General features: G+C 66.5%; 209 protein-coding genes, 8 tRNA genes and 1 pseudogene (1 of these 218 cut by a window edge). 121 read left to right on the top strand and 97 right to left on the bottom strand.

Translation table 11 applies throughout. The annotated features are described in order from the left end of the window. Together N440_RS10910 and N440_RS10905 are read left to right on the top strand one after the other, a co-directional pair. Positions 1-229: the 3' portion of an NAD kinase gene (locus tag N440_RS10910; RefSeq protein ID WP_049458758.1), read on the top strand. It extends 545 nt beyond the left edge of the window; only the last 229 of its 774 coding nucleotides appear in the window; the start codon falls outside the window, past its left edge; its stop codon occupies positions 227-229. A gap of 47 nt (positions 230-276) precedes the next feature. Next, positions 277-1221, top strand: a complete 945-nt coding sequence (locus N440_RS10905) for a 5'-nucleotidase (RefSeq protein ID WP_005410242.1) — start codon at positions 277-279, stop codon at positions 1219-1221. 129 nt (positions 1222-1350) lie between these two features. On the opposite strand, the gene N440_RS10900 is transcribed toward N440_RS10905, so the two are convergent. The 12 genes from N440_RS10900 to asnS form a co-directional block, all read right to left on the bottom strand. Further along, entirely contained in the window at positions 1351-1902 is a 552-nt protein-coding gene (locus N440_RS10900) for a DUF2939 domain-containing protein (RefSeq protein ID WP_133935086.1), read from the bottom strand. A 42-nt stretch (positions 1903-1944) separates the two neighbouring features. Continuing rightward, complete coding sequence (locus tag N440_RS10895) at positions 1945-2937, bottom strand: aldo/keto reductase (protein ID WP_133935085.1); 993 nt, start codon at positions 2935-2937, stop codon at positions 1945-1947. Further along, positions 2937-3623 (bottom strand): DUF2461 domain-containing protein, encoded by a 687-nt coding sequence (locus N440_RS10890; protein ID WP_008265662.1) that lies wholly within the window; start codon positions 3621-3623, stop codon positions 2937-2939. Before N440_RS10890 ends, N440_RS10895 begins: the two co-directional genes overlap by 1 nt. Continuing rightward, the gene (gene sbcB, locus N440_RS10885; RefSeq protein ID WP_133935084.1) at positions 3620-5059 is read right to left on the bottom strand and encodes an exodeoxyribonuclease I; all 1440 of its coding nucleotides are present in this window, start codon (positions 5057-5059) and stop codon (positions 3620-3622) included. The genes N440_RS10890 and sbcB overlap by 4 nt, the downstream gene beginning before the upstream one ends. Next, complete coding sequence (locus N440_RS10880; protein WP_133935083.1) at positions 5059-6426, bottom strand: NAD(P)/FAD-dependent oxidoreductase; 1368 nt, start codon at positions 6424-6426, stop codon at positions 5059-5061. Before N440_RS10880 ends, sbcB begins: the two co-directional genes overlap by 1 nt. Positions 6427-6457: 31 nt before the next feature. Continuing rightward, positions 6458-7732, bottom strand: coding sequence for a kynureninase (gene kynU, locus N440_RS10875; RefSeq protein WP_133935082.1), 1275 nt, complete (start codon positions 7730-7732; stop codon positions 6458-6460). Positions 7733-7894: 162 nt separating this feature from the next. Further along, complete coding sequence (locus N440_RS10870) at positions 7895-8416, bottom strand: 3-hydroxyanthranilate 3,4-dioxygenase (protein WP_133935081.1); 522 nt, start codon at positions 8414-8416, stop codon at positions 7895-7897. A gap of 19 nt (positions 8417-8435) precedes the next feature. Further along, a complete protein-coding gene (gene can / locus N440_RS10865) occupies positions 8436-9098 on the bottom strand; it encodes a carbonate dehydratase (RefSeq protein WP_008265410.1) in 663 nt (220 codons plus the stop codon). A gap of 72 nt (positions 9099-9170) precedes the next feature. Further along, entirely contained in the window at positions 9171-9809 is a 639-nt protein-coding gene (locus tag N440_RS10860; RefSeq protein WP_133935080.1) for an FMN-binding negative transcriptional regulator, read from the bottom strand. Positions 9810-9816: 7 nt separating this feature from the next. Continuing rightward, positions 9817-10131: a hypothetical protein gene (locus tag N440_RS10855; RefSeq protein WP_133935079.1), complete on the bottom strand. Its 315-nt coding sequence runs from the start codon at positions 10129-10131 to the stop codon at positions 9817-9819. 7 nt (positions 10132-10138) lie between these two features. Beyond that, positions 10139-10438, bottom strand: coding sequence for a hypothetical protein (locus tag N440_RS10850; RefSeq protein WP_005417403.1), 300 nt, complete (start codon positions 10436-10438; stop codon positions 10139-10141). Between the two features lie 29 nt (positions 10439-10467). After that, complete coding sequence (gene asnS / locus N440_RS10845) at positions 10468-11862, bottom strand: asparagine--tRNA ligase (protein ID WP_133935078.1); 1395 nt, start codon at positions 11860-11862, stop codon at positions 10468-10470. A gap of 128 nt (positions 11863-11990) precedes the next feature. On the opposite strand from asnS, the gene N440_RS10840 reads away from it, so the two are divergent. The 6 genes from N440_RS10840 to zipA all read left to right on the top strand — a co-directional run bounded on the left by N440_RS10840 (position 11991) and on the right by zipA (position 18333). Then, positions 11991-12329, top strand: a complete 339-nt coding sequence (locus N440_RS10840) for an iron-sulfur cluster assembly accessory protein (RefSeq protein WP_006452998.1) — start codon at positions 11991-11993, stop codon at positions 12327-12329. 222 nt (positions 12330-12551) lie between these two features. Beyond that, complete coding sequence (gene rpsF, locus N440_RS10835; RefSeq protein WP_006452997.1) at positions 12552-12989, top strand: 30S ribosomal protein S6; 438 nt, start codon at positions 12552-12554, stop codon at positions 12987-12989. Positions 12990-13000: 11 nt separating this feature from the next. After that, a complete protein-coding gene (gene rpsR / locus N440_RS10830; protein WP_002804494.1) occupies positions 13001-13231 on the top strand; it encodes a 30S ribosomal protein S18 in 231 nt (76 codons plus the stop codon). 105 nt (positions 13232-13336) lie between these two features. After that, entirely contained in the window at positions 13337-13786 is a 450-nt protein-coding gene (rplI, locus tag N440_RS10825; protein ID WP_006452981.1) for a 50S ribosomal protein L9, read from the top strand. 259 nt (positions 13787-14045) lie between these two features. Next, on the top strand, positions 14046-17549 hold the full coding sequence (gene smc / locus N440_RS10820; protein ID WP_133935077.1) for a chromosome segregation protein SMC: 3504 nt from the start codon (positions 14046-14048) through the stop codon (positions 17547-17549). 46 nt (positions 17550-17595) lie between these two features. Continuing rightward, complete coding sequence (gene zipA, locus N440_RS10815) at positions 17596-18333, top strand: cell division protein ZipA (RefSeq protein ID WP_053450220.1); 738 nt, start codon at positions 17596-17598, stop codon at positions 18331-18333. Positions 18334-18384: 51 nt separating this feature from the next. Here the strand turns inward: zipA and N440_RS10810 are convergent, their stop codons facing one another. Continuing rightward, on the bottom strand, positions 18385-19509 hold the full coding sequence (locus tag N440_RS10810; protein WP_133935076.1) for a pyridoxal phosphate-dependent aminotransferase: 1125 nt from the start codon (positions 19507-19509) through the stop codon (positions 18385-18387). 231 nt (positions 19510-19740) lie between these two features. On the opposite strand from N440_RS10810, the gene ligA reads away from it, so the two are divergent. The 7 genes from ligA to N440_RS10775 all read left to right on the top strand — a co-directional run bounded on the left by ligA (position 19741) and on the right by N440_RS10775 (position 31294). Next, positions 19741-22212 carry an NAD-dependent DNA ligase LigA gene (gene ligA, locus N440_RS10805; RefSeq protein WP_208322806.1) on the top strand — a complete coding sequence of 824 codons (2472 nt, stop codon included), beginning with the start codon at positions 19741-19743 and terminating at the stop codon, positions 22210-22212. Between the two features lie 49 nt (positions 22213-22261). Beyond that, entirely contained in the window at positions 22262-22747 is a 486-nt protein-coding gene (locus N440_RS10800) for a GNAT family N-acetyltransferase (protein WP_040007425.1), read from the top strand. Further along, positions 22744-23700 carry an EF-P lysine aminoacylase EpmA gene (gene epmA, locus N440_RS10795; RefSeq protein WP_133935074.1) on the top strand — a complete coding sequence of 319 codons (957 nt, stop codon included), beginning with the start codon at positions 22744-22746 and terminating at the stop codon, positions 23698-23700. The genes N440_RS10800 and epmA overlap by 4 nt, the downstream gene beginning before the upstream one ends. 139 nt (positions 23701-23839) lie before the next feature. Beyond that, positions 23840-24568 (top strand): DUF3011 domain-containing protein, encoded by a 729-nt coding sequence (locus N440_RS10790; RefSeq protein WP_133935073.1) that lies wholly within the window; start codon positions 23840-23842, stop codon positions 24566-24568. A gap of 47 nt (positions 24569-24615) precedes the next feature. Then, positions 24616-25680 (top strand): S-methyl-5-thioribose-1-phosphate isomerase, encoded by a 1065-nt coding sequence (mtnA, locus tag N440_RS10785; RefSeq protein WP_133935072.1) that lies wholly within the window; start codon positions 24616-24618, stop codon positions 25678-25680. Between the two features lie 216 nt (positions 25681-25896). After that, positions 25897-28611, top strand: coding sequence for a DNA gyrase subunit A (gene gyrA / locus N440_RS10780; protein WP_133935071.1), 2715 nt, complete (start codon positions 25897-25899; stop codon positions 28609-28611). Between the two features lie 130 nt (positions 28612-28741). After that, positions 28742-31294, top strand: a complete 2553-nt coding sequence (locus N440_RS10775; RefSeq protein ID WP_133935070.1) for a membrane-bound PQQ-dependent dehydrogenase, glucose/quinate/shikimate family — start codon at positions 28742-28744, stop codon at positions 31292-31294. 7 nt (positions 31295-31301) lie between these two features. On the opposite strand, the gene N440_RS10770 is transcribed toward N440_RS10775, so the two are convergent. Beyond that, the gene (locus N440_RS10770) at positions 31302-32291 is read right to left on the bottom strand and encodes a zinc-dependent alcohol dehydrogenase family protein (RefSeq protein ID WP_133935069.1); all 990 of its coding nucleotides are present in this window, start codon (positions 32289-32291) and stop codon (positions 31302-31304) included. 119 nt (positions 32292-32410) lie between these two features. Between N440_RS10770 and N440_RS10765 the strand changes: the two genes are divergently transcribed. Continuing rightward, positions 32411-33316, top strand: coding sequence for a LysR family transcriptional regulator (locus N440_RS10765; protein ID WP_133935068.1), 906 nt, complete (start codon positions 32411-32413; stop codon positions 33314-33316). A gap of 48 nt (positions 33317-33364) precedes the next feature. Next, complete coding sequence (locus tag N440_RS10760) at positions 33365-33853, top strand: DUF4952 domain-containing protein (protein WP_133935067.1); 489 nt, start codon at positions 33365-33367, stop codon at positions 33851-33853. 66 nt (positions 33854-33919) lie between these two features. Here N440_RS10760 and N440_RS10755 read toward each other — a convergent pair whose 3' ends face one another. Both N440_RS10755 and N440_RS10750 read right to left on the bottom strand, forming a co-directional pair. Beyond that, the gene (locus N440_RS10755) at positions 33920-34321 is read right to left on the bottom strand and encodes a DUF3037 domain-containing protein (protein ID WP_133935066.1); all 402 of its coding nucleotides are present in this window, start codon (positions 34319-34321) and stop codon (positions 33920-33922) included. Beyond that, positions 34299-35075, bottom strand: a complete 777-nt coding sequence (locus N440_RS10750) for a HipA family kinase (protein ID WP_133935065.1) — start codon at positions 35073-35075, stop codon at positions 34299-34301. The genes N440_RS10755 and N440_RS10750 overlap by 23 nt, the downstream gene beginning before the upstream one ends. Before the next feature lie 458 nt (positions 35076-35533). On the opposite strand from N440_RS10750, the gene N440_RS10745 reads away from it, so the two are divergent. The 4 genes from N440_RS10745 (at position 35534) to N440_RS10730 (ending at position 39812) form a co-directional block, all read left to right on the top strand. Further along, positions 35534-35863 (top strand): hypothetical protein, encoded by a 330-nt coding sequence (locus N440_RS10745; protein ID WP_006452927.1) that lies wholly within the window; start codon positions 35534-35536, stop codon positions 35861-35863. 169 nt (positions 35864-36032) lie between these two features. After that, complete coding sequence (locus tag N440_RS10740) at positions 36033-38495, top strand: prolyl oligopeptidase family serine peptidase (protein WP_133935064.1); 2463 nt, start codon at positions 36033-36035, stop codon at positions 38493-38495. Positions 38496-38617: 122 nt separating this feature from the next. Next, positions 38618-39373: a hypothetical protein gene (locus tag N440_RS10735; protein ID WP_243831338.1), complete on the top strand. Its 756-nt coding sequence runs from the start codon at positions 38618-38620 to the stop codon at positions 39371-39373. A gap of 223 nt (positions 39374-39596) precedes the next feature. Then, complete coding sequence (locus N440_RS10730) at positions 39597-39812, top strand: hypothetical protein (RefSeq protein ID WP_243831337.1); 216 nt, start codon at positions 39597-39599, stop codon at positions 39810-39812. A 13-nt stretch (positions 39813-39825) separates the two neighbouring features. Here the strand turns inward: N440_RS10730 and N440_RS10725 are convergent, their stop codons facing one another. Beyond that, positions 39826-40809 carry a hypothetical protein gene (locus N440_RS10725; protein ID WP_133935062.1) on the bottom strand — a complete coding sequence of 328 codons (984 nt, stop codon included), beginning with the start codon at positions 40807-40809 and terminating at the stop codon, positions 39826-39828. Between the two features lie 138 nt (positions 40810-40947). On the opposite strand from N440_RS10725, the gene N440_RS10720 reads away from it, so the two are divergent. Both N440_RS10720 and N440_RS10715 read left to right on the top strand, forming a co-directional pair. Continuing rightward, on the top strand, positions 40948-41913 hold the full coding sequence (locus N440_RS10720; RefSeq protein ID WP_133935061.1) for a DUF2268 domain-containing putative Zn-dependent protease: 966 nt from the start codon (positions 40948-40950) through the stop codon (positions 41911-41913). A 49-nt stretch (positions 41914-41962) separates the two neighbouring features. Continuing rightward, positions 41963-42751, top strand: coding sequence for an SGNH/GDSL hydrolase family protein (locus N440_RS10715; protein ID WP_133935060.1), 789 nt, complete (start codon positions 41963-41965; stop codon positions 42749-42751). Here N440_RS10715 and N440_RS10710 read toward each other — a convergent pair. Beyond that, entirely contained in the window at positions 42720-43604 is an 885-nt protein-coding gene (locus N440_RS10710; protein ID WP_133935059.1) for a LysR family transcriptional regulator, read from the bottom strand. The genes N440_RS10715 and N440_RS10710 overlap by 32 nt on opposite strands. Before the next feature lie 105 nt (positions 43605-43709). On the opposite strand from N440_RS10710, the gene N440_RS10705 reads away from it, so the two are divergent. Continuing rightward, the gene (locus N440_RS10705; RefSeq protein ID WP_133935058.1) at positions 43710-44840 is read left to right on the top strand and encodes an agmatine deiminase family protein; all 1131 of its coding nucleotides are present in this window, start codon (positions 43710-43712) and stop codon (positions 44838-44840) included. 6 nt (positions 44841-44846) lie between these two features. Here the strand turns inward: N440_RS10705 and N440_RS10700 are convergent, their stop codons facing one another. Next, entirely contained in the window at positions 44847-45392 is a 546-nt protein-coding gene (locus N440_RS10700; RefSeq protein ID WP_049458716.1) for a thioesterase family protein, read from the bottom strand. A gap of 69 nt (positions 45393-45461) precedes the next feature. Between N440_RS10700 and N440_RS10695 the strand changes: the two genes are divergently transcribed. The 4 genes and pseudogenes from N440_RS10695 to N440_RS10680 all read left to right on the top strand — a co-directional run bounded on the left by N440_RS10695 (position 45462) and on the right by N440_RS10680 (position 47510). Further along, a complete protein-coding gene (locus N440_RS10695) occupies positions 45462-46037 on the top strand; it encodes a TetR/AcrR family transcriptional regulator (RefSeq protein WP_049458715.1) in 576 nt (191 codons plus the stop codon). A 53-nt stretch (positions 46038-46090) separates the two neighbouring features. After that, entirely contained in the window at positions 46091-46474 is a 384-nt protein-coding gene (locus tag N440_RS10690; RefSeq protein ID WP_133935057.1) for a nuclear transport factor 2 family protein, read from the top strand. Between the two features lie 14 nt (positions 46475-46488). After that, a pseudogene (locus N440_RS10685) lies at positions 46489-46791 on the top strand (hypothetical protein); the annotation flags it as partial. Positions 46792-46853: 62 nt separating this feature from the next. After that, complete coding sequence (locus tag N440_RS10680; protein WP_243831336.1) at positions 46854-47510, top strand: hypothetical protein; 657 nt, start codon at positions 46854-46856, stop codon at positions 47508-47510. 45 nt (positions 47511-47555) lie between these two features. Here N440_RS10680 and N440_RS10675 read toward each other — a convergent pair whose 3' ends face one another. From N440_RS10675 to hutI, 6 genes are all read right to left on the bottom strand, one after another. Next, positions 47556-49664 carry a TonB-dependent receptor gene (locus N440_RS10675; protein WP_133935056.1) on the bottom strand — a complete coding sequence of 703 codons (2109 nt, stop codon included), beginning with the start codon at positions 49662-49664 and terminating at the stop codon, positions 47556-47558. Positions 49665-49860: 196 nt separating this feature from the next. Further along, entirely contained in the window at positions 49861-51297 is a 1437-nt protein-coding gene (locus N440_RS10670; protein WP_133935055.1) for a serine hydrolase domain-containing protein, read from the bottom strand. A gap of 164 nt (positions 51298-51461) precedes the next feature. Next, positions 51462-53129, bottom strand: coding sequence for a urocanate hydratase (gene hutU / locus N440_RS10665; protein WP_133935054.1), 1668 nt, complete (start codon positions 53127-53129; stop codon positions 51462-51464). Beyond that, complete coding sequence (gene hutG, locus N440_RS10660; protein ID WP_133935053.1) at positions 53126-53980, bottom strand: N-formylglutamate deformylase; 855 nt, start codon at positions 53978-53980, stop codon at positions 53126-53128. Before hutG ends, hutU begins: the two co-directional genes overlap by 4 nt. Then, a complete protein-coding gene (hutH, locus tag N440_RS10655; protein ID WP_133935052.1) occupies positions 53977-55518 on the bottom strand; it encodes a histidine ammonia-lyase in 1542 nt (513 codons plus the stop codon). Before hutH ends, hutG begins: the two co-directional genes overlap by 4 nt. After that, on the bottom strand, positions 55515-56738 hold the full coding sequence (hutI, locus tag N440_RS10650) for an imidazolonepropionase (RefSeq protein ID WP_133935051.1): 1224 nt from the start codon (positions 56736-56738) through the stop codon (positions 55515-55517). The genes hutH and hutI overlap by 4 nt, the downstream gene beginning before the upstream one ends. Positions 56739-56805: 67 nt before the next feature. On the opposite strand from hutI, the gene N440_RS10645 reads away from it, so the two are divergent. Both N440_RS10645 and hutC read left to right on the top strand, forming a co-directional pair. After that, entirely contained in the window at positions 56806-58176 is a 1371-nt protein-coding gene (locus N440_RS10645; protein ID WP_133935050.1) for a formimidoylglutamate deiminase, read from the top strand. Positions 58177-58204: 28 nt separating this feature from the next. Then, positions 58205-58933, top strand: coding sequence for a histidine utilization repressor (gene hutC / locus N440_RS10640; RefSeq protein WP_133935049.1), 729 nt, complete (start codon positions 58205-58207; stop codon positions 58931-58933). Positions 58934-59034: 101 nt separating this feature from the next. On the opposite strand, the gene N440_RS10635 is transcribed toward hutC, so the two are convergent. From N440_RS10635 to N440_RS10625, 3 genes are all read right to left on the bottom strand, one after another. Beyond that, the gene (locus N440_RS10635) at positions 59035-60018 is read right to left on the bottom strand and encodes a restriction endonuclease (RefSeq protein WP_133935048.1); all 984 of its coding nucleotides are present in this window, start codon (positions 60016-60018) and stop codon (positions 59035-59037) included. Between the two features lie 237 nt (positions 60019-60255). Next, on the bottom strand, positions 60256-60747 hold the full coding sequence (locus N440_RS10630) for a phasin family protein (RefSeq protein ID WP_133935047.1): 492 nt from the start codon (positions 60745-60747) through the stop codon (positions 60256-60258). An 80-nt stretch (positions 60748-60827) separates the two neighbouring features. Then, positions 60828-61103, bottom strand: coding sequence for a polyhydroxyalkanoic acid system family protein (locus N440_RS10625; RefSeq protein WP_005417302.1), 276 nt, complete (start codon positions 61101-61103; stop codon positions 60828-60830). 125 nt (positions 61104-61228) lie between these two features. Here N440_RS10625 and N440_RS10620 point away from each other — a divergent pair, with 125 nt between their 5' ends. The 4 genes from N440_RS10620 to aroA all read left to right on the top strand — a co-directional run bounded on the left by N440_RS10620 (position 61229) and on the right by aroA (position 66038). Then, positions 61229-62035, top strand: coding sequence for an FHA domain-containing protein (locus N440_RS10620; RefSeq protein ID WP_133935046.1), 807 nt, complete (start codon positions 61229-61231; stop codon positions 62033-62035). A 282-nt stretch (positions 62036-62317) separates the two neighbouring features. Continuing rightward, positions 62318-63403 (top strand): 3-phosphoserine/phosphohydroxythreonine transaminase, encoded by a 1086-nt coding sequence (gene serC, locus N440_RS10615; RefSeq protein ID WP_133935045.1) that lies wholly within the window; start codon positions 62318-62320, stop codon positions 63401-63403. 51 nt (positions 63404-63454) lie between these two features. Continuing rightward, a complete protein-coding gene (gene pheA / locus N440_RS10610) occupies positions 63455-64654 on the top strand; it encodes a prephenate dehydratase (protein ID WP_133935044.1) in 1200 nt (399 codons plus the stop codon). Positions 64655-64730: 76 nt separating this feature from the next. Beyond that, positions 64731-66038 (top strand): 3-phosphoshikimate 1-carboxyvinyltransferase, encoded by a 1308-nt coding sequence (aroA, locus tag N440_RS10605; RefSeq protein WP_133935043.1) that lies wholly within the window; start codon positions 64731-64733, stop codon positions 66036-66038. Between the two features lie 196 nt (positions 66039-66234). Here aroA and N440_RS10600 read toward each other — a convergent pair whose 3' ends face one another. Both N440_RS10600 and N440_RS10595 read right to left on the bottom strand, forming a co-directional pair. Further along, positions 66235-66807 carry an energy transducer TonB gene (locus N440_RS10600; protein ID WP_133935042.1) on the bottom strand — a complete coding sequence of 191 codons (573 nt, stop codon included), beginning with the start codon at positions 66805-66807 and terminating at the stop codon, positions 66235-66237. Between the two features lie 119 nt (positions 66808-66926). Further along, positions 66927-67565 (bottom strand): energy transducer TonB, encoded by a 639-nt coding sequence (locus tag N440_RS10595; RefSeq protein WP_040009559.1) that lies wholly within the window; start codon positions 67563-67565, stop codon positions 66927-66929. A gap of 113 nt (positions 67566-67678) precedes the next feature. Between N440_RS10595 and serS the strand changes: the two genes are divergently transcribed. Next, entirely contained in the window at positions 67679-68959 is a 1281-nt protein-coding gene (gene serS / locus N440_RS10590; protein ID WP_049458692.1) for a serine--tRNA ligase, read from the top strand. 290 nt (positions 68960-69249) lie between these two features. On the opposite strand, the gene N440_RS10585 is transcribed toward serS, so the two are convergent. Together N440_RS10585 and N440_RS10580 are read right to left on the bottom strand one after the other, a co-directional pair. Beyond that, positions 69250-69600 (bottom strand): ligand-binding protein SH3, encoded by a 351-nt coding sequence (locus tag N440_RS10585; RefSeq protein ID WP_133935041.1) that lies wholly within the window; start codon positions 69598-69600, stop codon positions 69250-69252. 138 nt (positions 69601-69738) lie between these two features. Beyond that, positions 69739-70326 carry an NAD(P)H-dependent oxidoreductase gene (locus N440_RS10580; protein ID WP_053450174.1) on the bottom strand — a complete coding sequence of 196 codons (588 nt, stop codon included), beginning with the start codon at positions 70324-70326 and terminating at the stop codon, positions 69739-69741. Between the two features lie 127 nt (positions 70327-70453). Between N440_RS10580 and N440_RS10575 the strand changes: the two genes are divergently transcribed. Both N440_RS10575 and N440_RS10570 read left to right on the top strand, forming a co-directional pair. After that, positions 70454-71446: a LysR family transcriptional regulator gene (locus tag N440_RS10575; protein WP_005410175.1), complete on the top strand. Its 993-nt coding sequence runs from the start codon at positions 70454-70456 to the stop codon at positions 71444-71446. A gap of 104 nt (positions 71447-71550) precedes the next feature. After that, a tRNA-Ser gene (locus N440_RS10570) sits at positions 71551-71640 on the top strand. A 167-nt stretch (positions 71641-71807) separates the two neighbouring features. Here N440_RS10570 and N440_RS10565 read toward each other — a convergent pair. The 3 genes from N440_RS10565 to N440_RS10555 form a co-directional block, all read right to left on the bottom strand. Beyond that, on the bottom strand, positions 71808-72557 hold the full coding sequence (locus N440_RS10565; protein ID WP_133935040.1) for a hypothetical protein: 750 nt from the start codon (positions 72555-72557) through the stop codon (positions 71808-71810). A gap of 486 nt (positions 72558-73043) precedes the next feature. Beyond that, complete coding sequence (locus tag N440_RS10560; RefSeq protein ID WP_133936022.1) at positions 73044-75794, bottom strand: UvrD-helicase domain-containing protein; 2751 nt, start codon at positions 75792-75794, stop codon at positions 73044-73046. Between the two features lie 120 nt (positions 75795-75914). Continuing rightward, positions 75915-76904 carry an MDR family oxidoreductase gene (locus tag N440_RS10555; protein ID WP_133935039.1) on the bottom strand — a complete coding sequence of 330 codons (990 nt, stop codon included), beginning with the start codon at positions 76902-76904 and terminating at the stop codon, positions 75915-75917. 102 nt (positions 76905-77006) lie between these two features. On the opposite strand from N440_RS10555, the gene N440_RS10550 reads away from it, so the two are divergent. Further along, positions 77007-77354, top strand: coding sequence for a helix-turn-helix domain-containing protein (locus N440_RS10550; protein ID WP_133935038.1), 348 nt, complete (start codon positions 77007-77009; stop codon positions 77352-77354). A 49-nt stretch (positions 77355-77403) separates the two neighbouring features. On the opposite strand, the gene N440_RS10545 is transcribed toward N440_RS10550, so the two are convergent. Continuing rightward, entirely contained in the window at positions 77404-77853 is a 450-nt protein-coding gene (locus N440_RS10545; RefSeq protein WP_133935037.1) for a DUF3592 domain-containing protein, read from the bottom strand. A 633-nt stretch (positions 77854-78486) separates the two neighbouring features. Here N440_RS10545 and N440_RS10540 point away from each other — a divergent pair. The 4 genes from N440_RS10540 (at position 78487) to N440_RS10525 (ending at position 81742) form a co-directional block, all read left to right on the top strand. Beyond that, positions 78487-78894 (top strand): hypothetical protein, encoded by a 408-nt coding sequence (locus N440_RS10540; RefSeq protein ID WP_133935036.1) that lies wholly within the window; start codon positions 78487-78489, stop codon positions 78892-78894. Between the two features lie 76 nt (positions 78895-78970). Then, on the top strand, positions 78971-79834 hold the full coding sequence (locus tag N440_RS10535) for a hypothetical protein (protein ID WP_133935035.1): 864 nt from the start codon (positions 78971-78973) through the stop codon (positions 79832-79834). 31 nt (positions 79835-79865) lie between these two features. After that, positions 79866-81191: an XVIPCD domain-containing protein gene (locus tag N440_RS10530; protein ID WP_133935034.1), complete on the top strand. Its 1326-nt coding sequence runs from the start codon at positions 79866-79868 to the stop codon at positions 81189-81191. A 95-nt stretch (positions 81192-81286) separates the two neighbouring features. Further along, on the top strand, positions 81287-81742 hold the full coding sequence (locus N440_RS10525) for a hypothetical protein (RefSeq protein ID WP_133935033.1): 456 nt from the start codon (positions 81287-81289) through the stop codon (positions 81740-81742). Between the two features lie 155 nt (positions 81743-81897). Here the strand turns inward: N440_RS10525 and N440_RS10520 are convergent, their stop codons facing one another. From N440_RS10520 to N440_RS10490, 7 genes are all read right to left on the bottom strand, one after another. After that, the gene (locus tag N440_RS10520) at positions 81898-82275 is read right to left on the bottom strand and encodes an EF-hand domain-containing protein (RefSeq protein WP_133935032.1); all 378 of its coding nucleotides are present in this window, start codon (positions 82273-82275) and stop codon (positions 81898-81900) included. A 30-nt stretch (positions 82276-82305) separates the two neighbouring features. Further along, positions 82306-82692 (bottom strand): hypothetical protein, encoded by a 387-nt coding sequence (locus tag N440_RS10515; RefSeq protein WP_049458669.1) that lies wholly within the window; start codon positions 82690-82692, stop codon positions 82306-82308. Between the two features lie 91 nt (positions 82693-82783). Continuing rightward, positions 82784-84754: a MacB family efflux pump subunit gene (locus N440_RS10510; RefSeq protein WP_133935031.1), complete on the bottom strand. Its 1971-nt coding sequence runs from the start codon at positions 84752-84754 to the stop codon at positions 82784-82786. After that, positions 84751-85941 carry an efflux RND transporter periplasmic adaptor subunit gene (locus tag N440_RS10505; protein WP_133935030.1) on the bottom strand — a complete coding sequence of 397 codons (1191 nt, stop codon included), beginning with the start codon at positions 85939-85941 and terminating at the stop codon, positions 84751-84753. The genes N440_RS10510 and N440_RS10505 overlap by 4 nt, the downstream gene beginning before the upstream one ends. Before the next feature lie 126 nt (positions 85942-86067). After that, positions 86068-86496 (bottom strand): hypothetical protein, encoded by a 429-nt coding sequence (locus N440_RS10500; RefSeq protein ID WP_243831335.1) that lies wholly within the window; start codon positions 86494-86496, stop codon positions 86068-86070. 313 nt (positions 86497-86809) lie between these two features. Next, positions 86810-88159, bottom strand: a complete 1350-nt coding sequence (locus N440_RS10495; protein ID WP_133935029.1) for a HAMP domain-containing sensor histidine kinase — start codon at positions 88157-88159, stop codon at positions 86810-86812. Continuing rightward, positions 88159-88833, bottom strand: coding sequence for a response regulator transcription factor (locus tag N440_RS10490; protein ID WP_133935028.1), 675 nt, complete (start codon positions 88831-88833; stop codon positions 88159-88161). Before N440_RS10490 ends, N440_RS10495 begins: the two co-directional genes overlap by 1 nt. A gap of 194 nt (positions 88834-89027) precedes the next feature. Between N440_RS10490 and N440_RS10485 the strand changes: the two genes are divergently transcribed. Then, positions 89028-89309: a hypothetical protein gene (locus N440_RS10485; protein ID WP_053450161.1), complete on the top strand. Its 282-nt coding sequence runs from the start codon at positions 89028-89030 to the stop codon at positions 89307-89309. Positions 89310-89363: 54 nt separating this feature from the next. Here the strand turns inward: N440_RS10485 and N440_RS10480 are convergent, their stop codons facing one another. Further along, positions 89364-91505, bottom strand: coding sequence for a TonB-dependent receptor (locus N440_RS10480; protein ID WP_133935027.1), 2142 nt, complete (start codon positions 91503-91505; stop codon positions 89364-89366). A gap of 75 nt (positions 91506-91580) precedes the next feature. Then, the gene (locus N440_RS10475) at positions 91581-92225 is read right to left on the bottom strand and encodes a TetR/AcrR family transcriptional regulator (protein ID WP_133935026.1); all 645 of its coding nucleotides are present in this window, start codon (positions 92223-92225) and stop codon (positions 91581-91583) included. Between the two features lie 83 nt (positions 92226-92308). Here N440_RS10475 and N440_RS10470 point away from each other — a divergent pair, with 83 nt between their 5' ends. Then, a complete protein-coding gene (locus N440_RS10470; RefSeq protein WP_133935025.1) occupies positions 92309-93841 on the top strand; it encodes an FAD-dependent monooxygenase in 1533 nt (510 codons plus the stop codon). Positions 93842-93886: 45 nt separating this feature from the next. Here N440_RS10470 and N440_RS10465 read toward each other — a convergent pair whose 3' ends face one another. From N440_RS10465 to N440_RS10450, 4 genes are all read right to left on the bottom strand, one after another. After that, positions 93887-94132 (bottom strand): hypothetical protein, encoded by a 246-nt coding sequence (locus N440_RS10465; protein ID WP_133935024.1) that lies wholly within the window; start codon positions 94130-94132, stop codon positions 93887-93889. Positions 94133-94258: 126 nt separating this feature from the next. Next, the gene (locus tag N440_RS10460; RefSeq protein WP_133935023.1) at positions 94259-94528 is read right to left on the bottom strand and encodes a hypothetical protein; all 270 of its coding nucleotides are present in this window, start codon (positions 94526-94528) and stop codon (positions 94259-94261) included. An 802-nt stretch (positions 94529-95330) separates the two neighbouring features. Then, on the bottom strand, positions 95331-95807 hold the full coding sequence (locus tag N440_RS10455; protein WP_133935022.1) for a hypothetical protein: 477 nt from the start codon (positions 95805-95807) through the stop codon (positions 95331-95333). A gap of 92 nt (positions 95808-95899) precedes the next feature. After that, positions 95900-97138 (bottom strand): NADH:flavin oxidoreductase/NADH oxidase family protein, encoded by a 1239-nt coding sequence (locus tag N440_RS10450; protein WP_133935021.1) that lies wholly within the window; start codon positions 97136-97138, stop codon positions 95900-95902. Between the two features lie 89 nt (positions 97139-97227). Here N440_RS10450 and N440_RS10445 point away from each other — a divergent pair, with 89 nt between their 5' ends. After that, complete coding sequence (locus N440_RS10445) at positions 97228-97707, top strand: MerR family transcriptional regulator (RefSeq protein ID WP_133935020.1); 480 nt, start codon at positions 97228-97230, stop codon at positions 97705-97707. Between the two features lie 16 nt (positions 97708-97723). Here N440_RS10445 and N440_RS10440 read toward each other — a convergent pair whose 3' ends face one another. Then, complete coding sequence (locus tag N440_RS10440; RefSeq protein WP_133935019.1) at positions 97724-98935, bottom strand: MFS transporter; 1212 nt, start codon at positions 98933-98935, stop codon at positions 97724-97726. Positions 98936-99170: 235 nt separating this feature from the next. Here N440_RS10440 and N440_RS10435 point away from each other — a divergent pair, with 235 nt between their 5' ends. The 18 genes from N440_RS10435 (at position 99171) to N440_RS10340 (ending at position 117693) form a co-directional block, all read left to right on the top strand. Then, positions 99171-99428, top strand: coding sequence for a hypothetical protein (locus tag N440_RS10435; protein WP_049458778.1), 258 nt, complete (start codon positions 99171-99173; stop codon positions 99426-99428). A gap of 36 nt (positions 99429-99464) precedes the next feature. Continuing rightward, the gene (locus tag N440_RS10430) at positions 99465-101144 is read left to right on the top strand and encodes a type IV secretory system conjugative DNA transfer family protein (protein ID WP_133935018.1); all 1680 of its coding nucleotides are present in this window, start codon (positions 99465-99467) and stop codon (positions 101142-101144) included. Positions 101145-101574: 430 nt separating this feature from the next. Then, entirely contained in the window at positions 101575-102021 is a 447-nt protein-coding gene (locus N440_RS10425; protein WP_049458644.1) for a hypothetical protein, read from the top strand. Between the two features lie 89 nt (positions 102022-102110). Then, positions 102111-103163, top strand: coding sequence for a type IV secretion system protein (locus tag N440_RS10420; protein ID WP_049458642.1), 1053 nt, complete (start codon positions 102111-102113; stop codon positions 103161-103163). Further along, a complete protein-coding gene (locus N440_RS10415; RefSeq protein ID WP_133935017.1) occupies positions 103160-103939 on the top strand; it encodes a TrbG/VirB9 family P-type conjugative transfer protein in 780 nt (259 codons plus the stop codon). The genes N440_RS10420 and N440_RS10415 overlap by 4 nt, the downstream gene beginning before the upstream one ends. After that, positions 103936-105186 (top strand): TrbI/VirB10 family protein, encoded by a 1251-nt coding sequence (locus N440_RS10410; RefSeq protein WP_133935016.1) that lies wholly within the window; start codon positions 103936-103938, stop codon positions 105184-105186. Before N440_RS10415 ends, N440_RS10410 begins: the two co-directional genes overlap by 4 nt. A gap of 14 nt (positions 105187-105200) precedes the next feature. Next, the gene (gene virB11 / locus N440_RS10405) at positions 105201-106244 is read left to right on the top strand and encodes a P-type DNA transfer ATPase VirB11 (RefSeq protein ID WP_133935015.1); all 1044 of its coding nucleotides are present in this window, start codon (positions 105201-105203) and stop codon (positions 106242-106244) included. Positions 106245-106247: 3 nt separating this feature from the next. Further along, positions 106248-107237: a lytic transglycosylase domain-containing protein gene (locus N440_RS10400; RefSeq protein WP_133935014.1), complete on the top strand. Its 990-nt coding sequence runs from the start codon at positions 106248-106250 to the stop codon at positions 107235-107237. Positions 107238-107311: 74 nt separating this feature from the next. Then, a complete protein-coding gene (locus tag N440_RS10395) occupies positions 107312-107710 on the top strand; it encodes a TrbC/VirB2 family protein (protein ID WP_049458636.1) in 399 nt (132 codons plus the stop codon). After that, complete coding sequence (locus tag N440_RS10390) at positions 107703-108011, top strand: VirB3 family type IV secretion system protein (protein WP_080357345.1); 309 nt, start codon at positions 107703-107705, stop codon at positions 108009-108011. The genes N440_RS10395 and N440_RS10390 overlap by 8 nt, the downstream gene beginning before the upstream one ends. Before the next feature lie 81 nt (positions 108012-108092). Then, positions 108093-110540 (top strand): VirB4 family type IV secretion/conjugal transfer ATPase, encoded by a 2448-nt coding sequence (locus N440_RS10385; protein ID WP_133935013.1) that lies wholly within the window; start codon positions 108093-108095, stop codon positions 110538-110540. Positions 110541-110626: 86 nt separating this feature from the next. Beyond that, complete coding sequence (locus tag N440_RS10380) at positions 110627-111364, top strand: hypothetical protein (RefSeq protein ID WP_243831334.1); 738 nt, start codon at positions 110627-110629, stop codon at positions 111362-111364. Between the two features lie 76 nt (positions 111365-111440). Beyond that, positions 111441-112562, top strand: a complete 1122-nt coding sequence (locus N440_RS10375) for a type IV secretion system protein (protein WP_243831333.1) — start codon at positions 111441-111443, stop codon at positions 112560-112562. 25 nt (positions 112563-112587) lie between these two features. Further along, entirely contained in the window at positions 112588-113121 is a 534-nt protein-coding gene (locus N440_RS20555; protein WP_133935012.1) for a DUF4189 domain-containing protein, read from the top strand. 736 nt (positions 113122-113857) lie between these two features. Continuing rightward, positions 113858-114400 (top strand): DUF4189 domain-containing protein, encoded by a 543-nt coding sequence (locus N440_RS10360; protein WP_343133945.1) that lies wholly within the window; start codon positions 113858-113860, stop codon positions 114398-114400. Between the two features lie 305 nt (positions 114401-114705). Next, positions 114706-115248 carry a DUF4189 domain-containing protein gene (locus tag N440_RS10355; RefSeq protein WP_343133944.1) on the top strand — a complete coding sequence of 181 codons (543 nt, stop codon included), beginning with the start codon at positions 114706-114708 and terminating at the stop codon, positions 115246-115248. Positions 115249-116094: 846 nt separating this feature from the next. Next, the gene (locus N440_RS10345) at positions 116095-116631 is read left to right on the top strand and encodes a hypothetical protein (protein ID WP_133936016.1); all 537 of its coding nucleotides are present in this window, start codon (positions 116095-116097) and stop codon (positions 116629-116631) included. A 57-nt stretch (positions 116632-116688) separates the two neighbouring features. Then, the gene (locus N440_RS10340) at positions 116689-117693 is read left to right on the top strand and encodes an XVIPCD domain-containing protein (RefSeq protein ID WP_133935010.1); all 1005 of its coding nucleotides are present in this window, start codon (positions 116689-116691) and stop codon (positions 117691-117693) included. Between the two features lie 73 nt (positions 117694-117766). On the opposite strand, the gene N440_RS10335 is transcribed toward N440_RS10340, so the two are convergent. Genes N440_RS10335 through N440_RS10325 form a run of 3 tightly spaced genes read right to left on the bottom strand, consistent with a single transcriptional unit; the run spans position 117767 to position 120457 of the window. Continuing rightward, the gene (locus N440_RS10335) at positions 117767-119092 is read right to left on the bottom strand and encodes an XVIPCD domain-containing protein (RefSeq protein WP_133935009.1); all 1326 of its coding nucleotides are present in this window, start codon (positions 119090-119092) and stop codon (positions 117767-117769) included. Next, positions 119089-119742, bottom strand: a complete 654-nt coding sequence (locus tag N440_RS10330; protein WP_133935008.1) for a hypothetical protein — start codon at positions 119740-119742, stop codon at positions 119089-119091. The genes N440_RS10335 and N440_RS10330 overlap by 4 nt, the downstream gene beginning before the upstream one ends. Before the next feature lie 43 nt (positions 119743-119785). Continuing rightward, the gene (locus N440_RS10325) at positions 119786-120457 is read right to left on the bottom strand and encodes a hypothetical protein (RefSeq protein WP_243831330.1); all 672 of its coding nucleotides are present in this window, start codon (positions 120455-120457) and stop codon (positions 119786-119788) included. A 259-nt stretch (positions 120458-120716) separates the two neighbouring features. Here N440_RS10325 and N440_RS10320 point away from each other — a divergent pair, with 259 nt between their 5' ends. Continuing rightward, positions 120717-121223, top strand: coding sequence for an N-acetyltransferase (locus N440_RS10320; protein ID WP_133936014.1), 507 nt, complete (start codon positions 120717-120719; stop codon positions 121221-121223). Positions 121224-121245: 22 nt separating this feature from the next. Here N440_RS10320 and N440_RS10315 read toward each other — a convergent pair whose 3' ends face one another. The 3 genes from N440_RS10315 to N440_RS10305 all read right to left on the bottom strand — a co-directional run bounded on the left by N440_RS10315 (position 121246) and on the right by N440_RS10305 (position 122784). Next, positions 121246-121452, bottom strand: a complete 207-nt coding sequence (locus tag N440_RS10315; protein ID WP_006452125.1) for a hypothetical protein — start codon at positions 121450-121452, stop codon at positions 121246-121248. Positions 121453-121511: 59 nt separating this feature from the next. Next, entirely contained in the window at positions 121512-121949 is a 438-nt protein-coding gene (locus N440_RS10310) for an acetyltransferase (protein WP_133935007.1), read from the bottom strand. Positions 121950-122016: 67 nt separating this feature from the next. After that, positions 122017-122784, bottom strand: a complete 768-nt coding sequence (locus tag N440_RS10305; protein ID WP_133935006.1) for an NAD(P)H-dependent oxidoreductase — start codon at positions 122782-122784, stop codon at positions 122017-122019. 78 nt (positions 122785-122862) lie between these two features. On the opposite strand from N440_RS10305, the gene N440_RS10300 reads away from it, so the two are divergent. From N440_RS10300 to N440_RS10280, 5 genes are all read left to right on the top strand, one after another. Further along, entirely contained in the window at positions 122863-123222 is a 360-nt protein-coding gene (locus N440_RS10300) for a helix-turn-helix domain-containing protein (RefSeq protein WP_008265377.1), read from the top strand. Between the two features lie 75 nt (positions 123223-123297). Then, positions 123298-123822 (top strand): tRNA adenosine(34) deaminase TadA, encoded by a 525-nt coding sequence (tadA, locus tag N440_RS10295; protein ID WP_133935005.1) that lies wholly within the window; start codon positions 123298-123300, stop codon positions 123820-123822. Between the two features lie 75 nt (positions 123823-123897). Continuing rightward, positions 123898-124470: an oligoribonuclease gene (gene orn, locus N440_RS10290; protein WP_133935004.1), complete on the top strand. Its 573-nt coding sequence runs from the start codon at positions 123898-123900 to the stop codon at positions 124468-124470. A 45-nt stretch (positions 124471-124515) separates the two neighbouring features. Beyond that, entirely contained in the window at positions 124516-125391 is an 876-nt protein-coding gene (locus N440_RS10285) for an EcsC family protein (RefSeq protein WP_133935003.1), read from the top strand. A 140-nt stretch (positions 125392-125531) separates the two neighbouring features. After that, positions 125532-126647: an alkene reductase gene (locus N440_RS10280; protein ID WP_133935002.1), complete on the top strand. Its 1116-nt coding sequence runs from the start codon at positions 125532-125534 to the stop codon at positions 126645-126647. A 105-nt stretch (positions 126648-126752) separates the two neighbouring features. On the opposite strand, the gene N440_RS10275 is transcribed toward N440_RS10280, so the two are convergent. Together N440_RS10275 and ppsA are read right to left on the bottom strand one after the other, a co-directional pair. Beyond that, complete coding sequence (locus tag N440_RS10275) at positions 126753-127646, bottom strand: mechanosensitive ion channel domain-containing protein (RefSeq protein ID WP_133935001.1); 894 nt, start codon at positions 127644-127646, stop codon at positions 126753-126755. Positions 127647-127790: 144 nt separating this feature from the next. Then, positions 127791-130169, bottom strand: a complete 2379-nt coding sequence (gene ppsA, locus N440_RS10270; protein WP_133935000.1) for a phosphoenolpyruvate synthase — start codon at positions 130167-130169, stop codon at positions 127791-127793. Between the two features lie 145 nt (positions 130170-130314). Here ppsA and N440_RS10265 point away from each other — a divergent pair, with 145 nt between their 5' ends. The 5 genes from N440_RS10265 to N440_RS10245 all read left to right on the top strand — a co-directional run bounded on the left by N440_RS10265 (position 130315) and on the right by N440_RS10245 (position 134601). Beyond that, positions 130315-131136: a pyruvate, water dikinase regulatory protein gene (locus N440_RS10265; RefSeq protein WP_006452040.1), complete on the top strand. Its 822-nt coding sequence runs from the start codon at positions 130315-130317 to the stop codon at positions 131134-131136. Between the two features lie 148 nt (positions 131137-131284). Then, positions 131285-131794: a DUF1249 domain-containing protein gene (locus N440_RS10260; RefSeq protein ID WP_049457180.1), complete on the top strand. Its 510-nt coding sequence runs from the start codon at positions 131285-131287 to the stop codon at positions 131792-131794. A gap of 41 nt (positions 131795-131835) precedes the next feature. Then, positions 131836-132324, top strand: coding sequence for an 8-oxo-dGTP diphosphatase (locus N440_RS10255; RefSeq protein ID WP_133934999.1), 489 nt, complete (start codon positions 131836-131838; stop codon positions 132322-132324). A gap of 162 nt (positions 132325-132486) precedes the next feature. Next, positions 132487-133116 carry a DUF2239 family protein gene (locus tag N440_RS10250; protein ID WP_133934998.1) on the top strand — a complete coding sequence of 210 codons (630 nt, stop codon included), beginning with the start codon at positions 132487-132489 and terminating at the stop codon, positions 133114-133116. Between the two features lie 120 nt (positions 133117-133236). Then, positions 133237-134601 carry an MATE family efflux transporter gene (locus tag N440_RS10245; RefSeq protein ID WP_133934997.1) on the top strand — a complete coding sequence of 455 codons (1365 nt, stop codon included), beginning with the start codon at positions 133237-133239 and terminating at the stop codon, positions 134599-134601. 187 nt (positions 134602-134788) lie between these two features. Here N440_RS10245 and N440_RS10240 read toward each other — a convergent pair whose 3' ends face one another. Then, a complete protein-coding gene (locus N440_RS10240; protein ID WP_133934996.1) occupies positions 134789-135439 on the bottom strand; it encodes a class I SAM-dependent methyltransferase in 651 nt (216 codons plus the stop codon). Between the two features lie 345 nt (positions 135440-135784). Here N440_RS10240 and N440_RS10235 point away from each other — a divergent pair, with 345 nt between their 5' ends. The 15 genes from N440_RS10235 (at position 135785) to N440_RS10165 (ending at position 154475) form a co-directional block, all read left to right on the top strand. Further along, the gene (locus tag N440_RS10235) at positions 135785-136399 is read left to right on the top strand and encodes a phosphatidylcholine/phosphatidylserine synthase (protein WP_006452013.1); all 615 of its coding nucleotides are present in this window, start codon (positions 135785-135787) and stop codon (positions 136397-136399) included. A 22-nt stretch (positions 136400-136421) separates the two neighbouring features. Further along, entirely contained in the window at positions 136422-137516 is a 1095-nt protein-coding gene (gene phaE, locus N440_RS10230; protein ID WP_133934995.1) for a class III poly(R)-hydroxyalkanoic acid synthase subunit PhaE, read from the top strand. Further along, on the top strand, positions 137513-138580 hold the full coding sequence (locus N440_RS10225; protein WP_053450137.1) for a class III poly(R)-hydroxyalkanoic acid synthase subunit PhaC: 1068 nt from the start codon (positions 137513-137515) through the stop codon (positions 138578-138580). Before phaE ends, N440_RS10225 begins: the two co-directional genes overlap by 4 nt. Positions 138581-138613: 33 nt before the next feature. Next, on the top strand, positions 138614-138982 hold the full coding sequence (locus tag N440_RS10220; RefSeq protein WP_133934994.1) for a YfeK family protein: 369 nt from the start codon (positions 138614-138616) through the stop codon (positions 138980-138982). 66 nt (positions 138983-139048) lie between these two features. Beyond that, on the top strand, positions 139049-139252 hold the full coding sequence (locus N440_RS10215) for a PspC domain-containing protein (RefSeq protein ID WP_006452007.1): 204 nt from the start codon (positions 139049-139051) through the stop codon (positions 139250-139252). Next, positions 139249-139701, top strand: a complete 453-nt coding sequence (locus N440_RS10210) for a hypothetical protein (RefSeq protein ID WP_133934993.1) — start codon at positions 139249-139251, stop codon at positions 139699-139701. The genes N440_RS10215 and N440_RS10210 overlap by 4 nt, the downstream gene beginning before the upstream one ends. A gap of 688 nt (positions 139702-140389) precedes the next feature. Continuing rightward, a complete protein-coding gene (locus N440_RS10205) occupies positions 140390-140605 on the top strand; it encodes a hypothetical protein (protein WP_006452005.1) in 216 nt (71 codons plus the stop codon). A 208-nt stretch (positions 140606-140813) separates the two neighbouring features. Further along, positions 140814-143201 (top strand): Tex family protein, encoded by a 2388-nt coding sequence (locus N440_RS10200; protein WP_133934992.1) that lies wholly within the window; start codon positions 140814-140816, stop codon positions 143199-143201. A 208-nt stretch (positions 143202-143409) separates the two neighbouring features. Then, a complete protein-coding gene (locus N440_RS10195; protein WP_133934991.1) occupies positions 143410-145593 on the top strand; it encodes a PAS domain S-box protein in 2184 nt (727 codons plus the stop codon). A 95-nt stretch (positions 145594-145688) separates the two neighbouring features. Next, complete coding sequence (locus N440_RS10190) at positions 145689-146372, top strand: response regulator transcription factor (protein WP_133934990.1); 684 nt, start codon at positions 145689-145691, stop codon at positions 146370-146372. Continuing rightward, positions 146350-147729 carry an ATP-binding protein gene (locus N440_RS10185; RefSeq protein ID WP_133934989.1) on the top strand — a complete coding sequence of 460 codons (1380 nt, stop codon included), beginning with the start codon at positions 146350-146352 and terminating at the stop codon, positions 147727-147729. Before N440_RS10190 ends, N440_RS10185 begins: the two co-directional genes overlap by 23 nt. 668 nt (positions 147730-148397) lie before the next feature. Next, positions 148398-151619, top strand: coding sequence for an efflux RND transporter permease subunit (locus N440_RS10180; protein WP_133934988.1), 3222 nt, complete (start codon positions 148398-148400; stop codon positions 151617-151619). Continuing rightward, positions 151612-152775, top strand: coding sequence for an efflux RND transporter periplasmic adaptor subunit (locus N440_RS10175; protein ID WP_133934987.1), 1164 nt, complete (start codon positions 151612-151614; stop codon positions 152773-152775). Before N440_RS10180 ends, N440_RS10175 begins: the two co-directional genes overlap by 8 nt. Then, a complete protein-coding gene (locus N440_RS10170) occupies positions 152762-154156 on the top strand; it encodes an efflux transporter outer membrane subunit (RefSeq protein WP_133934986.1) in 1395 nt (464 codons plus the stop codon). The genes N440_RS10175 and N440_RS10170 overlap by 14 nt, the downstream gene beginning before the upstream one ends. A gap of 79 nt (positions 154157-154235) precedes the next feature. After that, the gene (locus tag N440_RS10165; RefSeq protein ID WP_243831329.1) at positions 154236-154475 is read left to right on the top strand and encodes a hypothetical protein; all 240 of its coding nucleotides are present in this window, start codon (positions 154236-154238) and stop codon (positions 154473-154475) included. 1 nt (position 154476) lies between these two features. Here the strand turns inward: N440_RS10165 and N440_RS10160 are convergent, their stop codons facing one another. Then, complete coding sequence (locus N440_RS10160; protein WP_133934984.1) at positions 154477-154767, bottom strand: putative quinol monooxygenase; 291 nt, start codon at positions 154765-154767, stop codon at positions 154477-154479. A 62-nt stretch (positions 154768-154829) separates the two neighbouring features. Continuing rightward, positions 154830-155918, bottom strand: coding sequence for a DUF5694 domain-containing protein (locus tag N440_RS10155; RefSeq protein ID WP_133934983.1), 1089 nt, complete (start codon positions 155916-155918; stop codon positions 154830-154832). A gap of 551 nt (positions 155919-156469) precedes the next feature. On the opposite strand from N440_RS10155, the gene N440_RS10145 reads away from it, so the two are divergent. Beyond that, positions 156470-158296, top strand: a complete 1827-nt coding sequence (locus N440_RS10145; protein WP_133934982.1) for a methyl-accepting chemotaxis protein — start codon at positions 156470-156472, stop codon at positions 158294-158296. Here N440_RS10145 and N440_RS10140 read toward each other — a convergent pair. The 3 genes from N440_RS10140 to N440_RS10130 all read right to left on the bottom strand — a co-directional run bounded on the left by N440_RS10140 (position 158293) and on the right by N440_RS10130 (position 160546). Continuing rightward, positions 158293-159732, bottom strand: coding sequence for a GGDEF domain-containing protein (locus tag N440_RS10140; protein ID WP_133934981.1), 1440 nt, complete (start codon positions 159730-159732; stop codon positions 158293-158295). The genes N440_RS10145 and N440_RS10140 overlap by 4 nt on opposite strands. Positions 159733-159844: 112 nt before the next feature. Next, a complete protein-coding gene (locus tag N440_RS10135) occupies positions 159845-160354 on the bottom strand; it encodes a GNAT family N-acetyltransferase (protein WP_243831328.1) in 510 nt (169 codons plus the stop codon). A gap of 106 nt (positions 160355-160460) precedes the next feature. Next, positions 160461-160546 (bottom strand) — tRNA-Leu (locus N440_RS10130). A 132-nt stretch (positions 160547-160678) separates the two neighbouring features. Here N440_RS10130 and N440_RS10125 point away from each other — a divergent pair. Then, entirely contained in the window at positions 160679-161059 is a 381-nt protein-coding gene (locus N440_RS10125; RefSeq protein WP_006461765.1) for a response regulator, read from the top strand. A 69-nt stretch (positions 161060-161128) separates the two neighbouring features. Continuing rightward, entirely contained in the window at positions 161129-161326 is a 198-nt protein-coding gene (locus tag N440_RS10120) for a hypothetical protein (RefSeq protein ID WP_006461763.1), read from the top strand. A 45-nt stretch (positions 161327-161371) separates the two neighbouring features. Here the strand turns inward: N440_RS10120 and N440_RS10115 are convergent, their stop codons facing one another. Beyond that, positions 161372-162328: an SOS response-associated peptidase family protein gene (locus tag N440_RS10115; RefSeq protein WP_133934979.1), complete on the bottom strand. Its 957-nt coding sequence runs from the start codon at positions 162326-162328 to the stop codon at positions 161372-161374. A gap of 77 nt (positions 162329-162405) precedes the next feature. On the opposite strand from N440_RS10115, the gene N440_RS10110 reads away from it, so the two are divergent. After that, the gene (locus N440_RS10110; RefSeq protein ID WP_133934978.1) at positions 162406-162822 is read left to right on the top strand and encodes a GNAT family N-acetyltransferase; all 417 of its coding nucleotides are present in this window, start codon (positions 162406-162408) and stop codon (positions 162820-162822) included. A gap of 60 nt (positions 162823-162882) precedes the next feature. Here the strand turns inward: N440_RS10110 and N440_RS10105 are convergent. From N440_RS10105 to N440_RS10075, 7 genes are all read right to left on the bottom strand, one after another. Further along, positions 162883-162958: transfer RNA gene (locus N440_RS10105), tRNA-Glu, on the bottom strand. 47 nt (positions 162959-163005) lie between these two features. Next, a tRNA-Ala gene (locus N440_RS10100) sits at positions 163006-163081 on the bottom strand. 45 nt (positions 163082-163126) lie between these two features. Continuing rightward, a tRNA-Glu gene (locus tag N440_RS10095) sits at positions 163127-163202 on the bottom strand. 48 nt (positions 163203-163250) lie between these two features. After that, a tRNA-Ala gene (locus N440_RS10090) sits at positions 163251-163326 on the bottom strand. Between the two features lie 184 nt (positions 163327-163510). Then, positions 163511-163586, bottom strand: a tRNA-Glu gene (locus N440_RS10085). A gap of 54 nt (positions 163587-163640) precedes the next feature. Continuing rightward, positions 163641-163716: transfer RNA gene (locus N440_RS10080), tRNA-Ala, on the bottom strand. Positions 163717-163818: 102 nt separating this feature from the next. Then, the gene (locus N440_RS10075) at positions 163819-164217 is read right to left on the bottom strand and encodes a heavy metal-responsive transcriptional regulator (protein WP_133934977.1); all 399 of its coding nucleotides are present in this window, start codon (positions 164215-164217) and stop codon (positions 163819-163821) included. A 186-nt stretch (positions 164218-164403) separates the two neighbouring features. Here N440_RS10075 and N440_RS10070 point away from each other — a divergent pair, with 186 nt between their 5' ends. The 7 genes from N440_RS10070 (at position 164404) to N440_RS10040 (ending at position 173855) form a co-directional block, all read left to right on the top strand. Continuing rightward, entirely contained in the window at positions 164404-165471 is a 1068-nt protein-coding gene (locus N440_RS10070) for a helix-turn-helix domain-containing protein (RefSeq protein WP_006461664.1), read from the top strand. Between the two features lie 81 nt (positions 165472-165552). After that, positions 165553-166356 (top strand): TlpA disulfide reductase family protein, encoded by an 804-nt coding sequence (locus N440_RS10065; RefSeq protein ID WP_133934976.1) that lies wholly within the window; start codon positions 165553-165555, stop codon positions 166354-166356. Positions 166357-166386: 30 nt separating this feature from the next. Continuing rightward, on the top strand, positions 166387-167226 hold the full coding sequence (dsbG, locus tag N440_RS10060; protein WP_133934975.1) for a thiol:disulfide interchange protein DsbG: 840 nt from the start codon (positions 166387-166389) through the stop codon (positions 167224-167226). Positions 167227-167740: 514 nt separating this feature from the next. Further along, the gene (locus N440_RS10055) at positions 167741-169186 is read left to right on the top strand and encodes a DcaP family trimeric outer membrane transporter (RefSeq protein WP_133934974.1); all 1446 of its coding nucleotides are present in this window, start codon (positions 167741-167743) and stop codon (positions 169184-169186) included. Between the two features lie 76 nt (positions 169187-169262). Then, positions 169263-170615 carry an arginine/agmatine antiporter gene (gene adiC, locus N440_RS10050; RefSeq protein WP_006461445.1) on the top strand — a complete coding sequence of 451 codons (1353 nt, stop codon included), beginning with the start codon at positions 169263-169265 and terminating at the stop codon, positions 170613-170615. 20 nt (positions 170616-170635) lie between these two features. After that, positions 170636-172924, top strand: a complete 2289-nt coding sequence (locus tag N440_RS10045) for an Orn/Lys/Arg decarboxylase N-terminal domain-containing protein (protein ID WP_049456054.1) — start codon at positions 170636-170638, stop codon at positions 172922-172924. A 28-nt stretch (positions 172925-172952) separates the two neighbouring features. Next, positions 172953-173855, top strand: a complete 903-nt coding sequence (locus tag N440_RS10040; protein ID WP_133934973.1) for a cation diffusion facilitator family transporter — start codon at positions 172953-172955, stop codon at positions 173853-173855. A gap of 128 nt (positions 173856-173983) precedes the next feature. On the opposite strand, the gene N440_RS10035 is transcribed toward N440_RS10040, so the two are convergent. The 8 genes from N440_RS10035 to N440_RS10000 all read right to left on the bottom strand — a co-directional run bounded on the left by N440_RS10035 (position 173984) and on the right by N440_RS10000 (position 181286). Continuing rightward, a complete protein-coding gene (locus N440_RS10035) occupies positions 173984-174697 on the bottom strand; it encodes an energy transducer TonB (RefSeq protein WP_133934972.1) in 714 nt (237 codons plus the stop codon). Next, positions 174690-175490 (bottom strand): ChaN family lipoprotein, encoded by an 801-nt coding sequence (locus N440_RS10030; protein WP_133936013.1) that lies wholly within the window; start codon positions 175488-175490, stop codon positions 174690-174692. The genes N440_RS10035 and N440_RS10030 overlap by 8 nt, the downstream gene beginning before the upstream one ends. Next, on the bottom strand, positions 175477-177948 hold the full coding sequence (locus N440_RS10025; protein WP_133934971.1) for a TonB-dependent receptor: 2472 nt from the start codon (positions 177946-177948) through the stop codon (positions 175477-175479). Before N440_RS10025 ends, N440_RS10030 begins: the two co-directional genes overlap by 14 nt. 64 nt (positions 177949-178012) lie before the next feature. Next, a complete protein-coding gene (locus N440_RS10020; protein WP_133934970.1) occupies positions 178013-178939 on the bottom strand; it encodes a FecR domain-containing protein in 927 nt (308 codons plus the stop codon). Continuing rightward, entirely contained in the window at positions 178936-179445 is a 510-nt protein-coding gene (locus N440_RS10015) for a sigma-70 family RNA polymerase sigma factor (RefSeq protein ID WP_133934969.1), read from the bottom strand. The genes N440_RS10020 and N440_RS10015 overlap by 4 nt, the downstream gene beginning before the upstream one ends. Before the next feature lie 148 nt (positions 179446-179593). Next, positions 179594-179818 carry a hypothetical protein gene (locus N440_RS10010; protein WP_133934968.1) on the bottom strand — a complete coding sequence of 75 codons (225 nt, stop codon included), beginning with the start codon at positions 179816-179818 and terminating at the stop codon, positions 179594-179596. Continuing rightward, positions 179815-180516 (bottom strand): glutamine amidotransferase, encoded by a 702-nt coding sequence (locus N440_RS10005; RefSeq protein ID WP_133934967.1) that lies wholly within the window; start codon positions 180514-180516, stop codon positions 179815-179817. Before N440_RS10005 ends, N440_RS10010 begins: the two co-directional genes overlap by 4 nt. Then, a complete protein-coding gene (locus N440_RS10000; RefSeq protein ID WP_133934966.1) occupies positions 180513-181286 on the bottom strand; it encodes a YggS family pyridoxal phosphate-dependent enzyme in 774 nt (257 codons plus the stop codon). Before N440_RS10000 ends, N440_RS10005 begins: the two co-directional genes overlap by 4 nt. 76 nt (positions 181287-181362) lie before the next feature. On the opposite strand from N440_RS10000, the gene ptsJ reads away from it, so the two are divergent. Beyond that, complete coding sequence (gene ptsJ, locus N440_RS09995) at positions 181363-182649, top strand: transcriptional regulator PtsJ (protein WP_133934965.1); 1287 nt, start codon at positions 181363-181365, stop codon at positions 182647-182649. A 99-nt stretch (positions 182650-182748) separates the two neighbouring features. On the opposite strand, the gene N440_RS09990 is transcribed toward ptsJ, so the two are convergent. The 7 genes from N440_RS09990 to N440_RS09960 form a co-directional block, all read right to left on the bottom strand. Further along, positions 182749-183255: a hypothetical protein gene (locus N440_RS09990; RefSeq protein WP_006461333.1), complete on the bottom strand. Its 507-nt coding sequence runs from the start codon at positions 183253-183255 to the stop codon at positions 182749-182751. Positions 183256-183336: 81 nt separating this feature from the next. After that, positions 183337-186447, bottom strand: a complete 3111-nt coding sequence (locus N440_RS09985) for an error-prone DNA polymerase (protein WP_133934964.1) — start codon at positions 186445-186447, stop codon at positions 183337-183339. A 6-nt stretch (positions 186448-186453) separates the two neighbouring features. Further along, positions 186454-187863 (bottom strand): DNA polymerase Y family protein, encoded by a 1410-nt coding sequence (locus N440_RS09980; RefSeq protein ID WP_133934963.1) that lies wholly within the window; start codon positions 187861-187863, stop codon positions 186454-186456. Between the two features lie 9 nt (positions 187864-187872). Then, positions 187873-188487, bottom strand: coding sequence for a translesion DNA synthesis-associated protein ImuA (gene imuA, locus N440_RS09975; protein WP_133934962.1), 615 nt, complete (start codon positions 188485-188487; stop codon positions 187873-187875). A gap of 219 nt (positions 188488-188706) precedes the next feature. Continuing rightward, the gene (locus N440_RS09970) at positions 188707-189714 is read right to left on the bottom strand and encodes a cyclase family protein (protein ID WP_133934961.1); all 1008 of its coding nucleotides are present in this window, start codon (positions 189712-189714) and stop codon (positions 188707-188709) included. 33 nt (positions 189715-189747) lie between these two features. Beyond that, a complete protein-coding gene (locus N440_RS09965; protein ID WP_006452002.1) occupies positions 189748-190398 on the bottom strand; it encodes a DsbA family protein in 651 nt (216 codons plus the stop codon). Between the two features lie 92 nt (positions 190399-190490). Beyond that, entirely contained in the window at positions 190491-191396 is a 906-nt protein-coding gene (locus N440_RS09960) for a LysR family transcriptional regulator (protein ID WP_133934960.1), read from the bottom strand. Positions 191397-191583: 187 nt separating this feature from the next. Here N440_RS09960 and N440_RS09955 point away from each other — a divergent pair, with 187 nt between their 5' ends. Continuing rightward, positions 191584-192462 (top strand): sterol desaturase family protein, encoded by an 879-nt coding sequence (locus N440_RS09955; RefSeq protein ID WP_243831326.1) that lies wholly within the window; start codon positions 191584-191586, stop codon positions 192460-192462. Between the two features lie 9 nt (positions 192463-192471). On the opposite strand, the gene N440_RS09950 is transcribed toward N440_RS09955, so the two are convergent. Together N440_RS09950 and N440_RS09940 are read right to left on the bottom strand one after the other, a co-directional pair. Continuing rightward, complete coding sequence (locus N440_RS09950; protein ID WP_133934958.1) at positions 192472-193176, bottom strand: helix-turn-helix domain-containing protein; 705 nt, start codon at positions 193174-193176, stop codon at positions 192472-192474. Positions 193177-193463: 287 nt separating this feature from the next. Next, positions 193464-193898, bottom strand: coding sequence for a glyoxalase/bleomycin resistance/dioxygenase family protein (locus N440_RS09940; RefSeq protein WP_040007487.1), 435 nt, complete (start codon positions 193896-193898; stop codon positions 193464-193466). 338 nt (positions 193899-194236) lie between these two features. Here N440_RS09940 and N440_RS09935 point away from each other — a divergent pair, with 338 nt between their 5' ends. After that, positions 194237-197032, top strand: coding sequence for a glycoside hydrolase family 3 C-terminal domain-containing protein (locus N440_RS09935; protein WP_133934957.1), 2796 nt, complete (start codon positions 194237-194239; stop codon positions 197030-197032). A gap of 103 nt (positions 197033-197135) precedes the next feature. On the opposite strand, the gene N440_RS09930 is transcribed toward N440_RS09935, so the two are convergent. Next, on the bottom strand, positions 197136-198032 hold the full coding sequence (locus tag N440_RS09930; RefSeq protein ID WP_133934956.1) for a LysR family transcriptional regulator: 897 nt from the start codon (positions 198030-198032) through the stop codon (positions 197136-197138). Positions 198033-198137: 105 nt separating this feature from the next. Between N440_RS09930 and N440_RS09925 the strand changes: the two genes are divergently transcribed. From N440_RS09925 to N440_RS09915, 3 genes are all read left to right on the top strand, one after another. Beyond that, on the top strand, positions 198138-199493 hold the full coding sequence (locus N440_RS09925; protein ID WP_133934955.1) for an MFS transporter: 1356 nt from the start codon (positions 198138-198140) through the stop codon (positions 199491-199493). Positions 199494-199495: 2 nt separating this feature from the next. Beyond that, entirely contained in the window at positions 199496-199879 is a 384-nt protein-coding gene (locus N440_RS09920; protein ID WP_133934954.1) for a DUF4440 domain-containing protein, read from the top strand. A gap of 178 nt (positions 199880-200057) precedes the next feature. Continuing rightward, positions 200058-201968, top strand: coding sequence for a CocE/NonD family hydrolase (locus tag N440_RS09915; RefSeq protein WP_133934953.1), 1911 nt, complete (start codon positions 200058-200060; stop codon positions 201966-201968). Positions 201969-202090: 122 nt separating this feature from the next. On the opposite strand, the gene N440_RS09910 is transcribed toward N440_RS09915, so the two are convergent. Beyond that, the gene (locus N440_RS09910) at positions 202091-203044 is read right to left on the bottom strand and encodes an AraC family transcriptional regulator (protein ID WP_053450050.1); all 954 of its coding nucleotides are present in this window, start codon (positions 203042-203044) and stop codon (positions 202091-202093) included. Positions 203045-203490: 446 nt separating this feature from the next. On the opposite strand from N440_RS09910, the gene N440_RS09905 reads away from it, so the two are divergent. The 7 genes from N440_RS09905 (at position 203491) to N440_RS09875 (ending at position 211375) form a co-directional block, all read left to right on the top strand. After that, positions 203491-204249 carry an SDR family NAD(P)-dependent oxidoreductase gene (locus N440_RS09905; protein ID WP_049458393.1) on the top strand — a complete coding sequence of 253 codons (759 nt, stop codon included), beginning with the start codon at positions 203491-203493 and terminating at the stop codon, positions 204247-204249. A gap of 122 nt (positions 204250-204371) precedes the next feature. Then, positions 204372-204824, top strand: coding sequence for an MgtC/SapB family protein (locus N440_RS09900; RefSeq protein ID WP_008265586.1), 453 nt, complete (start codon positions 204372-204374; stop codon positions 204822-204824). Positions 204825-205047: 223 nt separating this feature from the next. Then, positions 205048-206706, top strand: coding sequence for an L-lactate permease (gene lldP / locus N440_RS09895; protein WP_133934952.1), 1659 nt, complete (start codon positions 205048-205050; stop codon positions 206704-206706). A gap of 53 nt (positions 206707-206759) precedes the next feature. Then, the gene (gene lldR, locus N440_RS09890) at positions 206760-207524 is read left to right on the top strand and encodes a transcriptional regulator LldR (RefSeq protein ID WP_008264563.1); all 765 of its coding nucleotides are present in this window, start codon (positions 206760-206762) and stop codon (positions 207522-207524) included. A gap of 4 nt (positions 207525-207528) precedes the next feature. After that, entirely contained in the window at positions 207529-208668 is a 1140-nt protein-coding gene (gene lldD / locus N440_RS09885) for an FMN-dependent L-lactate dehydrogenase LldD (protein WP_133934951.1), read from the top strand. Next, complete coding sequence (gene dld / locus N440_RS09880) at positions 208665-210365, top strand: D-lactate dehydrogenase (protein ID WP_133934950.1); 1701 nt, start codon at positions 208665-208667, stop codon at positions 210363-210365. The genes lldD and dld overlap by 4 nt, the downstream gene beginning before the upstream one ends. Before the next feature lie 125 nt (positions 210366-210490). Beyond that, on the top strand, positions 210491-211375 hold the full coding sequence (locus N440_RS09875) for a hypothetical protein (RefSeq protein ID WP_133934949.1): 885 nt from the start codon (positions 210491-210493) through the stop codon (positions 211373-211375). 98 nt (positions 211376-211473) lie between these two features. On the opposite strand, the gene N440_RS09870 is transcribed toward N440_RS09875, so the two are convergent. Further along, the gene (locus tag N440_RS09870; RefSeq protein WP_049458397.1) at positions 211474-211770 is read right to left on the bottom strand and encodes an I78 family peptidase inhibitor; all 297 of its coding nucleotides are present in this window, start codon (positions 211768-211770) and stop codon (positions 211474-211476) included. A 171-nt stretch (positions 211771-211941) separates the two neighbouring features. On the opposite strand from N440_RS09870, the gene N440_RS09865 reads away from it, so the two are divergent. Then, a complete protein-coding gene (locus N440_RS09865; protein WP_133934948.1) occupies positions 211942-212598 on the top strand; it encodes a decarboxylase in 657 nt (218 codons plus the stop codon). A 68-nt stretch (positions 212599-212666) separates the two neighbouring features. Then, on the top strand, positions 212667-213443 hold the full coding sequence (locus N440_RS09860) for a CDP-diacylglycerol diphosphatase (protein WP_133934947.1): 777 nt from the start codon (positions 212667-212669) through the stop codon (positions 213441-213443). On the opposite strand, the gene N440_RS09855 is transcribed toward N440_RS09860, so the two are convergent. Continuing rightward, complete coding sequence (locus N440_RS09855) at positions 213440-214039, bottom strand: GNAT family protein (protein WP_166671554.1); 600 nt, start codon at positions 214037-214039, stop codon at positions 213440-213442. The two genes, N440_RS09860 and N440_RS09855, sit on opposite strands and share 4 nt — an antisense overlap. Positions 214040-214250: 211 nt before the next feature. Between N440_RS09855 and N440_RS09850 the strand changes: the two genes are divergently transcribed. Next, on the top strand, positions 214251-216977 hold the full coding sequence (locus tag N440_RS09850) for a TonB-dependent receptor (RefSeq protein ID WP_133934945.1): 2727 nt from the start codon (positions 214251-214253) through the stop codon (positions 216975-216977). An 82-nt stretch (positions 216978-217059) separates the two neighbouring features. Here the strand turns inward: N440_RS09850 and N440_RS09845 are convergent, their stop codons facing one another. After that, positions 217060-217704, bottom strand: coding sequence for a hypothetical protein (locus N440_RS09845; protein ID WP_133934944.1), 645 nt, complete (start codon positions 217702-217704; stop codon positions 217060-217062). A gap of 185 nt (positions 217705-217889) precedes the next feature. Between N440_RS09845 and N440_RS09840 the strand changes: the two genes are divergently transcribed. Then, complete coding sequence (locus tag N440_RS09840; RefSeq protein WP_133934943.1) at positions 217890-219050, top strand: amidohydrolase family protein; 1161 nt, start codon at positions 217890-217892, stop codon at positions 219048-219050. Between the two features lie 44 nt (positions 219051-219094). Here N440_RS09840 and N440_RS09835 read toward each other — a convergent pair whose 3' ends face one another. The 3 genes from N440_RS09835 to N440_RS09825 all read right to left on the bottom strand — a co-directional run bounded on the left by N440_RS09835 (position 219095) and on the right by N440_RS09825 (position 221225). Next, complete coding sequence (locus tag N440_RS09835) at positions 219095-219532, bottom strand: DUF3806 domain-containing protein (RefSeq protein WP_133934942.1); 438 nt, start codon at positions 219530-219532, stop codon at positions 219095-219097. A 175-nt stretch (positions 219533-219707) separates the two neighbouring features. Next, positions 219708-220181: a DUF3806 domain-containing protein gene (locus N440_RS09830; protein WP_133934941.1), complete on the bottom strand. Its 474-nt coding sequence runs from the start codon at positions 220179-220181 to the stop codon at positions 219708-219710. Between the two features lie 162 nt (positions 220182-220343). Continuing rightward, on the bottom strand, positions 220344-221225 hold the full coding sequence (locus N440_RS09825) for a LysR substrate-binding domain-containing protein (protein WP_133934940.1): 882 nt from the start codon (positions 221223-221225) through the stop codon (positions 220344-220346). Positions 221226-221347: 122 nt separating this feature from the next. On the opposite strand from N440_RS09825, the gene N440_RS09820 reads away from it, so the two are divergent. The 4 genes from N440_RS09820 to N440_RS20355 all read left to right on the top strand — a co-directional run. Further along, positions 221348-222049 carry an ankyrin repeat domain-containing protein gene (locus N440_RS09820; protein WP_133934939.1) on the top strand — a complete coding sequence of 234 codons (702 nt, stop codon included), beginning with the start codon at positions 221348-221350 and terminating at the stop codon, positions 222047-222049. 51 nt (positions 222050-222100) lie between these two features. Further along, positions 222101-223552 carry an amidohydrolase family protein gene (locus N440_RS09815; RefSeq protein ID WP_133934938.1) on the top strand — a complete coding sequence of 484 codons (1452 nt, stop codon included), beginning with the start codon at positions 222101-222103 and terminating at the stop codon, positions 223550-223552. A gap of 159 nt (positions 223553-223711) precedes the next feature. Continuing rightward, on the top strand, positions 223712-224248 hold the full coding sequence (locus tag N440_RS09810) for a hypothetical protein (protein WP_133934937.1): 537 nt from the start codon (positions 223712-223714) through the stop codon (positions 224246-224248). Positions 224249-224647: 399 nt separating this feature from the next. Continuing rightward, positions 224648-227856 (top strand): calcium-binding protein (locus N440_RS20355; protein ID WP_166671553.1); only part of this gene is annotated, 3209 nt, incomplete at its 3' end.

Raw genomic sequence — 227856 nt, 5'->3', positions numbered from 1 at the left:
GTACCGACCGCGACGCTGGCGCGGGGCGATCCTCAAGGCCGACACCGAAGTGCGCTTCCGTGTGCTCGATCCCTACAAGCGCCCGGTCAGCGTGACCGCCGATTCGCACGAGACCCGCGACGTGGTCGAAGTGACCATCCGCGAGTCGAAGGACCGCCGCGTAACCCTGTTGTTCGACCCGGAGCACAACCTGGAAGACCGGATCCTGAGCGAACAGTTCGTTTTTTGAGGACAATGGGCGGCCGGCCGTGCCGACCGCTTGAAGGACCCCCACCGATGGGCGACAACTCCCCCCGTTTGCTGACCGTTGCGGTGACCTCGCGCGCGCTGTTCGACCTCGAGGAAAGCCATGCGCTGTTCGAAAGCGATGGCGTGGCGGCTTACGCCGAATTCCAGCGCCAGCATGAGGACGACATCCTCGGGCCCGGCGTGGCCTTCCCCGTGGTGCGCAAGCTGCTGGCGCTGAACCAGGGCGCCAGCCCGGAGAATCCGCGTGTCGAGGTGATCCTGCTGTCGCGCAACTCGGCCGATACCGGCCTGCGCATCTTCAATTCGATCCAGCATTACGGTCTGGGCATCATCCGTGCGACATTCACCGCCGGTGAGCCGACCTGGCCCTACGTGAAGCCGTTCGGGACCGACCTGTTCCTGTCGGCCAACCCGGAATCGGTGCGCAGCGCATTGCGCCATGGCATCGCGGCCGCGACCATCCTGCCCAAGCCGCCGGGCGAGACCGCAGCGGCAGCGGCCGACCAGATCGATACCGGTCGACCGGCCGGGCAGCTGCGCATCGCCTTCGACGGCGACGCGGTGATCTTCGGCGACGAGAGTGAGCGCATCTCGCGCGAGCAGGGCGTGGAAGCCTTCGGCCGCCACGAGCGCGAACGCGCCCGCGAACCGCTCAGCGGTGGCCCGTTCCGCGGCTTCCTGTCGGCTCTGCATACGCTGCAGGAGGTGTTCCCGGCCGGCGAAAGCGCACCGATCCGCACCGCGCTGGTCACCGCGCGCTCGGCACCGGCCCACGAGCGGGTGATCCGCACCCTGCGTGAGTGGGGCGTGCGCCTGGACGAGGCGCTGTTCCTCGGTGGCCGCCACAAGGGCCCGTTCCTGCAGGCGTTCGGTGCCGACATCTTCTTCGATGATTCGCAGCACAACATCGACAGTGCGCGTGAACACGTGGCTGCCGGCCACGTGCCGCACGGCGTCGCCAACGAGGGGTAGGGTCAGGTAGTTGCCAACCTTGGTTGGCACCGTCCTGGATCCATGCCCACCAAGGTGGGCATCTACCAGAGCGCCGCGCCCTGGTAGTCGCCAACCTTGGTTGGCATTGCCGTCAGGCCACGGGTCCGGTCACGGGCTGCCTGACATCCCCAACTGCAGGTCCACCACCTTCCAGCGCAGGCCCTGTGGTTCCAGCACCACCTTCAGTGGCGGCTGGCCGGGGCCGCGGTCGACGTCGACCACGAAGCGGTCCAGTGCTTCGAAGCGATGCTCGGCATTCTTCAGCGGCCGCGCCGGTTCGGTCGGGCCGAAGGCATCGCCGCCCTGCAGCTCATTGCGGCCGCGCTTCCACAGCACGTGGCCCTGCAGCATCGCGCCGATCCCGGTCGGGGTCACCATGGTGTCCACCGCGGCGCCGCCGAGCTGGTCACCCAGGCCGTAGAGCAGGGCGCCGAACGGGCTGGCCGCCACATCCGGGCCGGCCTGGCGCACCAGGTAGTCGTTGAGCTGCGCACGCAGGCTGCTGCGCACGCGCGGGAAATCGACGTAGCGTTGCAGTCGCGCGGTGTCGCGCTGCTCGATCGCCTTGGACAGCCCGTGCACGGTCAGGTAAGGGCCACTGAACCACCAGGCGGCGACGGCCAGGACGAGGGCAATCAGAGTGCCGATGAGTTTCTTCATGGCTCCCAGACTGCCGCAAAGGCGGCAAACGCGGGTTAAGCGTCAGTGACTGGGTGAGCCACGGCCATCGCCGAAGGCGGCCACCAGCTGTTGCCGCTCGGCCGGGGTCAGCGCTTCCAGCCGCGTCCCCAGTACGTCGTCCAGGCTGCGGATACGGGTGGTGCCGAGGATGCCGCTGGCCACGCCGGGATGGCCCAGTGCATAGGCGAAGGCGGTCCGGGCCGGGGGCTGGCTGTGGATCGCGGCCACGGCGCGCCGCATCTGGCGGGCACTGCGCATCAGCTGGCGGCTGCTGGGTTTCAGCCAGGCGCGCGCCAGGTACCAGGCATCGGCCAGCCGTGGCAGGCGCGGACGCGCGGGCAGCAGGTGACCCTGCGCGAGCACGGTACCGGCCAGCACGCCAATGCCCGCTGCCTGCAGCTGGTCGATCAGCGGTTCGCGGTCCTGCTGCAGGGCGTTGTAGTCCAGCAGCACCACATCGAACGCGTCGGGATGGGCAATCATCCAGCGCAGCGTCGAAGCCGAGTGGGTGTTGATGCCGGTGTGGCGGATCAGGCCGCGTTCGCGCAGGCGTCGCAGGGCCAGCAGCAGGTCATCGTTGATGTCGTGTTCGCTGGCGCCATGCAACTGGTAGATGTCCAGATGGTCCAGGCCAAGGTTGCGCAGCGAGGCCTCACAGCTGGCGGTGATGGCCGCGGGCGAGAAGTTGCGTTGCTCCGCGCCGCTGATGCCGGCCTGGCCGGTCAACGTGCCGCCTTTGCTGGAGATCACCAGCGCGTCGCGCGGGTACTGCTGCAGCAACGGGCGCAGGATGCGGCCCAGGCGCGGCTCGGCATGGAAACCGGAATAGTTGTGGCCGGTATCGAGCAGGTTCACTCCCTGGGCGAGCGCATGTTCGACCACGGCAGCCGCCTCGTGCTCCGGGAAGCGACGATGACCCCAGAAGCCGGAGCAGCCCAGGCCGATCGGTGAAACGGCCAGGCCGGTGCGGCCGAGCACGCGCCGCTGACGCGCCAGCGGAACATCCTGCGACATCAGAACTCCAGGTCCAGCGCGGCGCACAGGTAGTCGACGAACGGGCCGAGTGCCGCCAGGTCCTTGCCCAGCGTGGACAGCAGGCGCGGGCCAGTCATGGTGGCGTCGTCCAGCGAGCGCCACATCACCCAGTTGCGGTGCTTGAGGTCGTCGATGAACTCGAAATCAGCCGGGAAACCGCGCGGCGGCCGCACCAGCTTCTCACTCTCCTCGAAGTCGAAGCGCTTGCGCAGCGCGGGCGCGTGCGCGGCGGCCTTCCAGCTGCCCGGGTTGTCGAGGATGAAGTGGCGCACGCGGCGCTGCGTCTCCGGCTCGGGATGCCACAGGCCGGCGCCGACGAAGCTTTCACCCGGCTGCAGGTGCACATAGAACGAGGGCGCGGCGACTTCGCGGCGGCGCTCATGGAACAGGCGCGCACCCTGCCAGGTCTTGTAGGGCGATTTGTCGTTGGAAAAACGTGCGTCGCGATGGATGCGGAACAGCGAGCCACCGACGCCGCGGGTATCGGCGCGGAAATGGTCGCTGACCTCGGCCAACGCCGGCTGCAGGTCGCCCAGCAGGCGCAGGAACGGTTGCCGCACGTGGTCTTCGTACTGCTGGCGGTGGTCGTTGAACCACGCCTTTTCGTTATGCCGCGCCAGGCTGCGCAGGAACTTGAAGCTGGCGTCCGAGAAATAGGTACTCACAACGTCTCCTGCAGGTGCTGGCCCCAGTCGCGCAGCGACTGCAGCAGGGCCTGGCGCCGCGTATCGTCGGGTGCATCGGCGGCCAGTGCATCAAGCTGCTGCTGGTACTGGGGCAGGTTGAGTTCACCCAGGCCGCTGTCTCCAAGCAGGCGCTGGCGGCGGTAATCCTGCCAGCGCTGGCGTTCAGCCGGTGCGAGGCTGCCGGGATGGTTGCGCGCACGGTAGCGGAACAGCAGCTCGGGCAGGCGCGGGTCGCGGAAGCGGCCTTCCAGCGCGGTGAGCTGCTCCGGCGCGGTGGTGCGGGCCAGGGCAAGCAGCGGCTTGTCGCCGTTGCCGAGGAAGCCGTCGTACAGCGAGGCGTCGACGTCGGCCACGGTGGCGGCGCGGGGCTGGTTGTAGACCTGGCGTGCCTTCTCGGCCAGCTGCGCGGCGAAGGGGCGCAGCCGCTCGACCTTGGCCTCGATGGCCGCCACGTCCAGGCCCAGGCGCTCATGGTCGTCGGCACGCAGGTGGTTCCAGGCGATCAGTGCCGGCACCTTGTTCAGATGCACCTCTTTCAGCGGCACCCGTGCCACGCCTTCGGGAAGATCGCTGGCACGCATGTACAGGCGCTGTGCGATCACCTCGGCCGGCAGCTCCAGCAGGTCGTTGATGTCGCCATCGAGGTCGAACACGATCACCCGGTTGTTGATGGTCGGGTGCACCGCCAGCGGCAGCACCGGTGCCGCACACAGGCGGCTGGCCGGGTAGCGCATCGAGACGTGCAGCACCGGCTTCAACGCGGCGATGTCCAGCAGGCCACCAACGAAACGCTTGTCGCGAAGCTTCAGCGCGTACTCCCACAGGCGCGGCTGCGATTGCTTGAACAGGCGCGCCATGCCGATGGTGGCGCGCACGTCGGACAGTGCTTCGTGCGCATCGCCCTCGCGCACGTTGTTGGCTTCGGCCAGGTGTTCAAGCTTGAACGAGGTGGCGCCGTCTTCGCGCAGCGGCCACTGGATGCCGTCCGGGCGCATCGCGCGCATCAGCCGCAGCATGTCCAGCAGATCCCAGCGCGAATTGCCGTTGCGCCACTCGCGTTCGTACGGGTCATGGAAGTTGCGGAACAGGCCGTAGCGGATGAACTCGTCGTCGAAGCGCAGCGTGTTGTAGCCCAGTGCGCAGGTGCCGGGGCGTGACAGCTGTTCGTTGATGCGGTCGAAGGCCTCGGCTTCGCTGATGCCTTCTGCCATGGCCTGCTGCGGCGTGATGCCGGTGACCAGGGTCGCCATCGGTGACGGCAACAGGTCGTCGGCCGGGCGCACGAAGAAGCTGACCGGCGTTTCAATCTCGTTGAGGTCGGCGTCGGTGCGGATCGCGGCGTACTGCGAGATGCGCGTGCGGCGCGGGTCCTGGCCGAAGGTTTCCAGGTCGTAGAACAGGAAGCTGTCGGCCATCAGTGCGCGCCCTCCAGGACCGGCAGCTGCGCGTGGATCTGTGTTTCCAGCGCGGCCCAGTCGATGTTGTCCAGTGAATCGTGGCCGGCGGTGGCGGCTGCCAGCATGTCGCGCTGCAGCTCGGTGCGGCGCAGCGCTTCGGCGTAGGGCGTGTGCAGGAAGGTGACCATCGTGTAATGCGGCACGAAGCGGGTCGGCCAGCGCCGCTGCAGTTCCTGCTCCAGTTCGCGCTGCAGCAGGAACGCAGGATCTGCGACGCGGTCGCGCATTTCCAGGTAGTTTTCCAGCGCCATCTGCTGGATCGCGCGTGCATTCGGCTTGCGCTCGGCTTCGAACGCGGCGAACGCGCCTTCCAGATCATCCGCTTCCATCAGGTGGCGGGCCAGCGCCACGCAGTCCTCGAACGCACAGTTCATGCCCTGGCCGTGGAACGGCACCATCGCATGCGCGGCATCGCCGATCAGCACGGCGCGGCCGGCCTGGTGCCAGCGCTCCAGGGTGAGCGTGCCGAGCAGTCCTGGCGGATGCTGTTCCCAGTCTGCACGCAGGTTCGGAATCAGTGGCAGGGTATCGGCAAACTCACGCGCGAACAGCGCTTCGGCCTGCGCGCCGGTGTTGACGGTGGCGAAACTCGGATCGCCCTGGTTCGGCAGGAACAGGGTGACGGTGAAGGTGCCTTCGTGGTTGGGCAGGGCGATGCACATGTAGTGGCCGCGCGGCCAGATGTGCAGCGCGTTGCGCTCGATGCGGAAGCTGCCGTCGGCGGCCGGCGGGATCTCCAGCTCCTTGTAGGAGTGGTCGAGGAAGGCGATGTCCTCGCCCAGCGGCGCACGCCGGTTCATTGCCGCGCGCAGGGCCGATCCGGCGCCGTCGGCACCGATCAGGGTGTCGAAGCGGATGTCGTGCGGGCTGTCGTCGCGGTCATCGATGAAGCGCGCGTAGCCCGCATCGAAGTCGACAGTGTGCAGGCGGCGATGGAAGTGCACGATGGCGCCGGCCTGTTCGGCCAGTTCCAGCAGCGTGGTGTTCAGGTCGCTGCGATGGATCGACCAGATCACTTCGCTGTCGTCGCGGCCATAGCGCTGCAGCTGCGGTTCGCCGTCACGCGGATGCACCATGCGGCCGCGCATCATCACCGCGCGCGCCATCACTTCGTCCTCCACACCCGCCTGGCGCAGCGCGTTGCGCCCGCGCTCGGCCAGCGCCAGGTTGATCGAACGGCCGCTTTCGTAGTCGGCCACGCGCGGATCGCCGCGGCGCTCGTACAGGGTGATGCGCCAGCCCTGCCGTGACAGCAGGATGGCCAGCAGAGATCCGGCGAGGCCGGCACCGATAATGCTCAACGAGCGGGAGGCGTGTGCGATCAACGAACTGTCCAGCAGTAGGGAAGGGACGGGCTCAGAGGCCGGCCCAGGCTTCCACTTCCTCGACGAAGTGGTGCACGTCCAGGTAGCGGTTGTAGAGCGGGGTGGGCGAAATCCGGATCACATCCGGCTCGCGCCAGTCGCCGAGCACGCCGATGCCGCGCAGGTGCTCGAACAGCGCACGACCGCGCTCGCGGCCACCGATCACGCGCAGCGACAACTGGCAGCCACGGCGTTGCGGATCGGCCGGCGTGATGATGTCCAGCACGTTGGACAGGCGTACGCGCACCAGCGCTTCCAGCATGCCGGTCAGCGCCACCGATTTGCTGCGCAGGGCGTCCATGCCGGCGCGCTCGAACAGGTCCAGCGACGCACGCAGCGGCGCCAGGCCGAGGATCGGTGGATTGCTCAGCTGCCAGCCTTCGGCGCCAGCGGCCGGGATGAACTGCGGCGCCATCTGGAAACGGGTGGCTTCCTCATGGCCCCACCAGCCGGCGAAGCGCGGCAGGGTGGTGTCGCGATGGTGCCGCTCATGTACGAACGCGCCGGCCACCGCGCCCGGTCCACTGTTGAGGTACTTGTAGTGGCACCACACGGCGAAATCGGGCGCTACATCGTGCAGGCGCAGCGGCAGGTTGCCGACCGAATGTGCAAGATCGAAGCCGATGCGCGCACCGTGCAGGCGCGCGGCACGGGTGATCGCATCGAGGTCGAAGGCCTGGCCGGTGCGGTACTGCACGCCGGGCCACAGCACCAGCGCCAGGCGTGGGCCATGCTCGGCGATGGCTTGCTCGATCGCCGTGAGCGAGATCGTGCCATGGGCTTCGTCCGGCTGTACTTCCACCAGGCACTCGGCCGGATCGAAGCCATGGAAGCGGATCTGCGCTTCCACGGCGTGGCGATCGGTGGGGAACGCGCCGGCTTCCATCAGGATCACCGGGCGTTGCGCGGTCGGCCGGTAGAAGCTGACCATCATCAGGTGCAGGTTCACGCTCAGGGTGTTCATCGCCACCACTTCGCTGGGCAGTGCACCGACCACACGGGCCAGCTGCGCGCTCACCAGGCGGTGGTAGGACAGCCATTGCGTCGGGCCGGTGAAGTGGCCTTCCACGGCCAGTTCGCCCCACTGCTTCATCACTTCCTGCACCGCGGCCTGTGCGCCGCGCGGCTGCAGGCCCAGCGAGTTGCCGACGAAGTAGGTCTGCTCGCCACCACCATGGCGCGGAATCAGGAATTCGTTGCGCAGCGGACGCAGCGGATCGGCGGCGTCCAGGGCAATGGCGTGGGTGCGGCTGAGCAGGTCGGACATGGTCGGGCAACAGGCTGCAACGGGGCTGCCAGTGTAGCGCCTGGGGCATGGCCCGGTAGCGCTCAACCTGCCATCCGCGCGGCATCATCCGGTAGTCGCCAACCCTGGTTGGCGCACGTGTGACGAAGCGCCCACCAAGGCGGGCAACTACCGGTCGATGGCTCAGCCCGCTGCCGGCGCCGGCAGCGGGTCCACATGCCCGCACTGGCTGCAGGTACGCAGCTCCAGGCTGGCGTGGTAGCGCGCGAAGACCTTGGGCAGGTCGGTTTCGATGTTCTGCAGCGGGAAGAACTCTTCGTGCAGCTTGTGGTTGCAGCGCTCGCAGTGCCAGATCACGCCGTCCAGCTCATGCGGCAGGCGCTTGCGCTCGACCACCAGGCCAATACCGCCGGGTGGGCGCCGCGGCGAGTGCGGTATCTTACCGGGCAGCAGGAAGATCTCGCCGGCGCGGATCGGAATGTCGCGCACCGCGCCATCCTCCTGCACCTTCAGCACCATCTCGCCTTCGAGCTGGTAGAACCACTCCGGGCCTTCGTCGTAGTGGTAATCGGTGCGCGAATTCGGCCCGCCGACCACCATCACGATGAAGTCACCGTTGTCGATCATCTTGTTGCCCACCGGCGGCTTCAGCAGGTGGCGATGTTCTTCGATCCAGGCGTGCAGGTTGATCGGCGAAGCGAGCATGATCGGTTTCCCTTGGAGGTCAGTCGCGCTTGCCCTTGCGCGGCACATAGGACAGCGCCTTTTCGTAGGCGGGCTGCAGCTCTTCCGGCGCGCCGACGTCGATGCCCATTTCGCGCACGCGGCCGTCCTTCAGGCTGTAGACCCAGCCGTGCACCATCAGCTTCTGGCCACGGGCCCAGGCATCCTGCACGATGGTCGAGCGGCACAGGTTGGCGACCTGCTCGATCACATTCAGTTCGCACAGGCGGGCGTGCTTGAGCTCGTCGGTCTCGATGGCGTCGATGATCCCGATGTGCTTCTGCATCACGTCGCCGACATGGCGCAGCCAGTTGTCAGCCAGGCCGACGCGGGTGTTGTGCAGGCAGGCATGCACGCCGCCGCAGCCGTAGTGGCCGACGACCAGGATGTGCTTCACCTTCAGCTGGTCCACCGCGTACTGCACCACGCTCAGGCAGTTCAGGTCGGTGTGCGCGACCACGTTGGCGACATTGCGGTGCACGAACACTTCACCCGGTGCCATGCCGATGATCTGGTTGGCCGGCACGCGCGAATCGGAACAGCCGATCCACAGGTACTCGGGGTGCTGCTGCTTGGCCAGCTGGTGGAAGAATTCCGGATCTTCCTTCTCGATGCGGTCGGCCCAGTCGCGGTTGTTCTGCAGCAGTTTATGGATGTCTATCATGTACGGGTCCCTGGCGTCGGGTGAGGGCTCGCCGCAACCCTCTGGCTGCGTCGTCGCGGGAAGCGGTTGCGTTCAGTCGCTGCGGGCGGCCTGTTCGCGGTGCCAGCGCATCCACTGCGCCAGTTCCTGGGAAGGTGGGGTGGCCAGTGCGTCCAGTGCAGCGATCACCGCCTGCTGGTTGGCCTCCGGATGGTTCTGGCTGAGTTTCAGCTTCAGCTGCACGTGTTCAACCTGGAAGCGGAAACCGATGATGGCGCGCAGCTCCGGGCCATGTTCGGTGCGCGTGGCATCGAACTGCCAGGCCTGGCCGACGCTGGCTTCGAAACGGTCGCTGATCGCACCGACCAGCTCGGCCAGTGCATCGGTATCGTCGAAGGTATGCAGCTGGCCGCGCAGTTCCGCCGCAGCGTAGTTCCAGGTTGGCACCCGCGCGGCGGGCTCCTTGTCCGGGTACCAGCTGGCCGAGACGTAGCCATGTGGGCCATCGACCAGCACCTTGGCCGCGCCACTGTGGCGCGACTGCGGGTTGACACGGGCCCAGTGCCCGCGCAGCTCGATGTGCTCGCCATCACGCCGGTACAGCACCGGCATCCGGGTCAGCTCCGGCAGGCCATCGCTGCCCGCGGTGAGCACGGTGACGAACGGATCGCGCGCCAGCAGGCGGTCCAGCCAGAGCAGGTCGGTCTCGGCGAAGGCGCGCGGGGTGAACATGCGAGGGTCAGGCGCGCCCGCCCAGCGACTGGATCATGCGACCGCGCAGGCCTTCATCACTGTCGGCCTGCGGCGGCAGCACTTCGTGCAGGCTGAAGCCGCGCACCAGTGCGTCTTCCTCATCCAGGCCGTCGTACTCGACGAATTCGGCGTCGAACAGCTGCGAACGGGCGGTGTCTTCGCTGTCATAGCTCAGCGTGTTGCCATCGCTGTCGAGCACTTCGGCGGTGCCGGCCGGGCGCACGCGCAGGCGTGCCCAGATCAGGGTGTTGCCGAGGCTGGCCAGCCACCAGCTGTCGCGCGAGGCGGTGATGTCATTCATGGATGTGTTACCAGAGCGAGGCCAGCCAGAGCAGGGCGGCCATGCCCAGTCCGGCCAGCAGGGTCAGCAGCGATACCCAGGCCGGGGTCGCCAGCCCGGACAGCGAGCGGTCCGGCTGCTGGCGATAGTCGCGGCGCAGCAGCCAGGCCAGGGCATCGGGCTTGAGGAAGGCGCCACTGCCGAAGCGCTCGGCGAGCGCCGGATGGCGATCACGCACGTGCACCAGGGTCAGTGGCCAGAAGATCACGAAGGCACTGAACCCGGCCACTGCAACGCCGACGAAACAGAGGGCGAAGAACAGGGTCATGGGGCAGTACCTCCGTGGTCGTGTGGGGCTTAGAAGTCCGCGCTGCCCGGGGCGCGCGGGTAGGGGATCGCATCGCGGATGTTGGACAGGCCGCAGACGTACACCACCAGGCGCTCGAAGCCCAGGCCGAAGCCGGCGTGCGGCACCGAGCCATAGCGACGGAAATCGCGGTACCAGCTGTAGTGTTCGCGATCCAGGCCGAACTGGGCCATGCGCGCGTCCAGCACGTCCAGGCGCTCTTCGCGCTGGCTGCCGCCAATGATCTCGCCGATGCCCGGGGCCAGCACGTCCATCGCGGCGACGGTCCTGCCGTCGTCGTTCAGGCGCATGTAGAAGGCCTTGATGTGCTCCGGATAGTTGGTCACCACCACCGGGCGGCCGACGTGTTCCTCGGTCAGCCAGCGCTCGTGCTCGGTCTGCAGGTCCAGGCCCCATTCGACCGGGAAGTCGAACTTCTTGCCGGACTTCTGCAGCAGGCTGACCGCATCGGTGTAGTCGATGCGTTCGAACGGTGCGTTGATGAAGTCTTCCAGCTTGGTGATCGCGTTCTTGTCCACGCGCTCGGCGATGAAGGCCAGGTCGTCGCTGCGCTCGTTCAGCACCGCGCGGAACAGGTACTTCAGGAACTCTTCGGCCAGGCGCGCATCTTCGGCCAGGTCGGCGAAGGCGATTTCCGGCTCGATCATCCAGAACTCCGCCAGGTGGCGGGTGGTGTGGCTGTTCTCGGCGCGGAAGGTCGGGCCGAAGGTGTAGACCTTGCTCAGCGCCAGGCAGTAGGCCTCGACGTTCAGCTGGCCGGACACGGTCAGGAAGGTTTCCTTGCCGAAGAAGTCGCGGCTGAAATCGATCGCACCCTTCTCGTCGCGCGGCAGGTTCACCATGTCCAGGGTGGACACGCGGAACATCTGGCCGGCGCCTTCGGCGTCGGAGGTGGTGATGATCGGCGTGCTGATCCAGTTGAAGCCGTTCTCGTGGAAGAAACGGTGCACGGCCTGGGCCAGGCAGTTGCGGATGCGGGTGACCGCGCCGAACAGGTTGGTGCGCGGGCGCAGGTGCGCCACTTCACGCAGGAACTCCGGCGACATCGGCTTGGGCTGGATCGGGTAGGTGAGCGGGTCTTCGACCCAGCCGACCACCTCCAGCGCGCTGGCCTGGATCTCGAACGACTGGCCCTTGCCCTGCGACTTCACCAGGGTGCCGGTGGCGATGACCGAGCAGCCGCTGGTCAGGCGCTTGATCTCATCGAAGTTGGCCAGGGCGTCGTTGGCCACGACCTGGATCGGGGCGAAGCAGGAGCCGTCGCTTACATTCACGAAGGCCAGATTCGCTGAACCGCGCACCGTGCGCACCCATCCGCGTACCGTGACTTCGCCGCCTTCCGGGATCTTCCCGGCAAGCGCATGTTCAACGCTGACCACCGTCATGACTTGAATCCTCTGCTGATCGACTCGATCTGTGAACACGGGAGTTTACCGGTTGCAGTGTTCCGCTTGCGAGGCATTTTTCATGGCAACGGCTCCTTATAATGTCCCCGTACCTCTGGAGTAGCCCCATGGCCGTCAGCCTGACCCCCATTGCCTTCGAGCGCGTGCAGCGCTTCGTCGCCCAGACCCCCGGTGCGCTGGGCCTGCGTTTTGGCGTGACCAAGACCGGCTGCTCCGGCTGGGGCCACGTGACCGATCTGGCCCGCGACGAGCGCGAGGGCGATACCGTGTTCGACCAGGACGGCGTGAAGATCTACGTCGACGCCAAGAGCCTGGCGCTGGTGGACGGCACCGTGATCGACTTCGGCAAGCACGGCCTGAGCGAGACCTTCACGTTCAGCAACCCGAACGCCACCGCCGAGTGTGGCTGCGGCGAGAGCTTCACCACCGACGCCGACAAGGCCTGAGGGCCGACGGGAGCCTGATCGGTCTGGTAGCGGCCCATCTGGGTTGGCAAGGGGGCCGCGCCCCCTGTTCAGGTAGATCTGTGGCCCGCCGGTTGCCCGGCACCTCCATCTGCGCCATAATGCGCGGCTTCCTGCCTTCCTGGCGGGAATCCTTGCCCCACCGCGGTCTCAACGGCGGGGGGCTGTCCGGCCGCAAGGCCACATCCGAAAGGTAGAAAAAACATGAGTCGTCATTACGAAATCGTGTTCATGGTCCACCCGGACCAGAGCGAGCAGGTCCCGGCCATGATCGAGCGCTACAAGTCGCTGGTCGAGAACGGCAACGGCACCATCCACCGCCTGGAAGACTGGGGCCGCCGCCAGCTGGCGTACCCGATCCAGAACCTGGTGAAGGCCCACTACGTGCTGATGAACATCGAAGCCGACCAGGCCGTTCTGAACGAACTGACCGAAAGCTTCCGCTTCAACGACGCCGTGCTGCGCAACCTGGTCATCAAGCGTGACGAGGCTGACACCGAGCAGTCGCTGATCATGAAGAGCAAGGACGAGAAGGGTGACAAGCCGGAGCGCGGTGAGCGCCGTCGTCGTGACGACGAAGAAGGCGAGTCCACCACCACCGCTGACAACGAAGCCGGCGACGACGCCGCTTCCGCCGCCTAAGGAGCCTTCCCATGTCCAAGTTCTTCCGTCGCCGCAAGTTCTGCAAGTTCACGGCTGAAGGTGTGAAGGAGATCGACTACAAGGATCTCAACACCCTGCGCCAGTACCTGACCGAGAACGGCAAGATCGTGCCGAGCCGCGTCACCGGTACCAAGTCGAAGTACCAGCGCCAGCTGGCGACCGCCGTCAAGCGCGCTCGCTTCCTGGCCCTGATTCCGTACACCGACAACCACGACGTCTGATGCCCGGCGGGGCGGCCCGGTGCCGCCCCCGCTGTGCCAGCTATTCGGACAGCCTTTGTTGCGGGGCATCGCCTCGCTAACGAATAACTCATCTGGAGCAATACCATGCAGCTGATCCTCCTGCAGAAAGTCACCAACCTCGGCAACCTGGGCGACCTGGTCGACGTGAAGCCGGGCTACGGCCGTAACTTCCTCGTGCCGCAGGGCAAGGCCGTGCCGGCCACCGAGAGCAACAAGGCCGAGTTCGAAGCCAAGCGCGCCGAGTACGAAGCCAAGGCCCAGGCCATCCACGCCGACGCTGACGCCCGCAAGGCCAAGCTGGAAGGCGCGAGCGTGACCATCGCCGCCAACGCTTCGACCGAAGGCAAGCTGTACGGCTCGGTCGGCGCCCGTGAAATCGCCGATGCCTTCACCGCTGCCGGCCTGCCGGTCAGCAAGAGCGAAGTCATCCTGGGCGAAGGCGCCTTCCGCAACATCGGCGAATACGACGTGCTGGTCCACCTGCACGCCGACGTCGAGACCACCGTCAAGGTCGTCGTCGTCGCCGAAGCCTGATCCCACGCCGCAAGGCCTGGAATCACCGCAGAACGGGCGCCCGCAAGGGTGCCCGTTTTGTTTTATGGCCCGCTTTCTCAGCGTTGCGCCATGTCTGGCCGGCGGGGCGGGGCCGGACAATGTTCCACGCCCATTCGTAGAACACGGCCACATCGGTATACTCAGGGCGTCACACCCGTTCCACGGGCATCGATCCCAACAGGATCAATGACTTGGAGGGTAAACGCAGGCCGCTTGCCGGCCCCAGTCCGGAACCCCTATGCGTCTTTCCACGATCAAGCTGTCCGGCTTCAAGTCGTTCGTCGATCCGACCACCCTGCACCTGCCGACCAACATGACCGGCGTGGTGGGGCCCAATGGCTGCGGCAAGTCGAACATCATCGACGCCGTGCGCTGGGTCATGGGCGAAAGTTCGGCCAGCCGCCTGCGCGGCGACTCGCTGACCGACGTGATCTTCTCCGGCTCCAACGCCCGCAAGCCGGTCTCGCAGGCCACCGTCGAGCTGATCTTCGACAACTCCGACCATACGATTTCCGGCGAATACGCCTCGTTCAACGAAATCTCGGTCAAGCGCACGGTCAGCCGCGACGGCACCAGCAACTACTATCTCAACGGCACCAAGTGCCGTCGCCGCGACATCACCGACCTGTTCCTCGGTACCGGCCTGGGCCCGCGCAGCTACTCGATCATCGAGCAGGGCATGATCAGCCAGATCATCGAGGCGCGCCCGGAAGACCTGCGCGTGTACCTGGAAGAGGCGGCCGGTATCTCCAAGTACAAGGAGCGCCGCAAGGAGACCGAGACCCGCATCCGCCACACCCGTGAGAACCTGGACCGGCTGGGCGACCTGCGCGACGAGATCGGCAAGCAGCTCGAGCACCTCAAGCGCCAGGCCCGGCAGGCCGAGCAGTACCAGGCCCTGCAGGAAGAGCGCCGGGTCAAGGACGCCGAGTGGAAGGCCCTGGAATTCCGTGGGCTCGACGGCCGCCTGTCCAAGCTGCGCGAAGGCCTGTCACAGGAAGAGACCAAGCTGCAGCAGCTGATCGCCGACCAGCGCGATGCCGAGGCCCGCATCGAGACCTCGCGCGTGCGTCGCGAAGAGGCCGCCGATGCGCTCAATACCGCGCAGGCCGCGGTCTACCAGGTCGGCAGCACGCTGGCGCGCCTGGAGCAGCAGATCCAGCACCAGCGCGAGCTGTCGCAGCGCCTGCACAAGGCCCGCGACGAGACCCGCCAGGCGCTGGCCGAACTGGGCCAGCACATCAGCGGCGACGAGGCCAAGCTGATGGTGCTGCGCGAGGCGGTGGAGGCTGCCACCCCGCAGCTGGAGGAGCTGCAGGGAGAGAACGAGATCAAGCAGGAAAGCCTGCGCGAGGCCGAGGAGCGGCTGGCCAGCTGGCAGCAGCGCTGGGAACAGCATACCTCGCAGAGTTCGGAAGCCTCGCGTGCCGGCGATGTCGAGCGCACCCGCGTGGACTACCTGGACAAGCAGGTCCTCGACGCCGACCGACGCCGCGAAGCACTGGCCGCCGAGCGCGCCGGGCTGGACGTGGACGCGTTGGAAGAAGCCTTCGAGCAGCTGCATCTGCAGCACGACACGCAGAAGACCGCGCTGGACGAACTGGGCGAAGAGGTGGAACACCGCAAGCAGGGCGTGGCAGCCGTGCAGGAGCAGCAGCGCAACGGCCAGAACGAACTGGCCGAACTGCGCAAGCAGGCCAATGGGCTGCGCGGCCGCCTGGCATCGCTGGAAACCCTGCAGCAGGCCGCGCTCGGCCAGGAGCAGGGCGCTGCCGTGGCCTGGCTGAAGGCGCATGGACTGGATTCGGCGGCGCGCGTCGGCGAACGCCTGGATGTCGATGCTGGTTGGGAAAATGCGGTCGAAAGTGCGCTCGGCCAGTTGATCGAAGGCGTGCTGGTCGATGACCCGGACGGGCTGGTCGATGCGCTGGGTGAGCTGGGCGAAGGTCACATCGCGCTGGTTGCCGACGATGATGCGGACCTGAAGGTTGCCCCGACCTCGCTGGCGGCACGCGTGCGTGGCCCGGCCGCGATCCGTCGCCTGCTGGCGCACCTGCACGGTGCACGTGATCTGGCCGAGGCGAAGACGCTGCAGGCCAGCCTGCCCGAAGGCGATTCGATCATCACCCAGGACGGCGAGCGCCTGGGCCAGGGCTGGCTGCGCGTTTCGCGCTCGGGTGCGGCCCAGCAGGGCGCATTGCTGCGCGAACGTGAGATCAACGAACTGCGCGAGCAGATCGAGCAGCTGCAGGATCGCGAGGCTGAGCTGGAAGAGCAGCTGGCCGGCTTCCGCGAGCAGTTGCAGGCCGCCGAGCAGCAGCGCGAAGACGCACAACGCACGTTGTATCAGGCCCACCGTGCGGTGTCCGAGCTTGCCGGCCAGCTGCAGGGCCAGCAGGGCAAGGTGGAAGCCGCTCGTACCCGCATCGACCGCATCGAAGGTGAACTGAAGCAGCTGCAGGAAACGCTGGAAGCCAACAACGCGCAGGCGCGTGAAGCGCGCTCGCGGTTGGAGAATGCGGTCAGCAGCATGGGGGATCTGGAATCAACCCGGCAGCGCTTGGAGGGCGAACGCCGCCAGCTGACCGAGGCGCGCGACCTCGCCCGTGATGCTGCGCGTGCGGTGCGCGAACGCTCGCATTCGCTGGCGCTCACCCTGGAATCGCAGCGTGCGCAGCTGGCGTCGCTGAGCCAGGCCCTGGAGCGCATGGGTACCCAGCGCGGGCAGCTGGATTCGCGCCTGGGTGAACTGCACTCGCAGCTGGATGAAGGTGATTCGCCGGTCGAATCGCTGCAGGCCGAGCACCAGAACGCACTGGAAGAACGGGTGCGTGCCGACCGCGTGCTGACCGAGGCGCGCACGCTGCTCGATGGCATCGACGCCGAGCTGCGCAACTATGAGCAGACCCGTCACCAGCGCGACGAGCAGGCGCTGGCCCAGCGCGAGCGTATTTCACAGCGCAAGCTGGACCAGCAGGCGCTGGTGCTCAGTGCGGACACCCTGCAGGGCGCGGTGGAGAAGGCCGGGTTCGTGCTGCAGGACGTGCTCAATGCCTTGCCCGAAGATGCACGCCTGGGCGACTGGGAGCAGGCCGTGCACCAGATCGACGGCCGCATGCGCCGGCTGGAGCCGGTCAACCTGGCGGCCATCCACGAGTACGGCGAGGCCTCGCAGCGTTCGGAGTACCTGGACGCGCAGCATGTGGACCTGACCACCGCGCTGGAGACGCTGGAAGATGCGATCCGCAAGATCGACCGTGAAACCCGCGGCCGCTTCAAGGACACCTTCGACCGCGTCAACGCGGGCGTGCAGGCGCTGTATCCGCGCCTGTTCGGGGGTGGCCATGCTTATCTGGAACTGACAGGTGAAGACCTGCTCGACACCGGTGTGACCATCATGGCGCGTCCGCCGGGCAAGCGTGTCTCCAGCATCTCGCTGCTGTCCGGTGGAGAGAAGGCGATGACCGCGGTGGCGCTGGTGTTTGCCATCTTCCAGCTGAACCCGGCGCCGTTCTGCCTGCTGGACGAGGTGGACGCGCCGCTGGACGAAGCCAACGTCGGCCGCCTGGCCAACATGGTCAAGGAAATGAGCGAGAAGGTGCAGTTCCTGTTCGTCAGCCACAACAAGGCCACGATGGAAGCCGCCCACCAGCTGTCGGGCGTGACCATGCGCGAGCCGGGCGTCAGCCGCCTGGTCAGCGTGGACCTGGAAGAAGCCGCGCGATTGGCGGGCGCGGCCTGACGTGCCATCCTAGTTACCTGAATGAACTAGCCGGAGAACCTATCGAATGTCCGACACGGCACTGTTGCGCATCGGCATCCTGGCCGCCGGCCTGCTGTTGATCGCCGCGATCTTCCTGTTTGGCCGTCCGAAGAAGAAGCCCCAGGGGCGCCGCGTGGAAAGCGCGGAGCCAAGCAGTGGCGAGCGCCGCGAGCCGGTGCTGGGCGAGGATGGCGTCGCCGTGGCCGATGGCCGGGTCGAACCGGGCATGGGCGGCGAAGGCGAGCAGGCCGAACTCGGCCTGGCCGACACCGACGCCGGGGCCAGCGATCTCGGCAAGCGCGCCACCCAGGACTTCGACAAGATCGTCTCGTTGTTCGTGGCCGCCCGCGCCGGCGAGCAGCTGCGCGGCGAGGACATCGTGGTCGCGGCCGAAAAGACCGGCCTGGTGTTTGGCCACATGAATGTCTTCCACCGCCTGGTGGAGGCCCATCCCGAGCGCGGCCCGATCTTCTCGATGGCCAGCATCATGAAACCGGGCAGCTTCGACATGGCCAACATCCGCGCCATGGAAACCCCGGCGATTGCCTTCTTCCTGACCCTGCCTGCGCCGCTGACCGCGCTGGACGCCTGGGAGAAGATGCTGCCGACCGTGCAGCGGATGGCCGAACTGCTTGATGGCGTGGTGCTGGATGACAGCCGCAATGCCCTGGGCCGCCAGCGCATCGCGCACATCCGCGACGAACTGCGCGCCTACGACCGCCAGCACCAGGCACCGCCGCTGACCAAGACGCCGCGCTGGTAAGCGCCTTTATGGGTGATGTGCCGGCCAACGGTCGGCACCCACCCGGCGGGGTTATGCCGGTACGCCGGCCACCTTCGCGAACGCTTGGCGGAATGCCGCCATCTCCGCTTCGGTACCCACGGTGACGCGCACGCGCTGCGGCCAGATCGGCCAGCTGCGCCCGATCACCACGCCGTTCTCCGCCATGGCCTTGGCGAAGGCGCCACCGTCGCGCTGGACATCGACCACGAAGCAGTTTGCCTCCGAGGGCAGGCAGCTGAAGCCGCGCTTGCCCAGCCATGCAAGGGTGGTCTGTCGTGCCTTCGCATTCTGCAGTCGTCGCTGCGGGATCAGTTGCGGGTCGCGAAGGCTGGCCAGTGCCGCCGCCAGTGCGGGCACCGGCAGCGGGTTGTCGCCGAGGCTGGCCAGCTCGCGCAGGCGATCGGGATGGGCCGCCGCAACGCCCAGGCGCAGGCCGGCCATCCCGTACAGCTTGGAGAACGTGCGCAGCACGATCAGGTCATCACGCTGCGCCACCTGCGCGATCAGGCTGGGTTGCTCGCTGTACTGCAGGTAGGCCTCGTCGACCAGCACGCGGGTCGACGCCGGCTTGTGGGCCAGCAGCCAGGCGAGCTCATCCGCTGGGCTGATCGAGCCGGTCGGGTTGTTCGGGTTGCACACGTACAGCAGCCCGGTGGGGCGCGCATGCGCGGCGGCGACCATCGCGCGCAGGTCGTGTGCACCGTCATCGCGCAGCGGCACCTTCTGCACGTACGCACCGTGCGCGGCGGCGACCTCGCCCAGCGTCTCGAACGTGGGGTCGGCCACCACCAGTCCCGCCTGCGGGGCGGTCCACAGCGTGGCAGCACGGTTCAGTGGTTCACTGGAGCCGGGGTACAGGCGCACGTGGTCGGCGGGAATGCGCGCCTGCTCGATGAAGGCGTCGCGGACCTGAGCAGCCAGTTCGAAGCGATAGCGGCCACATTGAGCGATGCTGTCGCGCGCCGCCAGCTGTGCTGCAGGCGAGGGGCCGTAGGGGCATTCGTTGAAATTCAGCAGCACGGCGCCGTCGGCAGGGGCAGGCGCCGCGACCGCGGCAGGCTGTGCCTGGCCGAGGCGGGGCAGGCCGCTGCCCGCCAGGGCGAGGCCGGCACCGGCCAGTTGCAGGAAGTGGCGGCGGGAGGCAGGCAGGGTCACGGGCAGGATTCCAGAGGGCAACCGACGCACGCTAACGCTGGCGGTGATGGGCGGCAAGCCCGCTTGTTGTGGAGTCGAGCCATGCTCCATTGGAGATGTGCCAACCAAGGTTGGCACCTACCAGGGCGGGGGAGCGCCAGTCGAGCATGGCTCGACGCTACAAAGGGCGGCGGCGTTACAGGGCCTGACGGCCGGGCGCGGTAGAATCCCCGGCCATCCCAGAACCACCGGATCCCGATGAGCCCCCGCCCCGCCGAACGCGCCGAAGACCTTCGCCGGCAGATCGCCCAGGCCAACCGCGCCTACCACGAGCTGGACGCGCCGGAGATCCCCGACGTCGACTACGACCGGCTGGTGCGCGAACTGGAAGCGCTGGAGCGCGAGCATCCGGAACTGGCGCGGGCCGACAGCCCGACCCAGCAGGTCGGCGCGCGTCCCTCCGGCCGGTTCCCGGAAGTACGCCACGCGGTGCCGATGCTGTCGCTGTCCAATGCCTTCAGCGATGAGGAAGTGGCCGATTTCGTGCGTCGCATCGATGAGCGCCTGGGCCGTCGCAGCCTGCAGTTCTCGGCCGAGCCGAAGATGGATGGCCTGGCGATCAGCCTGCGCTATGAAGAAGGTCATTTCGTGTTGGGTGCCACCCGCGGCGATGGCAGTACCGGCGAGGACGTGACCGCCAACCTGCGCGAGATCGGCGACATTCCCAAGCGCCTGCATGGCAAGGACTGGCCCGACGTACTTGAGGTGCGCGGCGAGGTCTACATGGCGCGCGCCGACTTCGAGGCTTACAACGAACGTGCGCGCCAGCAGGGTGGCAAGGTACTGGCCAATCCGCGCAATGCCGCTGCCGGTTCGTTGCGCCAGCTCGACCCGAAGATCAGCGCACAGCGCAGGTTGAGCTTCTTCGCCTACGGCACCGGCGAGGTGCAGGGCGGCGAGTTGCCGGACACCCATTCCGGCACCCTGGCCCAGCTCGGTGCCTGGGGCTTTCCGGTCAGCAAGTTGTGCAAGGTGGTGGAAGGCACCGACGGCCTGCTCGGCTACTACCGCGATATCGGTGAGCGCCGCGACGGCCTGCCGTTCGACATCGATGGCGTGGTCTACAAGCTGGATGACCGCGCCGGCCAGCAGGCGATGGGCTTCGTCTCGCGTGCGCCGCGCTGGGCCATCGCGCACAAGTTCCCGGCGCAGGAACAGAGCACCACCGTGGAAGCGATCGAGATCCAGATCGGCCGCACCGGTGCCGCGACGCCGGTCGCGCGCCTGGCGCCGGTGGCGGTGGCCGGTGTGATCGTGTCCAACGCCACCCTGCACAACGCCGACCAGATCGCACGGCTGGATGTGCGCGTGGGCGACAGCGTGATCGTGCGCCGCGCCGGTGATGTGATCCCGGAAGTGGTCAGCGTCATCCTCGACCGCCGCCCGCCCGGCACCACGCCATGGCAGATGCCGACGCGCTGCCCGGTGTGCGGCTCGGAAATCGTGCGCGAGGAGGGCGCTGCAGCGTGGCGTTGCTCGGGCGAACTGTCCTGCCCGGCACAGCGCAAGGAGGCCATTGCCCACTTCGCCTCGCGCCGCGCGATGGACATCGATGGTTTGGGTGACAAGTACATTGAAACCCTGGTCGACGCGGGCATCGTCAAGAGCGTGGCCGACCTGTACCGGCTCAACCGCGACCAGCTGCTGCACCTGAAGCTGGTGCTGGATGCCGAAGACCCTTCCGCTCTGGCCGCCGCGCTGAAGCTGCACCTGCCGGCCGAAGGCAGCGGCGCGGTGCTCAATGCGGTGCTCAAACTGGATGGGAATGATCCGGGCTGGCGCGCACAGGCGCTGGTACAGCCGGCCAGCTTCGAATGGAACACGAAGAAGATCGCCACCAAGTGGGCCGACAACCTGATCGCGGCCATCGATGCAAGCCGCGCCGCCACGCTGGAGCGGCTGCTGTTCGCGCTCGGCATCGAACACGTCGGCGAGAGTACGGCCAAGGCGCTGGCGCAGTGGTTCGGTGATCTGGAGCTGATCCGCCACCTGCCGTGGCCGTTGTTCAAGCGCGTGCCCGACATCGGTGGCGAAGTGGCGCGTTCGCTCGGCCATTTCTTCGAGCAGCAGGGCAACCAGCAGGCCATCGATGACCTGCTGCAGGTCGGCCAGGTACGCATCAGTGATGTGCATGCGCCCAGCGCAAAGCTGCGTGAAGGCCTGGATCTGGCACAGCTGCTGGTTGAATCGGAAATTCCCGGCATCACCCGCCTGCGCGCGGAGAAACTGGTGGCGGCGTTGCCGGGTGCCCAGGCGGTGCTGGATGCCGAACATGGCCAGTTCGTCAACGCGGGCCTGCCGGACGACACCGCGCGCGGTCTGGCCGACTGGTTGGACACCGAAGGTCATGGTGCGATGCTGCTGGCGGCCGAAAAGGCGATGTGGCTGATCCTGGCCAAGGCGCCGGCGCTGGCCGAGATCGTGGCCGGTCCGCTGGATGGGCAGACCGTGGTGCTGACCGGCACCCTGGCCCAGCTCACCCGCGATGCCGCCAAGGAGCGCCTGGAAGCACTCGGTGCCAAGGTCTCCGGCAGCGTCTCGAAGAAGACCAGCTTCGTGGTGGCCGGTACTGAAGCGGGCTCCAAGCTGGACAAGGCGCAGTCGCTGGGCGTGCCGGTGTGGGACGAAGACCGCCTGCTGGCCTACCTCGCCGAACACGAATGATGACCCCGCCGGGTGCCTCGCGCCCGGCATGAAACACAAAGGAACACCGATGCAGACCGCCCCGCTGGATTTCCGCCTGGCCACCCGCGCCGACGAGGAACGGTTGATCGCGTTGATGCGCGAGTTCTATGCCGAAGACAGGATCGACTTCGATGACGCGCGCGTGCGTCGCGGCGTGGATGCACTGCTGGCCGACCCGCGCAACGGCGAAGTGCTGCTGTGGTTGGACGAAGCGGCTGAAGTGGTGGGCTACGCGGTAATCGCGATGGGCTTCAGCCTGGAGCAGGGCGGCCACTTCATGCTGCTGGACGAGCTGTACCTGAGCCATCGCGCGCGCGGTCGTGGCCGTGGCAAGCAGGCGCTGGCCATCTGCGAACAGCGCGCCCGCGGGCGTGGCGTCAGCCGCCTGCGCCTGGAAGTGAACCACCACAACGAACTGGCCCGCCGACTGTACCTGGCCAGCGGCTACATCGATGACACCCGCGACCTGCTGACCCTGCCGCTGGACCACCCGCGCCCGGAGGGCATCCTGTGAGCGCGGCCCTGCTGCGCACGCTGCAGCAGCGTGCCGCACTCAATGCACTGGTGCGTCGCTTCTTCGCCGAGCGCGATGTACTGGAGGTGGAAACGCCGATCCTGTCGGTGGCGGGCAACACCGAGCCGAACATCGACAGCTTCCATACCGATTTCAGCGGCCATGTCGATGCCGGTGGCCGTCGCCGCTGGCTGCGCACCTCGCCGGAGTACCCGCTCAAGCGGTTGCTGGCGGCGGGCGTGGGTGACTGCTATGAGCTGGGCCGGGTGTTCCGCAATGGCGAGGCCGGTGGCCGCCACAACCCGGAGTTCACCATGCTGGAGTGGTACCGGGTGGGGTGGGACCACCACCGGCTGGTGCAGGAAACCGCCGAGCTGGTCGGCCAAGCGCTGGCGCTGGTCGGGCGCAGCGCGTCGCTGCGCGTGCTGAGCTACCGCGAGCTGTTCCAGCAGCATGTGGGCGTGGACCCGTTCGACGCCGATGAGGCCGCACTGCGAGCCGCACTGGGCGACGTGCATATCGATCCGGTCGGCCTGACCCGCGACGACTGGCTGGATCTGTTGATGACCCACCATATCCAGCCGCATTTCGATGACGGGGTGATGACCGTGGTGCATGACTGGCCCGCCAGCCAGGCCGCGCTGGCGCGCATCCGTGCCGGCACACCGCCGCTGGCTGAACGTTTCGAGTTGTACCTGGGGGCGGTCGAGCTGGCCAACGGCTATCACGAACTGAACGATGCCCATGAACAGCGTGCGCGCTTCCAGCGTGACCTGCAGCGCCGGCATGAGCGCGGCCAGGTGCAGCCGGCGCTGGACGAAGCGTTGCTGGCCGCATTGCCGTCGATGCCGGCCTGTGCCGGCGTCGCCGTCGGTGTCGATCGCCTGCTGATGGCGATGAACCGCACACCACGCATTGCCGACGTGCTGGCCTACGACTTCGCCCATGCGTGAGTGCTGCGCTTTCCTGAACATCGAAGACTGAACGGATTGCCGCGTCTGCGCGCTTGCTTCGGCAAGCAGGATGATGCTCTTATCACGGCAGATGCGAGACACTGGCATCGGAATTCGTCCACTCCTGTTGGGGAAGGCATTGGTCAAGTGGTTTGCGGTCGTCGCTGCACCGGTGTACTCCATCGCGCTCTGGGGTGCCTGGCTGCCGTCATCGGCGTCTGCGCAGCAGGTGGGCTACGACGATGCAGTGGTGACCTGCGAATCGCGTGACATGGCGTGGGTGCATTGCGATATCGATGTCAGCAACGGCGTCGACCTGGTCCGCCAGCTGTCCAACAACAGCTGCATCCGCGGCAGCGAATGGGGAACCGACCGCAGTGGCGTGTGGGTCACCCTGGGCTGCCGTGCCGAGTTCCGCGCCCGTCGCGCTGCCGGCGCCACGGCTGCGGTCACTGAAGGCAAGCGCCTGGTCCGCCGCGTGGTGCGGTGTGAATCCAATGGCCGCCCGCAGAGCTGCCCGGTGCGTCTGGACGGCGCCCCGGTACGCCTGCTGCGGCAGCTGTCGGCGCTGCCGTGCCGGGAAGGGCAGGGCTGGGGCTACAAGCGCAATGAGGTGTGGACCAGCCGCGGTTGCCAGGGCGATTTCGAAGTGGCCGATGATGAGGGCCGCTTCGTCGACGTGCCGCGCAGGTTGACCTGCGAATCCAAGTCGAAGAAGCGCCGCTTCTGCGGTGCCAGCATCTCGGTGGGGGCCGCCGTTTCCGAGCAGCTGTCCAGCACGCCCTGTGAGGAAGGCAGTACCTGGGGCTGGAACCGCAACGGGATCTGGGTGGATGGCGGCTGCCGTGCCGAATTCTCGGTGAATTGAGCCCGGGCGGGCTCCAACCCTGCAGGTCGTGGCCCTACAATGAGCCCATGAACACTGCCTCCGACATCGATTACGCCCGCTACGACCACATCCGCCCGATCCTGTGGACCGGCGATGCCCTGCAACTGCTGGACCAGCGCAAGCTGCCGTTCGTGGTCGAGCATGTGGTCTGCCATGACAGTGACGACGTGGCGGCGGCCATCCACGCGCTGACCGTGCGCGGTGCGCCGGCGATCGGTATTGCGGCTGCCTGGGGCGTGGTGCTGGCGGCGCGTGATGTGCAGGCGGCCGATGGCGTGCAGGCACTGCAGCAGCTGGAACCGGCGCTGCAACGGTTGAACGCTTCGCGTCCGACCGCGGTCAACCTGGCCTGGGCGCTGGCACGCATGCGCCGCTGCCTGAGCGCTGCCGGCCCGGACTGGAAGGTGCTGCTGGCCGCGGAAGCGCAGGCCATCGCCGAGGAAGACCTGGCCGCCAACCGCCACATGGGGGCACTGGGCGCGGGCCTGATCGACGCTGGCAGCGGCGTGCTGACCCATTGCAACACCGGTTCGCTGGCCACCGCCGGTTTCGGTACCGCACTGGGTGTGATCCGTGCCGGCATGGCCCAGCACCGTATCGCCCGCGTCTTCGCCGGCGAGACCCGACCGTGGCTGCAGGGGGCACGCCTGACCGTGTGGGAGCTGCAGCAGGATGGCATCGACGCCACCCTGATCGCCGACTCGGCGGCCTCGCATCTGATGAAGACCGGCGCCGTGCAGTGGGTGATCGTCGGCGCGGACCGCATCTGCGCCAATGGCGATACCGCCAACAAGATCGGCACCTACCAGCTTGCCATCGCGGCCCGCCACCACGGCGTCAGGTTCATGGTCGTGGCACCGTCTTCCACCGTGGACATGGAGACCGTGGACGGCAGCCAGATCGAGATCGAGCAGCGCGACCCGGGCGAGCTGTACGGCGTGGGTGGCACCCGCACCGTGGCCGAGGGTATTGCCGCCTGGAACCCGGTATTCGACGTCACCCCGGGCGAGCTGATCGACGCCATCGTGACCGAGCGCGGGGTGATCCTGAACCCGACCGTGGAGAACATGCGCACTGCCTTCGGCGGTTGAAGCGCAGGGGAGGGGCAGCGTGAGCTCCACCCCGGGGCGTTCCGGCCGCTGGCCGGCAACCCCTAAGTTCCTGATTTGTGCCGGTAAAATCCCCGTAAAGGGAGGCGGAAAACGGCCTGTTGTGGTAGTATCCACAGGTTGAATCGAGGTTCCGGCACGACCCCCTCCCGCAGAGGGCTGCGCCGGACTGGACCGCTACCAGACAACGGAACCCGAATGGCAGAAACCGCCAAGGAAATCATCCAGGTCAACCTGGAAGACGAGATGCGCAAGAGCTACCTCGATTACGCCATGAGCGTGATCGTGGGGCGCGCGCTCCCGGATGCGCGCGACGGCCTCAAGCCGGTGCATCGTCGCGTGCTGTTCGCGATGAACGAGTTGAACGCGCACAGCAACAAGCCCTACTTCAAGTCGGCGCGTATCGTCGGTGACGTCATCGGTAAGTACCACCCGCATGGCGATCAGTCGGTGTACGACACGCTGGTGCGCCTGGCACAGCCGTTCTCGCTGCGCTACATGCTGGTCGACGGCCAGGGTAACTTCGGTTCGATCGACGGCGACTCCGCTGCGGCGATGCGATACACCGAGGCGCGCATGTCGCGCCTGGCGCATGAGCTGATGGCGGACATCGACAAGGAAACCGTCGATTTCCAGCCCAACTACGACGAAAAGGAACTGGAGCCGACGGTCATGCCGACCCGGTTCCCGAACCTGCTGGTCAATGGTTCGGCCGGTATCGCGGTGGGCATGGCGACCAACATCCCGCCGCACAACCTGAGCGAATCGATCAACGCCTGCATCGCGTTGATCGATAACCCGGACATCGATGTCGACGGCCTGATGGAGTACATCCCGGGCCCGGACTTCCCGACCGCCGGCATCATCAACGGCACCGCCGGCATCGTCGCCGGCTACCGCACTGGCCGTGGCCGCGTGCGCATCCGTGCCAAGGCCGATATCGAAGTGGCCGACAACGGCCGCGAATCGATCATCGTCACTGAAATTCCTTACCAGGTGAACAAGGCGCGTCTGATCGAGAAGATCGCCGAGCTGGTCAAGGAAAAGAAGATCGAAGGCATCAGCGAGCTGCGCGATGAGTCCGACAAGGACGGCATGCGCATCTACATCGAGATCAAGCGCGGTGAATCTGCCGAGGTTGTGCTGAACAACCTTTACCAGCAGACGCAGATGGAGTCGGTGTTCGGCATCAACATGGTGGCGCTGGTCGATGGCCGTCCGCAGTTGATGAACCTCAAGCAGATGCTGGAGGCGTTCGTCCGCCACCGTCGCGAAGTGGTCACCCGCCGCACCGTGTTCGAGCTGCGCAAGGCGCGCGCTCGTGCCCACGTGCTGGAAGGCCTGACCGTCGCGCTGGCCAACATCGACGAGATGATCGAGCTGATCAAGACCTCGCCGAACCCGAACGAAGCCCGCGAGCGCATGCTGGCACGCGTGTGGGAGCCGGGCCTGGTCGGTGCGATGCTGGGCGCCGCCGGTGCCGAAGCCTCGCGTCCGGAAGACCTGCCCAAGGGCGTGGGCCTGATCGAGGGCGGCTACCAGCTGACCGAAATCCAGGCCACCCAGATCCTGGAAATGCGCCTGCACCGCCTGACCGGGCTGGAGCAGGACCGCCTGACCGACGAGTACAAGCAGCTGCTGGAAGTGATCGCCGGGCTGATCCACATCCTGGAAGATCCCGACCGCCTGCTGCAGGTGATCCGCGAGGAACTGGTCAACGTCAAGGCCGAATTCGGCGACGAGCGTCGCACCGAGATCCGCCACAGCGAAGAAGACCTGGACATCCTCGACCTGATCGCGCCGGAAGACGTGGTGGTCACCGTGTCGCATGCCGGCTACGTGAAGCGCCAGCCGGTGAGCGTCTACCGCGCGCAGCGCCGTGGTGGCCGTGGCCGCAGTGCGGCGGCGACCAAGGAAGAGGATTTCATCGAACAGCTGTGGCTGGTCAACACGCATGACACGCTGCTGACCTTCACCAGTTCGGGCAAGGTGTTCTGGCTGCCGGTCTACCAGCTGCCGGAAGCCGGTTCCAACGCCCGCGGCCGTCCGATCATCAACTGGATCCCGCTGGAGCCGGGCGAGCGCGTGCAGGCCGTGTTGCCGGTGCGCGAATACGCCGATGGCCAGTTCGTGTTCTTCGCCACGAAGAACGGTACGGTCAAGAAGACCCCGCTGGGCGAGTTCGCCTTCCGCCTGGCCCGCGGCAAGATCGCGATCAACCTGGACGAGGGCGATGCCCTGGTCGGCGTCGGCCTGACCGACGGTGAGCGTGACATCCTGCTGTTCGCCTCCAACGGCAAGACCGTGCGCTTCGGCGAGGACAAGGTCCGCTCGATGGGCCGTACCGCAACCGGCGTGCGTGGCATCAAGATGCCGGCCGGCGAGGAAGTGGTCAGCCTGATCGTGGCCGAGAGTGCCGGCGGCATCGAGGACGAGAACGAGGACGACAACGGTGTCGAGGACATCGCAGCCAATGGCGATGCGGTGATCGACGGCGCCGACGACGCCAGCGTGCAGTACATCCTCACCGCCACCGAGAACGGCTACGGCAAGCGCACCCCGCTGCCGGACTACCCGCGCAAGGGCCGTGGCACGCAGGGCGTGATCGGCATCCAGACCACCGAGCGCAACGGCAAGCTGGTGGCCGCGGTGCTGATGGGCTCCAGCGACGAGGTCCTGCTGATCTCCGACGGCGGTACCCTGGTGCGTACCCGTGGCTCGGAAATCAGCCGCGTCGGCCGCAACACCCAGGGCGTGACCCTGATCCGCCTGTCGAAGGACGAGAAGCTGCAGGCGGTTGAGCGCATGGATGCCTCGATCGACGAGGACGAGGACGAGGTGGCCGCCGCCGCCCCCGCCGCGACCGACGGCATCCCGGCTGCTGCCGGCAGCGAAGACGCCGCGCAGGAGTGATCCTGCCGCCAGGTTGAGGTACCCGACGACGCCGGCCCTGTGCCGGCGTCGTCGTATCCGGATGCCACATATACGCGCGCGCTTCACGTAGGCGGTGGGATAAGGGCGCATGCTGCCCCGGAGATCGACGATGTCCGCCACGCCGCAGTCCGCTTCTGCTCCTTCCTCCCGCCATCCCCTTGTTACCGTGCTGTCGCTGCTGCTGGTGGTGCTTGGCCTGGTCATCGGTGGGCTTGGCGCATGGCTGCTCAGCCTCGGTGGCTCGGCCTACTATGCGATCGCCGGGCTCGGCCTGTTGGCCAGCGGCATCCTGTTGTTCGGCAACCGCCGCAGCGGTGCGCTGCTGTACGCGTTGGTGTTCCTCGGCACGCTGCTGTGGACCTGGTGGGAATCGGGCAGTGACTACTGGCGCTGGGTGCCGCGTCTGGGCCTGGTAACCGCGCTGGGCATCGTGCTGGCACTGTTGACGCCGACCCTGCGTACTCCGGTTCCCAGGCGGCTCTCGCGTGCGGTGGCCGCTGTGCTGATGCTGGTGTTCGTGGCGGCCTTCGGCCTGGCCTTCGCACCGCACGGCGAAGTGGATGGGCATCAGCCTTTCCCGGAAGGTGCAGCCAGTGCCGGCCTGGAGCCGACCCGGGACACCACCGGCCTGCAGCCGGCCGACCAGCCTGCCGAGGGCGACTGGCCGGCGTGGGGCCGCAGCAACGCCGGCACCCGCTACTCGCCGCTGCAGCAGATCACGCCGGCCAACGTCGGCACGCTGCAGCTGGCCTGGCAGTTCCGGACCGGTGACCTGCCCAGGAAGCGCTGGGGCGCGGAAACCACACCACTGAAGATCGGCGACCGCCTGTACCTGTGCACCGCCCGCAACCGGCTGATCGCGCTTGATGCCGCCAGCGGCAAGGAGCTGTGGCGGTTCGATCCCAAAGTGAAGGATGCCTCGATCCCGTACACCGCCGCCTGTCGCGGTGTGAGTTACTACCAGCAACCGAGCGCACCGACCCTGGCCGATGCGGCACTGGCGGATGTCGCTGCCGATCTGGCACTGCCGGAGCCACCGCCCAGCGTGACCCGGAGTGCTGCGCCGGGCAGCCATCCGGCCTGCTGGGCGCGCATCATCGAAGGCACGCTGGACGGCCGCCTCATCGCGGTGGATGCGGACAGCGGCCGGCCCTGCGCCAACTTCGGCAACAACGGACAGGTCGACATCACCTTGGGCATGGGCGAGGTACCGCCGGGATACGTGTCGATCACTTCGCCGCCGGCCATCGTGCGCGGGGTGATCGTCACCGGCCACCAGGTGCTGGACGGGCAGCGTCGTGACGCACCGTCGGGGGTGATCCAGGCCTACGACGCGATCACCGGCAAGCTGCGCTGGGCGTGGGACATGGATCAGCCCGATCGCAACGGCCTGCCGCCGCGCGAACAGACCTATACGCGTGGCACGCCGAACATGTGGACCACGGCTACCGGTGACGAGGCATTGGGGCTGGTCTACCTGCCGCTGGGCAATTCGGCCGGCGACTACTGGAGTGGTTCGCGCACGGAAAACCAGAACCGCTACGCGACCTCGCTGGTGGCCATCGATGTGGCCACCGGCAAGCCGGCCTGGCATTTCCAGGCGGTGCGCAAGGATGTCTGGGACTACGACCTGGGCTCGCAGGCCAGCCTGATCGACTATCCAACGGCAGCCGGCAAGGTGCCGGCGATCCTGCTGCCGACGAAGCAGGGCGACATCTACATCCTCGACCGCCGCAACGGCCAGCTGCTGAGCGCCGCCGAAGAGCGCAAAGTACCTGTCGGCGGTGTCGAGCCCGAACAGCGCTCACCTACCCAGCTGTTCTCGCTGTACCACACGCTGCGCCGCGAGCATGACCTGACCGAGCGTGACATGTGGGGGCTGACCCCGATCGACCAGCTGGTCTGCCGCATCCAGTTCCGCAAGGCGTACTACGAAGGCTTCTACACACCGCCGAGCAGTGATCGTCATTCCATCGAGTACCCCGGCTACAACGGCGGCTCGGACTGGGGCAGCGTGTCCATCGATACCCGTCGCGGCGTGGTCGTGGCCAACTACAACGACATGCCCAACTACAACCGGCTGGTGCCGCGTGCCGAGGCCGACCGGCTGGGCTGGCTGCCACGCGAGAAGATCCGGTTCGACAAGGGCGGCGCCGAAGGTGCGGGCGACCCGCAGGTGGGCACGCCGTACGCCATCCAGGTCAATGCCGGCTGGCGGCTGCCGTTCACCGGTTTGCTGTGCAAGCAACCCCCGTATGGCGGCATCCGGGCCATCGACCTGCGCACCGGCAAGCTGCTGTGGGACCGACCGTTCGGCAGCGCCCGTGGCAATGGACCGTTCGGCATCCGTTCGGGCCTGCCGATCGAGATCGGCACGCCCAACAACGGCGGTTCGGTGGTGACCGCCAGTGGCCTGATCTTCATCGCTGCCGCCACCGATGACCTGTTGCGCGCCATCGATCTGAAGACCGGCAAGGAACTGTGGCATGCCAAGCTGCCGGCGGGCGGGCAGGCCAACCCGATGGTGTACGAGCAGGGCGGGCGCCAGTACGTGGTGATCATGGCCGGCGGCCACCATTTCATGGAAACCCCGAGCGGCGATTACGTGATGGCCTATGCGCTGCCGGAACCGGGGCGGCCGGTCGCCGCCCGCGCTCCCTGATGACCGATCAAACCGTCACCACCACCTTGCCGATCTGCTCGTTTGATTCCAGGTAGCGGTGTGCGTCCTGGATCTGCGCGAACGGGAACACCCTGGCGATCTTCGGGGCCAGCGTGCCCTTGTCCAGGCCATCGACGATGAACGCCTTGGCCCGGGCCAGTGCGGCATCGTCGGAGACGATTTCCGAATACAGATAACCCTTCAACGTGAGCGATTTGCCCAGCACGTTGAACAATGGGAACGGCGTGGGTTCGCTGCTCAGCGCGCCGTACTCCAGCAGGATGCCGCCACGCGCCATCGATTCGGTCAGCGGCACGAACTGCGGGCCACCGATCGGATCGAACACCACGCGGGCACCGGCGCCCTCGGTGATGCGCGCTACTTCGGCCACCAGATCCTGTTCCTCGGTGGCGATGACATGGGCGGCACCGGCATCGAGCAGGGCCTGGCGCTTGCCCGGGCCACGCGTGACCGCGATGGGCGTGGCGCCTACGGCATTGGCGATCTGGATGGCGGCGAGGCCAACGCTGCTGCTGGCGGCGGTGATGATGACGAAATCCCCGGCGGTCAGATGCGCCTGTTCCAGCAGCGCGCCCCAGGCGGTGACGTACTGCATCCACACTGCGGCGGCCGTTTCAAAGTCCAGTGTCTGCGGATGTTTGACCACCAGTCGCGCCGGCACGTTGGCCAATTCTCCATAGGTGCCCCAGCGCGCGATATCCAGGGGTGGGACCACGCTGACCGCATCGCCCGCGCTGAATCCGTCCACGGCACTGCCGATGGCTTCGACCACGCCGGCCGCTTCGTAACCGAGGCGACTGGGGAACTGCGCTTGCTGCAGGTAAGCGCCATTGCGGAACATCACCTCGGCGCGGTTCAGGCCGATGGCCTTGACGCGGATCTGGACTTCGTCGGCGGCGGGGGCGGGAACGTCGATGTCGTCGATGCGCAGTACATCGGCATTGCCATATTCGTGGATGCGGACAACCTGACTCATGGGGGGCTCCAGGGAGGGGCCGGCGGTGGGGCCGGCGGGGAAGTGGCGGCCACTATGCGCGTGGTCTGCATCAAGAATAATGGGTAATCTGGCGTTTCATTGAAAAAAATACATTTGCAATGGACCTGATTACTCCCCTCCGGACCTTCGCCAAGGTGGCCGAAGTCGGCTCCTTCGCCGCCGCTGCCGACGTGTTGGACCTGTCGCCGCAACTGGTCGGCAAGCACGTCCAGGCGCTGGAGCAGCACCTGGGCGTGCGCCTGCTCAACCGCACCACGCGCAAGCAGAGCCTGACCGACTTCGGCCAGGCCTTCCTGGCGCGGGCGCGGGTGATCCTGGAAGAGGTGGAGGGCGCCGAGCAGCTGGCCGAGGTGGCACGCGGACGGCCGATGGGGCGCCTGCGCATCAGCGCACCGGTCACCTTCGGCGTGCACGCGCTGGGCCCGGCGGTGGTGGCTTACATGCAGCAGTACCCGGATGTGCAGGTCGATCTGAACCTGTCCAACAGCCTGGTCAACATCGTCGAAGACGGTTACGACCTGGTATTCCGTACCGGTGACCTGGCCGCCAGCGGATTGGTGGCGCGGCGGCTGGGGCCGTATCCGCTGGTGCTGTGCGCATCGCCGGCATACTTGGCCTCGCGCCCGGCCATTGTCCATCCAACCGATCTGAGCCGTCACGAGTGCCTGGGCTTCGCGCATTCGATCATCCGCACGCGATGGAGCTTCCGCGATGCCGAGGGCAGCGTGCTGACCGTGCCGGTGTCCAGCCGCTTCATGGTCAACCAGGCCGAGCCACTGCTGACTGCGGCGGTCGGTGGGTTGGGGCTGATCCTGCAGCCCTACGAAATGCTCTCGGCGGCGCTCGCACGCGGTGATCTGGTGGAAGTGCTGCCGACGTTCGAGCCGGTGTCGACCTGGATCCATCTGCTGTACCCGCGCGACCGCCAGGTGACGCCCAAGCTGCGCAGCTTCGTGGATTTCTGCGTGGCGCGGTTCAGCGAGCAGAGCATGGCGCGGCGGTAGCGCGGCCATCGGTCAGCATTTCTGCAACCACCTGCGAAGGATCGCCCTGTGATCTCTTTTTCTCTGTTCGATCATGCCCGCGGCGTCCTGCTGCTGGCGTCGTTGTCCGGCGGCGGCGCGCCTGCACAGGCGCTGGCCGAGTGGGAGCAGCAGGGACGTGCCGATGGCCTGGTGCGACCCGATACCCCGTGCCAGGATTTCCTGCAGGCGATGGGGCGGAAGCCCGTAGGGCTGGAATACGTGGGCTGCAGCCAGGACGACGCGTCCTACATCAAGCCCATGGAAGCCCACTACCGCGTTGCCGGCGCACGCGCCGAGCAGGTCGAAGCGTATCTGCATGCGACGTTTGGGATGCCGATGCTGCGCTACACCTGCTGTGGCTGGAGCAATGGTGCGCCTTATACCTGGCGCGAAGATCCGGACGCGGTGAAGTACCGGATCGGGATGGGCGTGGAATCGCTGCCGCATCAGCGCAGCGAGTGGCGGCGCATCGAGGCGTTCAACGTCACGGTGGAGGTGTTGCGGCAGAGTCCCTAGCGTCGATGCGGCCGCTATCGCCGCGAAGCGCGGGCTCCCCGATTTTTTCGCGAACGGCAGTCGACGCTACCCGGTCGGTGCCGGCACGCGCACCATCTTCGTCATCAGATGCTCCACCACACCCGCGGGATCGCAGGTACGACCCACGTGCGTGCTCGACATCTGCACGATCGAGCTGCGCTTGGCGGTGAGGAAATGGAAGCGCGCGCGTGCCGGCAGCTGCGCGATCGGCCCGGCGCTGGCGTCGCCACGGCAGATCGCCACGATCGCATCCAGCCACGGCTGCAGCGCCTCCTGGTCCAGCGCCGGGGCGAACGCGTACAGGCGTGCCGGATCGATCTCGATGGCCGCTTCCAGATGACGCGCGCCGGGGCAGGACACGATCACCCCGACGTTGATGAACTCTTCGCGTTCCACCCGCGGTACCACGCGGATGACCGCATAGTCATACGTGTGCAGCGTGGGCACGGATGGCCTCCTGCACGAACACCGCACGCACCTTCAGGCGGTGCTTGAGGTAGCTGATGTAACCCTGGCGGTAGGCCTGCGGGCTGTCGAATGCTGGCTCGTCGACCAGCCAGCTGTCCGGCACCAGGCCGACGATGCGCTCGATCTCGGCATCGCTCAGGCGTGCGGCCAGTTTGGCATCCACCTCGGCGATGCGGCTGGCGAACGACAGCAGCACATGGTCGCGGATCAGCACGAAGGGTTTCTCGCAGGCATCGCCGGCGTTGGCCCAATCGTGATGGAAGTACATCGCCGCACCGTGGTCGATCAGGTACAGCTTTCGATGCCACACCATCAGGTTGGGATTGCGCGTAGTGCGATCGACATTGCTGGTGAACGCATCGAACCAGACAATGCGCGAGGCCAGGTCGGCATCCACGGGCATTGCCGCCGGATCGTAGTTGATCGCGCCGGGCAGGTAGTCCAGGCCCAGGTTCAGGCCCTCGCTGGCACGGATCAGTTCCTGGATTTCCGGGTCAGGCTCGGTGCGGGCGAATTCGCGGTCCAGTTCCACGAACAGGATCTCCGGAATCGGCAGGCCCAGCGTGCGCGCCATCTCGCCAGCGATCAGCTCGGCGATCAACGCCTTCGGTCCCTGGCCGGCACCACGGAATTTCAGCACGGCCATGCCGTCGTCGTCGGTCTCGACCACGGCGGGCAGGGAGCCACCTTCCCGCAGCGGGGTGATGTAGCGGAGGGCATGTACGGTGCGCATGCGCGCATTCTAGCGTGGCGCCGCGGGAGACGCGCCGCAGCGGAACGACGCGCCAGCTTGATGAACGGGCACCGCGCGAATCGCCTTGTACGGGCCGCCGGCAATCTTCACTTCTTCCTTCCGCGCGCAGTGGCAGCATTCGTTCCAACGGAGCAACACGCCCGCGTGTGACCTTCAACAGGAGGCCGTCATGCCGCTACAGTGCAGCTGTCACGCTTCACCCTGCATGCAACGCAACGCGTGGTGTTGACCTTGGCCTGACACGGTCACGGCACCGGCACGGATGGCCGCCCCCGCAGCTGCAGACACCGTTCACACCTCGCGCCCCCGGCGTTGCCCGGTGGGTCCTGCGATCCAGAGAGTTGCGCCCCGAGATGAACCCCTGCGTTGCCGCCGGCAGTGGCAACGTGGGCGGCCGCCGAATCCACGATGTCCCCACAGGCTTTGGAGGTGCACCGATGAGCGACGAATTCAATCCCATGTTGCCGCCCCTGGACGATGCCAAGGCCGAGGAAATGATCGGCAAGCTCGTGCTGGTTGGTGTCACCCGCTATGGCGGCGACGGCCAGGTGCAGGGTCTGGAGCAGTACGCGGGCACTGTGCTGCGCATCAGTGCCGACGAAGGCGTGGTGCTGGCCGATGAAGATGATGGTCATGAGCGCTACCTGCCACCGATGCTCGACCAGTACCAGCGAGCCGAGCCCGGTGAGTACCGGATGCGGAACAGCGGCATGATCGTGGTCGACCCGGACTACCTGGCCACCTGGGATCTGCACGCGCAGCAGTAGTGCCAGGCCACGCCTGGCAGGTGCCGGACCGTTGCCGGCCTGACCAGGCGTGGCTCACTTTGCCCCATCCGGCCACTAGTCCTTCCGGCCCATTCACTACAGCCCCTGCGGTGCTAGATTCGGGCCCTTGCCCGTCCTCGGGCGCCCATTCACACCCCAGGGGATAAGGATGCTGATCCGTCGAACCTCTCTGGCGGCGGCCGTTGCCGTTGCCACCGTCGGCCTGCTGGCCGCTGGCCCGGCGCTTGCCGACTACGCGAAGCCGCCGGAACACCTGCTCAAGGTGCTCAAGGCACCGCCGCCGCCGGCGCCGAACGTGGCACCGGGTGGCCAGCGCCTGCTGCTGACCACTGCGCAGACCTATCCGTCGATCAGCCGCGTGGCCCAGCCCTATCTGAAGCTGGCCGGCGTGCGCCTGGAGCCGAAGAACCGCAGCCGCCATGACACCCCCGGCGGCTATGGCATTCCGGCCTGCGTGGCCGACTTCACCCTGGTCGATATCGGCAGCGGCAAGGAAACCAAAGTAAACCTGCCGCAGGGCTGCGCCACCGGCGCGCTGTGGTCGGCCGATGGCAGCCACTTCGCCTTCCAGAATGCGGTCGACACCAGCGTGCAGCTGTGGGTGGGCGATGCCGCCACCGGCCAGGTGAAGCAGGTGCCGAACGTGCAGCTGAACCCGATCTTCGGCAACACCGTGCAGTGGCTGGGTGGCAGCCAGAACCTGCTGGTGAAACTGGTGCCGGCCAACCAGGGCCCGGCACCGTCCAATGGCGGTGTGCCGACCGGACCTGACGCGCAGGAATCGCTGGGCAGCAGCGGCGAGAGCAGCACCTATGAAGCGCGCGATACGCTGACCAGCGTGCATGACGAAAAGCTGTTCGCCTACTACGGCGCCTCGCAGCTGGCGGTGGTCGATACTGCGGCTGGCAGCGTGCGCCCGGTCGGGCAGCCGGCGCTGTTCAACGAGGTCAGCGCCGCACCCGATGGCGTGCATGTGCTGACCGAGTCGATCAAGGCCCCGTATTCGCATGCGGTGACCTACCAGCGCTTCGCCAACGACGTGGCGGTGCTGGACATCGCCAGCGGCAAGACCACCGCGATCGCCAGCCTGCCGCTGGCCGATCGTGTGCCGGTGCACGGCGTGCCGGAAGGCCCGCGCGGTTTCGACTGGCGCGCCACCGATCCGGCCACCCTGGTCTATGCCGAAGCGCTGGACAAGGGCGACTGGAAGGTCAACGTGCCGCACCGTGATCGCGTGCTGATGCTGAAGGCCCCGTTCAACGGCAAGCCGACCGAAATCACCCGCACCGCGCAGCGTTTCGAAGGCTTCGCGTGGACCGCCGATGCGGCCGTGGCCTTCCAGTACGAGAACGACGAGAACCGTCACTGGATGCAGACCCGCATCGTCGATGTGGACCAGCCGAAGAAGGAAGGGCGCCTGCTGTGGGACATGTCCAGCGATGAGCTGTACGGCAACCCCGGCAACCTGGTCTTCACCCGCCTGCCGAACGGCGCGCAGGTCGTGCGTCGTGAAGGCAACCATGTATTCCTCAGCGGCCGTGGCGCTTCACCGCAGGGCGACCGCCCGTTCCTCGACCGCCTGGACCTGGGCACGCTGAAGAGCGAGCGCCTGTTCCGCAGCAGTGCCGACGCCTACGAGCAGTTCCTCGGTTTCAGCGCCACGCCGGGCCGCTACCTGACCTGGCACCAGTCGGTGATCGATCCGCCGAACGCCTTCATCCGCCAGCAGGGTGAGGCGGTGGCCGATGCGAAGGCCGGCGAGGCGCAGTTCGCCTCCAGCGCCACTGCGCTGACCAGACTGGTTGACCCGACCCCGGAAGTGCGCCAGATCAAGAAGCAGCTGGTGACCTACAAGCGTGCCGATGGCGTGGACCTGTCGTTCACCCTGTACACGCCGCCGGGCTACAAGGAAGGACAGCGCGTGCCGGCGATCCTGTACGCCTACCCGGCCGACTTCGCCAACGCCGCGCAGGCTGGCCAGGTGTCCGGTTCGCAGCAGACCTTCACCCGCCTGCAGCCGTACCGCCTGATGCTGCTGGCCGGCTACGCGATCATCGACAACGCCTCGTTCCCGATCGTGGGCGACCCGAAGAATGCCTATGACACCTACCTTGAGCAGCTGGAAGCCGACGCCAAGGCGGCGGTGGACAAGGCGGTGGACATGGGCGTGGTTGACCGTAACCGCATCGGCGTGACCGGTCACAGCCATGGTGGCTTGATGACCGCCAACCTGATCGCGCACACCAATCTTTTCAAGGCGGGCGTGGCCACCAGTGGTTCGTACAACAAGACCTTCACCCCGTTCGGCTTCCAGAACGAGCGTCGCTCGGTATGGCAGGCGCAGGACGTGTACCTGAAGGCCTCGCCGTTCTTCTATGCCGACAAGATCAAGCTGCCGCTGCTGCTGGTGCACGGCGAGGACGACGCCAACCCGGGTACCGAACCGTTCCAGTCGCGCAAGCTGTACCAGGCCATCCGTGGCAACGGCGGTACCACCCGCCTGGTGATGCTGCCGAACGAACCGCACTGGTACACCGCGCTGGAATCGAACGAGCAGCTGGTGGCGGAAATGCTGAACTGGTTCGACACCTACGTGAAGAACGCCAAGTAGCGTCGAGCGTGCTCGACGGCGTTGCAGAAGGTCGCCCTCGGGCGGCCTGTCTGCATCCGGTGGAACCGGACCTGCGCTGGGCTGCTGTTTGAAAGGGATAGGGAGGCCTCATGAATACCGGATTGCTGGCACTGGCTGCGCTGTTGGTCTCTCCGGTTGCCATGGCGGTCCCGCCACGGATGAGCGTGCACGTGGCGTACGACTGGTCTGGCTGGGGTTCGGTGTCGGAGCACTGGCTCATCCAGCGCGATGCCTATGGCATGACCACCCGTGTGCAGGTGGTGGATGCGCCTGACGTGAAGGCGCGCCTGCCTGAACTGCTACCGGTCGACGCCATGGCGGCGCTCGAGGCCGCGCTGCAGACAGCACCACTGACCCGAGAAGCCACAGTGAATCTGATCAGTTCGCGGCTCGACCGGGCCGCGATACTGGGGCTGGACCCGGGGCTGCGCAGCCTGCAGCCGGGCGCATGCTCGTTCGACCAGCAGCGTGCATTCGCCCGCCAGGCGCTGGCCACCTCGAGCCTGCAGGCACGTGTGGCACGTCATTTTGAAGGTCTCTGGACCGACGATTACCCGATGATGACCGTGGTGGTGACCCGGCCGGGACGCCCGGATGTCGTACTGGCATCGACATCGCAGGCGACGATGATGCTGCCCTGGAAGCGCCTGCCGTCGGCGGAGTTCGATCAACAGGTGTTGGCCGGCGCGCAGGAAGAGTGGCGCCCGGCATTGAGCGAAGCGGTGAATGCGCTGCTGCCGGACGGCGAAGCGTCGCGCAACCGATTCCAGATGGGGTGGCTGCAGGACCGGTTGCGCAGTGACCTCGCACTGGAGTCGCTGGACTGTGGTGCCTGGCGCAGACGGCGCGCAGAGTGATCGATCAGGCGTGCTCTGCAATCAACTGTGGAGGCTCGGTAACGGCGTGTTACCGGCACATTCCCGCATCAGGCAAATGGGCTAGGCTGACCCTGTGAGTTCGTCCCGGGTCGGTGCAATGAAAGCCATCCTTGTTGCTGCAACGTTGTCCTTGGTCCTGGTCTCGACTGCAGGTGCGCAGCCACTGCCCACCGAGCTGGCGCAGCTGGGGATCATCGCCGGTATGCCCTACGCCAAGGCCAAGCGCCTGCTGGATGCTGCGGGATGGCAGGTGAAACCGCTGCAGGGCGCGCCGGAATCGCTGGAGGGCTTTCCGGAAGTTGGATGCCAGAAGGGCGGAAAGCAGTGTGCAACAACCTTTGAGAAGGGCGATCAGCAGGTCGCGGTGCGGCTGGGCACTACCCTGGCAGGGCAGCCGTTCGTGCAGGGCGCTGACTGAGCGTCTGCCGCGCTCAGGCCAGCGGCAGACGGTCCAGCGCGTGCGACAGGCGATCATGCAGGTCGCGCACATGTTCGGCCTTGGCGTGGGTCCGCGTGGTATCACCAAAGCTGCGCAGATAGGCGCAGGCCGCGAAGCCAGCGCTCTTCTTCTCGTAGTCGGCAATCCAGGCCAGGCGGTCCGGGTTGTTGGCCTGCTCGGCTGACCACGCGGCCACCGGCGGGCGGATGCGGTACTTCAGGCCGACGCGCCACGGTTTGGGTGTCAGCCGTGCGCGGAAGCAATGCTGCAACCGGCACATGCGCGCGTAAAGGGTGTCGGCGCCCAGTGCCTTGAAGAACGCCTGCAGCTGTTCGTCCTCGGGTGGGAACGTGGCGTGCATGGCCAGCACGCGCAGTCCGGCTGGCGTCCGGTAGGCGCGCAGGTGCCAATCCGGGTGCTGCCCGCTGAAGGCCGCGACCCGCTGCAGGGCCACACCCTCGGCACCACCGGCCGCCGCCAGTCGGCGCCTGCGTTGCATCAGCAGCGCCATGTTCACCAGCACCACTGCCGCCACGCCCAGCACCAGTCCCACCAGCCAGTGCCAGAGCAGGGTGCCGATGATGGCGCCGGCAAACAGCAGCACCGCCGCGATGAGGGCGGGCATCACGCAACCTGCCGGGGGCGGCGCGTGGTCGATGTCGGCGAACAGCACGTCCGGGGTGTTCAGGCACAGCGCACCGTAGCTGTTGCGGGTGATGATGACATCGCCGTCGCGCCGCACGATCTGCTCGCGGATCGGAACACCTTCCACACCGTAGTTGCTGCGCACCTCACGACGCGGCAGTGCCTGCCCGGCAAGGATGGCGTTGAGGGCTTCATTGGCACGCCGGTCGGCGTGCCCCTGGGCCTCGGCCGGGCCTTCGTCGGACCAGCCGAAGCGGCGCACGACCACCGGCCGACCGCGGAAACGGGCCTGCAGGCGGGCTTCGGCCCAGTACGCGGGGACGATCATCATCGTGCGGTGCTCCATCATCCGTGGCGGGTGCCGAAGCGAGTCTGGCACAGCGCCGGAGCGGCCGCACCCGCCTGCTGCGGCGGCCCGGGCAGAGTGGTAAATTGCGCGCCTTGCATGCACTCCACCAAGGACGGAGCGATGTTCATGATCCTGCGCGGCCTGTTGGCCCTGGCCTGTACCGGGGCGGTTGGCATGGCCATGGCGGCGGAGCCGGCCGCACCGCAGATCCTCACCGAGGATGTCACCCGCTTCTACGCGCTGTACGACGCTGCCGGCGGCAAGCCCAGCGTTGCACAGCTGCGTGGGTACATGGCCGAGGGCTCGGCGGGCCTGGCGGAGTTGGCCAAGGCGCGGCGGGTCACTCCCGAACGGATTGCCGAAGCCATGGCCGCCCAGCCCGAGCTGTACGCACAGGGACGAAACTGCCTGGCCGAGCTTCCGGTGGTGAAGCAGCGCCTGGTGCGCGTGTTCGCCAACCTGCAGGCCATCTACCCGCAGACCCGGTTCCCGCCGGTGACCATCGCGGTGGGGCGCGGCAGGCCCGTCGGGTTGACCTCGAAGAGTGGGGTGATCATCGGCCTGGAAGCACTGTGTGCGGCCGACTTCATGAATCCCAACGTGCAGGATCGTTTCGTGCACGTGATCGCGCACGAGTACGTGCACATCCAGCAGACCGGGCTGACCGACTTCGAGCCGGGCGATCCGCATGCGACGGTACTGCGCGTGTCGCTGGGTGAGGGCATCGCCGAGTTCATCACCGAACTGATTTCCGGCAACGTGGGCAATGCCCGCCATGCCGCGTGGACACGCGGCCGCGAAGTGCATATCGAAAGCGCATTCGCACTGGACCTGGACAGCACCGATCTGTCGCCGTGGCTGTACAACTACACGCCCGGTTCGCAGGAGCCCTACGACCTGGGCTACTGGGTGGGTTACCGCATTGCCAAGGCCTACTACCTGCAGGCCAGGGACAAGCGTGACGCGGTGCGTGCGCTGATCCAGCAGGACGACCCGAAGACCATCCTGGCCGCCAGCGGCTGGACGCCGGGCATGTGGATGCCGGCGAAGGTGACCGGCGTGGCGGCGCGTACCGCTTCGCGATGAGCCGGGTGCGCAGCGCTAGACTGCGGGTCTGGTCATCCGGAGAACCCGCATGCGTGGATCCCTGCTGCTTGCCGCTGCAATCGCCGTTGCCATGGCCCTGAGCGCGCCTGTGGAGGCGGCCGAACAGGCGGCGGTCAATCCGTTGCTGGTCAAGCCTGTTGAACAGCTGCGCCCGGACGAGGTGCGCTTCATGCAGCAGCAACTGGCCGACTGGCCGCAGCTGCAGCGCTATCGCGACACCAACGCACAGCTGCCTGCGGCAGTGCCCGGTCAACCACGCGTGGTGTTCTTCGGTGATTCGATTACCGAAGGTTGGGGCAGGGAAGGCAGTGCCTCGTTCTTCCCGGGCAAGGGTTGGCTCAACCGTGGCATCAGTGGCCAGACCACGGCGCAGATGCTGCTGCGTTTCCCGCAGGACGTGCTGGCGCTGCATCCGCAGGTGGTGGTGATCCTGGCCGGCACCAACGACATCGCCGGCAATACCGGCCCATCCACGCAGGGGATGATCGAAGACAACCTGCACGCGATGGTGGATCTTGCGCGCGCGCATGGCATCCGCGTGGTGTTGGCCTCGGTGCTGCCGGTCAGCGAGTACCCATGGATGCCGGGCATCACGCCTGCGCCCCAGGTGCGTGCGTTGAACGCTGCCTTGAAGCGCTATGCCGATGCGAAGCAGCTGCTGTATCTGGACTACTACACGCCGATGGCCAATGCCGCTGGCGGCCTCGACCCGCGGTTGGCCGACGACGGCGTGCATCCGACCGCGAAGGGCTATGAAGTGATGTCGCCGTTGGCTGAGGCGGCGATCAAGCGCGCGCTGGAGCAGGCGTCGCCGTAGCCGGCAGGCTCCCCAGCAACCATTCGCAGAAACTGATCACCAGCGGATCGGCCGCGCTGTCCTGGTGCACCAGCCAACTCCAACGCGGGCCGCGCACGCGTGCATCATCCAGCGGTTGCAGCAGCCCCTGCTCGCAGGCGCGCGCGGCCAGCAGCTCGCTCACCAGCGCGATGCCCAGCCCCTCGCATGCAGCATCCAGAAGCTGCCCGGGCTCGGAGAAATTCATGCCCTCACGGCGCTGGCCCACGTCCGCGCCGCCCTGTACCTGCCACTGGCTCCAGTCCATTTCGCGTTCGCCATGCAGGGTGAGTCGTTCGTGCACAGGTGTGGCGAGCAGGGCCGGATGGCAGGCCGGATAGAGACGGTCCTGCAGCAGCACCCGATGCTGGCACTGCGCCTGTGAGTCGAGGTCATCACGCACCGTCACGTCCAGTGTCTGCGTGGTCATGTCAGGTGCTTCCTCGCTGGTCAGCAGCCAGAGGTCGGCCTCAGGATTCAGGCGATGGAACTCCGCCAGGCGCGGCACCAGCCAATGACGGGCGAAGGCCGGGCTGGTGTTGACGATCAGTTGATTCGGCTTGCGGTACTGGTCAAGCCGGCGGATGCCGCTGGCCAGCTGGCGCAGCAGGGACTGGGTGGTTTCCAGCAGATCAAGGCCGGCGTCGGTGAGGGTGACGCTGCGACCCTGGCGGAAGAACAGCGGCTGCTGCAGGGCGTCTTCCAGGCCGCGGATCTGCTGGCTGATGGCCGATTGGCTCAGGTGCAGTTCCTCGGCCGCACGATGGAAGCTGCCGAGCCGGGCGGCGGCTTCGAAACCCCGCAGGGCGTTCAGCGGTGGCCAGTGCTTGAGCATTTCAGATAAGCAGAACTGTTCAGATGATGGCTGAATCTATCGTTTGTTCTTATGGGTCGGCAAGCGCAGCATAGCGTCCATCCCACACCGGCCCTGGAGCCTGTCATGAGCAACCGACGTCACTTCCTCACCCAGCTGGCGGGCGCCGCCGGTCTTGGCGGCCTGGCCGCCCTGGGTCTGGCCGGGCTGCCGGGTCGCGCGGCGGCGGCGCCGGGCGCAGGCATCTGGCGCATGCCAGACGAGCACGGCCCGCAGGAACGCGTGTTCCTGGCCTTCGCTGCGCAGCCGCGCGTGTGGGGCGCGCAGGCCGATGCGGTGAACACCGCCGTGGCGAGGCTGGCGCGCACCATCGCCCGCCATCAGCCGGTCAGCGTGCTGTGCCGCCCGGCGCAGTTGAAGCAGGCGCAGGATCGCTGCGGCCGCGACAACATCGAGTTCCTCGAGGTGCCGCTGGATGACATATGGGTGCGCGACTACGGCGGCTGCTTCGTCACCAACGGAAGGGGCGGCCTGGGCCTGGTCGACTTCAACTTCAACGGCTGGGGTGGCAAGCAGAGCGCGCGCAACGATGGTGCGGTGGCACCCTGGCTGGCGCAGGTAACCGGCGCAACGCTGCTGGAAAGTGACCTGGTGGGCGAGGGCGGCGGCATCGAAGTCGATGGCCATGGCACCGCCATCCTCACCGAGAGCTGCTGGGTGAACCGCAACCGCAATCCGGACTGGTCGCGCGCGGATATCGAAGCCGAGCTGAAGCACCACCTCGGCCTGCGCAAGATCATCTGGCTGCCCGGTATCGCCGGCGAGGACATCACCGATGCACACGTGGACTTCTACGCGCGCTTCGTGCGTCCAGGCGTGGTGATCGCCAACCTCGACAACGATCCGGAGTCCTACGACTACGACCTGACCCGCGAGCACCTGCAGATCCTGCGCGGGGCCAGCGATGCCGATGGCCGTCGCCTGCAGGTGCATACGCTGCCGCCGCCGCTGGACGGGCGCGACAACGTGCATACCCGCGACAACGACGATCTGGCGATGGGCTACATCAACTACCTGCCGATCAACGGCGCGGTGGTCGCGCCGCAGTTCGGTGATGATGCCGCCGACGGCTACTGCCGTGAGCTGCTGGAAGACCTGTATCCGGGCCGCGTGATTGAACAGGTGGACATCGATGCGATTGCCGGTGGCGGCGGCGGCATCCATTGCGTGACCAAGAACATGCCGAAGGTGGAGTGACCAGCCTCAGGCGTCGTCCTGCTTCAAGGCGGCATCGGCGGCCAGCAGCGCCTCGGCGGCCGCACTCAGCGGCGGCGAGGGCGGGGCGACCACACCAATCGCCTCCATCATCTTCGGCATGCCAAGGAACTGCCGCGCGCGACGGTCGTAGATGCCGGTGACCAGCAGTGCGCGGGTGGCGATCTTCTGCTCGGCGCCGATCAGTACGCGTTGCTCCATGATGCCGCGTGAGCCGACCCAGCCGACCAGCCGCGTTTCCAGGGTGAAGCGCTGGAACGGCTTCAGCTCGCGGCGGAACTGGATGGTGCCGGCGCCGACGATCGGCGCCCATTTCTCGCGCAGCGCCACCCGGCCCAGGCCCATGCGCAGGATCAGGTCCAGCCGGCCCAGGTCGAAGATGTTCCAGTAGCGGCCATTGGTCATATGCAGGTTGCTGTCCAGGTCGTTGGGCAGCACCCGGAACTGCAGCCGCGAGACCCCGAACGGGGCGTCCAGCTTCGGCCGGAACAGGCTGCACAGCAGCAGGTGGAGCAGGCGGAACCAGAGATTCATGGCTATGACGACTGTTATAGAACGGCCGGTACGCTAATCTATGACGACTGTCTTAGCAAGGAGCCTGCCGTGAGCCCGCGACCCTCTGATGCGCCTCAACGCGTGATTGATGCCGCGGCACAGATGCTGGCGCGCGTGGGCCTCAATGCCACCAGCATCCGCGAGGTGACCAAGCTGGCCGAGGCGCCGCTGGGCTCCACCTATCACCATTTTCCCGGCGGCAAGCAGGAGCTGCTGGCGCGCGCCACCCACATGGCCGGCGACAAGGTGGAGGCACTGCTGGTGGAGCTGCTGGAGGGCGGGGCGGTGCAGGGCCTGCAGCAGTTCCTGGCGATGTGGCGCGAGCGCCTGCTGCGGTCCGGTTTCCGCGCCGGCTGCCCGGTGCTGGCCGCTGCGGTGGAGGAACCGGTGGAGGCGATGTCCAGCCAGCCGCGTGCGGCCGCCGCCGAGGTGTTCGCGCGCTGGCAGGGCCACCTGGCCTCGGCCTTCATTGCGGAAGGGCATGCACCGGCCGCCGCTGGTGAGCTGGCCAGCCTGGTGATCGCCAGCGTGGAAGGGGCGGTGGCGATGTGCCGCGCGCTGCAGGATATCGCCCCGTTCGACCAGGTGGCTGCGCAGTTGCTGAAGGCCGCCGCGCCGCCTTGATCGGCCGCTGCTGGCAGGCCAGACTCGCCAGCAGCCCACGACTGGACGCCGCCATGCACGAATCGCACTGCCGCCACCTGATCGAGCACTACCTGCAGGCCTACAACCGTTTCGACATCGATGCGATGCTGGCGGTGCTGGCGCACAACGTGCGCTTCGAGAACCACAGTGATGGCCAGCTGACGATGGTCACCGAAGGCATCGACGCCTTCGGCGAACTGGCACGGCAATCGGCGCAGATGTTCCTCGAGCGTGAGCAGCAGTTGCTCGAACTGACCTTCAATGACGACGTGGCGCTGGCCAGCATCGGCTGGCGTGGTGTGTTCGCGCAGGACATTCCCGATGGCCCCAGTGCGGGCACGGAACTGGCACTGCAGGGACGCAGCGAGTTCGCATTTGAGGGCGGTCGCATCGTGCGGATCATCGACCGCAGCTGAGGAACGGCCGCATGGGCCTGCGGTTGCTGGCGATCCTGGGCCTCGTCGCGCTGGTGGCGACCGTCGCGCTGGCCGGCGTGTGGGTGGTGTGGTCGGCGCCGGTGCTGATGGCTGAACTGCTGGTGGACGCGGCCATCGCCGGAGGCCTGTACCGGCGCATGCAGGGCATGCAGCAGCAAGGGTGGTGGCGGGTATGCGTGTCGCATACGACCTGGCCGCTGCTCGGGTTGCTGCTGTTCTTCGCGATGCTGGGCGGGTTCGCGCAGGAACTCGCGCCCGGTGCGACCCCTCTGCTGCAGGTCATCCGGACGCTGTAGCTGGGGGGCGTCCTTCATATGGCCAGCCCCGGCTCGTTTTCAGCGGCAATGGACAGTGGGCTATGATCGCGGTCGCCCAGGATTCGTGTCCGGGTGGTTTCACCTTTCGGGAGCTTGTCGTACTGCATCTGGAACAGCGGCGCTGGCTATCCGAACGCCCGCTGGTACACACAACCACTGACGAGGAAGAGCGCATGGATGTCGCTGCACGCAGGAACAGGACGTTGTTTCGTTGGATGATGATGCTGCTGCTGGCCGTGCTGATGCCGTTTGCAGCACTGGCACAGTCGGCGCCCGCTGCGGCGGGGCAGGCCGAAGGCGCTGAAGTAGCCATTGCAGCGGAAGAGGCGGGCTGCCGCGCCTGCGCCTATGAGCGCATTGGACCGAAGGTCGATATCGGCCTGGTGGCACTGATCTCGCTGCTGCTGGTGGGCCTGCTGGTGGCGATATCCCGCGAATGGGGCACCCCCTCGCAGCGCTGGACCTGCCGCACGCTGGCCCTGATGGTGGTGGGTGTCGGCGTGGCCTTGCTGTGGTGGGTGGGCAGCATTGTCTACCTGGGTTACAACCCGTGGCAGGAAGGTGCCGTCGCTGATGGCTCGCTCACTTCCACTCTGCTGAACACCTCACCGAAGTGGCTGGCGGCGCTGGTGTTGATCGGCTTCGCGCCGTCCATCTGGAAACGCAGCGAGCGCATGCCCGCCTGGCGCATCAGCTGACCTCTGACGACGGCGCCGGATCCGCTCCGGCGCCGCCTGCCGCGATCAATCAAATCGCCAGCGCACACCCGCGTAGATGCCACGGCCTTCGCCCGGCGTAGAGCGGGCCACGTCCCTGCCCGCATCGTCATAGCCCGGCGTGACCGTGGCGGCGTAGTGGCGGTCGCCGATGTTGCGCATCTCCGCCCAGGCCTGCCAGCGGCCATTGGGTGCGTCGTAACCGATGCGGCTGCCGAAGATCAGATGGCTGTCAGCCCAGTAGCTGTTGGCGTAGTCCACCGCGATACGCGATGCGTATTCGGTATTCAGCGCGGCATACAGACCGGATGCATGATCGAAGCGCAGCTCGGCCTGGTAGGCATGGCGCGGCAGGCCGGGCAGGCGGTTGCTGCCGAAGCGTGCATCGTGCCGATAACGGAAGTCGCTGAAGGTATACGCCTGGCGCAGCGACAGACGACCCGGCCCAGCCTGCCACAGCGTGCTGTCCAGCCCGGCTTCGATGCCGCGGTGCACGGTGGGACTGGCGTTGTTCTCGGCAATGAACAGGTTCGGCACCGGCTGCAGTTCGACGCTCAGCAGTTCGTGGTTCACGTGCGCGTAGTAGCCGGTCAGTTCCCAGCGGCCCAGCGCAGCATCGCCACGTGCGCCCAGCTCAAGCGTGGTGGCGGTCTGGTTCTGCATCGGCACCGGCGCGCGCTGGCGGCCGCTGGATGGTCCATTGCCTGGCCCGAAGTACTGGTTCGAGCCCCAGATCATCGACCACGGGTGCGGTGCTTCCACCGAGCGGCTGAGGTTGCCGAACCACTGCGTCTGTGCGCTGTGCTGCCAGGTGAAGCCCAGTCGAGGCGCATAGTCCCAATCGTGGTCGCGCAGGCGGCCGCCACTGCTCGGCCAGGTCACCTGCACATCGCGGCGGGTGTTGATCAGCGCCAGCCCCGTCTGCAGGCGCAGGCGGTCGTTCAACGTGAGGGTGTTGCTGACGTGCAGGGTGCTGTCGGTGCCGTGGTGGCGGAAGTCACGTGTGCGCGTGCCAGCGGCATAACCATTGTTGGCAAAGCGCAGCGACTCGCGCACGTCGGCGTCCAGGTCGTGGGTGACGCGCAGGCCGAGCGTGGTTTCGCTGTCCAGGCCGAACAGGCGGTGGCGGTGGCGATAGTCCAGCGTGGCATTGAGGTTGGCGTAGTCCAGCTGCTGGCGGTACAGGCTCTCGTTCAGGTCCATCGGGTACTTGTGATAGACCAGCCCGGCCTGCAGCGAGGAATCCTCATCGATCTGCAGCGTGGTGACGTTGCCTACCCACGTGCTGCCCGGCTGCGGGCGGCGCGCATCAATGGCCAGGTTGGCCGGATTTGCCGCACGCGGGTCGTTGCGGATCTGATCGCGGGTCAGGCGCCCGGGCGTTTCGTGATTGGTTTCGCGGTAGCGCACGAAGAAGCGGGTCTGCAGGTCGGGGCTGATCTGCCAGCCGATGTTGGCCATCGCGCCCTTGCCATCGCCGCGCGCATGGCGCTGGTAACCGTCGAATTCGGTATCGGTGTAGGCCAGGAAGTAGTCGACATCACCACTGACGCCGCCCCAGCTGATCCCACGCTTCTGGTAGCCACGGCTGCCGGCTTCATAATGCAATTGCACGCCCGCCGAATCACGGCCGCTGCGGCTGACGTAGTCGATGGCACCGCCGAGCGCCGTCGCGCCACGCTCGAAACCGTTGGCCCCGCGCAGCACTTCCACGCGCGACAGCCACAGCGGTTCCAGCAGCTCGTAGGGCGTGCCGCCCGGTCCGGTCAACGGCAGGCCATCGATCGACACGGCAATACCCGAGGCGTGCGCGCCCGGGCCGCGGTTGATGCCGGAGCCGCGGATGGAGACCTTGGTGCCCTCGTTGCCCGGCGATTGCGCGCTGATACCCGGCTGGTAGGCCAGCACATCGGCGCTGCTGGACAGTCGGCTGTCGGTCTTGGCCACGTCGATGACGTTGCTGGCGCCGGGCACGCGCTTCAACGCCTCGCGTGCCTGGGCGCTGGCATCGGCGGCGGTGACCTGCACCGCATCCAGCGTGGTGGCCTGCGGGGCGGCGGCGGCGGCGGAGGAAAGGCCAAGGGAAATGGCCAGGAACAACAGCGACGGAGTGGGGCGGTAAGACGAGAGCGACATGCGGGACTGCTGTAAACCACTAAAGTGGCGCGCAAGTTAACAGGTCGCGCGCGCCGCGTCACCCATCGGCGGCGTATGGCCGCCCGCGCGTCTGTAGAGTCGAGCCATGCTCGACTGCTCTTCGCATTTGTAGAGTCGAGCTTGCTCGACTGCTTCTCTGCATCGGAGTCGAGCGCGGCTCGACTCTACAATCGGTTTACGGTGAAGGCTTCGCCATCGCCTTGGCCTTCGCATACAGCCGATCAGACGTTTCCTTCTCACCCAGCGCCGCATGGCACTCGGCCAGGCTGTCCCAGGTATTGGCCGACTCGGGATACAGCTCGGTATTGAGGGTGAACACCTTCAGCGCCTTGCGCGCCCCCAGACTCTCGCGGATGGCATAGCCGCTGGCATTGATCGCGCGCTCCAGGTCGTTGCCCGTAATCCGGGTGTCGTCGCGCAACCAGGCTCGCATCGCCTGCGCGGCACCGGCATCATCATCCTGCGCATAGGCGATCAGTCGCTCCGCCAGCACTGCATGCGGAAATTCGGCAGGCGCGGCCACCGCCATCGTGCTTTCCACCAACGTGCTCGACCACACATTGCGCGCGCTGCCATTGGTCAGGTACACGAACACCCAGTAGCCACTGGCCAGCGTGTCCTTGTAGGCCAGCCGCACCCGCACGCGGGTGCCGCCATCGTGGCCGACCTGGGTGTAGCCGTCGCTGCGCGTGGTGTCCCAACCAGTGGAGAAAAAGTTGCTGCCGCCACCGCTCAGTTTCTGTGGCTGCCACAGCTGTTTCAGCGTCACCGTGCGCACCAGCTTTCCGGTCGCCAATGCCTGCAGGAAACGGTTCATGTCGCCCACGGTGGTCTGCAGATCGGCATGGCCCCAGCCGTAGTCCGGCCACGGATCTTCGTTGGCGGGCTGCAATGTGCCGTCCTTGCCGATGTACGGTACCGCCGCGCGCTGCGCGGGCACGCTCGCCACGCCCCATGAGGTCCGGGTCATCTTCAGCGGCTGCAGGATGCGTTCGCGCGCGATGGCCGGGTAGGGCTTGCGGTAGTGCGCTTCCAGCAGCGCCGTCAGCACCAGATAGTTGGCCTGGGTGTACTGCACGCGGGTGCCGGTAGCGAACTGCATCGGTGCAGCAGCCGCCACCTTCAGAGCGTCGGCAAGGGTGGGTGCCACGCCGCTGTAGCCCTTGCTGACCCAGCGATTGTCCATGCGGTCGTAGTACTCGGCAATGCCGGAACTGTGGTTGAGATAATCGCGCACGGGGATGGCCTGCCATGCCGATGGCAGGCCCGGAACATAGCGGCTGGCGGGTGCATCCAGGTCCACCTTGCCTTGTTCCACCAGCTGCATCACCAGCGTGCTGGTCAGCAGTTTGGCCACCGACTGCGAGGCGAAGATGGTATCGACGGTGGCGGGCGCATGCGTGGCCGGGTCGCGTTCACCGCTGGCGCCCTGATAGAGCACGTTCCCGTTGTGCGCGACCAATACCGCCTGGCCGGCAATACCGTAGCGTTCGCGGTTGGCCTGCAGTTGGGCGTCGAGGCGGGCAGGGAGCTCGCCGGGGACGTCACGCGCGGAAGCGATGGGAGCGGCAAAGAGAGCGCAGAGCAATGCAGCAGCAAGGGTGCGGTACATCGCGGTGATCCGTCAGCGGTGATGGCGCATGTTGGTCACGGCGGAAGAGCGGGTCAAGCGCACAGATTCCCGCATCAGGGAGAGCCGGCCAGCGGCCGGCACTACCACACGTGCCAGGGCAGAGCGTCCCCGGCAGTGCCGGCCGCTGGCCGGCACCCCTGCGATCAGCCCAGGATGCCCGGCAGATCCAGTCCCTTTTCCTTCGCGCAGTCGATCGCGATGTCATAGCCTGCGTCAGCATGGCGCATCACGCCGGTGGCCGGGTCGTTCCACAGCACGCGGCCGATGCGCTTGGCGGCGGCTTCGGTGCCGTCGCAGACGATCACCATGCCGGCGTGCTGCGAGAAGCCCATGCCGACGCCGCCGCCATGGTGCAGCGATACCCACGTCGCGCCGCTGGCGGTATTGAGCAGGGCGTTCAGCAGCGGCCAGTCGGACACTGCATCGGAACCGTCGGCCATCGCTTCGGTTTCGCGGTTCGGCGACGCCACGCTGCCGCTGTCCAGATGATCACGGCCGATCACCACCGGCGCCTTCAGTTCGCCGTTGGCGACCATTTCGTTGAAGGCCAGGCCGAGGCGATCACGGTCGCCCAGGCCGACCCAGCAGATGCGCGCCGGCAGGCCCTGGAACTTGATCTTCTCGGCGGCCATGTCCAGCCAGCGATGCAGGTGCGGGTTGTCCGGAATCAGTTCCTTCACCTTGGCATCGGTCTTGGCAATGTCTTCCGGGTCGCCGCTCAGTGCGGCCCAGCGGAACGGGCCGATGCCGCGGCAGAACAGCGGACGGATATAGGCCGGCACGAAGCCGGGGAAGTCGAAGGCATTGGCCACGCCTTCTTCCAGCGCCATCTGCCGCAGGTTGTTGCCGTAGTCCACGGTCGGCACGCCCAGCGCGTGGAAGCCGAGCATGGCGCGGATGTGGTTGGCCATCGACGCGCGTGCAGCCTTCTCCACTTCCTTGGGGGCGGATACGCGCTTGTCGTCCCACTGCTCGACGGTCCAGCCCTGCGGCAGGTAGCCGTTCACCGGGTCGTGCGCGGAGGTCTGGTCGGTCAGCAGGTCGGGCTTGATGCCGCGCTTGAGCAGTTCGGCCAGCACATCGGCGACATTACCGAGCAGGCCCACCGACTTCGGCGTACCGGCCTTGCACGACTCGTCGATCAGGCGCAGCGCTTCGTCCAGGTTGTCGGTCCAGGTATCCAGGTAACCGGTGCGCAGGCGCATGTCGATGCTGCTCTTGCGGCACTCGACAGCCAGGCACGAGGCGCCGGCCATCACCGCGGCCAGCGGCTGCGCGCCGCCCATGCCACCCAGGCCGCCGGTGAACAGCCACTTGCCGGTCAGGTCGCCCCCGAAGTGCTGGCGGCCCATCTCCACGAAGGTCTCGTAGGTGCCCTGCACGATGCCCTGCGCGCCGATGTAGATCCAGCTGCCGGCGGTCATCTGGCCGTACATGGCCAGGCCCTTCTTATCCAGCTCGTTGAAGTGGTCCCAGTTGGCCCAGCGCGGCACCAGGTTGGAATTGGCGATCAGCACGCGCGGTGCGTCGGCGTGGGTGCGGAACACGCCCACCGGCTTGCCCGACTGCACCAGCAGGGTCTGGTCGTCGTCCAGACGCTTGAGCGTTTCGACGATCGCGTCGAAGCTCTCCCAGTCGCGCGCGGCGCGGCCGATGCCGCCGTACACCACCAGTTCCTGCGGGCGCTCGGCCACGTCCGGGTGCAGGTTGTTCATCAGCATGCGCAGCGGCGCTTCGGTCAGCCAGCTTTTGGCGTTGAGCGTGGTGCCGGTCGGCGCGGCAATGGTGCGGGACGGGTCGTTGCGGGTCATGCGGCGCTCCGGTTCGTTGCGAATTCAAGGCAGGCATTGAGCACCTGCGCCAGGGTGTGGCGCAGCGGTGCGGCGTGGTCGGGGTCGAGCGGGGTAGGCCAGCTGTGTTCGTCCACCTGGTCGGGCAGCGGCTCGTGCATGTAGCCGCGGCAGGCAAGTTCCATCTGCAGGGTATGCACGCCGCCGGCGACGTTGCTGTAGTGGCGTGTGATCCAGCCGCCCTTGAAACGGCCGTTGCGCACTTGGCTCATGCCACTGATTCTCAGCAGGTTCTCCACCACATCGCTCAACGCGTTGTCGCAGGAGGTGTCCGGCGCACCGGACGGGCCCGCCGTGCCGAGGTTGAACTGCGGCAGTTCCCCATCAAACAGGTGCGGGATGTGCGAGCGGATCGAGTGCGCGTCGTACACCACCACGGTGCCATGGCGTGCGCGCAGGCGGGTGATCTGCGCGGCCAGCGCATCGTGGTAGGGCAGGAAATAGGTATCGCGGCGGCGCGCGATTTCCGCCTCATCCGGTTCGCGCCCGGCGTGGTACAGCGGCTGGTTGTCGAAGGTGGTCAGCGGGCACAGGCCGGTGGTGTTCTGGCCCGGGTACAGCGAGGCACCGCTGGGATCACGATTGAGATCGATCACCGAACGCGAGATCGCCGAGCGCACCGTGGTCGCGCCCATGCCGCGCACGAAGTCGTACAGCTCGTGTACCCACCAGTCGGCATCACGGCGCGCCAGCCACGGCGAGTGATAGTCGTCGATCAGGTCATGCGGCAGCTCGCTGCCGGTATGCGGGAAGCTGACGATGAGGGGGGCGTCGCCCTCGTGCACGGTCAGCCATTCGGGATGGGCCTTCATGCCTGCGGTTCCACGGTCGGCAACAGATCGCTCAGGCCCTGCGCCAGCGCGCCGCTGCGCACAAGGTTGGTGGCGATCACCATGTCCGGGTGGAAGTAGCGATCCTCTTCCAGCGTCGGCACCTGCGCGCGCAGGGTGGCGCGCACGCTTTCCAACGCGGCGCTGGAGCGCAGCGGGGCGTGGAAGTCGCAGCCCTGCGCGGCGGCCAGCAGCTCGATGCCGATCACGTTGGCTGCGTTCTCGGCCATCTGCATCAGGCGGCGGGCGCCGTGCGCGGCCATCGACACATGATCTTCCTGGTTGGCCGACGTCGGGATCGAGTCAACGCTGGCCGGGTAGGCGCGCTGCTTGTTTTCCGAGACCAGTGCGGCGGCGGTCACCTGCGGAATCATGAAGCCGGAATTCAGCCCCGGGCGCGGGGTCAGGAATGCCGGCAGGCCGGACAGCGCCGGGTCGACAAGCATGGCCAGGCGGCGTTCGCTGATCGAGCCGATCTCGCACACCGCCATCGCCAGCATGTCGGCGGCGAAGGCCACCGGCTCGGCGTGGAAGTTGCCGCCGGACAGCGCTTCGCCGGTATCGGTGAACACCAGCGGGTTGTCGGACACGCCGTTGGCTTCGATTTCCAGCGTGGTCGCGGCCTGGCGCAGGATGTCCAGCGCGGCGCCCATCACCTGCGGCTGGCAGCGCAGGCAGTACGGATCCTGCACGCGCACGTCATTGTCGCGGTGCGATTCGCGGATGTCCGAGCCCTGCATCAGCGTGCGCAGCGTGGCGGCAGTGGCGATCTGCCCGCGCTGGCCACGGATGGCGTGGATGCGCGGGTCGAACGGCGTATCGGAGCCCTTGGCCGCTTCCACCGACAGTGCGCCGGTCACCAGCGCGGCCTGGAACACGGTCTCGATCTCGAACAGGCCCGCCAGCGCATAGGCGGTGGAGAACTGGGTGCCATTGAGCAGCGCCAGGCCTTCCTTCGCGCCCAGTTCGATCGGCTGCAGACCGGCGCGTGCCAGTGCATCGACCGCCGGCAGGCGTTCGTCGCCGATGAAGGCTTCGCCCACGCCCAGCATCACGCTGGCCAGGTGCGAGAGCGGTGCCAGGTCACCCGAAGCACCCACCGAGCCCTGTGCCGGCACCACAGGCAGCACGCCCTTGACCAGCATCGCTTCCAACAGCAGCAGGGTGTCCTCGCGGATGCCCGAAGCACCCTGCGCAAGGCTGACCAGCTTCAGCGCCATCATCAGGCGCACCACGCTGGCCGGCATCGGTTCGCCGACGCCTGCGGCATGCGAGAGCACGATGTTCCGCTGCAGGGTGGCCAGGTCCTCGCGCTCGATGCGCACGCTGGCCAGCTTGCCGAAGCCGGTGTTGATGCCATATACCGGCGCGCCCTTGGCGACGATGGCGGCCACGGCTGCGGCACTGGCACGCACCACCGGCAGCGCGGCCGGGTCCAGTGCCAGCGGCGCGCCGCGATAGACCTGCCGCCACTGGGCGAGAGTGACGTGGCCGGGGCGAAGAACCAGGGTGTTGCTCATGTGTTGCTCCAGGAGGCAGGCAGGTCGGGCTGTCCGCGCACCACGCGCGCGTGCAGCGGGTTGAATCCAATGCGATAGACCAGGTCGGCGGGGGCGTCGATGTCCCAGATCGCCAGGTCGCAGTCCATGCCCACGACCAGTCGGCCGATACGGTCGCCATGGCCCAGCGCACGCGCCGCTTCACGGGTGAAGCCGGCGATGCACTCGTCCACGGTCAGGCGGAACAGGGTGGCGCCCATGTTCATCGCCAGCAGCGGGCTGGTCAGGGGCGAGGTGCCCGGGTTGCTGTCGGTGGCCAGCGCCAACGGCACGCCGGCCGCACGCAGCGCCGCGATCGGCGGCAGGGTGGTATCGCGGGTGAAATAGAAGGCGCCGGGCAGCAGCACTGCGACGGTGCCAGCGGCGGCCATCGCGGCGATGCCGGCGTCATCGAGGTGTTCGATATGGTCGGCCGAGAGCGCACCGAAGCCGGCCGCCAGTTCGGCGCCATGCTGATTGCTCAGCTGCTCGGCATGGATCTTCACCGCCAGCCCGTGAGCACGTGCCGCCTCAAACACCTGCCGCGCCTGCGCCGGCGAGAAGGCGATGTTCTCGCAGAACACGTCCACCGCTTCGGCCAGGCCTTCGGCGGCGATGGCCGGGATCATCACGTTGCACACCTCGTCGGTGTACTCCTGGGCCTCGCGGCCTGGCGGAACCGCGTGTGCGCCGAGGAAGGTGGTCACCACGTTGACCCGGCATTCCTCGCCCAGTGCACGCGCTACCTGCAGCTGCTTGCGTTCGTCCGGCAGGGTCAGGCCGTAGCCGGATTTGATCTCGAGCGTGGTCACGCCTTCGGCGCGCATTGCCAGCAGGCGCGGCCGGCTTTCGCGGGCCAGCTGTTCCGGCGTGGCGGCGCGGGTGGCGCGCACGGTGGAGACGATGCCGCCGCCGGCACGGGCGATCTCCGCATAGCTGACCCCCTGCAGGCGCTGCTCGAACTCGTTGGCGCGGTTGCCGGCGTAGACCAGATGGGTGTGGCAGTCGATCAGGCCCGGCGAGATCCAGCGGCCTTCGCCGTCGATGCGGGTGGTCGGTTGCAGGTGGGCATCGCTGCCGGCGGTGCCGACATGGACGATGCGCCCGTCAGCGCAGGCCAGCACGCCATCGCGGATGACGCCCAGGCCGTCGCCGTCGAGGGTGATCAGGTGGACGTTGGACCAGAGGGTATCGACGTGCATGGCATCCACAACGCGGCTGTGCTTATATGTCTATACAATATAGGCGTCCATTTCGGGTTGTCCAGCCATGTCCGATTCGCGTTCCCCCCACAGATTCCATGCCGCCCACGCCCTGCTGGCCGGGGGCTGGGCCCGCGATGTCCAGCTGCAGGTGCAGGACGGCCGCATCACGGACATCCGCACGGGCGAGGGTGCGCAGCCGGGCGATACCCGGGTCGGCATCCTGGTGCCGGGCCTGCCCAACCTGCACAGCCATGCGTTCCAGCGCGGCATGGCCGGCCTGACCGAGATCGGCGGCGGTGACGGCGACAGTTTCTGGAGCTGGCGCGAACTGATGTACCGCTTCCTGGCCCATCTGCGCCCGGACGCGGTGCAGGCCATCGCCGCCCAGGCCTATATGGAAATGCTGGAAAGTGGTTTCACCCGCGTTGGCGAATTCCACTATCTGCACCACGACGCCGACGGCCGGCCGTATGCCAACCGCGCCGAGATGAGCGCGCGGATTGCCGCTGCCGCCGATCAGACCGGCATCGGCCTGACTCTGTTGCCGGTGTTCTATGCCCATGCCGACTTTGGCGGTGCGGCGCCGAATCCCGCGCAGCGTCGCTTGATCCATGATGTGGACGGCTTCGCGCAGCTGTTGGAGGCCGCCAGGCCGGCATTGGCCGCGCTGCCCGATGCGGTGCTCGGCATCGCACCGCACAGCCTGCGTGCAGTCACGGGCGAGGAACTGGGTGCATTGTTGCCGCTCACCGAAGGCCCGGTGCATATCCACATCGCCGAGCAGGTGCGCGAAGTCGAGGCCTGCCTGGCCTGGAGCGGCCAGCGCCCGGTGCAGTGGCTGTACAACCATGTGCCGGTGGATGCGCGCTGGTGCCTGGTGCATGCCACCCACATCACCGACGACGAGCGCGCAGCCATTGTGGCCAGCCAGGCCGTGGCTGGCCTGTGCCCGATCACCGAGGCCAACCTGGGCGATGGCCTGTTCCCGATGCAGGCGTTCGCACGCGAAGGTGGTCGCTTCGGTGTCGGTTCCGATTCCAACGTGCTGATCGACGCCGCCGAAGAGCTGCGCCTGCTCGAGTACGGCCAGCGCCTGACCCTGCGCGGGCGCAATGTGCTGGCCCCGGATGCCACCCGCAGCACCGGTCGCTTCCTGTTCGAGGGGGCATTGCACGGCGGTGCACAGGCACTGGGCGTGGCCGCCGGACTGCAGGTCGGTGCCAGTGCCGACCTGGTTGAACTGGACGCTGCGCATCCCGCGCTGCAGGCGCGAGAGGACGACGCCTGGCTTGACAGCTGGGTGTTCGCCGCACGTAATGGCGCGCTGCGATCGGTCTGGCGCCATGGCCGCCAGTACGTGGCCGACGGCCGCCACCTGCAGCGCGAGGCGATCACCACCGCTTTCGCCGCCGCCCTGAAGGGCGTGCTGGGCTGATCGCCTCCCGCCACCGAGACCCCATTACGTGAAGGCCAGCAAGTCCGCCACGCTCAACCAGCGTATCCGCAGCGATCTGGAAAGCCGCATCCTCAGCGGAGAGTGGGCGCCGGGCTTCCGCATCCCGTACGAGCACGAGCTGATGGAGCAGTACGGTTGCTCGCGGATGACAGTGAACAAGGTGCTGACCGCTCTGGCCGAGAGCGGCATGATCGAGCGCCGCCGTCGCGCCGGCTCGTTCGTGGCGCGGCAGCCGCCGCACCTGGAGCAGGTGGCGCTGGAGATCCCCGATATCGCGATGGAGGTCGGTTCGCGTGGCCATCAATATGGCTACCGGCTGCTGCAACGCGAGCTGCGCCTGGCCGACACCGGCAATGCCGGTGAAGTGGAGCTGGCGGGCCGAGAGAAGCTGCTGGCGATGCGTTGCCTGCACCTGGCCGATGGTCGCCCGCTGGCACTGGAACACCGCTTGATCAGCCCGGTGGGCGTGCCCGAGGTGCTGGAGGTCGATTTCAACACCACCGCACCGGGCAGCTGGCTGCTGCAGAACGTGTCATGGACCCGGGCCCAGCACCGCATCAGTGCCTGGGGCGCGGACACCGCCACGGCCAAGCTGCTGGAGGTGAAGCCCGGCACCGCCTGCCTGGTGATCGAGCGGCTGACCTGGCGCGGTGAACAGCCGATCACCCGCGTGCGGCAGGTGTTCCTTGGCGACGCCTGGGACCTGGTAGCGCGGTTTGCGCCTGGGGCCCGCTAGGGTCGCATCCACGCACGGCGTGGATCTACTGAATCCCGGTTGGGATCAGGCAATGCGTGCGAACCACGGGTAGATCCACGCCATGCGTGGATGCTGCCTCATCAATACGTAGCGCACTGCCGCCAGCGCACCGGCTCATCCACGCCGGGGCGGGCATTGAGCTGGATGCGCACGTTGCGCAGCGCGGGGTAGTGCAGCACTTCCTCACAGACCCGTGGCCACACCGCGTCCAGTTCACCGGTGCGGTTGATCGCCAGGGTCTGCCGGGTCAGCCACACGCCGCTGGCGATGCCGGGCTTGCCGGCGAGGGCACGGGCGAGCTCGGCCTGGTAGCGATCCAGGGTGGCCGCATCCGGGTTCGGATTGCGGCGCGCGTCTGTGTCCGAGGGGGCCGGTGGAGTGGCCGGAGTGGCCGGGGCCGGCTCGGTTGCAGGCGCGACCGCAGGAGCGGCCGCCATGGGGGCGGGGGCCACGGGCCTGGCCTCTTCCCTGTGCAGCCCCTGCAGGCCCAGGCCCACCAGCAACCCGAGCGTGACCGAACCCAGTGCGGCTATGGCGATCCGGCGCAGCGCCTCATGCCGGGCGCTGGCGCGCACGCGCGCTTCGATGTCGCCCGGCAGGTAGGGTTGCAGCAGTGGCCACAGGCGTGGGCCGTCCAGCACTTCAACCGCCTGCTTCTCAGCGGCGCTGCGGCCATCGCGTTCGATCCGGCCCTCGGTCAGCAGTATGCCGCCCCTGGCGCCGGCCAGGCGGGCAGCCGCGCCCAGCTCATTCACCGCGGCGGTGCCGATGCGGTAGGCCAGGCCGTGCTTGCACGACACCTGCCACGTGTTGGGCCCGTCGCTGAGCAGGAAGTCGCTGCTCGGCTCGCGCGATTCTTCCGTCGTATCGCTGAGTTCACGCAGGCCACGCTGCTCGCGCAGCATGCGCTTGACCAGTACCGAGAATTCGCGCCAGTGCATGCCGGCCAGGGCCTGCAGGCCGAGTTGCATCTCCTTCTGCCGCCGCTTGATCCACCACAGATAGACAACGGCAAGGGAACAGCTAAACAGGGCCGACAGCAGGGCCAGGATCCAGGGGAGCATGCAGGAGGTGCGCGGAGGGGGCGAGTGCGGAAGACGACAGTGTAAAGGTCGTATCGCGCCGCTGGGTCAGGAGGTTCCTGACAGGAAACGTGACGGCGCACGCAGATTCGGCATACGACGGACACGAAAAACCCGCCAATCCTGAAGCCGTGAGGGGAGGGAACAAACGGCAGCCGAAGCGATTGGCGGGTTGCTCGCGATTGTCAATCAAAATTTATTGCATTGCAACAATGGCGGTCAGGGCACGCTGTCCGGTGACTGATGGCTGCCCGGGGCGGGAGCGTCGGCACCGGAGGCGGCGCGGTTCTCCAGCTTTGCCAGGCGCGCATGCAGGGCATCGATGCGGGCTTCCAGCGCCGTCAGTTCGTCGGCGGTGGGTACATGCAGGCGCTTGAGGACGCCCTGCACCTGGTCGTCGAAGGCTTTTTCGACCTTGTTCCAGGTGCCGGAGGCCTTTTCGCGGGCTTCGTCCAGCGACGATTCCACGTTGTCACGCCAGCCCGGGCCCTGCTCGCCGCTGCGTTCACGGCGGCGCGACTCCCAGGCCTCGCCTTCCTTCACCAGGCCATCAAAGAAACGGCTGCCTTCGGCCTGGGCACGGCCCAGCGCACCCAGTCCGGCCAGCCAGACCTGCTGCGCAGAGTCGCTCAGCTTGCGCGAGAAGCGCTCGGCCTGGTCACCGAAAGAGGCGTCGTCGTCGCGGCGGTCGTCGTTTTCGTAGCGGTTCATCGCACTTCCCGTGGGAGTTGGGCCTGTCCCGAGAGTAGCGCGCGTTGGCGTTGCACGGCCGTGACGGCCGCCGCCGGGATTCAGCCCAGCTTTTCCTTCAGCACGCGCTGGATCTCGCCTTCGACCATGCCCTTCATCGCCGACAGCAGGAAGCCCAGCTTGGCGGTCACGCGCACGGCGCCCGGCTGCAGTTCGATCGCGCCGTCCACGCCGCTGCCGGAGAAATTCAGCACATCGGCGGTCCACGAGGACTTCAGGCCGAAGCGCTCGGACAGCTTGGCGGCAACCTGTTCGATTGCCGCGCGCGCCTGTGCGTCGGGCAGGGCGTGGGCGTGGCGGACATCGATGGTGGACATGCAGGCTCCTGGCGCAGGGCGGGGATGATCAATGAGGGCGAGCATTGTGCGCATCGAGGGCCTTCGCGCCAAGCACTCATCGCAGGTTCTTCTTCGTTGGCGGCCAACCTGCTAGGCTGCGCCGCGTGCAGAACCTGCTTGTTCACTTCAGTCAGCAACAACAGCCCGACCAGCCCCTGCGGCCCGGGGTGCAGCGCATCGTGCGCCAGGCCAACGGCAGCGTGCGGCTCGGCGACGCCGGCAACGGCGCCCTGCTGCTGGCGCAGTTCTGCATGGACGACCGCGGCCTCTGGCTGCAGGTCGGCAACGGTATCCGCGGCATCCACGTGAACGGCCGGCCGGTGCGCCGGATGGCCCTGCTGCGTGCGGGCGACGCAGTGTATGTGGATGGCGTGGAGATGGTGCTGCAGGGCGAGGTTGAAAGCCTGCTGCAGGCGCCGGCGCCGAAAAACGAAGAGGTCACCGACGAACAGCAGCGCCTGCTGCGGGGTGTCGGTGGCCTGCACCATGGTCGCAGCTTCACCCTGTCGCGGGCCCGCCTGATCGGCCGTGGCAACGAGGCGGACATCGCCATCGATGATCCGGCCTTCGCCGAGCAGCATGCGCGGGTGGAAGTGCACGGCGAGCGCGTATTGCTTCGCGACCTGGGCAATGCCGAAGGTACCCGGGTCAACGGCGTGGCGGTACGTCACTGCTGGCTGCAGGCGGGTGACCAGGTCGTGTTCGATGGCCAGCACCGTTTCGTGCTGGAAGTGCCGCACGACCCGCGCCGTCGGCCGCTGCCGGCCGAGGACGAGTCCGGCCAGGACGCGGAGCAGGCGCCGGTGCTGCCGGCTACGCCGCGCAAGGTGCGGCGCTGGCCGTGGCTGCTGGTGAGCGCACTGCTGCTGGCCGCGCTGCTCAGCCTGCTGCTCTGGTTCGGCGCGCGCTGATCTGAACCGAGAGGGGCCGCTCTGGAGGGTGCCGACCTTGGTCGGCACACTCCATCAGGGCTCACGACGCCCGGCAGCACACAGCTCTGGTAGGTGCCGACCTTGGTCGGCACGCTGCTTCTGCGGGCTTGACGCCTGACGGCGTACGCCGACCAAGGTCGGCGGCTGCCGGCACCATGCTGGCGGCCAATGGATTCCGATGAAACCAAATTTCCCTTGCCGCACAAGGCCGCAAGGCTGGTGCACTGCGGCATACTAGGGGTCTTGCCCCACAGGTGTGACATGACGCGCGCGTTCAATTTCAGTGCCGGCCCCGCAACCTTGCCGGAATCGGTCCTGCGCCAGGCGCAGGCGGAAATGCTGGACTGGCACGGGTCCGGCGCCTCGATCGTGGAAATGAGCCATCGCGGCGCGGAGTTCATGTCCGTGGCGGCCGAGGCCGAGGCCGACCTACGGCGCCTGCTCGACATTCCCGAAGACTATGCGGTGCTGTTCCTGTCCGGTGGCGCCACCACCCAGCAGGCCCTGATCCCGCTCAACTTCGCCGCCCCCGGCCAGCGCGCCGACTATGTGGTCAGCGGCCACTGGGGCAAGACCGCGGTCAAGCAGGCCGGTGTCTACGTCGACGTCAACATTGCCGCCAGCAGCGAGGCCGATGGCTACCGCACGCTGCCGCCGCGTGCCGACTGGCAGCTCTCGCCCGATGCCGCCTACGTGCACATCACCGCCAACGAGACCATCCACGGCGTCGAGTTCCGTGATGTGCCCGACACCGGCAACATCCCGTTGATCGCCGATTTCAGTTCGTCCATCGCCAGCGAGCCGCTGGATGTGCGCCGCTACGGCGTGATCTACGCCGGCGCGCAGAAGAACCTCGGCCCGGTCGGTATCGCGGTGATGATCATCCACCGTGACCTGCTTGAACGCAGCGGCCAGCCGCGCGCGGACATCTTCGATTACCGCTCGCACGTTGCCCGCGATTCGATGCTCAATACCCCGCCGACCTGGAATTGGTACCTGGCCGGGTTGGTGTTCAAGTGGATGCTGGCCGAAGGCGGGGTGGCCGAGTTCGCCAAGCGCAACGCCGCCAAGGCCGCTCTGGTGTACGGCGCCATCGACGGCTCCGGTGGCTTCTATCGCAACGAAGTCGCGCATGCGGCGCGTTCGCGGATGAACATCCCGTTCTTCCTGCCCGATGCCGAACTCGATGCCCGCTTCGTCGCCGAAGCCAAGGCCGCCGGCCTGCTGGCGCTGAAGGGGCACAAGGTGGTCGGCGGCATCCGCGCCTCCCTGTACAACGCCATGCCGCTGGCCGGGGCCGAGGCGCTGGTCGCCTTCATGGCCGATTTCCAGCAGCGTCACGGTTGAGCAATGAACGGCGCGCACCGTCGGGTGCGTGCCCCGCAACAAGGAACTCCGATGGCAAGCAGCAGATCCAGCAAGAAGGCGCCGAAGAAGGTCGAACCGGCCAAGGACAGCGCGCCCACCAAGGCGAAGGGCAAGGCCAAGGCCGCGTCGAACCCGGCGCCGACCCTGGCGCCGCTGGCGCTGGCCGATGTGCGCTCGAAGATCGATCAGATCGACCGTGACATCCAGAACCTGATCGCCGAGCGCGCACGCTTCGCCCATCAGGTGGGCAAGGCCAAGGGCAAGCTCGCCGCCGCCGTCGACTACTACCGCCCCGAGCGCGAAGCGCAGGTGCTGCGCATGGTGGTGGACCGCAACGAAGGCCCGCTCAGCGACGAGCTGCTGGTGCACGTCTACCGCGAGATCATGTCGGCCTGCCTGGCCCAGCAGGAGCCACTGAAGATCGGCTACCTCGGCCCGGAAGGCACCTTCAGCCAGCAGGCCGTGCTCAAGCACTTCGGCCGCTCGGCGCTGGGCCTGCCGATGGCGAGCATCGAAGAAGTATTCCAGGAAGTGGAAGCGGGCAACGCCGATTTCGGCGTGGTGCCGGTGGAAAACTCGGGCCAGGGCACCATCCAGATCACCCTGGACATGTTCCTGACCTCGAACCTGAAGATCTGCGGCGAAGTGGAGCTGCGCGTGCAGCAGTACCTGATGTCGCGCAGCGGCCGTATCGAGGACATCGAGCGCATCTACGCACACCCGCAGTCGTTCATGCAGACCTCGGCCTGGCTGCGCGCCAACCTGCCGAAGGCCGAGAAGATTCCGGTATCGAGCAATGCCGAAGGCGCGCGCCGTGCGCGCAACGCCGACGATGCAGCGGCCATCGGTGGCGAGAGCGCCGGCCATGTGTACGGCCTGAAGAAGGTGGTCACCAAGCCGATCCAGAACGACGCCGACAACACCACCCGCTTCCTGGTGGTGGGCCGCAACATCTTCCCGACCTCCGGCCATGACCGCACGTCGGTGCTGGTGTTCATCCATGACAAGCCCGGTGCGCTGTTCGACGTGCTCAGCCCGTTCGCCCGCCATGGCATCAGCATGAACCGCATCGAATCGCGCCCGTCGCACCACGGCAAGTGGGAATACGGCTTCTTCATCGACCTGGCCGGCCATATCGACGACGCGCCGATGCAGGCCGCGCTGGCCGAACTGGAAGCGCACTCGGCGCAGATCAAGGTGCTGGGTTCCTATCCGGTGGCCGTGCCCTGAGTGCTGCTGTGGCGGCTGCGGCCGCTGCCCCCTGATGCATCGCCGGCACTGCCGGCGTATACGGAATGATCGAACGATGAGCAACGCGCAACACTGGATCGCCCGCAAGGGCCAGCCGCTGCAGGGCAGCCTGACCATTCCCGGCGACAAGTCGGTCTCGCACCGCTCGGTGATGTTCGCCGCACTGGCCGATGGCACCTCGCATATCGACGGCTTCCTGGAAGGCGAAGACACCCGCGCGACCGCGCGCATCTTCAGCCAGCTGGGCGTGCGCATCGAAACGCCCAGCCCGTCGCAGCGCATCGTGCACGGCGTCGGCATCGACGGCCTGAAAGCGCCGGATGCGCCGTTGGACTGCGGCAACGCCGGTACCGGCATGCGGCTGCTGGCCGGCCTGCTGGCCGGGCAGACGTTCGACTGCACACTGATCGGTGATGAATCGCTGTCCGGCCGCCCGATGCGCCGCGTCACCGGCCCGTTGTCGCAGATGGGTGCGAAGATCGATACCCAGGACGACGGCACGCCGCCGCTGCACGTGCATGGCGGCCAGACGCTGCGCGGCATCGACTTCGCCTCGCCGGTGGCCAGCGCACAGATCAAGTCGGCCGTACTGCTGGCCGGCCTGTATGCGCAGGGCGAAACCCAGGTGACCGAACCGCACCCGACCCGCGACTACACCGAGCGCATGCTGTCCGCGTTTGGCGTGGACATCGAATTCTCGCCGGGCAAGGCGCGCCTGCGTGGCGGCCAGCGCCTGCGTGCCACCGACATCGTGGTCCCGGCCGACTTCTCCTCGGCTGCGTTCTACCTGGTGGCGGCCAGCATCATTCCCGGCTCCGAGCTGCGCCTGAAGCAGGTCGGCCTGAATCCGCGCCGCACCGGCCTGCTGCATGCACTGCGCCTGATGGGCGCGGACGTCACCGAAGAGAATCCGGCCGAGCAGGGCGGTGAACCGGTGGCTGATCTGCTGGTGCGCTACGCGCCGCTGAAGGGCGCGCGCATTCCGGAAGCGCTGGTGCCGGACATGATCGATGAGTTCCCGGCGCTGTTCGTGGCCGCTGCCGCTGCGGAAGGGCAGACCGTGGTCAGCGGCGCCGCCGAACTGCGGGTCAAGGAATCCGATCGCCTTGCCGCGATGGCCACCGGCCTGCGCGCGCTGGGCATGCAGGTGGATGAAACCGAAGATGGCGCCACCCTGCACGGCGGTGTGCGCCTGGGCAGCGGCACCATCGAAAGCCACGGCGACCATCGCATCGCGATGGCCTTCGCCATTGCCGGCCAGATCAGCGACGGCGAAGTGCGCATCAACGACATCGCCAACGTCGCCACGTCCTTCCCGGACTTCGACGGCCTGGCACGCAGCGCCGGGTTCAACCTGGCCTGAGCGGCCACGTCCGGCGGACAATGCAACCCGGTAGGTGCCAACCTTGGTTGGCACGCTTTCATCGACCGGTAGGTGCCAACCTTGGTTGGCACGCTTTCATCAACCGGTAGGTGCCAACCTTGGTTGGCACGCTTCTCCACATAAAAAGACGGAGGCCGAAGCCTCCGTCGAAACATCACGAACCCCTCGTCCGCGATCAACGCTGCTCGGTACGGAAATCCACCGGGACCCGCACCACGCTTGCTACTGCGCGGCCGTCATGCACCGCAGGCTGGAACTTCCAGTTCTGCACGGTGTTGAGCACCGCACGATCCAGGTCGCGGCTGCGCTCGCCACTGCGCGAAACGATCGCAGCATTGGCGACATTGCCGCGGGTATCGACATTCAGGCTGGCGATCACGCTGCCCTGCACGCCACTACGAAGTGCAGCGGCCGGGTAGGTCGGCATGCGGTTGCTGGCCAGCGGGCGTGCTTCGCGATTGCGTACCACCGGCGCGGCCTTGCGCTGGCTGGAAGCCGGTGCGGCCTGGCGCGGGGCAGGCGCCGCAGCATCGGCAACCGCGGCCTGCTCAGGGGCCGGCAGCATGCGCTCGCCAACCGGTGCCGGCGCCACATCTTCCTGGTTCGAGTGACGCAGCCAGAGCAGGGCGGCCGCGAACATCGCCACGATCAGCGCGATCCACATCCACGGGGATGTGGGCCTGTGCTGCACGCTGGAATCCTGCTGCAGCTGCGGCGAATGGAGGTCTTCGTGGGTGGTGGCAGTCATCGCAAACTCCTTCCGTCAATGGACGACGTGGGCAGTGTTGCCCGAGCCATGGACGAGGAGTGTCAGCATTGCGTCAACGCAACCGGCAGGGTTCAGTTTGCCTGCCGGCAAGCGTTCAGTTACTGCGTCTTGAAGTCGAACGGCACTTCAATGCTGCCGGGCACGGCCTGGCCGTTGCTCTGCGCCGGGGTAAAGCGCCAGCGGCGTACTGCGTCGGTGGCGGCACGGTCGAGCTCGCGTGAGCCGCTGCGCTGGATCACCGTGGCGTTGTTCGGGTAGCCGGTGGCATCCACATCCACGCGCACCACCACGCTGCCCGTCTCACCGGCGCGCAGAGCGGCGGCAGGATAGGCAGGCGGCGGTGACTGGCCGGCAATCGGCATCGGCTGGCTGTTGCCGGTGGCCGCCGGAGCAGGGCCCGGTGCAGCCGGGGCCGCTTCCGCCACCGGGGCGGGCGGCGGCGGGGCGGTTTCGACCAGCTTCGGGGCTTCTTCCTCCACCGGGGCCGGTTTGGCATCGGGCATGTCGCTGGAGCCTGCCGCCGCGGCCAGCGGTTCCGGCAATGGCTCCACCTGGGCCGTTTCCTGCGGGGTCTGTGCGGCCGGGTCGGCGCGGAAGAATTCCTTGTCGCGGCCGGTCAGCCAGACCAGCACGAACAGCAGGATGCCCACACCGAACGCGATACCGGCGATCTTCAGGGCATTGCGCGGGATATGCACAGTGAACGACTTGGCGGACGACGAGCGGGGTGCAGACATGGACCGGACCAGTACGGAATAGCCCGATTCTGCCACGGCGGGAATGAACCGGGCGGCAGAAATCCGTATAACAAGCGATAATCCCATCCCTGATACCCACCACGACACCTGCCATGCTTGATCCAGCCCTGCTCCGCCACCAGCCCGCCGACCTCGCCGAACGCCTGCGCACCAGCCGCGGCTTCGAGCTCGACGTGTCTGCCCTGGAGTCCCTGGAGGCCGATCGCAAGCGTATCCAGGTGCGGACCCAGGAGCTGCAGAGCCTGCGCAACAGCCGTTCCAAGGCCATCGGCCAGGCCAAGGCCAAGGGCGAGGACGTCTCGGCCATCATGGCCGAGGTCGCCGCGTTCGCCGACGAGCTGAAGGCTTCGGAAGTGGCCCTGGACGAACTGCGCGAGAAGATCGATGCGATCTCGATGGGCATCCCGAATATTCCGGCCGATGACGTGCCGGCCGGGGCCGATGAGAACGACAACGTCGAGCAGGCGCGCTGGGGTACCCCGCGCCAGTTCGATTTCAAGGTGCTGGATCACGTTGAACTCGGCGCCCGCAATGGCTGGCTGGACGGCGAGACCGCCGCCAAGCTGTCCGGCTCGCGCTTCACCGTGCTGCGCGGCCCGATCGCGCGCCTGCATCGTGCGCTGGCCCAGTTCATGGTCGACCTGCATACCGGCGAGCACGGCTATGAAGAGACCAACGTACCGCTTCTGGTCAATGCCGATTCGCTGCGTGGCACCAGCCAGCTGCCGAAGTTCGAGGACGACCTGTTCAAGACCGCCGTGGGTGATTCCACGCGCTACCTGATCCCGACCTCGGAAGTGCCGCTGACCAACATCGTGCGCGACGAGATCGTCGATGCCGAGCGCCTGCCGCTGCGCATGACCGCGCATTCGATGTGCTTCCGCGCCGAGGCCGGCAGCGGTGGCCGCGACGTGCGCGGCATGATCCGCCAGCATCAGTTCGAGAAGGTCGAGCTGGTCTCGATCAGCCGCCCGGAAGACAGCGACGCCGAGCACCAGCGCATGACCCGCTGCGCCGAAGTGGTGCTGGAAAAGCTGGGCCTGCCGTACCGCAAGGTGCTGCTGTGCACCGGCGACATGGGCTTCTCGGCGATCAAGACCTACGACCTGGAAGTCTGGCTGCCGTCGCAAGAGACCTACCGCGAGATCTCCTCGTGCTCGAACTGCGGTGATTTCCAGGCCCGCCGCATGCAGGCCCGCTGGCGCAATCCGGCCACCGGCAAGCCGGAGCTGGCGCACACCCTGAACGGCTCGGGCGTGGCGGTGGGCCGCGCAATGATTGCGGTGATGGAGAACTACCAGAACGCCGACGGCAGCATCACCGTGCCGGAAGCCCTGCGCCCGTACATGGGCGGCCTGGAAACCATCGCCTGATTCCCTGATCGGGTGGGTGCCATGCGTGCATGGCACCGCTGTAACTCTGGTGGGTGCCATGCTTGCATGGCATCGCTGCGGCTCTGGTGGGTGCCATGCTTGCATGGCATCGCTGCGGCTCTGGTGGGCGCCATGCGTGCATGGCACCGCTGCAGCTCTGGTGGGTGCCATGCTTGCATGGCATCGCTGTGGCTCTGGTGGGTGCCATGCTTGCATGGCACCGAATCCACGCACGGCGTGGATCTACAATGCCGGTTACATCCACGCCCTGCGTGGATGAACCACCGCGGTCACGCCATGACGCGCAGCTTCTCCAACGGCACCCATCCGGGTTCGCCCGTTTCCGGTACGCACCACGCCCAGCCATTGAGCGTGCGTTCCCCGCGCAGCACCTGCCCGGGATCGACATCCAGTTCCCGCGCGCAGTAGTCCTCCGTGGCAAAAGCGCCACCCTGCGCATCGCGGCCGATCACGGGCGCCGGCACGAAACCGGGCTGCTGCCCCTCGGCTTCGCACAGGAACCAGTCGTCCCAGCCCTCCGGGCCTTCATAACGCTCGCCCACCACCAGCGCCTGGCCACGGCGCAGGGTGATCGGGTGCGGAAATTCGCTGCGGTGCGCAGCCGTCACGATGTAGTTCATGCCGCCAGCCTAGCGTGTCGCCCAAAAAAACGGCCCCGCAGTGCGGGGCCGCCGGGGTGGGCCGGGATGGGGGAGGGGATCCCGGCCCGCGTTCAGCGCCCAGACGAGGGGGAGAGGGGCGCCGAACGCTGGAACGCGTTAAGCCGCGACGGCTTCGGCCACTTCGTGCGAGGGCAGGGTGGCCAGTGCGCCGGCAATGGCGTCTTCACGGTGCTGCGGCGAGTAGGCGATGCCTTCGGCACGCACGAACTCGACCTCGTTGATACCCATGAAGGCGAACACCTGGCGCAGGAACGGCTCCTGGAAGTCGGCCGGCGAGTCGGTGTAGATGCCGCCGCGGCTGCTGGCGATGATCACCCGCTTGCCACCGGCCAGGCCCACCGGGCCGTTCTCGGTGTACTTGAAGGTGCGGCCGGCCACGGCGACGCGGTCGATCCAGGCCTTCAGGGTGGACGGAATGCTGAAGTTGTACATCGGCGCGCCGATCACCACGATGTCGGCGTCCAGGAACTGCTGCATCACCTGTTCAGCATCGGTCGCCTCGGCGGCATCGGTCTTGGCCAGCGAACTGCTGCGCAGATGCGGTACCGGATTGGCGTCAAGATCGCGATAATCGACCTGCAGGCCATCGATCTGGCCGGTGAAGCGGGCGACCACGGCGGCCGACAGCTGGCGGGACACGGAGTTGTCGCCAAGCACGCTGGCGTCGAGATGCAGAAGCTTCATGGCAGTCACCTATGTTCTGGGAGGAAGGGGCGGGGTGGCCCCGCCGACGGAGAGAACGATAGGTTGTTGCAAAGGCGGGATAAAGGTGGTTGAATGCCACGTATTGTTCTAGATATGGAACTCGGGCATGCATGACCTGAATGATCTGTACTACTTCGCGATGGTGGTCGACCACGGCGGATTCGCCGCCGCCGAGCGCGCCTTGGGCATCCCCAAGTCGCGCCTGAGCCGCCGCATCAGCCAGCTGGAAACCGACCTGGGTGTGCGCCTGCTGCAGCGCTCCACGCGCCGTTTCGCGGTCACCGACGTTGGTACCAGCGTGCACCGCCACGCGCAGACGATGCTGGCCGAGGCGCAGGCCGCACGCGAAGTGGTGGACCGCCTCAGCGCGGAACCGCGCGGCGTGGTACGTGCCAGCGTGCCGGTGTCGCTGGCGCAGATGCAGCTGCCCAAGCTGCTGCCCAAGTTCCTGGAGCAGTACCCAAAGGTGCGCCTGCAGCTGAACATCAGCAATCGTCGCGTGGACATCATCAATGAAGGCTACGACGTCGCGCTGCGCGTGCGTTCGCGCCTGGACGACGACGGCAGCCTGGTGATGCGCAGCTTCGGCCAGGTGCAGGAACTGCTGGTGGCCAGCCCGAAGTACCTGGATCGCGCCGGCCGCCCGAAGGACCCGGAAGAGCTGACCCAGCACGTCACCCTCAGCATCAGCGAAGACGAAGCGCGCCAGCGCTGGGAGCTGCATGGCCCGGAAGGCGAAGTGCGCCGGGTGGACCTGCAGCCGCGCGTGGCCGGCTTCGACTTCCCGCTGCTGCAGAGCATGGTGAAGGACGGCTTCGGCATCACCATGCTGCCGGAAACCGTGTGCGCCGACGCGGTGCGCAATGGCGAGCTGGAAGTGGTGCTGCCGGACTGGTCGCTGCCGCAGGGCGTGTGCCACGCCGTGTTCGCCTCGCGCCGCGGCCTGCTGCCGGCGGTGCGGGTGTTCATCGACTTCCTGGCCGAGCACCTGCCGCCGCAGCTGGAGGCCTCGCGCCTGGACTGCGGTGGTGCCTGTGAGAAGGCCAAGGAGCGGATCAAGGCCAGTGCACTGGGTGCGTTGGCGGTGGACGCGGGCTGAGGCCTGCCGTGGGAACGCTGGGTGATGCCCGGCGCCACGCCGGTCTTGGGCAAATCGCCCGGCCGTGCGAGAATACGCGCCCGGCCGGCAGGTCGGGCCGATACGGAGAGATGGCCGAGCGGTTTAAGGCACCGGTCTTGAAAACCGGCGAAGGGTTAAACCTTCCGTGGGTTCGAATCCCACTCTCTCCGCCAGAATTGAAGAAGCCCCTGTTTTTTTCAGGGGCTTTTTCGTTGTAGGAGACATTGCTGGCATGGAATGGGTCATTCCACGCCCCGATGGTGCTTCTGCACTAGGTCATGCAATCCAACCGGTGAAGCAAGGGCGCCCTCAGGAGAGCGTCCTACGGGTTGTAGTGCGCCTACCCTTGAGGGCGTGGATCAGGTACTTGGTCGCCTGCGAATCCCTTGTAAAGCAGGGACGCCCTGCTATCCGCAGCCGCCAGCTCGGCTGAGCTGAGGCGCATCTCTGCAATCTCTATCGCTGCCTTGTGATCGCCCATGATGTAGGCCAAGCGGAGGTAAGCTGCACCATCTACCGGGTTTGGCACCTTCGATTCGCGGTACGACTCCGAGATCGCGTACAGCGCATAGAAGTTGCCTGATAGCACCTGATTTCGAAGCATCACCTGGCCGTCCATGAAGTTCTTCTCCATGGCAATCCGTTTTCCCAGCACCGCGGCCGCAGTGGGGTCACCCGCTGAGGCTTTTTGTTGCAGTATGTCCAGCGACTCTGAACGCAGTCGCTCGAGTTCAGCTTGCGATGGGTACTTGTGGCGGATCAGCCACTCGGCTTCTTCTTGCGATTTTGCCTCCAACGGACCAGCGTCTCTGCAGTCTCCAGTGCACAGGCGCTGCGTAATTGCCTTGGAGTCATTGGGTCCGCCAACGTTTGAGTGCTGCGACGCGATGGCGCGTGGTGCCTGATCCAGGTTGGCTGGCGGCGAAACGGCTCGATCTGTCGCCGTTGATACGCTGCTCTGGTCAGAGGTCGTGTGTTCTGAGCAGGCAGTCGCGGTGACCGCAAGAATGGCTGTAAACAGGATCGATCTGGTGTGCATTATTTTACCCCACACATATTGTTCTGGACCTGGGTCCACCACTTCGAACATGACGCATCTTCTGTCACTGAGCGCGATTTCTCGCCGATCGAATTTCGCGTGTCAATGAGACCGATGATCCCGTAGGGAGCGTAGTTTCCGAGGGGCATGCCCACTACACGTTGATGCTCAACTGGTATCCATTAACGTAGGACAGGCCTGATCTCCCCCACTGGTTGGGGAAGATTTTTCCTCAAGTCACAGGCCGCCCATCGTGATGGCGAGTGAGCCGGCAGGAACTCCGCTCCGGCGGTGGTGCGACTGGCCGGCTGGCTGGCCGGTGCTGGATTCTCAATGAGGCGTTGGTTCCTGGCTTGGCGTGCGACGTCACCCTCGCCTTCATTGATACGCGGCAAAATAGGTGCGAATCTGGTACGTCCCGGTCATTGGCTCTCAGCCCTTCTTGCTGCCTCCGCAGCCGTCACATGGCCATCGGACAATAAGGTCAGCTTGCGCCGCCTGACATGGGCGAGCGCCTGTGCACGAAGTCAGACGCGCTCACCCCAGACGCCCACCCCTCGGCTTGTTGTGGCACAACGGGTAACTGGAACACGATCGGAATGGCCCATGCGGTCCGGTCCTGTCCACAAACACGCCCACCTTGCACACCGGGCATCGCTCTTCGAGGATGGCCGCGCCTGAAATTCCAGTCACTTCCACAGCCCCGTCCTTGACCAGCTCATCCAGGAACGGCGAGTGCTTGCCCTGCAGGGTGAACATCGCCACCGAGCGCCGCGCACGCGTCAGTGCCACATAGAACAACCGCCGCTCTTCGCTGAGCGAATAGGTATCGCCCTCCGGCATCGCCAGCGACAGCACCGGGTCATCCGAGCGCAGGCTCGGGAAGCCGCGGTTCACCATGCCCGGCAGGATCACGTAGTCCGCCTCGCGCCCCTTCGAGCGATGCGCGGTCAGGAACTCGACGTCCATCGTGCTGCCAAACGACGTTCTCCACTCCGCAGGCACCGCATTGCGATCGGCCTGATAGCGCCCGAGGATGAAGACCGTCACGCGTCCGTTGCGCCCCTGCGGCACCGCACCGGACAACAGTTGCTGATGCAGCCTGGTGAGGTATTGGCGCACGCCATCCTGCACTTCTTCGCGCCGGTTCATCTGGAACGCCTGCAGCACCGGACCGGTTGCCGGCGCAGCAGAACGGACCGCCTTGGCAATCTGCGCCGGATTGCGGCTGATGAAGCGGCTGGACACATCGCACAGTGCCTGCGGGCAGCGGAAAGTCTGCTCCAGTTTCAGCACCTGGCCATGCCCCATCCATTCGCGGAATCCGGTCATCACCGAAACGTCGGCGCCGGCGAAGCGGTTGATCGACTGCCAGTCATCGCCCACCGCAAACAGGTGCCGGCCCGGCTGGCTGACCAGCGCACGGCAGAGGCGGGCGCGGGCGCGCGAGGCGTCCTGGAATTCGTCGGCCAGCACCAGGTCGTAGGGCGACGCATAGTGTCCCTGCTCCAGCAGCCCGGCGGCCATGTTGAGCATGTCTTCGAAATCGATGCCGCGTTCGTCGGCCAGTGCGTTGTCCCAGGCGTGGAATACGGGGCCGGCGATTTCCAGGAAGCGGCGGTACCGTTCCTTGAATTGGTCTTCGGGCATCTGTCGCAAGCGCGCAGCCATATCGTCCAGCGTCAGGCAGTTGCTCTTGGCATGGGCAATGAAGGTGCGCATCAAGCCGATCAGGTCCGCATCCGGCATCGGCTTGGCACCCGCATCGGGCAGCTCGCGGTCCGGGTTCGGATCGAGCTCGATATCAGATGCGCCAAGCGTCTCCGCCAGGTCATGCAGGGCGTGCCCGCTGCGCAGGCCAAACGAGGTGGTCTCGATAAGCGCAGTGCCACGCGCCACATGCTGTTGCCGCTTCCAGTGCATGCCCTCCGCATAGTTGGCGAAATGCTTCGGTGGCTGGCCATCGGCATCCAGCGCAAAGTGCTCGTGATACAGCGCTGCGCCTGGGTAATAGAAATCCGGCCGATACTGGCGATGGGTGTCGGTGGTCGTATCAAATTCGTAGCGGCGCTCGTAGTCGTACGCAACGCCGTTGTAGAACAGCCAATCGGCAATGACGCACTCTTCCAGGCTCTTTACCCGTTCACCCTGCAGGGTGCGGATATACGGCGTGCCATCGCGGTCGTAGCCATCGGCCATCATCTCGGCACCGAACGGCGGAAGGTCGCGCCCGAATACCAGCCGGAACATGTCCCACTGGGTGCGGAAGTGGATCGAGCGATCCTTCAGGTCATCCACCAGCTCGGCCAGCTTGTTGAAGCCCTGCGTTGCGTCGATGGCCCACTCGGGAATGTCGGGCTTGCGCCCGGTGGCCTTGCCGATGATGGCCAGGCCCAACGCATGGAAGGTACGCGCCTCAACCACGGTGTCACCCATGCCGAGTCGATCGAAGCAGCGCTGCGCGCGCTCTTCCAGTTCCTTGGCCGCATCTTTGTTGAAGGCGAGCATGACGATCCGCTCGGGTTCGACAAAGCCGCGATCGATGGCATAAGCGGCCTTGGCGACCATCGTGGAGGTCTTGCCAGAGCCGGCCGCGGCCACGACCTGCACGCGGTTGTCGAAACAGATGACCGCTCGGGCCTGTTCCTCGGTCAGCGGTCTGTTCTCGACTCGGTCCAGCAAGTCCTTGGCGAGACCCAGTTCGCGGGTTGCCATGGCTTCGTTGGCGTCGGCCCAGACAGCAGGCCAATCCAGATGCCAGTCGTTCAGCGCTTCCAGCGCGGCCAGATGGCGGCTGGAACGCAGGTCGTCATGCACGCTGGCATCGAGGAACAGGCGCTCCAGCTCATCGGGGGAGAGCGGCAGGGCCGGGCGGTCGGCCAGCAGCGCTTGTTGTTGTTCGTGGGTGATCCAACGCCGGCTGGCGTGACCGCGATCGGTCAGTGCGTCGGCCGCGCTCAACCAGGCCTGGATCTGCGCCAGCACGTCCTCGAACAGGCCCTTGCGCCCGCGCGTGCTGCGCGCGGACAGCACGTCCTGCACAGCCGCCGCGAGGTGGGCCGCTTGCCGATTGGGCAGCCCGCCCACGGACACCAGACCACGTTCAGTCTGCAGAGCAACCCGGGCCCAGAACAGCCCCGGGACAACCTGCACGCGATGATCGCCATCCACGTGCTGTCGGTACTGCTGGCCGCCAAGGGTCAGCTCGAGGTGTTCGCCATCAAGCCGCAGTCGCCATAGTGGCGAGCGGGTCACACGCTGGCCCCAGCCCGAGGGGCGCCATTCCATAGACATCCAGATACTGCCTTGCATGCTTCACCGGGCGTATAGCGCCCTTACAGCCCCATGATAAGGGGCCTTGGTGCCGCATGTGGCGCTCGCGCATCCGTCTCGCTGGCTGATGGCCTGTCACGCGTTCACATCAACGACAATCCGCCCGCGCACCTTGCCCGGAATGATCTTCTCGTACACGTCCAGCACGTCGGCAAGCCCAATCAACTGCACCGTGCTTTCAAGCTTCTGCGGGTCCAGGTCGGTGGCGAGGCGGTCCCATGCACGCTGGCGCACGTCCTGCGGGGCATTCACCGAGTCCACGCCGGCAAGGGTGACGTTGCGCAGGATGAAGGGCAGCACCGAGCCATGCAGTTCATCGCTCTGTGCCAGCCCACAGGCGGCCACGGCGCCGCGGTATTTCGTTTCGGCGATGGCGTTGACCAGCGTCGGGCCACCGGCCACATCCACCACACCCGCCCAGCGCTCGGCACTGATCGGCCGGTCGCGCGGTTCTGAAAGCTGCGCACGGTCGATGATCTCGGCCGCGCCGAGGCTGTGCAGATACTCGGCGTGTTCCGGGCGCCCGGTGGCGGCCACCACGCGATAGCCCAGCTTGGAAAGAATGGCCACCGCAATCGAGCCCACGCCGCCATTGGCGCCGGTTACCAGCACATCGCCCTTTTCCGGCGCTACGCCTGCATCTTCCAGCGCCAGTACGCACAGCATGGCGGTGTAGCCGGCAGTGCCGATGGCCATGGCATCGCGGGTGGTCAGGTTGCCGGGAATCCTGTTCAGCCATTCGCTGCGCACGCGGGCGCGCTGGGCCAGGCCACCGTGATGGCCCATGCTCAGGTCCCAGCCATTCACTACGACGCGGTCGCCAGGCTGGAAACCGGCATTGCTCGACTCCAGCACCACGCCCGCCAGGTCGATGCCCGGAATCAACGGGAAGGTGCGGATGACCGGGCGCGAATGGGTGAGCGCCAGCGCGTCCTTGTAGTTCAGCGTCGAGTATTCAACCTGCACCAGCACGTCGCCGTCCATCAGGTCGGCTTCGTCGAAATCGACCAGCTCGGTGGAAACGCCATCGTTGGTTTTGCGGGTCAGCAGTGCCTTGAAACTCATGGAAGCGCCTCACGTTCAGTGGATGGCGCCATGCTAGGCTCGCACCGTTATCGCAACAAGAACGATGTTTTTCCGTAGGTACTATGGTTTTCCGGAGTATGCATGCGTAGCAGGCGTTGGGATGGCAAGAGCGGGTGCGCCGTGGAGGTCACGCTGTCGGTGATGGGCGGCGTGTGGAAGCCGATCATTCTTTTCCACTTGATGACTGGCAAGCGGCGTTTCATGGAATTGACGCGGCGGGTACCCAACGCCACGCAATCGATGCTGACCAGCCAGTTGCGCGAACTGGAGGCCGATGGGGTGGTGATCCGTCATGTTTATGCCGAAGTGCCGCCCAAAGTGGAATACGAACTTTCCGAATTCGGGAGAACGCTGGTGCCGGTGCTGCTGGCCATGCGCGAATGGGGCGAGACCTACCGCGGCTACCAGAGCAGCCAGAGTGACAACTGAAACGTGAGGGGTGTTGCCTGCACCCCTCTGCTGCACGCCGTGCCAGGGATCAGGCGGGTTGTGCTTTCCGGCCCTGGATGAGGCGGGCCGCCAGAAGGGCCAGTGTGACCAGGCCCGACGCGATGGCCAGCCACAGCATCAGCAGGGAGTTGTCAGCTTCGCCGACGGCCACGGCCACCGAGGGATCTTCGGCGTTGTAGCGGATATCAATCTCTTCTGCTTCGTCGGTCGCGCGCATCTGATTGCCAAGATCGTTGGAGACCGCGATCTTCTCCACGCGTGATTGCCCGTCTTCGGTTTCGAACTCGACGTTCAGAACGAAATTGCTTTTCCTTCCCCTCTTTTCGTCCCAATGCACCTCGGTGACGAGGCCTACCGCATCGCGTCCTTCAATGCCGTCAGTGAGGGCGTGGCGGTGATGGTCGTTGTAGGCGGTCACCGAAAGTGCGACGGCCACGCCAGCGGCAACAAGAATGTTGCGCCAGGAAGTGAATTCCATGATGAGCTCCTGCTCCATTTGAAGTCGGCGACTATAGGCATCGCGTAGCGGCATTCGCATCGAAATTGGGGTGGCGCGCGCATTCCGTTGTGATCCACGCGCGCTCGGATGTGCCCCGAAGCCCTTGCGTGTAAGCGTTTACGGCGTGTATCCGGCACGGGCGACCGTGTTGAAGCTGCATTTGCAGGGCGGGCGTATTGCGACGTTCTGCGCGATCGCCATAACCGGTGTGTCGCATTCGGCTCGGTGTGATCGTTGGATCGCACACGTTGGCATGCACGAGGTGCCGGCGAAGCGCGTCAGTCGGTGGGCGATTCGCCATCCCGTGACGCAACCAGCGTAGGAAGGTGTCAGCGCGGAGTTTTCCTACTTTTCATCGATGCGGGAGTGCGCCAATCATCGCCGCGCCAAGGCACCCGCCCTGGCCGGGATTGGCGTCCCGAACTTACGTACCACTACCGGTCGCGCTTGCAGCCTTCGCTGCAGCCACGACAATGCACCGCCTGCCAGTCCATGGCGGACGGTGCGTGGGGATCCCTCGATCCGCCGGCTTTAGTGGTACGTATCCGGCACGCCAACCCGCACCGTCCGCCACCTTGCATCTGCAGGTGGCCACACCGTGAGGTTGTCGCCATGCCTGACCGTACTCCCGACGTTCCCCGCCTGCGCCAGCTGCTCGGCGCCGCCGCGCGTGATCTTCCCGCCGCCCTGGCCGAAACGCTTGAGGCGGCGCTCTGCGAATCCGCCGAGTCTGTCGCGCCGTCGGCGTTCTTCGCGCACTTGAAAGGCCACGGTGAGAATCTGCGAGCCGATGGCCAGCCCTGGACCGAAACCCGTCTCAGCCCCGGCCGCGCCTTCGATCTGGCCCTGGCCACCCGCAGTGCCTCGGGCATCACCGCGCTGACCGCCATGCTGCACGCCGCGCATGTGGCGCGGGAGAGTGATGATCCCGCCTGTTGCCCGTCCGCAGCGCTGGTCGAAGGCATGTTCAACGCCTGCCAGGTGCTGTCACTGCAGGTGGAGCGCTGCCTGGTTCCGTGAAGGGCTGGGATGCGGTTCCCGTCCCGTTGACGCCCGGTTGCCTATAGTGGTGCCGGAGCCCTGCAATGGAATGCCCATGCACGTGATGTCCCCCGGCCGATGCCTGACGCTCGCACTTGCCGTCGTAGTGAGTGCCGGCGCGTGTGCACGGCAACCGTCCAACGAACACGAAAGGAATCCCACCATGTCCGGCGCAACCCAGACCGGCCGCACGATCAACGGTCACACCTATACCGATGCCCCCGTGGACGTGAAGCTGGGGCCGAACACCTTCCGCATTCCGGCCAACTATCTGGACAGCCAGATTGCACCGTGGCCCGGCGAGGGCGTGACGCTGGTCATCGAGTGGCCGGATATGAAACCGACTCCGCCGGGCGCCCGGGCAAATCCGCGTACGAATGATTTCCGCAAGGAGATTGCTGTCCGTATCAACTACGTTGATCGCGTTCCAGTCGAAACACTGCTTTCAAGGTTGTCGTCAAATGAAGCCATCACGGAAGAGGATTCTGTGGAAAGGGAGGATCCCAGGGACCGTCTCGATCAACGCGTTGCACAGCCGGAGACCTTGGGGCTGACGCCCTATGCAATCGACGAAGCGAAGATGGTGATGTATGCGAAGAAGTATGAGGCGCGGTACGGGAAGCCGCCTGTCCGCAATCCCGCCTACGAGAGGGACTGGTACATCGCACGCCAGGCCGACGGCCGGATCAGCTCGTTCATCAAATGTGACGGCGAGGAATTCCGACGCGACGGCGTGCGGCTGGAGGGAAGCGAGGTGATCAGTGAGCCAGGAGAAGTGGCAGCCGGCTGCGTTCATTATTTCGTGGACGTCGATAACAAGCTATCCGTCAGCCTGGACTACAAGAGAGCGTTTCTGAAGGACTGGAAGCGTATGGAAGACGCTGTCAGGGATGTCATCGCGCGCATCCGGTCCCAGTGATCGGTGAATCAGGGAAGAGAAGGGACAGGGTATGAGTGGATTGACCGAACGCGATCTCAGAGTCCTTGGCAGCTACGCCAGAGACGGGAACCGCGAGCTTTACTGGAATTACCTGTCGCAGCTGCCGGGAGCCGATGGCTATGGGACACTGGCACTGGGGGTTGTACGCAATGACAGCCTGCCGGGACGTGTAGCGAACACCTACGCACAGAACTACGCGAAGACCCAGCAGGAGGAGGGATCGCGGTTCTCGAATGCACAGTTGACCGAGCGGCAGTGGGAGTCCTTTGGGCAGACCCTGCTCGAAAGAGATCTTGAATTGCGGCAGCAGTGGATGAACGAGCGCCGCCCAGACCTGGCACTGAATCTTCCCGGCAGGGATGTGATGCTGGCTCACGACCGGGCATTTGAACGGCATGAGCTTGATCCCAATTGCTGGACTCCTCGAGTGCTGCTGCAAGCTGCCTCTGACAAGAGCGGCCCCGCGAAGCTGGAGCAGATCTGGACCAACATGCTCAACAATGACTACGCCGGGGGCCCGCGCGTAGGCAACACCAGCGTCGATGCCATCAGCCAGATGGGATGGGCGAAGGGCGGGCAGTATCTGAACCGGTTGAGCGTGCTGGAAGCCACCCAGGCACTGGAGGGCCGCTCGGCGGTCGATCCGAACGTCATCGGTGGAAACAGCTATTACGCGATGTACTTCGAAGCGGACAGGAAGTGGGCCAGTGTCAGTGCAGGTGGCGGTCACATGTCGCTGCGCGGGGTCACTGATCCCGCCCGTATCGCCGAACTCAACGACGCCCGCGAGGTTCGTCTGGAGCGGCAGGAGAAGCGTACCCAGTTCCACCCGGACGACCCGTACCGGACCATTACCCGCAGCCCGCTTACCGCAGCGGTGGATGCCCTGCCGGATCCCGCACAGGCACCGACCCGTCTGGCCGACATTCGTCCCGGCCATCGTGAGTACGCATTGATGCAGCAGGTGCGCGAAGGCGTGGCCGCGATCGATGCCAGCGCAGGACGTACCCACGATGAGAACAGCGAGCGCCTCGTGGCGAGCGTCATGGCATTGGCGCGCCACAACCAGCTCGAACGTGCCGACCATGTGCTGCTGAGCGCCCAGACCGCCGATCACCCGGCCGGCCGCAATGTGTTCGTGGTGCAGGGCGAGTTGAATGATCCGGCGCATCTGCGGGCCTCCATGCCTACGGACAGGGCGGTGCAGACACCGGTCGAGCAGTCGCTGCAGGCGCTGCAGGCCGTCGGTGCGGATCGTGAACAGGCACATGCGCAGCGCCATCAGCAGGAAATCGATGTGCGGGCACGCGACACCCCGGCCATGCGCATGGGCTAGGTTCCGGGCCTGCCGCAGCTCTGCCTCACGCGGTCTTTGCAACTCTGTGCGCCGGCGTTGCTAAGTTCGCTTGGCATCCATCACAGGAACCTGCAATGACCCGGACGTCCACGCGTGCACTGCTCGGCCTCTGCCTGATTCCGGCCGCGGCCTTTGCCCAATCCGACCGCCAGGTAGCCGAGGACATGGTCACCCGCGCGGCCAATGTCTGCCCCGGCCACAGCAGCGAGCGCACCACGCCGACAGTGAAGAAGGTGCCAGTCGGTGCACTGCGCGTCATGCTCGACCGCGGGCTGGTGATGTGCCCGGACCGCCGGCTGGATGCCGCCGCGCCGGCCGTGTTCTACGGGAGGGTGGGCGTGTTCGGCTGGAATCCGGAAGTGCCGGCCGCTGCGACGGTGGTCGTGGCGAAGATCGACCAGATGACCCGCAAGGATGAGTATCCGGTGGAGACATTGGTGTGGGATGCCAAGGGCACCGCGCTTACCCAGCAGACCGTTCCAGCATTCGAGCCGCGGCCGGGTGCAGCGGTGCTGTACAAGGTGCGCTGACTGCCGCGCGGCCCGCTGGATTCACACGTGGGTGGGCGCTCTGGCGTTCGCGCGTGGTGACGGAGCCGTGCCCACCAAGGTGGGCACCTACCATAGCGATGCGACCTGGCATCCGGCAATGCCGCACGATCAGGCGCTGAGCCCGTACCGGAGCACTACTTCGCCGGGGCGTCTGCCGTCTGCGCGGCCACCATGGCCTGCTGCATTTCCTTCAGCGACAGATAACCATCGCCATCAGTATCCAGCCCCGCGAAATACTTCTCGATTTCCGGCACCACAGCGGCTTCCTTCCTGCTGATCTTTCCATCTTTGTCGGCATCCATTTCCTTGAACGCGGCGTCGATGGAGTCGGCCTGCTTGCTGAAGCGAGCCTGCTGGTATTTCGCATACTCGGCCTTGTCGATGCGGCCATCGCCGTTGCTGTCCATGACGGCGAAGCTGGAGTCGATATAGGCCTGCTTCGGGTCGCCGCTGGCGGCGTGGCCGATCAGCGGTGCGGCGCACAGGGTAATGATGAGTAGCGTCTTGTTCATGCGGTCGGTTCCTTCGGAATGCAGGGCAGGTCAGCGGCAGGGATAGCTGTAGCCATCCGAGCCACGGTAGGTGTCGCTGCGGCGGTCGTAGTTGCCGTAACGGTTCATGCAGTAGTCGGCACGTTCGCGGGTCTCGCGCTCGCGCTTGGCCGCGGCAGCGATTACGCCGGCCACCACTGCCGCGCCGACGACGCCCACCACCACCCGCTTGGCCTTGTCGTCATCACGCCGCTCGCGTTCACGTTCGCGTTCGCGGCGCTCCCATTCGTCGCGCTGGCGGTCCTGGTAGCCCCGGTCCCAGCCGGAGCGGTAGCCATCACGGTCCTGTGCATGGGCGTCACCCGCGTAAGGCAGCAGCACCAGCAGCTGCAGTGCGGCGCCCAGCAGCAACGCTGTACGTCCTGTCTTCTGAAACATCGTTCCGCTCCTGTGCGGCTGTGTCGGTGGTGCCAGTACAGCGCGCGGACATTGCGCGAACCTGTAGTCGTTCTTGTGGAATGAGCGTTGTTCAGCGCACCAGCGCCTCCACCGGGTCCAGCTGCGCCGCGCGGCGTGCCGGCAGGAAGCCGAAGCCAATGCCGATCAGGCTGCTGCAGGCAAACGCGGCCAGGATCGAGGTGCTCGAGAACACCAGCGAGAAGCCGATATCAGCCAGTGCCAACACGGCCCCCAGCGCCAGCGCCACGCTGATACCCAGCACGCCACCGAGCAGGCAGACCAGTACCGACTCGATCAGGAACTGCTGCAGGATGTCGCTGCGACGCGCGCCCACCGCCATGCGCACGCCGATCTCGCGGGTACGCTCGGTCACCGACACCAGCATGATGTTCATCACCCCGATGCCGCCTACCACCAGCGCGATGGCGGCGATGGAGCTGATCATCAGCGTGAGGATGCGTGTGGTCTGCTCGATCGACGTGCGGATCTGCGCGTTGTTGCTCATGTAGAAGTCACGCCGCCCGTGCCGGCGCTCCAGCAGCCGGCCGATGGAGGACTCCGCCGCCTGCATGCCCACGGTGTCGGACACGCGCACGGTGATGCTGGACACATGGCTTTGCCCCAGCATGCGCGCCATGGCGGTGGTGTAGGGTACCCAGACCTGCAGCAGCGAGGCATCGCCCACGGCGCCGGCTTCCTTCTTCACCACGCCCACCACCCGCACCGGTACGTTGCCGAGCAGCAGGGTCTGGCCGATCGGGTCTTCCTGTGCGGCGAAGAACCGTGCCCGTGTATTGGCGTCGATCACTACCACCTGCTGGTAGCCGGCGATGGCGGGCTGGCCAAAGAAGCGGCCTTGCCCGAGCTTCAGGCCGTGCACGCGGAAGTACTGTTCGCTCACGCCCTGCATCTGCACGTTGGCCGAGCGGTTGCCGCGCTGGGCAGTGCCACTGCTGGCGACGCCGGGCGTGGCGCTGTCCACGAACGGCTGCCCGGCCAGTGCCGTGCTGTCGCCGGGCGTCAGGGTTTCCACCTGTGCCGCGTGCACATCGCCGAAGCCGGAGCCCGGGTAGACCTCGATGGTGGTGGTACCCAGCGAGGCGATGTTGGACAGGATGGCCTGGCGTGCGCCGGTGCCCAGGGCGACCACCGATACCACCGAGGCGATGCCGATGATGATGCCGAGCATGGTCAGGAAGGTGCGCATGCGGTGCGCGTTCATCGCGCGCAGGGCCATGCGGAAGGCTTCACCGAAGCGGTCGCGCAGCGCCTGCCAGCCGCTGCCTTCGCTGCGCACCTGCAGGGTGGCTGGGTTGCTCGAGGCCGCCGCTGTCGCGGCAGCGGTAGGCCGATCATCGACGATGCGCCCGTCGCGGATCTCGATGATGCGCTGCGCATGCTCGGCCACGGCCATGTCATGGGTGACCAGCACCACGGTGTGGCCTTCGGCATGCAGTTCGCCGAGGATCTTCATCACCTCCTTGCCGGACTGGGTGTCCAGTGCGCCGGTGGGCTCATCGGCGAAGATCACCGCGCCGCCGTTCATCAGTGCGCGCGCGATCGACACGCGCTGCTGCTGCCCGCCGGACAGCTCGCCGGGCAGGTGCTGCATGCGTTCGCCCAGGCCCAGCCGCTGCAACAGCGCCTGCGCACGTGCATGGCGATCGGCGCTGGGTTGGCCGGCATAGATGGCCGGCACTTCCACGTTGCCCAGCGCAGTCAGGTCGGTCAGCAGGTGGTAACGCTGGAAGATGAAGCCGAAGTGCTCGCGGCGCAGCTCGGCCAGTTCGTCCGGCGACATCTGCGCGGTCTCGCGACCGGCAATCTGATACGCGCCGGCCGAGGGCCGGTCCAGGCAGCCCAGGATGTTCATCAGGGTGGATTTGCCCGAGCCGGACTGGCCGACGATGGCCACCAGTTCACCGGCGCGGATATCGAGGTCGATGCCATCGAGCACGACCAGGGTCTGTTCGCCGGCGGCGAATTCGCGGCGGATGCCGCGCACGCGCAGCAGCGGTGCGTCCTTCTCTGCGCCGGTCATGGCTGTGCGGCGGCTGTGGCGGCGGCATCGCCGGCCTGGGCCAGTACCACCTGCTCGCCTTCCTGCAGGCCACTGCGCACTTCCACGTTGATCTGGTCGTCCAGCCCGGTGGTGATGCGCCGCGGGGCAGGGTGGCCGTCCGCGCCGCGTACCTGCACGTTGTAGCTGCCATCGGTGGCGCGCGCACCCAGCGCGGCCGAGGGAATGGTCAGCACGCCCTTGGCACGCCCCAGCACGATGCGCACCTGCGCGGTCATGTAGCTGCGCAGGCGGCCATCGGCGTTGTCCACGTCGAACTGGCCGTTGTAGTACATGGCGGTGCGGCTGGCGCCCGCCGAAGCCCCTGCTTGAGCGAAGGCGGAGGTGTCTTCGTTGGTGATCGACTCCGGTGCCGGCGCGATGTCGCGCAGCGTGCTGCTGTAGCGTCGGCCGCTGTCGCCCAGGATGGTGAAGAACGCCTCCTGTCCCAATGCGGTGTGCACCACGTCGGCCTCGGAGATCTCGGCGTAGACAGTCATCACGTCCTGGTTGCCGAGCATCACGATGGTCGGTGCGCTCTGTACCGCATTGACGGTCTGGCCCTGGCGCGCGACCACGGCCAGCACGGTGCCATCGGTGGGCGCGGTGATGCGGGTGTAGCCCAGGTTCGTCTGCGCCACATCCACATCGGTCTGCCGCTGCACCACCTCGCCATCGAGTGCGGCGATCTGCTCGCGCGTGGCATCGACCTTGGCCTTGGCCGCATCGTAGTCTGCGCGCGCGACCAGTTGCCTTGATACCAGCGCCTGCTGGCGTTGCAGGGTCAGCTGGTACTGGCGCAGATCGGTGGCGAGGGCATCACGGTTCGCGCGGGCGCTGCGCTGGGCGGCCTGCGCGCTCTGCAGCGCATTGCGCTGGGTGCGCGAGTCGATCTCGGCGATGAGGTCACCGGCCTTTACCTTGTCGCCCAGCTTCACATGCAGGGTTTCGATGCGTCCGGAGACCTGCGCGCCCACGCTCACCAGCCGCGAGGGCTTCAGCGTGCCGGTGGCTTCCACCACCTGTTCGATGTTGCCACGGGTGACCGGCGCTACCTCCAGGTGCGGCGGCGGTGCGGGCCGCAGCCAGGCGAACAGGAGCAGCGCGATGCAGAGCAGTGCGGCGGCAGCGATGAGCATGCGGCGACGGTTGCGCGGTACGGCGCTCATCGGCTCAGCATCCAGAAAAGACAGGGCATCGTGGGTCCTCGCGACAGATGGGATGCACGCCGGCGGGCGTGGATGGTCGTCGAGTCTCGATGCGCTGGATTGCGTGAACCTTGCGGTGGTGCTGGCCTATCCGTGCACCGTGCCGAGTGCGAGCAGGGTGACCGCGATGAACTGCAGCACGCTGCCGAGCGCCAGCAGGACGTGGCGCAGGCGTTGCGACACGCGGCGCAGGCTGCAGAGCTGGCACATCGCGCCGGCCAGCAGCCAGGCTGACGTGCTGAGCGGTCTCGGGCCTGTGGCACCGAGGACGATGACCGGCAACGTGACGGCCAGCATCATGCCGGCTGCATGCGCGTGCAGCGCGCGCAGCATCGAAGGAATGGGTCGCCATGCTGCCTCGCGCCACACCGCCAGCATATGCAGCCCCGCATGCAAGGTGACGAACAGCACGATGGCGGCGGCTGTTCCCAGCGCTTGGCGGAATGTTGCAGCCACCAGTGCCATGCCCGGCAACAGCAGGAACAGTGCGCCGGCCAGGCGTATCAGGGCGTCCACCCGCTCCGGTTCGGCGGGCGTCCGCAGCCAGTGCGGCCAGTGCTTCCCTCCACGCCTGCGCCACGTTCGCGTGCGGTGATTCCACGCTGCCGCAGTCAGACTGGACGCACAACCGGGGGGCGGAGTACGCGTGGAAGACGAAGGGGGATGCGCTCCCTGTGTCACATGCAGGCTTCCTGTCAGACCCGGACGCGGCATCATGAGCAATGCCGCGCCTGCAGATGCTGTGCGGCGAACATTGCCGCAACCTTGCGCATCGCCCCCGGTCGCCACGCGTGGACAGCGGGCAGTCAGACCCACAGGCGGGGTGCGCTCAGCGCTCCGGTGGTTGCACGCTGCTGACGCCAGGATGCAGCGGGAACTCGACACGAATCAATGCGCCGCCGCCGGGAGCATCCAGAATCGTGACGCGGCCGCCATGCCGGTCGATCACCTGCCGTACCAGATTCAACCCCAGCCCGGCACCGGTCTGCCGGGGGCGCAGGCGCTGGAAGGGCTCGAACACGCGTTCGCGCTGGTCGAGCGGAATGCCGGGGCCGTCGTCCTCCACTTCCAGGCAGCTGCCCTGCACGCGCACGATGATGTGGCGCCCGCCATGCTCGGCGGCATTCAACACCAGATTGGAAAGCACGCGCTCCACCGCACCGGCCTCGCCCAGTACCGGGAAGTTCGGTTCCACCGCGACGGCGACCGTCTTGTCGGACTGGATCAACAGCGGCGCCAGATCGGCCACGACCCGCTTGGCCACGCGGGCCAGGTTGAGCGAGTCTTTCGGCCCATCTTCCTCCATGCGGTGCAGGTCCAGCAGCTGCTCGGCCAGCGTCGCCAGCCGCGCGACTTCCACGGCCAGGCTGTGCGACGTGGCGTCGTCGGCCGCATCGATCTTGACCCGCAGGATCGCGATCGGCGTACGCAGTTCATGCGCGGCGGCGGCGATGAAGCGGCGCTGCCGTTCGTGCCCTTCGTCCAGGCGGTCCAGCGCTTCGTTCACCGCTGCCACCAAGGGGGCGATCTCTACCGGTACGGCGGTCTCGGTCAGGCGGATGCCGCGGCGGCTGGCGGAAATGTTGCGGGCCTCCTGCGCGATGCGTTCCACACCAGCCAGGGCGCGACGGACGATGATCGGGGTCAGGATGAGGGTTGCCAGGCCCAGCAGCAGGAAGATCGGCAGGGTGATGATGTGTGCGGCCAGCGCCATCTGCCAGGTCAGCGAATCGGTTTCGCCATGGGCCATGATGGTCAGCTTGCCGGCCGGGCCGCTGTGCTGGCGTATCGCCACCGCCAGACCATCGCTGCGGTCGCGTCCGCGCAGGTCGCCATAGGGAATGCCGTCCAGGGCGCCGACCAGCGAGGCATAGGCGGGTGGAACATGGCCGAAGGTCACATGGTGGCCATGTTCATCCTCGGCGATGAACCACGCACCGGGGACGATCTTCAGCAGCTCGGACAGCTCAGGCGTGTGCTCCACATACAGTTCGCCCGTGCTGTCGCGGTGAACGGCCTCTGCGGCCACAGGGGCGAAGGTCTGGATGGCGTAGTAGCCGCCGCTGTCGGCACGCACCAGCACCATCAGCAACGCAAAGAACGCCACCAGCAACGCAAGCAGCTGGTAAATCAGCGTTTTGACGATCAGCGGGCGCTTCAGGGAGGGGCGTCGCGCCATTACTTCGTTTCCCGCATCAGATAGCCGACACCACGGATGGCATGGATTTCCACCCCGGCATCGGCGTCGGCCAGCTTGCGCCGCAGGCGCGAGACGTGCGAGTCGAGCGTGTTGGAATGGATGCCGTCGTCGAAGCCATATACCGCCATTTCAATGGACTCGCGCAGCACGGTGCGGCCGAGGCGGCGGGCGAGGGCGGCCAGCACCCGGATCTCGCGGCGCGGAAGCTCCAGTCGCTGTCCACCCACCGTGGCCTCGCCCGAGGCGGGGTCGAACAGCAGCCGGCCGATGCTCACCGGCTCTACCTGCATGCCGCCCGGCCGGCGCCCGGCTGCCCGGATCCGCGCGAACAGTTCCTCCAGCGCGAAGGGCTTGGCCAGGTAGTCGTCGGCTCCCTCGTCCAGGCCGGTGATGCGGTCCGGCAGCTGTCCCAGCGCGCTGAGCACGATGATCGGTACCCCGGGGTTGTGCCCGCGCAGGACCTGAATCAGGCCCAGCCCGTCACCATCGGGCAGGGTGCGGTCCAGCAGCACCAGATCGTGCGACCCGGAAAGCGCCGCTTCGCGGGCCAGTGCCAGCGTGTTGGCCAGGTCCACCACGTAGCGCTCGCGCTGCAGGGCGGACTTCAGGGTGGCAGCCAGTTCGGCTTCGTCTTCGATCAGCAGGATGTGCATCGGCGGGAATCGGGCGGGAAGGGGCGCAGGGGACTTCGGCAGGCGCCGGCACCGTATTACAGGAACATTGCGTGAACATGGCGTGCCAACGCAGGGCGAACCCCGCAGCGGTGAGGCCCTCTGGCGCAAGGTTGGCGCAATCCGGGCACTCCAGCCTTGGCGCCCGTCTGCTGATCCCCAACCCTGGAGTGCCCATGAAGTTGTACGTTCCGCTGTTGTTCGTTGCCGCGCTGGGCGGCTGTACCACCGCCAGGATGACCGTCACCCCCGATGGCCGCCGTGGCGTGTCCATCGACTGCAGCGGCTCCAGTTCCTGGAGTGGTTGCTACGAGAAGGCCGGGCAGATGTGCCCGGGAGGCTATGTGGTCTTCAGCAAGGATGGCGATGAAGGAAATGCCATCGCGGTGGGCAACAGGAACGGCTTCACCTCCACCCAGATGGCCACCCGCTCGATGCTGGTGTCCTGCTCGCACTGACGCTGGCAGGGGAAGTGGGTCGCCACTTCCCCCGCTGCTCCCTGCAGCATGGCCTCAGAAGGTGTAGGCCGCCTGCACATACACCCGCCGCGGTTCACCCGGGAAGTGCCCGTTGCGTTCGATGAAGCCGCTGGCGGCGTACACCTTGTCGAACAGGTTCTTGACGTTGGCCTGGAACTGCCACTGCTTCCACGTGGTCTTCCAGCTCACATCGAACACGGTGTAGGCCTTCACCGTCTGCCCGTCGAGGCTGACGCGTTCTCCTACATGATCCACGCCGAAGCCAATCGCTGAGTTGATCGAGGGCAGGTCATAGCGCGTCCACAGGCCCACTTTGTTGCGTGGTGCGTTGGCGAAGCGGTCGCCCGAGGCATTGGTGATGCCGCCTGGACCGGCATCCTTCACCCGCGCGTCGTTGTAGGCATAGGTCAGATTCAGCACCCAGCGCTCGGTGATGTCGGCCAGCAGGTCCAGTTCCATGCCGGTGCTGCGCACCAGGCCCAGTGCGGCCAGCTGGTTCACCCCGCCGATCACCTCGCCGGTGGCCTGTACGATGTTGCTGCGGTCGATGCGGTAGGCCGCCATGTTCAAGGTCACGCGGTCGGCCAGCAGGGATTTCAGGCCGACCTCCCACTGCCTGCTGCGCTCGGCATCGAACGGGCCGCCCGCGGCCGGGTTCTGGTTGGCCGCGCTCTGCGGCACGAAGCCACTGGCCACGTTGGCGTATACGTTCAGCCCCTCGCGCACGCTGAAGGTGCTGCCCAGCCGCCAGCTGAGGTCGTTGCCTTCCACGCCGCTGCCACCCAGGCGGTCCTCATCCTTGAAGCCATCCCAGCGCAGCCCGGCCAGCACGTGCCAGCGCGGGCCCAGCGCCAGCTCATCCTGCAGATAGCCGCCGTAGCGCTTGCTGCGCGTGGAGGTGCTGCGCCAGGGCAGGGCGGCCAGGTTGTAGTCATGCCAGGTGCTGGCGCCATAGACCGGGTTGAACAGATCGATGCCGCGCACCGGGCCGGCGCCGCGTGCCAGGTCGGCGCTGTTGGCGGTCTGCGCGGTGAAGTCGGCGTCGAGCTGGTACACATCGGCGCCGAACAACACCTTGTGTTCGATGAGCCCGGTGTTGATCCGCCAGACCGCATTCGCGCTGGCGGTGAACGCCTCGTTGTCGCGGATCTGGTTGCGCAGCTGGCGCGTCATCCACTCGGCCACGCCATCGCGGTCACGGTCGATCAGCCCCATCGGCTCGTGGTACATCTGGTGTTCGTTGTTGCTGAACCAGCGTGCGGCAACGTCCACATCAAGGGTGTCGCGTGGTGCGAAGCGGTACTGCGCCAATGCCACCTTGGCGTGCATGTCGAGGAAGTCGCTGGCCTCGTTGTGGTTCCAGCGGCGGTCGGTCAGGAAGGTCCCGGCATCGTTCACCGGCACACCGCGCAGGCGGTTGCCGCCCAGGTTCTGGGTGATGTCGGTGAACTGCAGCACCAGTTCGCCGGTCTGGCCGACATCGAAGGCCAGCGACGCATCGCCGATCACGCTTTCGCTGTCGGCGTTCCAGCGCACGCCCTGTTCGCTGTCGGCATACAGGCCTGCGCGATAGCGAACGCTGCCGGTGGCATTCAACGGCCCGGTGCCTTCGATCGAGCCCGCACGGAAATCCTTGTCGCCCACCTGCAGCTCGATGCGGCGCTCGGCACGAGCCTTCGGCTTGCGCGTCACATAGTTGATGACGCCGCCGGCATCGCCGCCACCGTACAGCGCACCGGCAGGGCCCTTCAATACCTCCACGCGCTCGATGTTGAACAGCTGCGGTACCGAGAAACCTGCATAGGGATCGCCACGCAGGCCGTCGTACAGCACGTTCTCCTGGCGGAAACCGCGCAGGGTCACGCCGGCATAGCTGAAGAAGCTGATGCCGCTGATGCTGCGGTACAGGTCGGTCACCTGGCGCGCGGCCTGGTCGTCGATCAGCTCGCGCGGGATCACCTGGATCGACTGCGGGACCAGCTCCAGCGGGGTGTCGGTACGAGTACCAACGGCCGCATCGGTGGCGCGGTAGAGGGTCTGCGCACGGCCGCGGACTTCGACCTTGTCCAGGTCCCTGGGGGCGTCTGCCGGGGTCTCGGCGGCCAGTGCGAGGGAGGTCAGGGAAAGGCCCAGCGCAAGGCACAGGGCGCGCGGCAGAGGAGCGGAAAGGGGCATGGGGGCGAGGTGGGGGTGGCTGCAAATGAGAAAGATTAGCATTTGCAATACTTCGTGACCTATCCCCCGAATGCGCTATGGACGCAGGGCCGGGTCTGTATACGGGGTGCCTGCCAGGGCCACCAGCACCCCGGTGGCGCCACGCACGATCAGCTGCAACATGGCCTCGCGCGGGTCTTCACCATGCCGCTGGCCGGCCAGGCCCTTCTCGTAGGCCACCACCATTGACGCCATCAGCATGCCCGCGCCCAGCCTCGCCTCGGCATCGTCGACGGGTCGGCCGGCAGCATCGGCCATCAGCTGCGCGAGGTCGTTTGTCAGTTGCGCCTGCAGCCTGCGCGCGTGCGCGACAAGCACGGGACTGTCGGCTACGGTCGCCCAGAACGCCGCTGCGCCGGCGTTGATCCGCAGCAGCGGATGGCCGCTGTCCAGCAGTTGCCGTACCAGTGACTGGAAGGCGCCCAGCGGGGCCATGTCGTTGCGGGCCAGCATGCCCTCGCGCAGCAAAGCGCGCGCCTCCTCGTCGCGGTCGAAGACCAGGTCTTCCTTGCTGGCGAAGTAGTTGAAGACCGTCTTGCGCGAAACTCCGGCGGCCTCGGCGATCTCGGACATCGACACCGCCTCGAAGCCGCGCCGGATGATCAGCTCGGTTGCGACGTCTGAGATCGCTTGTCGGGTCTCGGCCTTGCGCTGCTCGCGGCGGCCCGGGGATGGGGTCATCGGAGGTTCACTTGTAGAAACGTACACCGAGTGTAACATTATGATCGCCAGAGCGCCGGCCCGGTGCTCACCAGGAAATCCCAATGCTGTACGACGTCGTCATCGCCGGTGCGGGCCCGGTCGGCCTGTTCCTGTCCTGCGAACTGGCCCAGGCGGGCTGTTCGGTGCGGGTGCTGGAACAAGCCGAGTCCGCCGAATCCCCCTTGAAGCGCCTGCCTTTTGGGCTGCGCGGCTTGAACGCCCCCACCCTGGAGGCGTTGGACCGGCGCGGCCTGCTGGATGCGGTTGCTGCGACCCGGGTGCTGAAGCCAGACAAGGGCGTGCCTCCGCCCGGCACGGCGCACTGGCTGGCGCAGCCCCGGCCGTTGGGCGGCCACTTCGCGGGCATTCCGTTCGCACTGGACAACGTGGACAGCGGGCGCTGGAACTGGCGGCTGCCTACGCCGGTCGGCACGCAGATGGCGATCGAGCTGCAGGCGCTGGAAGCCGTGTTGACCGAGCGCGCAGCCGGGCTGGGCGTGCACATCGATCGCGGCTGTGCGGTACAGGAGATGCAGGTGGAGGAGGATCAGGTTGCTGTACAGACGACCGCACACGGCACCGTCCACGGCCGCTGGCTGGTCGGCTGCGATGGCGCCCGCAGCACCGTGCGCAAGCAATCGGGTTTCAGCTTCGAAGGAACCGATCCGGAGTTCACTGGCCATTCCCTGCTTGTCGAACTGGAAGATCCTTCGATGCTCACGCCGGGCCGCCAGTACACCGCGCACGGCATGTGCAATTTCAATCCCCCCGGTGTGCTGGCACTGGCTGATTTCGACGGCGGCGCTGGCCATCGCACGCCGCTTGACCTGCCGTCGGCGCAAGCGCTGCTGCGGCGCGTGTCCGGTCGTAATGCAACGATCACCGCGCTGCATCTGGCCACCACCTGGACCGATGCAGCGCGCCAGGCCAGCGCGTACCGCAACGGTCGCGTGCTGCTGGCCGGTGATGCCGCACACATGCATTCACCGTTGGGTGGGCAGGGGCTGAACCTGGGCATCGGCGATGCAATGAACCTGGGCTGGAAGCTGGCGGCCGTGGTCCGTGGCGATGCCGGCGAGGCCCTGCTGGACAGCTATCAGGCCGAGCGGCATCCGATCGGCGCGAAGGTACTGGACTGGTCGCGTGCGCAGGTTGCGCTGATGCGACCGGGCGCCGGTTCGCGTGCGCTGGCGGCCGTCATTGCCGATCTGGCCGACACCCGCGATGGTGCGACCTATCTGGCCGAGCGGGTCTGGGGCATATCGCAGCAGCTGGCGCTGGACGATGGGCACCCGCTGGTCGGCCGCAGCGTGCCGGACTTCGTGCTGGCCGATGGCCGTCGCACCGGCGAGCTGCTGAGGGCCGGGCAGGGGGCGCTGCTCGTGTTCGATGTTGATTCGCTCTCGTGCGACATCACCGGCGATGGACCGCCGCTCCCTGTCTGCACGGGATCGGTGCCGGATGAGGCGACGGGCCTGGGCGCGGTTCTGGTGCGCCCCGATGGCATCGTCGCCTGGGCCTGCGATGCGGGCGGCGACGCGACCGGATTGGCTCACGCGCTGCAGTTCTGGTTCGGGACGGCGGCCGTCCGCTGACCTGCACGATGGCGGCGCAGCCGATCCGGGCTGCGCCGGCTGCGCTTACAGATCCTTTTTCTTGCCGCTCAGGTCCAGCGGTTTGTCGCTGCCCTTGCGCTCGCTCGACCACACTTCCATGCCCTTGTTGCAGCGGCTCTCACGGGCGGCCACGTCGCGCGGCAGATCCTTCAGATGCGGCGATTCCTGGCAGGCCGGATGCATCGCACTGTCGTCGTAGGTGGCACAACCACCCAGCGGGACCAATGCAAGGACGGTGAGTGAGGTGCGCAGCAGGGGCGGCAGGTTCATGCGGAAGTCTCGGGGTGGTGCCGGAGTGGCCCTGCCATTGCAATCCGTGACCCCGGGCACAGGCAATCGGACTGATCGCACTTGTTATTCTGTAACAATCGCGCGATAGTCCGGCGCCCGGCCCGATCAGGCGATGCAGGCCATCAGCACCACGCACAGGGCCAGCATCAGCACGAACACACGGCGGCTCAGCGCCAGGCACGCCAGGTAGGCGGCCAGGGCCCAGGCGCCCAGCAGCGCGCAGGCCAGCATCCACACCCCGATCACCATCAGTGATCCACTCGCCAGCGCCGACAGCGCAACAGCCTTGAACGCCGCAACGCCCAGCACACTGCCGAGAATCCCTGCCTGCAGGGCAATGGCATCGTGACGGGCAGGGGCGGAAGGGTGTTGCATCGTGATTCCGGTGCGGGGCGACAGCAGGGCGTTGCCTGCACTCTGTCGGAAACCATATCCACGCAGTGTGTTCATTGAGATGCAGTGTCCCTGCGCCGGCTCATCGGTAACGCTTGTTGCCCCCTGAGGTGATGCAGTACTGCCCGCCACGCGGGCCTGTGCAGTTGTAGCGTGCCGAGCAAGGGCAACTGGACGAACCGGATGATGACGGCCGGGGCACCGCTCTGGCAGGGGCAAAGCGCGCTCCGGCTGGTGATGGCGCCCTGTGCATTTCGCTGACGGAGGGAGGAGGGCGCTGCCAGCAACCTGCGCCACGGCATAGCAGGCTTGCAGAAACCCAATGCCCTGAATGGCGGTCCGTGTCGATGTTCGCCCATCCTCGCTCGATCCGGTTGACGATGACGGCCGTGCCGCGGCTGACTGATTCACTGACCGTGCCTTCCGGTTGCAGGCGAACCAGGGCACTGGCCGTGTCCACATAACGAATATCACGCCCGGCCGCCTGCGCTGGTGCCACAGGCAGCAGCAGCGGGATGATGAGCGCCAGTACAAGGCATGCTGTGATCCGGGCGCTGTTCCGAGGCAGAAGGCTCAAGCCTTCCGTTATGGTGATGCGGTCCATGCAGTTCCCTCTGCGTGCAGCGGCGCTGCGTCAGGTGGCGAGTTCAATCGCAGGGGACTATCGGTGACTTCGCACGGACGGGCAACTGCCTGACGCTGGAATTCACCAATTTCCTATACGTCGGCCAGCTTCAGCCGGATCGCAACGCGCCCGGCCGACACGGCGGGCCGGCCCAGGTGCTCAGTCGAACTCACCCTCGACCGATTCCAGTCGTTTCCGGTACGCGGCGCGATGCTGGTACAGGCGCTGGCATTCGCTCGACCGGTAGATGCGGCTTGCCGGTTCGTTGGCGACCGAATCGCACATCCGCGCGATGTGGTTGTTGGCCGCGAGCTCGGTGACGAAGAACACCGCCGTGATGCCGGTGCCCAGCAACACGACGTACAGCAGGCGGCTGAGCCAGCGCGTGCGCTTGCGCTCGAAGTGCTGCTGGAGGGTCAGGTCGAAGCGGATGATGCTGAGCACGATCCAGATGAGGGCGACCAGGAAGCACAGCGTCGGCAGCAGCCCGCGCCAGAGCCCGGCCTCGTACACCGATTCGCTGTAATGGACCGCCGCCCCGGCACCGGCGATGGCAATCGCCAGTGCCCAGTTGCGGCCGAGCGAGAGCAGGTCATCGAGCAGTTTTTCGCGGTTGCCGGTCGGTCCTGCTGCCACGTGGGTTCCTTGTGCCTGCTGCGATAGGGAGCGGACTGCCGCTGATCATGCAGATGGTGGAGCATCGCTGCCACGATGAGAAGCCTGCCTGTTCAGCGGCTGCCTGCACGCGCAGCGATCCAGCGCCTGTAGCGACGGGTCCGGCAGCTGCCCGCCGCCTGTGCCAGCAGCAGCGCCCACAGCGGTGAGACACCGGGCGCGGTGGGGCGGCGCCGGCTCAGCCGGCCCAGCTGGTACTTCACAGCCGCCATGTGTGCGCTGGCCGCCAGCGGCTTGTTGCGCCACCCAATGATGCGCAGCATCGGCACCGCGTCGTGCCCCTGCTGCCAGTGTTTGGGCAGGTCCGGTTCGATCGCCAGCGCGGTGGCGATGCCCACCATCGCAACACCACTGTCCAGCACCTGCTGGGCCACCGCGTGGCGACGGATACCGCCGGTGACCATCAGCGGCATCGTCGCCACTGTGGCGATCTCGCGTGCGAACTCGAGGAAATAGGCTTCGCGTGCGAGGCTGCGTTCATCGCGCGCGGCGCCGGTCATGGCTGGTGCTTCGTAGCTGCCGCCGGACAGTTCGACCAGATCCACACCCAGCGGGGCCAGCATCTCCACCACGGCGCGCGCGTCCTCCGGCGAGAAGCCGCCACGCTGGAAGTCGGCGGAATTGAGCTTCACCGCCACCGCGAACGTGGGCGACACCGCAGCGCGCACCCCTTGCACGATCTCAAGCAACAGGCGCGCGCGGTTCTGCAGGCTGCCACCCCAGCGATCATCGCGGTGGTTGGAGAGCGGCGACAGGAACTGGCTGAGCAGATAGCCGTGTGCGGCGTGGATCTCCACCCCGCTGAAGCCAGCACGCTCGGACAGCTCGGCACTGCGGATGAAGCGGGCGATCACCTCTTCGATGTCGGCCTCGGTCATCGCCCGCGGCGGTGCGAACTGGCTGGACAACGCCCCCATCTGCAGCGGCACCGCTGAAGGCGCGAGCGCCGGTTGGCCGAGCGCGGCCGGCATCTGCCGCCCGGGATGGTTGATCTGCATCCACATCTGCACGCCGCGCGCGCGGGCCGTGTCCGCCCAGGCGATGAAGCGATCAAGGTGGCGATCGTCTTCCAGCACCACACCGCCTGGTCCGGTCATGGCGCGGCCATCGACCATCACATTGCCGGTGATGATCAGCCCGGCACCGCCGTCGGCCCAGCGCTGGTACAACTCCAGCAGCGCGCCCGAGGGCGCGTGGTCGGCGTCGGCCATGTTTTCCTCCATCGCGGCCTTGGCGATGCGGTTGTGGATGACGGCGCCCGAGGGCAGGGCCAGCGGCGAGAACAGGAACATCGGACAGCTCCGGGACAGGGGAATGGCGCTACGCTAACCTTCAAGTTTGGTTGAAGGTCAACCGGTTCCGATGTCGAGGATTCAGGCCCATGAAGATCGGTGAGCTGGCGCGGCGCACGGGCCTGGCCGCGTCGCGTATCCGCTTCTACGAGGATGCCGGGCTGTTGGTGGTGCAGCGCCAGGCCAACGGCTACCGCGATTACCCGGAGCAGGCGGTGCTGCTGCTGGAGCTGATCATCGGCGCGCAGCGCGCAGGCTTCAGCCTGGAAGAGATCCGCGCGCTGCTGCCGCCGGACATGGGCCAGTGGCAGCACGATGCGCTTATCACGATGCTGCGGCGGAAGGTGGCCGATATCGAGGCGCTGCAACTGCGCCTGGCGCAGAGCCGGGCGCACCTGCTGGAATTGATCGAGGATATCCAGGCGCGGCCGGAGGGCATTGATTGCGCGGCCAATTCACGGCGGGTACTGGACCGCGTACAGCGTGGCGAACTGGCACGGCCCACGCTGGCAGCCGGCGATGGTGCGTTGCTGCGACCGGGGCGCCGCCGCCGCACCGGCAGCGACTGACGACCCGGCGCGATGCTCAGTGGTTGCCGGCCACGGCGTGCCTGCGCTTTTTGTCCAGCATCACCGCCACACCCCACAGCAGCAGGCCGCCGAGGGCGGTGGCGGCGCCAACGTAGCCGGTGCTGGCCGGGCTGAAGCCGGCGCTGATCGCCATGCCGCCCAGCCACGGGCCCAGCGCATTGGCGGTGTTGAACGCGGCATGGTTGGAGGCGGCGGCAAGCGTCTGTGCTTCGCCGGCCACGTCCATCAGGCGGGTCTGCAGCACCGCCGCCAGCGCGCCCATGGTGCCGACAGTGATGATCATTGGACCGATCGTCCATACCGACTGCGCCGCCAGCGGATACAACAGCAGCATCACGATCGACCACAGCAGCACCACGGCGGCGGCCTTGAAGTGGAACTTGTCCACCAGCCAGCCACCGGCGATGTTGCCGATGATCGCGCCGATGCCGAACACGCCCACCGCCAGCGGCATCCACGATTCGGCCACGCCGGTGACCTGCACCAGGGTCGGTGCCAGGTAGGTGAACACACAGAACATACCGGCGAAACCGACCGCACCGATCGCCAGCGCCAACCACACCTGGGTGGTGTTGAAGGCGCGCAGTTCGCGCATCGGCGAAGTACGCACCTCGTCCGGATCAGGCAGCAGGAAGCGCGCGATCATCACCACGGTGGCGATGGCCAGCAGGCTGACCAGGGCGAAGGCGGTGCGCCAGCTCAGCTGCTGGCCCAGCCAGGTGGTCAGCGGATTGCCGACCAGGATCGCGATCGACAGGCCCAGCAGCACGCGCGACATCGCCTGGCCGCGCTGGCCGGCGGGGCTGATCGCCGCAGCCACCAGCATCGCCACGCCGAAGTAGGCGCCGTGCGGCAGGCCGGCGACGAAGCGCGCCAGCAGCATCGTGGCGTAGTTCGGCGCCAGCGCGCTGGCCAGGTTGCCGACGGCATAGAAGCCCATCAGCGCCAGCAGCAGCTTGCGACGCGGGAAACTGGCGCCGACGAACGCCAGGATCGGCGCACCGACCACCACACCGATGGCGTAGGCGCTGATCAGATGACCGACCTGGGTTTCAGAAATCGACAGGCCCCGGCTGATCTCCAGCATCAGGCCCATGCTGGCGAACTCGCTGGTGCCGATGGCGAAGCCGCCCAGAGACAGGGCGAGAATGATCAGGGTGCGCTGACGGGGCGTCAGCCGCGCAGCCAGGGAAGAGTTGGGGCTCATGCGGGGGCGCGATAGGGCGGGAAGCCGGGCATTGTACTGCTGCACCGCAGCAGGAGCAGCCACGCTGGGGGTAAATCAGTGTTCGATCGATGGGATTGCGCCACAGCGGTCGTCAGCACGCCGTTGCAGCAGTTGTGCCGCACAAGGGGCGGCGTCCCTGCATGTGACGACGACATGGCAACCGGCATGATGCGCAGCGCAGGGGGCGTGGAGAGCGGGAACAGGGAGGATGTCGATGCAGGAATACAGGCATGTGCTTGAGATACGCGGTCGTTATCAGCTGGTAGCGGTGACCTACGCGCCGGTGTACGCTCCGGGCGATGTGGTCGGCCATGCGGTCGTCGCTGACGATGGGGATCGTCTGACCGACCTTGTATCACTGGCCGAAGCGCGCCAGCTGCTGCTGCAACGGGTGCGTGAAGAGGGCGAAGAGCCCGGGCTGGAGAACGAAAACCACCTGCGGAAGAAGGCGTCACGCTGGCGCCGCCGCTAGGCCGTCGCGCCCTTGTGCGCATCATGGAGGATCCGGGTGTTGCCCAGTAAGAAGTATTCGCTCATCGCCATCATCACGCTGGCGACCCTGCTGCTTGGTTTCGTGTTGTCCGGCTACCTGACCCTGCTGTTGCTGGGCCTGGATACCAAGCTGTTCACCTGGAACACGTATTACCAGTACTACCACGCCATCGGCCAGCCACAGGTCGCACCCTTCGTGGGCAAGATCACCTGGGCCGGCTACCTGGGCTTCGGCGTGCCGTTGCTGATACTGCTGGTGACCGGCCTGGTGCTGCTGTTGAAGAAGGACAGGCGCTCGCTGCACGGCGACGCACGCTTTGCCACCGCGGCGGATCTGTCCAGGCACGGCATGTTCAAGAAGACCGGGCAGAGCATCGTGGTCGGCAGCCACGGCGGCAAGCTGGTGCGGCTGGATGGCCAGCAGTTCGTGATCCTGGCCGCGCCGACCCGTTCGGGCAAGGGCGTGGGCGTAGTCATCCCCAACCTGCTGGAGTACGACGAATCGCTGGTGGTGCTGGACATCAAGCAGGAAAACTTCGACCTGACCAGCGGCTGGCGCGCCAGCCAGGGGCAGGAGATCTACCTGTTCAATCCCTTCGCCGAGGACCGCCGTACGCACCGCTGGAACCCGCTCAGCTACGTCTCCGATGACCCGGCGTTCCGGGTATCGGACCTGATGAGCATCGCCGCGATGCTGTATCCGGACGGGGCCGAAGACCAGAAATTCTGGGTCAGCCAGGCCCGCAACGCGTTCATGGCCTTCACCCTGTATCTGTTCGAGAACTGGGATGACGAGCGCAGCAGCGGCTTCCCGGGGGGCTCGGGGACGCCCACGCTCGGCGCTGTCTACCGGTTGTCATCGGGTGACGGCACCGAACTCAAGAAGTACCTCAAGGCCTTGTCGGAGCGGCCGTTCCTCAGCGCCAACGCGCGTTCGGCGTTCGCCAACATGCTGTCCCAGGCCGATGAGACCTTCGCCTCGATCCTGGGCACCTTCAAGGAGCCGCTCAACCCCTGGATCAATCCGGTGCTGGACAAGGCCACCAGCAGCAATGATTTCCTGTTGACCGACGTTCGCAGGAAGAAGATGACCATCTACATCGGCATCCAGCCGAACAAGCTGGCCGAGAGCCGGCTGATCATCAACCTGTTCTTCAGCCAGTTGATCAACCTCAATACCAAGGAACTGCCCAAGTCCAACCCGGACCTGAAGTACCAGTGCCTGCTGCTGATGGATGAATTCACCTCGATCGGCAAGGTCGAGATCATCGCCTCGGCGGTGTCCTACATGGCCGGCTACAACATCCGACTGCTGCCGATCATCCAGAGCATGTCCCAGCTGGATGCGACCTATGGCCGTGAAGTCTCACGCACGATCATCACCAACCACGCGCTGCAGATCCTGTACGCGCCGCGCGAGCAGCAGGACGCCAACGACTACTCGGACATGCTGGGCTACACCACGGTGCGAAGGAAGAATGTCACCCACGCCCGTGAGAAGACCCACAATTTCACCGAAGAACGGCGCGCGCTGATGCTTCCGCAGGAGCTGAAGGCGATGGGCCCCGACCAGGAAGTGTTCCTCTACGAGGGCATACCGCATCCGGTCAAATGCGACAAGATCCGCTATTACAAGGATCGCTACTTCACTTCGCGACTGCTGCCGAAGGTCGACATCCCGATGCTGAAAGTCTGAATTCACAAATGTAAAGATGTGAATTGCGTTCACATTCATTGACGTGAATTGGTGAGCTCCGTCAAAAAAACAGCACGTTTCGATGGAATTTCAGGATTTCCTGACATGGAATTGACGCGTGGTTGTGCAACCCTGTGTTCGACATCCAGAGATGTGTGTCTGGTGTCAATGTTTTGAAGCAGGGTGGCCAGGAGTTTGTGCCATGGAAACAAGGATGGTTTCGACGTTGGTATGGGTGTGCAGGTGTGTGACGGGACGAGTCCGTCATTCGGCCTGCAACCTGGTTGGCGGCCTTCGGGCTGCAGGGGAGCCGGAGTGGGTGTGCTGCAAGGCAGTGCGTCCCTCCGATTCCGGCGTGCGCCATGCAGCGCCGGACGGCCAGGGAACCAACGTTCGAAACTGCTTTTTCGTACGTCAAAGTGAAGCCCGTATGAATCAGGCGTTTATCGCGAAAATGTCCATCGCCGCAGTCGCGGCGCTGATGGTGGCAGGGTGTGCCACCAAGTCCGCCCCCGATATCGGAGGGCGCTGGAAACCGGTCAACCGCTTCGCTGCGGCGACGACCGAAATTCCCCTGTACTCCAGTTACGTCTACCAGGCGTCGCCGATGGATGGCACGCTCAAGGCCATGCTCGAGCGCTGGGCCAAGGATTCCGGGCGCACGCTGGACTACCGCCTCAGTTCGGATTTCACCCTGTACGGCGCGGTTTCAAGCATCGACACCACCAATGCACAGCAGGCCGTGATCGATCTCACTGCGGCGTACGCGGCGCAGGGCATCTCCGTCTCCATCGTTGGCAACCAGATCGTTGTGCAGAGCGCTGGCGCGACGCCGACCGCGTCGGCGCAGGGCGCTGAGTCCAGCAGCGGTACCTGAGTCCACCTCGAAATCATCGAACGTGCCGCTCCCCGCGCCTGTCGCAGGGGCTCCACGCCCATTGATGTTTCAGTAGTACGGAAGAATCCATGTTCCGCAAGAAGGATCCAGGCAATAGTCCCAAGGTCGAGCAGTCGGTCGCCAAGGCGGTCAGCTACGAGATCACCGTGGCCGACATGGCGCGTCGCAGCGAGCGTCGGGCCTGGTGGGTGGCCACAGGTTCATTGCTGATGTCGCTCGCACTGGCCGGCGGCTACTACTACATGCTGCCGCTGAAGGAGAGAGTGCCATTCCTGGTGATGGCCGATGCCTATACCGGCACGGCGACGGTCGCGCGCTTGACCGGCACGTTCCAGGGCCAGCAGATCACCATGAACGAGGCGGTCAATCGCAGCAACGTCGCCCAGTACGTGCTGGCGCGCGAGTCGTACGACTCGGCCGTGATGGATCTGCGTGACTGGGAGCTGGTGTTCGTGATGTCGTCCGATGAAGTCGGACAGGGCATGCGCCAGCGCTACTCGGGCAACAACCCACAGAATCCCTTCGTGCTGTACGGCCGTGGCAAGGCCATCCGGGTCAAGATCCTCAGCATCACGCCGTTGGGTGCGCAGCCCGACGGCGGCTTCCGTGGCGCGTCGGTGCGCATCCAGCGCAGCCTGCTGGACAAGCGCACGGGTGTCTCGAACTACCTGGACAACCAGCTGGTAACGCTGCGCTTTGACTACAACAAGAACCTGGCGCTGTCGGAACAGGATCGCGTGTTGAACCCGTTGGCCTTCCAGGTCACCGAGTACCGCGTCGACAACGACTATTCGCGGGGCGTACCGGTACCGGATGAAGGGGCCATCCAGGCGCAGGCGCAACAGGCTGCACAGCAGCAGACCGCACAGCAGGCCGCGCAGCAGACCGCGCAGCAGGCACAGGGGTTGTACGACCCGAACAATCCGGCGGCGACCATGATCGACCCCGCCACCGGACAGCCGGTCGCCGCACCGGTCAATGGCCAGGTTCCGGGGCAGCCCGTACCCGGCCAGCCGATGCCGGCACAGCCGGTACAGGGGCAGGCGATGCCCGGGCAGCCGGCCATGAGGCCGGCGCAGAACAATTCCACCGGAACTGCTGATGGAGCAAGCAACCGATGAGTAGTCGAAAGATCAGGGGAAGCGCGCTGGCGCTGCTGTCGATGTTGTCGCTGCTGTTCTCCGCAGCGGCAATGGCGCAGGCGGTGGACCACTACGAGTATGAGAAGGATCGCATCTATCCGGTTCGCACTGGTCTGGGCCTGACCACCCAGATCGAGCTGAGCCCGAACGAGAAGATCCTCGACTACAGCACCGGCTTCAGCAGTGGCTGGGAGCTGACCCGGCGCGAGAACGTGTTCTATCTCAAGCCGAAGAATGTCGATGTCGACACCAACATGATGGTACGCACCGAGACGCATTCGTACATCTTCGAACTGAAGGTGGTGGCCACCGACTGGCGCCAGCTGGAACAGGCCCGCCGTGCCGGCGTGCAGTACAAGATCGCCTTCGTGTATCCGAACGACACCGTATTCGGTGCCGCCCAGGCAGCGGTGGAAGAAGAGGCAAAGCCGCTGCTCAGTACCGAACTGGCCAAGGACCGCCAGTACAACTTCAACTACTCCTATTCGACCCGCAAGGCGAAGAAGATGGGGTGGCTGATCCCGGTCAATGCCTATGACGACGGTCGCTTCACCTATCTGAAGCTGCCGAATTCACCCGAATACAAGACCGGTATCTTCCCGGCGGTGTTCGGTCGTGAAACGGAATACGGTGAGGACTTCGTGGTCAACACCACCGTTGAAGGCAATACGCTGATCGTGCACGGGACCTACCCGTACCTGGTCATCCGCCACGGCGACTTCGTCGTCGGCCTGCGAAGGAACGTGAAGAAATGAGCCAGCAGAACACGCCGGGCAACGACCCCAATCCGTCTCCCTATTCCCAGGGCGCCGCTGGCCAGGAGCCGCCGTCCAATCCCTACTTCAGCAACGCCGGCGAGCAGCAGGGTGCGCCTGATCTGGATGCCGGCGCGCCGCAGCTGCGCTCGGTTGAAGAGCAGCGCCTGAACCGCAAGGCCCTGCTGTTCCTGGGCGGCATTGTGCTGCTGCTGATGGCCATGGGTTTCCTGCTGTTCCGCAAGGGGCAGGACGACGCGGCGGACCAGAAGAAGCCGCATGAACAGGCACGCGCAACGACGCCTCAGCTTCCCACCGTTGCCACATCGCCCGAGCCGACCGCACCGGTCGCCGTTGCCGATCCGATTCCGATGCTGCCGCCCGCGCCGCAGCCGGAGGTGCCGATGCCTGGATTCCCGATGGGTAACGAGGGCAGGGCGGACCATGACCGCGGCCCGACGCTGATGGACCGCCGCATGGGCAGCGGTTCCGGTGTAGGGGGTAGTGATGGCGGCGGGGCAACCAGCAGCCAGGGCGGCTCGGACTACAACCAGGCCATGATCGCAGCGATGCAGCAGGCGGCCAATCCCCAGGCGCAGCAGCAGAAGGTTCGTCGCGGACCGGATGTGGAAGATGTGTCCAGCGCCGCCTTCATCCGCAGCCCGGATGCGCTGCTGGTACGTGGCACCTATCTGCGCTGCGTGCTGGAAACGCGGATCATCACCGACGTGGCGGGCTATACCTCCTGCCTGCTGACCGAGCCGGTGTACTCGATCAATGGCAGGAACCTGCTGCTTCCGAAGGGCTCGAAGATCTACGGTTCCTACGGTGGCGGCCCGATCGGCAAACGCGTGGAGGTGATCTGGGATCGCATCACCACTCCGAACGGAATCGACGTGGCCATGTCCAGCCCGGGTACCGACGGTCTGGGCGGTGCAGGCCATCCGGGGCAGTACAGCGCTCATTGGGGCAGCCGCATCGCTTCGGCGCTGATGATCAGCCTGATTGCCGATGCCTTCAAATATGCCGCGGCCGAGCATGGTCCGGAGACCACGACCGTGGCCAACAACGGCATGACCATCCAGTCGCCCTATGAAAGCGCGACGGCGCGCACGATGGAGCGGCTTGCCAATGAGGCGCTGAGCGAACGCCGTCCGCCGACGGTCACCATCAACCAGGGCACGATGGTCAATGTCTACGTCGCCAAGGACGTTGACTTCACCAACGTGCTGCATCCCCGCCGGTAACCCATCCCACGATCATGGACGCTGAAGTGTCACCCCTTGCCCTCGTCTCCAGCGATTTCCTGCGCTATCAGTACGAAGTGCTGGGCATCGCCGAGTACATGACCTCGCCGGAAGTGACGGAGATCTGCATCAACCGTCCCGGTGAGCTGTACCTGGAAACCCGGGATGGGTGGCAGCGCGTGGACGTGCCGGGCCTGACTTTCGAGCGGGCCCGGCAGTTCTGCACCGCCGTGGTGAACGAGAGCAACACTGGCCAGCGCATCACCGATGCCGACCCGGTGGTCTCGCTTACGTTCCCCACCGGGCAGCGTGCGCAGTTCGTGATTCCGCCGGCATGTGATGCAGGCAAGGTATCGATCACCATCCGGTTGCCGTCCAAGCACACCAAGTCGCTTACCCAGTATCACCAGGACGGGTTCTTCAATCAGATCCTGGAAAGCGACGGGACCCTCAGTGAACACGATCGCGAGCTTCTGGAGTTGCGTCATTCGCGCGAATACGCCGAGTTCTTCCGGCGTGCGGTGATGTATCGCAAGAACATCGTGGTGTCCGGAGCGACCGGCAGCGGCAAGACCACCTTCATGAAAGCGTTGGTCAATCACATTCCGGACAGTGAACGCCTGGTCACGATCGAGGATGCGCGCGAACTGTTCCTGACCCAGCCCAACGTGGTGCATCTGCTGTACTCCAAGGGTGGGCAGAGCACCAGCAATGTCAGCGCCAAGAGCTGCATGGAGGCGTGCCTGCGCATGAAGCCGGAGCGCATCATCCTGGCTGAGCTTCGCGGCGACGAGGCGTTCTACTTCATCCGCAACTGCGCGTCGGGCCATCCCGGTTCGATCACCAGCTGCCATGCCGGCAGCCCGGAGCAGACCTGGGACCAGTTGGCCCTGATGGTCAAGGCCTCAAGCGAGGGCTCGGGCCTGGAATTCAACGTAATCAAGCGGCTGTTGATGATGACCATCGACATCGTCGTTCATATCAAGGCGCATGCCGGTTCCCGTTACATCACCGGCATCGACTTCAATCCCGGGCGCGCCCAGGGACAGGAGGGCTGAAGGATGCTGCCAGGACTGGAAATGATGGCGTGCCCGGAGATGGCCATGTCGATGGACGTGATGCAGCACGTCATCAATGTCGAATCGTCGCGCAACCCCTTTGCCATCGGCGTGGTGGGCGGAGCACTGGTGCGCCAGCCCAAGGCGCTGGATGAAGCGCTGGCGACGGTGCGCATGCTGGAGGAGAAGGGCTACAACTTCTCCATCGGGCTGGCCCAGGTCAATCGCTACAACCTCGGCAAGTATGGGCTGGACTCCTACGAGAAGGCGTTCCAGCAATGCCCCAACCTGCAGGCGGGCTCGCGCATTCTCGCCGAATGCTACAAACGCTCCGGAGGGGATTGGGGCAAGTCGTTCAGCTGCTACTACTCGGGTAACTTCGAGACAGGCTTCCGCCATGGCTACGTGCAGAAGGTCTATGACTCGATCCGTCGTGGCCAGCAGGTCGCCAGCAATGGTGCCGTGCCGATCGACGTGGTCGGCCGCGGAGAGCGCCGCAGCGTGAAGGTCGAGCATCACCCGCAGCTGGCTTCACCGGCGCAGGCGCGCATTGTTGCCCAGGCCAGCAGCCCGGTATACGTGCCGTCGGAAGACCCGGCGCGTGCCTATGTGGTGTATCCGTCGACCGGCGCGATGGCGCGCGGCAGCCTGCTGAACATTGCCGACCAGGCGCTGTCGAGGGTCGTGCTGGGTTCGGTCGAGCGGGCAATGCAACCACAGAGCCCGATGGGACAGCGCGATGTGGCGGCATCGCCCGGTCAGCCGCAGTTCCCGCAGGGCATGGCGCAGCGCCTGCCGCCGCAGAGCGGCCAGCCAATGGCCATGCCACAGCAGTTGCCGGGTGCCGCCGCCCCCGACGACGGCCCGGTGATGCTGCGCCCCTGGAGCGAGCGCAATCAGCCGGTGGCGGGAAATGGAAATTCTTACAACGCGCCGGTGCAGGCAGTGCCGGTGCAGCAGGTTCCCGCAGGGGATGCGGCCTTCGTGTTCTGACGAAGTCGTGGCACGGCCAGTCCCCCCGGCTGGCCGATTCAGTTGTGTTAGTCCATCAACAAGGAAATCAATCCATGAAGCGATCCAATCTCGACCTCGTCCAGGCCCAGCGCACGCTGAAGACCCTGCTGATGGCCACGCTCTTTGTCGGCGTGTTGTTCGCTCCCCAGGCGTTCGCCGGTGGCGTGAACTACGGTGGTACCGAAAAGAAAGTCTGCGGCTTCTTCGACAGCATCAACGGCCTGCTGAACATGGCGTCGATCGCCGTGGTCACCATTGCCGTCATCTTCGCCGGTTACCAGATCGCCTTCGCGCACAAGCGCATCGGCGACGTGGCACCGATCCTGATCGGTGGCGTCCTGATCGGCGCTGCAGGCCAGATCGCCCGCATGCTGCTCGGCGACGAGTACGGCACCTGCGAGGGCAAGACCGCCATGCTGATCCAGCAGGCTGTCCAGTACTACAGTGCATAAGAACGTCGTCTTCCGCGGCTGCACCCGTCCGGCGATGTTCCTGGGCGTGCCCTACCTGCCATTCTTCATGGTGGCGGGTGGATTGCTGCTGCTGAGCGTCTACACCAATTTCTGGTTTCTGCTCACCATTCCGGTGGCGATCTTCATCATGCGGCAGATGGCCAAGCGCGACGAGATGATCTTCCGTCTGCTGGGCCTGCGCCTGATGTTCAAGCTCCGGGTGCGCAACGTGCAGCAGCACGATGGCATGTGGGTATTCAACCCGAATCACTACCGCAACAAGCCGGCCCGAATGGATTGAGGTCCGGAATGGCCCGGCGGGCGCGTGTCGTCCGCCGGGCCATCCTGAAGTCCCTGGCAGCATCTCCTTGGAAGCAGTCGCATGTTCAGCCCAGATACCTCCATCAGCGAGTTCATTCCCCTGTCGACGCATGTCGCTCCGAACGTGGTCAAGACCACGGGCGGCGACTACCTGTTGACCTGGTACCTGGAGGGACTTCCGTTTGTCGGTCGCGAGGAATGGGAGCTGGAGCATCGGCACAACACCTTCAACCGCCTGCTGCAGACGCTGCGCGCGCCGGACTTCGTCAATGTCGCCTTCTGGGTGCATGACATCCGCCGCCGCCGCACGCTGAAGGGCAAGAGCCACTACCGGCAGCGCTTCAACCAGGATGTCTCCGACCAGTACATGGGCATGCTGTCCTCGCAGCGCATCATGCAGAACGAGCTGTACCTGACCATGATCTACCGGCCCGTGGTGGCCGGAAAGCGCTTTGTCGAGAAATCGGCGAATGTCGAGCGCCTGCGCGCCGAGCAGGAGCAGGCCGTCGAGAAGCTGATGGAACTGGCCGGCAATGTCGAGGCCGTGATCCGTGACTACGCTCCCTATCGCCTGGGCATGTACGAGGCCAAGAACGGCATCGTGTTCTCGGAGACACTGGAGCTGTTTGGCTATCTGATCAACCGCATCGACGAGCCGGTCCCGGTGCTGCCCGCACCGATCAAGGACTATCTGCCCGTCAGCCGGCATATGTTCTCGGCCAGGACCGGCGACTTCGTGATCAATACCCCCAATGGCGCCAACCATTTCGGCGCCATCCTGAATATCAAGGAGTATGCCGAGGGAACCTACCCGGGCATTCTCAATGGCCTGAAGTACCTGGACTACGAGTACGTCATCACTCACTCGTTCAGCCCCATGGGGCGCCAGGACGCACTGAAGGTGCTGGACCGTACCAAGGGCATGATGATCTCCTCCGGCGACAAGGCGGTCAGCCAGATCGTCGAGCTGGACCAGGCCATGGACCAGCTGTCGTCCGGCAACTTCGTGCTGGGCGAATACCATTTCATCATGGCGGTCTACGGCGACAGCCAGGCAAAGCTGTCGCAGAACGTGGCCTCGACCCGCGCCGAGCTGTCCAACGCCGGCTTCGTCTCGACCAAGGAAGACCTGGCGGTCACTTCATCGTTCTACTCGCAGTTGCCGGGCAACTGGCGCTATCGCACCCGCCTGGCCAATGTGAGCTCGCTGAACTTCCTCGGCCTGTCGCCGCTGCACAACTTCGCCACCGGCAAGCAGCACAACAACCCGTGGGGCGACTGCGTCACTACGCTGCAGACCACCAACGGCCAGCCGTACTACTTCAATTTCCACGCGACGCATCCGTCGGAGAATTCGCTGGGCGAGAAGGCGATCGCCAACACCATGGTGATCGGCAAGTCCGGTACCGGCAAGACAGCACTGATCAACTTCCTGCTCAGTCAGGTCCAGAAGTACGAGCCCTCGCCGACGATCTTCTTCTTCGACAAGGATCGCGGCGCGGAGATTTTCGTGCGCGCCTGCGGCGGCAACTATCTGGCCCTGGAGAACGGCGCACCGACGGGGTTCAACCCGTTCCAGTGCGAGAACAACGAATCCAACGTGCAGTTCCTGGCTGACCTGATCAAGGTGCTGGCCGGCAAGCGCGAGTACAGCGCACGCGAGGAAGAGGACATCTACCGCGCCGTGGAGAGCATGCTCGATACACCGATGCACCTGCGCAGCATGACCAACTTCCAGAAGAGCCTGCCCAACATGGGCGATGACGGCCTGTACGCGCGCATGCGCCGTTGGACCTCTGGCAACTCGCTGGGCTGGGTGTTCGACAACCCGGTCGATACGGTGGACCTGAGCAAGGCCAACATCATCGGCTTCGACTACACCGACATCATCGACAACCCCGAAGTGCGGGTGCCGGTCATCAACTACCTGCTGCACCGCCTTGAGTCACTGATCGACGGTCGCCCGCTGATCTACGTAATGGACGAGTTCTGGAAGATCCTCGACGGCGAGGGCGGATTGAAGGAATTCGCCAAGAACAAGCAGAAGACCATCCGTAAGCAGAATGGTCTGGGCATATTCGCCACGCAGAGCCCGGAAGACGCACTGAAAAGTGATATTTCCGCCGCGCTGATCGAGCAGACCGCCACGCTGATCCTGCTGCCCAACCCGAACGCCAGCAAGAGCGACTACATGGATGGCCTCAAGCTGACCGAGGCCGAGTTCAAGGTGGTTACCGCACTGGACGAGCGCTCGCGCTGCTTCCTGGTCAAGCAGGGCCATGCCTCCAGTGTCTGCCAGCTCAATCTGCGCGGCATGGACGACATCCTGTCGGTGATCTCGGCATCGACCGACAACATTGAAGTCATGCATCGGGTGCTGCAGACGGCCGCGGTGCGCAACCGGGTAACGGTGGACGAGTTGACGCCCGATCAGTGGCTGGACGCGTTCTACAAGAATCGAAAGGGCTCGGGCAAGCGGGCCGAAATGGATCAGGAGGAGACGGCATGAAGACGCTCGCTCACACGAACAAGGAAACCGCCATGACAACTGAAACCCGCCGCACGCCAGTGCGTCGCCGGCGCTTCGCACCGATGATGGCCGCGGTGCTGACCCTGGGCATGACCATCAGTACCGGCACCAGCCCCGCGCAGGCGATGACCGTCTATGACCCGTTCAACTGGGTCATGAACTTCATGCAGGAGATGAAGGCCGGCAAGGAGTACTTCGAGACGGCGGCACGCTGGAGTCAAACGGCTGAGCAGTACGGCAAGACCATCAACAACTGGTTGTCCAAGCTGCAGAACTGGACCCAGATCATCGCTTCGCCACTGATGCCGCCGACGCCCACGCTGACGAAGATTCCCGAGAACTGGAACGTTGCCGAGAAGTGCGGCGGCGATTCCATGATCAGCATGAACGGCCTGATGGCAGTGCTCAACATGAGCCCGGGTGGCGACATCGGCGCGCAGCAACGTGCGATCTGCTCGTACATCCAGGTGCTTGAGAACAAGAAGTACAACGAGACTGTCGAGGTCGTGCAGATGTCCATGCCGGCGATGGAGCAGATGCTTCAGCAGCTGCGCCGGATCCGCAACGCATTCAAGAACGAAGGCGCGCTACAGGAGGATATCTCGAACAACACGGCAACCTCGGTCGAACTTGAGAAGGCCTTCAAGAAATGGGAGACCACCATCAAGGTCTACGACCAGCAGATCGCGGCCTTGCAGGGGCGGCAGAAGAATCTGGCCGAGCGCGCGTTGCGCGGCGAGCGCAATCCGATCGGAAGCGTCATCAAGGCCGGCGCGCTGAAGGCCGCGCTTTCCACCAAGTGAATCACGTGCGCAACGCACTCCAGCAGGGCCCCGATGCGGGGCGGGTGATGTGATGAGTCAGGGAATGATGCACAGTATGGCGTTCAATGATCTGTTGCACGGCACGTTGTTCGCCTCGGTCGGCGACTTCGTCTTCTTCCGGCTGATCCTTGATTATCTGCGTGACGAGATCACCAACTTCGGCAATGGCATCCTGAGTCGAATGATGACCTGGGTCGGCACGATGGCGTTGGTGCTGATGACGCTGTGGGTGCTCATCCAGGGCTTCCGTATCGCGACCGGACGCAGTCGCGATTCAATGGCCGCGCTGATGACGAACATGGCCCGCGCGGCACTGATCGTCACCGTCGCAACGTCGATGGCGATGTTCGGGACCAAGCTGCAGAACTTCCTGACCGGAGACGTGCAGGATCAGATCACGTACATCGTGACCGGCAAGGAGTCGACAGCCGAGGAACTGATCGACAAGAACCTGGGCTACATGCAGCTGGCACTCACGTCGGTAAGCGTGCTGGACGTGGCCGGTGACGTGACGCTGGACAGCGCCAAGACCCGGGCGATGTGGTTCATCGGCCTGGGAACGGGCGGCCCCGCCGTTACCGCAGGCGCGATGCTGCTGCTGTACCAGATCGCGCTGGCGCTGTTCATCGGATTCGGGCCACTGTTCATCCTGTGCCTGCTGTTCGAGCAGACAAAATCGCTGTTCCAACGATGGTTGTTCTACGGCATCGGCACCATGTTCTCGATGGCGGTGCTGGCCGCGATGACCGGCATTGCGATGGAGATGGTGGCGCGCGTGGCGGCTTCGTTCTGGGGCGCATCCGCGTTGGGAGCACTGCTGGGTTCGAACCTGACCGAGGGCATGAGCAGCATGGCGCTGCAGCAGGGCGGCATGGGCCTGATCCTGACGACACTGATCCTGACTGCGCCCCCAATGGCTGCGATGTTCTTCCAGGGCACCCTGGGTACCTTCATGGCATATTCGCAGATAGGTGGTAGCCCGGTAGCGCAGGCACCCAGTTCAAACGGCCAGCCGCCGGGCAGTTACTACACGCCTCCAGCGCCTGCCAAGGGGCAATCAGTCGAAAATACAGGTGTAAATGATCGGCATGCGACTGCAAGAATTACATCGCCGCAATCAGATTCTGCGAGAGCAGCGGACACTGGCTTGAGAGCAGCGCATCCTGGAAAGCAGTAGTTTTGGGTGGTATTGGAGAGCTTATATGAAGTGCGTCGTACCATTTTCCCTAATTGCCTCGCTCTTTCTTGTGCTTTTTGCATGCGACGCTCGTGCGGAGGGGCGGTGCCCGCCTGGACAGTATCCGGTTGGAGGACAGGGTGTAGGGGGGTGTGCTCCGATACCGGGAGGAAGTAGCCAAGCTGGCCAGCCGGCGCAGAGCGGTCCGATCGCGACCGGGCGCTGGATCAAGACCTGGGGAGCGATAGCTGGGGCAGTAAGCACCGGCGATATGGGGGCGTCGGTAGGCCAGAGAACAAAGGGGGAAGCGATATCCGAGGCGCTGGAGCGCTGCGGAAAATATGGTGCGAAAGACTGCAAGATCGATACAACCTACAAGAATCAGTGTGTGGCATATGCTGATCCTGCCCCGGGCACTAAGGGCATAGTCTCCATTTCGGTTGCGGGCTCCAAGGAGGATGCGGCGAGTCGCGTTCTGGACTATTGCGCCAAAAATGGCGGAGGACAGTGCAAAGTGTTGTACTCGGACTGTTCAGAACCTATTTTTGAGCCTTTCTAGCTGAATCAATGTGGGGCATTCGCGGGTCCGTCGCCGCGGGGGCAATAGTGAGATTGCCATTGCAACGGCGGGGAATCCGGGGAGGTTCATGCGTCTGCTCACCCATGGGGGGGGGGGGGCGGCGTCTGCAATGATCCCCTCAGGGAGCGTGTAATGCCTCCGAGCATAAGGTTGTCGCTGGTCGCCAAGGCTTGGAAGACGCCCGTAGTGATTCATATGCGCCGCGACGCAGAAGGACAGCAAGGCTGAGGCGGGGGTCTCGTAGCTGTGCCTTGGCCCGTCTTCCTGGTGGGGGAGGGCATGTGATCTATTCTCATTAGCCTGCCTTCTTTGGGAATCGTTGCAGCTTGAACTTCCTTCTGCACGTGCAGAAGGTGGATCTTAGCCTGCCGGTTACTACCGTGTGGGTGCACAAGGCGCAATGGCCGCGATGTTCTTCCAGGACACCCTGGGTACCTTCATGGCATATTCGCAGATAGGTGGTAGCGCCGTACCGACCTCGCCGGGTCCGAATGGGCAGCCGCCGGGTTCTAGCGGGTCGGGTGGAGGAGGATTCTTCATGCCGCAAATGCCAACTGTAGCTCAGTGGAATCAAGGGAATGTGGGATAGGCGGCGAGCCCTAGGATTCACGGTTCTAGTGAGTCCACTCATGCAAATGCAGGTCTGAGGGGCAATCCTCCTACCGGAAACAGCTAGTGCCAAGTGGAGATACTGGTTTTGGAAGAGGCGAGAGTCATGAAGTGGAATCTAATAGGGGCGATGTTGCTCACTATATGTTGGGCGTTTGGCGCAGTTGACTCTGCTAGCGCCGAAGGGAACTGCCCTCCCGGGATGTATCCAATTGGCGGGCAGGGTGTTCAAGGATGCGCCCCCATTCCCGGGGCTGCTGGAACGGCGGCGAGCCCAGTAGCGCCAGCACCCGCGCGCCCTCTTGGAGAGTGGGTGAAAACGTGGGGTGCCATTGCTGTCTCTAAGGCTACTTCTGATGCTGGCGTTTCAACTGGATTGAGATCCAAAAGCGCTGCTGAAAAGGAGGCGCTTTCCAAATGCCGAACGAGCGGAGCTCGTGACTGTTCGATAAATATGACGTACTTCAATCAATGCGTGTCATGGGCGATTCCCAGTGGGCGTTCGGGAGGCGGTCAATCGGGCATCGGTTCGGGGCCGACTCCGGAATCGGCGCTCCAGACTGCGCGCTCGTTGTGCAAGAACGATCGGCAGGGAACATGTGACGAAGTGTACGCGGATTGTACGAAGCCAATATTTGATCGCTATTGAAGCTCGAAAGCGATGAGGCAGGAAAAGGGCGCTCAAATGGTTGGGAAGTGTGTTTGGCAGCAGCTGCGCCATTGATGCGCGTCACTATTAACCGCGACAGCTGAAATGGAGCGTGGTTGAGGCGCCCCACAGCACGCGCTGTAGTAGGGTAATGGGCCTGAGAGCAGCTCTTCCACAGCGAATCAAGTCGCGATGCCGAAGATTCATAATCATGAGGCCACTCATGCATCGACGGGGCTCCGCGGCAATGCACCGTCCGGTAACTCCTGATTGTGCTTTGGCTTGTTGTCTATTTGAGGAGTTTCATGCGCTCTACATTCTTTAGCCTGCTGTCTTTGGGAATCATTGCAGCTTCAGTCTCCTCTGCACATGCAGAAGGCGGGGCCTGTCCTCCCGGTTACTACCCAGTCGGTGGACAAGGGGCCATGGGGTGCGCGCCAATTCCCGGCGCGGCGTCTGGTGGCGCCGCCCAGCAGTCTCCACCTCCTCCTCCGCAACCTACGGGTGAGTGGATCAAGACCTGGGGTGGAATTGCGGCATCCGCCAGCACGTCCGATGCCGGCGTTTCTACGGGGCATCGGTCAAAGAAGGAGGCGGAACGCAAAGCCGTCTCAGAATGTGCTGCCAGTGGAGCAAGGGATTGCAAGGCCAGCATGACCTATTTCAACCAGTGCGTTTCCTGGGTCATCCCGAGCGGGAGGACCGGAAATGGCCTGTCAGGAATTGGCACCGGTCCAACTCCGGGTGATGCCGAGCGGGCTGCTCAGGGAGTCTGCAAGAATGACAAGCCGGGAGCCTGTGCTCCCGTGTATGCAAATTGTACCGAGCCCTTGTTCAGGAAGTACTAAAACGGCCGTGCTCGGGATGAGCGATTGCGGTCTGGAAGGCCACGTCCGACGCCGGTGTTTCAACCGGGATGAGATCCGGGCGAGCCGCTGAGAAGGAGGCGCTGTCCAAGTGTAGCACCAGCGGAGCTCCTGATTGCTGGCCAACATGACGTGCTTCAACCAGTGCGTCTCGTGGGCCATTCCCGGTGGGCGTACGGGACTTGGTCAGTCTGGTATTGGATCAGGAGCTACGCCAGAAGCTGCATCTGAGGCGGCGCGCTCACTGTTCGGGAACGATCAACTGAGCGCATGCGATGAGCTGTATGCGGATTGCACCAAGCCCGTGTTTGATCGCCATTGAGTGGCGTGTGACTGGTGGAGTTCGCGCTTTGGCCTGCGCGTTGGCTGAGCTGCTGGATCGCCCTCCCGGCGAAGTCATGAGCTTCTGCATCAGCAGTGGCATGCCCTGAACTGGGATTCACCTCACCCGGTCTACGCGAGCGATCACTGTTTGGATGGGGCGTCGTTTGGATGGGGCGTCCCGATCCGGAATTCGTTGGTGATAACCACGCTTTTGTGTGATCAAGTCCGCTTTTCGCTCTGTTCCCCCTTCGACGACCGAAGCCTCCTCGCAGTAAGCTGCGTGCGCGTCAAAAGTCCGGCGCATCGGTGCCGTCGAAGGCAGGAGCTTTTCCGTCCATGAGGACTCCAGCGACCCGCGGCGCGGGTGACGCTTGCTTCCTTCGCAGACGCCGCAGGGCCAGGATGATCATCCGCGTGGGCGGTTGCCGGAGCTCAGGGCGTGTTGCATGGGTTCTTGATCGTTGCATGGGTGCTGGCAGGACGGGATGGAAGGAGTTGCAGGAAATGGAAAGTGGCAGTGGCGCGAACATGGACAACGCCCTGGCGTTCGTGCCGTCCGGTGCGAACCTGCTGGAGGCCGTACGTGGCGATCTCACCGGCGATGGCATCGAGGACCAGCTCCTGGTGATCGATCAACCCGCGCCCGATGGACTGGTGCCTGGCGAGCATGGGCCCAACCGCGTGCTGTTGCTGCTGCTGGGTGATGGTGCCGGTCGGTGGCAGCTGGTGGCACGCAACGACAAGCTGGTGCCGTGTTCGAGCCGTGGCGGAATCGCTGGCGATCCCTTCGCCTACGTAACCATCGAGGATGGCGTCTTCAGCGTGATCACCAATGGCGGCAGCCGCGAGCGCTGGAGCAGCACCTATACGTTCCGTTATGCGCCGGCAGAGCGTGTGTGCTGGGTGCACGGGGTGCAGCGTCGGGTGATCGATACCGAGACCGAGGCGACCCAGACCCGGGATTTTTCGGTGGCGGAGCTGGGCAGGGTGCGGTTCGAGGATTTCGATCCGACCGTGGTTGCCGATGTGAGCTTGCCCTGAGTGCGGCGCCTGTGAGGAGGCGGGAGTATCCAACGATGATCGAGCAGGAGTTTTACCGTGTCACAGGATAGGGAGTCGCAGCTGCTGCGGCAGGCCACGGAGGCCGGCATCACCTCGTCCCGGGAACTGGCCAACTTCATGGCGCAGGCCGGGCATGAGTCCCGTGGTCTGAGCCGGCTCAATGAGAGTTTCAACTTCACCCGGGGCATCTCGCAGATTCCGGTGGAGGCGGCGTGGCGCAATGGCAATGATGCGCTGGAGAGCGCCCGCCAGGAGGCGCTGCGCGGCCGCCCGGAGAACCTGGCCGAACTGATGTACGGTGGTCGCATGGGCAATGATGCCCCTGGTGACGCGCTGAAGTACCACGGCCGCGGTTATCTGCCGCTGGTGGGCAAGGAGAATTACGAACGCGCCGGCAAGGCGTTGGATCTCGACCTGGTGAACCACCCGGACCTGGCCGCGCAACCGGAGCATGCTGGTCGCATTGCCGTGTGGCAATGGCAGACACGTGTGCCGGAGTCTGCACGCGAGGATGTACGGGAAGCGACGCGTGCGATCAATGGTGCGCTCAATGGGATCGAGGCACGGCAGCAACGCTTCGACGTCTGGCAGCAGAAGCTGACACCCGACGTAATGGCGCGACTGGATCAGGGGACCGTGGGTGTGCCGGTACAGCATGTCGCTCGTGACATGTCACACGCTGGTGAACCTGGCAATGCGCTGTTCCTGGATGCACGGGGACACCTGCAGAGGATGGGTCCACAAAGCGGCCTGCGCAGTGATCAGGAGCTGGATAATGCTGCCGGTGCGCTGGCGTTGGGGGCGCAGAAGGCCGGGCTGTCGCGCATCGATCATCTGCTGGTCAGCAGCGATGGCCGCACGCTGTTTGCGGTACAGGGCGCGCTGGGCGATCCGGCGATGTTGCGCGCCTCAGTGGACCGGGAACAGGCTGCGCAGCAGCCATTGGCACAGAGCAGTCAGCAGATGGCTGCCCGTGTTTCGCAGCAGGACACCGAAGTCTCGATGGTCCGTGAGCAGGAGCAGCGCCCGCGCTCGATATGAGCCATTGATGACGCCGTCGGCTCTCACGCTCGCGCAGCGCGGGAGCCGGATCGGCCGGCTCCCGCAGTAGGCATCAGGCCTGCATGCTGCGGGTCTGGTTCTGCTGTTGTTCCAGCTGCTGGTCGCGCTCAAGCGCAAGGCGCTGACCTGCGGCCTGCTGGTCGATACGCTGGCTGCTCTGCTCCAGCGGCGTGTTCATTGCCACGGCCGTGTCCACCGAAACGCGCAGATGCGCCGGGTCACCGCCCTGGCCCTGTACCGCGAAACTGCGCGAGGCATCAGCATTCATTACCACCTCGTCGATACGCTTGCCGCCTGCCGCATGCATCTCCGCCGCCAGGCTGCCCGCCAACTGCGTACTCATCACATCCGGCACGCGGCCGACGCGAACGTCCTGCGCATGCACGCCACGGATCGCATCGTTGAACAGCGGGTTGCCAAGATGGTTGGCATCGTCCATGCGCAGCATGCTGGTGTGGTGGCCGTTCTTCTCCGCTTCGCGGCGTGCTGGTTCACCGGGCTGCAGCGGGCCGCGGATATGGTCGTACAGATCGATGGCGCCGCCCGGGATGCCGCGTGCCGCGCGGGTGACGCCACGGCGCAGGGATTCCACGTCGTCGCGGTACTCCTCGATCATCTTGGCGTTGTCTTTCGCCAGCTTCTGGGTTTCCGGATGTTTCAGCACCGAGCCTTCGTCGAGGAAGTTGCCCAGCTTGTGCGCGCCGAACGAGCTGGTCGCCGCGATGATCGGCCGGTCTGGAATCAGATCACGCAGGGCGTGATTGCTGAAGCCATTTGCCGCGAGCGTCTTGATCTCGTCGGGCTTGGCGTAGATGCGGACCTGGCCGAAGTGTGGCGAGGCGGCGCTGACCGGGTCCGACGCCATGACATGGTTGATCATGGTGTTGCCGCCTTCGGGGATGCGGTAGCTGAGGCTGACCGCGCCATAGGCGTTGAAGGTCTCGCCCTTGAGGTTGAAGTGGTGCGAGGTGATCTGGGCCAGGGCGCCGCCGAGGGAGTGGCCGGTGACGGTGACCTGAGGCGCGCGGCCTCCAAATGCAGCTTCCTGTTTCGCGTAGTCCAGCGCGCTTCTGGTCAGGGCGATGGCATCGGGGGCCTGCACATTGGTGCGGGCAACGACCATGCCTCCGTCGGTGAGGATTGCATCACGAGCAATCTGTTCGGTGCCGCGATGAGCGACGACGATCTCGTTGGTGTCGGTGCGTTGGTAAATGGTGCCTTGGTAGCCGTTGAGTCGATTGTCGACATGCTCAAGTACTTTGTACTCGTGTCCGTTGAGCGTGACTTTCTCTTCCTGGCCCGGAGCCCGTCGCCCGACTGCACGATCCTTATAGGCGTCATCGGAAAGTGCGGCGTAGTCCTGAGAGGTGATGGTCATTGGGTGACCTCACTGGCGCTGAGGCTCATGGTGAACAGCTTGCCCTGCAGCTCGGCCACGTAGTCTGCAGGATTGGTCTTGCCCGTGGCCGGATAGTTGGCAGCAAGCGGTGCCCGCGGATAGGCCGCGTCCGGGTAGTAGAGCGTATGCGCGCTACCTTCGGTCAGTGGCTTGGCCTCGACGAAGGTCAGGAAGCGCGTTTCGCCTTCAGCACCCGTTGCCTTCAGCATCGCCCCTGCGCCGCTGAACTCCCACTTGCACACGCCGCGGCCGTAGTAGTCCTCATCCAGCATGCGGTCCACATACAACGTGCCTCGGTACTCGCCGTCGGCGACCTTGCGCAGCTCCACCGGTTCCTGGCTGGTGATACGTGCGGCGGTACCGGTGGCCGGCTCGATGTGGCCGCACTGGTCTTCGTTGGTGACGTCGTACTGCGCGACACCTTCAACCACCGCGAAATCGCCGGGGGCGTCCTTCAGGCGCAGCACCAGTTCATAGGCCTTGCGCGGGCTGGGGTTGAGCTTGGCGAGGCCACGCCCACCCTGGGCGACATCGGCTTCGGCAGCGGCACGTTCCTGGTTCATTGCGGTCTCCGGATGGCAAGCGGTCAACAGAAGCAGAGCAAGGCACGGGATCATCTTGTGGCGCAATGTCGGCCTCCTTGGGGCTAGAGGTGAATGTGACCCTGGCAGTTCATGGCGCGAGCTTCTGCACAGTGGTGGTGGTTGAGAACAGCGCGTCGCGTAGATCTTCGCTGTACCCCGACGGATCCTCCTCGCCACTGGCACCAAAGTTGGCGACATTGTCGGCGCGCGGATAGATAAGTTTCGGGTAGTAAAGCGTCAGAGGTGAGTCATTCTCCATGCGCTTGTTGTCGACGAACGTCAGGAATCGCGTATCCGCCTCGCCGTTCGTAGCACGCAGCATTGCGCCGACGCCCGTCAGCGTCCAATGGCAGGCGCCACGCCCGTAGTAGTCCTCGTCCTGCATGCGGTCGAGGTAGAACGTGCCGCGGTATTCGTTTTCGCCGACCCGGTGCAGCGTGACGGGTTCCTGGCTGGTGATGCGGCCCGCGGTACCTGTCGCAGGCAGGATCCGACCACAATCCGCGTAGTTCCTGACGTCGTACTGGGCCACGCCATCAACGATCGCGAACGGGCCAGGCGCGTCCTTCAGTGTCAGCACCAGCTCATAGGCCTGCTTCGGTGCCGGATTGAGCTTGGCCAGACCGCGTCCGCCCGCGGCGACATCGCGCTCTGCGTCTGCATAAGGCGAGCACGCCGCCAGCGCCAGCAACAGGGTCGCCGGCAGCCAGCATCGTGCACTGCGCGATTGCGTTGTCGCGCTCAAGGCATGTTCCAGCATCGTGCATCCATGTCCATATATCCTTCCCTGGTGACAGGTTTCCCGATTATGGGGTTCCTGGGAAACCCGGCGCCACCCGAGAGTGGGCGTGAGTGCCAGAAATTTGACGCATTCAGAATTGGACGGTGTCGCGGAAGCGCTTGCGGCACAGTCGATCTGCCGGCATCGGAACGTCCGCGTACCGCATTCGACATTCTGCTGCCGTTCTGTGACATCGATCATTAATTCACGCGATCATCACCAAGCGAAGTCTTCCACCATGAATTACACGATCCGCCCCGAATCCGCTGCCGATCACGCCGTCATCCATGCGCTCACAGAAGCTGCCTTCCGCGAAGCCCCGCTCAGCAGCCACACCGAGCAGTTCATCGTCGATGCGCTGCGTTCGCTTGGGGAATTGAGCATTTCGCTGATTGCCGAAGCTCAGGGCCAGGTGGTCGGACACATTGCGCTGTCGCCGGTCACCATCAGCGATGGAAGCACAGGCTGGTTCGGCCTCGGTCCGATCTCGGTACTGCCCGGATGGCAAGGGCAGGGCATCGGCGCGGCGCTGATGCACGCGGCGCTCGATGCGTTGCGCCAACAGGGCGCGCGAGGCTGCGTGCTGCTGGGCGAGCCGGGCTACTACGCACGCTTCGGTTTCCGCGCCGAGCCGGGCCTGATACTGCCGGGCGTGCCCGCGGAGTACTTCCAGGCACTCTGCCTGCGCCCACCGATGGCGCAGGGCGAGGTGCAATACTCACCGGCATTCGAGGCTACGTCCTGATCCGGAGCGCGTGCCCCATGGTTCAGGGCGCGCGCCAGGCGGTCGGTTCGGGTTGCGGCCTGGGAATGCGGTAGCCGCCGATATGCTCGAGCAGTTCGTTGGTACGGCGCTGCTCGACCAGCACCTCGCGCAGCAGATTGCGCACGGCGAAGATGGCGAACGGCACCAGGATCCAGACCAGGCTGATGCCCAGCGCGAACAGGGTCAACAGGGCTTTTGCACCATCCATGCACGGCATTCCTCGATTCGAATGCGGCCACGCTAGCACGCGGCGGCTGCCGGTCGATGTCAGCCGCTGTGCCGCAGATGGATCAACAGATACGGGCGGCCCTGCGAATCCACAGGTGAGCGTCCGGTTTCGACGAAGCCCATGCGCAGGTAGAAGCCCACGGCCTGCGCGTTCTGCGCGTTGACGTCGGTACTCAGCTGCGGATGCAGGGCCAGTGCATGCTGCAGCAGCTGCCGGCCGATGCCGGTGCCACGCACGTCCGGGTCGATGAACAGCGCTTCCATGTGGGCGCCGTCGATCAGCATGAAGCCCAACGGACGGTCCTGTGCATCAGTGGCGACGGTCATCGGTGCCTGCGGCAGGAAGCCGGCCACTTCGGCATCGATGGCCTGGCGGTCTTCGGCGCTGAGGAAGTCGTGGGTGGCGTCGACGGCGCGACGCCAGAGATCGACGAGGGCGGCGCCGTCGTCGGCGCGCGAGGGGCGCAGGGTGGTCATGGGTCACCAAGGTGCTTCGGAAGAGCGCGAAGTATGAGGCTTTCCGGTAGCGCCTGCAGGCGCTGATTCATCCCGCATTGCGGTGGCGGATGAAAGGGCTGTACGCGATTGCGTCAGCACGAAGCACGACGCCGTCCTCGAAGTCCTCGCTGTTATTGAACGGCACGCTCGGCCATTGTTGCCAGTGCGCCAGCCGTTCGCGGTAGTTGCCGGAGGCGGCCTCCAGCGCGGCATCGTGCGCCTGCACGCGTTCGGGCGGAAGCCCGGAACGCACGCCATGCACCACATGCGGCTCCATCACCTCGAAGCCGACGTAGCGCAGGCTGTACATCAACGGCCACAGCAGCAGCCGGGTGTCGCCCTCGCGGCCGTCCACCGCGCATGCCCGCGCCGATGACCCGGTGGTGACACTCAGCAACGCGCGCTTGCCGCGCATCACGCCGTGCTCGTGGCGCTGCCGGCTGTTGTAGATCGGTCCGTAGACCAGCACGCGGTCCAGCCAGCCCTTCAGCATGGCCGGCGCCGTGAACCACCACAGCGGAAACTGCAGGATCAGCAGATCGGTGGCCTGCAGCAGGCGCAGGTGGCGCTGCACCTCGGCCGGCAGCTGTCCCTGTTCGGCGCTGTGGCGCTGCTCGCGCTGCGCATCGAAGGGGCCGGGCTGCAGGCGCTGCGGATGGTGATGGGCCGCTTCCAGCGGATCGAAGGTATCCGCGTACAGGTCGATCCTGTCCACCTGCAGGCCTTCGCGCCGCAGCTGCTCGGTTGCCTGGGTGGCCAGATGGGCGTTGAACGAGCGGGGATCGGGATGGGCCAGCAGGATCAGGGCGTGCATGCGGAAAGGGCGTGTTGGAGTGTGCGACCATCCTGGCGAGGCCGGCCTACCCCGGCAATTACGCACCTTGAGGTAACCATGGCCTTTCCCGGCGACGTCTATGCGGCGGACTGCTCGGCGCGCGATGCGTTGGCGCTGATCTCCGGCAAGTGGGTGATGCTGCTGTTGCCTGCCTTGGCGCAGGGACCGATGCGCAATGGCGCGCTGCTGCGGAAGATCGAAGGCCTCTCGCAGAAAGTACTGACCCAGACCCTGCGGCAACTGGAGCGCAACGGCCTGGTCGAGCGCTGCGACCGGGGCAGCAAGCCGCTGCACGTGGAGTACCGGCTGACCGAGGTCGCGCGCAGCCTGGTCGACACGCTGGCTGCGCTGGACCGTTGGGCCGAGCACAACTTCCCGGCACTGGATGCGGCCCGCGATCGCTTCGACGCGCGTTAGCGACGCCTGCACGAGCCGGGGCGTACACTAGCGCCCCGGCGGCCATCCTGGCCCAGCAACGACGCGAGAACCGCCATGACCGACACCCTGGGTGTACCGGTGCACGACGCCGATGAGCACTGGATGCGCCATGCGCTGGCGCTGGCCGAGCGCGCGCAGCGCGAGTTCGACGAGATCCCGGTGGGGGCGGTGCTGGTCGGCGCCGATGGCCAGCTGCTGGGCGAGGGCTGGAATCTCAACATCGCCTCGCATGATCCCAGTGCGCATGCCGAAATCGTGGCCATGCGGGCGGGGGGCAGGCTGCTGGCCAATCACCGGCTGCTTGGCAGCACCCTGTACGTGACCCTGGAGCCGTGCGCGATGTGCGCGATGGCGATCGTGCATGCGCGTGTCTCGCGCCTGGTCTACGGGGCCAGCGACCCCAAGACCGGGGCGTGTGGCAGTGTGTTCGATCTGCTCGGCGACGCCCGCCACAATCACCGCGTCGAGATCCACGGCGGCGTCCTGGCCAAGGAAGCCAGCACGCGCCTGACCAATTATTTCCGTGCCAAGCGGGGCAAGCCGCCGCTGCTGCTGGAAGACCACGCCGACGAGGGCTGAACGGCGAACGGGTATGATGGGCGCCTCTTTCCCTATCCGGTAGGCCGCGCGCCTGCCCAGCAACGAGGCGACACAATGGCGGACAACGGCGCGGCCAACGAACGACTGATCTGGATCGACCTGGAAATGACCGGGCTGGATACCGACAACGATTCGATCATCGAGATTGCCACCGTGGTCACCGATGCCCAGCTCAACGTGCTGGCCGAGGGGCCGGAGTTCGCCATTCATCACCCGCTGGAAACTCTGGAGGCGATGGATGAGTGGAACCGCAACCAGCACCGCCGTTCGGGCCTGTGGCAGCGCGTGGTGGACAGCGCCACCACGCTTGGCCAGGCCGAAGCGCAGACGGTGAACTTCCTGGCACAGTGGATTCCGGCCGGCCTGTCGCCGATGTGCGGCAACTCCATCTGCCAGGACCGCCGCTTCCTGCACCGCCAGATGCCGCGCCTGGAGAAGTACTTCCATTACCGCAACCTGGACGTGTCCACGGTGAAGGAACTGGCCAAGCGCTGGGCGCCGACCGTGGCCGCCGGGGTTGGCAAGAACAGCAACCACACCGCGCTGAGCGATGTGCACGACTCGATCGCCGAGCTGCGCCACTACCGCCAGTTCATGGGTGCTCTGTCGGGCCTGCCGACGCCTTGACCGGCACTACGCGCCGTTCAACTCCGTGGCGCTAAGATCGGCGCCATGAACGAGCCCATCCTGCTCCCCCGCGACATCGCCCACGATGCCCGCGACTGGTCCGACCTGCAGCGGGCGGTCACCCTGCTGGAAGCGCCGACCCTGACCGCGCGCATGGCCAACCTGGTCGGCACGCCGCTGGAATTCGCGGTGAAGGCGCTGCCCAAGGCGGTCTCTGGCCGTATCCATGGCGCGGTGCAGGCGGCGCTGTCGAAGTCGGCGCAGGCGGCGCTGTGGAGCATGGACAACAGCCCCGGCAAGGGCGCCTCCACGCGCTGGCACAAGCTGGCAGCGGCAACCTCGGGTGCGGTTGGCGGAGCCTTTGGCTTCGCCGCACTGTTCATCGAGCTGCCGGTGTCGACCACCATCATGATGCGTGCGGTGGCCGACGTGGCTCGCAGCGAAGGTTTCGACCTGTCCGAGTTCAGTACCCGCCAGGCCTGCCTGGAGGTGTTCGCGCTGGGCGGCAACTCGCCGCGCGATGACGCCAGTGAGACCGGTTACTACCTCGCCCGCGGCTTCACCACCGACGTGATGCGGCACCTGTCGGCCGAGCTGGCCGGGCGCGTGGTGACCGGTCGCGACCTGACCCTGGGCGTGGCGCCGAAGGAAGCCGGCAAGCTGCTGGCGAAGATGGTGGAGAAGGTGGCCGCGCGTTTCGGCGTGGTGATCACCGAAAAGTTCGCCGCACAGGCGGTGCCGATCGTGGGTGCGGCAGCCGGTGCAACGCTCAACACCATGTTCACCGATTACTACCAGGACATGGCGCGCGGCCACTTCATCGTGCGCCGGCTGGAACGCAAGTACGGCGAAGACGTGGTGCGCGCCTGCTACGACCGGGTGGCGCACGGTGCGATCAGGATCGAGCCCAGCCTGGAGTAGCACCACGCCATGCGTGGCTGAGCCCCGAAGCCGGGTGATCCTTGCCTGCCGGGCACAACTGTTTTGCCACGATGCGCCTGTTGTGCTGCGGGCTCCATCCCCATCCTTGCCGGTACTCCCCCCCGCAAGAGATTGCCGCCATGCTGTTCACCCCCCACCGCCTGGGCGCCCTGACCCTGCCCAGCCGCATCGTGATGCCGCCGATGACACGCTCGCGTGCAGCGCACGGCAACGTCGCCACCGCGGAGATGGCCGCCTACTACGCGCAGCGTGCCAGCGCCGGCCTGATCGTCAGCGAAGGTACCCAGATCAGCCCGCAGGGCCAGGGTTACGCCTGGACGCCCGGCATCCACAGCGATGAGCAGGTGCAGGGCTGGCGCCAGGTCACCGACGCCGTGCATGCCGCCGGCGGTCGCATCTACGCGCAGCTGTGGCACGTCGGTCGTGTTTCGCATGTGGCCCTGCAGCCCGGTGGCGTGGCGCCGGTGTCTTCCTCGGCGTTGCTGGCCGAAGGCGTGAAGGTGTTCGTCGACCCGACCGGCGCAGGCCCCGAAGCCGGTGTGGGCGAAATGATCCAGCATTCGATGCCGCGTGCGCTGGCCGAGGATGAGATTCCGGGCATCGTCGCCGACTACGCGCAGGCCACCCGCAATGCCCTCGCTGCTGGCTTCGATGGCGTCGAACTGCACGGTGCCAATGGCTACCTGATCAACCAGTTCATCGACTCGCAGGCCAACCAGCGCACCGATGGCTACGGCGGCGCATTGCAGAACCGGCTGCGCTTCCTGCGCGAGGTGGTGCAGGCGGTGGTGGCGGTGGCCGGTGGTGAGCGCGTGGGCGTGCGCCTGGCGCCACTGACCACCCTGCAGGGCGCGGTGGACGATACGCCGCAGGCGACTTACCTGGCGGCCGCGCACCTGCTGGGCGAACTTGGCGTGGGCTACCTGCATATCGCCGAGGCCGACTGGGATGATGCGCCGTTGATGCCGGTCGCGTTCAAGCAGGCGCTGCGCATGGTCTACCCGGGCACGTTGATCTATGCCGGCAAGTACACCGCCGAGCGCGCCGAGCAGGCGCTGTCTGAGGGCTGGGCTGACCTGATCGGCTTCGGCCGGCCGTTCATTGCCAATCCGGATCTGCCGGAGCGCCTGCGTGCAGGCGCCGAATTGAACCCACCGGATCGGGCGACGTTCTTCGGCGGTGGTGCGGTCGGGTTCATTGATTATCCGGCGTTGGAAGCGGCCGTCGAGGCCTGACGCCGATGGCCGGTCTGCGCGGTTCCTGGTAGTGCCGGCCGCTGGCCGGCATTCCCGGTGCTGCCTGTGGTGATGCCGGCCAGCGGCCGGCACTACCGTTGTGCGTCAGGGCTTGTCGCGCACCAGTGCATCGGCCTCGACCACGCCGCCATCCTTGCCATGCAGGTACAGGTGCATGTCCTGCTGGGGGTACGGAATGTTGATGCCGGCCTTGTCGAAGCCCAGCTTGAGCTGTTCCAGCAGCGTGACCTTGGTGCCGAACCAGTCGGCCGACTTCACGTAGCAGCGGATGCCCAGGTTGATGGCGTGCGCGCCCAGCTCGTACACCACCACGTCCGGTACCGGCGTCTGCAGCACGCGCGGATCGGCCTTCATCAGTGCCAGCGCGGTGTCGCGCGCCAACTGGATATTGTCTTCGTAGCCGATGCCGATCACCAGCTCGACGCGGCGGGTCGGTTCGGCGGTCAGGTTGATGATCGGTGCCGCGGTGATCAGCGTATTCGGAATGGTAGTGTGCTGGTTGTCGGCGCCGGTGATGACGGTCTGGAAGATGCGCACTTCGCGCACGGTGCCGGTCTGTCCGGCCACGGTCACCACATCGCCGACCCGGAACGGGCGCAGCGTCACCAGCATCACGCCCGATGCGATGTTGGACAGCGAGTCCTTCAGCGCCAGGCCCACGGCCAGGCCGGCGGTGCCGAGCACGGCCAGCAGCGGGGTGATCTGCACGCCCAGCGTGCCGATTGCCAGCACCACCACGATCACCAGCGACGCGGCGTACACCACGTTGCGCAGGAAATTGCCCAGCATCGGGTCCACGCCCATGCGCGCGGTGGCGCGTGGCATCGCGTTGGACAGGCGTCGCGCCACCCACATGCCGACCAGCAGCACCACGATCGCGGCCAGCAACGGTACGCCGTAGGCTTCCAGCAGGCGCTCCCAGTCGAGCGAATGGAACCAGGGCGTGGCGGCGGGAGCGGGTGCGGCGGCGGCGATCATGCGGAAATCCTTTGCTGCGGGGGAAGTCTGCGCGGGGCAGGGCGTACGTGGACGCCAGAAACACGAAGCCCCGCAGAGGCGGGGCTTGCGTGCAGCAGCAGTATGGGCCGACGCCGATGAACACGACGTCAGCCCATCACGGCATCAGCCGTTGGCCTTCAGCTTGGCCAGGCGCAGCCAGGTATCGACCACGGTGTCCGGGTTCAGCGACACCGACTCGATGCCTTCCTGCATCAGCCATTCGGCCAGATCCGGATGATCGGACGGGCCCTGGCCGCAGATGCCAACGTACTTGCCCTTGGCACGTGCCGACTTGATCGCCATCGACAGCAGCTTCTTCACCGCCGGGTTACGTTCGTCGAACAGGTGCGCGACGATCGACGAATCGCGGTCCAGGCCCAGGCTGAGCTGGGTCAGGTCGTTGGAGCCGATCGAGAAGCCGTCGAAGATCTCCAGGAACTCATCGGCGAGCAGTGCGTTGGACGGCACTTCGCACATCATGATGATCTTCAGGCCGTTCTCGCCCTGCTTCAGGCCGTTCTGTTCCAGCACCTCGATGACCTTGCGGCCTTCTTCCAGGGTGCGCACGAACGGAATCATGACCCACAGGTTGTCCAGGCCCATTTCGTTGCGCACGCGCAGCACGGCCTTGCACTCCAGCGCGAAGGCGGCCGAGAAGCTCGGGTCGACGTAACGGCTGGCGCCGCGGAAGCCGATCATCGGGTTCTCTTCGTGCGGCTCGTAATTGCTGCCGCCGATCAGGTTGGCGTACTCGTTGGACTTGAAGTCCGACAGGCGCACGATCACGGCGTTCGGCGCGACCGAGGCGGTGAGCGTGGCGATGCCTTCGGCCAGGCGGTCCACGTAGAAGCTGACCGGATCACCGTAGCCGGCGATCTTCTCGTCGATCTTCTTCTTCGTCGCCGCATCCTGGCGGTCGTATTCCAGCAGCGCGTTCGGGTGGATGCCGATGTGGCTGGCGATGATCATTTCCAGGCGGGCCAGACCGATGCCGGCGTTCGGCAGCTGGCCGAAGTCGAAGGCACGTTCCGGGTTGGCCACGTTCATCATGATCTTCAGCGGTGCCGGCGGCATGTTGCCCAGATCGGTGGTGGTGCGCTCGAAGCCGAGCTTGCCTTCGTAGATGAAGCCGGTATCGCCTTCAGCGCAGCTGACGGTGACCAGCTGGCCATCTTCGATGACCTTGGTGGCGTTGCCCGAACCGACCACGGCCGGCACGCCCAGCTCGCGCGCGATGATCGCGGCGTGGCAGGTACGGCCGCCACGGTTGGTGACGATGGCCGAGGCGCGCTTCATCACCGGCTCCCAATCGGGGTCGGTCATGTCGGCGATCAGCACGTCGCCCGGCTGCACGCGGTTCATGTCGTCCAGCGTCTTGACCACGCGGGCCACGCCCGAACCGATCTTGGCGCCGACGGCGCGGCCTTCGGCCAGCACGTTGCCGCCCTTGTCGGTCAGCGCGAAGCGCTCGATCTGGGTGGCGTGGCTGCGCGACTTCACCGTTTCCGGGCGCGCCTGCACGATGAACAGCTTGCCGCTGACACCGTCCTTGGCCCACTCGATGTCCATCGGGCGGCCGTAGTGCTTTTCGATGACCAGGGCCTGCTTGGACAGTTCCTGCACGTCCTCGTCGCTGATCGAGAAGGTGTTGCGCAGCTCGACCGGGGTGTCCTCGATCCTGACGCGCTCGCCGGGGACATCCGAATACACCATGCGGATCGCCTTGCTGCCGAGCGAGCGGCGCAGGATCGCCGGCTTGCCGGCCTGCAGGGTGGGCTTGTAGACGTAGTACTCGTCCGGGTTGACCGCGCCCTGCACGACCATTTCGCCCAGGCCGAAGGAAGAGGTGACGAACACCACGTCGCGGAAGCCGGACTCGGTGTCCAGGGTGAACAGCACGCCGGAGGAACCGACGCCCGAACGCACCATCAGCTGCACGCCGGCCGACAGGAACACGTCTTCATGCTTGAAGCCGTGGTGCACGCGGTAGGCGATGGCGCGGTCGTTGTACAGCGAGGCGAACACTTCCTTGACCTTGTGCACGACATCGTCGGCACCGGTGACGTTGAGGAAGGTTTCCTGCTGGCCGGCGAAGGACGCATCCGGCAGATCCTCGGCGGTGGCCGACGAGCGCACGGCCACGGCCACGTCGCCGCCGCCGTTGTCTGCGCTCAGCTGGGCGTAGGCGGTGCGGATGTCCTGGTCCAGCTGCGGCTGCAGCGGGGCATCGATCACCCAGGTGCGGATTTCCTTGCCCGCGGCGGTCAGCGCGTTGACGTCCTCGACGTCCAGCGTGGCCAGCTTGTCGAAGATGCGCTTGGACAGATCGTTGTGCGCGATGAAGTCCTTGAAGGCTTCAGCGGTGGTGGCATAACCGCCCGGCACCGACACGCCCAGACCGGCAAGGTTGCCGATCATCTCGCCCAGCGACGAATTCTTGCCGCCTACGCGGGCCAGGTCGGCCAGACGCAGTTCGTGCAACCACAGGATGTTCTCGTTCAAGCGCGATGCTCCGTTTGGCCATCGCCCGAGGCGGGCTGGAATGGCCGCGTCCGTAGGAAGAAGCCGATATGATGCCGGGCAGACCACCGTCGGCACAAGCTTGTGCTGACGGCCTTTTTAGGCTTCGTAGGGGGTAAAAGCGCGCATGTCGACCATCCGTCCGGTGTTCTACGTTTCCGATGGAACCGGTATCACCGCTGAAACCATTGGGCATAGCCTGCTGACCCAGTTCTCCGGGTTCAGCTTCATTACCGACCGCATGTCGTTTGTCGACGACCCCGAAAAGGCGCGTGAGGCCTGTGCCCGGATCCAGGCGGCAGGGGAGCGGTACCAGGTCCGGCCCATCGTGGTGAACTCCTGCGTGGACCAGAGCCTGAGCCTGATCCTGGCCGACAGCGGGGCGCTGATGCTGGATGTGTTCGCACCGTTCATCGAGCCGCTGGAGCGCGAGCTGGCCAGCCCGCGCCTGGCGCGGGTCGGCCAGGCCCACGGCATGGTCGATTTCGACACCTACCACCGCCGCATCAACGCGATGAACTTCGCTCTGACCCATGACGACGGCATCGCGGTGAACTACGACGATGCCGACGTGATCCTGGTGGCGGTGTCGCGCGCCGGCAAGACGCCTACCTGCATCTACCTGGCCCTGCATTACGGCGTGCGCGCGGCCAACTACCCGCTGACCGACGAAGACCTGGAAAGCGACCGCCTGCCGCCGCGCCTGCGCAACTACCGGCGCAAGCTGTTCGGGCTGACCATCGACCCGGACCGCCTGCAGCAGATCCGCCAGGAACGGCGCCCGAACTCGCGCTACGCCAACCTGGACACCTGCAAGCGCGAGGTGGCTGCGGCCGAGGTGATGTTCCAGATGGAGCGCATTCCGACCCTGAGCACCACGCACACTTCGATCGAGGAAATCTCCAGCAAGGTGCTGGCGACGCTGGGGCTGCAGCGCGAGCTGTATTGATCCTGGTCTGGTAGAGCCGGCCGCTGGCCGGCTGGCTGATGAACCCTCGGCCGCGACGGTGGGCTGCCGGCCAGCGGCCGGCACTACCCAGGGGTTGGCTTGCACGTGTGCGCCCCCACGTTGAAGCACCAACGTGTAGGATCGACCCATGGCCCACGCCTCGCCCCGCACCGAACGCATTCCCCGCCTGAGCCGGCTGAGCTGGCTCATGGGCCTGTACGCGGAAAACTACCGCCACCTGGTGCGCCTGTTCGCCCCGGCCGAGCTGGTTGCGGGCAGCTACATCTCTTCGGTGGGCGACGGCCTGGACGTGCGCCTGGACGTGATCGAATGCCACCGCTACACGGTGGAACTGCGCCTGACCTACGACCTGGCCGACCCGGTCACCGGCGAGCCCGATCCGTCGGCCTATGTGCGCCTGTACCGCGACGCGCGCCAGGCCGAGACCACCCACTGCTACGTCGGCCGCCGCTGGCAGGACACGATGGGCCTGTATCCGCCGCCGGCAGAGCTGATCAGCCACCGCATGCGGATGAACACCTTCCTCGGCAAGTGGCTGGAATACCTGGCCGAGCGCGGCCATGGCGTCGCCACCCTGCGTCGCGATCCCGACGGCACCCCCACGCCGGCCGAGCGCCGTCTGTCGCTGGTGCGCTGATCGGCCATAATCCGGGGCTGACCTGCCGCTGGACGCTGCCCATGCCGTACACCCCGATCGTTGCCACCCTGGGCTACGTGCTTTCGCCTGATCGTCGCCAGGTGCTGATGATCCACCGCAATACCCGCCCGGGAGACCACCACCTGGGCAAGTACAACGGGCTGGGCGGCAAGATCGAAGCGGACGAGGACGTGGCCGCCAGCATGCGCCGCGAGATCCAGGAGGAGGCCGGCATCGACTGCACCGGCATGCGCCTGCGCGGCACCATCAGCTGGCCCGGCTTCGGCAAGCACGGTGAGGATTGGCTCGGCTTCGTGTTCGTCATCGATGGCTTCGAGGGTACTCCGCATGGTGGCAACCACGAAGGCACGCTGGAGTGGGTGGACCTGGACAAGCTGGACACGCTGCCGATGTGGGAGGGCGACCGCCATTTCCTGCCGCTGGTGTTCGATGCCGACCCGCGCCCGTTCCACGGCGTGATGCCGTACAAGGACGGCCGCATGGTGAGCTGGTCCTTCAGCCGGCTGTGACCCGGCGAATCGGGTGGGTGCCGACCTTTCGGGTGGGTGCCAACCTTTCTGGTGGGTGCCAACCTTGGTTGGCACGCTCTTTCGGCTAATTAATACCCGGGCAATATTGACAGTCGCAAATTACCCGGGCAATATTTGCGCATCGTCTCCGGTGCCCCTGCCATGCCTGCGTCTCGACTTCCTCCGTTCAGCTGTTTCGACGGCCATCGCCTGGTGGCTTCCGGTACCCCGGAAGTCGCCGCGTTGGCGCTGAAGCAACTGCGCGCCGACAATGCCGCCGGTCCGCTGCTGGTGTTCGACAACGCCACCGGCCGCACCCGGGATTTCGATACGCGCGGCACGGATGCGCAGCTGCTGGCGCGGGTGGCCGAGGCGTTCCCGCCCGCCGTGGAGGCGGATCCGGAAACCCCGTTCGACGACACGCCTGCAACCCCACGTGGCCGCGGTCGACCCAAGCTGGGCGTGGTTGCCCGCGAAGTGACACTGCTGCCGCGGCATTGGGCGTGGCTGGCCGAACAGCCAGGTGGGGCCTCGGTGGTGCTGCGCAGGCTGGTGGAATCGGCCAGCCGTGCCGGCGCGGACAGGGACCGGCAGCGCCGGGACAGCGAGCGTGCCTATCACTTCCTGCAGACCATCGGCGGCGATCTGCCGGGCTTCGAGGACGCCATCCGCCTCCTGTTCGCGCATGACCGCGCGGGTCTGGAGGCGGCGTTGAACGCGTGGCCCGAGGACGTGCGTACGCACGCCCTGCGCCTGGCGTTCGATGGCCCTGCAGGCACTGCCGACGGCTGAAACACCCCGCGCTCGCTGAGCGACCGCTTCATCTGATCGCGGGCCACGGCCCGTTCCCTTCGTGCGCGCTCTTTGCTGGCTGAAACGCCGGGCAGGGCGCCGCTTTGCCCAAAGACTCCGATGACCCCTCCTGCACCTTCGATTCCGCCGGTCGCCCCAGCGCTGTGGCGCACCTATCTGACCCTGCTGCTTCCGATGCTGCTGACCAATGCGCTGCAGCTGGCCGCAGGCACACTGGACAACATCTATCTGGGGCACCTGCTTGGCACCCAGGCCGTGGCCGCCGCCGCCGCATTCTTCCCGGCCTTCTTCCTGCTGCTGGCGCTGGTGATGGGCCTGGCGACCGGTGCGATGGTGCTGATCGGCCAGGCCTGGGGCGCCGGCCGGCCACAACAGGCGCGAGCGGTGGCAGGCAGCGCGGTGGCGCTGGTGCTGTCGCTGTCGGTGCTGGTGATGGCGGTGGGCGGCCTCTTCGCGCCGCAGCTGCTGACAGCACTGGGTACGCCGGCACCGATCCTGGACGAGGCCATCGCCTATGCGCGCGTGTTGTTGCTGGGGGCGCCGGCCTTCTTCCTGCTGTGGCTGGCGACCGCCGTAAGCCGCGCGGTGGGCGATGCGAAGACGCCATTGCATGCGCTGCTGCTGGCCACGGGCGTGGGCCTGTTGTGCACGCCACTGCTGATCCTGGGGTGGGCCGGCCTGCCGCGACTGGGTGCGGCCAGTGCGGCGGTCTCGGCGGTGTTTGCTTCGCTGCTGGCCCTGGTCTGGTTGCTGTGGCGCTGGCATCGTCTGGCGCACCCGCTGGCACCGGGCCACGATCTGCTGCGCGCCATCCGCTTCGATGGGGGGCTGATCCGCTCGATGCTGCGCATCGGCGTACCGTCCTCGCTGCAGATGTTCAGCCTGGCCATTGCCGAGATCGTGTTGCTGGGCTGGATCAACCGCTATGGCTATACGGCCACGGCGGCCTACGGTGCGGTCAACCAGTTGATGAGCTGGGTGCAGTTGCCGGCGATGTCACTGGGCATCACCGCCACCATCCTTGCAGCCCACGCGATGGGCGCGGGGCGTGCAGCGCGGTTGCCGGCCATCGCCCGCACCGGCGTGCTGCTGGGGCTGGTGTTGCTGGCGGCAGTGGTGATGCTGGTGATGGCGTTGGCGCCCTGGCTGAGCGGCCTGATCCTGGCGGCGCCGGAGGTGCGCGAGCTGGCCGCGCTGCAGCTGCGCACGGTGGTCTGGGGCGTGCTGGCAATGGGGGTTGCCGCGGTGCTGGTCGGGGTGATGCGCGGCAGCGGCACGGTACTGCTGCCGGCGCTGCTGGGCATGTCGGCGGTATTGCTGCTGGAGCTGCCGCTGGCGATGTGGCTGCAGGCGCAGCACGGCCTGGCCGGGCTGTGGTGGGCGTGGCCGCTGGGGCTGTTGGCGATGCTGGTGATGCAGGTGTTCTGTTTCGCGCGTTGGCGGCGACGGGTGCAAGGCGGGTAATACCGACCGCTGGCCGGCAACCCGTAACGTTCCGGGCAGCCGGCCAGCGGCCGGCTCTACCACGCGGTCGGATCACAGTCGTTGCGGCGGCTGAGGTGGGCCGGCCACTGGTGATGCAGGTGTTCTGTGTTGCTCCCTGGCGGCGGGTGCAGGCTGGGTAGTGCCGGCCGCTGGCCGGCAGTCCGGTTCAGCGCCGCTGTGCCAGCAGCAGATGGAAGTGCTTTTCGCGGGCCTGGCCATCGTTGCCGGGCGCGGTTTCCCGGTGGCTGCGCCAGGCAGAAACACCGAACCCGGCGACACGCAGCGCCAGCTCCACGGCATCCAGTTCGTGCAGCTGGAAATCGGCGGTGAACGGCAGGCTGCGCATGAAGGCGGCATCGCCGAAGGCCAGGCATAGCCGGCCCCCCCGGCGCACGACCCGCGCCAGTTCGTCCAGCACCGGCGCCAGGTCTGGCCAGAAGTACAGGGTGTTGACGGCCAGTGCGGCGTCCATCGCGGCATCGGCGATCGGCAGGGCATGGGCATCGCCATGGCGCATCCCGGCCCGCTCGGCCAGCCCAGCGGCGGCGAGCTGCCGGTTGCCGGCCTCGACCATGGCGGTGGACAGCTCGATGCCCAGGTAACGGCTGTCGCTGGCCTGCAGAAGCAGCGGCGCAAACGCAGCGTTGCCGGGGCCGATCTCCAGCACCCGTTCGCCAGACGTCACCGCCAGCAGACCGATCGCAGCGCGGTTGAGCGCACCGTTGCTGCGGTTCATCGATTCGGCCACCGCCTGCGCGGCGTCACCATGGGGGTGCCGCAGCTGTGCGGCCAGGGTGGAAGCATCCAGCATCATCATCGTCCGTCGCGGGAATCTGGACGTAGCGGCGGCGGGGTCCGCCGACGACCATAGCGCTGCCTTCGCAGCTTGGGAAGTAGGGAAACCCCGCTTCAGGGTGATGAGGAAATGTCCAGCGTCGCAGTCGGTGAGATCTGGTTGTCCACAGGGGGTGTGGATTACGCGTGGGCAACTTTGTGGATAAGCGGCGACAGGCGCCACCCCCCTAGGCTGTCAAGATGGGTGGCGAAAAATTCACCGCCGGTGAGGACAGGTGAGGGAGCAGTGAAGGATCGGCGTGGCCAGTGCTGTCGCCAGCGGCGGCGCTCGCGGTAACCTGTGGGCCTTGATGCTCCGTGAGACCCCATGAAACGTCACTTCTCGATGCTGCGCGAATTCCAGCTGGCCGACTGGTTCACCCTGGCCAATGCTTTCTGCGGCACCGGTGCGGTGTTCGCCGCAATGCGCTTCCTGCAGGACGGCGAGCGCGGCTACCTGATGTTCGGCATGGCACTGATCCCGCTGGCCTTCATTTTCGACGCGCTGGACGGGCGCATCGCGCGCTGGCGCAAATCCAGCTCCACCCTGGGCCGCGAGCTGGATTCGCTGTCGGACGTGATCTCCTTCGGTGTGGCCCCGGCCGCATTGGCCTATGCCTGCGGCATGCAGGGCGGGTGGGACTGGCTGGTGCTGAGCTACTTCGTCTGCTGCGGTGTCAGCCGCCTGGCGCGCTACAACGTCACTGCCGAGGCAATGACGGGCGACGAGGGCAAAGTGACGTATTTCGAGGGCACCCCGATCCCGACCAGCCTGGTACTGGTGATCGTGCTGGCGATCGCGGCAGGCACCGGCGCCATCGGCCAGGAGATCTGGTTCGGCCAATGGCAGATCGGCCCATGGCAGCTGCATCCGATGGTGCTGCTGTTCGCCCTGTCCGGGTCGCTGATGATCAGCAAGACCCTGCGTATTCCCAAGCCATGACCCAGCCCTGCGGAGGCCTGCGATGACCAGCTCGGCCCACGATGCCGGCAGCAGCGATTTCGAAGCCCTGGCCCGGCAGTACTTCGGCGCCTGGGGAGATGCCCTGCGCCACGCGGCGACCCCTGGCGCCCCGGCTGGCGATGGCCCGGGCAGCTGGCAGCGGCTGTTCGACGGGTGGGGCCAACTGCTGCCCGAACAGGGACCGGGCGCGCCGGAAGATGCGGTGCGCCGGTTCCGCGAACAGGCCGGCAGCTGGTACGGCACCATGCAGGACGTGGCCGCGCGATTCGCCGGCCGCGACGCCAGCAGCGCTGATGTGGCCCAGGCCTGGCGCGAGGCGGTGCAGGGGCAGGGCGATGGCATGCTGCAGTGGATGCTGCAGGGCGCTCGTGGCAGCATCCACGCCGGCGCCGCCGTGCCCGAATTCGCCGCCTGGCTGCAGCAGTTCCAGCTGCAGGCGGGTCCGTGGCTGCAGAGCCCGGCGTTTGGTCCAGGCCGCGAGCACCAGGCGCGCTGGCAGGCGCTGCTGCGCGCGCAGGAGGAATACCAGCAGCATTCGCGCGCCTACGTCGAGCAGATCAAGCAGGCGCTGGACGAGGCCTTCGCGTTGTTCGAACAGCGCCTGGCCCAGCACGAGCAGCCTGGCAGCCAATTGACCAGCGCCCGCGCGATGTTCGACCTGTGGATCGAAGTGGCCGAAGAGGCCTACGCCAAGGTCGCCATGTCCGAGCCGTTCCAGCAGGTGTATGCCTCGCTGGGCAACGCACAGATGCGCCTGCGCGCCGGCCTGCAGCGCGAGGTGGAACAGATGAGCGAGCGTATCGGCCTGCCGACCCGCAGCGAGATGGACGCCGCGCACCGCCGCATCGCCGAGCTGGAGCGCAGCCTGCGTCGCCTGCAGGCGCAGGTGGCGGTGCTGGCGGGTACCGCCACCGTGGATCCCGTGGCGCAGCCGGCCCCGGCGAAAGTGAAGCCGGCCGCGCGCAAAGCGGCGAAGAAGGCCGCACCTGCCAGCAAGGCGGCCCCCAGCAAGGCGCCTGCAAAGAAAGTGCCCGTAAAGAAGGCGCCTGCAAAGAAGGCCGCTGCCCGCACCTCGTCACGGACGCGTGACCGATGAAGGGACCGCTGGGCTTCAACGCCGACGACCTGATGCAGGAAACCCTGGCCATGCAGCGCAAGCTGCTGGAAGGGCTCACGCTGCTGCCGCAGGTGGAGGACGTGGATTATGGCGTGACCGCCCGCGAGGAAGTCTGGCGCGACGGCAAGGTGGTGCTGTACCGCTTCGTCGGCGAACAGGCGCCAACCCGGCGTACGCCGCTGCTGATTGTCTACGCGCTGGTCAACCGGCCGTACATGGTCGATCTGCAGGCTGATCGCTCATTGGTGCAGAAGCTGCTGGCGCTGGGTCAGGACGTGTACGTGCTGGACTGGGGCTACCCGGACCGCTCCGAGCGCTTCCAGACCCTGGAGGACTATCTGCTGCGCTACATCGATGGCGCGGTGGACGTGCTGCGCCAGCGCAGTGGTGGACCGGTCGACCTGCTTGGCATCTGCCAGGGCGGCGTGTTCGCGCTGTGCTACGCCGCGCTGCGCCGGCACAAGCTGGGCAAGCTGATCACCATGGTCACCCCGGTCGATTTCCAGACCGCCGACAACATGCTCTCGCACTGGGCGCGGCAGGTGGATGTAGACCTGCTGGTCGACACGCTGGGCAACATCCCGGCCGATCTGATGAATGCCAGCTACCTGATGCTCAAGCCGTTCCGCCTGAACGTGCAGAAGTACGTGGGCCTGCTCGACATCCTCGATGACAAGGCGGCGCTGGAGGATTTCCTGCGCATGGAGAAGTGGATCTTCGACTCCCCGGATCTGGCAGGCGAAGCGTTCCGTGACTTCATCAAGCAGTTCTACCAGGGCAATGGATTGGTGAACGGCACGGTGCGGATCGGCGAGGAGGCGGTGGATCTGTCGCAGGTGACCCTGCCGGTGCTGAACATCTATGCCGAGCAGGACCATCTGGTGCCGCCGGATGCGTCGCGCGCGATGCGCGGGCGTCTGGGCACCGAGGACTACACCGAGTCCAGCTTCCGCGGCGGCCATATCGGCATTTACGTGTCCGGTCGCGCGCAGCGCGAAGTGCCGGCCACCATTGATGGCTGGCTGAAGGCACGCGACCTGTAGAGTCGTGCCATGCTCGACTGCCCTGGGGGGATGATGACGTACCGGATTTCGTTGATTCTTGCCGCGCTGCTGGCGGCACCACTGGCCCACGCCGCCCCTGGCCCGCAGGCGCAACGCGAGATCGCCCAGTTGATCTCCAGCCTCGACGGTTCGCAGTGCCGGTTCCAGCGCAATGGCAGCTGGTACGACGGCAGCGATGCGCGCGCGCACCTGCAGCGCAAGTACGACTACCTGCTGAAGAAGAACATGGTCGACAGCGCCGAGCAGTTCATCGAGCGCGCGGCCAGCCAGAGCAGCATGAGTGGCAAGCCCTATCGCATCCAATGCCCCGGGCAGCCTGAACAGACCGCTGCGGCCTGGTTCGGCGCCCGCCTGCAGGCCCTGCGCCAACGCACGCCGTAGACATGGCCGGGGTGTAGAGTCGAGCCGCGCTCGACTGCGCTTTCTGGTTCCCGAGGAGATGCCACCATGAACACCACGCCACGCACGCTGTCGCGCTCACTGAACGACCGCATGATTGCCGGTGTGATGGGGGGCATTGCGCATCGCTTCGGCTGGAATGCCACCCTGGTACGGATCGTGTTCGTGCTGGTCTCGATCGGCTCGGCGGCCTTTCCCGGCATCCTGGTCTACCTGATCCTGTGGCTGCTGATCCCGAACGAGGCCGATTGAACACCACCTCCCGGCCCTGGCCACTCTGGCTGCGCGCGCTGCAGGTGCTGGGCGCGGTGTGGACGTCGCCCAATTCCCTGCTCGGTCTGATCGGTGGGCTGGCGGGCCTGCTGGGTGGGGCGACGCTGCGCTGGAGCGCCCGCGACTGTGCGCTCATCTTCGATCACTGGCCGTGGGGGCCGGGCGGGGCGATCACGCTGGGCAATGTGATCCTGCATACCGGGCACGACCTGGGCATGTCCTGCCGCACCTATGCGCATCAGGCGGGGTGGGGCGTGGAGCCGCTGATCCGGCTGGACGACCACGAGCGCGCGCACGTCTACCAGTACCTGGTGCTGGGGCCGTTGTACCTGCCGGTGTACCTGCTGTGCGGCGGGGTGAGTGCGCGCAATCCGTTCGAGCGTGCGGCGGATCATTACGCCCGGTTCGGGCACGGCTGGTGGCCGTAGGTTTCCAGCCAACGGCGCAGCCCCTCGTGGGTGGCGATGGTGGGTCGCCAAATGCAAAACCGTCGCGCTGGTCGGTCGGGTTGGGTTCGCGGGGGACGCCGTGAACCCATCCATGGGGGCTTGGCCGCGGCATCCATGCCGCGGACACCCCCGCGAACCCAACCCGACCGCCCTTTGACAGAGGGCTGTGGCCTGCACCACCCACGGAAAAGAAGATAAACAGCAAAAGCGGGTCGCGCGCTGCGCTTGCTCGTGAGCCGGCCAAGCCGCTTTTGCTTTTGATCTTCTTTTTCTTTTCCGTGGCTGGACGCGCACGGAAACTGTCAGGGGTCGGTCGGGGTGGGTTCGCGGGACCGTTGGCGCCATGGATGGCGCCATCGAGCCCCCATGGACGGGTTTACGGCGTGTCCCGCGAACCCACCCCGACCGACCCAATCACATGAAACGCATTCTGCGACCAAGCCACGAGGGGCTGCGCCGTTGGCGGGAATGCCCCGCGGATTCGTTAGCCGGGAGTTAAAGATCCGTAAGCATTCTGCTGCGATCCCGCAGTCATCTGCATGCAACCGATCGTCATTAGCCTTCGTGACGTTCCAGTCAGGTTCGACGCGGTAAGCTCTCCCTCGATGAGCTCGCAGCATCGCTCATCGAGTGCAGTACGCAGTAGCAATTTGGAGGAATACATCACATGGCAATCGTTCTTTATGTCGGTGGTAGCAAGGATGGCGAGAAGGGCGTGGTGCCCTACGGCTTCAGCAAATCCCGCGCCGACACCGCGCTGGGGCCGGAGTTCTACACGGAGCGGTTCATGGAACTGCAGGGTGTCGGCAAGGTCCGCCTGATGGCCCTGGAAAGCATGCGTGACGACATCGTCATGCAGCGCGCCGCCCGCCACTACCGCTGACCTTCGCAACACGCGGCAGGGCGCGCCCACCATCGTGCGCCCGCGCCGGCATCCCAGCCCAGGGCCGGTCCGAAGCCCTCTCTCCGCCAGGATGCCGGCGTCCACTCCGGACACGCCGCTGAACCTCGCCGCCTGTCAATGCCTTGTCCGGCTCCGTCGTCGGTTGCCAGAATGGGGTCTTCCCGTAACGCGGCACAGACCTGAAGCAATGCACGACGCCAAGAACGCCCAGAGCGCGCTCGCCCAGCAGATCGCCCAGACCATCGCCGACGAGATCGGTGCCCAGTCCGCCCAGGTACGTGCCGCCGTCGGCCTGCTCGACGAGGGCGCCAGCGTTCCGTTCATCGCGCGCTACCGCAAGGAAGTGACCGGGGGCCTGGACGACACCCAGCTGCGCAACCTGGAAGTGCGACTGACCTACCTGCGCGAACTGGAAGACCGGCGCGCGGCGGTGCTGGCCAGCATCGGCGAGCAGGGCAAGCTCAGCGACGAGCTGCGCAACGACATCCTGGCGGCCGATACCAAGAGCCGTCTGGAAGACCTGTACCTGCCTTACAAGCCCAAGCGCCGTACCCGCGCGCAGATCGCCCGCGAGGCCGGGCTGGAGCCGCTGGCCGATGGCCTGCTGGGCGATCCGACGCAGGACCCGCAGGTGTTTGCGGCCAGCTTCGTCGATACCGACAAGGGCGTGGCCGATACCAAGGCCGCGCTGGAGGGTGCGCGCGCGATCCTGATGGAGCGCTGGGGCGAAGATGCCGCGTTGGTGGGTGAACTGCGCAGCTGGCTGGGCGACGCCGGGGTGATCCGCGCCCGCGTGGCCGAGGGCAAGGAAATCGAGGGCGCCAAGTACCGCGACTATTTCGAGCATGCCGAGGCGCTGGCGAAGATCCCGTCGCACCGGTTGCTGGCGCTGTTCCGCGCGCGGCGCGAGGAAATCCTGTTCCTGGAGCTGGACCCGGGCAGCGATGCCGAGGCAGGCCACCAGTACGCCGAAGGGCGCGTGGCGCGCAAGGCCGGCATCGCCGACCAGGGTCGAGCCGCCGACCGCTGGCTGCTGGATGCCTGCCGCCTGACCTGGCGCGCCAAGCTGCACACCCACCTGTTGCTGGACCTGTTCAACCAGGCCCGCGAGAAGGCCGAAGCCGAGGCCATCGCAGTCTTCGGCGACAATTTGAAGGATCTGCTGCTGGCCGCACCGGCCGGCCCGAAGACCGTGCTCGGCCTGGACCCGGGCATCCGCACCGGCTGCAAGATCGCCGTGGTCGACGCCACCGGCAAGCTGGTCGCGACCGACACCATCTATCCCCACGAGCCGCGCCGGCAGTGGGACCAGTCGCTGCAGACGATCAAGCAGCTGTGCGCCAAGCACAACGTGGAACTAATCGCGATCGGCAACGGTACCGCCAGCCGCGAGACCGACAAGCTGGCCGGTGAAGCGATCAAAGCGGCCGCCAACCCGAAGCTGCAGAAGGTGGTGGTCAGCGAGGCCGGCGCGTCGGTGTACTCGGCGTCCGAGTTCGCGGCCAGGGAATTCCCTGGCCTGGACGTGTCGCTGCGCGGCGCAGTGTCGATCGCGCGCCGCCTGCAGGACCCGCTGGCCGAACTGGTGAAGATCGAACCGAAGGCGATCGGTGTCGGCCAGTACCAGCATGACGTGGACCAGTACCGCCTGGCGCGGGCACTGGATGCGCGGGTCGAGGACTGCGTGAACGCCGTCGGCGTCTACGTGAACACGGCCTCGGCTGCGCTGCTGTCACGCGTGTCCGGGCTGTCGGCCACGGTGGCCGAGAACATCGTCCGCCATCGTGACGACAACGGCCCGTTCAAGCGCCGCAAGGACCTGCTGAAGGTCGCGCGCCTGGGCGAAAAGACCTTCGAGCAGTGCGCCGGCTTCCTGCGCATCGCCGATGGCGACCAGCCGCTGGATGCCTCGGCCGTTCACCCGGAAGCCTACCCGGTAGTGGAGCGCATCGTGGCCAGCACCGCGCGCCCGATCAAGGCGCTGATCGGCGACGGCAGCTTCCTGCGCGGGCTGAAGGCCGAGCAGTTCACCGATGCCACCTTCGGCGTGCCGACCGTGCGCGACATCCTCAAGGAACTGGAGAAGCCGGGTCGTGACCCGCGCCCCGAGTTCAAGGCGGCGCGTTTCGCCGAGGGCGTGGAGGACATCAAGGATCTGCGCGAAGGCATGGTGCTGGAAGGCGTGGTCAGCAACGTGGCGGCCTTTGGGGCCTTTGTCGATATCGGCGTGCACCAGGACGGCCTGATCCACATCTCGGCGCTGTCCGATACGTTCGTGAAAGACCCGCGTGAGGTGGTCAAGGCCGGCGACATCGTCAAGGTGAAGGTGCTGGAGGTGGACGTGGCGCGCAAGCGCATCGCCCTGACCCGGCGCCTGGACGACACCCCCGGCCAGGCCACCAGCCGCCCGGGCCAGCGCGACGAGCGCGGCCAGGGGCAGGGGCCGCGCCGTAACGCGGGCGGCCAGAACCGTGGGCCGAACCGCGGCCAGGGCAATGGCGGCCGGCCCGGCGCGTCGGCAGCACCGGCCAACAATGCCCTGGCCGAAGCCTTCGCCCGCGCCAAGCGCAGTTGAGGATCGTGGCCCCCGTCACGGTTGATCCGGGGCGGGGGGCTTGTCGGTTTTCCCCGTGATTGCGCACACTGGCGCTTGAGGGGAGGCGTTCGGCCCCCCCGCTGTCGCTGGGGAGGGCCATGACGCCAGCACGACCCGCCGTCTTCGTTGCAGGCTGCAGCGCGCCGCTGCGGCAGACGCGTGCCTGCGCGGGCCGGGGAACGGGTTGATGGCGGGCCAGGGAAACAACGGCAACGGGCTGCTTGAACGACGCCTGCAGGAGTTGGCCGAAGAGCGCCGCCGGCTGGCGATGATCATCGACGGCACGGCGGCCGGTACCTGGGAATGGAACGTGCAGACCGGCCAGATGCGGGTCAATGCACGCTGGGCCGAGATCGTTGGCTACCGCCTGGAAGAGCTGCAGCCGATCTGCCAGGAGACCTTCCTGAAGCTGGTGCATCCGGATGACATCGCATTGTCTGATGCCGCGCTGGAGGATCATTTCGCGGGGCGCAGCGACAACTACGCCTGCCTGCTGCGCATGCGGCACAGGAACGGCCAGTGGATCTGGATCCAGGACCGCGGCCGGGTCTTCGAATGGGACGGGCAGGGCCGGCCGCTGTGGATGGCCGGCGCGCATGCCGACGTGACCGAGCTGCAGCAGGCGCGGCAAGATGCGGCCGAGACCCGCCAGCGCCTGCAGGCGGTGGTCGATGCGTCCGATGAGGTGGCGGTCATCGCCACCGATACCGATGGCACCATCACTCTGTTCAATACCGGTGCGCAGCGCCTGCTGGGTTACAGCGCTCCGGAGGTGGTCGGCCAGCGCCGGCTCGACGCCTTCCATGATCCGGCCGAGCTGAACGCCTGGCTGCAGCCGCTGGCCGATGCCGAGGGCAATCTTCCGGGCGTGTTCGAGGCGCTGAGTGCGCGTGCCGACGGGCAGACCTACTCGCGGCAGTGGACGCTGCTGCGCAAGGATGACCAGCCACGGCAGGTGCGCCTGTCGATCAGCCGCATGGATGGGGCCAACGGGGTGCGCATCGGCTATGTCGGCATGGCCATCGACATCACCGAGATCCTGCAGGCCCGCGCCGAGGCCCGCCTGTCGGCGGAGAAGTTCGCCGGTGCGTTCACGTCCGCCGCGCTGGGCATGGCCCTGGTTTCGCTGGAAGGGCGCTGGCTGGACGTCAACGACGCGCTGTGCCGGATCCTGGGTTATCCGCGCGAAGAGCTGCTGCAGGTCGATTTCCAGCGCCTGACCCACCCCGACGACCTGCAGGCCGATCTGGCGCTGGTGCACGACCTGCTGGCCGGGCGGCGCAGCCACTATCACCTGGAAAAGCGCTATCTCGACCGCGACGGACGGGTGATCTGGACACGGTTGTCGGTGTCGCTGGTGCGCAACGAGCATGGCCAGCCGGTGCATTTCGTGTCGCAGATCCAGGACATCACCGCCCAGCGCAGCAGCGAGCAGCGCTTGTTCGAGAGCGAGCAGCGCAGCCGCCTCACGCTTGATGCGGTGGCTGACCTGGTGCTCAGCGTCAGTCTGGATGGCCGTATCGACTATGCCAATGCCGCGGCCGTGCGCACGCTCGCCGGCGATGGCGCACTGTCGCTGGCCGGGCACAAGGTGCAGGACGTGCTGGAGCTGACCACCGAATACGCACCGGGCTCGGTGCTGGACGTCTCGGTGCTGCTGGACCCGGAAAGCAATGCCGTGGACCTGCATGCCGATCTGCTGCTGCGGCTGGGCACGGCAACGGTACCGGTGGACCTGACCCGCGCGTGGCTGCGCGATGACGAAGGCCATGTGCGCGGTGCGGTCTGGGTGCTGCGTGACGACACCCAGCAGCGTGCGCGCCAGCGCGAGGCGCGGCACCTGGCCGAGATCGACCCGCTGACCGAACTGAGCAACCGCCGTGGTTTCGAAGTACACCTGCAGCAGGCCATCACCCGCGTCGAGCGTACCGGCCAGGCGGCCTCGCTGATGTACATCGACCTGGACCGCTTCAAGCCGGTCAACGACACCTGGGGCCATCTGGCTGGCGATGCCGTGCTGTGGGCGGTGGCCAGTGTGCTGCGCCACGGCGTGCGTGACTCGGACGTGGTGGCGCGGCTGGGCGGCGACGAATTCGCGGTGATCCTGTCCGGCTGCACGCCGCGTCGCGCCGCGCGCATCGGTGGCGAACTGCTGCACACGCTGGCATCGCTGTCCATTCCCTGGGACCAGGACCGGCTGCGGGTCGGCGCCAGTATCGGTGTCGCGCCGCTGGCCGGTGGCATGAGCGTGGACCAGGCAGTGGCCGCGGCCGATGCCCAGTGCTACCGGGCCAAGGCGATGGGCCGCAACAACGTGCAGGTGCAGGGCGAGCTGTCCGAACTGCCGGGTGACGACGGCGAAACGGGCTGAACCGGCCCGCACCGTGGTGGTGGATGAAGGATGTTTCATTTGCCCGCGCCGGCTGATTTGGCGAGCATGGGACCGTCTCGACCCCAGCGGTGCCCATGTCGCGCGTATTGACCATCGAGGATGACGCCATCACTGCCCAGGAAATCGTGGCGGAGCTGGGCAGCCATGGCCTGCAGGTGGACTGGGTGGCCGATGGTCGTGAGGGCCTGGTGCGCGCGGCCAGCGGTGACTACGACGTGATCACGCTGGACCGCATGCTGCCCGGCCTGGATGGCCTGGCCATCGTCACCACGCTGCGCCGGATCGGTATTGCCACGCCGGTGCTGATGCTCAGTGCGCTGTCGGACGTGGACGAGCGCGTGCGTGGCCTGCGTGCCGGGGGCGATGACTACCTGACCAAGCCGTTCGCCTCCGATGAGATGGCCGCGCGGGTGGAGGTGCTGCTGCGCCGCCGCCAGCATCCGGCCAGCAACGAGACGCTGCTGCGCGTGGGGGACCTGCAGCTGGACCTGCTGGCGCGCACTGCCCACCGTGGCGCGCGCAGCCTGAGCCTGCTGCCGACCGAGTTCAAGCTGCTGGAGTACCTGATGCGCAACGCCGGGCAGGTGCTGACCCGGATGATGCTGTTCGAGGAAGTGTGGGGCTATCACTTCGACCCCGGAACCAACCTCATCGACGTGCATATCGGTCGCCTGCGGCGCAAGCTGGACCAGGCCGATGCGCCGTCGCTGATCCGTACCGTGCGCGGCAGTGGCTATGTCCTCAGCGAAGCTGTCTGACGGCTGGCGTTCGTCCAGCAGCCGCCTGCTGGGGCTGTACAGCCTGCTGTTCGTGGCCTGGTCGTGCGTGCTGCTGGGCGTGCTGTACTGGCGGGTGTCGCTGTACCTGGACGAGCTGGCGCAGTCGGCGGTGCTGCAACGCGCACATCTGTTCGAGCACTTCACCGGCGATGGACTGACCGCAGCGCTGCGCGAGAATCGCCGCTACGACCTGCATGGCATCGATGCCTATGGGTTGTTCACGCCCGACGGAAAACCGCTGGCGGGCATGCTGAAGTCGCTGCCGGCACAGCTGCCGCTGGATGGCAGCGCGCATCCGGTTTCCGGCCTGCCGATCACCGAGGCCTACGCGCGCGGCAAGCGTGGCTTCGGCCTGGCGATGCCCACCCGTGACGGCCGCATCCTGGTGCTGGTGCGCTACAGCGGGCCGTTGAACGAGGTCAATCATCTGATTCTTGATGCGCTGCTGTGGGGTGTTTCGCTGACCCTGTTGCCAGGCCTGCTGGGCTGGCAGTTGTTGCGGCGCCGGCCATTGCGGCGCATCCAGGCCATCGAGCAGGCCACTGCGCGCATCGTCGCCGGCGATCTGGGCCAGCGCCTGCCGTTGGCCAACCGCCGCGATGAACTGGACATGCTGGCGACCATCGTCAACGCCATGCTCGACCGCATCGAGCAGCTGATGACCGAGGTCAAAGGGGTGTGTGACAACATCGCCCACGACCTGCGCACCCCGTTGACGCGCGTGCGCGCGCAGCTGTACCGCATGCGCCAGCAGGTGGCCGACGGTGATCCACAGTCGCTGCCGCTCGAGCAGGTGCTGGAGGAGACCGATACCCTGATGGCACGCTTCCGCGCGTTGCTGCGGATTTCCGAGCTGGAAGACCATCAGCGTCGTTCCGGGTTCAGCATGCTGGCGCCGGACACGCTGCTGCAGGAGATCCACGCCTTCTATGCACCGCTGGCGGAAGAGAAAGGGCAGGTGTTGCTGCTGGAGTTGGCCGCCGATCTGCCGGGCGTGATGGGGGATCGCGGTCTGCTGTTCGAAGCGATCGGCAACCTGCTCGACAATGCGATCCGGTTCGCACCGGAGGGCGGCGGCGTGCAGCTGTCGGCGCGGGTGGAAGACGGCGCGACCTGCATCGCGGTGGAGGATTCCGGGCCAGGCATACCCGAGACGGAGCGCGGCCTGGTGTTCCAGCGTTTCCATCGGGCGGAGGCCAGCAAGGGCGGTGGATTCGGCCTGGGCCTGTCGATCGTGGCCGCCATTGCGGGGCTGCATGGGTTCCGCCTGCAGGTGACGTCGTCCGCGCTGGGCGGCGCACGCTTCAGCCTGCTGTGCCGACCGCAGGTGCTGTAGGGGGTGTTCTTCTGCAGGGCTTGCAGCCCTGCACATGCTGCAATCAACGTCAACGTCAAAAGCGGGCAGTCCGTGGGTTGGCGGGGTGGGTCCGGTTGCGGGGGACGCCGTGAACCCGTCCCTGGGGGCTTGGCCGCGGCATCCATGCCGCGGACACCCCCGCAACCGGACCCACCCCGCCTTCGACAGTTTCCCGCGATCTGCCGGAACGGCATTCCGTTCTGGTGGGTGTCGACCTTGGTCCACTGCTCTGGTAGGTGTCGACCTTGGTCGACACGGTAGATCCACGCCATGCGTGGATGAATCATTCGATATCTGACGGATGTGTCGACCAGGGTCGACACCCACCAACAGCCACGGGAATCTGTCAGAGGGGGGCGGTGTCGGAGTGCGGGGTGTCAGCCGCATGGATGCGGCTGCCAAGCCTACACGGACGTACTTGCGGCGTCCCCGCACTCCGGCATCGCCCCGCCAAACCGCGGAAAGCACGCTGTTGCTGTTGCTTTGGCTGTTGCCGTTGCTTCGGCAGGTGCAGGGCGCAGCCCTGCCGAACCCACTCCCTTCATGAAATATGTTTCATCTGCGGCACAGCCTTGTTTTAGCCGGCAGCAACGATACTTGCCGGCCTGCGCTGCCCGCGGTGGGCAGTGGCACCGTTGGAGAGCCGCATGCTCGGGTTGGTCAGGACCGCGCTCAACAAGCCTTACACCTTCGTGGTGATGGCCATTTTCATCTGCATCGTCGGTCCGCTCAGCGCGCTGCGTACGCCCACCGACGTGTTCCCCGATATCGGCATCCCCGTCATTGCCGTGGTCTGGCAGTACACCGGCCTGTCGCCGGATGCGATGGCCGGGCGCGTGATTTCCCCCTATGAACGTGCGCTCAGCACCACCGTCAACGATATCGAGCACATCGAATCGCAGTCGCTGGCGGGCATGGGTGTGGTCAAGGTGTTCTTCCAGCCCGGCGTGGACATCCGCACCGCCAATGCGCAGATCACCGCCATCTCGCAGACCATCGTCAAGCAGATGCCGGCCGGCATGACCCCGCCGCTGATCCTCAACTACAGCGCCTCCACCGTGCCGGTGCTGCAGATGGCGTTCTCCAGCCCGACGCTGGGTGAATCGCAGATCCGTGACCTGGCGCAGAACACCGTGCGCCCGCCGCTGACCTCGATCCCCGGCCTGGCCATCCCCGCACCCTACGGCGGCAGGCAGCGCCAGATCACCCTCGACCTGGACCCGCAGGCGATGGCGGCCAAGGGTCTGTCCGCACAGGACGTGGGCAACGCTCTGGCCGCGCAGAACCAGATCACCCCGGTCGGCACCGCCAAGCTGGGCAGCAACGAATTCACCGTGCTGCTCAACAACAGCCCCAGCGAGATCGAAGCGCTGAATGACCTGCCGATCCGCACCGTCAACGGCGCGGTGGTCACCATCGGCCAGGTCGCCCACGTGCGCGATGGCTCGCCGCCGCAGACCAACATCGTGCGGGTCAACGGCGGCCACTCGGTGCTGATGGCCGCGCTGAAGAACGGCGATGCCTCGACCCTGACCCTGGTCAGCCGAATCCGGGCGATGCTGCCGCAGATCGGTGAGTCGCTGCCGCCGTCGCTGAAGATCTCATTGCTCGGCGATGCCTCCACCTTCGTACGTGAATCGATCAGCAGCGTCGCGCGCGAGGGCATCATCGCCGCGCTGCTGACCAGCGTGATGATCCTGGTGTTCCTCGGCAGCTGGCGCTCGACCGTGATCATCGCCGCCTCGATTCCGTTGGCGGTGCTGTCGGCCATCGCGCTGCTGTCCGCCGCCGGGCAGACGCTCAATGTGATGACCCTGGGTGGCCTGGCACTGGCCGTGGGCATCCTGGTCGACGATGCCACCGTCACCATCGAGAACGTCAACTGGCACCTGGAGCAGGGCAAGGGCGTACGCGAGGCGATCCTTGATGGCGCTGCACAGATCGTTGGCCCGGCATTCGTGTCGCTGCTGTGCATCTGCATCGTGTTCGTGCCGATGTTCCTGCTCGACGGCATCGCCGGTTATCTGTTCCGACCGATGGCGCTGGCGGTGATCTTCGCCATGGCCAGCTCGTTCGTGCTGTCGCGCACGCTGGTGCCGACCATGGCGTTGTACCTGTTGCGTCCGCACCGGGTGGAGGGCGGGGTAGGCCATCATCCCGAGGATGCGTTCCTCAATCATCATGAAGGCGATCATCCGCAACCGCGTCGCGCACGGATGGCGGCCACGCTGGTGCGCTGGCAGCAGCGCTTCGAAGCCGGATTCTCCGCCACCCGTGACCGCTACCACGCGCTGCTGAGCCTGGCACTGGCGCACCGGGGCCGCTTCCTGCTGGGTTTCATGGCCTGCGTGCTGGTGTCCTTCGCGCTGCTGCCAACCCTGGGCCAGGACTTCTTCCCGGCCACCGAAGCCGGTGCATTGTCGCTGCATGTGCGCCTGCCCTTGGGCACGCGCATCGAGGAAACCGCTGCATCATTCGACCGCATCGAAGCGCGCATCCGCCAGGAACTACCGCCGCAGGAGATCGATGCCATCGTCGACAACCTCGGTCTGCCGATGACCGGCATCAACATGGCTTACAGCGCTACCGGCACCATCGGTCCGCAGGATGGTGACATCCAGGTCTCGCTGAAACCGGGTCACGGCGATGCCGCCGAGTACGCGCGACGCCTGCGTGAGGTACTGCCTTCGGCCTTCCCGGGCGTCAGCTTTGCGTTCCTGCCCGCCGATACCAGCAGCCAGATCCTCAACTTTGGTTCACCGGCGCCGCTGGACGTGCGCATCGCCGGACCGGATGCCGCCGGCAACCGCGCCTATGCGCAGGAACTGCAGCGCCGCCTGCGCCACGTGCCGGGGCTGGTCGACCTGCGCCTGCAGCAACCCGATGGCTATCCGACCCTGAAGGTGGATGTCGATCGGCTTCGCGCCAATGGGCTGGGCATCACCGAGCGCGATGTCACCAACAGCATGGTGGCGTCGCTGGCCGGTAGCGGCCAGGTCGCCCCGACATTCTGGTTGAGCCCGAAGAACGGCATCTCCTACAGCGTGGTCGCCGCCACGCCGCAGTACCGCATGGACAGCCTGGCCGCACTTCAGGCGCTGCCGGTCACCGGCAGCGGTGGTGGCGTGCCACAGGTGCTCGGTGGCCTGGCCGAGATCCAGCGCGGCTCCAGTTCGGCGGTCGTTACCCATTACAACGTGCAACCCACGCTGGACGTATATGCCAGCGTGCAGGGCCGCGATCTCGGCGCCGTGGCGGCCGACGTGCAGAAGGTCATCGATGACATGGCCGGCCAGCGGCCGCGCGGCACCGAGGTTGGCCTGCACGGCCAGATCGATGCGTTGCACGTGGCCTTCAGCGGCCTCGGCTACGGCCTGCTGGCCGCGATCGTGCTGATCTACCTGCTGATCGTCATCAACTTCCAGTCCTGGACCGATCCGTTCGTGATCATCACCGCGTTGCCGGCGGGCCTGGCCGGTGTGGTCTGGATACTGTTCCTGACCCACACCACGTTGTCGGTGCCGGCATTGACCGGGGCCATCCTGTGCATGGGCGTGGCCACGGCCAATTCTATCCTGGTGGTCAGTTTCTGCCGCGAGCGCCTGGCCGAGCATGGCGACGCGGTCAAGGCCGCACTGGAAGGGGGTTTCACCCGCTTCCGCCCGGTCTGCATGACCGCGCTGGCGATGATCCTGGGCATGCTGCCGACTGCACTGTCCACCGAACAGAATGCACCGCTGGGCCGCGCGGTGATCGGTGGCCTGCTGCTGGCCACCTGCGCCACGCTGCTGTTCGTGCCGGTGGTGTTCGCATTGGCCCACTCCCGTAAAACCCGTACTGCTCCTGCCGGAGAACCCCTGCATGTCTGAGTCTTCGCTGCCGCAGCGTTCGCTGCGCCGTCCTCTGGTCCTGGCCGCCGCCGTGGTGGTCATCCTCGTTGCCGGTGGCCTGGCCCTGCGCGCGCAGCAGGCACACGCCGTGGTCGAGTGGACCGAGCGCCAGGCGGTGCCGTCGGTGCAGGTGGTGACCGCCGGGGAGCAGGGCGCCGCGGGTACGATGACGCTGCCGTCGCACCTGAGTGCCTGGACCGAAGCACCGATCCACGCGCGTGTGGGTGGCTACCTGAAGTCGTGGAGCGCTGACATCGGCCAGCCGGTGAAGGCGGGGCAGGTGCTGGCGGTGATCGACAGCCCGGAGCTGGACCAGCAGATCGCGCAGGCGCATGCCCATCTGCTGCAGGTGCAGGCCGACGCGGCGCTGGCCAAAGTCAGCGCCGAGCGCTGGCAGGGCATGCTCGGCAGCCATTCGGTATCGCGCCAGGAAGCCGACGAGAAGCAGGCCAATGCGGTGGCCGCACAGGCCAGCGTGGAAGCGGCGCAGGCCGACTACGCGCGGCTGCAGGAACTCGGTCGTTACCGCACCTTGCGTGCGCCGTTCGATGGCACCGTCACCTCGCGGCAGACCGACGTTGGCCAGTTGATCCGCGCCGATGACAGCGGGCGCGAGTTGTTCAACATCGCCGATACCCGACGCCTGCGCCTGATGGTGCCGGTACCGCAGAACAGCGCGGCCAGCATCCGTCCCGGGCTGCAGGCAACCTTGCAGGTACCGGGCCAGGAGGGGCGCCACTTCACCGCCACCCTGCAGGGAGACTCCAGCGCGATCGACCGCAGTTCCGGCACACTGCTGGCACAGTTCGTGGTCGACAATGCCGATGGCGCACTGCTGCCCGGCAGCTACGCGGAAGTGACGCTGCCACTGCAGGGCGGGGCAGCTGGCGTGAGCGTGCCAGCGGAGGTGTTGATCTTCCGGGCCAAGGGCACCCAGGTGGCGGTGGTCGACAGCAAGGACATCGTGCACCTGCGCGACATCCATATCGCCAGTGACCTGGGCAGCACGCTGCGCGTCGACCGTGGCCTGAAGGCCGGGGACAGGGTCATTCCCAATCCGCCGGATGCTCTGCGCGAAGGCGATCATGTGCGAGTGGTGGCCGGCAATATGGAGCCTGCGCATGCCCGCGGTTGAGCGCACAGCGACGCTGGTCGTGATGGGCCTGCTGCTGGGAGGCTGCTCGCTGGCACCCACCTATCAGACGCCGGTCCTGGCGATGCCTGGAGCCTATGAGCACACGGAAACAGTGGATACCCGCTCGCCGCTGCCACAGGCGTGGTGGCAGGCCTTCCAGGACCCGGTGCTGGACCAGCTGCAACAGCAGTTGGGCGCGGCCAACCCGAGCCTGGCGCTGGCCGTGGCGCACTACGATGCAGCGCGTGCCGCGGCGGGTGAAGTGGCATCGGCGCGGGTGCCGCAGGTCGGCTTCAGCACCGGCCCGGTGCGCCAGCGGCAGTCCGATGACAAGCCGCTGCGCAGCGCCACCCAGCCGGCGATCTATGACAGCAACACCGCCACGTTCTCGCTGTCGTTCGACCTTGACCTGTGGGGCCGCCTGCGCAACGCGGCTGCCGCGGGCAAGGCGCGCGCCGAGGCCAGTGGCGATGACCTTGCCGCTGCGCGGCTGAGCCTGTCGCAGCAGTTGGCCTGGCTCTATCTGCAGCTGCGCGGCGCCGAAGCCCAGCAGGCGATCCTGCATGACAGCATCGAGGACTACCGGCAGGCGTTGGCGCTGACCGAAGACCGTTTCCGTGGCGAGATCGCTTCGCAACTGGACGTATCGCGGGCGGAGCACCAACTGGCCAGCGCGCAGGCCGATCTGGATGCGCTCGACGGCCGCCATGAACTGCTGCGGCATGCCATCGCCGAACTGCTCGGCGCGCCGGCCACCGGCTTCGTCATCGCCGACGCGGGTCTGCCAGCCCTGCCATCGGTGCCAGCCGATCTGCCCAGCCGCCTGCTGCAGCGACGGCCGGATATCGCTGCCGCTGAGCGCCGGGTGTTCGCTGCCAATGCGGGCATCGGCGTGGCCCGCGCGGCGTGGTTCCCGCAGCTCAGTCTCAGCGGCCTGCTGGGTGGCCAGACCTCGGGTGGCAGTGCCCTGTTCGACGCGGGTAACCGCTATTGGGCGCTGGGTCCGCTGGCGGCGCTGCCGGTGTTCGATGGCGGCCGTCGCAAGGCTGCCAAGGCCGAGGCCTATGCCGAGTTCGACGCGGCCTCGGCGCAGTACCGGGCTACCGTGCTGGCCGCGATCCGCCAGGTGGAAGACCAGTTGACCCTGCTGCGCCAGCTCGATGCGCAGCGCGGCCACGAGCAGGATGCGGTGGCTGCGGCGCGGCGTGCCGAGCAGATCGCCAATGACCGTTACACCGGTGGTGCGGTGAGTTACCTGGACGTGGTCAGCGCTCAGACCGATGCCCGCCAGGCGCAGTTGGGACTGCAGGACATCCAGAGCCGGCAGCTGCAGGCCAGTGCGGCACTGATGGCGGCGCTGGGCGGAGGCTGGTCGCGCTAGCCGCTGGAGGCGGTCTCAGCCTGTGAGAGGGCGGGGCGGAACAATCGCCCCATCCACCCCTACAGGAGAGTGCACGATGATGGCCTGGAATCGAACTGTCGTTGCCGCCTACGCACCGGCCATGGTCGGCTGGTGCCTGGCTCTGGCCGGTGGCTTGCGCCTGGAACAGCTGCGTGGCGACCTGCATGCGCAGGCGTTGCTGCCGCTGCTGCATGGCGGCGTTGTGGCGTTGCTGGTGCTGACACTGGCCTGCACGCTGGCCGCAAGCGCGGTGCTGTGGCGGGCCAATCGGCCGCCACCGCGAACCGCCGCCCCGTGATCTACAGCGCAGCGGCTTCCATCAGCACGAACCGGCAGGGCGCACGCTGGAAGGCGTTGATCTGTGGCACCAGGCGCTGGAAGTGTTCGCTGGCGCAGTGGAGGTCGAGCGCGGCGCGGTCCGGCCAGAGCTCGATGAAAACGAAGTGCCCGGGATCCTTCTGGTCAACGAACAGTTCATAGCTGACGCACAGCGGCTCGCGCTGCGTGCAGGCAACCAGCTCCCGGTAAAGCGGAAGCACGGTTTCCACGGCATCGGGCTGGATGAAATCCTCGGCGATCACCTTGAGCATGTTGGTACCTGCAACGCGGGCCCTGCAGGATAGTGCCGGCGCAGGGCCGGCACCATCCACCGTCAGCGCAATACTGCGTCCGCACTGACCAGCTGCACATCGTGCATCTGGTTGAGGTAAGCCTCGTAGTAGCCCTTGTGCGAGGCACCGACGATGGCCAGCATGCGGCTGCCGGGGTGCAGACCCAGGACATCGCGCATGTTGGCGACCATGCGCAGGTTGCGGGTTTCCCAATAGCCGACATACATCCTGCCGAACGCCTTGGCTGAGGGCTCGACGAGTGTCGCGCCGAAGTCGCTCCGGTACGCGTCCATCGCCGCCGCAGGGCTGTTGTAGGCCCTGTACAGCGCCAGCACGCCATCGGGCTTGTCCAGGTCGGCCACCAGGCGCTTGTCGGCGTCCCGCCGCGCCTGCGAGTGCTTGTTCTTCCAGGCGCCGGTGATGGCGGCGCTGGCCGCCGCTTCGTCCTCGGCAGGTGTGGGCGAATCGGCGGTGTGGTCGTCCACGGCCCAGAGACGCTCATGGCCGAGGCGCGCAGCGACTTCAGCAGCGATCAGATTCGTTTCATTGCGGCGAGCCAGGCCTTTGTCGAGGAACTCGACCAGGGCCGCGTTCAGCCCGTCGCCGCCCTTGCGTTCGGCGGCGGCCAGGCGCAGCCACTGCACCTGGGCCGATCCCCGTTCGCCCGCCGCCAGGAACAGTGCGGCCAGCCGACGACGCTGGGCAGGCGTCGGATCATCTGGCCTGCTCGAGAGCAGGCGCTCGACCTCGGTGTTCGCAGCGGGCACGTCCAGCCCGGTCGCGGCCTGTGCGGCCGAAGTGTCGAAGCAGTAGGTGGCCACGCTTTCCGCGTAGCGGGCGGGGTAGCGGCGCATGAAATCACACTGCAGGCCGGACAGATCCTCGGTGGCGATCAGCTCGGGTTTCCAGGCGACCAGCCGCTGCAGCAACGGCTCAAGCAGGGCAGGCTGGAAGGTCTTGGGCAGCCCGGACAAGTGGGTGCTGCCCAGTACCAGCACTTCGTTCGGGCGCCCGGCGGGCGGCCCCTTCAACTGGTCGGGATGGAAGGTCGGGCGATAGGGGGCATCGGCGGCCAGGGCGCCGGCGCTGCACAGGCCCAGGATCAGGAAGCTGGCCAAGCGTGTGAACATGCGATCTCCGTGTCAATGAACGTCCTGCAGTCCGCTGCATGCTGGCCATTTTCATCTGCCTCGGAATCTCCCGTTGGTCATGCAAACCTTTTCGGCTTGATCTGCATCGGCGTTCGGGCGAGGCGGTGCCCCATCACAGCAACCCTGCGCGACATGCCTTCGCGGCACGGGCCACACACTTTCCCTGGCCTGGCAGGCCTGCATCCGTGAGCAAGCTGTGAAGTACATCGCGATTGTCTACCGCATCCCCGCAATAGCATCGCAAGTTGCGACGGGCGTCGCGGAATCCCGCTAAAGCCGCCCGCCCCATCGCCGATATCCCCTCTGGATCCCGCTCCAGTCACCCGCTGCAGGACCCCAGGCTGCCCCCGATGGGCGGTCCGCGCTGTGTGTTCCGCCGCTCCCAGATGCCGATCGCACCCGCACCAGATGTTCTTGCCAGCCGCTCGAGGGGTGCCCACCCGGTACCTGTAGTCCCAAGCAACTGAAGTTGCCGCCGGGCATCCCGCCCGTCGGGTCGCAACCGCTTACCGGACACCGAGGATCAGACAATGCTCATTCCAGGCTTCACGGCGGGCGCGCAGGCGCCGGCCGAGCTGCATACCCGTTGGTCGCCGTGGCGTGCGCTGCTGGGCGCGCTGGCCCCGCAGCAGCGCACCCGCACCGAGCCGGCGGCGACCCACCGCGCCGAGCTCGAAGCCCAGGTTGCGGCGTTGCACCGCGTGCAGGCGGTCATCGAGTTCGCACTTGACGGCACCATCCTGCAGGCCAATGACAACTTCCTGCAGGCGATGGGCTACCGGCTGGATGAGATCCAGGGCAAGCACCATTCGCTGTTCGTCGATCCCGAACTGGCACGCAGCGCCGAATACCGTGATTTCTGGGCGAGGCTCGGGCGCGGCGAATACGATGCCGGGCAGTACCGCCGCCTCGGCAAGGGCCAGCGCGAGATCTGGATCCAGGCGTCGTACAATCCAGTGCTTGACCAGCAGGGGCGGCCCTACAAGGTGGTCAAGTTTGCCACCGACATCACGGCGCAGAAGCTGCAGGCAGCCGATTCCGCGGGACAGCTGGCGGCGATTGGAAAGTCGCAGGCGGTGATCGAGTTCAGCATGGATGGCCGCATCCTCTCGGCCAACGACAACTTCCTCGCCACCACCGGCTACAGCCTTGATGAGGTGCGTGGCCAGCACCATTCGCTGTTCGTCGAGCCGGGGCATCGCAGCAGCGATGAATACCGCCAGTTCTGGGAAAAGCTCGGGCGCGGCGAATATGATGCCGGGCAGTACCGCCGCCTCGGCAAGGGCGGGCGCGAAGTCTGGATCCAGGCCTCCTACAATCCGATCCTCGACCTCAACGGCAAGCCGTTCAAGGTCGTCAAGTACGCCACCGACATCACCGCGCAGGTGCATGAGAACCAGGCGATGCAGCGTGCGGTTGCGCAGACCCGCGAGGTGGTGGCCGCAGCCAAGCAGGGCGATCTGACCCGGCGCGTGGCCACGGCCGACAAGCAGGGTGCGATCGCCGAACTGTGCGACGGCGTCAACTCACTGGTCGAAGCGATGGCCGCGATCATCGGCCAGATCAAGTTCGCCGCCGATACCATCGCGGTCGGTGCGACCGAGATCGCCCAGGGCAACAGCGACCTGTCGCAGCGTACCGAGCAGCAGGCGGCGTCGCTGGAGGAAACCGCGGTGTCGATGAAGGGGCTCGCCGAGACGGTGCAGCGCACCGCCACCAACGCGCGCCAGGCCAGCCAGCTGGCCGGTGGGGCGGCCGATGTCGCCGCACGGGGCGGCAGCGTGGTGCATGAGGTGGTGGAGACGATGGCGGTGATCAATGCATCTTCGCGGCGCATCGTCGACATCATCGGAGTGATCGATGGCATCGCCTTCCAGACCAACATCCTCGCACTGAATGCCGCCGTGGAGGCTGCGCGCGCAGGCGAACATGGCCGCGGCTTTGCGGTGGTCGCCACCGAGATCCGCGAGCTGTCGCAGCGTTCGGCCAGCGCCGCCAAGGAGATCAAGCAGCTGATCGATGAGTCGGTGGCCAACGTCGGGGCCGGTACCGCCCAGGTCGAGAGTGCCGGCCGCACCATGGACGAGATCGTGACCAACGTGCGCCGGGTCAGCGATCTGATGACCGAGATCAGCACCGCCTCGCAACAGCAGAGCGATGACATCCAGCAGATGAACCATGCGGTGGACCTGATCGACCAGGGCACCCAGCAGAACGCGGCGCTGGTCGAAGAGGCCTCGGCTGCGGCGCGCAGCATGGAGGAGCAGTCGGCGCACCTGTTGCAGACCGTGGCCAGCTTCCGTGTCCAGGAAGGTGCCGGCCATGTGCATGGGGCACCGGCCCTGCGCGCGGTCTAGGCGCGCTGGCCGGACGGGGCCTCGGCGGTGCCGGGCGCCGGGGCGAGATGCACGCAGTTGCGCCCGCCACGCTTGGCGCGGTACAGGGCCTGGTCGGCGTGAGCGACCAGGTCACTGGCTTCGCGCTCATCGCCGGCGGCCTGCCAGGCCACGCCCACGCTGATGGTCACCTGGCCGTCGGCAGCCGGCAGTGCGGCGCTTTCGACGGCGGCGCGCAGCCGTTCGCCCAGCTCCAGCGCGTGGGTGGCTTCGGCCGAGGGCAGGGCGGCGATGAACTCCTCACCGCCGTAGCGGGCCAGCAGGTCATCGCCGCGCTGCAGGCAACCGTCGAGGATCGCGGCAACCGCGCGCAGGCGGCGGTCACCCTCCGGGTGCCCATAGGTATCATTGAGCCGCTTGAAGTGATCGATGTCGATCATCAGCACCGCCAGGCCCAGGCCCTGGCGGCGGGCACGGCGGTGGGCCGCGCCGAGTGATTCATCGAAGCTGCGCCGGTTGCCCAGCCCGGTGAGCGCATCGCGCCGGGCCAGCGTTTCCAGTTCATCGCGCTGGCGCTGGATGTCGACCTGGCTCAGCACACTGCGCAGGGCATAGCCGAGCAGGGCGCCCAGGAAGCCCACCGTGGCCAGGGTCGGCTGCAGGCGGGCGACCAGCAGCGCCACCATCATCAGCAGCAGGGGCAGCATCAACGGCACGCCGGCATCGACGATGCGCCGCAGCGCGAGGGAAATCTCCGCCGCGGGGCGGCGACGACGGCTGCCGGTCATCACCGCCAGCAGCACGAACAGTCCGCTGATCAGCAGGTCCCCCCAGCTGCCATCGGGCAGTTGCGGCTGGTAGGTGTTGATGTAGAGCGCCAGCAGGAAGTAGCCCAGCGCGTAGAGGGTCAGTGTCCGGAAGAAGTCGCGGCGGTCGGGATCGTCCTCGGCAATGAAGCGGATCAGTGCGAAGCAGAACACCAGGCTGTTCTGCACGCTGCTCATCGTCTTCAGGCACTGCGTCCACAATGCAGTGTTCAGGGGGGCCATGGCCTGCGTATGCACGTAGTACAGCAGCCACAGCAGCGCGATGATCGCCAGGTCCACCGCGCGGATGGCGCGGCTTCCGCCTCCCGGGCTGGCGGCCACGTAGGTCAGGGGGATCCGGTAGAACACGTACAGGATCAGCGATGACACGGTCATCTGCGTGGAATCGAGGCCGGCCACGTTGCGGTAGAGCAGGGCCAGCAATGCAAGCGAGAACAGCGCGACGGCGGCGCCAAGCATCCGCCATTTGCAGGCCGCGCGGCTGTCACGTGCACGCCGCGCGCAGGCCAGTGCGGCCAGCAATGGGGCGGTGATCAGCATCAGGTAGGAGCCGACCGGATCCTGCGGGCCGATCAAGGCAATGACGAGCGCGTGCGTGACCACAAAAAACAGTGCAGCACGCAACGTCATGCATTCCCCCGCCCCGATCCGGCGCGATCACGATAGGCAGAAGTGCGTGAGGCTGGCAAGAAAAGTGTGCGCTGCGTCTAGTGCCAACGTTGTCAGCGGTCGCAATTGTGCTTCAGCGGGGGGACGTGACCGCACCTTCGAGATGGGCAAACAGCCAGAAATTGCGAGGGTGGCCCCGTACATGACGATAGGCGTGCAGCAGCCCCTCCCGCTGCATGCCGAGACGCTCCAGCACGGCAATCGAGCGGGCATTGCTGTCGAGGACGGTGGCCTGGATGCGGACCAGGCGGCGTACTGCGTGCCCCCAGTCGAGCACTGCGCGCGCCGCATGCGTGGCCAGCCCTTGTCCCTGCCAATCCGGGTCGAGGTCATACGCGAGCTCGGCGCGGCGGTGCAGGAGATCGATGCCGTTCAAGCCGATGGTGCCGATCAACCCGTCCTCGGCATCGGCCAGCGCCCAGCGCTGATCGGGGCCGCCCGGCATGTAGCGGGCGATCTGCTGGCGCAACGCGTGTTCCGAGATGTCGCCCCAGCTGGTGTGTTCGATCACGCCCGGCAGCGAGAGGTAGCGGGACCATGCGGCCGCATCATCCGTCCGCAGGGGGCGCAGACGTGCGGGCAAGGTGTCCGGAAGTGGCGGCACATTCGACGCAGGCATGCCAGGCAGTGTGGGCACCTTGGGCCTGGAAAAGCAAAAGGCCAGGTCATGGACCTGGCCTTTGATGCAGTGGTGCCGGTGAAAGGACTCGAACCTTCATGGGGTCACCCCCGGCTGATTTTGAGTCAGCTGCGTATACCATTCCGCCACACCGGCAGGCAGCGCGTGAGTGTAACCGAGGTCGGCAGGGCTTTCATAGGGGCAGGGCCATTCGGGGCGCTTCCTGTCGGCATCGGCCCCGTGGTGGCTATACTGCGGCGGCGTGAATACCTCCAGGAGCGGTAGCCGATGACAGTGTTGCAGGACCTGAGGGTGCTGGTGGTCGAGAACGACGAAATGAGCGCCGCGCTGCTGCAGATGCAGCTGGTGCATGCCGGCGCGACCGTGGTCGGGTTGGCCGCGAGCGTGGACGAAGCGCTGCGCCTGCTGGAGGATTCGGCGCCGGACGTGGCCCTGCTCGACTACCGCCTGGCCCGCAACGAGACCAGCGAGCCCGTGGCGGCAGCGCTGTCGGCACGCGGTGTGCCGTTCGTGCTGGCCACTGGCATGCTGGCCGAGCAGTTGCCGGCGTCGATGCTGGCTGGGGTGCTGCTGGTCAAACCGTACCTGTCGGTGGATCTGTCCCAGGCGCTGGTGCGCGCGGTGGGGCATTCCCGCGTCAAGGCCTGATTGGCCCCGGCGCAGAGGACCGGCGTATGCTGCCGTGGCCTGAATGCTCAGGCCTACAAGGAGAGTGGCATGAAGAAGTGGATCAAGCGCATGGTTGCTGCGGGTGTCCTTTCGATGGCGGTCTTCGGTGGTACCGCGACTGCCGCATGGTGCGGCCAACCCTGCTTCCAGCTCTACAAGAGCTGCATCGCGCGCGGCGGTGAGGTCGAGCAGTGCCTGCAGGAACAAGCCTTCTGCGAAGAGGCGATGTGCGGCGGCAACCCCTGATCCAGAAACCCCGCCCAGGCGGGGTTTTTCATATGCGCGTGGTGTTCATCCGGCTTCGTCGTATACGTAGCGGATGTCCTCGCGGTCGTCGAGGATGCGGTATTGCAGGGCCAGGTCATCCGGGTCCGGATTGAGCCAGGCGTCCAGGTGCTCCCGGCGGATCGGCACCACACCGCGGTCATGCCCGGCGGCGGCGACATCGGGTGGCGGGGCATCGGTGATCGTGGCAAATGACAGCAGCCGGCCTTCCGGTCCTTCCCACTCTGCCCACAGGCAGGCCAGCAGCAGGTCGCGGGGCGGATCGGGGCGGAATTCCAGCACCACGTCCTGTTCCTTCTCGTCGGCGCCCAGCGTGCGCGCGTCGATGGCGTGGCGTGGCACGTGCTCATAGAACGCCTGCACGACCACGACCCCATGGCGCAGCCCGAATGCGCCGCGCCAGTAGCCTTCCAGGCTGTCGCGCCGGGCATTGTAGGTGCCGGGGTAGAGCACGTCGTTGCGTGCTGGCGTGTCCGGCAGCCGGCACTGGTAGCGCATCGGCTTGATCACCCGCCGGCCGTTGTCGCTGACCATGACCGGTGCGTAGGTGCCCGGGAAAATGCGGTTGTCGCGCGGCAGCAGCTGCACCCGGTGCAGGTCCTCCAGCCGGGCCTGCGCGCGCTCGATGCGGTTGCCGGCCACGCGCAGGTCATTGCGTGCCTTCTGGGTGGGGCGGGTCGCCAGCGTGGCGTGGGCGATATCGCGGCGTTCGCGCTGCCGGGCCAGCTCGGCCTCCAGTGCCTGCTGCTCCTGCGCATGCCATTGCTGGATCTTTGCCACGATGTCGCGGCCCTGTTCCGTGCGCGCGCCGGCAAAGCCGTCGTCCATGGCTTTTGGGGTTTTCGGGCGCTTCTTGCCGGGATCGTGCGCGTACAGCTCGGCGAATTCCTCCAGCGAGAGAATGGCGCCGAATTCGCGCACCAGCTTGGCGTAGTCGGCGCGGATCAGGGCGGAATAGCACATGCGAACTCTGCCGGTGTGGGTCGCAGCGGCTGCGACGTGGATGCGGCAGGATAGCCCGACCCATCAGGAGATGCCGCATGAATGAATCTGCCACCTGCCAGTTCCGGGAAGCCGTGCCCACGGTCGAGGACTACTGCCGGCTGCGTGTACTGGCAGGCCTCAGTGCCAAACATCAGGACGCCGCTGCGCGCGCACTGCCCAATACCCTGTTCGGCGTCTGTGCCTACCAGGGCAATGAGCTGGTAGCGATGGGGCGCATCGTCGGCGATGGCGGCTGCCACCTGCAGGTCTGCGACATCGCCGTGCTGCCACGCCTTCAGGGGCAGGGCCTGGGCAAGGAGGTGATGCGACGGCTGGACGACTGGATGCGGGCCAGCCTGCCGCCGTCGGCGTACGTCAGCCTGCTGGCCGATGGTGAAGCGCACCGGTTGTACGCACAGTTCGGCTTCGCGCCCACCGCGCCGGCGTCGATCGGGATGTATCGGCGGTTCTGAAATGAGTGCCTGGATTCCAGGCAAAGAAAAACCCCGGCCGAAGCCGGGGTTCTCAAGAATTGGCGTCCCCACGGGGATTCGAACCCCGGTCGCCACCGTGAAAGGGTGATGTCCTAGGCCTCTAGACGATGGGGACGCACGAAAACTTCAAGTTGTAGAACCTTCGACGGCCTAATGTCGAAGTGGTGGAGCCAAGCGGGATCGAACCGCTGACCTCCTGCATGCCATGCAGGCGCTCTCCCAGCTGAGCTATGGCCCCAATGAAACCGCGGATGATCTGCCGGGAGCAGAGTCCGTTTGAAACTGGCGTCCCCACGGGGATTCGAACCCCGGTCGCCACCGTGAAAGGGTGATGTCCTAGGCCTCTAGACGATGGGGACGCACGAAAACTTCAAGTTGTAGAACTTTCGACGGCCTAATGTCGAAAGTGGTGGAGCCAAGCGGGATCGAACCGCTGACCTCCTGCATGCCATGCAGGCGCTCTCCCAGCTGAGCTATGGCCCCGTGTTACCGAGCCGCCTATCATACCTGCGTGTTCACGTTTGTGGAAGCCTTTTTTCAACTTTTTTCGTTCCGGTTCAACCGAAGCCACAAGGGCAGGGGAACCGCAACGCCACAACCTGAATGCCGGTAGGCGGTGAACAAAAAAGACCCGGTTATCGGCCGGGTCCTCGTTGTTCGTGATGAGTGGCGTCCCCACGGGGATTCGAACCCCGGTCGCCACCGTGAAAGGGTGATGTCCTAGGCCTCTAGACGATGGGGACGCAATTCTCATCAATGTTCTTTAGCGACCTTTCGACGGCCTAATGCCGAAAGATTGGTGGAGCCAAGCGGGATCGAACCGCTGACCTCCTGCATGCCATGCAGGCGCTCTCCCAGCTGAGCTATGGCCCCACGTCGCTGAGGAGCGAAATAATAGCCTTGCCCCAGGGGGTTGGCAAGCATTTGTTGCACTTTTCTTCACGCACGCTGCGCGGCAGATTCCTGTCGCCGTGGCTATGCGTTGTTGCCGGTCAGCGCCGCCAGGATCGGGCATTGATCCAGCGCACCATGCCCGGGGCACGCGTCGACCAGCTGCGAAAGCGCAGCGTGCATGCGCTGCAGTTCGGCCATCCGTTGCGCGATGTCCTGCAGGCGGGCCTGTGCGGTATCGCGCACGCTGCCCATGTCCTGCGAGTGACGATCACTGAGCGCGAGCAGTTCGCCGATCTCGTCCAGGCTGAAGCCCAGCGCTTTGGCGCGGCGGATGAAGCGCAACCTGCGCAGGTCCGCCTCGCCGAAGATGCGGTAGCCACCGGCCGAGCGCACCGCCGTCGGCAGCAGCTGCTGCCGTTCGTAGTAGCGGACGGTGTCGATCGGCACGCCAGCCTGGCGGGCCAGTTGTCCAATGTTCATGGCGGATTCCTGCAGGTGCTGCCGGTCATTGTGAAGCCTGGAGTCTGGTCAAGGGTCAAGACCTGGCCCGGAAGTGCGTATTCAGCGCACTTTGCAACTTTCTTCATAGCCCCGCCGCTGGACCAGTTCCTACCCTTCGCCTGAACCGGCCGTTCGATGGCCTGTAACAAACCGAGGAGGTGGTCTGTGGATGGAATCAGGAACGAGGGATTCGTCGAGGTCGCGGTGGTCGAGTACCCGGGGGGCGATCCGTCTGCCGCTTCCGTACTGGCTGAGATGGCTCATGTCGCAAATCGCCTGGCCCAGCAACAGCGCCGGCCGTTCAAGCGTGTGCTGGTCACGCGCTGGATCGTACCCGCCAGTCAGACCGGTGTGCACCGCATCGCCGGTGCGGAGATGCTCGATGCCGCCATTCCTGCGGTGATCGCAGTTCCCGGGCAGATCAGTCCCGGCACCTGCCTGCGCGCCGAAGAAGTCGTGTTGGACTGGCTGCGTGCCCACTATGACGGTGGCAGCCTGCTGGCTGCAGCCAGCGAAGGCGTGAGCGTTCTTGCGCGTGCGGGCCTGCTGGCCGGGCGAACGGTCAGCGGGCCTGATCTGGGGCGGCACCCGGGGTTGCAGGCGCAGGCCGTGAGCTGGGTGCCGAGCGAGCGTGCGCTGGTCGATGACGGCGACCTGCTGACCGTAGGCGGGTCGCAGGCGTGGCGCTTCCTGGGTCTTCGGCTGCTGTACCGGCTGCATGGACAGGGCGTGGCCAGCGCTGTGGCGCAACAGTTGGGCATCACGGTGCCGGATGGGGTGCAGCAGGATCTGGAGCGCTTCAGCGCCAATTTCGCGCATGGTGATCGCGACGTACTGAAGGCGCAGCGCTGGCTGCACACCACCGCAGCACGTGGCGCCACCCTGGCCGCGATCTGTGAGGTTTCCGGGCTGGAACCGCGGACGCTGCAGCGACGCTTCCTCCGGGCCACCGGTCTGCGGCCCATCGAGTATTGCCAGCGGCTGCGCATCGCCAAGGCGCAGACCTTGCTGCAACAGGGCGCTGGTATCGACGAAGTGGCCTGGGGAGTGGGCTATGCCGACCAGAGCGCGTTCCGGCGCCTGTTCCTTCGCATCGTGGGCATGACGCCGGCCAACTATCGCCGCCACGTCAACTGCAAGCGGCGCGAGCGGCCGCTGATGCCTTCGGTCGCAGGCAGCCTGCGCGGATTGCAGGCGCCGACGGGTGTGCAGTTGGGACGAAGCGCCGCGTGAGGCCTCATGCTGCAGTGGCGCTTGCAACCTGGGCGCGACGCTTCGACCATGAAGTGGTTGAATGATTGAACAGGTGGGTTGATGTCGAGCGTTGGGCCGGTTCCGATGCCGGTGGTATTGATTCTTGTATGCAGCGCGCTGGCCATGGCGGTTGCCCGCCTGTGGCCACGCGGAGCCGGCCCGGAACCGCTGCCCTCGGCTGCCAGCATGGTGCTGGACATGCTTCTGATCGGCCTTCTGTGTGGTCGCATCAGTTTCGTGGCACTGAATTTCGCGCTGTATCGTGGCGCGCCGTGGAGCATTCTTCAGATCACCGATGGTGGCTATCACTTGGTGGTGGTGCTGTTGGCGGGGCTTGCGTGGGGTCTGTGGCGCCTGCGCCGGTGGCCCGCGTTGCGTGCGCCGGTGCTGACAGCGGCCCTGGTCGGCGTACTGCTCTGGTCTGGAGGGAGCCAGTTGTTGTCGCTGTGGCAGGAGCGGCAGATGCCATTGCCGACGATGCAGGTGACGGATCTGCAGGGTAGCCCGGTTAACCTGCAGCAGTTCCGCGGCTCGCCGCTGGTGCTGAATCTGTGGGCCACATGGTGTGGCCCCTGCCGCCGGGAAATGCCGGTGCTGGCCGCGGCGCAACAGGCGCATGCCGATGTGCAGTTCGTATTCCTCAATCAAGGCGAAACCCTGGATGAGGTTCAGGGTTTTCTCGCCGACGAGCGGCTGGTGTTGGGAAACGTGTTGCTGGACGATGACGCGGCCGCATCAACCGAGCTGGGCGTGCAGGCCTATCCTTCGACCCTCTTCTTCGATGCCGACGGGCGCCTGCGTGAACTGCACCTGGGCGAACTGACCGCGGCCGGTCTTGAACACAAACTGCGCCGGCTGCGGTAGCCTGCGCGAGCATCTCACTACGGAGTTCCCATGTTGTCGACTTCCCTGCGCACCGCCCCGGCGTTGCTGTTGTTGCCGGTCATGCTGGCATTGGCCGCCTGCAGCCAGGCCCAGACTCCGCCAGGCAAGACTGCGGCGGCACCGGCCGCAAGCGCTCCGACCGCTGCCAAGGGTGACCGTCCCGCAGTGTTGAAGGGCATCGAAAAACACGGCTTCGAGGTCGTTGCCGAGTTCGATGCGCCGGGTGGACTGCGTGGCTTCGCCGGTGTGGTGGGGGGGCAGCAGCCGGCTGCTGCCTACGTCACCGCCGACGGCAAGCACGTGCTGGTCGGCAGCCTGTTCGATGCCGAAGGCAACGACGTGGCTGCCGAGGCCGTGGAAAAGCTGGTCGCTGCACCGATGTCGGCCAAGATGTGGACCAAGCTGGAGGCCAGCGCGTGGGTGCGTGATGGCAAGGCCGACGCACCGCGGGTGGTCTATACCTTCAGCGATGCCAATTGCCCGTACTGCCACAAGTTCTGGGAAGCGGCCCGCCCATGGGTCGATGCAGGCAAGGTGCAGCTGCGCCACATCATGGTCGGCGTAATCCGCGAGGACAGCCCGGCCAAGGCCGCAGCCATCCTGTCGGCGCGTGACCCGAGCGCGGCCCTGCTGGAGAACGAGCACCAGTTCGACCGCGGTGGCATCAAGGCACTGCCAAGCATCAGCCGCGAGATCGCTGGCAAACTCGATGCCAACCAGGTGTTGATGATCGAAATGGGCTTCCAGGGCACGCCGGGCATTCTGTTCCAGGACGCGCAGGGCCAGGTGCAGCGTCGCGCCGGCCTGCCGCAGGGGGATGACCTGCAGACGGTGCTGGGCCCGCGCTGATCGAACCCGCATCGCATGACGTGAACCGCAGGCCCGCATGGTGACATGCGGGCCTGCTGCGTTCAGCGGCGCAGGCGGGCACATCCACCTGCGCAGCACCTGTTCTTCGTCACGTCTGAATCGTGACTGAGGTCAAGCCTCGCGCCTTGATTCCAATCAAGGCCAAAAACGACAGGCGGATTAGCCTGTGACGCATGGAATACAGCGTCAACGCGCCATGGATGCCGCGCCGAAGCTGCCCCGATACGGGCAGCGCGGCACAGCCATTCACGACACTCTCACCCTCTGCTTGTTACCCAGACCGCTGCGGTCGCCACCTCTCTGGCAGCGCGGCCTTGATGGAGTCGACATGGGGGCAGGCAGGACAGTGTCATCGTTCTGTTGCCTGCCACGCGCAGGCTGACCGGTGTCGTCGACGCAGTACCTGCATTTCCAGCAACGGCAACGCGAGGCCAGGGTGGCGCATGCGTGCGCTCCGGGAACGTGATGCGAGTGTTCGTCCGGGGAGGATGCAATGCGTGTGGCGGTACTGAGTCTGGCGTGTCTGGGTGCACTGGCGATCACGCCAGCGTATGCGCAACAGCACGATGCGGAGGATACGCAGGCACTGCGGCGCGAGATTGCCGCCATGCGGCAGGCGCTGGAAGGCATGCAGCAGCGCCTGGATCGGCTTGAACAACGCGACGCAACGCCTGCGCCTGCGTTGGCGCAGATGCCGGCAGCGCCTGTAGCGCCTGGTACTGCACCCGCGGCCACGGCCGATGTAATCCATCGTACCCAGGTGCCGGGCGTGGCACAGCCGGTGCTGCCGCAACGCGAATCCGTGGCCGACCCATCCACCGCGGCATCGCGTCCAGACAGTGCGGCGGGCCCGACCGACCCCGATCTGAAGGGCTTCTTTGCCATTCCGGGGACCGACACGGTGATCCGCATCGGGGGCTACGCCAAGCTCGACGCCATTGCCGATTCGCGCGCGGCAGGTGACGAAGACCAGTTCATTCCCTCGTCGATGCCGGTGGGGGGCAGTCATCGCGACGTGTCCAACTTCAACATCCATGCGAAGCAGACGCGCTTCAGTTTTGAAGCGCGGCGACCGACCACGCACGGCAATCTGCGCTTCTATCTGGAAAACGACTTCTTCGGCAGCAGCGACGGTTATGAGTTCCGGCTGCGCCATGCCTATGGCCAGCTCGGCAATACCTACGCCGGCTACGGCTACTCCAGCTTCATGGACCCGGACAGCCTGCCCGACACGCTGGATTTTGCAGGACCGGGCGGCGCCGGCTATCTGCTGGTGGCGGGCATCCACCACAGCTTCGCGATGGGCAAGGGCAACACCCTGACCGTGGCGGCCGAAGACCCGAAGACCGAACTGGCCGGCGCCGCCGAGGAACGAGCCGCAGTGAACCGGTTGCCCGATGTGACGGTGACCGCGCGCATGGAGCGTGACTGGGGCCATCTGCAACTGGGCGCGGTGGCGCGCAGCCTGGCCTATGACGGCGATGGCGAGCGCGACCGGCGCATGGCCGGCGGCCTGCAGCTCAGTGGCTCGGCCTCGGTGGGCGAGCGCGACCTGGTGTTGTTTGGTGCCCTGGGTGGCCGCGGCCTCAGTCGCTACACCGCCGACCTGACCGGCTCGGGGCTGGATGCCGTGGTCGGCGCCGATGGCCGCCTGGATGCATTGGACCTGCACGGTGGCTTCGTGGGCTACACCCATTACTGGTCCGAGCTGTGGCGTTCGAACCTGATCTTCGGCCAGTTGACCCTGGAGCGGAATGCGGCACTGGCGGCCGACGCGTTCCGGCAGAGTCGCTACGGGGTGTTCAACCTGATCTGGAGCCCGGCGCCCTCGTGGACGATGGGCATGGAGCTGCTGTACGGCCGCCTGGAACAGCAGGGCGGCACACGCGGCGACACGGTCCGGGTGCAGGGCAGCCTGCAATACAACTTCATCAAGTAAGCGCCAGCGGCCGTACGCCAGCGCAACCGTCCCCACGCCCGGTCGCACCGGGCTCATGCCAGTACAGGAGATTGTCATGGCAGAAGCAAAGAAAATCGGGGTGGTCGGAGCCACCTTCCTCGTCGCCGGCAACATGATGGGCTCGGGTGTGTTCCTGTTGCCGTCCAGCCTGGCCAAGATCGGCACCGCCTCGATCTGGGGCTGGCTGATCACCACTGCCGGCGCGCTGCTGCTGGCGTTCGTGTTCGCCAAGCTGGGCAAGCTGGCACCGAAGGCGGGCGGTCCTTATGCCTACGCGCGTGACTGGTTCGGGCCGTACATGGGCTTCCAGACCAACACCATCTACTGGTTCGCCAACTGGATCGGCAACGTCGCCATCCCGATCGCCGCGGTGGGGTACTTCAGCTACTTCTTCCCGATCCTGTCCGAACCGCTGGTGCGCTGCATCGCGGTGCTGGTGCTGGTGTGGGCGCTGAGCTTCGCCAACATGATCGGCCCGGCCTTCGTCAGCCGCGTGCAGACGGTCACCACCAGCTTCGCGCTGGTGCCGATCCTGGGCATCGCCATCTTCGGCTGGTTCTTCTTCGATGCCGACATCTTCAAGGGCGCCTACAACGTGTCCGGTGAGTCGAACTTCGGCGCGATCTCCAGCGCCGCGGCACTGACCCTGTGGGCCTTCATCGGCGTCGAATCGGCCTCGGTGACCGCCGGCGTGGTCGAGAACCCGGAAAAGAACGTGGCCCGGGCCACGCTGGCGGGCGTGTTCCTGGCTGCCATCGCCTATATCGCCAGTTCCTCGGTGATCATGGGCATGGTGCCCAACGGTGAACTGCAGACCTCCGATGCCCCGTTCGCATTGGCCGCGGCCAAGGCGGTCGGTGGCTGGGGCGGTGCGCTGGTCAGCCTGTGCGCCTTCATCGGTGCTGCCGGTTCGCTGGGCGGCTGGATCCTGCTGACCGCGCAGAGCGCCAAGGCGGCGTCGGATGACGGCCTGTTCCCGAGCATCTTCAGCAAGACCAACAAGGATGACGTTCCGGTCAAGGGCGTGCTGATCGTGGCCGTGCTGATGACCCTGGCCGTGCTGGTCACCTCCACCTCGGAAACCGCGTCCGCGCAGTTCGACGTGATCACGTCGGCGGCGGTGGTACTGACGCTGCTGCCTTACATCTACTCGTGCGTGGCGTGCTACTTCGTGGTCGAGCGTTCGCACACGCTGGTCCACACCGGAGCGTTCTGGACCCTGACCAGCCTGACCGTCGTGTACTGCCTGTGGGCGATCTACGGTTCGTCGGGAACCATCGTGCAGTACGCCTTCCTGTTCGTGCTGTTCATCACCGTGTTCTATCCCTTCTTCAGCGAGGAGCGCCGCCAGCAGCGGCAGCGCGCCCGCGAGGCCTCGGCGATCAGCGCCGGCGCCCAGCGTTCCTGAGTTAGACAAGGAGAATCAACGTGTACTTCAAGTCCCTGGACTATCCGGTCATTGTCATCGACAACGACTACGAATCGCCGCGCATCGGCGGCATCCTGATCCGTGCGCTGGTGGAAGAGCTGCGCAGCAACGACCAGCGCGTGCTGTGCGGGCTGAACCTGGACGATGCCCGCGCCGGTGCCCGCACCTACGTGGCGGCCTCGGCGGTTCTGATCTCGATCGATGGCAGCGAAGAGGTGGATGGCGAGTTCCAGCGCCTGACCGCGTTCCTGCGTGAGCAGAGCGCGCGCCGCGCCAACCTGCCGGTGTTCCTGTACGGCGAGCGCCGCACCATCGAGAAGGTGCCGAGCAAGCTGCTCAAGTACATTCACGGCTTCATCTTCCTGTTCGAAGACACCAAGAGCTTCATCTCGCGGCAGGTCATGCGCGCGGCCGAAGACTACATGAAGAACCTGCTGCCGCCGTTCTTCAAGGCCCTGATCCACCATGCGGCCGAGTCGAACTACTCCTGGCACACGCCGGGCCATGCCGGCGGCGTGGCGTTCACCAAGTCGCCGGTCGGCCGCGCCTTCCACCAGTTCTACGGTGAGAACACCCTGCGCAGCGATCTGTCGATATCGGTGCCGGAGCTGGGCTCGCTGCTCGACCATACCGGCCCGATCAAGGACGCCGAGAACGAGGCGGCGCGCAACTTCGGTGCCGACCATACCTTCTTCGTCACCAACGGCACCTCCACCGCCAACAAGATCGTGTGGCACGGTACGGTGGCGCGTGGCGACGTGGTGTTCGTCGACCGCAACTGCCACAAGTCGCTGCTGCACGCGCTGATCATGACCGGTGCGGTGCCGGTGTACTTCACCCCCAGCCGCAACGCGCACGGCATCATCGGGCCAATCAGCCTGGACCAGTTCACGCCGGAATCGCTGCAGCAGCGCATCGCCGCCAACCCGCTGGCCAGCAAGGCCTACCAGGCCGGCTCCAAGCCGCGCATCGCGGTGGTGACCAACTCGACCTACGACGGCCTGTGCTACAACGCTGAGAAGATCGCCGACGAGATCGGCAGCGCGGTCGACTTCCTGCACTTCGACGAAGCCTGGTACGCCTATGCCGCGTTCCATCCGTTCTACGAGAACCACTACGGCATGGCCAAGGGCAAGCCGCGTGAGCAGGATGCGATCATCTTCACCACCCATTCGACCCACAAGCTGCTGGCCGCGTTCTCGCAGGCCTCGATGATCCACGTGCGCAACTCCGCGCAGCGCAACCTGGACGCCGAGCGCTTCAACGAGTCGTTCATGATGCATACCTCGACCAGCCCGCATTACGGGGTGATCGCGGCCTGTGACGTGGCTTCGAAGATGATGGAGGGCGATGCGGGTCGCTCGCTGGTGCAGGAGATGCATGACGAGGCGATCGCCTTCCGCCGCGCGATGCTGCACGTGCGCGATGACCTCGGCCGCGACGACTGGTGGTTCAGCGTGTGGCAGCCCACCAAGGTCGAGCGCAGCCTGGACAAGGGCGATACGCCGGCACCGCTGGTGGCCAAGCGCGAGGAGTGGTACCTGCAGCCGGATGCGCACTGGCACGGCTTCGAGAACCTGGTTGACGACTATGTGCTGATCGACCCGATCAAGGTAACCCTGCTGACCCCGGGGCTGGCGATGGACGGCAGCATGGGCAAGCTGGGCATCCCGGCGGCGGTGCTGAGCAAATTCCTGTGGGGCCGCGGCATCACCGTGGAGAAGACCAACCTGTACTCGGTGCTGTTCCTGTTCTCGATGGGCATCACCAAGGGCAAGTGGAGCACGCTGGTCACCGAGCTGATGGCGTTCAAGGAACTGTATGACCGCAACGCGCCGCTGAGCCAGGCACTGCCGTCGCTGGCCGCTGACTACCCCAATGCCTATGCCGGCTGGGGCCTGCGTGACCTGTGCGATGCGCTGCACGCGTTCAACCAGGAATTCTCGGTGGCCAAGGTGATGCGCGAAATGTACGTGGACCTGCCGACCCCGGTGATGACCCCGGCCGACGCCTACAATCACCTGGTGAAGGGCGAGATCGAGCGGGTCGACATCGAGCAGCTCAGCGGCCGCATCGCCGCCACCATGCTGGTGCCGTACCCGCCGGGCATCCCGACCATCATGCCGGGCGAACGCTTCGGCGACAGCGACGAGCCGATCATCCAGTCGCTGCGCATCGCCCGCGAGCAGAATGCCCGTTTCCCGGGCTTCGAGTCGGACGTGCACGGGCTGATCATCGAGCACGAGGGCGATGAGACGTCGTACAGGGTGGAGGTGCTGAAGGCCTGACCGGCGACGGTCGGCCCTTCGGCGAACGATGGATACCGCGCGCGAGCAACGCATCCTGAAGTTCTCGATCGGGGTGACCATTGCGGTCAGCGCGGTCGGCTTCATCGGTGGCCTGCTGGTGGGGTCGCAGGCCATCCTGTTCGATGGTGTCTACAGCCTGGTCGACGTTGCCTTGACGCTGGTGTCGTTGTCGGTACTGCGGCTGGTGGCGCGGGAACAGAGCCCGCGCTTCCAGTACGGTTACTGGCACCTGGAGCCGATGGTCGAGGCACTCGGTGGGGTGATCCTGTCGCTGGCCTGCGTGTACGCGCTGGCCAACGCGGTGATTGGATTGACCACGGGCGGGCACGAAGTGAAGTTCGGGCCCGCGCTGTGGTGGGCGGCGTTGCTGAGTGCCAGCAACCTGGCAATGGCCGTGTTCGTCGCGCAGCGGGCGCGGCATCTTCGCTCGGCGTTGCTGTGGCTGGACGTGCGTGGCTGGCTGCTGGGCGGATTGATGAGCCTGGCCGTGGTGCTGGCCTTCGTGCTGGCCTTGGTGCTGCACGGCGGCCAGTGGCACCACTGGGTGCCGTACCTGGATTCGATCGTGCTGGCGTTGATCAGCCTGGCGGTACTGCCGGTGCCGGCGCGCAGCGCGTGGAAGGCCATGGGTGAGGTGCTGCAGGTGGCGCCGGATGACCTGGACCGGCGCGTGCAGCGGGTGATGCAGGCGTTCGTGGCCGAGCGCGGCTATGCCGGCTTCACCAGCCACGTGGCGAAGATGGGGCGGATGCGTTTCATCGAGATCCATGTGCTTGCCGACCCGGCGACACCGCTGGGCTCGGTGGGCGAGGTCGATGCCATGCGTGATGAGATCGCGGTGCGGCTGGATGCCCGCGGCAGCACGTTCTGGCTGACCATCGATTTCACTGCCGATCCGGCGTGGACGTGACGCGACGAGGGACCGCGATCGTTGCGCGTGCCGGTCTACTCTGTTGCGTCGGATGTGTTTGACCTCAACCGGAGTTGAGGTCGCAGACTGCTGCGCAATCCCGGTCATCCATACGAGGCCTGGGGCGTCTAGCGCAGGTAGTACTCCACCGGTACCACCAGTTCCTGCGGCGCCTTCAGTTCAGCAGGAATGGGCGGCAGTGGCTGCGCGCGGCGGAAGGTCTGCAGCGCGGCGTCATCCAGCATCGGCTGGCCACTGGACTGCTCCAGCCGCAGCGCCAGCAGCCGCCCCTCACGGTCGATGCTGGCCCTGACCCAGGCCGTGCCCTGCTGGCGTCGTGAGCGCGCGGCGGCAGGGTAGTAGCGGTAACGCTCCAGCCGCGCCATCAGGCGGGCTTCCCACTGGTCGCTGGCGGCGCCGGCCTGGAAGTCCGCAGGGGGCGCGTCTGGAGCGGGCGGAGCGGCCGTGATCGATGCCGGTGCGGGACTTGCATCGGTCGCGGCCGCAGGCGGGGCGATCGGCAGCGGCTGCCGGCCACGGCCACCGGCCTCGCTGGCCGCCAGCTCACCCTCGCGTGCTGCGGTGGGGGTGGGCGGTGGGGGCGATTTCGTCGGCTGCGATGCACGTGCCTGCTGAGCCTGGCTGGGCGTGTCGGCCTGGCGTTCCTCCACCGGTTGCGGCGGCGTGGCCGGTGCCAGCAGGCGCAGGCTGATGCGCACGTCCTGTTCCGGTGGTGGCAGCGCAGGCGGCGTCGCCACCCAGTGCACCAGCAGCAGCAAGGGCAGCAGGTGCAGGCCGATGCTGATAACAACGGCCTGCCAGTGGTGGCCACGCTCAGTCATCGCCCAGCACCCACAGCAGGTCGGCATCGGTGGCATCGACCTGTTCGCCTGGAGACGCCAGCACGATCACCAGCGCCGGGGTACCCGGTGGCAGATGGCCCGGCACGCCGGTGCCGCGCAGCACATGCCAGCGCCCGGCGACCAGCAGCGCCGGGGCCGGCGCATCGGTCAGTACCTGTGCCATGCGGCGATCGCGGGCGTACTGTACGGCCAGCATCCCGTCCAGCATCGGTGCTGCGTCCGCATGCTGCGCCAGCACCACCGCCGACAACCGTTGCCGAGCCGCAGCAACCGGAAATGCTACCGGTTCTGTAGAGGCCAGCAGGCGGTTGACCTCGGCGCGCGACAGGTTGCCGCCGACCAGCGCAATGCCCGCAGCTGCGGCGTCCTGCACCAGCCCGCCGTAGGCGGCCCACGGCCAGCGCGCATCCCAGTCCAGCAGTTCCTGCAGGCGTGAGCCGTCGGCGTGATTGCCCTTGGCCAGCCAACGCTGTACTCGCTGCAACCGCGGCTGGCGTTCGCTGGCGATCATCTCCATCACCAGCGCCCCCTGCGGGCGCTGCTGGTGCAGTGCCTGCAGCAACCAGCGCTGGGCGGCATGGTCGCCTGCAAGGTCATGACGCTCGCCCAGCAGCAGTCGCGGGGCGCCGGCCGCACGCTGGATGAACATGGACTCGTCCAGCGGCTGGCCGCTGGCGAGGTCGATCACCGTGCCGGGCATCGGCCGTGCGCTGGCCAGGGAGGTCAGCGCAAGCAGGCACAGCAGCAGCCAACGGCGGCTAGAACGCCACAGTGACGCCCATCGAGACGGTGCGGCCACGGCCGTTGCCGCGGTCCAGGATCGGGCTGAAGATGCTGTCGATCGAGGCATTGTTGTCATAGGCTTTGTTCTGCAGGTTTTCGATGTTCAGCCACAGCGTGGTGTTGGGCTGGGGCTTGAAGCTGGCGTAGAAGTCCAGCAGCACGCCGGTGCCGCCGGTCTTGCGGGTCTGGAAGAAGTCGTAGCCTTCCTCGGTGGGACCGGAATACTCGGCGCGCAGGCCGGCCTGCACGCGCTGCTGCCACCAGCGGCCGCCCACATCCAGCGTCCAGTAGCGGTCGGGCAGGGCGGTGATGTCTTCCAGATTGACGAACTCGATGGCCGGCGCGCTGGTCTGCGAGCGGGTCCAGCTGAGGGTGGCGTGGTAGTGCTCGCTGGCGTAGTGCGCCTCCAGCTCGATGCCGCGCATGCGCACGATGCCCTGGTGGTTCATCCAGCGCGTGGTGGTACTGAAATCGTCGGCATCCAGCGTATCGGTCCAGGCATTGAGCTGCGGATCGTTGTCGATCGGCACCACGAACGGCGCCACTTCCGGCGGATGCACGATCAGCAGGTACTGCGGCTTGATGTAGTCGCGGATGCGGTTGTCGAAGCGGGTGATGCGCAGCTGGGCCAGGTCGCCGTCAACCAGCAGCGAGTCGGTGCTGAGGTTGGCGCCGAACTGCAGGTTGCGCGAGCGCTCGCGGCGCAGGAACGGATTGGCACCTACGCCATCGGCATCGCTCATGCCCTCCAGCGGAATCTTCTCGAAGAACATTTCCTGCACCCTCGGCGGCCGCGAGGTGCGCGAGACTTCGGCGAACAGCTGCAGCCAGTCGGTGGCCTGCAGAGAGACCGCCAGGCTGGGGCTGAGTGCACGCTCGGTGCGGCGCACATCGATGTCACCGCCGTTGATCTCCGCGCACTGGCCCGGCACATCGGAACAGGCGGGGATATGGCCACGGATGCCATAGCGGTCCTGGCGCAGGCCCGCGGTCAGTGCATAGATGTCGTACTGCAGTTCCAGCGTGCTGAACACGCTGTCGAGCTGGCTGCGCCCCTGCGGGTTGGCGCCGCGCAGGGTCGGCGTGTCGGCCACGAAGATGTCCGACTGGTGCTTGATGCCGGTGTTCCAGCGCGCCTGCAGCGCGCCGATGTCGAAGCGGCTGGTGTTGTCGAGGGTCCAGCTGCTCAGGCTGCTGTGGGTACGGCGGCCGATGTAGCTGGAGTCCTCCACCGGCGGGTAGAACAGCCGGGTCTTGTTGCTGGCAAAGGTCGCACGCAGGTCGATCCACGGGGAGTACGGCGTGTAGTGGTAGCTGGCGCGCTGGTTGCGTGCGGAAATCTGCCACGGGTAGTTGTGGTAGAAGTCGTTTTCGTAACGCATGTGGCTCAGGTCGAGCCGATGCTGGTCGCTGGGCTGCAGGCGCGCTTTCAGCAGCCAGCTGCTGGGCTGCTGGCTGCCGGGGTCGGCCTTGTTGGTCTGCCCGCGCGACGTCGCGTAGTCGCCGCTGCGGCTGCTGCTGGCAGCGGCCAACAGGCCGAACTGGCGGTCACCGCCGTCCTCGCTGTGGCGCCAGGCGCCGGCAAAGGTGCGGCCGTTGCCATAGCCGTTGTTGCCATGCCGGTAGCCTGCCCGCAGGCCCCAGTCTCGGCCTTCGCCGAGCAGATCGTCGATGTCCAGGGTGCGGAAGTTGGCGCTGCCGGCCAGCGTACCGGCGCCATCGCCACCGGCGACCGCGCCGCGCTGCACGTCCACGCCGGCCAGCAGGAACGGATCGACGTAGGCGAACGGGCCACCCGATCCATGGCCGGCGTTGTTGCGGAAGGTCTGGGTGACACCGTCGATCATGGTGTTGACCCGGCCGGCGCCGGTCATGCCGCGGATGTTGACCTGCAGGCCGGGCTGGCTGCGCGAATGGAAGCTGTGGGTTCCGGGCATCGAGCGCAGCAGGCTGTTGCCATCCTGGCGCTCGGCCATCGCCACCCGCTCACTGCCTACAGCGGGAGCGAAGCCATCGCGGGTGGCGGGCACGTACTGGCTGGCACCGTTGCCTGGTGCTTGGCCATGCGCGGTGTCACCCTGCACGCGCAGTGGCCCGGTACGGCGGCTGCCATCGCTGCGATCAGCGGGCGCCGGTTCCAGGGTGGCACGACGTGCATCGATGAAACGTGGGCGCAGGCCACTGCCGGCCAGCAGGCGCGACAGGGCCTGCGCATCGTCGAAATCGCCGCGCAGCGCCGGCGCGGCGTGGCCGGCGGGAAGCGCCGCGGCAACGACCAGATCGATGCCGGTCAGGCGGCTGTACGCATCCAGCGCGGCAGGCAGCGGTTGGGCGGGCAGGTCATAGGTGCGGGTGGCGGCCTGCGCGAGGGCGCTGGTGGGCAGCAGCGGAGCGGTGCTGGCGCAGGCCAGCGACAGGGCAAGGACAAGGGGGCGGGGGCACAGCATCGGGGGCTCCAGGGGCTGACGCAGAGCGTCGTTATCCTGGGAAGACGCGAGGGTGGGCCTGATGTCAGGGTGCATCGCGATGCTCCCTGCGCGGCGGCAGCCAGACCTGCACGCCCGCGCCAAGGCGCAGCACGCGTACGTGCAGCTGTGAAGCCAGTTGGTCGCGATTGCCGGCCGCGCCGTCGGCGTTGCCGAGCAGGGTGACCGGCTGCTGGCGCAGGCGCGCGCCGACAATCCAGGTGTGCCCGCCATGCCAGCGATCCAGGCCCTGGGTCACTTCGGCGAGCGGAGCGGACACCCAGTGCAGACGACGCTCGCGCCAGGCCAATGCACCTGCATCGGTGGCGTGGGGGAGGGCCAAGGTCTGGCCATCGAAGCGCAGCTGCTGCCCTTCGACGGCCTGCAGGTTGCCGCTGCCGCCTTCCACGCGGACGCGATGCTCGGTGACCGTGACCACGCTGCTGGTGTCCTGCACGGCAAGGTCGAAGGCGGTACCCAGCGCGGTGACGGTGCCATGCGGCGTATGCACCTGGAAGGGCCGGCGGGCGTCGGCGGCGACCTTGAACCAGGCCTGGCCGCGTTGCAGCTGCAGCTGGCGATGTTGCCCATCGACGCGCACATGCACTTCGCTGCCCGGCGACAGCAGGACATGCGAACCGTCCGGCAGCGCTTCGTCGCGGATTTCGCCAGCGGCGGTGCGCAGCACCTGCGCGGCCGGCGTCGCGGCAGGGCGGCTGTAAAGACCAAGCGCGCACAGCAGCAGCACCGCAATACCGGCTTCACCCAGGTGGCGGCGCCGTCTGCGTTGCTGCTGGCGTTGCAGGCTGGGGGTGTTCGCCCCGGCCTGCCACAGCTGCTGCAGATGCTGGTACTGCAGGGCATGGCGTGGATCGGCCTGGCACCACTGATTGAACGCGTTCTCATCGCGGTCGCCGTCGTGCCCGTCCAGCCACCAGCGGGCGGCTTCGCGTGCGATGGTGTCCTGGCTCATGCGCCCGGCACCTGCTGCAGGGCGACCAGGGCGCGCAGCAGATGGCCGTGCGCGGTCTGCCGGCTGATGCCGAGCTGGCGCCCGATCTCGGCCAGGGCCATCTGCTCGACACGGGCGAGCAGGAACACCTGGCGCGAGCGCGGTGGCAGCGCGGCGATGATCGCATCGAGATGACGCAGCTGTTCGGCGTCGAGCAGGCGCTGGTCCGGCAGCGGCGCAGGATCGACGAGGGCATGCAGCTGGGTGTCGTCCAGCGCCTCTTCGCGCCGGCGCTGACGCTGCCGGTAGTGGTCGGCGATCAGATTGTGGGCAACGCGATACAGATAGGCGCGGCCATTGCTCAGCAGGCCGCTGGCGGCGACTTTGACGATACGCAGCCAGGTTTCCTGGACGACGTCATCGGCGTCGCAGCGTTGCGGGAGTTTGCGACGGACATGGGCGTGCAGCGGCCGGTAATGGGCCGCGCACAGCTGCGCGACATCCGTCGGTTCGACAGGCGTGGACACGGGGCGGGCGACAACTGGGAAAGGGAACAGCCCGCGGCGGCAAGGGCAGCGGCAGCACCTTACAGCAAAAGAGAATCATTTGCATCCATGGGTGGCCATCAGCCAGTGATGGACCCGCCAGCCGTTGGCCGGCATGCCCCCAAACGGGTCAGAGGTCGCGGTACTGGATCTGCGCGGCGAGCACGCGCAGGCCGTCAGCGTTGCTGGACAGGATGCGCTCCTCGCCGATACCTTTCTGCCGCTTCAGCAGGAAGCCCTGCTCGGCAGGCAGCTGCGCCGCGATGGCGTCCAGGCGCTGCAGGGCATCGGGCCCGCTGCAGTCGAAGTGGCCCCAGTAGGCGCCGTGGCGGTAGACCTGCAACCGGTAATTCATCGTGGCATCTCCGGCAGATCCTGCAGCCAGTGGTCGAACATTGCGGTGGCGGCGGCTGCCAGTGGTGCACCGTAGCGGCGCGCCTGCGCACGCAGGTCGTTCGGGTCGATGCCGGCCAGGGCCAGTTCCAGGGTGTGGCCGATCAGCCAGCGTTCGAACTGGCGCGCGTCCAGCTCCGGATGGCACTGTAGGGCCAGCGCGTGCTGACCGATGGCAAATGCCTGGTGGCGGCAGGCGGGCGTGCTGGCCAGGCGGCGTGCGCCCGGCGGGAGTTCGAAGCTTTCACCGTGCCAATGCAGTACCGGAATGCCCTGCAGGGCCTGCAGGGGCGAGCGCTGGCCGTCATCGGTGAGCAGCAGTGGCGCGAAACCGATCTCCTTGCCGCCACTGGCAACGACGCTGGCGCCGAGCGCGCGCGCCATCAGCTGCGCGCCGAGGCAGATGCCCAGGGTTGGCCGCTGCTGCTGCAGGCGACGCTGCAGCAGGGCGATGCTGTCGGTGACGAAGGGATAGGTTTCTGTGTCATTGGCACTGATCGGGCCACCCAGCACGACCAGCAGGTCGGCCGCTTCGGCATCGTCGAGCGGGTCGACACCGGCCTGCAGCACCTTCAGCTGCCAGCCCTGTGCCAGCAGCAGCGGCTTCAGGGTGCCGAGATCCTCGAAGGCAACGTGCTGCAGGACCACCGCGTGCTTCATGCCGGTGCTCCGCTGGTGGGCCAGTAGAAACTGTCCGGGGTGGCGCGGGCGCCGAAAATGGCCTGGCCGACGCGGACCACGGTGGCGCCTTCCTCGATCGCCACTTCGAAGTCACCGGACATGCCCATCGACAGCTGCGAGAGGTCGAGGCCGGCGGGCGCAGAGCACTGCAGCTGGTCGCGCAGTTCGCGCAGGCGCACGAAGCAGGCGCGCACGCGCTCGACCTCCGGGGTGAACACGGCCAGGGTCATCAGGCCGCGCACGCGCAGGCGATCGAAGGCCGGCAGCTGCTGCACGAAGTCCCCGACCGCGTCGGGTTCGAGTCCGTACTTGCTGGGTTCGGCCGAGGTGTTGACCTGTACGAATACATCCAGCATGCGGTCTTCCAGCTGCAGGCGCTGCTGCAGGGCCTCGGCCACGCGCAGGCTGTCCAGCGCCTGGAACTCGCTGGCGAAGCGCGCCACGTAGCGCGCCTTGTTGGTCTGCAGGTGGCCGATCACCGACCAGTGCACGCCCAGGTCGGCCATGGCCTCGGCCTTGCGTTGTGCCTCCTGGACCTTGTTCTCGCCCAGTTCGTGGCAGCCAGCGGCCACGGCCATGCGGATGCGGGCGTCATCGACGGTCTTGCTGACCGGCAGCAGGCGCACGCTTGCCGGATCACGGCCAGCGCGGGCGCAGGCGTCGGCGATGCGTTGGCGCACCGTGGCCAGGTTGGCGGCGATCTGTTCAACAGACTGGGCCATGGGCCAGTCGGCGGCGGCAAGGGGCATGCAGGCACCTCCAATGCGGGGTGGCCAGGGTGGGATACACTGGCACAGGACAAGAGCTATTTTGGCATAGGACAAAATGAAAATCACCGGGCATAGCGCCGAGTCGATCTTCGACAGCATCCGCGACGGTATCGGCAAGGGCCGCCTGCCGGCCGGCAGCGTGCTGCCGCCGGTGCGTGAGCTGGCCGAGCAGCTGGGGGTGAACCGTAATACCGTGGCCGCCGCCTACAAACGGCTGGACGCGGCAGGACTGGCCAGTACCGCGGGTCGGCGCGGTACGGTGGTGCGTGGTTTGCCACCGGCAATGGCACGCGAAGGCAGCACGCCGGGAGTGGCCCTGCATGACCTGGCCGGTGGCAATCCGGATCCGCGCCTGCTGCCGAACCTGCGACTGGCTCCGGCGGCGCCACGGTTATATGGGGTGGGCACGGTCGACCCGCGGTTGCAGGCGCTGGCACGGGCCTCGCTGGATGCGGATTGCCCCGAGGGGTATGCGCTGGAGCTGACCCATGGCGCGGTCGATGGCATCGAGCGCCTGCTGGCGGCCTGGCTGCTGCCGGGTGATCGCATCGCGGTGGAAGATCCATGTTTCCTCGGCAGCCTCAATGTACTCAACGCGGTAGGCCATGCGCCCTTGCCGGTGGCGGTGGATGCGCATGGCATGCAGGTCGAATCGCTGCGTGCCGCGCTGGAGGCCGGCGCACGCGCGGTGCTGCTGACCCCGCGTGCGCACAATCCGACCGGGGCCAGCCTGGATGCGAAGCGCGCACGGGCACTGCGGCAGCTGCTTACCCACTATCCGCAGGTGGCAGTGCTGATCGACGATCACTACGCGCTGCTCTCGCAGCAGGCCTACCATTCGGTGTTGCCGCTCGATGGCCGGCGCTGGGGGCTGTTGCGCTCGCTGTCCAAGCCGCTCGGCCCCGACCTGCGGCTGGCCTGGCTGGCCTGTGATGAGGAAACCGCGGCGCGGTTGCGGTTGCGGTTGGCATCGGGCACGGGCTGGGTCAGTCATCTTCTGCAGGACGCGGCCACCTCGGTGCTGGGCTCGGCGTCGCAGCGGGCGAAGATCGCGTCGGCAGGCGAGCGTTACCAGCAGCGCCTGCAGTCGCTGCAGGAACTGCTGCGTGCACGTGGCGTGGCGACGCCGCAGCCGATGGAAGGATTGAATCTGTGGCTGCCATTGCCAGCCGACAGCCATCCGCAGGTGCTGGCGCTCGCGTCGCGCGGATGGCATGTGCGCGCGGGCGAGGTGTTCGCGGTGGCGGCGCCCGGGCATGGCCTGCGCATCACCTGCGCGGCGCTGGGACAGGTGCAGCAGCGGCAGCTGGCCGACGATCTGGCGGCGGTGTTTGGACTGTAGAGTCGAGCTTGCTCGACTGCTCGTGCCAACAACAGTCGAGCAAGCTCGACTCTACAAAGGTGAAGCAAAGTCGAGCAAGCTCGACGCTACAAAAGCAGATCAGGGCGCGGCGTTGGCGCCCGGGCGCACGTAGTAGGACTGGCCGCTGTCATCGACGAACATCAGCTCCGGCTTGCCCTGCCAGGAGGTGAGCATCGCGCCGGTGTTGTTCTGGTGCTTGACCATCAGGCTTGCACCGCGGTCCGGGTTGGCCACCACCTTGAACACTTCGGTGGTGCCGGTGGCATCGTCCAGGGTCAGCAGGGCCTCGCCGCCGCGGTCGCTGGTGCCATAGCCACCGCGTTCGGAGCCGTCCGGGCCGAGCAGGATCAGGCCTGACAGGGCGGTCGCACGCGGCCCCTGGGTGCGGCCCTGGCTGAGAGGATCGGGAACCGGCGCGCCGAGGATCACCCGGGGTTGTCCGCTTTCATCGTGGATGACCAGCCCGCGTGCTTCGATGATGCGCTGTGGCGATTGGCTGCGGTGCAGGCTCCAGGCGGTCCAGCCGGACACCAGCAGGGCGAGGGTGGCGACCACCAGCGTGGTCAGCAGCAGTGCACGGGGCATCGTGTCGTCCTTCCTTGGATGTGCCGACGATAGCGGATGCGGACCGGCAATGGCCAGTTCGTTGTGTGACGTTGTGTATCGTCAGTGGAAATCGCGGCTGTGGCTGCGCAGTCCCTGCAGTAGTTCATCCAGGCAGTGCATGCGCTGCACGATGACATGCTGCACGCCATCGACGCGCTCCAGGCGGCCATCGATCTGCATCAGCTGGGTATCAACCAGCACCCGGTGCTGGCGATCAGCGAGGTGCCGCCAGACCACCGCGTTGACCATGCCGGTTTCGTCCTCAAGGGTGAGGAAGGTCACGCCACTGGCGGTCTGCGGACGCTGGCGCATGCGTACCAGACCGGCAATGCGCACGCGGCGGCCATGGCCGTGAGCCGCCAGTTGCGCGGCGTCCAGGCAGCCACGAGTGCGCAGCTGTGCGCGCAGGAACGAGATCGGATGGCGGCCAAGCGTGGTGCCGGTACTGCGGTAGTCGGCCTGCATGTCTTCCCAGGCGCTGGGCAGCGGCAACGGCACGCGGGCCTCGGCGGTGGCGCGGGCGTGGTCGAACAGCGGCAGCCGGTTTTCCACGCCGGAGATATCCCAGCGCGCACGATGGCGATGGCCGCTGAGCCCACGCAACGCGCCAGCATCGGCCAGCAGGCCCTGTTGGCGACGGTCCAGCGCGGTGCGCTGGCACAGGTCGCCCACGTCGTCGAAGGGGCGCCGCGCACGTTCTCGCATGATGGCCTGCACGGCAGGTTCGTTGCAGCCATCAATCAGGCGCAGGCCGAGCCGGATCGCGGCCGGCCCCTTGCTGAAATCCAGCGTGCAGTCCCAGTCGCTGTGGCGCACGTCCAGCGGCAGCACGCGGATGCCATGCCGGCGCGCGTCCTGCAGCAGCTGGTCGGGGCTGTAGAAGCCCAGTGGCTGACTGTTGATCAGGCTGGCGGTGAACGCAGCGGGGTGGTGGCACTTCAACCAGCAACTGGCATAGGTCAGCAGGGCGAAGCTGGCGGCATGGCTTTCCGGGAAGCCGTAATCGCCGAAGCCCTTGATCTGCTCGAACAGGTGCTCGCCGTACTCGCGGCTGAAGCCGTTCTTCAACATGCCGGCCAGCAGTTTTTCGCGATGCGGTTCCAGGCCACCACGGCGTTTCCACGCGGCCATCGAGCGGCGCAGGGCATCGGCCTCGCCCGGGGTGTAGCCAGCTGCATCCACCGCCAGCTGCATCACCTGTTCCTGGAACAGCGGCACGCCCAGGGTGCGCGCGAACACGCGCTCCAGCTGCGGCGGGTACAGCGGCTCCTCCAGGTTGTCCAACGCCTCTGGACCCTGTTCGCGCAGCAGGCGGCGCCGCTCCAGGTAGGGGTGCACCATGTCACCCTGGATCGGGCCGGGGCGCACGATCGCCACTTCGATCACCAGGTCGTAGAAGTTGCGCGGCTGCATGCGTGGCAGCATCGCCATCTGCGCGCGCGACTCGATCTGGAACACGCCGATGGTGTCGGCGGCGCTGATCATGTCGTAGGTGGGTGTGTCCTCATCGGGAATCGCATCCATGCGCCCACTGTGCAGCCCATGTTGCTGCAGCATCGCCAGGCACTTTCGGATGGCGGTGAGCATGCCCAGTGCCAGGCAGTCGACCTTCATCAGGCCGGTGGCATCCAGGTCATCCTTGTCCCACTGGATGACGGTGCGGTCGGCCATCGCCGCGTTCTCCACCGGCACCAGCGTCGACAGCGGATGCTCGGAAATCACGAAACCGCCCGGGTGCTGCGACAGGTGGCGTGGGAAATCGATCAGCTCGGCGGTCAGTGACAGCAGCCGGCGCATCAGCGCGGTCTCCGGATCGAAGCCGCGTTCGCGCAGGGTCTCCGGCAACGGCACGTGGCCGCCCCAGTGATCCATCGCCGCCCCCAGTTCGTTGACCTGGTCCATCGGCAGGCCGAGCGCACGGGCCACATCGCGGATCGCGCTGCGGCCGCGGTAACTGATCGCCACCGCGGTCAAGGCAGCACGTTCACGCCCATAGCGCTTGAACACGTACTGCAGCACTTCTTCGCGGCGCTCGTGCTCGAAGTCGATGTCGATATCCGGTGGTTCGTCGCGTTCGGCGGAGATGAAACGCTCGAACAACAGATTGCTGCGTGCCGGGTCGATCTCGGTCACGCCCAGCACGAAGCACACCGCCGAGTTGGCCGCCGAGCCACGGCCCTGGCAGAGGATGTCCTGGCTGCGCGCGAAGCGCACGATATCCTGCACGGTGAGGAAGTAGGAGGCGTAGTTCTTCTGCCGGATCAGCGCCAGTTCGTGTTCGATCTGCTTGCGCTGCGCCGGTTCGATGCCGTTCTTCCAACGCCAGGGAATGCCGCGCTCGACCAGCACGCGCAGCCAGCTGTCCGGGTCGTGCCCTTCCGGCACCAGTTCGCGCGGGTAGGTGTACTGCAGCTGCTCCAGGGTGAAGTGGCAGCGTTCGGCGATGCGCAGGGTCTCGGTCAGCAGTTCGGGCGGATACAGCTGGGCCAGTGCGGTGCGCGGACGCAGATGGCGCTCGCCATTGGGAAACAGGCGCCAGCCAGCCTCGGCTACGCTGCAGCGGTGGCGGATCGCGGTCAGCGTGTCCTGCAGCGCACGCCGGCGGCGCACGTGCATGTGCACATCACCACTGGCCACCAAGGGTAGCCGATGGCGTTCGCCGAAGGCCTGCAGCTGCTGCAGGCGATGCGCGTCGTCATGCTCGTGATGCAGCTCCACCGCCAGCCACAGGCGATCATTGAAGCCGGTGCGCAGCAGTTCCAGATCGGTGGCGGCCGGTTGCCGGTCCAGCCACAGGCAGAGCAGCCCGTCGGGCAGGCCGAGCAGGTCCTCGCGCAGGCAGCGGTATTCGCCCTTGGCCGCGCGCCGCCGGCAGGTGGTGATCAACTGGCACAGCCCGGCATAGGCGGCCTGGTCGGTGCACAGCAGGGCCAGCTTCGGCCCGTCCTCGACCTGGAATTCGGCGCCGACGATCAGCGCCACGCCATGCGTCTTCGCCGCCTGCCAGGCGCGCACGATGCCGGCCAGCGAGCACTCGTCGGTGATCGCCAGCGCCCGATAGCCCTGGCCGGCGGCGCGCGCGAACAGCTCTTCGGCAATCGAGGCGCCGCGCTGGAAACTGAACGCCGACAGGCAGTGCAGTTCGGCGTAGTCGGGCAGTTCACTGTGCATGAGGGCTCAGCCGAACCAGCCGTGCAGCATCCACGGTGCATGCGGATCGTTGCGTGTGCGGAAGGCCCAGCCGCGCTGGCCATGCGCGGTTTCCACCACGTAGTAGTCGCGCCGTGCGTCGGCCTGGTCCCACCAGCCCGATTCGATCCGCTCCGGCCCGGCGATGATGCGCAGGCGTGGATCGCGCAGTGGTTGCGGCGTATCCAGCAGCCAGCCCGGACGTAGCGGCCAGTACGATGGCGGCTTGACCGCCGGCTGGGTACCACTGGCGCGTTCGGGGCGATGGTCGGCCTGCACCGCCAGCGGCTGCACGGCGTCATCGCCCAAGCGCGCACGCAGGCGCTCGCGCAGCTGGGTCCAGGGCATCGCCTGCGCCGGCCGGGTATCGAACAGGTCGCGCGCGGCGGGCACGAAGGGCGGCAGCTGCTCGGCCCGCAGGCGCAGTGCGCGGCTGCCGGCGGGCAGGGCGAAGGCTTCCATGCGGTTGCGCGCGATTTCGAACAGCAGCGCAGGATCACGCTCCGGCGCCAGCAGGCCGATGGTCAGCACGCTGGGTGGCAGCAGGTCGTGTTCGAAATGCAGGTCGAAGCGCTGCACGCCACCATCGCGCGAGCACAGGAAGGCGGCCAGATCCAGCAGCAGGCGACGCAGCGGGAACAGCAGAGCCTGGCTGGATTCGATCTCGTACTCGAACTCGATGCGCGCATCGAAACGGTCGGGAGGCTGGTAGTAGCGCAGTGGAGCGGTGGGCAGGCCGCGCAACGCGTCCAGCTGCTGCAGCACGTCGGGGGCGAAGCGCCGGGCCAGGCTGTCGCGCGGCAGTGCGAGCACCGCACCCAGCGTGCGCAGGCCGGAGCGTCCCAGCACGGTCACTGCTTCGCTGGCCAGCCCGCAGCGCGGCAACGGCAGCTGTGCGAGTACCGCCGGCAGCTGCTGCGCATCGAGGCCGAGGCCATCGTGCACGTTGGCCAGCACGCGCGCGGCATGCGGCGTGGGCGCGGCCACCAGGCGATGGCGGAAACCCAGTTCGTGCAGTTCACCGCGCAGGCGTTTCTCGATGGTCAGCCAGTCACCGAACAGGGCACGGCTGGCACCGATCTCCAGCACCAGCGCATGCGGGAAATCGAGGCTGACCTGCGAACTGTAGGCATAGGCCCAGCTGGCCAGCAGCTGCCGGGTGTGCTGTTCGGCGTTCGGGTCGTAGTCGTGCAGGTGCATGTCCTGCACCAGCACCTGCGCTGCCGACAGCAGCATGCCCGGGCGCAGCCCCGCCGCGCGTGCGGACGGGCTGACCGCACGCAGCACGCGGCGTTGTGCCGGACCCTGCAGCAGCACCAGCGGCCGCTGCGGGTCCGGCTGCTGGCGCAGCACGCTGTCCAGCGCCAACTGCGGCAACAACAGGCAGGCCCAGTTCACGGCGCGGCCTCAGTGGCTGATGGCCAGGGGCAACGGCTGCGCCGGCGGCAGGCCGCCACGGCATTTCAGTACCCGCACCTGGCCGTGGTCGAGCTGCAGGCGCAGGCTGGCCGGGGAGGGGTTGCGCGCTGCCTGCGCCTCGCGGAACACGAAGCCCAGGCATTGGCCGCTGTCGGCGGCAACCTGCAGCCGGCGCAGGGCACGGTCGTCGGCCTGCTGTGGCCAGCACAGCACCGCGGCGCAGGCGGCCGAGCGCAGGCACTGTTCGGTGGCCCACAGCGCTTGCTTCGGCACGGCGTGGATGATCTGCAGCTGGGCCAGGTCCAGCCCGGCCGCCGCCCAGGCCGGCGCATGCGGGCGGTACGGGGGCGCGACCAGCACGATCGGGCGTCCGCGCTGGCTCAGCTTCGCCAGCGCCGGCCAGACCAGCGCCAGCTCGCCCACGCCGGGTGCTGCCTGCAGCACCTCGCACAGCCCGCTGGCCGGCCAGCCACCGCCGGGCAGGCGTGCATCCAGTGCCGGGTGGCCGCTGGCCAAGTGGTCGCTGGCCGGCCCTTGGCGGGCTGGGCCGCGCCACAGCTGGCGGCCATCCAGCAGCCGGTCGAGGGCGACGACGGCGCCCATCAGCCGGTCCTCCAGGGGAGGCGCCGGGCGGGCTGGGGGCGACAGGAATGGGCGGAAACGGCGGGCATGGAGCGAGTATCGACAGGCCGGTATCAGGGGCTGAGACCGGACATGCTACTCGCCATGTGAGTAAAATTACTAATGAAATTGATGGGTCGGGTTTCAGGTTGCTGAAGGGGGAAAGGAGTGCCGACCAGGGGCGGCACCCACAGGCCCCGGTTACGGGCGGACCGGCAACGCCACCGGGCGCAGCGGCGCGGCATCGCCACCGCGGATCTTCAACGGGCCGCCGATGAAGGCGAACTCGTAGACCTTGTCACGGGCCAGTTCGTCCAGCGCCACCAGTTCGATGATCGGCGCGCCCTGCTGGGCCAGCAGGTAGGTGTGCAGCGGCACGTAGTCATCGGACACTTCCGAAGGGAAGGTCTCGAAGCTGAGGTTGTCGGCGCCGACGATCATCGCGCCGCTGTCTTCGACCAGGAAGCGCGCGGCGTCCAGGCCCATGCCCGGCGGGTTGGCCATGTACGCCCTGGGCTGCTCGAACAGGCGCATGCGGCCGGTGCGGATCAGCACGATGTCACCCTGCTGCAGCTTCACCTGCTGGCGTGCCAGCGCATCCTTCAGGTCCTGGCGGGTGACGCGGTAGCTGTCCGGCAGCATGTCCACGCCCTTGGCACCGGCCACGTCGATCAGTACGCCACGCGCGATCAGCGGCGGGAATTTCTCGATGCCGGTGACCTTCCAGCCACGATCGCCGAGGTGCTTGTCGGCCTCGAAGCCGTTCCAGATCTTTCCGTGGATGCCGAAGTGGTTCAGCGCATCGATGTGGGTGCCGGTGTGGCTGTACATCGAGAACGCGGTGCCGGTGTAGCTGCGGGTGAGGTTCATGGTCTCGCCCACGCCCATCGGGTCGTCCATCACCGTGCCGCGCGGGGTGTGGGTCATCCAGAACTGGTAGTGCGGGTCGCCGGCGTCCTGCCAGCTGGGCATGCCGACGTAGTACTCGGTGGCCAGGTCATAGGCCTTGCCGCCGCTGACCCGCGACAGGATCGCTGCGCGCGACGCCTCGGTGATCAGGTTGAGGCGGCCGATTTCGTCCTTCGGCCCCCAGGGGCTGGTGCCGACCTGCTGGCCGGAAGGAACGCGTTCGTGTGCGGACACCGTGGTGGAAGCAGCGGTGCCGGCCAGCAGCAGGGCCAGTGCGGTGGCCAGGGTACGTGGGGTCATGGGGAATCTCCTTGCAGGGGGGAATGGTGCGGCTCAGGCCGCGACCAGCGGCGCCAGGGCCTGGCGCAGGTGCGGCAGCGGCAGGGTCTGCAGGCGCAGGCCGTTGCCGCCGATCACGGTGGGAATGGAACGGATGCCGAGTGCAGCAGCTTCGGCGCGGTCGGCCTGCACGCGTTGGCGTACTGCGTCGCTGCGCATGTGGTCAGCGAAGGCACCACGCGGGTGGCCGAGCGCTTCGGCGATGTCCAGCAGCACTTCGGCATCGCCGATGTTGCGGTGCTGGTGCAGGTGCGCCCACTGCACGGCATCGAACATCACGCCGTGGGCCTCATTGCCGCCAAGCATGCCGGCGGCCTGGCAGGCCAATGCGCCCAGCCAGCCGGAGGGATATTCGAAGTCCTGTGCACGCATGCCTTCGATATCGATGCGCGCGCTGTCTTCATGCGCGGCGCAGTCGGTCCAGTGGCGCAGGATGATCGCCTTGGCGCGCTCCATCGAGCCGAATACCTCGACCATCTGCGCGCGTGAGTCCTGCAGCACGAAGCTGCGATGGCGGACCTGGATGCCGAGTTCGGCCGAGACCTGCTGCAGGCGCGGGGCCAGCACGAAGCACCAGCCACAGACCACGTCGTGGAAGAAATCGACCACCGGCGCAGCAGCGGTGGGAGAAGAAACGGAAGACATCGGCCTGCCATCGGTGAGAGGGGAGGCGGCAGAGTAGGCAGCGCGGCGTGGCTGAAACAGCACGCCGCGGGCAGCTCAGTTTTCGCTGGCGGTTACGAATCCAGGCCGGCGCAGGCGGGCAGCTCGGCGTGCAGGAAATCGATGAAGGCGCGCACCTTGGGCTGCAGGTGCCGCGAGGTGGGGTAGACCGCATGCACGAAGCGCGGCGGATAGCGGTGGTCGGGCAGCACCTGCTGCAGTTCGCCGCGGGCCAGTGACGGCGCCGCCAGGAACGAGGGCAGGGCGCCGATGCCCATCCCGGCCACCAGCAGATCGCGCAGCATCAGGCTGTTGTTGACGGTGACGCGTGCCGGCAGGGTGATCGTCACCTGGCCATCGGGGCCGAGCAGCGGCCAGCTGCCGGGTGAGTCGGACAGGCTGTAGGCCAGCACGCTGTGCGCCTGCAGATCATCCACCGCCTGCGGTACCGGATGCTGCTGCAGGTAGGACGGGGCCGCGCACAGCACCTGCTGCAGCGAAGCCAGCCGGCGCGCCACCAATCGCGAGTCGTCCAGCTCGGCGCGCAGCCGCAGCGACACATCGAAGCCTTCGCCGACCGCATCGAGCAGGCGGTCTTCCATCACCAGGTCCAGCGACAGCTGCGGATGCTGCTGCAGGAAGCGCGGCAGCAGCGGCGACAGCGTGCTCAGCGCGAACGACTGTGGCGCATTGACGCGCAGCCGCCCGGCCACTTCGCCACGCTGTTCGGCGATGCCACGTTCCAGCGCGTCCAGCTCGTCGAGCAGGCGGCAGCACTCACGGTAATAGGCATGGCCGGTTTCGGTCAGGCTCATGCGGCGCGTGGTCCGCTGCAGCAGCACCACGCCCAGGTGGGTCTCCAGCGTGCGCAGCTGCTTGCTCAGCCCGGCTGGCGACATGCCCAGGTCTTCGGCGGCACGGGCCAGCCCGCCGCGTTCGACGATGCGGCGGAAGGCACGCATCAGGTTGAAGGAGTCCATGCCGGTCCCGGGCGCGATGAGGGCGCCATTGTAGATCCACGTCAGGCGTGGATGCGGGAATGCGGTGCCGATCAGGATGGGCATCCAGCAGGCGCGTGCCGGATTGCGCCGTTTGTTCAAGCTGGCAACCGTCGCATCGCGCCAGCATGCAGGCCCCTCACGTTTCGGGTTGCCCATGAAGCACTGGATGCTCCGCCTGTATGCCCCGTTGTTCCTGCTCGGTTTCGTTGCCGCCGCCGTCGTCTGGGTCGGCCGCCTGCACGGCGATCCGCTATGGCTGCTGGCCTTGCTGGCGGTCGCCATCGCGGTCTCGTTCGCTGCCGAGCGTGCCTGGCCGTATGACCCCGCGTTCAACCACGACCAGGGCGACAGCCTGCGTGACACCCTGCATGCGCTGGTCAACGAAAGCCTGAACCTGCTGTCGATCGCCGCGGTGCCGCTGTTGGCGGCGATCATTCCATGGCAGGCCTGGCCGGTGCAGTGGCCCTTCGCGCTGCAGGTACTGCTGGCCATCGTCTGCGCCGATCTCGGCATCACCCTGGTGCACTACGCCAGCCACCGCATCGGCTGGCTGTGGCGGCTGCATGCGGTGCATCACAGCGTCACCCGCATGTACGGCTTCAACGGCCTGATGAAACACCCACTGCACCAGGCGGCCGAAGCAGTGGGCGGTGTGCTGCCGCTGCTGGTGCTGGGCCTGCCGATGCCGGTGGCGGCGGTGCTGGCGTTCGCCATTGCCATCCAGCTGCTGCTGCAGCATTCCAACGTGGACATGCGCCCCGGTGTGCTGGGCCGGGTGATGGCGTGGGCGCCGCTGCACCGTTTCCACCACATGCGCTACGGCACCGCCGGCGACGTCAACTTCGGCCTGTTCCTGACCGTCTGGGATCATCTGCTGGGAACCGCCTTCGATGCACCGGGCTATCGGCTGCGGCAACACGATCTGGGCATCGGCAGCCAGCCGGATTATCCGCGCGATTATCCCGGGCAGCTGCTGGCACCGTTCCGTGAGCTGCCACATGGCGAGGTACCGGAGCTGCCCGAAGGGTTGCGCAGGCGCGGATGATCCCGCATGTCAGGTCGCGCGCAGCTGCAGGCCCTGCAGCTGCGCGGCACCGATGCCGAACATGCGGTGCAGGTTGCGTGACAGATGGGCCAGGTCGGCGAACCCGGCCGCGTGGGCACTGTCGGTCAGGCTGTGTCCACGCAGATGATGCGCGAGCGCATTGCGCAGTCGTTGCCACAGTACCCAGCCGCGCAGGGTCACCGACAGGTCTGACTGGAAGCGCCGATGCAGCTGGCTGGTCGACAGATGCGCCGCTTCGGCGATATCGGTGGCCGGCACCGGGCCAGGCAGGTAGTGGGTGATACGGGCCAGTGCCGCCTGCACGCGCCGATCCAGCGGCTGCGGACGGCTCAGTCGTGGCAGCCAGTCCTGCAGTGCCACCGCGTTGCCCGGCAGAGCGTGCAGATACCGCTGGATCTGGGTGGGATCGGCATGTGCCGGCTCAAGAAATACCGTGCAACCGTCCTGTGGTGCCGACAGGATGGCATGCGACTGGAAGGAAGGCAGCCACAGGCGTTGACCCTGCTGCCGCACGCCATCGACCTCGACCTGCCACGCTGCACCGTCGCTCAGCAGCAGTTGATGGGCGTAGTGCGCATGCGCAGCGCTGCCACCGGCATGGCCCTGCAGCACGGCCACGTGAGCATCCAGCAGCAGCGTGCCATTCCAGGGCAGGGCGGGAGAGGACATGGAGGAATTGTAGGTCCACGCCATGCGTGGATGAATCTCCATCGAAATCGAATATTTCGACAATTGATCGAAGAGCATCCACGCATGGCGTGGATCTACTGCAGATCGCGGCGAATTGTCGAAGGCGGGGTGGGTCCGGTTGCGGGGGCGTGAGCGCCATGGATGGCGCGACCGAGGCTACATGGACGTACTTGCGCCGTCCCCCGCAACCGGACCCACCCCGCCACCCCACAGGAGCCCAGCTTTTGCTTCTGCTGTTGCATTGGCCGTTGCCTCGGCGGGTGCCGGACGCAGCCCGGCCGTGCGTGCCCTCAGCGTCCGTGCGGGTCGGGTCGGTGATGCACGTACTCGACCACCGTGCCATCGGGATGCACTGCGTTGAATGCCGCCCCGGTCGGCACCACCTGCAGCGGGAAGATGATTTCGGCCCCCGCCGCGACCAGCCGGTCGTGATAAGGCCGCACGTCATCGACCAGCAGCGTCCCGGTGGTCGAAGTGAAGGGGGCCAGCGCTTCCTCGCACCCTTCGATCAGCAGGAAGGCTCCGACCATCGCCAGGCGCAGGCCGGCATCGGGGAACGGGAAGCCCGCATCGGCCACGACGCCCTGCAACTGCTCATAGAAAGCCACGCTCTGCTCCAGCTGGCCCGGGGCCACGAACACCCGGATCAACACGCGTGGGCTGCGTTGGCTCGAGGTATCACAGCGGTCGCGCCAGAGATGATCGAAGTCGCGGTGTATGTTCATGGGCGGGGTTCAGGGCCGGTGACGCCCCATTATCGGCAGCCCCGTGCGGCCTGCTGATGACTGCCGGTGATGGCCTGATAACCGGCGGCCAGGTTGCCCCTGTGACTTAGGTCCTGTTGACAGGTGTGAACGCCCTCGCACAATCTTCACATGATTGGGCCGCCCTGCGCGGCCCGGACAGGCAGGTTGTCACGCCGGGAGGAGGGTCCCGCGCGCAGACCGGCCCGTCCTTCGGCCTGCGGGACGTTGCCTGGCAACCCCTGCGCGGCATGAACGCTGCACCCTTCGGCGGCACTTTCCCTGGACCGATTGCCTTGGCAACGGAATTACGCCTGCCGATGAAAACGTTTACAAAGCCGCTTGCCCTCTCCCTCGCCCTGTCTGCTGCGCTCGCCGCCCCGGCCTGGGCCGACCCTGCGGCGTTCACCGTGTTGACCCTGGAACAGGCGCCCGGCGCCGAAGCAATGCCGGCGCTGGCTGCGCAGCTGAAGAGCCTGAAGGTGGACGCGGTGAGCGTGCGCCAGGTGCAGCGCGGCATCGGCCAGGTCGATCCGCTGCAGGTGCTGGCCGATGGGCTGGGCTACGAGTACCGCTTCATTGCTGCGGGCAAGGACGATGGCCAGACCCAGCGTGGCCAGGCTGTGCTGACCCGGCTGCCGATCGCCGCTGAGTCCGGCCCCGACCAGCCGGGCCTGAACTACCTGCGCCTGGACGATGGCCGCCACACCGTCGCGGTCTATACCGATGCCGGTGCAGGCGCGGCACAGCTGCCGGCGCTGGTCACGCGCTCGCGGCTGGGTGCGCCGGCGGTGCTGCTCGGTGCCGTGGCTGGCGAATCGGCCACGGCGGCTGGCTTCGATCCGGCGCGTGTCGCACTGGAAGCGGACGCCAGCTACTTCAGCGATGGCTTCCAGGCTGCCAGCAGCGCGCCGTTCAAGGTGGAAGGCAGCAGCCTGCGTGCCACGCTGCTGACCCTGGCCTACGTGGCCGACAAGGGCGGCGAGCAGCCGTGGATGGACACCACCCTCAACGCCGACGCGCGCGCCGCGCTGCTGCTGAAGGCGATGACAGAGGATGAGAAGTTCCAGATGCTGCACAGCTACTTCGGGCTGGGCAAGGACGGTGGTCCGCTGCCGGAAGGCGCGGTCGGTTCGGCCGGCTTCGTCCCGGCGGTGCCGCGCCTGGGCATTCCCTCGCAGCAGTCGGCCGATGCCGGCGTGGGCGTGACCAATCCGGGTGGCATCCGTCCGGGCGACTTCGCCACCGCGATGCCGTCGGGCCCGTCCACTGCATCCAGCTGGAACCGCGAAGTGGCCTTTGCCGGCGGCGCGACCATGGGCCGCGAGGCCTGGCAGCAGCGCTTCAACATCCTGCTGTCGGGCAGCGTCAACCTGCAGCGCGACCCGCGCAACGGCCGCAATTTCGAGTATGCCGGTGAAGATCCGCTGCTGGCCGGTTCGATGGTCGGTGCGCTGATCCAGGGCGTGCAGAGCCAGCACGTGATCTCCTCGATGAAGCACTTCGCGCTGAACGACATGGAGACCCGCCGCAACTTCCACGACGTGCGCATCGGCGAACAGGCCATGCACGAGTCGGACCTGCTGGCCTTCGAGATCGCGCTGGAGGCAGGCCGCCCGGGCGTGGCGATGTGTTCGTACAACAAGATCAATGGCACCTACGGCTGCGAGAACGGCTACCTGATGAACCAGGTGCTGAAGCAGGAATGGAAGTTCCCCGGTTTCGTGATGTCCGACTGGGGTGGCGTGCACAGTGGCTCGAAGGCGGCGCTGGCCGGCCTGGACCAGCAGTCGGCCGGTGAAGTGTTCGATGCGGCGGTGTTCTTCGACGAACCGCTGCGCCTGGCCGTGCACGGTGGCGTAGTGCCGCAGGCGCGCCTGAACGACATGGTGGCGCGCATCCTGCGCACGATGTTCCTGCACGGCAACTTCGACAACCCGCCGCAGCACCAGAAGGTCGACGCCGAGGCCGGTTTCGCCGTCGCCCAGCGCACCGTGGAAGAAGGCAGCGTGCTGCTGCGCAACGAGGGCAACCTGCTGCCGCTGGCCGACAGCGTGAAGCGCATCGTCATCATCGGTGGCCATGCCGACAAGGGCGTGATCGGTGGCGGCGGTTCGTCGATGGTGGGCGTGACCGCCAAGGGCACCAATGCGGTGCCGGGCGTGATGCCGACCACCTGGCCGGGCCCGGTGATCTTCCACCCGTCTTCGCCGCTGGAATCGCTGCGCGCTGCACGCCCGGACGCGACCATCGAGTATGTGGACGGCAGCAATGCCGCCGCTGCAGCCAAGGCTGCCGCGCAGGCCGACGTCGCCATCGTGTTCGCCACCCAGTGGGCGGCAGAATCGGTGGACCTGCCGGACATGCAGCTGCCGGACAACCAGGACGCCCTGATCTCGGCCGTGGCCAAGGCCAACCCGAAGACCGTGCTGGTGCTGGAAACCAACGGCCCGGTGCGCACGCCGTGGCTGGCGCAGGTGCCGGCGATGCTGCAGGCGTGGTATCCGGGCATCCGTGGTGGCGAAGGCATCGCCGCGCTGCTGACCGGCCAGATCAACCCGTCCGGCCGCCTGCCGGTGACCTGGGTGGTGGACGAATCGCAGTTGCCGCGCCCGCATATCGACGGCCTCGGCTTCAAGCCAGCCAAGCCGTTCGGTGATGTGTTCGATTTCGATATCGAAGGCGCCAACGTCGGCTACAAGTGGATGGCGGCCAAGGGCCTGACCCCGACCTTCGCCTTCGGCCACGGCCTGTCCTACACCACGTTTGCCTATGAAAACCTGAAGGTGAGCGTGGAAGGCTCGCGCCTGGTCGCCAGCGTCGACATCCGCAACACCGGCAAGCGCGCCGGTGCCGACGTCGCCCAGCTGTACCTGAAGCTGCCGGCCGGCAGCACCACGCCGATCCGCCTGATTGGCTATGACAAGGTGAACCTGCAGCCGGGCGAACAGCGCCGCATCCGCATCGAGGCCGAGCCGAAGACCCTGGCCCATTACGATGCACAGGCGCGCCAGTGGAAGATCGCTGGTGGCACCTACCAGGTGCAGCTGTCGCGCAACGCCGCCGAGCCGTTGCAGAGCGTGGACGTGCAGCTGGTGGAGCAGGTGCTGCGCTGATGCCTGAGGACACGGCCCTGCAACGGGCCGTGTCTGAAAAAGGGGACGGAGGGAATTAAGTCGTTTATGGCAAAAACGACTTAATTCCCTCCGTCCCCTTTTTTCATGCAGTGAACCAGTCGCGCAGGAAATCGATCAGCTGCCGCACTTTGGGCGACGGCTGTGCGCTGTGTGGATAGACCGCGTACACGCTCTGCTGTGGGAAACGGTGATGGCGCAGTACTGGCCGCAGCCTGTTCATGGCCAGGTCGTCCTCGATCAGCCAGTGGGGAAGAACGGTGACCCCGGCGCCGGCCACGGCGAAGGCGCGCAGGCTGCTGGCGCCATCCACGCGTACCACCGCAGTGCCCGGGTTGGTGGCAAACAGGGCGTCGCTGCCGTCAGGGGCCACCACCGGCACGTCGGCCAGGCGCGGATAGCCCAGACGGGGCAGGGTGCCCAGTTGTACCGGATCATCGACGGCCTCGGCGGAGGGTAGGCGTGCCAGCAGGGAAGGGGCTGCCACTGCACACAGCGGATGCCGTTCCAGTTCGATGGCATGCAGCCCTGAATCGGGCAGGCGGCCCAGACGGATCGCCAGATCAAAACGCTCCGGAATGAGGTCGGCCGGTGCCGGCGAGGTCGACAGATGCAGTTGCAGAGCCGGGTGGCGCGCGCGGAATGCCTCCAGCGCCGGGATCAGGCGCAGCTGTGCGTACTCCGGTGTGGTGGTCAGGCGCAGTACGCCCTGCAGCTGGTGCTGGTCGCGGCGCGCGGCATCGATCGCCGCCTGTGCAGCATCCAGCGCCTGCACGCAGTGCTGCAGGAACTGTTCACCGGCCTCGGTCAGGGCCAGGTGACGGGTACTGCGCAGCAGCAGCGTCACGCCCAGCTCCTGTTCCAGCCGCTTCAGGTTGAAGCTGACCACCGCGCGGCTCAGGCCGAGGCGGTCGGCCGCCGCGGTCAGGCTTCCGGCCTCGACCACAGCGCGGAAGATGTCGAAGCGATCGAGGCTGACCATGGGCATCAATTGTCAAAACAGATTTGACAGTGTTGCAGTTGTCGTATTGTTTTTCCAACAGGGCCGGGAAGGCATGCTGGCCGCTTCCCTGCTGGAGCGCCGCCGATGCCGTCCCCCCGCCTGCGCCATGAGGCGATCTTCCTGCTGGTGTTCGCCCTGGACCTGGTCAACATGTTCATTGCCACGGTGGCCTATCCGGCATTGGCGGCCGAGCTGCATGCCGACGTCGGCACCCTGGCCTGGGTCGGCACCGCCTACATGCTGGGCCTGAGCGTGGTGATCCCGTTGGCGCCGTGGCTGGCCGCGCGCTGTGGCGAGCGCCGCCTGCTGCTGGTGGCACTGCTGCTGTTCGCGGCCGCCGCTGCGCTGGCTGGCGCCGCGCCGGGTATCGGCTGGCTGCTGGGGTGGCGCCTGCTGCAGGGGCTGGCCGGTGGCCTGCTGATTCCGGTGGCACAGGCGGCAGCGTACCGGCAGTGCACGCCCGACCAACGTGGCGCGTTGACCCGGCGCATCCTGCTGGTGGCGTTGCTGGTGCCGGCACTGGCGCCCGCGCTGGGCGGGCTGCTGGTGCAGTGGCTGTCCTGGCGCGGTGTGCTCTGGGCCAGCCTGCCGCTGGCAGTGATGGCGATTGGGCTAGTGCTGGCGTGGATGCCGGCCGATGGCGCGCGTAGTGCACCGCGCCTTCAAGCCCATGCGCTGACCACCGCGATGGCGGCGCTGGGCGCGCTGCTGCTGGCGTTGACCTGGCTGGGCGAACCCGGGCATCGTCTTGCCGGTAGCGGGTTGCTGATGGTCGCGGTGGTGCTCGCCGTCGTCCACCTGCGGCATGCACGTCGGCAGCCGCAGCCCCTGCTGCGCTGGTCGCTGCTGTCCCATCGCAGCCTGCGCCTGGCGATGCTGGTGTATCTGGCGGTGCCGGGCGTGTTCATCGGCAGCCAGCTGGTCAGCACTCTGCAACTCCACCAGGCCGGTTACAGCGCCGCGCGCATCGGTGCGCTGATGCTGCCGTGGGCGCTGGCCTCGGCCATCGCGATCACCGCCAGCAAGCGCCTGCTGGCTCGCTTCGGCCCGGCCGCAGTGCTGCGTGCCGGCATGTTCCTGCAGGCCAGTGGCCTGCTGGCGATGGCGCTGTTGCCACAGCCGGTGCTTGCGCTGGCCGGGCTGCTGTTCGCGCTGATGGGTGCTGGCGGCAGCCTGTGCAGCAGCACCGCGCAGACGCTGGCCTTCCATGGGGTCGAGGGCGAAGCGCTGGGAGATGCCAGTGCACTCTGGAACCTCAACCGCCAGCTCAGCTTCTGCCTGGGCACGGCCACCATCGCGCTGCTGCTGGCACTGGCCATGCAGTGGCTGCCGGCCCGCGCCACTGGCGTGGCGCTGGGCCTGGCCGCCGTATTGACCCTGCTGCCGATGCTGCTGTTGCGTCGGCCGAAGCAGCTTCTTCTTCCACACCCCGGGAATTGATGATGGATAGCACCGCAGAACATGAAATCCACTACCTGCACGACAAGCTGCAGGCTTGGTTCCGCGCCGAGATCGGCATCGACGCACTGGACGATCTGATGGCGCATTTCTGCGCGGACTTCAGCATGGTCGGTATCGCCGGCCGCCGGCTGGACCGGGATGCCGTGCAGGCATTGTTCGCCGGTGCCCATGGCGCACGGGCAGGGCTGAAGATCTCCATCGACGCCGTGCAGGCGGTGGAAGCGCCTTCACCGCTGGCGGTGCTGCGCTATCGCGAAGGGCATTCGATCGATGGCGGCGCACCCGCATGGCGGGAGTCGCTGGCGGTACTGAGGCAGGAGCAGGGGCGCTGGTGCTGGCTGGCGCTGCATGAGGTGGCTGCCTGATCGGTAGTGCCGGCCGCTGGCCGGCAACGCCATGATCCTGGCGTTGCCGACCAGCGGCCGAGCGACGGCACATGTGCCATCAGTCCTGCCCGTATCCACCGCAGAATGCAAAGCCCGCCCACACTTCACGGCACATGGCAGGAGTAGGCTTGAGGCTTTCCTGCCGGGAGGGGTCTCCATGCGTGTGCGTGCCGTTGCTGTAGCCATCGCCCTTTGCCTGTCCAGCACCGTGCTGGCTGCCGATACCCCGCCGATGACCCCGGACATCAGCGGCAAACCCTTCGCCGCGCCGGATGTCGGCCGCGACTACGACAAGCGCGTGGTGATGGTGCCGATGCGCGATGGCACCAGGCTGTATACGGTGATCGTGGTGCCCAAGGGTGCCCACAATGCGCCCATCCTGCTGACCCGCACGCCCTACGATGCCGCTGGCCGTGCCAACCGCAGTGATTCGCCGCGCATGCGCGACCTGCTGCCGCAGGGCGACGAGGTGTTCGTCGATGGTGGCTACATCCGCGTCTTCCAGGACATCCGTGGCAAGTACGGCTCCGAAGGGGATTACGTGATGACCCGGCCGCTGCGCGGGCCATTGAACAACACCAGGGTCGACCATTCCACCGACGCCTGGGACACCATCGACTGGCTGGTGAAGAACGTGCCCGAGAGCAACGGCAAGGTCGGCATGCTCGGTTCGTCGTATGAAGGCTTCACCGTGGTGATGGCGCTGACCGACCCGCACCCGGCGCTGAAGGTGGCTGCACCGCAGAGCCCGATGGTGGATGGCTGGATGGGTGACGACTGGCTCAACTACGGCGCGTTCCGCCAGGTCAACTTCAACTATTTCGCGATGCAGACCGAGAAGCGCGGCAAGGGCACGCCGCTGCCCAGCCTCGGCTACGACGACTACAGCACCTTCCTGCGCATCGGTTCGGCCGGCGACTACGCACGGTTCACCGGCGTGGACCAGCTGACCTGGTGGAAGAAGCTGGTCGAGCATCCGGCCTATGACGCCTTCTGGCAGGGCCAGGCGCTGGACGCGGTGATGGCCAGGACGCCGTTGAAGGTGCCGACCATGTGGCTGCAGGGCCTGTGGGACCAGGAAGACATGTGGGGTGCCAACCACGCCTACCAGGCGATGGAAGGGCGCGACAGCGGCAACAACCGCAACTACCTGGTGATGGGCCCGTGGCGGCACAGCCAGGTGAACTACAGTGGCAGCGAACTGGGTGCGCTGAAGTTCGATGGCGATACCGCGCTGCAGTTCCGCCGCGATGTGCTCAAGCCGTTCTTCGACCAGTACCTGGTGGACGGTGCACCGAAGGCCGACACGCCGCCGGTGTTGATCTACAACACCGGCGAGAATCACTGGGACCGCCTGAAGGGCTGGCCGCGCAGCTGTGACAAGGGCTGTGCCGCCAGCAGCAAGCCGCTGTACCTGCGCGCCGGCGGCAAGCTGGCGTTCCAGGCACCGGCGGCGGGCGAGGGCGACTTCGAGGAATACGTGTCCGATCCGGCCAAGCCGGTGCCGTTCGTGCCGCGACCGGTGCGCTTCAGCGACCGCGACATGTGGACCACCTGGCTGGTCAAGGACCAGCGCTTCGTCGATGGCCGCCCGGACGTGCTGACCTTCATCACCGAACCGCTGAGCGCGCCGCTGCGCATCGGCGGCGCGCCGGTGGTGCATCTGCAGGCATCGACCAGCGGCACCGACAGCGACTGGGTGGTGAAGCTGATCGACGTGTATCCGGATCAGGAAGCGTCGACGCCGGAAATGGGCGGCTATGAGCTGCCGGTATCGCTGGCGATCTTCCGCGGCCGTTACCGTGAGGGCTTCAGCGATCCGAAGCCGCTGGCTGCCAACGAAGTGCTGCCGTACCGATTCGATCTGCCCAACGCCAACCACACCTTCCAGAAGGGGCACCGGGTGATGGTGCAGGTGCAGTCCAGCCTGTTCCCGCTGTACGACCGCAACCCGCAGACCTACGTGCCGAACATCTACCTGGCCAAGCCGGGCGACTACCATAAGGCCACGCAGCGGGTCTGGCACAGCGCGGCGCAGGCCAGCTACATCGATCTGCCGGTGTATTGAGGTTGATGAGGCGCGCCGGGCACGCGATGCCCGGCGGCCGCGGTAGTGCCGGCCGCTGGCCGGCATCGGTGATGGTGTGGGAGCGTGTCGACCAAGGTCGACACCTACCAGGGCAGAAGCTGCTACCCGACCTTTGACGGGCCGGTGCGCCAGCGGCTGGGTACCAGGCCGAAGCGCTTGCGGAATGCGGCCGCGAAGTTGCTGGGATGGCGATAGCCACTGGCGGCCGCAGCCTGCTCGACGGTCCAGCCGTCTTCGCGCAGGCCCTGTTCGGCGTGGCGCATGCGCTGCTCGTGCAGGTAGTCGAACACCGAGCAGCCATACTGCTGGGCGAAATGGCGGCGCAGCGAGCTCGGGCTCATGCAGGCCAGTTGCGCCAGTTCGAGCAGGCTGTGGGCGTGGCTGGGATCGTCGTGCAGATAGGCGCGCACGCGCTCCAGGCGCTCGCGCTGTCCCGCGCGCAGCGTTCGCACGTGGTCGGTCTGCAGATCCTCGGCCTGCAGGCCGACGGCCAGCAGCTGCAGGGCCACGCCCTCGCGCCACAGCGCATCGATGCCGTCCTGCCAGGGGCTGTCGAACAGCTGGCCCAGCACCGGCAGCAGGGTGTGCGGAATCGCCCAGTGGCGGCACTCCAGGTGGGTGTTGAGCGCAGCATGCAGTTGCGGGAGCTGGAACAGGTCCGGATCGATCTCGGCCGGTACCATCACGCTGACCCCGCGCATGCGCGTCTCGCCTGGGTGTGCGCCGGTCATCTCGACCTGCTCGCGATGGTGCGCCGTCATCGCAGTGCCGGCGCGCAGAGTGAAGCCCGCGCGTCGTGGCATGCGGACGTCGACCTGGCCCTGCAGCATTACGCGGATGGCCAGCCCCGGGCTCTGCTGGGCGGTGGCGACGTACGGGAAACGATTATGCACGTCGGACGCGATCAGGCTCATGCCGCCGCGCAGGAACTGCTCGTTGACCTCGCCGTGGCCGGCCCACTGGTCGTCGCGCAGGTGTTCCGGATCGGCGCGGTAATCAAAGCCGTGGCGGTGGCCGAAACGGCGGTAATCGGCAAAAGTGAAGTATCGGGACATTGCTCGGCACGTACGCAGGAGGTGGACGCTGGCTGTACCTGGCCCATGCGCTCTGCGATGCAGATGCACGTCCGGTCGTGGCCTGTGCAGACCCGCTGCGATGCGGTGGCGACGGCATGCCGGATGGCTGGGGAAACGCCAGATTGGAATGTGTGTGTCGAAGAAACTGGAAACGTTTCCCATTGTCGCCCTGATTCATCTGCATTTGATTTCGAGATGGTCAAAACGATTGATCAATACGGCCAAGTTGATTGCTGCGCAGAACATACGGCGGCGTTTTGCGTGCATATCCATACGTAATTCCCTACATCAACTTGAGTTGAGGTTTTATGGGTGGAACGATCATTCGTGGACGCATTGTCTGCCGGGTCATCACAGGCAACGTCGTAGCGTGAGGGTTCAACTGCGGCCAGCCGCATCGAAACCCCCACAGATGGAGAATGCAGATGATTGATTACCAGCTCACCGGCAAGACCGCGATCGTGACCGGAGGTGTATCCGGCATCGGTCTGGCGGTCGCACAGACCCTGGCTGCGTCCGGTGCGCGTATTTCGGTCTGGGATCTGAAACAGGACGCGGTGGATGCGACGGTGGCGCAGCTGCAGGGCAGCGGTGCGCAGGCGATCGGCATTGCGCTGGACGTAACCGATGATGCCGCCGTCGAGGCAGCGGTGCAGCGCACGGTGAAGGAACTGGGCGGCCTGCATGTAGCGGTCAACAACGCCGGCATCGGCGGACCGGCCGCCAGCAGCGGTGATTATCCGATCGATGGCTGGCAGCGCGTGATCGATGTCAACCTGACCAGCGTATTCCTGTGCCAGCGTGCGCAGATCCAGGCGATGCGTACAGCGGGTTCCGGTGGCAGCATCATCAACATGGCGTCGATCCTGGGCCAGGTGGGCTATGCGGGTTCCACCGCCTATGTCGCGGCCAAGCACGGCGTGGTCGGGCTGACCCAGACCGCTGCCTGGGAGCATGCGGGCGACGGTATCCGCGTCAACGCGGTCGGTCCGGGGTTCATCAGCACGCCGCTGCTGGAGAAGATGGACCCCAAGGTGCGCGCCACGCTGGAAGGGCGGCACGCGCTGAAGCGGCTGGGCACGGCCGAGGAAGTGGCGGCGCTGGTGGCCTGGCTGGCCAGCGACGATGCCTCGTTCGCGACCGGCACCTATTACGCGATCGATGGTGGCTATCTGGCGCAATGATGCGTTGATCGCCGATGGCGCCGGGGGCGGCCTGGCGCCACCGGGTGAACGAGCCGTGGTGCTGCCTTCACCCTCGTCCCACGCTGTGCACGCAACGCTGCCGGAAACACCCGGAGGCGGCGATGGAACTCACCCAGGATGTCTCGATCCTGCTGCGCGTGGGCGCGGCGATGCTGTTTGGTGGCGTGCTCGGCGTCGAGCGCGAAATGGGCAAGCACGCTGCCGGCCTGCGCACCCACATGCTGATTGCCGGCGCCGCTGCGCTGATCGTCGGCCTCGGTGATTCGGTGGCCGAGCATTTCCAGCAGGAGCGCTACCGCGATCTGCTGCAGGTTGATCCGGTGCGACTGATTGAAGCGGTGGTGGCCTGCGTCGGTTTCGTTGCGGCCGGCACCATCCTGCGCGGTTCGCGCGAGGACCAGGTCAGCGGGTTGACCACCGCCAGTTCACTGATCATGGCCGCCGCCATCGGCATTGCCGTGGGCATCGGCAAGTATGTGATCGCGATCGGGGTCAGCGTGCTGTGCGTACTGGTGCTGGCGGTGATGCGGCGGTTGGAGAGGCGGATTTCCTAGGGAATCTCGAGTTGCCGGCCAGCGGCCGGCACTACCACGGGATTCATATTGGTCGTACCAATATTCAATATAGCGCTATGGTCTAATAGGCTCTTCGCCGGAATGGCGGTTCAATTCGCCGCAAGTGGTCTGTTCTGTTCCACTATTGGTAGTACCAATAGTCGACAGCCACGGCAACCCACCGCCTGCGGTGGGCACATTCCGCCCCCAGTCGAGAGCCTTCATGCAGCCCTGGCAACACCTGTACGACCCCGCCGGCAACCTGTGGTTGTCCAGCCTGATCGCGCTGCTGCCGATCGCGTTCTTCTTCATCGCCCTGGCCGTATTGCGGATGAAGGGCTGGCTGGCCGGCACGATCACCGTGGCCATCGCGCTGGGCGTGGCGCTGCTGTTCTATCGCATGCCGCTGACCCAGGCGTTGGGCGCAGCCGGCTTCGGCTTCGTCTACGGCCTGTGGCCTATCGCCTGGATCATCATCGGCGCGGTGTTTCTGTACAAAGTCTCGGTCAAGACCGGGCAGTTCGACATCATCCGTGCCTCGATCCTGTCGGTCACCGAGGACCAGCGCCTGCAGATGCTGATGGTCGGCTTCGCCTTCGGTGCCTTCCTGGAAGGTGCGGCCGGCTTCGGCGCGCCGGTGGCGATCACCGCGGCGCTGCTGGTCGGGCTGGGCTTCAAGCCGCTGTATGCCGCTGGCCTGTGCCTGATCGTCAACACCGCGCCGGTGGCGTTCGGTGCGATGGGCATTCCGATCATCGTGGCCGGGCAGGTCACCGGCCTGGATGCCTTCGAGATCGGCCAGATGGCTGGGCGCCAGCTGCCGTTCCTTACGATCATCGTGCTGTTCTGGATCATGGCGATCATGGATGGTTGGCGCGGCATCAGGGAAACCTGGCCAGCGGTGCTGGTGGCCGGGGGCTCGTTCGCCATCGCGCAGTACCTGACCTCCAACTTCATTGGCCCGGAACTGCCGGACATCACCGCCTCGCTGGCATCGCTGGTGTGCCTGACCCTGTTCCTGCGTCGCTGGAAGCCGGTGCGGATCTTCCGCTTCGATACCGAAACCAGCGCCGAGGCGGCCGCACAGGCGCTGGAGGCACCGCGCTACAGCGTCGGCCAGATCGCCAAAGCCTGGTCGCCGTTCCTGATCCTCACCGCGATGGTTACGCTGTGGAGCATCAAGCCATTCAAGTCGCTGTTCGCGGCGGGCGGCCCGCTGGAGAGCTGGGTGCTGAAGATCCCGGTGCCGGGCCTGGACCAGATGGTGCAGAAGATGCCACCGATCGTGGACGCGCCGCTCAGCTACGAGGCGATCTACAAGTTCGACTGGTTCTCGGCCACCGGTACCTCGATCATCCTCGCCGCGGTGATCGCCATCATCGCGCTGCGCATGCCGGCCCGTTCGGCGCTGCAGACCTTCGGTGAGACCGTGCGTGAGCTGCGCATGCCGATCTACTCGATCGGCATGGTGCTGGCCTTCGCCTTCATCGCCAACTACTCGGGCCTGTCGGCCACGCTTGCCCTGGCACTGGCACACACCGGCGATGCGTTCCCGTTCTTCTCGCCGTTCCTTGGCTGGCTGGGGGTGTTCCTGACCGGCTCGGACACTTCGTCCAATGCCTTGTTCTCGGCACTGCAGGCCACCACCGCACAGCAGATCGGCGTGTCCGACGTGCTGCTGGTGGCGGCCAACACCACCGGTGGCGTGACCGGCAAGATGATCTCGCCGCAGTCGATTGCCATTGCCTGCGCCGCGGTCGGCCTGGCCGGCAAGGAATCGGACCTGTTCCGCTTCACCGTCAAGCACAGCCTGATCTTCACCACGATGGTCGGCCTGATCACCCTGGCCCAGGCCTACTGGCTGACCTGGATGATTCCCTGAGCCATGCACGGTCGGCCGACCACCCGCCGCGCGCTTCGGGCCACAATGGCGCCATGAGCACGCAACGTATTTCGGACAAGGTGGCCGCGCAGCTGCGCGGGCTGGTGCAGGAACAGCGGCTGCAGCCGGGTGACCGGCTGCCGGCCGAGCGCGCCCTGGCGGTGCAGCTGGGGGTCTCGCGCACCGCATTGCGCGAGGCGATCGCACAGTTGGCCAGCCAGGGTCTGTTGACGGCGCGGGTCGGTGGCGGCACCTATGTGGCCGAACCGGCGGCGCGGGCGCGGCAGGCACTGGATGAACCGCTGGCGCCGTACCTGCCGCTGTTCCAGGGCGACCCGGAATACCGCTTCGACGTGCTGGAGATCCGCCACGCGCTGGAAGGTGCCACCGCCTGGCATGCCGCGCTGCGCGCCACTGACGAGGACCGCACCCGCATCGCGCAGGCGTTCCAGACCATGATGGATGCGCACGGCAAGGACGATCCCACCGGCGAAGCGGAGGCCGACGCGGCCTTCCACCTGTCCATCGCCGAGGCCTCGCACAACCTGGTGCTGCTGCAGGTGATGCGCGGCCTGTTCGAACTGCTGCAGACCAACATCTCGCAGAGCCGCGAAAAGCTCTACACCTCGGCGAGGACCTTCTCGCCACTGTCCGACCAGCATCGCGAGATGATGGACGCGGTGCTGGCCGGCGACCCCGAACGCGCGCGCGCCGCCGCGCATGCCCACCTCGAGTTCGTGCACACCACGCTGCGCACCCTCGATGACAACGAAGCCCGGCGTGCGCGGGCCTCGCGTCTACCTTCCCCACACGGTTGACCCCATGATCATCTCCGCCTCCACCGATTACCGTGCCGCAGCGCAACGCCGGCTGCCGCCGTTCCTGTTCCACTACATCGATGGCGGCGCGTATGCCGAGCACACGCTGAAGCGCAACGTTTCCGACCTGTCCGACATCGCGCTGCGCCAGCGCATCCTGCGCAACATGTCCGACCTGAGCCTGGAGACCGAACTGTTCGGCGAAAAACTGGCGATGCCAGTGGCGCTGGCACCGGTCGGCCTGACCGGCATGTATGCCCGGCGCGGTGAAGTACAGGCGGCGCGCGCGGCCGACAGCCGCGGCATTCCGTTCACCCTGTCCACCGTCTCGGTGTGCCCGATCGAGGAAGTGGCACCGGCGATCCAGCGGCCGATGTGGTTCCAGCTGTATGTGCTGCGCGACCGTGGCTTCATGCGCAACGCGCTGGAGCGCGCGCAGGCCGCGGGCGTGACCACGCTGGTGTTCACCGTGGACATGCCGGTGCCAGGCGCGCGCTACCGTGACGCGCATTCCGGCATGAGCGGACCGAACGCTTCGCTGCGCCGTATCGGCCAGGCCATCACCCATCCGCACTGGGCGTGGGACGTCGGCCTGTTCGGCCGCCCGCATGACCTCGGCAACATCTCCACCTACCGTGGCAACCCGACCGGGCTGGAGGACTACATCGGCTGGCTGGGCAGTAACTTCGATCCGTCCATTTCGTGGAAGGACCTGGAGTGGATCCGCGAATTCTGGAAGGGCCCGATGGTGATCAAGGGCATCCTTGATCCGGATGATGCACGTGATGCGGTGAGGTTCGGCGCCGATGGCATCGTGGTTTCCAATCACGGTGGCCGCCAGCTGGACGGCGTGCTGTCCACCGCACGCGCATTGCCGGCCATTGCCGATGCGGTGCAGGGCGACCTGAAGATCCTCGCCGATTCCGGTATCCGCACCGGCCTGGACGTGGTGCGCATGCTGGCGCTGGGCGCCGACACCGTGCTGCTGGGCCGTGCCTTCGTCTATGCACTGGCTGCTCAGGGCGAAGCGGGGGTGGCCAACCTGCTGGACCTGATCGCCAAGGAGATGCGCGTGGCGATGACACTGACCGGTGCGCGCCGCATCGCCGACATCGGCCGTGATTCGCTGGTCAGCCTGCCGTGAGTGGCCACGATGCCGTGCTGGCGCAGTTGCGCGATGCGGTCGGCAGCCGCCATGTACTGACCGGTGACAAGGCGACCCGCCGTTTCCGCCGTGGCTACCGCTTCGGCGACGGCCCGGTACTGGCGGTGGTGCGGCCGGGCACGTTGCTGGAACTGTGGCACGTGCTGCAGGCCGCGGTGCAGGGTGGGGCGGCGATCATCCTGCAGGCGGCCAACACCGGCCTGACCGGCGGCTCGACCCCGGATGGCAACGACTATGGCCGTCCGATCGTGCTGGTCAGCACGCTGCGCCTGACCGGCATCCAGCTGTTGAACGACGGCCGGCAGGTGCTGTGCCTGCCCGGCGCCACGCTGGATCGCTTGGAGCAGACCCTGGCGCCCCTCGGCCGCGAACCGCATTCGGTGATCGGCTCGTCCTGCATCGGTGCGTCGGTGCTGGGCGGGATCTGCAACAACTCCGGCGGCGCGCTGGTGCGTCGCGGCCCGGCTTACACCGAGCTGGCGTTGTACGCGCAGGTCGATGCGCAGGGCCAATTGCAGCTGGTCAATCATCTGGGCATCACGCTGGGCGAAACGCCCGAGCAGATCCTGCAGCGCCTGCAGGCCGGCGACTATACGGCCGCCGACGTCGGCGATGGCGAGGGCCGTGCCGCGTCCGATCCGCGCTACGCCGGGGAAGTGCGCCGGGTCGATGCCGATACGCCGGCACGCTTCAATGCCGACCCCAGCCGCCACTTCGAGGCCGCAGGATCGGCCGGCAAGCTGGCCGTGTTCGCGGTGCGCCTGGACACCTTCGAGAAGGAGGCTGCCGAGGTCTTCTACATCGGCAGCAACCGCACCGACAGCCTCAGCGCGATCCGGCGCCAGCTGCTGACCGGCTTCGAACGCCTGCCGATTGCTGGCGAGTACATCCACCGCGATGCGTATGACATCGGCGAACGCTATGGCAAGGACAGCTTCCTGCTGATCGACCGCCTCGGCACCGCGCGCGTGCCGGCCGCCTTTGCGCTGAAGAGTCGTGTCGATGGCTGGTTCGAGCGGCTCGGCCTGCGCGGAGTGACCGACCGGGTGATGCAGGTGCTGACCGGTTTGCTGCCTTCGCACCTGCCCAAGCGCATGGGTGAGTTCCGCCAGCGCTACGAGCACCATCTGCTGCTGAAGGTCTCCGCGCAGGACGCCGCAGAGACCGAAGCCTGGCTGCGCGGATTCTTTGCCGACCACGAAGGGGGCTACTTCCACTGCACGGCTGAGGAAGGGCGCAAGGCGTTCCTGCATCGCTTCGCGGTGGCCGGTGCCGCCGTGCGCTACCGCGAGGTGCACCGCGAGCAGGTGCAGGACATCGTGGCACTGGATATCGCCCTGCGCCGCGATGATGCCGACTGGTTCGAGCAGCTGCCGGACGACATCGACAACCGCCTGCTGCACAAGCTGTACTACGGCCATTTCCTGTGCCACGTGTTCCACCAGGATTACATCGCGCGCAAGGGCGAAGATCCGATGGCCATCGAGCACGCAATGTGGGCGCTGCTGGACCAGCGCGGTGCCGAGTATCCGGCCGAACACAACGTCGGCCACCTGTACCCTGCCAAGCCGGCGCTGGCCGGGTTCTACCGCCAGCTGGACCCGAGCAATACCTTCAACCCGGGCATCGGCCAGACGTCGAAGGCGAAGGGCTGGGGTGGTTGCGATTGCGGCTAGACAAGCGATCCGGGTAGCGTCGAGCTTGCTCGACGGCCTCTTTTGCCGGATTGCATGCAGTCGAGCAAGCTCGACTCTACGAGGCAGCGGTTACCATCGGCATTCCACATGCAGGAGCCACCCCGATGCCCATCACTGTAGCGCGCACTTTGCTGTGTGCCGCGTGGCTGGCCACGCCCCTGCTGGGCCTGGCCCAGAACACGATCCTGCCGCAGCAGCGCGACGCTGCCGGCAATGTGATGGAGCCGCTCGGGCAGGTGCTGATCGCCGATGAGACCGGGCCGGCTGGGCTCTATGACTGTACCCGGGATGGCACCTGGTGCGTGCGCGTGCAACCGGTCGCCGAAGAGGGCGGGCGGCCGACCGCGCTGGAAGTGCTTGAGAAAGTACCGGGCCAGGGCAAGCCGCACAGCTACCACGTCGGCATCGACGTGCCGCAGGAAAGCGAGCTGAAGCTGTGGCCGTGGATCGTGCGCCTGGCCCCGGGCGCAGGCAGTGATGGTCCGGTGAGCGATCCGCAGCAACGCGCCCGCCAGAATGTGCTGGTGGGTGGCATCGTCTCGTTCAGCAGCATGTATTCCGGCGGCGGTGCCGATGCGTCCACGTTGCAGCTGGCCCGCGTGCGCCACCTGCAGGACGACATCCAGGTGGACGATGATGTGCTGACTGTGCCGTGGTTGGGTAGCGCGATGATCCGCGCCTGCTTCAGCGAGCAGGACATCAGGCAGCGCGCGGGTGCGTGCCATGACGAATATGGGTTCTCGGCACGGCTGGGGCTGGATGCTGCAGCCGAGGGCATGCCGGTGCTGCGCTACCAGACGGTGGCCACGCGGTTCCCGGCCGGCGTTTCACGGTTCGAGGATTCGCTGGCGAAGGGGCCGCTGAAGAAGAAGGACCTGCGCACCGAGCAGGACCCGGCGTGCAGCTACACGCGGCTGTTCCGCTTCGGGGAAGGCATGTTCCACCCCGACCAGGCGCTGCCGGACTGCGCAGGCTATACCGAACCCTGAGCCTTGTAGAGCCGAGCCTGCGCTCGGCTGGCTTTCCGTGCAGCCTGATCGGAGAGCAGTCGAGCATGGCTCGACCCTACAGAAGCCCTTGGCAGCGCTTACTCGCAGCGGGTGGCCGTGATGACGTTGTCCTTGTCCACGAACACGCGCAGGCGGTCCTGGCGGATGTCCTTGGTGGTGATCGTGCTGGGGCCGATCGGGTTGACCAGGCCAGCACCGCTCTCGCTGGACAAGCGGCGGATGTTGGCTTCATTGGCCGGCTGGCCGATCGCCCAGCCCAGCTGGCTGGCATCGCATTGGCCGCTGCCCTTCACCTGGGGCCCAGGCGTACTGACACAGGCGGACAGCAGGAGGGCGGAGGCGGGCAGCAACAGCGACAGACGGAAGGCGGGCATGCAAGCGCTCCTGCGCAGGGGAAGATGGCCGGAACGATAGCACCCGGCGTGCGAAAGGCGTCAGCATTCCAGTCATTGCCGGCACAGCGTGGCCATTGCATAGTGGGAGGGATGGCTGGCAGTACGTCAGCGGGCAGGCCGGGCCATTCCGGTGAAGGTACTGGACACGGTATGACGGCAGGCAGTTTCCGCGAGAAGGGCATCACGATGACGGCGCTGACGCTGTCCGTGTTGGGTGTGGCGTTTGCCGCATCTGCCGCCGAACCGGAATCCACGGTATCCGAACCGCCTGTGTTCGGCGCCTGGCGCAACCTGCAGACCGAGGCCGGTTACACCCCGGCGCAGCGCAACCTGGCCTTTGCGATGTTGCCGCAGGCGGCCACCCGCGGGGACCGGTTCGCCGTTCTCGACCGTGAAGGCAAGCGGCCGGTATGCTGCCTGCAGGTCGCCAGTCCGTCGCTGGGCGTGGCTGCGCTGCGCGATCAGTACCATCTCCCGCAGGTCTGGGTGAACGACCTGAGCAATGGCCGCAGTGCCGCGCGTCCCTATGTACCCCACGTCTATGCGATGCAGCGGGTGGACGAGCTGGCCGACTATGGTTTCGCCGACGTGCCGGGCGCCTACAGCGACCTGGGTGGCCTGCTGATGCCAGAAGGCACCGCGCTGGAGGCCGATGGCAATGCCGTCCGCCTGGGCGACACCCGATATCCCCTGCAGTTCCAGCGCCAGCCGCACGCCGATGACGATGGCGCGCTGGACCGCTACACGTTGCAGCCAGGCGGGGGCGCGGCGCCGATCGTGGTTGAAGTGCCGTTCGGCACTTACTGATTGCAACGTCGTACTGGCTAGAATGCAGCGCGGCGCCGTCTGCCGCGCCTGTTCCGTGAGCCACTGCTGTGTCCCTGCGCCCCTGCCTGTTGCCGTCCCTGCTGCTGTTGTCCGCCTGCGCCAGTGCGCCTCCACCGCCGGCCCACTCCGATGCGTTGTGGCGGTTGATCGAGCGTGACTGCCGCGGGGCCGAAGGCCCGCGTGGGGACTGCCTGCAGGTGGAGGCGGCGGTGGATCGGCGCGATGTGCTGGTCAAGGATGCGCACGGCGACTACCAGTTCCTGCTGATGCCGCTGGACAAGGTGAGTGGGATCGAGAACCGCAGCCTGTACCAGCGCGGCGCACCGAACTACTTCGCCGCTGCCTGGCAGGCCCGTCGCCATACCGAACGGGCCCTGGGCCAGGCGCTGCCGCGCAGCGTGGCCAGCCTGGCGCTGAATTCACCGCATGGGCGCTCGCAGCATCAGCTGCATATCCACGTCGACTGCCTGCGTGCAGACGTCCTGCAGGCCCTCGATGCACACGCGGCGGTGGTGGGCACCGAGTGGGCGCCACTGCCGGTGCTGCTACGTGGCCATCGCTATCAGGCACGCCTGCTGCCGGGTGCGGAGCTGACCGCCAATCCGCTCAACCTGCTGGCCTATGGTCTGGCAGGCGTGGATGACGTGGGCCAGTGGAGTCTGGTGGTGGCGGGGCGTGACCAGGTACAGGGTGGCCCGGGTTTCATCCTGCTGGCCACCCGCGTGGACGCGGAATCCGGCAACGAGGCCAGTGGGGAAGAGTTGCAGGACCATGCCTGCTCGGTGCTGACCGGCGTCGGCGAAGTGCTGGAGCGGGTGCGCTAGCCCGCCACCTGCAGGCGGCTGCGCCACAGGGGCGCGGTCAGTGCCCACAGCTGACGATCGTGCCAGCCGTCGATGTCCAGATGATGGTCGCGCAGCAGGCCTTCCTGGCTGAAACCGAAGGCGTGCAGCGCATTGGCGAACGGCGTGTCACCGTCTGTTGGCAGCATCACGAACAGGCGATGCAGGCCGACGCCATCGAACAGGAACGGGCACAGTGCCTGCAGCATGGCGTCGGCGTGCGGATGCCAGTGCTGCAGCGACAGCAGCTCGGCGCAGCGCGCCTCCAGCGATTGCAGGCGGATATGCAGCTGGTCCAGCACCGTGCCGTGATCGTCGTCGAATACGCCCAGCAGCAGCTGGTCGTTGTCCTGTTCCAGGCGTGAGCGATGCATGTGGGCGAGGAAGCGTGCCTCCTCGTCGATGCCGGCCGGGTGACGGCGGCCGCGCTGCTGGCGGTCGTCGAACAGGCGCCAGCGCGGCAGGTCGGTGCGCTGGAACGGACGCAGGGTGACCGGCGCCACCTGCAGCTGCAGCAGATGGCGGCGCAGCACCGGGCGTAGCGGGGGGAGGGCGGGGGTCGGATATGGGCTGATCATCCCCGCAACGATGGCGAGGCCCGCAGCGCCAGACCATTCAAATCGTTGCAAAAGCGTGATCGCTGCCGCGGCAGGTCTGATTCGGTTCAGGCATAAGTCCATCAGGGCTGGTCATTTCCGTTGAAACTCCCCATTCAGGACACTTTCGTTACGGGAACGTTATGCGCCGATGGCCGCCGCCCGTGCCACCACCCACTCCTCCAGGAAGCCCATGTCCGCCTCTCACAAGGCGCTGCGCCCGCGTCCGCTGGTGCTCGCGCTGTCGTCCCTGATGCTGGTCTCGTTGCCGGCCTTCGCGCAGGAAAGCGCACCCACCCAGCTACAGGAAGTGAAGGTCACCGGCTCGCGCATCCCCCGCGCCAGCGTCGAGGGGCCGTCGCCGGTGACGGTGATCAGCCGTGAGCAGATCGATGCGCAGGGTTACCGCAATGCCTTCGATGCATTGAGTGCGCTGACCGAGAACACCGGCAACGTGCAGGGCGAGGACTTCGGCAATACGTTCACCCCGGCCGCCAATACCATCAATCTACGAGGGCTGGGCCCGAACCGGACGCTGGTACTGGTCAACGGCCGACGCCAGTCCGACTATCCGCTGGCCTACGAAGGCTCGGTGAACGTGGTCAACCTGGCGAACATTCCGAGCGCGCTGATCGAACGCATCGAGGTGCTGGCTGCCGGTGCATCGGCGGTGTACGGCTCCGATGCCATCGCCGGCGTGGTCAACATCATCCTCAAGGACCGCTTCGAGGGCGTGGACGTGAACGTGCGTGCTGGCGGCACCCAGCAGGGTGGGGGTGACAACCAGCGCGTGCAGGTGGTCGGTGGTGGTTCCGGCGAGCGCTGGGATGGCCTGTTCGGCTTCGAGTTCGATGTGCGCAAGGCGATCCACGCGCGCCAGCGCGACTTCATGGATTCGCTGGACGATGACCCGACCGGCAAGGCGCCGCAGGCCACCGCCATCGCTTACCGGCGCAACGCCGCCACCGGCCGCAACATCGACCCGGGTACGAATGGCTGCGACCCCGCGTCGGGCATCTACGGCGGCAGTGTGTTCCGTGCCTTCAACCCGCGCCAGGGCTGGTACTGCGGCAGCAACGAGGCCGCCGCCAGCTACTGGACCGTGCAGACCGAGAAGCGCAACCTCAATGGGTATGGCCTGCTGACCTTCCACGTCAACGAGACGACCGACCTGTTCGCCGATCTGGCCGTGGGCAGCGCACGCATCACCAACAACACCCGCGCGCCCACCTGGACGTCGGCCCGCAACTACTTCTACAACCAGACCACCGGCAACCTGGAGAGCTGGTACCGCCGCTTCGCACCGGAAGAAATCGGTGGCCTGCCGCGCAACGCCAACCGCTTCCTGGAAAGCTCGTGGTCGTTCAACGTCGGCGCGCGCGGTCGGATCGGCGACAGCGACTGGGACTACGAGGCGGTCTACAGCCGTTCCCGCTACGAGAACCGTACCCGTCGCCCGGTGCTGCTGGCCGGCATCAACGAATACCTGCTCGGCCCGAAGCTGGGCGTACGCGATGGCGTGGAGGTCTATGCACCGGACCCGGCACGCCTGTTCAAGCCGCTGACGCCGAACGAGTACGAGGGGCTGTCCGATTACCAGGAAAGCCGCAATGCGGCGTGGCTGCAGACCTTCAGCGCCAGCATCAACGGCCGCCTGTTCGCGCTGCCCGGCGGTGATGCAGCGCTGGCGGCGGTGGTCGAGGCCGGCAGCCAGGGTTACCGCAACCGCCCCGATCCGCGGCTGGGGAGCGGAGAGTTCTGGAATACCAGCGCCGGCATCGGTGCCGGTGGCGAGCGCGACCGCTATGCGGCGGGCGTGGAACTGCAACTGCCGTTGCTGAAGTCGCTGACTACCACCCTGGCCGGTCGCTACGACCAGTACCGTGCCGGGGGCGAGCACCTCGGCAAGGCCACCTGGAGTTTCGGCGTGGAGTTCCGCCCGATCGAGAGCCTGCTGATCCGTGGTACCGCTGCGACCAGCTTCCGCGCGCCGGACATGAACTACGTGTTCGCCACCGAGACCCGCGGCTACAACCCGGGCATGACCGACTACTGGCGTTGCCGCACCGCAGGCCAGTCCTACGACAACTGCGACTACAACGGCCTGTCGATCGACTACAGCAACCGTGCGAACCCGCAGCTGCAGCCGGAAACCGCCAAGTCCTACGGCTTCGGCGTGGTCTGGTCGCCGCTGGCCGGGCTGGATTTCAGCGCTGACTACTACGACATCCGCATCGACAACGAGGTGACCAGCCTCGACACCAGCCGCATCCTGCGCGATGAAGCCGATTGCCGCCTGGGTCGCACGCTGGGCGGCGAGGCGCGCGACATCGGCTCACCGTTGTGCCAGGACGCGCTGTCGCGGGTGATCCGTAACCCGTCGACTGCCACCGTGCAACCGGACCAGGTGACCCGCGTGCTGATCAACCCGATCAACGCGGCGTCCGAATCGGTGCGCGGCCTGGACCTGAAGGGCAACTGGCGCTTCGATGCCGGCCGCTATGGCCGCTTCACCACGCGCCTGGCCTACACCGTGGTACTGGAACACACGTACAAGCAGTTCTCCGATGATCCGGAGCGCGACATCCGCAATTCGCTGGATGACTACCAGTGGCGCAGCAAGGCCAACGGCAGCATCACCTGGAACCAGGGTGACTGGACCACCACGCTGTATGGCAACCGTTTCGGCTCGCTGCCCAAGAGCGATGGCAGTGGCCGCATGGGGCCGTACATGACCTACAACGCCAGCGTGTTCCGCCAGTTCGGCGAGAACCTGTCGGTGGGCGTGATCGTCAACAACCTGCGCGACAGCCGCCCGCCGGCGGACAGGAACGGAGGCGGCTGGCCGTTCTATCCGGTCGGCAACTACGACCCGTATGGCCGCCAGTACTGGTTGCAGCTGGACTACCGGTTCCGCTGATCCCGCTGCAAGCGAAAGGCCCGGCATTGCCGGGCCTTGTGCTTTTCACTCATTGTGCGGTGCCGCTGCGCCCGCCGTCGGTTCAGGGCAGCGCCTGCTGCAGGTACGACTCGATGACGTAGCTCAAAGGCTGCTGCTGGCGGTCGCGCAGCAGGGCGCGCACTTCCAGGATCACGCCGTGATCGCCTTCGCCGCGCGGCGGCCAGAAGGTCTGGTCGGCCAGGGTCTGGCGCTGGAAGCCGAGCGGGCCGACCACGCGGCCGAACGGCTCATCGGTGCTGTCCAGCACGTCGTTCATGGCCGGGCTGAGGTGGCCGGGCAGGTACCAGTTGTCGGCCTCGGACAGCACGCGGCTGCCACAGACCAGCTGCACGCGGCGGTAGCGCAGGGCGGTACCGGATTGCGCCGCGCCCAGCGCCTGCAGCACATCGGCCGGTGCCGGCTTGTCCTGGCCGCGCACGCGCACCGCACGCACCCGTGCCTGCTCGGCCAGGCCATGCTCGGCGCACCAGTGTTCCAGGGTGGCGGTGGCGCTCTGCCCGGACAGCACGCGCTGGTGCAGCCGTTCGACCAGCGCAGCCGGCGCGATGCGCTGCTGTCCAGGCGGTGCCTGCAGCGGCGCGGCGGCGGCGGCATCAGTGGCGGACAGGCTGGCGATCGGGGCGGCGGCAAGCAGGGACGCGGCCTGCCAGCGGCGGAGACGATCGTGGCGGTCGGACGGGCCCATGCGGCATCACAGCGGAAACAGGTCTCTATGGTACCCGTTCAGGCGTGTGCACGGCGTGGCAGCGGCCGGCCGTCGTTGCGGCATTCATCGTTCTGATGAATGCGTGGCATCCAGATATTTCGTTGGCCGATGGGGGCGCCGGGGGCGCAGGATGGCGTCATGACCTGGCTTTGCGGGAGTTTCCGATGACGCTTCAGTTCGTCCATGGAGGCGTGGACTGCGAGGGTGCGCCGTTGCATTTCCACATCCACAACGGGCGTATCAGTGGCCTGAACGCAGAGGGCGCGCCGCGTGAAGGTGCGGAAAGCGTTGATCTGAGCGGCTTTGCCATTCTGCCGGGCCTGGTCGACGGCCATATCCACCTGGACAAGAGCTTCGTGGGTGACCGCTGGCATCCGCACCAACCGGTGAACAGCCTGCGTGAGCGGTTGGCGGTGGAGAAGGCGGCCGTGGCGGGCGCGGCACCGATGGTCGACCGGGCCGAGGCGCTGATCCGCCAGTGCAGCGGCTTCGGCACGGTGGCGATGCGCTGCCACGTCGACATCGATGCCAGTACCGGGCTGCGCCACCTGGACGCGGTGCGCGAGGCGGCGCTGCGCTGCGCCGACATCATGCGCATCCAGCTGGTGGCGTTCCCGCAGGCCGGGGTGATGTCCTGCCCAGGTACCGTCGCAGTGCTGGAGCAGGCCATTGCCGCGGGCGTGGAGGTGCTGGGCGGCATCGATCCGACCACCCTCGATGGCGATGCCGAAGGCCAGCTGGCGCTGTTGTTCGGCCTGGCCGAGCGCTACGGCGTGCGGCTGGACATCCATCTGCATGAACCCGGTGAGACCGGGCTGGCCCAGCTGTTGCGCATCGCGGCGCGGACCCGGGCGGCCGGATTGCAGGGCCGGGTGGCGGTCAGCCATGCCTATTCGCTGGGTGAGGTGCCGCTGGCGCGCGCGCTGCAGGTCGGCGAGGCGTTGGCCACGGCCGGCGTAGCGATCATGAGCAATGCACCGGGCGACCATCCGTTCCCGCCGCTGCACGCGCTGCATGATGCCGGCGTGCGCGTGTTCGCCGGCAATGACAACATCCGCGACTGCTGGTGGCCGTACGGCAATGGCGACCTGCTGCAGCGGGCGATGCTGCTGGGCTACCGCTCCGGCTTCTACACCGATGCCGACCTGATGCTGGCGCTGGACATGGTCACCACCCATGCCGCTCAGGTGATCGGGCTGCCACAGTACGGCCTTGCGGAGGGCCTCCCGGCCACCTTCGTCGCGGTGCGTGCCGACCATGGCCCGGCGGCGGTGGCTGCAGTGCCAGTGCAACGCCGCGTGGTGGTGGACGGCCGCTGGCTGTAGGTCCACGCCATGCGTGGATGATGTGATCGAATCCGGTGCGCGGCTCACACGTAGTCGTGGGCCCGGGTCGCGACGAACTCCTCCAGCCACGCCAGCAGGTGGGCAATGTCGATCACCTCGCCCTGCTCGACGCGCTTGAGCAGCAGCGTACTGGCACCGATCTGCAGGCTGCTGTCGGCATAGCGCAGCACCGCGTCGATGCCCCAGGCGTCGGTGACCTGCATCCACGCCAGGCCTGGCACGCGCTGGGCCAGGGTGTCGCCGAACGCCACGCCGAGTGCTTCCCAGCCGTCGCCGTCGTCACGGTCGATCAGTTCGGCGTCGACCACACGCTGCAGCGTGCTGGCTGGCAGTGGCCATTGCACCGGCAGGCTGGGGAAACCGGCCGCCACGCGCGCGGCGATCAACGACCGCTGGTGCTGCAGATGGGTCTGCAGGGCAGCAGGCAGGGGGTCGAAGCGGGTGGGGATCTCGTCGGACATGGCAACGCGCCGTGGAGCACGGAAACAGTGGGCACTGTAGGGGGCCATGGAGCGCCCGGTGGGGCCGGATTGTTCAGATATCGATGTTTAATGCGCGAACTCTGATTGCTCCCGCAGGTGCAGCATCAAGGTCCGGATACGTCAATCTGCGCGGCTCCATCGCCCTCCCATCGACTCAGCTGAACTTGTGCGCTTGCTGGATGACGAACTCCTCGAGAGTTTCAAGCAGATGATTGATCTCGATGGTCTCGCCTATTTCGACGCGTTTGATCAACAGAGTGCCGGCGCTGACCATGATATCGTCGTCTCCGTAGCGGAGAACCGCATCGACGCCCCAAGCATCGGTTACCTGCACCCAGGCAAGTTCCGGTACACGCTGTATCAGGCAGTCACCGAATGCGACCCCCAATGCTTCCCAACCGTCACAATCATTGGGATCGATCAGTTCGGCTTCTACCACGCGTTGCAGCGTGCTTGGCAGCAGTGGCCATTGAACAGGCACTGTCGGGAACGCAGATGCGACCTGGGTAGCAACCTTTGCGCGCTGTTTGTACATGTGTGCGATGAGTGCAGGTGGTAGTGGGTCGAACCGGATGTCGGCTTCGTCTTGCGGAGCAGAGGTCAAAGTAACCTGGCACGTGTTGGTCATAGGCGGGATGTTTCGGAGACGGGCGTTCGCTACCCTATCGCCCGAGCGCTGGGTACGCCATCAGTGGGTCTTTTACGACAAGCATGTACCCGCTGGCGCTTCATCGTCCTTTCGGATAGCACGCGGTCGTTTCCATGCACACATGGCGTGGATCCACGGTGCTCAATCCGGTTCGCGCTGCACCTGCCGCCACAACTCGCCAGCCAGAGCACGCACCGCATCATCGGCATCGGCGCGATGCAGCAGGCCGATCTCGTAGTTGTCGATCACCGGCAGGTCGCGCTCACCATCGATGATGCGGTGCTCACGCAGGACCGCGCGGCGGGGCAGCAGGCTGATGCCGATGCCATCGGCCACCGCGCCCTGGATGCCGCTGAGCGACGAGCTGGTGAAGGCGATGCGCCAGCGCAGGCCCAAGGCCTCGACCGCGTGGATCATCTCGTCGCGGTACAGCCCGCGCGGCGGGAAGGTGACCAGCGGCAGCGGATCCAGCTGCAGGCAGCTGCTGCGCAGGCTGTCGATCCAGTGCATCGGCTCACGCCGGCAGTGCACGGCCTGACGCGTGTTGCGACGCTGTTTGACCAGCACCAGGTCCAGCTCGCCATGGTCGAATCCGTGCGCCAGGTCGCGGCTCAGTCCGCTGCTGATCTCCAGCTTCACCTGCGGATGGCGGCGGCTGAAGGCCGCCAGCATCCGTGTGGTCTGCGCGTTGACGAAGTCCTCGGGCACGCCGATGCGCACGGCGGTCTCCACCGTGGCACCGGCCAGTGCCTGCGCCATTTCCTCGTTCAGGTCGAGCATGCGCCGCGCATAGCCGAGCAGGGTGTGGCCGGCATCGGTGGGATGCACGTCGCGGTGGCCACGTTCGAGCAGGCGGTGCCCGGCCAGTTCCTCCAGGCGGCGCACCTTCTGGCTGACCGTGGACTGGGTCGAATGCAGTCGCGTGGCGGCGGTGGTGAAACTGCCACAGTCGGCCACCATCACCAGCGCCCGCAGCAGGTCCAGTTCGAACAGGGTTCTATTCGATTTGGCACTGTCTGGCATTTGAACATTTCACTTCTGGATGCACGTGGCGACTTCTACCATGCCAAGCAACCACCGGCAATGCCCGGCCATTGCGAGCGCCGCGCGCCGTGCTGCGGTGATGGACAGGAGGAGACACCGACATGCGCTTCCATCGTTGCCGTGCCTGGCCTGCACCGTTCGTGCGCGCGCTGCTGGTGTGTCTGCTGGCCATGGTCACGCCCGCCTGCACCGCCACCTCCCGGGCGGACGCCGATGCCCTCCTGCGTGATGCCGCCAGCCGCGGCGATGCCGGGGCCGTGCGCGAGGCAATCGGGCAGGGCGCCGATCTGGACGCTCGCGACGGCCAGGGCCGCACCGCGCTGCTGCTGGCCACGCATGGCAACAACGTGGATGCTGCGCGCGAGTTGATCGAGGCCGGTGCCGACGTCAATGCCAAGGATGCGTTGCAGGACAGTGCCTACCTGTACGCCGGTGCGCGTGGCCTGGATGAAATCCTGGCGATGACGCTGGCGCACGGCGCTGATCTGCGCAGCACCAACCGCTATGGTGGTACCGCGCTGATTCCGGCCGCCGAGCGCGGCCACGTCGCCACCGTGCGCACGCTGCTGCGCGCGGGCGTTGCGGTGGATCATGTCAACCGCCTGCACTGGACCGCATTGCTGGAAGCGATCCTGCTCGGCGATGGAGGACCGCGTCATGTGCAGATCGTGCAGCTTCTGCTCGATGCCGGTGCCGATCCCGAACGGGCTGACGGCGATGGCGTGACACCACTGGCCCATGCGCGGCAACGCGGCTACACCGACATCGAAGCACTGCTGCGCCAGTACGGCGCCGTGCGCTGAGGCCCGACCCCTTCCACCCGCACGCTGGGCGTGCCCACCAGGATGCTGTCCATGTTCCGTTTCCATTCGCTGTCTCTTGCCGTCCTTGTTGCAGTGGCCCCGCTGTCGGCCGCGGCCGCCGAGCGTGCCGACCTGTTGATCCGTAATGCCACCGTGGTGGATGTCGAACATGCCAGCACGCTGCCTGGGCAGAGCGTGGTGATCCGCGGCGAGGACATCGTTGCCGTTGGTCCGGACGCGCAGCTGCGCAGCCAGTGGAAGACCACCCGCCAGATCGATGCCAAGGGCAAGTACCTGATCCCGGGCCTGTGGGACATGCACGTGCACTTCGGTGGCGGCCCGGCGCTGATCGAAGAGAACAAGGCGCTGCTGCCGCTGTACATCGCGCACGGCATCACCACCGTGCGTGACTGCTCCGGCGACCTGCCCGGGCAGGTGCTGCAGTGGCGAGGCGAGATCGCCAAGGGCACGTTGTTCGGGCCGCGCCTGCTCAGTTCGGGCGCGAAGATCGAAGGCATCAAGCCGGTCTGGAAGGGCACGATCGAAGTGGGCAGCGAGGCGGACGTCGACCAGGCGATCGTCCGCCTGCAGCACGACAAGGTCGATTTCGTGAAGATCACCGACAGCACGCTGAAGCCGGAACTGTTCCTGTACTCGGCCAGTGCCGCTCGCAAGGCGGGTTTCAAGGCATCCGGCCATATCCCGATGGCGCTGACCGTGGAGCAGGCCGTGGACGCAGGGCTGGCTTCGATCGAGCACCTGGACTATGCGTTCAAGGCCGGCAGCAAGGACGAGGCGCAGATCGCCGCCGACTTCGCCGCCGGCCGCATCGACCGTGCCGAAGCCAACCGGCGGCTCGACGCCAGCTTCGACCGCGATACCGCGATGCGCGCCTACCGCGATTTCGCCAGGCGTGGCGTGTTCGTGACCCCGACCCTCAACGGTGGCCGCATCCTCGACTTCCTCGACCAGGATGACCACGCCAACGACCCGTACCTGGCCTACATCGGCCCGGGCCTGCGCGCGACCTACCAGTGGCGCGTGGACCGCGCCGCGAAGGCCACGCCCGCGCAGATCGAAGCGCGCCACGCGCAGTATCACCAGGTGGCCGCAGTGCTGCCGCTGCTGCAGGAGGCGGGCGTGACGATCATCGCCGGCACCGATGCGGGTTTCCTGAACTCGTACAACTTCCCGGGCATTGCGCTGCACCAGGAACTGCAGCTGTTCGTGAAGGAGGGCCTGAGCGCACCGCAGGCGTTGTCGGCAGCGACCCGTTCCGGCCCGGCCTGGTTCGGCCAGATGGATCGCTACGGTGGCGTGGCCACCGGCAAGGCCGCCGACCTGGTGCTGCTGACCGCCAATCCGCTGCAGGACATCGCCGCTACCGGGAAGATCGACAGCGTAATCCTGCGTGGCAACGTGTATGACCGGGCCGCGCTGGACAGGATGCTGGCGGAAACCAAGGCCAAGGTGGCGGCCTGGAATGCCGAGGCGGCACGCTGACATGACCGCCGGCGCGGTGTCTTGACAGGTCATGGGGGAGCGGCGCTAAGGTCTGCATTCCAGTGTGCATTGGCATGGTAGGGACATCATGTTGCGGATCCTGCAGACGGGTTGGCGGGTGCGTACGGCCTACGGGTGGTCGTACGGAAGCGCCGGGCGATGAGCCGGGCGCGGTTGTTTCCGTTGCTGGCTGGTATCGGCATCGTGCTGGTGGCGATCATGCTGGCGGCGCTGGCGTGGCGGGTGGAGCTGATGGGGCTGCCGCATCCGCAATGGTTGAGCTGGGCACAGGCGATTTCGGCCGTTACCCGCTACTCGCAGAACTCGCAGTTGGGTCTGGCGGCCGACGTCTACTACGCGCTGATGCCGCTGTTGGTGCCGGTCTCCGCGTTCTGGTCGCACCGCGCGCTCTGCTACGACGCTGATGGCCGCCCCAGCGCCTGGCAGAGACGGGCGTTCCGGCCGGCGCAGCGTCGTGCCGGGGTGTTCGCGGTGCCATTGTTCGCCGCGTTGCCGGTAACGCTGTTGTGCCTGTTCCGGGGCGGCGACCTGCTCCGGCTGTCGATCCAGGGCAACTTCTGGGCGATGGCGCTGAAGGGCTGGCTCCCCTTCTTCGTGTGCGGGGTGGCCATCGCCCTGGTGGTATCGATGGTGGAGAAGCTGTTGCGACCCGCATCCGCCAACGCAGGCGGCTGACCGGGTTCGAATCGGAGTGAACGGCACCGGGGCGGGGCCTGTGCGGACCTCCGTCCGTCGGCTGCCTCTTGCCAGCCTGGGTTGCTTGGGCTATACCGCCGTTCATTCGAGTGCAGCGCATAGCAGGGACGTTATGTCTGGAGTGTTCGAGGTCTGTTGCCGGCGGCGGGAAAGGATCCCGGCCGCGTCCGGGTTTGCGCCCCCGAAGGGGCCGCTGGTTCGCGATTCCGCATCGTAGTCCGTAACAGGCGCTGGCGCGCAACTGTGCCGGCGCTGTTCCCGTTGTGCCTGATCGAAACCGCCGCCAGCAGCGCAGGGGGCAGGCATGCATCGGCGCGCGTGCCTGCAACACCGTGCAGAGGGCATCTGCAGTACCGACCTTCACAAGGAAGCGAGCACATGAACACGCAGACTTGGCAGTTGCCCAAGAACTACGTCATCGATCCGGACACCGGTGATATGACGATCTTCAACCACGACGGGTCGATCACCGTGCTGCGGAAAGACCCGGCGACCGGTGCCTATTCGCTGGAGCACAACGGGGTCAAGGTCAGCCAGGATCAGTTCAACCTGTCGATGCTGTGGTCGCTGATGAAGGAGACCACCAAGGCGCCGGGTATGGAAGGGCCGGACATACAGGACGTGATTCCGCTGGTGCTTGCCGCGGCCAGCGGCGACGGTGCCAAGCACACGTTCCTGGACGACATGGCCAAGGCGCTGAAAGCACAGAGCGAGGCCGTGCTGGCCGGAGTCTCGCGGCAGACGGCGCATGCGCAGTTCCTGCGTGATGCATCGGCGGTGGTGCAGAAGAACAGTGCGGGCATGGCCCAGCATCTGGATGCGAGTGCACGGGCCACCCTGAACAAGGCGCTGGCCGGACTGGCGAAGGCCGATGCACTGGAAATCCGTGCAGCGCGCAGTGGCCGCGCTGCCGATCTGATCGACGCGCGCTACGGCAAGATCGGCGCCGTGCTGGATGTGGTCTCGCTGCTGTCGGCACTGGCCGAGGGTGACAGCAACGAGATTCTGAAGACGTCGCTCGGCATTCTTGCCGGCATCGTTGCCGGTAGTGCGGCCGCCTTCTTTGGCGCGCCCATGCTGCTGGGCCTTGGCATCGGCCTGCTCGGGTCGTGGGGAGCGGGCCTGCTGTACGACGCAGTGATCGGACCGAACATCGGTGATCTGGGTAATTTCTGGGACAACCTGTTCGGTGCGCTGGGTCTGGGTGACGGCGTGGGCGGCGATTTCGCCGCGGCCCGCAACCTTGTGCCGCGGCGGGATCCGTTGGCGCTGGACCTCGATGGCGACGGCATCGAGACGGTCGGGGTACGCGCCGGCGTCTTGTTCGATCACGATGGCGATGGGGTGCGCCAGGGCACCGGCTGGATTGGCCCGGACGATGGGCTGCTGGTGCTGGACCGCAATGGCAATGGCCGGATCGACAACGGTACCGAGCTGTTCGGCATCGACACGCCCTTGCCGGACGGTAGCCAACCACGGTCCGGATTTGCGGCACTGTCGAGCCTGGACAGCAACGGCGACGGCATCTTCGACGCACGCGACGCGCGGTTTGCCGATGTCAGGGTGTGGCGCGATCTCAACCAGGACGGCATCTCGCAGGCCACTGAACTGTTCACCCTGGAGGGGCTGGGCATCGCGTCGATCGGCCTGACCCCGCACAGCGCCGATGACCAGAATCTCGGCAACGGCAACATCATCGACAACCACGGCACTTACGTGCGCACCGATGGCAGCAGCGGTGCCATTGTCGACATGCAGTTCGCGGTGGAGAACTTCTATCGCGAATTCGACCGCGGGACCCATCCGGTGACCCTGCTGGGCGCGGTCAAGGCGTTGCCGGACCTGCGCGGCTCCGGCGCGGTGCGCGATCTGCGCGAGGCGGCCAGCCTGTCGCCGGCGCTGTTGCAGGCACTGCAGGCGGTGGTGCCTGGCATGTCACGCGACGCATTGCTGGCCAGGATCGATGGCATCGTCACCCTGTGGGCCGCATCGTCGGGCATGAAGACCGGCGAAGAGATCGTCGAGGGCGAAGCCGGTGGGCGCACCCTGCGTTACCACGGCGTTGTTCCGCAGTCGGTGCAAGCGCAGGGCGAGAGCGCTGTCAGTGCCTGGAAGACCGCGCAGCACGCCACGCTGGGGCCGATCATCGCGCTGCTTGAGCGCTTCAATGGCTCGACCCTGGTCAGTATCAGTGGCGACCGTGTCAGCACCGGCGGCCGCGGCTTCGGCGGCGGCGCGATGCAGACCGAGATCGATGTTGAGTTGTGGCCCGAACAGATCGCCCCGCTGTTGCGGGCGCATGCCGCCCTGGTGGATTCGGTGTATGGCGCCCTGGCCCTGGGCGTGCGCCTGAAGGACGTGATGGCGTCGTTCCGGCCGGTGTTCGGCAGCCCGGGCCTGAGCTGGGACACGGCGGGCATGACGGCGGCACTATGGGCGAAATGGCAGGGCGACACGCTGGGCGCCCTGCAGGACGTGATGGACATCAAGCGTTACGCCAGCGCACAGATGGAAATGGCGGATTGGCCCGGTCTTTCGGTCCTGACCGAGATGGTGCGCCAGACCCGTGCGCTGGCCGGAGGGGACCAACTGCTGGCGCAGGCCGGCATCAGCCTGGTCCAGGGAAGCGCCAACGGCGGCAGCGGTCAGGATTGGCTGTGGGGCGGGACCGCGGCGGATACGATCAACGGGGGGGCAGGCGCAGACTTCCTTGTGGGGGGGGAAGGCGATGACAGGTTGAACGGTAACGGCGGTGACGACGAGATCGCCGGCGGGGTCGGCAATGACCGGCTTGTCGGCGGTGATGGCAGCGACGTACTGCTGGGGGAGCAGGGCGACGACAACCTTGAAGGTGAAGGTGGAAACGACCTGTTGATCGGTGGTGCTGGCAACGACAAGCTGCGTGGTGGTTTCGGCAACGACACCTATCATTTCGACCTGGGCTGGGGCAGTGACCGGCTCTACAACGATGACACCAGCAGAGGGCGGACTGACATCATCCGCTTCGGCGCCGGTATTCTGGCCGGCGATATCCGGGTGAGCCGTTCGTACAGTGACCTGTTGCTGACCCATGCCAACGGTGATCGCATCACCGTCGACATGGGCCTTTACTACGATGCGCTGGCGGGTACCGCCTTTCGTATCGATGAGGTCCACTTCGATGACGGAACCATCTGGACCATGGAGCAGATCAAGCAGATGCTGCTGCAGCCGACCAGTGGTAACGACAGCATTACCGGCTACGCCACCGATGACACCCTGCGTGGAGGGGAGGGCAACGACAAGATCCTCGGCGAAGGCGGCAACGACACGCTGTATGGAGATGCCGGCAACGACGATCTGGACGGGGGCGCCGGCAATGATGTGCTGATCGGCGGCAGTGGCAACGATATCCTGCGCGGCGGCAATGGCAGCGATACCTACCGTTTCGAACTGGGCTGGGGCAACGACAAAATCGTCGCCAGCGACACCGGCACGGGTCGGGTGGAAACCATCCAGTTTGGCGAAGGCATCCTTGCCAGCGACATCCGCCTGAGCCGCACCACCTACGACCTGGTGCTGACCCACAGCAATGGTGATCGCATCAC

Origin of the sequence: Stenotrophomonas sp. CC22-02 (genome assembly GCF_004365115.1) — a bacterium.
Classification (GTDB): Bacteria; Pseudomonadota; Gammaproteobacteria; order Xanthomonadales; family Xanthomonadaceae; genus Stenotrophomonas; species Stenotrophomonas forensis.
Note: the sequence above shows the minus strand (reverse complement) of the source record. Positions and strands in the feature narration are given on the sequence as shown.

Coding starts and splice junctions, on each gene's coding strand:
- sbcB (WP_133935084.1), bottom strand. CDS start 5,059: ATGGCCGACAGCTTCCTGTTCTACGACCTGGAAACCTTCGGCCAGGAC.
- lldD (WP_133934951.1), top strand. CDS start 207,529: ATGATCATCTCCGCCTCCACCGATTACCGTGCCGCAGCGCAACGCCGG.
- N440_RS09850 (WP_133934945.1), top strand. CDS start 214,251: ATGTCCGCCTCTCACAAGGCGCTGCGCCCGCGTCCGCTGGTGCTCGCG.
- N440_RS10510 (WP_133935031.1), bottom strand. CDS start 84,754: ATGACCGGCGCAGAGAAGGACGCACCGCTGCTGCGCGTGCGCGGCATC.
- N440_RS10310 (WP_133935007.1), bottom strand. CDS start 121,949: ATGACCACCCTGCGCCCCTCGCGCGCCGACGACGGCGCCGCCCTCGTC.
- N440_RS10680 (WP_243831336.1), top strand. CDS start 46,854: ATGATCGCGGTCGCCCAGGATTCGTGTCCGGGTGGTTTCACCTTTCGG.
- N440_RS10220 (WP_133934994.1), top strand. CDS start 138,614: ATGACGTACCGGATTTCGTTGATTCTTGCCGCGCTGCTGGCGGCACCA.
- N440_RS10145 (WP_133934982.1), top strand. CDS start 156,470: ATGCTCATTCCAGGCTTCACGGCGGGCGCGCAGGCGCCGGCCGAGCTG.
- N440_RS10505 (WP_133935030.1), bottom strand. CDS start 85,941: ATGAGCGCCGTACCGCGCAACCGTCGCCGCATGCTCATCGCTGCCGCC.
- adiC (WP_006461445.1), top strand. CDS start 169,263: ATGGCAGAAGCAAAGAAAATCGGGGTGGTCGGAGCCACCTTCCTCGTC.
- N440_RS10575 (WP_005410175.1), top strand. CDS start 70,454: ATGCATGACCTGAATGATCTGTACTACTTCGCGATGGTGGTCGACCAC.
- N440_RS10855 (WP_133935079.1), bottom strand. CDS start 10,131: ATGAATGACATCACCGCCTCGCGCGACAGCTGGTGGCTGGCCAGCCTC.
- N440_RS10065 (WP_133934976.1), top strand. CDS start 165,553: ATGTCGAGCGTTGGGCCGGTTCCGATGCCGGTGGTATTGATTCTTGTA.
- N440_RS10625 (WP_005417302.1), bottom strand. CDS start 61,103: ATGTCCACCATCGATGTCCGCCACGCCCACGCCCTGCCCGACGCACAG.
- N440_RS10200 (WP_133934992.1), top strand. CDS start 140,814: ATGCACGACGCCAAGAACGCCCAGAGCGCGCTCGCCCAGCAGATCGCC.
- N440_RS09835 (WP_133934942.1), bottom strand. CDS start 219,532: ATGTCCGACGAGATCCCCACCCGCTTCGACCCCCTGCCTGCTGCCCTG.
- N440_RS10525 (WP_133935033.1), top strand. CDS start 81,287: ATGACCCGGACGTCCACGCGTGCACTGCTCGGCCTCTGCCTGATTCCG.
- N440_RS10435 (WP_049458778.1), top strand. CDS start 99,171: ATGCAGGAATACAGGCATGTGCTTGAGATACGCGGTCGTTATCAGCTG.
- N440_RS10560 (WP_133936022.1), bottom strand. CDS start 75,794: ATGGAATGGCGCCCCTCGGGCTGGGGCCAGCGTGTGACCCGCTCGCCA.
- N440_RS10040 (WP_133934973.1), top strand. CDS start 172,953: ATGGATACCGCGCGCGAGCAACGCATCCTGAAGTTCTCGATCGGGGTG.
- N440_RS09990 (WP_006461333.1), bottom strand. CDS start 183,255: ATGCCCCGTGCACTGCTGCTGACCACGCTGGTGGTCGCCACCCTCGCC.
- N440_RS10745 (WP_006452927.1), top strand. CDS start 35,534: ATGAGCGACGAATTCAATCCCATGTTGCCGCCCCTGGACGATGCCAAG.
- N440_RS10185 (WP_133934989.1), top strand. CDS start 146,350: ATGTCCTCAGCGAAGCTGTCTGACGGCTGGCGTTCGTCCAGCAGCCGC.
- N440_RS10165 (WP_243831329.1), top strand. CDS start 154,236: ATGGCCTGGAATCGAACTGTCGTTGCCGCCTACGCACCGGCCATGGTC.
- dsbG (WP_133934975.1), top strand. CDS start 166,387: ATGTTGTCGACTTCCCTGCGCACCGCCCCGGCGTTGCTGTTGTTGCCG.
- N440_RS10315 (WP_006452125.1), bottom strand. CDS start 121,452: ATGGATGGTGCAAAAGCCCTGTTGACCCTGTTCGCGCTGGGCATCAGC.
- N440_RS10275 (WP_133935001.1), bottom strand. CDS start 127,646: ATGATCGCCGCCGCCGCACCCGCTCCCGCCGCCACGCCCTGGTTCCAT.
- N440_RS09935 (WP_133934957.1), top strand. CDS start 194,237: ATGAAAACGTTTACAAAGCCGCTTGCCCTCTCCCTCGCCCTGTCTGCT.
- N440_RS10205 (WP_006452005.1), top strand. CDS start 140,390: ATGGCAATCGTTCTTTATGTCGGTGGTAGCAAGGATGGCGAGAAGGGC.
- N440_RS10115 (WP_133934979.1), bottom strand. CDS start 162,328: ATGTGCTATTCCGCCCTGATCCGCGCCGACTACGCCAAGCTGGTGCGC.
- N440_RS10645 (WP_133935050.1), top strand. CDS start 56,806: ATGTCCGATTCGCGTTCCCCCCACAGATTCCATGCCGCCCACGCCCTG.
- rpsF (WP_006452997.1), top strand. CDS start 12,552: ATGAGTCGTCATTACGAAATCGTGTTCATGGTCCACCCGGACCAGAGC.
- aroA (WP_133935043.1), top strand. CDS start 64,731: ATGAGCAACGCGCAACACTGGATCGCCCGCAAGGGCCAGCCGCTGCAG.
- gyrA (WP_133935071.1), top strand. CDS start 25,897: ATGGCAGAAACCGCCAAGGAAATCATCCAGGTCAACCTGGAAGACGAG.
- N440_RS09920 (WP_133934954.1), top strand. CDS start 199,496: ATGGATAGCACCGCAGAACATGAAATCCACTACCTGCACGACAAGCTG.
- N440_RS10375 (WP_243831333.1), top strand. CDS start 111,441: ATGGCGTTCAATGATCTGTTGCACGGCACGTTGTTCGCCTCGGTCGGC.
- N440_RS10515 (WP_049458669.1), bottom strand. CDS start 82,692: ATGTTTCAGAAGACAGGACGTACAGCGTTGCTGCTGGGCGCCGCACTG.
- N440_RS09965 (WP_006452002.1), bottom strand. CDS start 190,398: ATGTCTTCCGTTTCTTCTCCCACCGCTGCTGCGCCGGTGGTCGATTTC.
- N440_RS10905 (WP_005410242.1), top strand. CDS start 277: ATGGGCGACAACTCCCCCCGTTTGCTGACCGTTGCGGTGACCTCGCGC.
- N440_RS10800 (WP_040007425.1), top strand. CDS start 22,262: ATGCAGACCGCCCCGCTGGATTTCCGCCTGGCCACCCGCGCCGACGAG.
- N440_RS10725 (WP_133935062.1), bottom strand. CDS start 40,809: ATGATGATCGTCCCCGCGTACTGGGCCGAAGCCCGCCTGCAGGCCCGT.
- N440_RS10520 (WP_133935032.1), bottom strand. CDS start 82,275: ATGAACAAGACGCTACTCATCATTACCCTGTGCGCCGCACCGCTGATC.
- N440_RS10535 (WP_133935035.1), top strand. CDS start 78,971: ATGCACGTGATGTCCCCCGGCCGATGCCTGACGCTCGCACTTGCCGTC.
- phaE (WP_133934995.1), top strand. CDS start 136,422: ATGACCAGCTCGGCCCACGATGCCGGCAGCAGCGATTTCGAAGCCCTG.
- N440_RS09940 (WP_040007487.1), bottom strand. CDS start 193,898: ATGAACATACACCGCGACTTCGATCATCTCTGGCGCGACCGCTGTGAT.
- N440_RS10320 (WP_133936014.1), top strand. CDS start 120,717: ATGAATTACACGATCCGCCCCGAATCCGCTGCCGATCACGCCGTCATC.
- N440_RS10260 (WP_049457180.1), top strand. CDS start 131,285: ATGGCCCACGCCTCGCCCCGCACCGAACGCATTCCCCGCCTGAGCCGG.
- N440_RS10555 (WP_133935039.1), bottom strand. CDS start 76,904: ATGAGTTTCAAGGCACTGCTGACCCGCAAAACCAACGATGGCGTTTCC.
- N440_RS10440 (WP_133935019.1), bottom strand. CDS start 98,935: ATGAGCCCCAACTCTTCCCTGGCTGCGCGGCTGACGCCCCGTCAGCGC.
- N440_RS10705 (WP_133935058.1), top strand. CDS start 43,710: ATGAGCAACCGACGTCACTTCCTCACCCAGCTGGCGGGCGCCGCCGGT.
- N440_RS10775 (WP_133935070.1), top strand. CDS start 28,742: ATGTCCGCCACGCCGCAGTCCGCTTCTGCTCCTTCCTCCCGCCATCCC.
- N440_RS10595 (WP_040009559.1), bottom strand. CDS start 67,565: ATGTCTGCACCCCGCTCGTCGTCCGCCAAGTCGTTCACTGTGCATATC.
- lldP (WP_133934952.1), top strand. CDS start 205,048: ATGCAGCCCTGGCAACACCTGTACGACCCCGCCGGCAACCTGTGGTTG.
- N440_RS10675 (WP_133935056.1), bottom strand. CDS start 49,664: ATGTCGCTCTCGTCTTACCGCCCCACTCCGTCGCTGTTGTTCCTGGCC.
- N440_RS09900 (WP_008265586.1), top strand. CDS start 204,372: ATGGAACTCACCCAGGATGTCTCGATCCTGCTGCGCGTGGGCGCGGCG.
- N440_RS10475 (WP_133935026.1), bottom strand. CDS start 92,225: ATGACCCCATCCCCGGGCCGCCGCGAGCAGCGCAAGGCCGAGACCCGA.
- N440_RS10400 (WP_133935014.1), top strand. CDS start 106,248: ATGCTGCCAGGACTGGAAATGATGGCGTGCCCGGAGATGGCCATGTCG.
- N440_RS09905 (WP_049458393.1), top strand. CDS start 203,491: ATGATTGATTACCAGCTCACCGGCAAGACCGCGATCGTGACCGGAGGT.
- N440_RS10245 (WP_133934997.1), top strand. CDS start 133,237: ATGACCCCTCCTGCACCTTCGATTCCGCCGGTCGCCCCAGCGCTGTGG.
- N440_RS10110 (WP_133934978.1), top strand. CDS start 162,406: ATGAATGAATCTGCCACCTGCCAGTTCCGGGAAGCCGTGCCCACGGTC.
- N440_RS10300 (WP_008265377.1), top strand. CDS start 122,863: ATGGCCTTTCCCGGCGACGTCTATGCGGCGGACTGCTCGGCGCGCGAT.
- N440_RS09865 (WP_133934948.1), top strand. CDS start 211,942: ATGACGGCAGGCAGTTTCCGCGAGAAGGGCATCACGATGACGGCGCTG.
- N440_RS10020 (WP_133934970.1), bottom strand. CDS start 178,939: ATGAGCCAGGACACCATCGCACGCGAAGCCGCCCGCTGGTGGCTGGAC.
- mtnA (WP_133935072.1), top strand. CDS start 24,616: ATGAACACTGCCTCCGACATCGATTACGCCCGCTACGACCACATCCGC.
- zipA (WP_053450220.1), top strand. CDS start 17,596: ATGTCCGACACGGCACTGTTGCGCATCGGCATCCTGGCCGCCGGCCTG.
- N440_RS10420 (WP_049458642.1), top strand. CDS start 102,111: ATGTTCCGCAAGAAGGATCCAGGCAATAGTCCCAAGGTCGAGCAGTCG.
- N440_RS10540 (WP_133935036.1), top strand. CDS start 78,487: ATGCCTGACCGTACTCCCGACGTTCCCCGCCTGCGCCAGCTGCTCGGC.
- N440_RS10170 (WP_133934986.1), top strand. CDS start 152,762: ATGCCCGCGGTTGAGCGCACAGCGACGCTGGTCGTGATGGGCCTGCTG.
- N440_RS10360 (WP_343133945.1), top strand. CDS start 113,858: ATGAAGTGGAATCTAATAGGGGCGATGTTGCTCACTATATGTTGGGCG.
- N440_RS10580 (WP_053450174.1), bottom strand. CDS start 70,326: ATGAAGCTTCTGCATCTCGACGCCAGCGTGCTTGGCGACAACTCCGTG.
- N440_RS10225 (WP_053450137.1), top strand. CDS start 137,513: ATGAAGGGACCGCTGGGCTTCAACGCCGACGACCTGATGCAGGAAACC.
- N440_RS09970 (WP_133934961.1), bottom strand. CDS start 189,714: ATGACCCCACGTACCCTGGCCACCGCACTGGCCCTGCTGCTGGCCGGC.
- N440_RS10250 (WP_133934998.1), top strand. CDS start 132,487: ATGCCTGCGTCTCGACTTCCTCCGTTCAGCTGTTTCGACGGCCATCGC.
- N440_RS10215 (WP_006452007.1), top strand. CDS start 139,049: ATGAACACCACGCCACGCACGCTGTCGCGCTCACTGAACGACCGCATG.
- N440_RS09960 (WP_133934960.1), bottom strand. CDS start 191,396: ATGGACTCCTTCAACCTGATGCGTGCCTTCCGCCGCATCGTCGAACGC.
- N440_RS10240 (WP_133934996.1), bottom strand. CDS start 135,439: ATGATGATGCTGGATGCTTCCACCCTGGCCGCACAGCTGCGGCACCCC.
- N440_RS10490 (WP_133935028.1), bottom strand. CDS start 88,833: ATGCACATCCTGCTGATCGAAGACGAAGCCGAACTGGCTGCCACCCTG.
- N440_RS10140 (WP_133934981.1), bottom strand. CDS start 159,732: ATGACGTTGCGTGCTGCACTGTTTTTTGTGGTCACGCACGCGCTCGTC.
- N440_RS10325 (WP_243831330.1), bottom strand. CDS start 120,457: ATGCTGGAACATGCCTTGAGCGCGACAACGCAATCGCGCAGTGCACGA.
- N440_RS10125 (WP_006461765.1), top strand. CDS start 160,679: ATGACAGTGTTGCAGGACCTGAGGGTGCTGGTGGTCGAGAACGACGAA.
- N440_RS10895 (WP_133935085.1), bottom strand. CDS start 2,937: ATGTCGCAGGATGTTCCGCTGGCGCGTCAGCGGCGCGTGCTCGGCCGC.
- N440_RS09915 (WP_133934953.1), top strand. CDS start 200,058: ATGCGTGTGCGTGCCGTTGCTGTAGCCATCGCCCTTTGCCTGTCCAGC.
- N440_RS10715 (WP_133935060.1), top strand. CDS start 41,963: ATGCGTGGATCCCTGCTGCTTGCCGCTGCAATCGCCGTTGCCATGGCC.
- rplI (WP_006452981.1), top strand. CDS start 13,337: ATGCAGCTGATCCTCCTGCAGAAAGTCACCAACCTCGGCAACCTGGGC.
- N440_RS10900 (WP_133935086.1), bottom strand. CDS start 1,902: ATGAAGAAACTCATCGGCACTCTGATTGCCCTCGTCCTGGCCGTCGCC.
- hutH (WP_133935052.1), bottom strand. CDS start 55,518: ATGAGCAACACCCTGGTTCTTCGCCCCGGCCACGTCACTCTCGCCCAG.
- N440_RS09830 (WP_133934941.1), bottom strand. CDS start 220,181: ATGACCAACACGTGCCAGGTTACTTTGACCTCTGCTCCGCAAGACGAA.
- N440_RS09840 (WP_133934943.1), top strand. CDS start 217,890: ATGACGCTTCAGTTCGTCCATGGAGGCGTGGACTGCGAGGGTGCGCCG.
- N440_RS10415 (WP_133935017.1), top strand. CDS start 103,160: ATGAGTAGTCGAAAGATCAGGGGAAGCGCGCTGGCGCTGCTGTCGATG.
- N440_RS10265 (WP_006452040.1), top strand. CDS start 130,315: ATGTCGACCATCCGTCCGGTGTTCTACGTTTCCGATGGAACCGGTATC.
- N440_RS10545 (WP_133935037.1), bottom strand. CDS start 77,853: ATGGAATTCACTTCCTGGCGCAACATTCTTGTTGCCGCTGGCGTGGCC.
- N440_RS10630 (WP_133935047.1), bottom strand. CDS start 60,747: ATGAACCGCTACGAAAACGACGACCGCCGCGACGACGACGCCTCTTTC.
- N440_RS09925 (WP_133934955.1), top strand. CDS start 198,138: ATGCCGTCCCCCCGCCTGCGCCATGAGGCGATCTTCCTGCTGGTGTTC.
- N440_RS10305 (WP_133935006.1), bottom strand. CDS start 122,784: ATGCACGCCCTGATCCTGCTGGCCCATCCCGATCCCCGCTCGTTCAAC.
- N440_RS10010 (WP_133934968.1), bottom strand. CDS start 179,818: ATGAATTACCGGTTGCAGGTCTACCGCCACGGCGCCTACTGGGGCCAC.
- N440_RS10075 (WP_133934977.1), bottom strand. CDS start 164,217: ATGAACATTGGACAACTGGCCCGCCAGGCTGGCGTGCCGATCGACACC.
- hutU (WP_133935054.1), bottom strand. CDS start 53,129: ATGACCCGCAACGACCCGTCCCGCACCATTGCCGCGCCGACCGGCACC.
- N440_RS10470 (WP_133935025.1), top strand. CDS start 92,309: ATGCTGTACGACGTCGTCATCGCCGGTGCGGGCCCGGTCGGCCTGTTC.
- N440_RS10355 (WP_343133944.1), top strand. CDS start 114,706: ATGCGCTCTACATTCTTTAGCCTGCTGTCTTTGGGAATCATTGCAGCT.
- N440_RS09955 (WP_243831326.1), top strand. CDS start 191,584: ATGCTCCGCCTGTATGCCCCGTTGTTCCTGCTCGGTTTCGTTGCCGCC.
- pheA (WP_133935044.1), top strand. CDS start 63,455: ATGGCAAGCAGCAGATCCAGCAAGAAGGCGCCGAAGAAGGTCGAACCG.
- N440_RS10485 (WP_053450161.1), top strand. CDS start 89,028: ATGAAGTTGTACGTTCCGCTGTTGTTCGTTGCCGCGCTGGGCGGCTGT.
- N440_RS20555 (WP_133935012.1), top strand. CDS start 112,588: ATGAAGTGCGTCGTACCATTTTCCCTAATTGCCTCGCTCTTTCTTGTG.
- N440_RS10850 (WP_005417403.1), bottom strand. CDS start 10,438: ATGACCCTGTTCTTCGCCCTCTGTTTCGTCGGCGTTGCAGTGGCCGGG.
- N440_RS09820 (WP_133934939.1), top strand. CDS start 221,348: ATGCGCTTCCATCGTTGCCGTGCCTGGCCTGCACCGTTCGTGCGCGCG.
- N440_RS09810 (WP_133934937.1), top strand. CDS start 223,712: ATGAGCCGGGCGCGGTTGTTTCCGTTGCTGGCTGGTATCGGCATCGTG.
- N440_RS09910 (WP_053450050.1), bottom strand. CDS start 203,044: ATGTCCCGATACTTCACTTTTGCCGATTACCGCCGTTTCGGCCACCGC.
- rpsR (WP_002804494.1), top strand. CDS start 13,001: ATGTCCAAGTTCTTCCGTCGCCGCAAGTTCTGCAAGTTCACGGCTGAA.
- N440_RS10730 (WP_243831337.1), top strand. CDS start 39,597: ATGCCCTACGCCAAGGCCAAGCGCCTGCTGGATGCTGCGGGATGGCAG.
- N440_RS09930 (WP_133934956.1), bottom strand. CDS start 198,032: ATGGTCAGCCTCGATCGCTTCGACATCTTCCGCGCTGTGGTCGAGGCC.
- kynU (WP_133935082.1), bottom strand. CDS start 7,732: ATGTCCGACCTGCTCAGCCGCACCCACGCCATTGCCCTGGACGCCGCC.
- virB11 (WP_133935015.1), top strand. CDS start 105,201: ATGGACGCTGAAGTGTCACCCCTTGCCCTCGTCTCCAGCGATTTCCTG.
- N440_RS10740 (WP_133935064.1), top strand. CDS start 36,033: ATGCTGATCCGTCGAACCTCTCTGGCGGCGGCCGTTGCCGTTGCCACC.
- N440_RS10635 (WP_133935048.1), bottom strand. CDS start 60,018: ATGCTCCCCTGGATCCTGGCCCTGCTGTCGGCCCTGTTTAGCTGTTCC.
- N440_RS10765 (WP_133935068.1), top strand. CDS start 32,411: ATGGACCTGATTACTCCCCTCCGGACCTTCGCCAAGGTGGCCGAAGTC.
- N440_RS09985 (WP_133934964.1), bottom strand. CDS start 186,447: ATGCACAGTGAACTGCCCGACTACGCCGAACTGCACTGCCTGTCGGCG.
- N440_RS10410 (WP_133935016.1), top strand. CDS start 103,936: ATGAGCCAGCAGAACACGCCGGGCAACGACCCCAATCCGTCTCCCTAT.
- N440_RS09870 (WP_049458397.1), bottom strand. CDS start 211,770: ATGCCCGCCTTCCGTCTGTCGCTGTTGCTGCCCGCCTCCGCCCTCCTG.
- N440_RS10495 (WP_133935029.1), bottom strand. CDS start 88,159: ATGGCGCGACGCCCCTCCCTGAAGCGCCCGCTGATCGTCAAAACGCTG.
- N440_RS10445 (WP_133935020.1), top strand. CDS start 97,228: ATGAAGATCGGTGAGCTGGCGCGGCGCACGGGCCTGGCCGCGTCGCGT.
- N440_RS10180 (WP_133934988.1), top strand. CDS start 148,398: ATGCTCGGGTTGGTCAGGACCGCGCTCAACAAGCCTTACACCTTCGTG.
- N440_RS10840 (WP_006452998.1), top strand. CDS start 11,991: ATGGCCGTCAGCCTGACCCCCATTGCCTTCGAGCGCGTGCAGCGCTTC.
- N440_RS10345 (WP_133936016.1), top strand. CDS start 116,095: ATGGAAAGTGGCAGTGGCGCGAACATGGACAACGCCCTGGCGTTCGTG.
- N440_RS10600 (WP_133935042.1), bottom strand. CDS start 66,807: ATGACTGCCACCACCCACGAAGACCTCCATTCGCCGCAGCTGCAGCAG.
- N440_RS10710 (WP_133935059.1), bottom strand. CDS start 43,604: ATGCTCAAGCACTGGCCACCGCTGAACGCCCTGCGGGGTTTCGAAGCC.
- N440_RS10120 (WP_006461763.1), top strand. CDS start 161,129: ATGAAGAAGTGGATCAAGCGCATGGTTGCTGCGGGTGTCCTTTCGATG.
- N440_RS09825 (WP_133934940.1), bottom strand. CDS start 221,225: ATGCCAGACAGTGCCAAATCGAATAGAACCCTGTTCGAACTGGACCTG.
- N440_RS09950 (WP_133934958.1), bottom strand. CDS start 193,176: ATGGCGTGGACCTACAATTCCTCCATGTCCTCTCCCGCCCTGCCCTGG.
- N440_RS10000 (WP_133934966.1), bottom strand. CDS start 181,286: ATGCCCCTTGCCGCCGCCGACTGGCCCATGGCCCAGTCTGTTGAACAG.
- N440_RS10035 (WP_133934972.1), bottom strand. CDS start 174,697: ATGACTGAGCGTGGCCACCACTGGCAGGCCGTTGTTATCAGCATCGGC.
- N440_RS10155 (WP_133934983.1), bottom strand. CDS start 155,918: ATGTTCACACGCTTGGCCAGCTTCCTGATCCTGGGCCTGTGCAGCGCC.
- N440_RS10530 (WP_133935034.1), top strand. CDS start 79,866: ATGAGTGGATTGACCGAACGCGATCTCAGAGTCCTTGGCAGCTACGCC.
- can (WP_008265410.1), bottom strand. CDS start 9,098: ATGATAGACATCCATAAACTGCTGCAGAACAACCGCGACTGGGCCGAC.
- N440_RS10285 (WP_133935003.1), top strand. CDS start 124,516: ATGAACGAGCCCATCCTGCTCCCCCGCGACATCGCCCACGATGCCCGC.
- orn (WP_133935004.1), top strand. CDS start 123,898: ATGGCGGACAACGGCGCGGCCAACGAACGACTGATCTGGATCGACCTG.
- N440_RS10460 (WP_133935023.1), bottom strand. CDS start 94,528: ATGCAACACCCTTCCGCCCCTGCCCGTCACGATGCCATTGCCCTGCAG.
- N440_RS10565 (WP_133935040.1), bottom strand. CDS start 72,557: ATGTTCGAAGTGGTGGACCCAGGTCCAGAACAATATGTGTGGGGTAAA.
- N440_RS10550 (WP_133935038.1), top strand. CDS start 77,007: ATGCGTAGCAGGCGTTGGGATGGCAAGAGCGGGTGCGCCGTGGAGGTC.
- N440_RS10690 (WP_133935057.1), top strand. CDS start 46,091: ATGCACGAATCGCACTGCCGCCACCTGATCGAGCACTACCTGCAGGCC.
- asnS (WP_133935078.1), bottom strand. CDS start 11,862: ATGACGGTGGTCAGCGTTGAACATGCGCTTGCCGGGAAGATCCCGGAA.
- N440_RS10770 (WP_133935069.1), bottom strand. CDS start 32,291: ATGAGTCAGGTTGTCCGCATCCACGAATATGGCAATGCCGATGTACTG.
- N440_RS10450 (WP_133935021.1), bottom strand. CDS start 97,138: ATGTTCCTGTTCTCGCCGCTGGCCCTGCCCTCGGGCGCCGTCATCCAC.
- N440_RS10700 (WP_049458716.1), bottom strand. CDS start 45,392: ATGAATCTCTGGTTCCGCCTGCTCCACCTGCTGCTGTGCAGCCTGTTC.
- N440_RS10175 (WP_133934987.1), top strand. CDS start 151,612: ATGTCTGAGTCTTCGCTGCCGCAGCGTTCGCTGCGCCGTCCTCTGGTC.
- N440_RS10870 (WP_133935081.1), bottom strand. CDS start 8,416: ATGCTCGCTTCGCCGATCAACCTGCACGCCTGGATCGAAGAACATCGC.
- hutG (WP_133935053.1), bottom strand. CDS start 53,980: ATGAAGGCCCATCCCGAATGGCTGACCGTGCACGAGGGCGACGCCCCC.
- N440_RS10160 (WP_133934984.1), bottom strand. CDS start 154,767: ATGCTCAAGGTGATCGCCGAGGATTTCATCCAGCCCGATGCCGTGGAA.
- smc (WP_133935077.1), top strand. CDS start 14,046: ATGCGTCTTTCCACGATCAAGCTGTCCGGCTTCAAGTCGTTCGTCGAT.
- N440_RS10395 (WP_049458636.1), top strand. CDS start 107,312: ATGAAGCGATCCAATCTCGACCTCGTCCAGGCCCAGCGCACGCTGAAG.
- tadA (WP_133935005.1), top strand. CDS start 123,298: ATGACCGACACCCTGGGTGTACCGGTGCACGACGCCGATGAGCACTGG.
- N440_RS10195 (WP_133934991.1), top strand. CDS start 143,410: ATGGCGGGCCAGGGAAACAACGGCAACGGGCTGCTTGAACGACGCCTG.
- N440_RS10585 (WP_133935041.1), bottom strand. CDS start 69,600: ATGAACTACATCGTGACGGCTGCGCACCGCAGCGAATTTCCGCACCCG.
- N440_RS09855 (WP_166671554.1), bottom strand. CDS start 214,039: ATGATCAGCCCATATCCGACCCCCGCCCTCCCCCCGCTACGCCCGGTG.
- N440_RS10385 (WP_133935013.1), top strand. CDS start 108,093: ATGTTCAGCCCAGATACCTCCATCAGCGAGTTCATTCCCCTGTCGACG.
- N440_RS10235 (WP_006452013.1), top strand. CDS start 135,785: ATGAAACGTCACTTCTCGATGCTGCGCGAATTCCAGCTGGCCGACTGG.
- N440_RS10025 (WP_133934971.1), bottom strand. CDS start 177,948: ATGCTGTGCCCCCGCCCCCTTGTCCTTGCCCTGTCGCTGGCCTGCGCC.
- N440_RS10465 (WP_133935024.1), bottom strand. CDS start 94,132: ATGAACCTGCCGCCCCTGCTGCGCACCTCACTCACCGTCCTTGCATTG.
- N440_RS09875 (WP_133934949.1), top strand. CDS start 210,491: ATGCCCATCACTGTAGCGCGCACTTTGCTGTGTGCCGCGTGGCTGGCC.
- N440_RS10425 (WP_049458644.1), top strand. CDS start 101,575: ATGAATCAGGCGTTTATCGCGAAAATGTCCATCGCCGCAGTCGCGGCG.
- N440_RS10750 (WP_133935065.1), bottom strand. CDS start 35,075: ATGCGCACCGTACATGCCCTCCGCTACATCACCCCGCTGCGGGAAGGT.
- serS (WP_049458692.1), top strand. CDS start 67,679: ATGCTTGATCCAGCCCTGCTCCGCCACCAGCCCGCCGACCTCGCCGAA.
- N440_RS10380 (WP_243831334.1), top strand. CDS start 110,627: ATGGCCGCGGTGCTGACCCTGGGCATGACCATCAGTACCGGCACCAGC.
- N440_RS10190 (WP_133934990.1), top strand. CDS start 145,689: ATGTCGCGCGTATTGACCATCGAGGATGACGCCATCACTGCCCAGGAA.
- N440_RS10335 (WP_133935009.1), bottom strand. CDS start 119,092: ATGACCATCACCTCTCAGGACTACGCCGCACTTTCCGATGACGCCTAT.
- N440_RS10720 (WP_133935061.1), top strand. CDS start 40,948: ATGTTCATGATCCTGCGCGGCCTGTTGGCCCTGGCCTGTACCGGGGCG.
- N440_RS10860 (WP_133935080.1), bottom strand. CDS start 9,809: ATGTTCACCCCGCGCGCCTTCGCCGAGACCGACCTGCTCTGGCTGGAC.
- N440_RS10670 (WP_133935055.1), bottom strand. CDS start 51,297: ATGTACCGCACCCTTGCTGCTGCATTGCTCTGCGCTCTCTTTGCCGCT.
- N440_RS09845 (WP_133934944.1), bottom strand. CDS start 217,704: ATGGGCCCGTCCGACCGCCACGATCGTCTCCGCCGCTGGCAGGCCGCG.
- N440_RS10280 (WP_133935002.1), top strand. CDS start 125,532: ATGCTGTTCACCCCCCACCGCCTGGGCGCCCTGACCCTGCCCAGCCGC.
- N440_RS10255 (WP_133934999.1), top strand. CDS start 131,836: ATGCCGTACACCCCGATCGTTGCCACCCTGGGCTACGTGCTTTCGCCT.
- imuA (WP_133934962.1), bottom strand. CDS start 188,487: ATGGGCGCCGTCGTCGCCCTCGACCGGCTGCTGGATGGCCGCCAGCTG.
- hutI (WP_133935051.1), bottom strand. CDS start 56,738: ATGCACGTCGATACCCTCTGGTCCAACGTCCACCTGATCACCCTCGAC.
- serC (WP_133935045.1), top strand. CDS start 62,318: ATGACGCGCGCGTTCAATTTCAGTGCCGGCCCCGCAACCTTGCCGGAA.
- N440_RS09815 (WP_133934938.1), top strand. CDS start 222,101: ATGTTCCGTTTCCATTCGCTGTCTCTTGCCGTCCTTGTTGCAGTGGCC.
- N440_RS10480 (WP_133935027.1), bottom strand. CDS start 91,505: ATGCCCCTTTCCGCTCCTCTGCCGCGCGCCCTGTGCCTTGCGCTGGGC.
- N440_RS10005 (WP_133934967.1), bottom strand. CDS start 180,516: ATGAAGCACGCGGTGGTCCTGCAGCACGTTGCCTTCGAGGATCTCGGC.
- ptsJ (WP_133934965.1), top strand. CDS start 181,363: ATGAAAATCACCGGGCATAGCGCCGAGTCGATCTTCGACAGCATCCGC.
- N440_RS10055 (WP_133934974.1), top strand. CDS start 167,741: ATGCGTGTGGCGGTACTGAGTCTGGCGTGTCTGGGTGCACTGGCGATC.
- lldR (WP_008264563.1), top strand. CDS start 206,760: ATGAGCACGCAACGTATTTCGGACAAGGTGGCCGCGCAGCTGCGCGGG.